The 230,686-nt window shown below is 56.1% G+C and carries 196 protein-coding genes, 1 tRNA gene, 1 other RNA gene and 2 riboswitches (1 of these 200 cut by a window edge); of the genes, 119 read left to right on the plus strand and 79 right to left on the minus strand.

The window, feature by feature from the left end; genetic code table 11:
* Window positions 1-163 precede the first annotated feature (163 nt).
* The 4 genes from KB554_RS04645 to KB554_RS04660 form a co-directional block, all read right to left on the minus strand.
* The gene (locus KB554_RS04645) at window positions 164-421 is read right to left on the minus strand and encodes a hypothetical protein (protein ID WP_004303959.1); all 258 of its coding nucleotides are present in this window, start codon (window positions 419-421) and stop codon (window positions 164-166) included.
* Window positions 422-437: 16 nt separating this feature from the next.
* Window positions 438-830: a hypothetical protein gene (locus KB554_RS04650; RefSeq protein WP_004303960.1), complete on the minus strand. Its 393-nt coding sequence runs from the start codon at window positions 828-830 to the stop codon at window positions 438-440.
* 270 nt (window positions 831-1,100) lie between these two features.
* The gene (locus KB554_RS04655) at window positions 1,101-1,370 is read right to left on the minus strand and encodes a hypothetical protein (RefSeq protein WP_008143004.1); all 270 of its coding nucleotides are present in this window, start codon (window positions 1,368-1,370) and stop codon (window positions 1,101-1,103) included.
* 167 nt (window positions 1,371-1,537) lie between these two features.
* Window positions 1,538-2,110 (minus strand): hypothetical protein, encoded by a 573-nt coding sequence (locus tag KB554_RS04660; RefSeq protein WP_004303961.1) that lies wholly within the window; start codon window positions 2,108-2,110, stop codon window positions 1,538-1,540.
* Between the two features lie 1,892 nt (window positions 2,111-4,002).
* On the opposite strand from KB554_RS04660, the gene KB554_RS04665 reads away from it, so the two are divergent.
* From KB554_RS04665 to KB554_RS04675, 3 genes are all read left to right on the plus strand, one after another.
* Window positions 4,003-4,794, plus strand: coding sequence for a hypothetical protein (locus tag KB554_RS04665; protein ID WP_004303962.1), 792 nt, complete (start codon window positions 4,003-4,005; stop codon window positions 4,792-4,794).
* A gap of 534 nt (window positions 4,795-5,328) precedes the next feature.
* Window positions 5,329-6,576 carry an ATP-binding protein gene (locus KB554_RS04670; protein WP_004293619.1) on the plus strand — a complete coding sequence of 416 codons (1,248 nt, stop codon included), beginning with the start codon at window positions 5,329-5,331 and terminating at the stop codon, window positions 6,574-6,576.
* Window positions 6,551-7,183, plus strand: a complete 633-nt coding sequence (locus KB554_RS04675; protein ID WP_004293618.1) for an RloB family protein — start codon at window positions 6,551-6,553, stop codon at window positions 7,181-7,183. Before KB554_RS04670 ends, KB554_RS04675 begins: the two co-directional genes overlap by 26 nt.
* Window positions 7,184-7,334: 151 nt before the next feature.
* Here KB554_RS04675 and KB554_RS04680 read toward each other — a convergent pair whose 3' ends face one another.
* The 5 genes from KB554_RS04680 to KB554_RS04705 all read right to left on the minus strand — a co-directional run bounded on the left by KB554_RS04680 (window position 7,335) and on the right by KB554_RS04705 (window position 10,522).
* Window positions 7,335-7,778: a hypothetical protein gene (locus tag KB554_RS04680; RefSeq protein WP_004293617.1), complete on the minus strand. Its 444-nt coding sequence runs from the start codon at window positions 7,776-7,778 to the stop codon at window positions 7,335-7,337.
* On the minus strand, window positions 7,765-8,004 hold the full coding sequence (locus KB554_RS04685) for a hypothetical protein (protein WP_004293616.1): 240 nt from the start codon (window positions 8,002-8,004) through the stop codon (window positions 7,765-7,767). The genes KB554_RS04680 and KB554_RS04685 overlap by 14 nt, the downstream gene beginning before the upstream one ends.
* Window positions 8,005-8,600: 596 nt before the next feature.
* A complete protein-coding gene (locus tag KB554_RS04695) occupies window positions 8,601-9,734 on the minus strand; it encodes a phage antirepressor KilAC domain-containing protein (protein ID WP_004303966.1) in 1,134 nt (377 codons plus the stop codon).
* Window positions 9,721-10,059, minus strand: coding sequence for a hypothetical protein (locus KB554_RS04700; protein ID WP_004303967.1), 339 nt, complete (start codon window positions 10,057-10,059; stop codon window positions 9,721-9,723). Before KB554_RS04700 ends, KB554_RS04695 begins: the two co-directional genes overlap by 14 nt.
* Before the next feature lie 10 nt (window positions 10,060-10,069).
* On the minus strand, window positions 10,070-10,522 hold the full coding sequence (locus KB554_RS04705) for a hypothetical protein (RefSeq protein WP_004293612.1): 453 nt from the start codon (window positions 10,520-10,522) through the stop codon (window positions 10,070-10,072).
* A 288-nt stretch (window positions 10,523-10,810) separates the two neighbouring features.
* Between KB554_RS04705 and KB554_RS04710 the strand changes: the two genes are divergently transcribed.
* The 10 genes from KB554_RS04710 (at window position 10,811) to KB554_RS04755 (ending at window position 19,683) form a co-directional block, all read left to right on the plus strand.
* Window positions 10,811-12,133: a DUF935 family protein gene (locus KB554_RS04710; protein WP_004303969.1), complete on the plus strand. Its 1,323-nt coding sequence runs from the start codon at window positions 10,811-10,813 to the stop codon at window positions 12,131-12,133.
* Between the two features lie 224 nt (window positions 12,134-12,357).
* Window positions 12,358-12,993, plus strand: coding sequence for a phage minor head protein (locus tag KB554_RS04715; RefSeq protein ID WP_004303970.1), 636 nt, complete (start codon window positions 12,358-12,360; stop codon window positions 12,991-12,993).
* Complete coding sequence (locus KB554_RS13410; RefSeq protein ID WP_004303971.1) at window positions 12,974-13,552, plus strand: hypothetical protein; 579 nt, start codon at window positions 12,974-12,976, stop codon at window positions 13,550-13,552. Before KB554_RS04715 ends, KB554_RS13410 begins: the two co-directional genes overlap by 20 nt.
* Entirely contained in the window at window positions 13,549-14,253 is a 705-nt protein-coding gene (locus KB554_RS04725; protein WP_004303972.1) for a hypothetical protein, read from the plus strand. The genes KB554_RS13410 and KB554_RS04725 overlap by 4 nt, the downstream gene beginning before the upstream one ends.
* 283 nt (window positions 14,254-14,536) lie before the next feature.
* Complete coding sequence (locus KB554_RS04730) at window positions 14,537-15,775, plus strand: Clp protease ClpP (RefSeq protein WP_004293607.1); 1,239 nt, start codon at window positions 14,537-14,539, stop codon at window positions 15,773-15,775.
* Between the two features lie 126 nt (window positions 15,776-15,901).
* A complete protein-coding gene (locus tag KB554_RS04735; RefSeq protein ID WP_004293606.1) occupies window positions 15,902-16,951 on the plus strand; it encodes a hypothetical protein in 1,050 nt (349 codons plus the stop codon).
* A gap of 75 nt (window positions 16,952-17,026) precedes the next feature.
* Window positions 17,027-17,374, plus strand: a complete 348-nt coding sequence (locus KB554_RS04740; RefSeq protein WP_004293605.1) for a hypothetical protein — start codon at window positions 17,027-17,029, stop codon at window positions 17,372-17,374.
* Window positions 17,374-18,726, plus strand: coding sequence for a DUF2586 family protein (locus tag KB554_RS04745; protein ID WP_004303973.1), 1,353 nt, complete (start codon window positions 17,374-17,376; stop codon window positions 18,724-18,726). The genes KB554_RS04740 and KB554_RS04745 overlap by 1 nt, the downstream gene beginning before the upstream one ends.
* Window positions 18,727-18,729: 3 nt before the next feature.
* Window positions 18,730-19,185, plus strand: coding sequence for a hypothetical protein (locus KB554_RS04750; RefSeq protein WP_004293603.1), 456 nt, complete (start codon window positions 18,730-18,732; stop codon window positions 19,183-19,185).
* Between the two features lie 6 nt (window positions 19,186-19,191).
* A complete protein-coding gene (locus KB554_RS04755; RefSeq protein WP_004293602.1) occupies window positions 19,192-19,683 on the plus strand; it encodes a DNA N-6-adenine-methyltransferase in 492 nt (163 codons plus the stop codon).
* An 84-nt stretch (window positions 19,684-19,767) separates the two neighbouring features.
* Here KB554_RS04755 and KB554_RS04760 read toward each other — a convergent pair whose 3' ends face one another.
* Genes KB554_RS04760 through KB554_RS04770 form a run of 3 tightly spaced genes read right to left on the minus strand, consistent with a single transcriptional unit; the run spans window position 19,768 to window position 22,282 of the window.
* On the minus strand, window positions 19,768-20,532 hold the full coding sequence (locus tag KB554_RS04760) for a metallophosphoesterase (RefSeq protein WP_004293601.1): 765 nt from the start codon (window positions 20,530-20,532) through the stop codon (window positions 19,768-19,770).
* On the minus strand, window positions 20,529-21,311 hold the full coding sequence (locus tag KB554_RS04765) for a hypothetical protein (protein WP_004303974.1): 783 nt from the start codon (window positions 21,309-21,311) through the stop codon (window positions 20,529-20,531). The genes KB554_RS04760 and KB554_RS04765 overlap by 4 nt, the downstream gene beginning before the upstream one ends.
* Window positions 21,305-22,282, minus strand: a complete 978-nt coding sequence (locus KB554_RS04770; protein ID WP_004303975.1) for a hypothetical protein — start codon at window positions 22,280-22,282, stop codon at window positions 21,305-21,307. The genes KB554_RS04765 and KB554_RS04770 overlap by 7 nt, the downstream gene beginning before the upstream one ends.
* Window positions 22,283-22,506: 224 nt before the next feature.
* Between KB554_RS04770 and KB554_RS04775 the strand changes: the two genes are divergently transcribed.
* The 5 genes from KB554_RS04775 to KB554_RS04795 all read left to right on the plus strand — a co-directional run bounded on the left by KB554_RS04775 (window position 22,507) and on the right by KB554_RS04795 (window position 29,302).
* A complete protein-coding gene (locus KB554_RS04775; RefSeq protein WP_008860783.1) occupies window positions 22,507-22,863 on the plus strand; it encodes a hypothetical protein in 357 nt (118 codons plus the stop codon).
* Between the two features lie 11 nt (window positions 22,864-22,874).
* Complete coding sequence (locus tag KB554_RS04780; RefSeq protein WP_004293597.1) at window positions 22,875-23,060, plus strand: hypothetical protein; 186 nt, start codon at window positions 22,875-22,877, stop codon at window positions 23,058-23,060.
* A 93-nt stretch (window positions 23,061-23,153) separates the two neighbouring features.
* Window positions 23,154-26,996 carry a phage tail tape measure protein gene (locus tag KB554_RS04785; RefSeq protein ID WP_004293596.1) on the plus strand — a complete coding sequence of 1,281 codons (3,843 nt, stop codon included), beginning with the start codon at window positions 23,154-23,156 and terminating at the stop codon, window positions 26,994-26,996.
* Between the two features lie 12 nt (window positions 26,997-27,008).
* Window positions 27,009-27,986 carry a DUF6046 domain-containing protein gene (locus KB554_RS04790; RefSeq protein WP_004293595.1) on the plus strand — a complete coding sequence of 326 codons (978 nt, stop codon included), beginning with the start codon at window positions 27,009-27,011 and terminating at the stop codon, window positions 27,984-27,986.
* Window positions 27,977-29,302 (plus strand): hypothetical protein, encoded by a 1,326-nt coding sequence (locus tag KB554_RS04795; protein ID WP_004293594.1) that lies wholly within the window; start codon window positions 27,977-27,979, stop codon window positions 29,300-29,302. The genes KB554_RS04790 and KB554_RS04795 overlap by 10 nt, the downstream gene beginning before the upstream one ends.
* 9 nt (window positions 29,303-29,311) lie before the next feature.
* On the opposite strand, the gene KB554_RS04800 is transcribed toward KB554_RS04795, so the two are convergent.
* Complete coding sequence (locus tag KB554_RS04800; RefSeq protein WP_224200102.1) at window positions 29,312-30,502, minus strand: toll/interleukin-1 receptor domain-containing protein; 1,191 nt, start codon at window positions 30,500-30,502, stop codon at window positions 29,312-29,314.
* An 81-nt stretch (window positions 30,503-30,583) separates the two neighbouring features.
* On the opposite strand from KB554_RS04800, the gene KB554_RS04805 reads away from it, so the two are divergent.
* From KB554_RS04805 to KB554_RS04820, 4 genes are read left to right on the plus strand one after another with little or no spacing between them, the layout of a single operon-like run.
* Complete coding sequence (locus KB554_RS04805) at window positions 30,584-31,474, plus strand: hypothetical protein (protein WP_004293592.1); 891 nt, start codon at window positions 30,584-30,586, stop codon at window positions 31,472-31,474.
* Window positions 31,471-33,159 (plus strand): hypothetical protein, encoded by a 1,689-nt coding sequence (locus tag KB554_RS04810; protein WP_004293591.1) that lies wholly within the window; start codon window positions 31,471-31,473, stop codon window positions 33,157-33,159. Before KB554_RS04805 ends, KB554_RS04810 begins: the two co-directional genes overlap by 4 nt.
* 3 nt (window positions 33,160-33,162) lie before the next feature.
* Complete coding sequence (locus tag KB554_RS04815) at window positions 33,163-35,430, plus strand: hypothetical protein (protein WP_004293590.1); 2,268 nt, start codon at window positions 33,163-33,165, stop codon at window positions 35,428-35,430.
* A gap of 6 nt (window positions 35,431-35,436) precedes the next feature.
* The gene (locus tag KB554_RS04820; RefSeq protein WP_004293589.1) at window positions 35,437-36,747 is read left to right on the plus strand and encodes a hypothetical protein; all 1,311 of its coding nucleotides are present in this window, start codon (window positions 35,437-35,439) and stop codon (window positions 36,745-36,747) included.
* 85 nt (window positions 36,748-36,832) lie between these two features.
* Here the strand turns inward: KB554_RS04820 and KB554_RS04825 are convergent, their stop codons facing one another.
* From KB554_RS04825 to KB554_RS04865, 9 genes are all read right to left on the minus strand, one after another.
* Window positions 36,833-37,597: an ABC transporter ATP-binding protein gene (locus KB554_RS04825; protein ID WP_004293588.1), complete on the minus strand. Its 765-nt coding sequence runs from the start codon at window positions 37,595-37,597 to the stop codon at window positions 36,833-36,835.
* The gene (locus tag KB554_RS04830) at window positions 37,594-38,574 is read right to left on the minus strand and encodes an iron ABC transporter permease (RefSeq protein WP_004293587.1); all 981 of its coding nucleotides are present in this window, start codon (window positions 38,572-38,574) and stop codon (window positions 37,594-37,596) included. The genes KB554_RS04825 and KB554_RS04830 overlap by 4 nt, the downstream gene beginning before the upstream one ends.
* Window positions 38,575-39,714: an ABC transporter substrate-binding protein gene (locus KB554_RS04835; protein ID WP_004293586.1), complete on the minus strand. Its 1,140-nt coding sequence runs from the start codon at window positions 39,712-39,714 to the stop codon at window positions 38,575-38,577. It abuts the gene before it with no gap.
* 24 nt (window positions 39,715-39,738) lie between these two features.
* Window positions 39,739-41,796, minus strand: a complete 2,058-nt coding sequence (locus tag KB554_RS04840) for a TonB-dependent receptor (protein WP_004293585.1) — start codon at window positions 41,794-41,796, stop codon at window positions 39,739-39,741.
* Complete coding sequence (locus tag KB554_RS04845) at window positions 41,793-42,290, minus strand: transposase (RefSeq protein WP_004303978.1); 498 nt, start codon at window positions 42,288-42,290, stop codon at window positions 41,793-41,795. The genes KB554_RS04840 and KB554_RS04845 overlap by 4 nt, the downstream gene beginning before the upstream one ends.
* Window positions 42,290-43,360 (minus strand): glutaminyl-peptide cyclotransferase, encoded by a 1,071-nt coding sequence (locus KB554_RS04850; protein ID WP_004293583.1) that lies wholly within the window; start codon window positions 43,358-43,360, stop codon window positions 42,290-42,292. The genes KB554_RS04845 and KB554_RS04850 overlap by 1 nt, the downstream gene beginning before the upstream one ends.
* A 71-nt stretch (window positions 43,361-43,431) precedes the next feature.
* Window positions 43,432-45,558, minus strand: a complete 2,127-nt coding sequence (locus tag KB554_RS04855) for a hypothetical protein (RefSeq protein WP_004303979.1) — start codon at window positions 45,556-45,558, stop codon at window positions 43,432-43,434.
* 1 nt (window position 45,559) lies between these two features.
* A complete protein-coding gene (locus KB554_RS04860; RefSeq protein WP_004293581.1) occupies window positions 45,560-47,368 on the minus strand; it encodes a PKD-like domain-containing protein in 1,809 nt (602 codons plus the stop codon).
* A 53-nt stretch (window positions 47,369-47,421) separates the two neighbouring features.
* Complete coding sequence (locus KB554_RS04865) at window positions 47,422-48,381, minus strand: DUF4465 domain-containing protein (RefSeq protein ID WP_004293580.1); 960 nt, start codon at window positions 48,379-48,381, stop codon at window positions 47,422-47,424.
* 156 nt (window positions 48,382-48,537) lie between these two features.
* A riboswitch (cobalamin riboswitch) is annotated at window positions 48,538-48,726 on the minus strand.
* Window positions 48,727-48,817: 91 nt separating this feature from the next.
* Here KB554_RS04865 and KB554_RS04870 point away from each other — a divergent pair.
* From KB554_RS04870 to KB554_RS05160, 61 genes are all read left to right on the plus strand, one after another.
* Window positions 48,818-53,587: a hypothetical protein gene (locus KB554_RS04870; protein WP_004293579.1), complete on the plus strand. Its 4,770-nt coding sequence runs from the start codon at window positions 48,818-48,820 to the stop codon at window positions 53,585-53,587.
* 51 nt (window positions 53,588-53,638) lie between these two features.
* Entirely contained in the window at window positions 53,639-53,926 is a 288-nt protein-coding gene (locus KB554_RS04875; RefSeq protein WP_004293578.1) for a hypothetical protein, read from the plus strand.
* Window positions 53,927-53,931: 5 nt separating this feature from the next.
* Complete coding sequence (locus KB554_RS04880) at window positions 53,932-54,255, plus strand: hypothetical protein (RefSeq protein ID WP_004293577.1); 324 nt, start codon at window positions 53,932-53,934, stop codon at window positions 54,253-54,255.
* 110 nt (window positions 54,256-54,365) lie between these two features.
* Complete coding sequence (locus KB554_RS04885) at window positions 54,366-55,043, plus strand: hypothetical protein (protein ID WP_004293576.1); 678 nt, start codon at window positions 54,366-54,368, stop codon at window positions 55,041-55,043.
* Window positions 55,036-55,968 carry a hypothetical protein gene (locus KB554_RS04890; RefSeq protein ID WP_004293575.1) on the plus strand — a complete coding sequence of 311 codons (933 nt, stop codon included), beginning with the start codon at window positions 55,036-55,038 and terminating at the stop codon, window positions 55,966-55,968. Before KB554_RS04885 ends, KB554_RS04890 begins: the two co-directional genes overlap by 8 nt.
* Complete coding sequence (locus KB554_RS04895) at window positions 55,965-56,858, plus strand: hypothetical protein (RefSeq protein WP_004293574.1); 894 nt, start codon at window positions 55,965-55,967, stop codon at window positions 56,856-56,858. The genes KB554_RS04890 and KB554_RS04895 overlap by 4 nt, the downstream gene beginning before the upstream one ends.
* A complete protein-coding gene (locus tag KB554_RS04900) occupies window positions 56,848-57,414 on the plus strand; it encodes a hypothetical protein (RefSeq protein WP_211035109.1) in 567 nt (188 codons plus the stop codon). Before KB554_RS04895 ends, KB554_RS04900 begins: the two co-directional genes overlap by 11 nt.
* Window positions 57,411-59,993: a hypothetical protein gene (locus KB554_RS04905; protein ID WP_004293569.1), complete on the plus strand. Its 2,583-nt coding sequence runs from the start codon at window positions 57,411-57,413 to the stop codon at window positions 59,991-59,993. Before KB554_RS04900 ends, KB554_RS04905 begins: the two co-directional genes overlap by 4 nt.
* A gap of 2 nt (window positions 59,994-59,995) precedes the next feature.
* Window positions 59,996-60,208 (plus strand): hypothetical protein, encoded by a 213-nt coding sequence (locus KB554_RS13250; protein ID WP_191835317.1) that lies wholly within the window; start codon window positions 59,996-59,998, stop codon window positions 60,206-60,208.
* A 34-nt stretch (window positions 60,209-60,242) separates the two neighbouring features.
* Window positions 60,243-60,602, plus strand: a complete 360-nt coding sequence (locus tag KB554_RS13255) for a hypothetical protein (RefSeq protein WP_224241394.1) — start codon at window positions 60,243-60,245, stop codon at window positions 60,600-60,602.
* 281 nt (window positions 60,603-60,883) lie between these two features.
* On the plus strand, window positions 60,884-62,143 hold the full coding sequence (locus KB554_RS04915) for a hypothetical protein (protein WP_004293566.1): 1,260 nt from the start codon (window positions 60,884-60,886) through the stop codon (window positions 62,141-62,143).
* A 74-nt stretch (window positions 62,144-62,217) separates the two neighbouring features.
* Window positions 62,218-63,285 (plus strand): phosphoesterase, encoded by a 1,068-nt coding sequence (locus KB554_RS04920; RefSeq protein WP_004293565.1) that lies wholly within the window; start codon window positions 62,218-62,220, stop codon window positions 63,283-63,285.
* Entirely contained in the window at window positions 63,273-65,597 is a 2,325-nt protein-coding gene (locus KB554_RS04925) for a hypothetical protein (RefSeq protein WP_004293564.1), read from the plus strand. Before KB554_RS04920 ends, KB554_RS04925 begins: the two co-directional genes overlap by 13 nt.
* Window positions 65,572-66,057 carry a hypothetical protein gene (locus KB554_RS04930; protein ID WP_004293563.1) on the plus strand — a complete coding sequence of 162 codons (486 nt, stop codon included), beginning with the start codon at window positions 65,572-65,574 and terminating at the stop codon, window positions 66,055-66,057. Before KB554_RS04925 ends, KB554_RS04930 begins: the two co-directional genes overlap by 26 nt.
* Before the next feature lie 144 nt (window positions 66,058-66,201).
* Window positions 66,202-66,804, plus strand: coding sequence for an RNA polymerase sigma factor (locus tag KB554_RS04935; protein ID WP_004322848.1), 603 nt, complete (start codon window positions 66,202-66,204; stop codon window positions 66,802-66,804).
* On the plus strand, window positions 66,782-67,399 hold the full coding sequence (locus KB554_RS04940; RefSeq protein ID WP_008672745.1) for a hypothetical protein: 618 nt from the start codon (window positions 66,782-66,784) through the stop codon (window positions 67,397-67,399). The genes KB554_RS04935 and KB554_RS04940 overlap by 23 nt, the downstream gene beginning before the upstream one ends.
* Window positions 67,396-68,751, plus strand: a complete 1,356-nt coding sequence (locus tag KB554_RS04945; RefSeq protein ID WP_004293560.1) for a DnaB-like helicase C-terminal domain-containing protein — start codon at window positions 67,396-67,398, stop codon at window positions 68,749-68,751. The genes KB554_RS04940 and KB554_RS04945 overlap by 4 nt, the downstream gene beginning before the upstream one ends.
* Window positions 68,752-69,385: 634 nt before the next feature.
* On the plus strand, window positions 69,386-70,426 hold the full coding sequence (locus KB554_RS04950) for a toprim domain-containing protein (RefSeq protein WP_004293559.1): 1,041 nt from the start codon (window positions 69,386-69,388) through the stop codon (window positions 70,424-70,426).
* Window positions 70,423-72,180, plus strand: coding sequence for a PHP domain-containing protein (locus KB554_RS04955; protein ID WP_004293558.1), 1,758 nt, complete (start codon window positions 70,423-70,425; stop codon window positions 72,178-72,180). The genes KB554_RS04950 and KB554_RS04955 overlap by 4 nt, the downstream gene beginning before the upstream one ends.
* Window positions 72,146-72,913 (plus strand): site-specific DNA-methyltransferase, encoded by a 768-nt coding sequence (locus KB554_RS04960; protein ID WP_004293557.1) that lies wholly within the window; start codon window positions 72,146-72,148, stop codon window positions 72,911-72,913. Before KB554_RS04955 ends, KB554_RS04960 begins: the two co-directional genes overlap by 35 nt.
* The gene (locus KB554_RS04965; protein ID WP_004293556.1) at window positions 72,906-73,448 is read left to right on the plus strand and encodes an HNH endonuclease; all 543 of its coding nucleotides are present in this window, start codon (window positions 72,906-72,908) and stop codon (window positions 73,446-73,448) included. Before KB554_RS04960 ends, KB554_RS04965 begins: the two co-directional genes overlap by 8 nt.
* The gene (locus tag KB554_RS04970) at window positions 73,448-73,984 is read left to right on the plus strand and encodes an NUMOD4 domain-containing protein (RefSeq protein ID WP_004293555.1); all 537 of its coding nucleotides are present in this window, start codon (window positions 73,448-73,450) and stop codon (window positions 73,982-73,984) included. The genes KB554_RS04965 and KB554_RS04970 overlap by 1 nt, the downstream gene beginning before the upstream one ends.
* Before the next feature lie 72 nt (window positions 73,985-74,056).
* Window positions 74,057-76,165: a DNA polymerase III subunit alpha gene (locus KB554_RS04975; protein WP_004293554.1), complete on the plus strand. Its 2,109-nt coding sequence runs from the start codon at window positions 74,057-74,059 to the stop codon at window positions 76,163-76,165.
* A gap of 6 nt (window positions 76,166-76,171) precedes the next feature.
* Window positions 76,172-76,939 (plus strand): 3'-5' exonuclease, encoded by a 768-nt coding sequence (locus KB554_RS04980; protein WP_004293553.1) that lies wholly within the window; start codon window positions 76,172-76,174, stop codon window positions 76,937-76,939.
* Entirely contained in the window at window positions 76,936-77,298 is a 363-nt protein-coding gene (locus tag KB554_RS04985; RefSeq protein WP_004293552.1) for a hypothetical protein, read from the plus strand. Before KB554_RS04980 ends, KB554_RS04985 begins: the two co-directional genes overlap by 4 nt.
* Window positions 77,267-77,788, plus strand: a complete 522-nt coding sequence (locus tag KB554_RS04990; protein ID WP_004293551.1) for a hypothetical protein — start codon at window positions 77,267-77,269, stop codon at window positions 77,786-77,788. Before KB554_RS04985 ends, KB554_RS04990 begins: the two co-directional genes overlap by 32 nt.
* Window positions 77,769-77,927, plus strand: a complete 159-nt coding sequence (locus tag KB554_RS04995; protein ID WP_008672755.1) for a hypothetical protein — start codon at window positions 77,769-77,771, stop codon at window positions 77,925-77,927. Before KB554_RS04990 ends, KB554_RS04995 begins: the two co-directional genes overlap by 20 nt.
* A gap of 4 nt (window positions 77,928-77,931) precedes the next feature.
* The gene (locus KB554_RS05000; protein WP_004293550.1) at window positions 77,932-78,231 is read left to right on the plus strand and encodes a hypothetical protein; all 300 of its coding nucleotides are present in this window, start codon (window positions 77,932-77,934) and stop codon (window positions 78,229-78,231) included.
* Between the two features lie 22 nt (window positions 78,232-78,253).
* Entirely contained in the window at window positions 78,254-78,460 is a 207-nt protein-coding gene (locus KB554_RS05005) for a hypothetical protein (protein ID WP_004293549.1), read from the plus strand.
* Complete coding sequence (locus tag KB554_RS05010; RefSeq protein WP_004293548.1) at window positions 78,453-79,052, plus strand: DUF6549 family protein; 600 nt, start codon at window positions 78,453-78,455, stop codon at window positions 79,050-79,052. Before KB554_RS05005 ends, KB554_RS05010 begins: the two co-directional genes overlap by 8 nt.
* 630 nt (window positions 79,053-79,682) lie before the next feature.
* Window positions 79,683-80,891, plus strand: coding sequence for a site-specific integrase (locus KB554_RS05015; RefSeq protein ID WP_004303986.1), 1,209 nt, complete (start codon window positions 79,683-79,685; stop codon window positions 80,889-80,891).
* Between the two features lie 743 nt (window positions 80,892-81,634).
* A complete protein-coding gene (locus KB554_RS05020) occupies window positions 81,635-82,210 on the plus strand; it encodes a DUF3575 domain-containing protein (RefSeq protein WP_004293545.1) in 576 nt (191 codons plus the stop codon).
* 13 nt (window positions 82,211-82,223) lie between these two features.
* The gene (locus KB554_RS05025) at window positions 82,224-83,705 is read left to right on the plus strand and encodes a DUF3868 domain-containing protein (RefSeq protein ID WP_004293544.1); all 1,482 of its coding nucleotides are present in this window, start codon (window positions 82,224-82,226) and stop codon (window positions 83,703-83,705) included.
* Between the two features lie 60 nt (window positions 83,706-83,765).
* Window positions 83,766-84,893 (plus strand): hypothetical protein, encoded by a 1,128-nt coding sequence (locus KB554_RS05030; protein ID WP_004293543.1) that lies wholly within the window; start codon window positions 83,766-83,768, stop codon window positions 84,891-84,893.
* 67 nt (window positions 84,894-84,960) lie between these two features.
* The gene (locus tag KB554_RS05035; RefSeq protein WP_004293542.1) at window positions 84,961-85,866 is read left to right on the plus strand and encodes a FimB/Mfa2 family fimbrial subunit; all 906 of its coding nucleotides are present in this window, start codon (window positions 84,961-84,963) and stop codon (window positions 85,864-85,866) included.
* Window positions 85,867-85,883: 17 nt separating this feature from the next.
* The gene (locus tag KB554_RS05040) at window positions 85,884-87,437 is read left to right on the plus strand and encodes a fimbrial protein (protein WP_004303989.1); all 1,554 of its coding nucleotides are present in this window, start codon (window positions 85,884-85,886) and stop codon (window positions 87,435-87,437) included.
* A gap of 6 nt (window positions 87,438-87,443) precedes the next feature.
* Entirely contained in the window at window positions 87,444-89,726 is a 2,283-nt protein-coding gene (locus tag KB554_RS05045; RefSeq protein ID WP_004303990.1) for a fimbrial protein, read from the plus strand.
* 30 nt (window positions 89,727-89,756) lie between these two features.
* Window positions 89,757-92,945, plus strand: coding sequence for a hypothetical protein (locus tag KB554_RS05050; RefSeq protein WP_004293539.1), 3,189 nt, complete (start codon window positions 89,757-89,759; stop codon window positions 92,943-92,945).
* A gap of 71 nt (window positions 92,946-93,016) precedes the next feature.
* On the plus strand, window positions 93,017-93,907 hold the full coding sequence (locus KB554_RS05055) for a DUF5106 domain-containing protein (RefSeq protein ID WP_004293538.1): 891 nt from the start codon (window positions 93,017-93,019) through the stop codon (window positions 93,905-93,907).
* Between the two features lie 370 nt (window positions 93,908-94,277).
* The gene (locus KB554_RS13380) at window positions 94,278-94,412 is read left to right on the plus strand and encodes a hypothetical protein (protein ID WP_257006555.1); all 135 of its coding nucleotides are present in this window, start codon (window positions 94,278-94,280) and stop codon (window positions 94,410-94,412) included.
* Window positions 94,413-94,457: 45 nt separating this feature from the next.
* Window positions 94,458-95,210 carry a hypothetical protein gene (locus tag KB554_RS05060; protein WP_004303991.1) on the plus strand — a complete coding sequence of 251 codons (753 nt, stop codon included), beginning with the start codon at window positions 94,458-94,460 and terminating at the stop codon, window positions 95,208-95,210.
* 1,234 nt (window positions 95,211-96,444) lie between these two features.
* A complete protein-coding gene (locus KB554_RS05065; protein WP_211035110.1) occupies window positions 96,445-96,993 on the plus strand; it encodes a UpxY family transcription antiterminator in 549 nt (182 codons plus the stop codon).
* Window positions 96,994-97,265: 272 nt separating this feature from the next.
* Window positions 97,266-97,661, plus strand: a complete 396-nt coding sequence (locus KB554_RS05070; RefSeq protein WP_004293534.1) for a hypothetical protein — start codon at window positions 97,266-97,268, stop codon at window positions 97,659-97,661.
* 34 nt (window positions 97,662-97,695) lie between these two features.
* Window positions 97,696-98,817, plus strand: coding sequence for an MraY family glycosyltransferase (locus KB554_RS05075; protein ID WP_004293533.1), 1,122 nt, complete (start codon window positions 97,696-97,698; stop codon window positions 98,815-98,817).
* 13 nt (window positions 98,818-98,830) lie between these two features.
* Window positions 98,831-99,622, plus strand: a complete 792-nt coding sequence (locus tag KB554_RS05080) for a polysaccharide biosynthesis/export family protein (RefSeq protein ID WP_004293532.1) — start codon at window positions 98,831-98,833, stop codon at window positions 99,620-99,622.
* A 14-nt stretch (window positions 99,623-99,636) separates the two neighbouring features.
* Entirely contained in the window at window positions 99,637-102,054 is a 2,418-nt protein-coding gene (locus tag KB554_RS05085; RefSeq protein ID WP_004293531.1) for a polysaccharide biosynthesis tyrosine autokinase, read from the plus strand.
* A gap of 79 nt (window positions 102,055-102,133) precedes the next feature.
* Window positions 102,134-102,367, plus strand: a complete 234-nt coding sequence (locus KB554_RS05090) for a hypothetical protein (protein ID WP_004293530.1) — start codon at window positions 102,134-102,136, stop codon at window positions 102,365-102,367.
* 89 nt (window positions 102,368-102,456) lie between these two features.
* Window positions 102,457-103,152, plus strand: coding sequence for a CpsB/CapC family capsule biosynthesis tyrosine phosphatase (locus KB554_RS05095; protein WP_004293529.1), 696 nt, complete (start codon window positions 102,457-102,459; stop codon window positions 103,150-103,152).
* A 63-nt stretch (window positions 103,153-103,215) separates the two neighbouring features.
* Window positions 103,216-103,377, plus strand: coding sequence for a hypothetical protein (locus KB554_RS05100; RefSeq protein ID WP_004293528.1), 162 nt, complete (start codon window positions 103,216-103,218; stop codon window positions 103,375-103,377).
* Window positions 103,374-104,579 carry a UDP-N-acetyl-D-mannosamine dehydrogenase gene (gene wecC / locus KB554_RS05105; protein WP_004293527.1) on the plus strand — a complete coding sequence of 402 codons (1,206 nt, stop codon included), beginning with the start codon at window positions 103,374-103,376 and terminating at the stop codon, window positions 104,577-104,579. Before KB554_RS05100 ends, wecC begins: the two co-directional genes overlap by 4 nt.
* Window positions 104,580-104,675: 96 nt before the next feature.
* Window positions 104,676-105,932 carry an oligosaccharide flippase family protein gene (locus KB554_RS05110; RefSeq protein WP_004303994.1) on the plus strand — a complete coding sequence of 419 codons (1,257 nt, stop codon included), beginning with the start codon at window positions 104,676-104,678 and terminating at the stop codon, window positions 105,930-105,932.
* A gap of 73 nt (window positions 105,933-106,005) precedes the next feature.
* The gene (locus KB554_RS05115; RefSeq protein ID WP_227043624.1) at window positions 106,006-107,157 is read left to right on the plus strand and encodes an EpsG family protein; all 1,152 of its coding nucleotides are present in this window, start codon (window positions 106,006-106,008) and stop codon (window positions 107,155-107,157) included.
* Between the two features lie 164 nt (window positions 107,158-107,321).
* Window positions 107,322-108,362: a glycosyltransferase gene (locus KB554_RS05120; protein ID WP_017140882.1), complete on the plus strand. Its 1,041-nt coding sequence runs from the start codon at window positions 107,322-107,324 to the stop codon at window positions 108,360-108,362.
* Window positions 108,359-108,787 (plus strand): acyltransferase, encoded by a 429-nt coding sequence (locus KB554_RS05125; protein ID WP_004303995.1) that lies wholly within the window; start codon window positions 108,359-108,361, stop codon window positions 108,785-108,787. The genes KB554_RS05120 and KB554_RS05125 overlap by 4 nt, the downstream gene beginning before the upstream one ends.
* 92 nt (window positions 108,788-108,879) lie before the next feature.
* Window positions 108,880-109,287, plus strand: coding sequence for a serine acetyltransferase (locus tag KB554_RS05130; RefSeq protein WP_242116295.1), 408 nt, complete (start codon window positions 108,880-108,882; stop codon window positions 109,285-109,287).
* 9 nt (window positions 109,288-109,296) lie between these two features.
* Window positions 109,297-110,490, plus strand: a complete 1,194-nt coding sequence (locus tag KB554_RS05135; protein WP_004293521.1) for a glycoside hydrolase family 88 protein — start codon at window positions 109,297-109,299, stop codon at window positions 110,488-110,490.
* 14 nt (window positions 110,491-110,504) lie between these two features.
* Complete coding sequence (locus KB554_RS05140) at window positions 110,505-111,203, plus strand: WecB/TagA/CpsF family glycosyltransferase (protein WP_004293520.1); 699 nt, start codon at window positions 110,505-110,507, stop codon at window positions 111,201-111,203.
* A 4-nt stretch (window positions 111,204-111,207) separates the two neighbouring features.
* Entirely contained in the window at window positions 111,208-112,368 is a 1,161-nt protein-coding gene (gene wecB, locus KB554_RS05145) for a UDP-N-acetylglucosamine 2-epimerase (non-hydrolyzing) (protein ID WP_004293519.1), read from the plus strand.
* Window positions 112,369-112,404: 36 nt separating this feature from the next.
* On the plus strand, window positions 112,405-112,770 hold the full coding sequence (locus tag KB554_RS05150) for a hypothetical protein (protein WP_004293518.1): 366 nt from the start codon (window positions 112,405-112,407) through the stop codon (window positions 112,768-112,770).
* A gap of 330 nt (window positions 112,771-113,100) precedes the next feature.
* Window positions 113,101-114,225, plus strand: coding sequence for an AAA family ATPase (locus KB554_RS05155; protein ID WP_004293517.1), 1,125 nt, complete (start codon window positions 113,101-113,103; stop codon window positions 114,223-114,225).
* On the plus strand, window positions 114,222-114,920 hold the full coding sequence (locus KB554_RS05160; RefSeq protein WP_004293516.1) for a DUF4276 family protein: 699 nt from the start codon (window positions 114,222-114,224) through the stop codon (window positions 114,918-114,920). Before KB554_RS05155 ends, KB554_RS05160 begins: the two co-directional genes overlap by 4 nt.
* A 453-nt stretch (window positions 114,921-115,373) precedes the next feature.
* On the opposite strand, the gene KB554_RS05165 is transcribed toward KB554_RS05160, so the two are convergent.
* From KB554_RS05165 to KB554_RS05175, 3 genes are read right to left on the minus strand one after another with little or no spacing between them, the layout of a single operon-like run.
* Window positions 115,374-116,393 (minus strand): hypothetical protein, encoded by a 1,020-nt coding sequence (locus tag KB554_RS05165; RefSeq protein WP_004293514.1) that lies wholly within the window; start codon window positions 116,391-116,393, stop codon window positions 115,374-115,376.
* A 15-nt stretch (window positions 116,394-116,408) separates the two neighbouring features.
* The gene (locus tag KB554_RS05170) at window positions 116,409-117,998 is read right to left on the minus strand and encodes a phage terminase large subunit (RefSeq protein WP_004303996.1); all 1,590 of its coding nucleotides are present in this window, start codon (window positions 117,996-117,998) and stop codon (window positions 116,409-116,411) included.
* 5 nt (window positions 117,999-118,003) lie between these two features.
* Window positions 118,004-118,438, minus strand: a complete 435-nt coding sequence (locus KB554_RS05175; protein ID WP_004293512.1) for a DUF5675 family protein — start codon at window positions 118,436-118,438, stop codon at window positions 118,004-118,006.
* A 136-nt stretch (window positions 118,439-118,574) separates the two neighbouring features.
* Here KB554_RS05175 and KB554_RS05180 point away from each other — a divergent pair, with 136 nt between their 5' ends.
* Entirely contained in the window at window positions 118,575-118,856 is a 282-nt protein-coding gene (locus KB554_RS05180; RefSeq protein ID WP_004293511.1) for an HU family DNA-binding protein, read from the plus strand.
* Window positions 118,857-118,879: 23 nt separating this feature from the next.
* On the opposite strand, the gene KB554_RS05185 is transcribed toward KB554_RS05180, so the two are convergent.
* From KB554_RS05185 to KB554_RS05195, 3 genes are all read right to left on the minus strand, one after another.
* Window positions 118,880-119,116, minus strand: a complete 237-nt coding sequence (locus tag KB554_RS05185; protein WP_004293510.1) for a hypothetical protein — start codon at window positions 119,114-119,116, stop codon at window positions 118,880-118,882.
* Window positions 119,117-119,411: 295 nt separating this feature from the next.
* Window positions 119,412-119,588, minus strand: coding sequence for a histone H1 (locus tag KB554_RS05190; RefSeq protein ID WP_004293509.1), 177 nt, complete (start codon window positions 119,586-119,588; stop codon window positions 119,412-119,414).
* 178 nt (window positions 119,589-119,766) lie between these two features.
* Complete coding sequence (locus KB554_RS05195; RefSeq protein ID WP_004293508.1) at window positions 119,767-121,044, minus strand: phage integrase SAM-like domain-containing protein; 1,278 nt, start codon at window positions 121,042-121,044, stop codon at window positions 119,767-119,769.
* Between the two features lie 276 nt (window positions 121,045-121,320).
* Here KB554_RS05195 and ffh point away from each other — a divergent pair, with 276 nt between their 5' ends.
* The 5 genes from ffh to KB554_RS05220 all read left to right on the plus strand — a co-directional run bounded on the left by ffh (window position 121,321) and on the right by KB554_RS05220 (window position 130,764).
* The gene (gene ffh / locus KB554_RS05200; RefSeq protein ID WP_211035111.1) at window positions 121,321-122,643 is read left to right on the plus strand and encodes a signal recognition particle protein; all 1,323 of its coding nucleotides are present in this window, start codon (window positions 121,321-121,323) and stop codon (window positions 122,641-122,643) included.
* 161 nt (window positions 122,644-122,804) lie between these two features.
* Complete coding sequence (locus KB554_RS05205) at window positions 122,805-126,218, plus strand: DUF5689 domain-containing protein (protein ID WP_211035112.1); 3,414 nt, start codon at window positions 122,805-122,807, stop codon at window positions 126,216-126,218.
* A 211-nt stretch (window positions 126,219-126,429) separates the two neighbouring features.
* The gene (era, locus tag KB554_RS05210) at window positions 126,430-127,311 is read left to right on the plus strand and encodes a GTPase Era (protein ID WP_211035113.1); all 882 of its coding nucleotides are present in this window, start codon (window positions 126,430-126,432) and stop codon (window positions 127,309-127,311) included.
* Between the two features lie 33 nt (window positions 127,312-127,344).
* Window positions 127,345-129,345: a tetratricopeptide repeat protein gene (locus KB554_RS05215; RefSeq protein ID WP_242116297.1), complete on the plus strand. Its 2,001-nt coding sequence runs from the start codon at window positions 127,345-127,347 to the stop codon at window positions 129,343-129,345.
* An 18-nt stretch (window positions 129,346-129,363) separates the two neighbouring features.
* The gene (locus KB554_RS05220) at window positions 129,364-130,764 is read left to right on the plus strand and encodes an MFS transporter (protein ID WP_211035114.1); all 1,401 of its coding nucleotides are present in this window, start codon (window positions 129,364-129,366) and stop codon (window positions 130,762-130,764) included.
* An 89-nt stretch (window positions 130,765-130,853) separates the two neighbouring features.
* On the opposite strand, the gene KB554_RS05225 is transcribed toward KB554_RS05220, so the two are convergent.
* The 3 genes from KB554_RS05225 to KB554_RS05235 form a co-directional block, all read right to left on the minus strand.
* Entirely contained in the window at window positions 130,854-132,005 is a 1,152-nt protein-coding gene (locus KB554_RS05225) for a glycosyltransferase (RefSeq protein WP_141427493.1), read from the minus strand.
* A 162-nt stretch (window positions 132,006-132,167) separates the two neighbouring features.
* A complete protein-coding gene (locus KB554_RS05230) occupies window positions 132,168-132,704 on the minus strand; it encodes a ferritin-like domain-containing protein (protein WP_211035115.1) in 537 nt (178 codons plus the stop codon).
* 134 nt (window positions 132,705-132,838) lie between these two features.
* Entirely contained in the window at window positions 132,839-133,567 is a 729-nt protein-coding gene (locus KB554_RS05235) for an acyl-ACP thioesterase domain-containing protein (RefSeq protein ID WP_211035116.1), read from the minus strand.
* A gap of 84 nt (window positions 133,568-133,651) precedes the next feature.
* On the opposite strand from KB554_RS05235, the gene KB554_RS05240 reads away from it, so the two are divergent.
* The 5 genes from KB554_RS05240 (at window position 133,652) to KB554_RS05260 (ending at window position 140,425) form a co-directional block, all read left to right on the plus strand.
* A complete protein-coding gene (locus tag KB554_RS05240) occupies window positions 133,652-134,263 on the plus strand; it encodes a hypothetical protein (protein ID WP_211035117.1) in 612 nt (203 codons plus the stop codon).
* A gap of 149 nt (window positions 134,264-134,412) precedes the next feature.
* A complete protein-coding gene (locus KB554_RS05245) occupies window positions 134,413-135,129 on the plus strand; it encodes a DUF2975 domain-containing protein (protein WP_141427500.1) in 717 nt (238 codons plus the stop codon).
* A 55-nt stretch (window positions 135,130-135,184) separates the two neighbouring features.
* Window positions 135,185-135,406 carry a helix-turn-helix transcriptional regulator gene (locus KB554_RS05250; RefSeq protein ID WP_141427502.1) on the plus strand — a complete coding sequence of 74 codons (222 nt, stop codon included), beginning with the start codon at window positions 135,185-135,187 and terminating at the stop codon, window positions 135,404-135,406.
* 40 nt (window positions 135,407-135,446) lie between these two features.
* Window positions 135,447-138,263: a M16 family metallopeptidase gene (locus tag KB554_RS05255; protein WP_211035191.1), complete on the plus strand. Its 2,817-nt coding sequence runs from the start codon at window positions 135,447-135,449 to the stop codon at window positions 138,261-138,263.
* Between the two features lie 98 nt (window positions 138,264-138,361).
* Window positions 138,362-140,425: an LTA synthase family protein gene (locus tag KB554_RS05260; protein WP_211035118.1), complete on the plus strand. Its 2,064-nt coding sequence runs from the start codon at window positions 138,362-138,364 to the stop codon at window positions 140,423-140,425.
* A gap of 126 nt (window positions 140,426-140,551) precedes the next feature.
* Here the strand turns inward: KB554_RS05260 and KB554_RS05265 are convergent, their stop codons facing one another.
* The 10 genes from KB554_RS05265 to mltG form a co-directional block, all read right to left on the minus strand.
* Window positions 140,552-141,793: a DUF5689 domain-containing protein gene (locus KB554_RS05265; RefSeq protein ID WP_211035119.1), complete on the minus strand. Its 1,242-nt coding sequence runs from the start codon at window positions 141,791-141,793 to the stop codon at window positions 140,552-140,554.
* 19 nt (window positions 141,794-141,812) lie between these two features.
* Complete coding sequence (locus KB554_RS05270; protein ID WP_211035120.1) at window positions 141,813-144,653, minus strand: carboxypeptidase regulatory-like domain-containing protein; 2,841 nt, start codon at window positions 144,651-144,653, stop codon at window positions 141,813-141,815.
* Between the two features lie 17 nt (window positions 144,654-144,670).
* A complete protein-coding gene (locus KB554_RS05275; RefSeq protein WP_141427508.1) occupies window positions 144,671-145,702 on the minus strand; it encodes an endonuclease/exonuclease/phosphatase family protein in 1,032 nt (343 codons plus the stop codon).
* 39 nt (window positions 145,703-145,741) lie between these two features.
* Window positions 145,742-146,962: a DNA/RNA non-specific endonuclease gene (locus tag KB554_RS05280; RefSeq protein WP_242116299.1), complete on the minus strand. Its 1,221-nt coding sequence runs from the start codon at window positions 146,960-146,962 to the stop codon at window positions 145,742-145,744.
* Between the two features lie 125 nt (window positions 146,963-147,087).
* Window positions 147,088-149,607, minus strand: a complete 2,520-nt coding sequence (locus KB554_RS05285) for a DUF5689 domain-containing protein (RefSeq protein WP_211035122.1) — start codon at window positions 149,605-149,607, stop codon at window positions 147,088-147,090.
* A 210-nt stretch (window positions 149,608-149,817) separates the two neighbouring features.
* Window positions 149,818-150,282, minus strand: coding sequence for a DUF4293 domain-containing protein (locus KB554_RS05290; RefSeq protein WP_141427514.1), 465 nt, complete (start codon window positions 150,280-150,282; stop codon window positions 149,818-149,820).
* Window positions 150,283-151,242, minus strand: a complete 960-nt coding sequence (locus KB554_RS05295; RefSeq protein ID WP_141427516.1) for a glycosyltransferase family 2 protein — start codon at window positions 151,240-151,242, stop codon at window positions 150,283-150,285.
* On the minus strand, window positions 151,235-151,789 hold the full coding sequence (locus KB554_RS05300) for a DUF4199 domain-containing protein (RefSeq protein WP_141427518.1): 555 nt from the start codon (window positions 151,787-151,789) through the stop codon (window positions 151,235-151,237). The genes KB554_RS05295 and KB554_RS05300 overlap by 8 nt, the downstream gene beginning before the upstream one ends.
* A 25-nt stretch (window positions 151,790-151,814) precedes the next feature.
* Window positions 151,815-152,414, minus strand: coding sequence for an L-threonylcarbamoyladenylate synthase (locus KB554_RS05305; protein WP_141427520.1), 600 nt, complete (start codon window positions 152,412-152,414; stop codon window positions 151,815-151,817).
* Window positions 152,415-152,678: 264 nt separating this feature from the next.
* Window positions 152,679-153,692 carry an endolytic transglycosylase MltG gene (gene mltG / locus KB554_RS05310; protein ID WP_141427522.1) on the minus strand — a complete coding sequence of 338 codons (1,014 nt, stop codon included), beginning with the start codon at window positions 153,690-153,692 and terminating at the stop codon, window positions 152,679-152,681.
* Between the two features lie 49 nt (window positions 153,693-153,741).
* On the opposite strand from mltG, the gene ffs reads away from it, so the two are divergent.
* Window positions 153,742-153,840, plus strand: an RNA gene (gene ffs, locus KB554_RS05315) — signal recognition particle sRNA small type.
* A gap of 26 nt (window positions 153,841-153,866) precedes the next feature.
* Window positions 153,867-154,142, plus strand: coding sequence for a putative quinol monooxygenase (locus KB554_RS05320; protein ID WP_141427524.1), 276 nt, complete (start codon window positions 153,867-153,869; stop codon window positions 154,140-154,142).
* A gap of 101 nt (window positions 154,143-154,243) precedes the next feature.
* Here the strand turns inward: KB554_RS05320 and KB554_RS05325 are convergent, their stop codons facing one another.
* The 10 genes from KB554_RS05325 to sufB form a co-directional block, all read right to left on the minus strand.
* Complete coding sequence (locus KB554_RS05325) at window positions 154,244-154,981, minus strand: Fe-Mn family superoxide dismutase (RefSeq protein ID WP_141427526.1); 738 nt, start codon at window positions 154,979-154,981, stop codon at window positions 154,244-154,246.
* 126 nt (window positions 154,982-155,107) lie between these two features.
* Window positions 155,108-156,862, minus strand: a complete 1,755-nt coding sequence (locus tag KB554_RS05330) for a hypothetical protein (protein WP_211035123.1) — start codon at window positions 156,860-156,862, stop codon at window positions 155,108-155,110.
* A 2-nt stretch (window positions 156,863-156,864) separates the two neighbouring features.
* Complete coding sequence (locus KB554_RS05335) at window positions 156,865-159,843, minus strand: tetratricopeptide repeat protein (protein WP_211035124.1); 2,979 nt, start codon at window positions 159,841-159,843, stop codon at window positions 156,865-156,867.
* 362 nt (window positions 159,844-160,205) lie between these two features.
* Complete coding sequence (locus tag KB554_RS05340; protein ID WP_141427532.1) at window positions 160,206-161,312, minus strand: BT_3928 family protein; 1,107 nt, start codon at window positions 161,310-161,312, stop codon at window positions 160,206-160,208.
* Window positions 161,309-161,995 (minus strand): thymidylate kinase, encoded by a 687-nt coding sequence (locus KB554_RS05345; protein ID WP_211035125.1) that lies wholly within the window; start codon window positions 161,993-161,995, stop codon window positions 161,309-161,311. Before KB554_RS05345 ends, KB554_RS05340 begins: the two co-directional genes overlap by 4 nt.
* Before the next feature lie 35 nt (window positions 161,996-162,030).
* Window positions 162,031-163,248, minus strand: coding sequence for a SufS family cysteine desulfurase (locus KB554_RS05350; RefSeq protein WP_211035126.1), 1,218 nt, complete (start codon window positions 163,246-163,248; stop codon window positions 162,031-162,033).
* A gap of 3 nt (window positions 163,249-163,251) precedes the next feature.
* A complete protein-coding gene (locus KB554_RS05355; protein ID WP_211035127.1) occupies window positions 163,252-164,073 on the minus strand; it encodes a SufD family Fe-S cluster assembly protein in 822 nt (273 codons plus the stop codon).
* Entirely contained in the window at window positions 164,073-164,825 is a 753-nt protein-coding gene (gene sufC / locus KB554_RS05360) for a Fe-S cluster assembly ATPase SufC (protein WP_141427541.1), read from the minus strand. Before sufC ends, KB554_RS05355 begins: the two co-directional genes overlap by 1 nt.
* Window positions 164,819-165,391, minus strand: coding sequence for a flavodoxin family protein (locus tag KB554_RS05365; RefSeq protein ID WP_141427543.1), 573 nt, complete (start codon window positions 165,389-165,391; stop codon window positions 164,819-164,821). The genes sufC and KB554_RS05365 overlap by 7 nt, the downstream gene beginning before the upstream one ends.
* Window positions 165,392-165,408: 17 nt before the next feature.
* Window positions 165,409-166,854, minus strand: a complete 1,446-nt coding sequence (sufB, locus tag KB554_RS05370; RefSeq protein WP_141427545.1) for a Fe-S cluster assembly protein SufB — start codon at window positions 166,852-166,854, stop codon at window positions 165,409-165,411.
* Window positions 166,855-167,101: 247 nt separating this feature from the next.
* Here sufB and KB554_RS05375 point away from each other — a divergent pair.
* The 3 genes from KB554_RS05375 to KB554_RS05385 all read left to right on the plus strand — a co-directional run bounded on the left by KB554_RS05375 (window position 167,102) and on the right by KB554_RS05385 (window position 169,712).
* Window positions 167,102-167,193: transfer RNA gene (locus KB554_RS05375), tRNA-Ser, on the plus strand.
* A 477-nt stretch (window positions 167,194-167,670) separates the two neighbouring features.
* Window positions 167,671-167,835 carry a hypothetical protein gene (locus KB554_RS05380; protein ID WP_211035128.1) on the plus strand — a complete coding sequence of 55 codons (165 nt, stop codon included), beginning with the start codon at window positions 167,671-167,673 and terminating at the stop codon, window positions 167,833-167,835.
* Window positions 167,836-167,939: 104 nt separating this feature from the next.
* Complete coding sequence (locus tag KB554_RS05385) at window positions 167,940-169,712, plus strand: erythromycin esterase family protein (RefSeq protein ID WP_211035129.1); 1,773 nt, start codon at window positions 167,940-167,942, stop codon at window positions 169,710-169,712.
* Window positions 169,713-171,364: 1,652 nt separating this feature from the next.
* Here the strand turns inward: KB554_RS05385 and KB554_RS05390 are convergent.
* On the minus strand, window positions 171,365-172,738 hold the full coding sequence (locus KB554_RS05390) for a C1 family peptidase (RefSeq protein ID WP_211035130.1): 1,374 nt from the start codon (window positions 172,736-172,738) through the stop codon (window positions 171,365-171,367).
* A 173-nt stretch (window positions 172,739-172,911) separates the two neighbouring features.
* Window positions 172,912-173,418: a thiol peroxidase gene (gene tpx / locus KB554_RS05395; RefSeq protein WP_211035131.1), complete on the minus strand. Its 507-nt coding sequence runs from the start codon at window positions 173,416-173,418 to the stop codon at window positions 172,912-172,914.
* A gap of 293 nt (window positions 173,419-173,711) precedes the next feature.
* Between tpx and KB554_RS05400 the strand changes: the two genes are divergently transcribed.
* Window positions 173,712-175,007, plus strand: coding sequence for a porin (locus tag KB554_RS05400; protein WP_211035132.1), 1,296 nt, complete (start codon window positions 173,712-173,714; stop codon window positions 175,005-175,007).
* Window positions 175,008-175,062: 55 nt separating this feature from the next.
* Here KB554_RS05400 and KB554_RS05405 read toward each other — a convergent pair whose 3' ends face one another.
* The 3 genes from KB554_RS05405 to guaB form a co-directional block, all read right to left on the minus strand.
* Entirely contained in the window at window positions 175,063-175,557 is a 495-nt protein-coding gene (locus tag KB554_RS05405) for a 3'-5' exonuclease (protein ID WP_211035133.1), read from the minus strand.
* A 271-nt stretch (window positions 175,558-175,828) separates the two neighbouring features.
* The gene (gene guaA / locus KB554_RS05410) at window positions 175,829-177,358 is read right to left on the minus strand and encodes a glutamine-hydrolyzing GMP synthase (RefSeq protein WP_141427559.1); all 1,530 of its coding nucleotides are present in this window, start codon (window positions 177,356-177,358) and stop codon (window positions 175,829-175,831) included.
* A 214-nt stretch (window positions 177,359-177,572) separates the two neighbouring features.
* Entirely contained in the window at window positions 177,573-179,051 is a 1,479-nt protein-coding gene (gene guaB, locus KB554_RS05415) for an IMP dehydrogenase (protein WP_141427561.1), read from the minus strand.
* A 164-nt stretch (window positions 179,052-179,215) separates the two neighbouring features.
* On the opposite strand from guaB, the gene KB554_RS05420 reads away from it, so the two are divergent.
* Window positions 179,216-180,385: a TlpA disulfide reductase family protein gene (locus tag KB554_RS05420; RefSeq protein ID WP_211035134.1), complete on the plus strand. Its 1,170-nt coding sequence runs from the start codon at window positions 179,216-179,218 to the stop codon at window positions 180,383-180,385.
* A gap of 114 nt (window positions 180,386-180,499) precedes the next feature.
* Here the strand turns inward: KB554_RS05420 and panB are convergent, their stop codons facing one another.
* Window positions 180,500-181,315: a 3-methyl-2-oxobutanoate hydroxymethyltransferase gene (gene panB / locus KB554_RS05425; RefSeq protein WP_141427565.1), complete on the minus strand. Its 816-nt coding sequence runs from the start codon at window positions 181,313-181,315 to the stop codon at window positions 180,500-180,502.
* A gap of 64 nt (window positions 181,316-181,379) precedes the next feature.
* Window positions 181,380-181,955 (minus strand): RNA methyltransferase, encoded by a 576-nt coding sequence (locus KB554_RS05430; RefSeq protein WP_141427567.1) that lies wholly within the window; start codon window positions 181,953-181,955, stop codon window positions 181,380-181,382.
* A gap of 87 nt (window positions 181,956-182,042) precedes the next feature.
* Between KB554_RS05430 and KB554_RS05435 the strand changes: the two genes are divergently transcribed.
* Together KB554_RS05435 and KB554_RS05440 are read left to right on the plus strand one after the other, a co-directional pair.
* Window positions 182,043-183,116, plus strand: coding sequence for a hypothetical protein (locus tag KB554_RS05435; protein ID WP_141427569.1), 1,074 nt, complete (start codon window positions 182,043-182,045; stop codon window positions 183,114-183,116).
* 103 nt (window positions 183,117-183,219) lie between these two features.
* Window positions 183,220-184,896, plus strand: coding sequence for a glutamine--tRNA ligase/YqeY domain fusion protein (locus tag KB554_RS05440; protein ID WP_211035135.1), 1,677 nt, complete (start codon window positions 183,220-183,222; stop codon window positions 184,894-184,896).
* Between the two features lie 133 nt (window positions 184,897-185,029).
* On the opposite strand, the gene KB554_RS05445 is transcribed toward KB554_RS05440, so the two are convergent.
* From KB554_RS05445 to KB554_RS05460, 4 genes are read right to left on the minus strand one after another with little or no spacing between them, the layout of a single operon-like run.
* The gene (locus tag KB554_RS05445; protein WP_211035136.1) at window positions 185,030-186,043 is read right to left on the minus strand and encodes a glycosyltransferase family 2 protein; all 1,014 of its coding nucleotides are present in this window, start codon (window positions 186,041-186,043) and stop codon (window positions 185,030-185,032) included.
* A complete protein-coding gene (locus tag KB554_RS05450; protein ID WP_141427574.1) occupies window positions 186,030-186,953 on the minus strand; it encodes a lysophospholipid acyltransferase family protein in 924 nt (307 codons plus the stop codon). The genes KB554_RS05445 and KB554_RS05450 overlap by 14 nt, the downstream gene beginning before the upstream one ends.
* On the minus strand, window positions 186,950-187,645 hold the full coding sequence (rsmI, locus tag KB554_RS05455) for a 16S rRNA (cytidine(1402)-2'-O)-methyltransferase (RefSeq protein ID WP_141427576.1): 696 nt from the start codon (window positions 187,643-187,645) through the stop codon (window positions 186,950-186,952). The genes KB554_RS05450 and rsmI overlap by 4 nt, the downstream gene beginning before the upstream one ends.
* Before the next feature lie 4 nt (window positions 187,646-187,649).
* The gene (locus tag KB554_RS05460; protein WP_211035137.1) at window positions 187,650-189,023 is read right to left on the minus strand and encodes a hypothetical protein; all 1,374 of its coding nucleotides are present in this window, start codon (window positions 189,021-189,023) and stop codon (window positions 187,650-187,652) included.
* A 346-nt stretch (window positions 189,024-189,369) separates the two neighbouring features.
* Between KB554_RS05460 and KB554_RS05465 the strand changes: the two genes are divergently transcribed.
* From KB554_RS05465 to KB554_RS05485, 5 genes are all read left to right on the plus strand, one after another.
* Complete coding sequence (locus KB554_RS05465) at window positions 189,370-191,370, plus strand: glycoside hydrolase family 97 protein (protein WP_211035138.1); 2,001 nt, start codon at window positions 189,370-189,372, stop codon at window positions 191,368-191,370.
* 147 nt (window positions 191,371-191,517) lie between these two features.
* Window positions 191,518-192,618 (plus strand): redox-regulated ATPase YchF, encoded by a 1,101-nt coding sequence (ychF, locus tag KB554_RS05470; protein WP_211035139.1) that lies wholly within the window; start codon window positions 191,518-191,520, stop codon window positions 192,616-192,618.
* Between the two features lie 79 nt (window positions 192,619-192,697).
* Window positions 192,698-193,426, plus strand: a complete 729-nt coding sequence (locus KB554_RS05475) for an SIMPL domain-containing protein (RefSeq protein ID WP_141427584.1) — start codon at window positions 192,698-192,700, stop codon at window positions 193,424-193,426.
* A gap of 9 nt (window positions 193,427-193,435) precedes the next feature.
* Window positions 193,436-194,971 (plus strand): glutamate--tRNA ligase, encoded by a 1,536-nt coding sequence (gene gltX / locus KB554_RS05480; protein WP_141427586.1) that lies wholly within the window; start codon window positions 193,436-193,438, stop codon window positions 194,969-194,971.
* Between the two features lie 2 nt (window positions 194,972-194,973).
* Window positions 194,974-196,029 carry an aldose epimerase family protein gene (locus KB554_RS05485; RefSeq protein WP_141429912.1) on the plus strand — a complete coding sequence of 352 codons (1,056 nt, stop codon included), beginning with the start codon at window positions 194,974-194,976 and terminating at the stop codon, window positions 196,027-196,029.
* A gap of 90 nt (window positions 196,030-196,119) precedes the next feature.
* Here KB554_RS05485 and KB554_RS05490 read toward each other — a convergent pair whose 3' ends face one another.
* Window positions 196,120-197,160: a hypothetical protein gene (locus KB554_RS05490; protein ID WP_211035140.1), complete on the minus strand. Its 1,041-nt coding sequence runs from the start codon at window positions 197,158-197,160 to the stop codon at window positions 196,120-196,122.
* Between the two features lie 483 nt (window positions 197,161-197,643).
* Window positions 197,644-197,739: riboswitch (TPP riboswitch) on the plus strand.
* Between the two features lie 39 nt (window positions 197,740-197,778).
* Between KB554_RS05490 and KB554_RS05495 the strand changes: the two genes are divergently transcribed.
* The 4 genes from KB554_RS05495 to KB554_RS05510 all read left to right on the plus strand — a co-directional run bounded on the left by KB554_RS05495 (window position 197,779) and on the right by KB554_RS05510 (window position 203,854).
* Complete coding sequence (locus KB554_RS05495; protein WP_211035141.1) at window positions 197,779-200,088, plus strand: TonB-dependent receptor; 2,310 nt, start codon at window positions 197,779-197,781, stop codon at window positions 200,086-200,088.
* 40 nt (window positions 200,089-200,128) lie between these two features.
* Window positions 200,129-200,728 carry a nicotinamide riboside transporter PnuC gene (gene pnuC, locus KB554_RS05500; RefSeq protein ID WP_211035142.1) on the plus strand — a complete coding sequence of 200 codons (600 nt, stop codon included), beginning with the start codon at window positions 200,129-200,131 and terminating at the stop codon, window positions 200,726-200,728.
* Between the two features lie 189 nt (window positions 200,729-200,917).
* Entirely contained in the window at window positions 200,918-202,504 is a 1,587-nt protein-coding gene (locus KB554_RS05505; protein ID WP_211035143.1) for a glycoside hydrolase family 31 protein, read from the plus strand.
* Between the two features lie 12 nt (window positions 202,505-202,516).
* Window positions 202,517-203,854 (plus strand): sulfatase-like hydrolase/transferase, encoded by a 1,338-nt coding sequence (locus tag KB554_RS05510; RefSeq protein WP_211035144.1) that lies wholly within the window; start codon window positions 202,517-202,519, stop codon window positions 203,852-203,854.
* A gap of 104 nt (window positions 203,855-203,958) precedes the next feature.
* On the opposite strand, the gene KB554_RS05515 is transcribed toward KB554_RS05510, so the two are convergent.
* Entirely contained in the window at window positions 203,959-204,579 is a 621-nt protein-coding gene (locus KB554_RS05515; protein ID WP_242116300.1) for a DUF1080 domain-containing protein, read from the minus strand.
* Window positions 204,580-204,620: 41 nt separating this feature from the next.
* Entirely contained in the window at window positions 204,621-205,007 is a 387-nt protein-coding gene (locus KB554_RS05520) for an MmcQ/YjbR family DNA-binding protein (protein ID WP_141427599.1), read from the minus strand.
* A 92-nt stretch (window positions 205,008-205,099) separates the two neighbouring features.
* On the opposite strand from KB554_RS05520, the gene KB554_RS05525 reads away from it, so the two are divergent.
* On the plus strand, window positions 205,100-205,681 hold the full coding sequence (locus KB554_RS05525) for a hypothetical protein (protein WP_211035146.1): 582 nt from the start codon (window positions 205,100-205,102) through the stop codon (window positions 205,679-205,681).
* Window positions 205,682-205,781: 100 nt separating this feature from the next.
* Here KB554_RS05525 and KB554_RS05530 read toward each other — a convergent pair whose 3' ends face one another.
* Genes KB554_RS05530 through KB554_RS05550 form a run of 5 tightly spaced genes read right to left on the minus strand, consistent with a single transcriptional unit; the run spans window position 205,782 to window position 210,995 of the window.
* Window positions 205,782-206,789, minus strand: coding sequence for a diacylglycerol kinase family protein (locus KB554_RS05530; RefSeq protein WP_141427603.1), 1,008 nt, complete (start codon window positions 206,787-206,789; stop codon window positions 205,782-205,784).
* Window positions 206,773-208,230 carry an aminoacyl-histidine dipeptidase gene (locus KB554_RS05535; protein WP_141427605.1) on the minus strand — a complete coding sequence of 486 codons (1,458 nt, stop codon included), beginning with the start codon at window positions 208,228-208,230 and terminating at the stop codon, window positions 206,773-206,775. Before KB554_RS05535 ends, KB554_RS05530 begins: the two co-directional genes overlap by 17 nt.
* A 3-nt stretch (window positions 208,231-208,233) precedes the next feature.
* Complete coding sequence (locus KB554_RS05540; RefSeq protein ID WP_211035147.1) at window positions 208,234-209,241, minus strand: PhoH family protein; 1,008 nt, start codon at window positions 209,239-209,241, stop codon at window positions 208,234-208,236.
* 3 nt (window positions 209,242-209,244) lie between these two features.
* Window positions 209,245-209,838, minus strand: coding sequence for a porin family protein (locus KB554_RS05545; protein WP_141427608.1), 594 nt, complete (start codon window positions 209,836-209,838; stop codon window positions 209,245-209,247).
* Window positions 209,835-210,995, minus strand: a complete 1,161-nt coding sequence (locus tag KB554_RS05550; protein ID WP_211035148.1) for an MFS transporter — start codon at window positions 210,993-210,995, stop codon at window positions 209,835-209,837. Before KB554_RS05550 ends, KB554_RS05545 begins: the two co-directional genes overlap by 4 nt.
* A gap of 260 nt (window positions 210,996-211,255) precedes the next feature.
* Here KB554_RS05550 and KB554_RS05555 point away from each other — a divergent pair, with 260 nt between their 5' ends.
* From KB554_RS05555 to der, 3 genes are all read left to right on the plus strand, one after another.
* On the plus strand, window positions 211,256-212,788 hold the full coding sequence (locus KB554_RS05555) for an alpha-L-arabinofuranosidase C-terminal domain-containing protein (RefSeq protein WP_211035149.1): 1,533 nt from the start codon (window positions 211,256-211,258) through the stop codon (window positions 212,786-212,788).
* A 173-nt stretch (window positions 212,789-212,961) separates the two neighbouring features.
* Window positions 212,962-215,070 carry a cation:proton antiporter gene (locus tag KB554_RS05560; protein WP_232522910.1) on the plus strand — a complete coding sequence of 703 codons (2,109 nt, stop codon included), beginning with the start codon at window positions 212,962-212,964 and terminating at the stop codon, window positions 215,068-215,070.
* A gap of 186 nt (window positions 215,071-215,256) precedes the next feature.
* Window positions 215,257-216,561 (plus strand): ribosome biogenesis GTPase Der, encoded by a 1,305-nt coding sequence (gene der, locus KB554_RS05565; RefSeq protein WP_211035150.1) that lies wholly within the window; start codon window positions 215,257-215,259, stop codon window positions 216,559-216,561.
* Window positions 216,562-216,709: 148 nt separating this feature from the next.
* Here der and KB554_RS05570 read toward each other — a convergent pair whose 3' ends face one another.
* Entirely contained in the window at window positions 216,710-219,250 is a 2,541-nt protein-coding gene (locus KB554_RS05570) for a beta-N-acetylglucosaminidase domain-containing protein (protein WP_211035151.1), read from the minus strand.
* Between the two features lie 42 nt (window positions 219,251-219,292).
* Window positions 219,293-220,831: a family 43 glycosylhydrolase gene (locus KB554_RS05575; protein ID WP_211035152.1), complete on the minus strand. Its 1,539-nt coding sequence runs from the start codon at window positions 220,829-220,831 to the stop codon at window positions 219,293-219,295.
* Between the two features lie 171 nt (window positions 220,832-221,002).
* On the opposite strand from KB554_RS05575, the gene KB554_RS05580 reads away from it, so the two are divergent.
* The gene (locus KB554_RS05580) at window positions 221,003-222,544 is read left to right on the plus strand and encodes an acyloxyacyl hydrolase (protein ID WP_242116301.1); all 1,542 of its coding nucleotides are present in this window, start codon (window positions 221,003-221,005) and stop codon (window positions 222,542-222,544) included.
* An 85-nt stretch (window positions 222,545-222,629) separates the two neighbouring features.
* On the opposite strand, the gene KB554_RS05585 is transcribed toward KB554_RS05580, so the two are convergent.
* The 5 genes from KB554_RS05585 to KB554_RS05605 form a co-directional block, all read right to left on the minus strand.
* Window positions 222,630-223,616: a BF3164 family lipoprotein gene (locus KB554_RS05585; protein WP_211035153.1), complete on the minus strand. Its 987-nt coding sequence runs from the start codon at window positions 223,614-223,616 to the stop codon at window positions 222,630-222,632.
* 449 nt (window positions 223,617-224,065) lie between these two features.
* Window positions 224,066-225,160 (minus strand): BF3164 family lipoprotein, encoded by a 1,095-nt coding sequence (locus KB554_RS05590; RefSeq protein ID WP_211035154.1) that lies wholly within the window; start codon window positions 225,158-225,160, stop codon window positions 224,066-224,068.
* A 113-nt stretch (window positions 225,161-225,273) separates the two neighbouring features.
* Window positions 225,274-225,870: a glycosyltransferase gene (locus KB554_RS13385; RefSeq protein WP_211035155.1), complete on the minus strand. Its 597-nt coding sequence runs from the start codon at window positions 225,868-225,870 to the stop codon at window positions 225,274-225,276.
* On the minus strand, window positions 225,786-226,151 hold the full coding sequence (locus tag KB554_RS13390; protein WP_141427659.1) for a glycosyltransferase: 366 nt from the start codon (window positions 226,149-226,151) through the stop codon (window positions 225,786-225,788). The genes KB554_RS13385 and KB554_RS13390 overlap by 85 nt, the downstream gene beginning before the upstream one ends.
* A gap of 90 nt (window positions 226,152-226,241) precedes the next feature.
* Window positions 226,242-227,288 (minus strand): linear amide C-N hydrolase, encoded by a 1,047-nt coding sequence (locus tag KB554_RS05605; RefSeq protein ID WP_211035156.1) that lies wholly within the window; start codon window positions 227,286-227,288, stop codon window positions 226,242-226,244.
* 218 nt (window positions 227,289-227,506) lie between these two features.
* Between KB554_RS05605 and yihA the strand changes: the two genes are divergently transcribed.
* Complete coding sequence (yihA, locus tag KB554_RS05610) at window positions 227,507-228,100, plus strand: ribosome biogenesis GTP-binding protein YihA/YsxC (RefSeq protein ID WP_211035157.1); 594 nt, start codon at window positions 227,507-227,509, stop codon at window positions 228,098-228,100.
* 86 nt (window positions 228,101-228,186) lie between these two features.
* A complete protein-coding gene (locus tag KB554_RS05615; RefSeq protein WP_141427662.1) occupies window positions 228,187-229,128 on the plus strand; it encodes a ribose-phosphate pyrophosphokinase in 942 nt (313 codons plus the stop codon).
* Window positions 229,129-229,233: 105 nt separating this feature from the next.
* Here KB554_RS05615 and KB554_RS05620 read toward each other — a convergent pair whose 3' ends face one another.
* Together KB554_RS05620 and KB554_RS05625 are read right to left on the minus strand one after the other, a co-directional pair.
* Window positions 229,234-230,049 carry an SDR family oxidoreductase gene (locus KB554_RS05620; protein WP_211035158.1) on the minus strand — a complete coding sequence of 272 codons (816 nt, stop codon included), beginning with the start codon at window positions 230,047-230,049 and terminating at the stop codon, window positions 229,234-229,236.
* 34 nt (window positions 230,050-230,083) lie between these two features.
* Window positions 230,084-230,686, minus strand: partial view of an MBL fold metallo-hydrolase gene (locus tag KB554_RS05625; RefSeq protein ID WP_141427664.1) — the 3' portion only. It continues 186 nt past the right edge of the window; 603 of the gene's 789 nt are visible here — the last part of the coding sequence; its start codon lies beyond the right edge, outside the window — the gene reads right to left on this strand; it ends in the stop codon at window positions 230,084-230,086.

The raw sequence follows: 230,686 nt of genomic DNA on the forward strand, positions 1-230,686 counted from the left end.
TCTCTCATGGCTATCGTCGTTTTAGTTAGTAAAGGTTTTGCAGCTTTAATCTAACCAAAATCTCGATAGCTTTTTCATTTATCCGCTATCATCGCGGCTTACCCTGATTGTAAACATAGGGATTATTAATTCATATTATTTTGCATGATTTTTTCCGGAACACCTATCCGGCATAGATGTACTTGAGCTTGGGCACTCCGTTCTGGAGCACGGTGAAGGCGTTTTCTTCCACCTGCACGTCCTTTGCCTTTGGCCACCATAGCCACGAGAGTTTCCCGTCGGGTTTGAGGAATGCCACGGCATTACCCTGCACTTTCCCGACCTCACGCACGCCGAGGTCTTTTCCGCCCTCGAACAGCCGGACACACCGCCACTTCGAGCCAAGCGTCATTTTCCGTTTCACGTCTGCTAATGTTTTCATACTCATTGCGTTTTTATTATTGCATATAAATTCTGCATTTCCGGTTGCACCGTCTCAGGCTGTCCGCCGAGAGCGGATAACTGCGGTTCAAATGGTCGGGAAACCCTTCTCGGAACATCAGCTCCGCCGTAGCGTACTCCTTGCACCATTTCCGCCGACGTCTCCCACGGGCAGGTCTCGTTTCCGGCATCCGCCTTTTCGGAGATTTCGGCACACGCCATTTCCCACCGACAAACACCGCTTCATATTCCCGTTGTAACACGCCGCTGCAATACGCCGCCACGCTGACAGCGGGCACACTTCCGAGCTGTCCCGTCGCGGCAAGGCTGTCAAGCGTATCGGTGGCAGCCTTGAAACTGGCAAAGCACCCGTAACTGCGGGTGCGCTTTGCGTCAAACACTTCTATCATATTTATTCGTTTTATTATTGGCACATCCGTTCTCCGCTTCCCCGCATAGGATAACAGCGGAAGCACGGCAGGCGGTTCCGCAGAACGCCAGACCGTGCTTAACCGTGTTATATACAAGGTAGGCACAACGCCTCACGGCGCAAGGAAGTCATATCGGAGGGAATTTTAGAAAAGTGCGGGCATTTCAGGGTGCAATCCTGACACAGTGTATATCAATGCCCGAAAAAGCGCGCACGCCCCGCAGTTTCCGCAGCACGTATGCGCGTCATGTTACTCGCCATCGTCCCCGCTGTCAATTCCGGCGGTGATGTTGCATATCTCCTGCAATGCCGATTCTATCTGCACAAGGTCGTCGATGTCGAACTTCACGGCATCGCAGTCCTTCTCCCACACTTGGCGGGCTATGAAGACGGCATCATGCAGCGACCGCTCGGACTCTTCCAGAGCGGTCTTCAGGTCGTCCACGGTGTACTCCCCGTCCTGCGGCGGAGGTACAGTCCCGGCACCGTTTTTTGCCGGGAAATTCTTTTCGCCTATCACGTTACAGTTGCTTTCGCCCGAAATGAAAAGCGCGTATTCTTGGCATACGCCACAAGAACACGCACTTACGACGGCAGATACGAAAAGGGCAGGCAGTCCCACACGTTCAGCGGGCTGCCTGCCGTCCTTTTGCCTTTTTCGGGCAGGTTTCAGTTACTCCGTTGCCCTTATGCCGCCTTTTTGCTTTCATCGGCAACCGTTCCGGCAGGCTGTTCCGCCACCTTTTCAGCCTTGCCGGTCTTGGTCGTTTTCTCGGCAGGCTTTTCGAGGTTGGCGAGGTTCGGGGCGAAATTCATGGCGTTGCGGATAGCCTTTGCAGCGGCATGGATTGTCTTTTGGAAATCACGGTTTGACTTCTCGAGGTCTACTTTGGTCGGCACAAGACCGATACGCGCCCAAACGCTGTCGGTAAGGTCGTACTTCTTGATACGATTTCCCGACTTCTCGCAGATGATGATTTCCGCAGGGGTTGTGGCACGGAATTTCGAGCGTATGCCGTCGGCATCGGCACGCAGTTTCTTTTCCTCCGCAATGGTGTGCCACATAGTTGCGACCATGTTTTTAATCACACGGAAAATCTCGTTGTCCGACTTGTCGGCAGGCTCAAAGTCCGCACCGAAAAAGTGCTGTGCCGTCTGCACGAGTTCACCGTCCTTGTTGGTAGAGTTGTAAACCAACATGATACCTGCAAACGAACCGATGTTTGCATACTGTTCCTTGTTCAATTTAGAAGTTGCCATAATGATAAAATTTTAGAAACACTGCGCAAAATCACGCATTGCGGGCACTCGGGGAGTCGAACCCCGAACTCTGCACCATAGCGCAAAGTGTGGCATTTCCTGCCACGCGCCCAAAAATTTGCCGTGCATTTCACCCTGCACGGCAAAATTTTTCGTAACTTTGTCGCACTTAAAACGTACCCCATAGCAGGCTATCCAAATGAGCGCATTTTCGGCATATCGTGTATCGGCTTACTCACGCATCACTCGTGTCGTGGCTCTGCGCTGCTTTACTCCAATTTCGGCAAGACGCTTCTCTGGCACGTCCCGGATCTTTCCCAATCCGGCAGCTAACTGTAAGGTGAGGCATTTAGGCGTTACCACCGAGCTGGGTATTGGGTATAGCATTGGCATATACATTTACCAGCGTCCTCTATGCGGATAGTTTTTACCGCTATCGTGCATTTTATTCCGAGCGCACAAGGGCGCAATTATGGCATTATTCTTACACGTCCTTTTTCCATACAACTCTCGCACTCCCAAATTTGCGTGCTTTGCGTATGCGGACTAAAAACACGTTTTTAGCCGTTCCAACTTGCTACATTGGTCTGTAGTCCTGCTCGGTGTGGTTATTTAACACCCTATTTAATCGCTCCAAAGCGAACAGGCGAATTTTTGATTTTCCAAGCCTCAAAAATAGGTTTCCCACAAAAAGGGCTTTTTGTTTCTCGCTCTCGGCGGTCTTTGCTTTTCTGTTTTTTAATTCTGTTTTTTACTATCTATTTTTTTATTCGTTTTTCTCCGTACTTGTTTGCCGTTTGTTTGGCTTTCGAGTACATGACTATTATAAAACCGTTTTTCAGAACTGCAAAACTTTTTGAGAAAAAAAATTTGGAACGTTCCAAAAACAGCCTTTTTGCGAATATGGAACGCACGCGCGCGAAGTGAATTTGTAAATAGTTGAATATCAATAAAATAGAAAAAATGATTTTCTTTGAAAAAAATTTTTCCTTTGCAAAAATCAAAAAAGCCCCGTTTCAACGTATGTATAAAATCAAAATCAGTTTTGTCTATTGATTATCAGATTATTAGCTGCTTAAAATGGATAAAATAGGACTGAAAAGATTTTTTTACTTTCAATTTGTAAGCAAAGATAATGTAAAAGACGTTTTTAGGCTTACTTTATACAAAAGTAAACCTAATAAATTATTGATATTCAATGGTGTAATAAAAATAAAAAGATTGGGGAGGGTGTACCCTCGGGTGCGGATTCGGTCTCTGTCCTCGGGCCGTTTTTTCAAGTCCGGTTTTCCAAAACGGCTCAAAATGCGGCTTTCGGATTGAAACTGTAAGCAGGTATCAAAAAATATACAGTAAAGTACTTGTATTTATCATGGTTGCTTAAGGTGCTGGTGTTCACCATGTCCCATATTTTTGAAATATTCTCATTTGTGGATGCCTGTCCTTTCAATTTTCACGGGTGTACAGACTTTCTGCACGATTTCCGGGTTCCGGCTTGAAGCTGTTTTTTAGATACGCTGAAAACGTATCAAAAAATATATAGAGACACGTCGGTATATTGACTGTTCTTAACCGGATTGGACGACGGAAAAGGAGGATGTGTATTCCTGTCATTCAGTATGTTCGGATATGCTTTTCACAATCGGACAATCTTGTAATGTTTTGTTCCTTAATCATATAGAATATACAGAACGAAGCTATCCACATGGATTCCGACTTATTTGTACGGTTTTTGTGACTTTATACAGGAAACCGTGGAAATGCAGAAGAAATGGGGTTCAGTTACCTGCCTTTTTGGTGAATTATACGTATATTTGCCGTATTGTATCCACTTATGTATGAAGTATGGCATTTTGCTGTTACAGGAAATATCTGGATAAAGAATCGAAAGAATGGAATCATATCATAAGAAGAAAATCGGGAGTATTCCGAAAGACAGCACGGGTGGGTCGTCCATTCGCAAGGGAATGGTCGTCTTCAACGGTGGGACATCGGAAACCGGACTTGTGGGAGATGTCACGGGTAATTGCGTGTCGGTTCCGGTAAGGATGACTGCGGGCAAAGAACTCGTTACCGATGACGCGGTCATGTTTCTGAATGATTGCCGGGAAGCGAGCGCAGAGCAAAAGATTGCCCTCCAACGCCTGCTGAACGAAGGCCATCTTGCATGGGACAAGCGCCGGGGTGTATGTTCGGAATCTCTCTATGCTCCCAAAGACGGACAGTTGGTAAAACTCAGTATCCTGGATGAGCATGTAATACTGGGGGCTTTCAAGGAAATCGACGCAAAAGGACGTGTTGTGCTGTATTGCCTGCTGGACGAAGACGGGAGCCTGCGCTATTCCCTGCATGAAACAGTCGGGTACGCGGTGAATCTCCAGATACTGCCTATCGGAACCAGTGGCCGTAGCAGGCTTTCCGATGCTCTACGCCAGAAAGGGCTTGCATGGAACGGACGGCTGAAGGAACTCGAACGGCTGGCAACACGTGTCAGACGCGGTGACAAGTACTATTACCTGAATGACATACTGGAAATCCGTGAATGCAGGGACAACAACAGGCCGGCGGACAGGAAACGGTTGGAATGCGGGAACTATTTCATGGAGCGGAGGGATGCCGAACTGGTACGTGACTGCGTGCGCTCTGTCGTAAGGCTGAACCGCGACAAGGATGCCAGACGGTAAGAGGGTGACGGTATAAGGTATTCGTTCTGTTTCTCTCTCTTGTATCTGGGGAGGAAGTGGTCCTTTAATCCTCATCTTATCCGTTTTCAACACTTTCCGATTCAAAAAAACAAAAAAACAGACGGCGTGCCGTCTGTCATGATTTGTTTCTTTTTTGGTATCTTTTTTCTTTGCGTCAAAGAAAAAAGTACATCTTTCTTCTTTCTTCTTGTATAATACTACTTATAGTATTGTTGCTACATTTGTAACACCCCTCCTGTCAGATACACGGTACATTTGTACCACATTGAGGGGAAAGATGTGGCGAATTTCGCGTCTTTCCACCCAAATTCCACTATCGGGAGCATGAATCGCAAGCCGATGTTGCCGCTTCGGAAAATTGCAGTCGCCTTTTGCAGGGCAGCATTGCAAGAACGAAAACGGTCTGATTTTCACGTGCAGGAAAATAACCGCAAAAAGAGATCCGATAAAACATCTATATATGAAAAATATCCCCTATATTTGCATAAAATTTACATATAACTGCGATATAATATGATTATTCAGTTCACAGTCGAAAATTTCCTTTCGTTCAAGGAGCCGGCGACCTTGTCTTTGGCTGCTTCCGCGCTGAAAGAAAAACAGACCCGGTCCGATGAGATTGTTTTTGAGCTTGAAGGTACGAACCTCTCTTTGCTGAAGAGTGCGGTCATCTACGGGGCCAATGCCAGCGGGAAATCGAATCTAGTCAAAGCGCTCGATTTCTTCAAATGGTTTGTCATCAATTCCTCCAAAGGCGTGCAGTCCGGCGAAAGCATACGGGTGGAAAGTTTCCGTCTCAACCGGAGGACGGAACAGGAGCCCAGTTATTTTGAGGCGGTCTTTGCCGACGAAACGGTCCAATACCGCTATGGGTTTGAAGTCGATGAAAAACGTGTACACCGGGAGTGGCTTTATCAAAAGGGCAACAAGCGCAAGGCAAAGGAGGTGGAACTGTTCCTGCGTGACGGCGATGAGTATGAACTGCATCCCAAATTTTCGGTCGGCAAAGAGGTTGTCGCCAAAAAAATGGTGCGCGACAATGCGCTGCTTCTTTCCGTGGCAGCACAGTTCAACGAAAGCGTCTCGGTGGAAATCATGGGATGGTTGGCCAACACCACGATTGTTCTTGGCAGCAGCGACGAGCGGATTTGGGAAATGGCGATAGCCCAGATCGATGATCCGTCCATGAAAAGGCGTATTGTGGAGTTTGCCCGGTTTGCAGACTTCGGAATCGACGACATACGCAAGGTTGACAATACAGTCATCAGTTCACACCAGCAATATGACGAGGAGGGCAACGCCACGAAGACGGTCACTTTCCCGTTCCGCGTAAACGAGTCGGAGGGTACGATCAAATACTTCTCGCTGGCTTATCCTATAATCGACGCGTTGGATCATGGCAAAAGGCTGGTTGTCGACGAGTTCGACTCGAAAATGCACCCTCTGTTGACCAGTCGCATCATCGGGCTGTTCAATTCCAGAGTGACAAATCCCAGGAATGCACAGTTGATTTTCACGACACATGACACCAACCTGCTTAATGCAAGCCTGTTCCGCAGGGATCAGATCTGGTTTACACAGAAAGATTCGTTTGGAGCCTCGGAACTCTATTCGTTGGCGGAATACAAGGTTCGCAACAGTGCACCTTTCGAAAAGGAGTACCTGATGGGGAAATATGGCGGTATCCCTGTCATCGGCCAGTTTGAACGGTTATTTGACCTGAGGGAGGAAGAATATGGCAGCACGGACGAACAAGCGTGATCCACGCGCGGCACGGACACTCAGGCGTATCAGTTTTGTCCGTGAGGTCAAACAATCCTTCCTGATCATCTGCGAGGGGGTAAATACGGAACCGGATTATTTCAATGCGTTTCGCCTGACCTCCGCCAATATTAAAGCGGTAGGCCAGGGACTCAATACGGTAGGTCTTGTCCAAAAGGCTTTACGGATGAAAGAAGAAGAGCGGAAGAAAGGACGCGAGTATGACCAGTGCTGGGTGGTATTTGACAAGGATGACTTTCCCGATCGGGATTTCAACCGGGCTATCGGTATGGCGGAAGCCGGTGGCATGAGGGTGGCATACAGCAACCAGGCTTTCGAGTATTGGTTCTTGCTGCACTATAACCTGGTACAAGGCCCGATGCACAGAAATCAATATGAAACAAAGCTATCCGGCTTGTTGGGCTTCTCCTACAACAAGGAAGCCGGTACAGGCGGTCGTGTTTTCAGGGAGCTGGGCGGTAAACAGGCTCAGGCCATCACGAACGCAAAAGCCGTATTGCGCCGAATGGAGGGAATACCGCCGGCACAAGCGGAATCTTCGACAACGGTGCATCTTCTTGTGGAAGAACTGAATAAGTATATTTAGCATATTCTGTCGTTTGCCCGGATAATATTGTACCCGGCTACCACCTCCTTCCGGTTTTATCGGATTTTATGTCGCAAAAACACAAAAACAGACGGCAAATCACAACGATGCCGTCTGTTTTTATTCATTTACGTTCCGTGGACAGATACGCTCAAACTTTTCGGTGTCTCTCTTTCCATTGGCTGACCTCTTCGTCAGAGACGGATGCCACGGTCCTTTTTTCCACATCGAACATCCGATGACAGAATGCCCTGGTAGAAAAAGGATTTCCAAGTTCCGCCAATATCCCTACAAGCCGGTTGTAGGAATCCATGTGCCACAGGTAATCGTACATCCCGCTGACCGGCACCCGTTCAAGCAATCCCATACGCGTTGTCTTTTCCACGCACTTGTCGAAAATCCGCGAACCCATCTCCATGTTCTCCATGTAGTACCGCTTGCTGCGCAAGGTGTCGTAACCTTTTTCACGCAGGCGTGTACGGTCTGCCATGTACAGCATGAAGATGACCTCTTCCGGGGTGAACGCGCCGACCAGCCCGGTGAAGCATTTCATAAACGGTATCACGTGTTGCCTTTTGTCGTCATTCCCTTTCATGTCCGTTTTCGCGTTCGTTCGTCCGTAATGTTTCCGCTTCCCCGTCATCCTTAATCGACGGATTGACATAGAACTGGCATATCCTGCCGTTTATCATCGGTTTATACACGGCGTATCCCAGTTTTTTGGCGTAACGCCCCACGGATACGCGGTTGGCGAACTTGCCGGTATGTTCCGTCAGGTGTTCCGACATCTCCCCGACGGTCATTCTGCTTTTCAGTTTCATATCATTCGCGTTTAAATGTTTTCCTGATAAAGGATAGCCGCGACTAATACGAACTGTTTGCAAATGGTATGAATTAATAAGAGGCGGTTCCATGAAATCGGCAAAGGAGGAATCAACCGGTTATACTGATACTTCATTCATGAAACCGTCCCTCATCTATTTTCCCATTATCCGGACAATCTCCCGTATCGTGTCGAAGTTCCGCTCGTCCAGCCATTCTTTGGCCACGTTCCACGAGAGCGACATTCCGAACTTCAGGTTCTCCATGGTGATGGTATGGTGCGACAACCTGCCTTCAGTGGGCTTGAGCCCTGCCGCGTGCAGTTCACACAGTCCGTCCTGAAAGAACGTGCACCCGCCTGCTTCCTGTTTCGCCTGTACCATCGGCACGATATACGGGATTTTTCCCAACAGCAGGCCTACCGCCCACCGAGTGGGTGCAAGACGCTCCCTGTATCCGGCTTTCAGCAACCGGAGGATGTCTTCCGGCGTACCGAGGCACGGTATCCGGCATTGCTGCCTGCACAGACGGCAACGGCACTCTACCGGCCGTCTTCCTGTCTTGCGGATGATCCGCTGTAATGCCGTTTCCATCGCTATGCACCCGGTGGGCAGTATTCAGGGTTCCTCTTGCGCCACAGTTCTATGATACACTCCCGTCCGGCCTGTGTCCATCGTTTGGTGGATCCGAAAGTATATACCTTGCCCCGGCTGTTCTCCCACGTGTAAGGCACATCGCATTGCCAGGCCCGGCAGGAAGGAAAGACCACCCATTGCCGCTTCTCGTACTTGCAGATGCCCTCTTCGGCAAGGAACTGGTGCAACTGTCGCGGCGATATGCCGAGTTCGTCAGCGATGCGCGTGCTCTTGAACCAGTCCCTGTTCTCGATAAACTCCTCGTAGAATACGATTTTCGGCAGGGATTCACTCACCACCTTCCGCAGTTCCAGAATCAGTCTCGTCGCCGATTCCATATCCTGCGGCATGGGACAATCCATACAGGGCAGACCGGGTGCCGCCACCCTGGGGCGTTCGCGTACGATTGTCTTCCCTCGTTTCACGGAGAGTTTGCCGATAGCCTCGCCCAACCATTCCGCCAAAGACAGGTCAGGGGCGATCCATCTGGCCAACGGTATGACAAGCGGTGATTCCAACCAGGTCGCACCGTGCCCCCGCCCCCGTGTGGTGAAGACTTGCGACTCGTATTTCCCGGTATGTCCGTTGCCGGCCATTTCCCTGCGGAGCATATCCGTGGAAGCGATGCGTAGCCATTCAGACGGGATTTTCCCGAAGTGCATCGTGATCTGCGTGGCGTTGACCATCAGCTTGTCGCCGACACGCCGGAACGTGACGGGGAACCCTTCCTCGAAGTGCATGACGATGTCGTCCTGCGGGACGGCGTGCAGCTCCCCGGCTTCCAGTTCCAGAAGCTTGTTGCCCCACACTTCCAATTCATCAAGCAGGTCACGGGGTATAATAGTCTCCTTGCGTACCAGTTGTAAAAGCCGACGCATATCGATGGGACGGAAACCCCACTGTTCCCTGCCGTTTTTCCGGAAACTGATTTTCAATGCCGTCGGGCAAACACGGGCGATGGCGCCGTTTTCAAGCAGTTCGTCCCGCTTGAGTATATCGCATATATCCACGGCGCAGATATGGAGCTGGCCGTTATGGTTCCGGGAAACCCTTATGTTCCAGTCCCGGAACGGAACATTCCTATTTTCCCTCATAGGTATTTCCTCCTTTCTTTTGGTTATCAGACTTACGTTTGTTTTCAAGCAAGGCTCTCTTATGTGCCATCTTGCGCACCGGATAGTACGTGCGTTTCTCGCCGCAAAGGGCGTCATAATCTTTCAGCATCAGTGTGCCGAGGTCGGCCAGCTCGATTTCCACATCCGGATGCAGATGCCTGAAATAGAGTCCGCCGCTGCATACATACTTGCCCGTGCAACAGAATGAGATAGCCTGCAAGTTGCCTTTTGTCAATTCCGCCGCGCTGTGCAGCGAGCGCGTGACCGCTACAAGAACCTGTGCCCCGTTGAAGATGAGCACCATCTTGGGTCGTTTAAATGTGCTGCGTCTCATGTTGTTCTAAAATTTGCGTTAATTCCTCCTTTGTAAATCTAAGACCGGCAGCCTGTACCAGCCAAGTGTCTGAAACCGTAAATCCACCGGACAGCAGTTCGTCCACGCGCTCCAGAAGGTAGACACCGAACGCGGGATCGATGTAAACGACAAATAATAGAGCCAGACATTCATCAATTAACAGGTGTCCCGACGCCTCGTCACGGATGATCATCTTTTCCCTGTCTATTCCGTAGGCGTCTGCCAACGCCGTTGCCCAGTGATGGAAAGCGACACGGAAATCACGGACATTATGCCGGCGTGCATCTCCTTTGGCCTGGATGAAGCGTGTCGCGTCGAAATAGACCGGTCCGTCTTCCCGTAACGTTCCGAAAAGCAGATCGGGGAACTCCCTGTACCGGATTATCCGGCAGGGAATCTTTTCTTCTTTCATGTTCTCTTTTTCATTGTTCTTGGATTTGTATCTAACGTGGTGCAAAGATATATCTTTTTAATATGAAATACACTATAAATATATACATAAATTACACTTTTAATAAATTGTTAATTACTGATAATAAGATATTTACAACGCAAATAAAACCGAAATATCTATATATTTAAGTTGCATATTTCGGTTTGTAAATCAAGCATTAAGAGTCCCGTTCTCCATATATTCTTTTAGCCGTAAAAACCTCTCTTGAGGATTGTCTCTACTCTTTGAACAAGAAACAAAAAAATTATGGCTACATCGGACAAATCATTTAACGGGGAACTCTTGGAGAGTATTTTTAAGACCTCCAAAAAGACAATTCAGGAGTATGTTCGCGAAATCGAGCGCAACAACCGCTACCGTTCATGTCGTCAGGATACCGGTTCGGGATATATTCTCGATGACCGCGCCCGGCTCATTGACCTGTATGAAGCCTGCCTGCAACAGGACGCTCATATACGTTCCGTTGTCGAGACACTGGAAAGCCAGATTCTCGGCGACCGCTATATGCTTGCCCGTGTAAACGAAAAGGGAAAATACATCAAGGACGTGGCGAACTCCCTGAAGATACAGGGTTCGCAGTTCGACAAGATAATCAAGGGCATAGTGGAATCCAAACTCTACGGGTACACCCTGCTTGAAATCATGCCGCATACTGACCCCAGAACGGGCAGGCTGGCGGAAGTCAACATCATCGAACGGCGTAATGTGTTACCGGACCAGAAAACGGTACTGAAGCGGCAGGGACTGTGGGAGCCGCATTGGGATTTACATGACCCGGCATATTACCGTTGTTATGTACTGGTAAACTCCGGCGACTTGGGACTTTTTTCCGCCACGACCCCTTTGATACTGGCCAAGAAATTCACGGTGGCCAACTATGTGAACTTTTCCCATACTTACGGACAGCCGATTATCCACGGAAAGACGGTCAGCGAGAGCAACGCCGACCGCAAGAGGCTGGCTAACGAGATAGCCAACGCGGCACAGAACAAGGTGGTGGTTACCGGCATTGAGGACGAGGTCGATATCAAGACATTCACCATGTCCAACTCGGAAAAGATATATACCGGGCTTATCGAGTTTGTGAACAAGGAAGTTGCCAACCTCGTGCTCGGCTCCGAGTCGATGGCCGGAGGGATGCAGTCGTACGTGGGTTCCACGAAAGCACACCAGGACATTTTCCGCGACCGTATCGAAGTCTACCGTCGGTATATCGAAAACATCATGAACGAGGAGATAATCCCCCGCCTGGTGGCTATCGGGTATATCCCCGGAGGATTGGAGTTCCGGTATTCGAACCGGATAGAGATGAGCAACGAGGACCGCATCAAGCTCTATTCGCTGATCACGGACAAATATGAAGTGGCGGCCGATGAGATCGAGAAAGAGTTCGGTATCAATGTGGGCCGGCAGCTCAATGTTATCCCGGGATTAGGTTTCGGAGCCGAAGGCGGCTCATCCGGTCTCAGCCACAACGACCGGGGCATCATGTCGGACGAGGAGTATTTCCGGCGTTACGGACGCCCCCGGGGGGCGAAGGTCGGAAATTTTCTGCGGGGAGCGGAATAGAAGCCCGTCTTCCGCTCCCGGACAACGCTCCGTTCAGAGCTGTCAGGGCATCTGCAACCACGGAATCCGATACGGAAAAGGAGTATCGTGTCATTTTCGATGCATTCCGCAGGCTGATCCTCTATTGGGAGAACAGCGCGGAACGTCTCGACATTATAGAGGACATCATCACCCTGCGTGCCTCTTTCCTCATAGACCGTGCGCTGACAGGTCTGCGAATCGACATGGACCGGGCATTGGAGATACTGAAAAATCACAACTCCTTTACAACAGAGAGGGAACGGCAGCAGCGTGACATCCTGATTGCAGCCATAGACAACCTGGTGGATTTTGCCGCGGCAGAGGAGTATTCCATGCTCGGGGAACTGCCCGAGACAGCGGATGAACAGGACATGGAAGCACACGAAAAGATATGCCGCAGGTATAACCTCGTCCATGCGGAGGAAGAGAACAACCAGGTATTCTTCGCGGCCTCGATGGCCGCATGGTGGATGGCGGTGGATATGGATACCGTGCTTACCTACATGACACAAGGCGATGAACGGGTACGTGCCTGGCATCTTTCATTGGAAGGGATTTCCTTCCGCAAATCCGAGTTTCCTCCGGAACTGATACCGCCGATCGAATGGGGATGCCGCTGCTTTCTGGTCGCGGAGGGGTTCGCCGCTGTCCGGGCGGCTTTGCCGGATAAGGGAGACTATCTGGAAAAGGTGGATCCGGTCTTCCGGGAGAGCCTGGCAACCGGCGGGCGTATCTTTTCCGATGCGCACCGCTATTTCTCCGTCCCGCTTCCGGGTTACATGAATGATATTGTGAAACGCATTAAAGGAAAGTTCGCCTATGCCCAAGATAACGCTTGATGAGTTTTGCAGCCACTGGGTAAGCAGGACCAGTACGCGCGTCATGGCCAGCCGGCTAGAGTTCAACGTATTCGACTTCGCAACTGCTGCCGGTGACTATACCAGGCAGCAGTTCCTGTCCTCATTCGCTTCGGGGGGATTCAACGGTAGCAAATGGGCGCCTCGTACCTCCAAATGGGGAAAGAGGTTCACCCATCCTCTCATGAACGATACGGGGACTCTGGCCCGGAGCATACAGTCGGAAGCCGGCCGGACAGACATAGTGGGACGGCGTTCGGACCGTACGCGCATCTTCCGGAAAGGCGCCAGGTATTGCATGTGGACTACGGAAAAGAGCTTTCCAGTCAAGGGCAAGCGGGGACGCAGCAAGGAGCGTTACGGGCATTATGCCGCCATACACAATACCGATCCGAAGTTCGGGCTGTACACGGTAAACCAGTATTCCACGCGCCGTCCCGTACACCGGCAGTTCATCGGATTCTCACCGAAAACGGACGACTATATCGCCGTCCATTTCATAGATATGATTTTTAAAGGATTTCCACACCAGCCGCTATGATAAAAGACAAACACCCCGCACCACAGCCCGCACAACCGTCGGCACCGGCGGAGAGCCTGCCTGAAGAAGTTTCCGCGAACCCTTTCGTGGAGATATACCGGGCCGTTAAGCGGGCTGTCCTGACCCTGCGGGAGAATCCGGACGACCCGTTGTCGCCGCCCCTGTTCAAAACCGTCGCTATCGACAACGGCCAGTTCGCCCGCATTGTTCGTGACGATAACACGGAGTATGAGACTGTGTTCCCTGCCGTGTTCATCCACTTTATCAACGTGAGGTACCTGGTACAGCAACAGCGTATCGGTGAGGGACGCGCCACCATGCGCGTGCGGTTTATCCTGAATACGCTCAACAATGCGGACGAAGACAAGGAATGCGAGGCGTTTCTGGTCTTCCAGCGGCTCAATGTAGCCATACAGGATGCCAAGAACCATGAGCCGGCGCTGAGCGAGCGGTGCAACCTGACCTATTTCGACATGCCGCTTTCAACCAATATGTTGCAGGCGTACTGGATAGACTACGAGGTATGGTTCAGGGAATCTTCCGCGTGGAAATACAGGGACTGGGTAAAAAGGTATGTGGTCATGCCCCCGTTCACCCAACACAGCGATGCGCCGCAACATGACAGCGGCGGACACGGCTTCCATCCGCGTCCGGAACATGACGAAGTATCTGGTTTTTCGGATACCGGATCGAAAAATTGAAATCCATGCAGGAGATTTATCCGCACTGCGTATAAACAGACATGAATCAGCAGATAATACAAGACTCATGATACATTTTCTGTACTTGCTGAATTTAGAATGTTCAGCATGCCGGTCTTGATACAAATAGTTGCAACCGGTCTGTAATTTGAACAATCTATTATACTGTAAAGATAATCGCATTTCCATAAATGGATGGATTCTCATATTTCCACTTCCATAAATAGCAGTGCAAAACCTTTTCTTTTCCCACCGCCTACTCTTGTTCAAATAACCCTTGCATATGGATATGAACACACTTCAATATGTCGTCGGAGAGGCGAAGGCAGGCCAGCCGGCTGTTATCCGTTTCTTCGGTCGCGTGACGGAAGAGACGACCTCACGTTTCAATGACGAGTTCGACTTTTTGGAAAATATCATCCGTCCCTCCTGTATCCGTGTGTTGATCAACTCGGAGGGCGGCAGTGTCCTTTACGGCATGTCCACCTATTCCACCATCGCCAATGCCACGGTGGATACGGAATGTATCATCGAAGGGGTCGCGGCATCGATGGCCTCCATCATCTGGGCGGCGGGCAAGCGTTCTCTCATGCGTGATTATGCCATACTGATGATTCATAACCCGATGTTGCCGGACGATGACGGAGGGGAACCGTCGGACATGGTAACGGCTTTTACCAAACAGATCGAGACGATTTACCGGAAACGGTTCGGCCTGAAAGCGGAGCATGTGCGGGCCATCATGGACGGACAGGCAGGAAAGGACGGGACCTATTTCGACGCACAGGCTGCCGTCAAGGCCGGCATCATACCTGCGGAGCATGTCATCCATACCTCGAAGCAGCTTTGCCGTAAAGTGCATGACGAGATAGAAGGATTGACCGATACGGCCGCCATCCAGGAACTGATGAGCCGTGTCAGCGCGGGAAATAAACCTTTCAAAGGCATTGAACCTACTCTTACAGAAACGGAAAACGATATGGCAAACGAAAACAAGACACAAGGCTTTGAGTACGGGGCGATTGCAGCCTCGCTGGGCATGAAGGACGGTGAGGTCAAGGACGTGATGGCACGTATCTCTGAACTGGCCGCGATGGAACCCAAATACAGAGAAATACAGAAATCACTGAGCGACGCGCAGACCGTCATCGCCGGAAAAGACGCCTCCATCCGGAACTTGCAGACAGACCTGGCCGCAGCGACGGCACGCCTTTCCGCCTACGAGCAGAAAGAGAAGGACGAGCAGGCTTCCCGTATCGAGACATTGGTGGAGAATGCCATTGCAGAAGGCAAGATTGACCGTGAGGCGAAAACGCAGTGGGTGGAGATGGCCGGTTCCAACTTCGAGTTGGCGGAAAGCACGCTGGCTTCCATTCCCGCGCGGGAGAAAATCTCGAAGGAAATCGCCGATGACCCTGCCAACATCCAGGCCACGGCGGAAGCGACAAAGACCGCCGAACAGCTGATGGCCGAGAAGGTGGCGGAAGTGGTCGGTGCGGATTTCAAGTTCCGAAAGCTCTGACAGACTATCCGCGGGCGTCCGCCCGATTTTAACTGACATGCCGGAGACCGCAGTGTCTCGCGCGGAAACAGCAGGTATCCGCCAGTCGGCCGAGTTTCATTCTTCAACGGAAAACTTAAAACGACAATGGCTGATACAGTAAACTTTCTTCAAAACGGGTATAGCGGCGAAGTACTTGAGGACTTGCTGACCTATACCGTGCAGGGCAATGATACAGTCCGCGAGGGACTGATTCATATCAAGACGGGCATCCAGCACCGCTATACGCTTCCTGCCATCAAGCTGGGCAACATTATCCAGGACAACGTGCCGACCCCACAACCCATCCACGGAGCCAAGGGCGATGACGGCACGAACGAGTACCAGTTCACCGAACGCCATCTTGAGCCGTCCGATTTTATGGTCTATCTCGAGTTTAACCCGAGGGACTACGAGAAGTACTGGCGTTTCGCGCAGCCGGAAGGCAATCTCGTGTTCCGCGAGCTCGACCCGAAAATCCAGGCGACGATGCTCCGTCTCCTTATGGACAAGAAAAACGAGTATATCGGAAACGCCATCTGGACTTCCGCCCGCGGAGGAGAGACGGTGGCCAAGATTACCGCACCGGAAGGCTGCACGAAAATCGGAGCCAACAAGGAGAAATATTTTGACGGGGTCATCAAACGGATCCTCGACAATGTGAACTCCTCCGATGCCGAGGTGGTTGCCGGAGGGCAGTGCATCATTTCGGGAACGACCGAGCTGACGGACGGGGCCGCGGTGGAGGCGGCGCTCTATGCGATGTGGAGGAAATGTCCGAAGCAGATCCGAAAGAAGACATCTCTGACCTTTGTGGTCGGATGGGACGCCTGGGACGCGTATGACCAATATATCTCGGACAAGCAGGTCAAGTATTCCGAGAATACCGAGGTCAACCGCTATCGCTTCAAGGGCAAGCGCATCGTCCCGGTCGTGGGAATCCCCGAACACACGATGGTGCTCGGCGAGTTCTCCACCGGCATGGACTCCAACCTGTGGATGGGGGTGGATTACGCGAACGACACGGACATCCTGAAAATCGACCGTCTGCAGGCCAACTCCGAGCTGTTCTTTTTCCAGATGCGCATGAAAATGGACGTGAACATCGTCCGCCCGGCGGAGATCGTGGTCCATACCGCCTACAAGAAGAGCGAATAACACACCTTTCTTCATTCTCAATATCCACCCGGGGAGCGGAGGCAAGGCCCCGTTCCCCATTTTCATTCTACTGTTATGGCAAAGAAAATCAACACGGAGGAAACTCCGCAGACAGACAACAATAATATTCCTGCACCGGAGGCTCAGGCGGTGCCCGTTCCGGAAACGGCATCGGAAAACCTCGGGACAGGCGGCGAGACTGAAGACAGGCTGCCGGCCAAGACCGCGGGGAAAGGGAATGCAGGGTCGGAGGAGACGACAGAGCCTCACATCCTGTCCCTGTTGAAAAAGTTCCCGGCATATCCGTCGCTGTACATCGACACGCACGGAGGAACCTATGCGCCGGACACGGCGGCCGCCATCAGGGGCAAGGCCGTACTCTACAGGAATCCTTTCTACAACGAACTTAAAAAGAAATCATAATGGCACTCGGTAATGTATTTATCAAGGATGTGGACGGCAATATTCCTTACGATACCGGCTCGTCGGGCGAGAAGGTGACGGGACTGCTGTTCGACGTGTCCCTCCAGCCGACGCTTTTCACGGAGGGGTATGGTAAAACCAATGAGACCAGGCTCAAGCCTGGCGATGTCTGCTACATCACCTCGTTCAAGTCCGCCGTGAACGACTTCGGTATCATCGAACGTGTGGAGGCAACCGACGAGGAGGAGATGAATGTCAATTTCCTGCACGGCATCCCGGCATACCATATCCGTGAATTTTTCCGCATGTCCGGCAATCCGGGCGGTTCAGGAAAACTCTACGTGATGTTCGCGGACTGTTCGGCGAACTGGGATGCGCTGGAAATCATGCAGCGTGCTGCCGGGGGTATGATCAACCAGATAGGCATATGGACGGAACAGCCGCTGTGGAAAGCGAACGGCGCATCGGAACAATACAACCTCAATCTGGTAAAGGGGCTCAACGACGTGGCCGTGGGGCTTGCGGAGCAGAACCAGCCGCTCTCGCTCATCCTTTCCGCCAATCCTTCCAATACGGGGGCGGATACGACTGAGGGGCGTCAGATTGACCTGAATAAAATACCTTCATGCATCTGTGAATCAAGCCGTATCAGCTGTATATTCGGCCAGGCGCATCACGAAAAGATCTCCACGATGCAGATGTGCAACAGGAACCATACGCCCGTGGGATTTTTGGGAGCGGTTATGGGAGCCATAGCAAAGGCCAACGTGCACGAATCCATCGCATGGGTCAAGCAGTTCAATCTCTTCGCGGACGATTTCCAGGAAATAGAGTTGGGGTTCGGGGACATCAACCTCGACGAGGCAGAGGAGAACTTCCTCAGCCTGAACCGGTACGAGTCACTCTCCCCGTCACTGCTGGACGAACTCGACGATAAGGGGTATATTTTTCCCATCAAGTATGCCGGCCGCGAGAACGGGATCTACATCTCGAAAGACCAGACATGCTCACATGGGGATTTCCGTACCATTGCCCGGAACCGCACCATCAACAAGAGCCGCCGTGCCGTGCGTGCAGCCCTGCTGCCGTATGTGAACTCACCGCTGATGGTCAATCCTTCAACCGGGTTCCTCGCCCCGTCGAAGATTACAGCTTTCAAGACACTCATCGGGGATATACTGGCCAAGATGCAGGCGGCGCAGGAAATTTCAGGATACGCCGTCACTATCGACCCGAACCAGAACGTGTTGGTGGACGACACGCTGCGCATCTCCTATGTCCTTGTCCCGGTGGGCGTGGCCGTGAAGATTTATGTAGAGGAAGGACTGTCATTAACCGCAAATAAGACATAGCATATGGCAATAATCAACAATGTAGCATACTCGTGGTCGATGATAACCCTGTCATCGACCGCCCTGGGAATCGATGAAGGTTCCACGACCCTTGAAGGCGTGTCGGCCATCAAATGGTCGAAGAAGCGCAAGGTCGAAAGTAACTACGGCATGGGAGGACGGCCGGTGTCGAGGGGGTTCGGGAACATTACCTATACGGCGAGCATCACGATGGACTATGCCACGCAACAGCTGTTGCGTTCGGTGTACGGCTCGCTGCTCGAAATCGGCGAGTTCGACCTGATTATCAGCTTTGCCAACCCGATGGCCGGCGAGGACTGGACAACGACGACCGTAACGCTCAAAGGTTGCATCTTCACGGAGGATTGTCTCGAGTCACAGCAGGATGATACCAATATCACCCATGAATTCGATCTCAACCCGTTCGATATCCAAATCGGCTCGGGTGATACAATCTAAGCTGTCATGGATGTAACTTTCGAGGGGAAATCTTCTACCGGAAAGAACGAATGGCTCACGCCTCCCTGCCTGCTTCGGAGGCTGGGGCCGTTCGATTTGGATCCGTGTTCGCCCGTAAACCGCCCATGGGATACGGCGCGACATCACTATACCATTGAGGATGACGGCCTGCAACAACCCTGGTTCGGACGTGTGTTCTGCAATCCTCCCTATGACACTGCACTGATTGTCCGGTTTATCCGCAGGTGTGTCGAACACAGGAATGCCGTCGCGCTCACTTTTGCCCGCACGGACACGCGCCTGTTCCACGAACTGATATTCCCAAACGCCGATTCAATACTCTTTATCAAGGGACGGCTCAGTTTTTACCATGTTACGGGGGAACAGGGTGGTACGGCCGGAGCGCCGTCATGCCTGATCGCCTTCAACAAAGAAAATACCGCGGTTCTGGAAACATGCGGTATCGACGGGAAGTTGGTGAAGCCACGACTTCAATAGTCAACCATAAATTTGTTACATAATAACCCGTCTGTTTGCCGGATATTGACCTTGGCTGACAGACGGGATTTATGTATGGCAGACTTAAATCGAAATATGCGCTTCCTTATCGAATGACGTATGCTCGTTACTGAACACATAGCCCAACTGGTTGCATATGCACCGGGTGTTTCCGATGACCTTATTGATATTGCGGTGCGAGTGGCCATATATCCAGTATTCAATCGGGCTGTCTGCAATGAAACCGCCAAGCTCCACGGTAAATGCCCCATTGAGCGGACTGCCCTTGAACTCCGGCGCCATCAGTTCGAATGACGGTACATGATGAGTGGCGACAATGAGATGTCTGGCAGTACTTTGTTTTACGCTCTGTTCCAGAAAACGGAAACAGCGCGAATGTTCGTCATTGAACCTTGTCCAGTCCAGCGGTTCGCTGCCGTAACGCATCCTGCGGAAATCTGTGATGGCTGCCTCAGTTTCATAGGCATCCTGCAACAGGATATGTGACCACAGTGTGGTAGCGATCAATTCTATATCGTTACCCAATGGGATAACGGCATTATAGTGGCAGGTGATGTTTTCCCTGATTTTGAGCGACCAGCCGTTATACAGCTTGTCTATGTCGAACATCTTGTAAAACTCGTGGTTTCCGGGAACCACGATGACCCGGCTGTAATTTCCGGAAGCCCAGTCCCAGAACGGATGTCTGGAGTAGTTCTCATCTCCGATATATCCTATATCTCCGGCAAGGACAAGCACTTCTCCGGCAACAGCCAGCGGGTTGTGCTTCAAAAAACTGCTGTTCTCCCGAAACTCGAGATGCAGGTCGGATGCGTATTGGATTCTCATTGTTGTGTTATGAAATTGGCTTCAAGTTGTTCCAATAACTGTTCTCCGGAAATGCTTTTAAGTCCTGCCGATTTGAAAAAATCAGAGTTTGGCACTTCTTCTTTGACAGCCAGGCAAAACCTGTCAACATCTTGTTTAAGCGAATCAGGAACTTCGTAGGTGTCGGCAGGAGCAAGCATGGCAACCAGCCGGAATACATCTTTCTTGTGCTTGACGATATGTTTGCTGTCCACTTGTTCTCCATTGTTTTTCCGCTCGGTCATTTCTAAATAGGCCCTGCATTTCAGACAGATAAGACTTTCAATGTTCGCAATATGTACGCCCTCCTCCAACGTGCTGTGTTCAATGGTATAATTATAATAGTCATCATCCATCAAAATGGCTGACAGACTTGACAGGTCATCATCAACCGGAATGGGGGTAATGTGGGCATCGTCCGGGAATTTGACAACCCCGATATTTCGTGAAAAGAGTTCTATCTGATACGGGAAATCCGGATTTCCCGGTTCCTTGAACCTGTAATATTCATGCCTGCATTCCCCGTTCCCGGTTCCCTTATTCCTTTGTCTGTACCCTGCGGTTTTTACAAACTCCCAGAATTTTGCAGCAAAATCCGAAGACAGCGCCTCCACAATCAGTATAATGTCTATGTCCTTGGTCGCCCTTGGAGTTTGTGCATATATTTCTTCATGCATTTCACAGGCAGTACCACCTATGATGACATAGTTTCCTTCATATCCGGTGAAAAACTCCCTGAATTTATCAATTCCTCTTACCATATCATATTATTTATCATAGTTTCCAATTCTATTTGAATGCGTTCATCATCCATATCCTTCATGGCCAGAAATAAAGACAATTTGTCTACAATGCCGTTTTTTGAGAAAAAACATGGATTGTAACGCCATATCTCTATGCGGGTCTCGCCATATTCCTTGTCTGTCCGGATTTGCAACCGTCGAGCTTCTTCTTTTGCAATGGCATAAGTGTCATTTTTTTCCTTGTTCAGCATTGAATATTCCGACAAGGCATTTACTCCACTAATACAAAATACTTCATCAGGCAGACTATCGGTATATACAATCCGCTCGATGGGGTTCGCCAGGAACGGCAACATCCTGTCCCATAATTCACGCTTTTTGAACTGAAATATCATACTCTTTGTCTTGCCGCCGGATAAAGCGATAACTTCTTTATCTTTCAGCCATCTGACCGCCCGGTTTACATTGGCATACGACACGTTGAAAAGATCTGCAATATCATAAGTTCCTTTCCCTTCGAGAGACTTTACTTCAAGATGATAAAGGATTATGCATTGGGCAATTGCAGGAATCTGCGTTTCTTCACCGCCCCCGATATTATTTTTATGCGGTTTCAAATCTATCAACAAATCCGGTATGAACATTTGCTTTTGCGGTATGATGAAATTTACACGATGTCTGACAAGACGCCGTACATTATAGGCCGCCACTGTACGCAATACAAATATTACCGGGCATTGGGCTTTTCGCTCAACCAGTTCTTTTTGTTTCCGCATCTGCCCCGGAGTATATGCAGAACTGTCTGCACTATACAGAAGAACTACGTCATGCCCCAACAAGTTAGCCGTACAAAATGTATAACCGGCAGTAATATTGGCTGGGAATGTATGCAAGACATCCTTTTCGACCGGCCTGATGTCCGCCCTCAAATCAAGCAATTCAGCGATGTACCGGCTTGTCACATCTATAAAATCATCTATTTTGCACATAATCATTTATGTTTGAGAATATGCAAAATTAACGATTATATACTATATATCAAAGAAATATATGAAATATATTCAGCGAAATTTCCTTTAAAGACTGATCTGGGAATATCAGGAGCAAAGAAGTTTTTTGTATAACATATGGATTACAAGTGAATAAGAACCGTGTCTTCAACCTTTCCACGATTCTTTGTCCTACTCTTTCGGTGAATCAAAACAAATTCGATATGGACGAAAAAATGCTTTCATTGGAACAGGAGATCAAGATCAAGGAAAAAGCCCTCAAACTGAAAGAGGAGAAGAAACTCCGCAAGATTTGTCCGATGGTCGTTTTCGGAGACACCGCAAACGGCGAGAAAGAGATTTATGTGGCCTACATGTCCGAACCGAGCTTTCCGCAGTTCAGCAAATTCATGGCCGCTTCCAAAAAGGACGAGGTAATCGCCATGCGCACGTTGGCCCGCGACTGCTTCGTGGACGGAGATAAGGAACTCGTGGACGACGAGTCGCTCTTCCTGTTCGGTCTGATGGGACAGCTTTCCGAGCTGATCACCACCCGCCAGAGTGTCCTGGTAAACTTATAAGCCGGTGGGTAGTGACCGACGAGCAGCGCATCCGCCAGCGGATGATCTATGTCCGCCACTACTTTCCCGGCGTCAACCTCGACACGATTTCCGACGAGGAGTTCGCGATGCTTTCCGAAGAGGCGTTGTGGCTGCACGAGCAGATGCTCATCAGCCGTATGCCCGTTCCGATGTCATTGCCGGAGAGGACTCCTTGACCTGCCGCCGTAAGCTTCCGGTTTGCGGCGGCCTTCGTTTCATAATCTCCGCCCTTGCGGAAAGACTATTCTTTTAACGCAGTACCCATTACCATGGCTCAGGAACAGAACTATCAGGTCAACTACTCCATCAACGTGGATGCCTCTCAGGGCACCAAGCAGGTTATCGCCTTCGGTGAGGCGGTAGGCAAGCTGGTACAGGCGAAAGCGTCCCTGACTCCGGCCGTCACGAACATCAAGAATATGATGGACGAGATAGACCGCGTGTTCCGCACCAAGAACGGCAAGAAACGTAATTTCGATTACCGCCTGACCATCGATACGAAAAAAAGCGAAGAGAAGCTGGAACGTATCAAGGGGTTACTCACGGATATTTCCACGCTTTCCAAAGGCATCAGCCTGACCATCAATGCCGGTCAGGCTTTGGACAGCAAGAAAATCAAGGCCAACGCCAAAAGCCTTTACGAGAAAAAGGCTGCCGAGATGCGCAAAGCGGAGATCGAAAAGAATGCCGCCTCGTCCGTTGGCACGATGGCAGACGCGCAGAAACGCATTACCAAAGCCATCGGGAAAATCAACTCCGCCCTGGTTTCCATGGAACGTGACCGGGAACTGCAAATCAAGACCGGGACGGCGGAAAACAGGTTGCAGCAGATACTTTCCCTATTGGGTCGTATCAAAAGTGCTTCTGTCATTTCTTTCAACATGCAGGGAGGCATACCATCCGAAGGACTCACACCTTCCGTTCCGGTGCCATATGCTCCGCAGGCCTTCGTAATGCCCGAAAAGGCCCGGCAAAAACTGATGGAACGGCTTTATGCAGGACAGCAGCTGCATCGCCAGAAACTGGTCCACGCGGAGGAGCTCTTTACCGCAGACCAGCGCCGTAAGGCGGCTCTGGCAGAAACCGCCGCGGCGGAAAAGCGGCGTGCCGATGAAGCGCGGGCTAAAGAACGGGAGTGCAAGAATGCCGCCCGTGCTGCGGAGAAAATACGCCGGCAGGCAGAACAGGCACGCCGTAAGGCAGAAACGGAACGTATAAAGGCCGAGCAGGCTGCAAGACGGCAGGAACAGCGCAATGCGATGCAGTCCGTCAGGCTCATGCAGCGGGAACATACTGCAGCCGGTACGCTCTACCGCAGTAAACGCCGTGCCGCCATCAACCGTATCCAGTATTCGAAAGCGCCGTCACTCAGGAACCTCCCGTTCGCTTCGATGCTCAATGCCTATATGGGTTACAGCCTGATCCGTTCGGAACTGACGAAGGCCATCGACTATTCCAACATCATGGAATCGGCACATTCCATCCTCCGTGTGGCGGACAGCGACCTCAAGACATTCGAGACCCGTTTTGACAGTATGGCCCGTCATGTCCGTAAAATCGGCATCGACACGAAATACACAGCCGTGGAGATTGCCGGTGCCGTCAAATACCTGTCGATGGCGGGCATGAATATCGAGACAATCAACAAGTCCATCCGCCCGATCACGAACCTGGCACTTATCGGTGACAACGACGTGTCGTATATCGCCGACCTGGCCACGAACATCATGGCCGGTTATGATATCCATAACGACAGCATGGACAGCGTGGCGGACATTATCTCCTCCACCATTTCCCGCTCGAATGTGAATATCGTGGAGATGGCGGAGTCATACAAGATGGCTGCCGGTTACCTGCGTATGGCGGGCGTGGACTTCACGGAAAGCAGTGCCGCCATCGGTCTTTTGGGCAATATGGGTCTGAAGGGAACGCTGGCGGGAACCTCGTTGCGTGCTCTTTCCACACGTTTTGCCAAACCTACCAAGGAGGCACAGGAAGTTCTGGACCGCCTGGGCATCCGGTTCACGGAAATGCGCGACATCGAGGGGGTGCAGGTCGAGAAACTCCGTCCTATAGCGGACATTTTCGAGGAATTGAACAAGAAGGGCGCGTCGATGGCGGATGTCCAGGCAATCTTCGGGAAAATTGGCGGTAACGCGGCGATGATGTTCCTGAAGAACTACGACAAACTACGAGAACTGACTTCATATAACCGGGGGTCCCAGGGCGTTTCCTCAGAACTGGCATTGGTAAAGCAGAATACGACCAAGGGATTGTGGGCGCAGGTGACCTCCCAGCTGACCGAAGGGTTCATGCAGGCATACGAGGTGTTGGAACCCTCTATCCGCACTGTGCTCCGCACTTTTCTGGCAAAGTTCAAGGCTCCGGAATTTACCCGTGGCCTGGTGTCCATCGGGAATGCCTTGTTGGACATCTTCACCGTGATCGGCAATATCGGCGCATGGGTGACCCGCAATTTCCATTGGATAGAACCGCTTGTCTTTACAGGCGTTGTCGCGACCCGGCTGTTCAAGGTGGCGGGAGCCCTGACGAATATCGGCATCGCCATGGGGTTTATCGGCAAACAGTCTGCGGCCACGACATCAATCAGTGCCGTGCAGGGGCTGCTGGGGGCGGGTGGTATCGGTAAGGTTTCGTTTGCCCAGAAGCGGGCCATCGTGTCGGCCATGCAGTCCGCAGGCGTGGCGGGACGGGGAGCGATGAACCGCGCCTTGATGGCCGGGGGCGGTGTCATCGGAGCCAAAGGAGTCCTGCAGTCGCTGTTTGCCACACAGGTGGCTACCGGCAGCGGACTGACCGGTGCTGCCGCCTCGTTGAGTGCCATCAGTACAGGCGCGGTTGCCGCCACGGCAGGTATAGCCGCATTGGTCGGGACTTTGGGATGGGTGGCTTACAAGACCTGGAAGATAAAGGAGGCGAAGGATGCCGTACTGGAAGAGATCGAATCGAACCGCAAGTACCGTTATCCGTCCATAGAGGCACTTTACTCCTCCCTGAGCGAGACCTATAACATGGCTGTCAAGACAAAGCGTGCCGTGGACGAGGTCGTTGCCGGCAAAAGTATCGAAGAGGCTTCGGGACATAAAATCGGAGCCTTCACATCCAACTGGTGGGCCGGGTTCTTGGGGGAATTTGCCATCGCTTCATCTGAGGGGATGGTATCGCGAGACCATGTGTATAACATGGACAAAGCCCGTCAGGATGACATAAGGGATGCGCTTGTCACCCTTGCCAAACGCGACAGCCAGACACGTATCGATGCCGCGTACGCCGAGTTCGGGAAGATGGGTACGGTATTGGAAGTGGACGCTTTCCTCAAGACGGTAAAGGAGCGTTTCGGGCAACAGGAGAAGGATCTCGACAAGTCTTTGTGGCGTATGCAGGATGGCAAGGCCGTCTATGTGAATGATATCGGGGACAGGTCGGAAGCGGTTGCCGCCCGCACATACGACTATGCCCGGTACATGAACACGCAGACCGTTCCGGAGATTGTGCGTGCCGCCACCGCTTATCGGAATGCCATATCGAGTGCCGCCAATGCGCATGAGCTGATGCGTAAGGGAGGGTTCGACTTTGACCAGTTCAGGGCCTGGGGATTCGAGCAGGACGAAAACGGGCTATGGAAACAGCGGGCACTGGGGCAGAACGCCACCGATGCGCAGCGTATAGACAACATCGCGCATCGCAAGCTGGCACATACGACACTCGTGAAGTTCTTTTCATCGCTCCGGCAGACTTTCGGAGGTTCGGCGGAGGCAGCCGAGAACATCCTCCGCGTGGCGGGCTTCACTCCCGACCAGTACGGCAACGAACCGGATTCCAACGATACACGTCCGTTTGCTGCCAACCCGATTACCAACACGCATCTGGATGACGGAGGGGCCGGCGGCAACTATTCCGGCACGGGGCGGTTGTCCTCGGCGGCACCTAAACAGGTCATCGTGAACATAGAGAGCCTGCTCAGTGTCAGGACCATCGACCTGATGAAGTCGAAGGAGGGGCAGACGGAAGAGATACAGAACCTGAAAGAACAACTGGCACAGGCGCTCATCGATGTCGTGCATGACTTCGATGCCTCCTGGAACGCATAAAATGAAAGGATTATGGGAAGACTGATACAAATCGCGGCCTCGACTTTGTTGAGCGGAGGCATACTCAACCACGGTTCGCTTGGCGGATACATCAGCAACGCCACGCGTCTGGCGTTGGGCATGGGGCTTGCCGAATTGCAGGACGGGCAGGTACATTACTTCTCCAGGCACCATGACCTGCTCAAACGGGCAGCCATACAGGTTGCCTCGCAGACGGCTTACGGGTTGCTACGTTCCTATCCCCGATACCTCAAATACTGGGAACAGCAGGTGCGGGACAAATATCTTCAGACACAGTCGCAGTCCAGCCTTGCGAACAAGACCGGACAGTACTACCAGCTCATCAGGGAACAGCAGGCGGTGGCGCAGAAGAAAAACCATATCGATTCCATCGTCGGCCGGACAGTGGCGGATTTTCTGGAACTGTCCATATCAGAGGAGGGGAAGTATTATGACAACAGCGAGTGCAAGGTTTTGCCGAACAGCCGGTATGGACTGGTGACATTCGTGGACCTGGGACCGCAGGTACAGGTCAGCAGCCGGAACAATATCCTGCTGACCCGGGTACAGGGGCGGGACTATACCCGCAAGGAATATATATCCGGGGGTGACCTCGAGATTACCATCAACGGCAAGATCACCTCCAAATACCCGGACGTGTATCCCGAGGCGGAAGTGTCCAAGTTTATCAGGCTGGTACAATACAAGGGTGTCATCGATTGCGACAACACGGTATTGCGCCAGTTCAACATTTCACGGTTGATTATACAGGGCTATACCTTACAGCCTACGGATTGCCGGAACGTGCAGCCGTATTCGCTGAACTGTGTCGCCGTGGAGCCATCGGAAGCCGTGGAACTGAAACTGGCGGAACAGGAAAAGGTGGACACGGCCATCAAGCACACGAACAAGTGGATCAAGTATGTTAAATTCGGTACGGAGGTCATCGACCCCGCCTCGTTGCTTAAACTGACACGTTTATGGGTATAGCTGCAATGGATATCCTCTGCTGTCGCATCACCATCGGGGATGCCGACCCATCCAATCCGATGAGGATACAGAACGGCGTGGAGATTACGGAAGTCCAGTCGCTCGAAATCAACGAGAGTTACAAGAAGCTGATCGGAACGGCCAAAGTGATATTCCCGAAAGGGTCGGTATGCCGCTCCACGATTATCGGGAACGTGACATTGGAGGGCAAGGACGTGTCGAGGATAACGACGGAGGTGATGCAGGACGGTGTCATCATCGAGAAACGCAGCGCGCAGCGTCTGGTTGACGAGACGACATTCAAGGTCGGACAGCGCATCAATATCAAGCTGGGCTACAACGGCGTGCTGAAAAATATGTTCGACGGATACATTACCGGATACAATTCGGACAGCACGCTGGAAATCCAGTGTGAGAATATGGCCTACAAACTCAAACTGAAACAGGCACCTCATTTCGAGACCCCGGCGAAAGGGACGACGGTGAACGAGGTGCTGGAAGGCAAGTATAATATCCTGAAAGATACCGGCTTCAGGATACACTCGGATACGAAGCGGTTTGAGATACATATCGGCAAGGTAAAGGTCACGGACAACTTCACGGTAGCGGATATCCTTTCCGAATGGTCGAAGTACAAGGTCTACTGTTTTTTAAAATACGATGCCGATGATGACGGGGCCATACCGTCCATTGCCGTCGGGCGTCCTTATTCGTCCAGCAAGGCTCAGCCGGTATTCCCGGAGGATGAATCGACAGGACCGTACAGGATATACTTCAACGAGCATGTGGCGCAGAGCAACCTGAAAGTGGTCAAGACCGATCCGAAGTTTTTGGCGGTGACGGGCAAGGCACTCGGGACGGATGAAAAATTCTTTGAGGTGACAGTACGCATGAATCCTGAATACGACCCGGCGACGCCGGGCAGCAAGGAGTTTCAGACGGTCAATGCCACGCAGATTTCAAAAAAGACGCACAAAGTAACGGGCAACACGACGGCATCAGGAGCGAAGACCAGGACCAAGGTGGATTTATCCACATATACCATCGTACCATATATGTCACCTCATGTCGGAATCAATTCCGACCGGCTTGTAGAAGAGACGACGGAATACTTTCGGAATTACAATCTGAACGGAATCACCGGCAATGTGACAGTATTCGGGGATTTCGGACTGTCTCCTGCCGTACAGGTGGAACTGATCGACTACCGTAATCCTTCCAAGAACGGCGTATACCTCGTGGAAGAGGTAACGACTACTTTCGGGGTGGGTGGATACAGGCAACAACTGAGTATTCCGTATAAAATTAGGAAATAAGATTTACCGTTATTCAACAGGAGGAATTTCTATCAATGGTTCTTCGTTTATTACCTTGATAATATTCGGAAGTTCGCTATTGTATTTATCGTCAGTAGAGCAATCAAAACCTTTTCTTCCACTAATGAAATCCGGTGTCGAAGTTTCAAAAGACCCTTTGCGTACAACCGGTATAAATTTAGTGGTTCCCTGATTGTTATATATTTCATGTGATATTATACCCCCTTCATAAGCGGCACCTCCTTTACCGGATTCAGCTTTCTCTTTATACTTTGGAGTCAGAATGCACAGAACTTTAGTTGCCTTACGGATGCTTTCAAGCATAAATTTAGGCAAGTCAGTTCCATGAGGTTGATACTGGTCTATTTGAGCATCAATCCCTCGTCTTCGCAAATCTTTGGCGAAAGTTTGAATCCAATTCATAAAGACATTGTCTTCTACCTCCCACGCATACGAAATCAACACAAACGGCTTGTTTTTATTCACAATTGGTTCTTCCGCCACTTTATTGAGAATTTCAGGCAGAGGCGTATTATCGATTGTAGGAATGTCTACATCTGCCCAAGGATTCAAAGCTTCTTGTATCGCATCTTTTGGAGTATTCATTAGCAGCAGCCTGTTTATTTTGATAGACAAATCTTTGAGGAATTTTTGTACATCATTCTCATCAAGAGCTAAAAATAAAGTCCTATACCATTTAATTCTTGATGTAAATTCTTCCTTTTCCCGCAATTCTGCCATATATTCCCCATATGTATGAGGTAACGACAATGTTGTTAAATATGGCCTGATTGTATTATAAAACAATGGTCCATCTACATACAGCGGCGCATAATCATTTTCTTTGTTCGATCCGATAATATTCCAAAGCTGTTCATATATATCTGATCTACTGGTCTCTTTTTCATAAATTGTCCGCTCAAGGGAAATTTTAGGAATAACACACTCTCCCCCATTTATAACATCGGCACCATTCTCCGTAAGAGCTATAAAATCTCTATCTTTTAAGTAGAGATAGCCATTATCAATGAGGGTATTTACCAGGAAATACAATATACCCAATTGATTACGAGTAAATTGCTTTTCAGCTGCAAATCTAAAATTTCTGAGCATGTTACCTTGCCCGGCTTTAAAGCATCTTGATTTTTGAAAGAAATCAAATATATATGTAATATAGGATTCTAAAATTTCTTGTTTCATAAGTAATATCATTGTCTTTGCAAAAGTACAAAATAATTGGCAACCAATAAACTATGCTCCTCCTATTCTTTCAAAAAACTCATGTCTTCAGACAAATCCAACCAGTTGCTTATCCGTGAGGCTATCCGCAAGATAGCCTTGGGACGGAGTATGGAGCGTATCAATCTGGCTCCCGGAGGCATGTCCGGTATCGGTACGGCCCGCATGATACACGGCTATGTCGCCAAGATACACGACAACCCCTCGGACGAGGAGTTTTCCGACTACGGCGGTACCATTGATGTCGGCGAGTACCCGGACGAGACGGCCTCCGCCGAACCTGTTATCCATAAAGGCGTGTTGCTCTCGGCCGCCACCAACAGCGAAGGCGGCTTCCTGATCGTCCCCGCACTTTTTTCCGACGTGACCATCTTCATGGATGCCGCCACCCGTTATGCCTATGTGGTTAACTTCTCCCATGTGGATATCCTGCGGCTCAATGCCCGCACGGAAACCGTCATCGGCGTGACCGAAATGGAGGAACTGGATCCGGAAAACGACTCTTCCCCGGACTACGACGAACTGGAAACCACCGGTAACGAGACCTCCACCCACTATACGCCGACGGCCGTCACAACAACCGTTAGGAATGACAAGGACAAGGAAGCGACAACCGTTATCGATGCGGAAAGCATCACGCATACGGTGGACAAGTCTGAAGTCAGACAGACAGCAGATAAAGTGGTACAAAAGGTCAATTCCACGACCGTTGCCGTTGCCGACAACAAGGTGACGCTCGGTGACGAGAATGCCACCGAGCCGCTGGTTCTGGGTAATGAGCTTGCCCGGCTGATGCTCGACTTCCTGACGGAATGTTCGAAAATCATGACTCCCACACTGATGGGCACGATGTCGCCGATCAATATGCCGAACTTCATCTCGCTGACATCACGTATCCAGAAATTTCTTTCCAAGACCAGCTATACCAAATGAGCGTACAACTGCATCCCGATATAGAAACCCTCGACAAGGAGAGCCTGTGCTATTCCATCTATGCACAGCTGTACCATAACTTTTTCAATGCCCAGCAGAAAAAGGACGACGAGCATCCTTACGGCATCGAGGAAGGCGACGAGACCAGCCTGAGACTGAAGAATACCGCTTACGGTTTTGCATCCGCCATTGCCGGAGCCGTTACGGGAGAAGGCGGTTCCGGAAGCGGTGGCTTGCTGTTGGATTACCTGAAGAAATCGGGCGGTGACATGACCGGCAAGCTCAGTGCCAATTACGGTTTCGAAGCCGGCATTGGAAACACCCGTATCCTGGAAACCTATTCGCAGGACATTACCGATCCGGAAGGTGTGGTAACTGCCATCGAGTACGGTATCAGGATTACCGGCAACCTGAAAGTCGGGGGCGACAGCCTGCATATCGGCGGCAGGCAGTTGCTCCGTTACGACGCGGACAAGGCCACCGCTACAATCAACGCTTCCCATATAGACTTTCTGGATGCGACGGTACATTCCAAAGGGGCATGGATTATCGGGGACGAGGATACAGGAATATCCATCTCCCCGACACGGCTGGCCGTGGGCGGGCAGGATGTCTATCATCGTGGCAACGCCAATACGGACACGGTGGATTGGACGATGCGGGACGGCATGGTGAGACGGAATCTGACGGTGCGAGGGAGTACGGTCATGGATGGCGGACTGAAAGCCTTGCAAGGCGTGGAACTGGGCGACAAAGGGAAATGTCTGCTTTCGTTTTCGGAAGAGGATGTCGCGCTCGGCGGGTTCCTCTCGTTCCTGGACGGATTCGGCATCCGGATCGGAGATGTTCCCGTACTGCTCTGTACCGACAAGGACAAGATACAGTTCGGGAGTATCGGCGGTGACCTTCTTTTAGGCGGCGACCATACCCCGAAGATACGCCTGTTCTCCGGCATATCGGACGTGGACGGCGAGTGTCTGATGCTTTCCCCTTACGGAAAGGCTTGTTTTCCGGGCTCGCTGACTGTCCGCCACAACTACGGCGCCGACCTGCTCTCCTCATACCGGGTAGACACTTCCGATGAAGGTATCGTTATCCACAAGCGCTTGCGGATGGGCACAGCAGAGGGATTTATGTTCACAGGCGACAGGGAGCGCGTATCGCTTTCTTCCGAGGTAATCTACGAGGAAGAGGACGTAAGGACGGCTATCCCTCACAGCACGGATTTTTCACACCGTCCGTCCGTGAGCTGTTATGCCCCGCAGAACCGTCACAGCGAATCGTTCCATATCCGCACCGATGCCGATTTCGTTACGGTCGCTGTTCCGTTGGAAGCAGCCGGGCATATCGGAATCCATGCGTCGCCCACCCGGATTACTGACAGAATCCTATACTTGACAGAGGCGTTACGCCTGCAAGCGGTGGAGGACGGTATCCGGCATTACGGAAACAGCGTCTTTACCGGGTCGCTCTCTTCGGAGTTCTTTTCCCCGGGCCTTTCCGGAAGCGGATGGGCTGTCCGCCGGAACCGGACGACAGGAGGCGTCTCCGCCACATTCGACGAGGTGGTGGCCCGCCGTAAGTTCCGCGCCTATGAGTTCGAGGTCGAAAAGACTTCGGTAACCAACGGTTCCTTCTGGATCAGCGACAGCTGTTCGGGAGACACCGTGGAAAAACTGTCATAATCCATGTCCGTATTCCGTTATCCGACATACAAGATCCGTATTGCCCCCGACTCGCAGAAGACACAGGGACTGCAAGCCGGGGATATCATCCGCAGGCAATATGCCGAACGGGAGCGTACCGTCTATTCGCTGATGTGCGTGACAGAAACCGGAACGGAGCTTGTCGGAGACAAGGACGCCCCTTATTTCATCGGGGCATTGCTGGACGGGGACGAACCGCAGGGCGGTGAACTGCTGGACTTCGTGCGGATTACCAACCTGTTCGATACGGCACGTAGCGGCGCCTTGTACCTGACGGCTTCTGACAGCGATTCACCCTATATGGATGTCATCGACGGCATGGCGACCGAACGCTCCCTGTGCTATCCCGTCATGGACGGAGGCATGGCGGGAGTGCCGGACAAGTCCAGGTACGCCGTTTATGGCAGCATGCTGCAAACGGAATATCTGGATGCCGATTCGGAAGCGACACGCATTGTCCGCATTATCCGCAACGCGGAACCGGCAGGAAACGCTTCCTTCGGGCTGATGCTGACATTGGAAGAACCGGTCGGATACCCGGAGCGCCTGCTGGTATCGTTCAAGGTCAGGTCTTCCAAAACATCAGGTTCCGTACCGATCCGATTCGGCTATACGAACCGTGAAAAGACGGATGCGGAAGATGAAATCTCCATCGGCCGGGAATGGAAGTACAAGTTATGGGTCATCACCGTGGATTACCCGGCACAGTACAGCCGGAGCCTGTTTCTTGACCTGACATCAAGCCTGGCCTCCGAGGGGGACTGGTGCGAGGTCGCCGACCTGAACATTGTTCGTCTTGCCTCCGTATCCGCTTTCAGCGAGGCGAGCAAGGCCCGTGTGGGAAAGGTCAGCGGCATCATCGATCCGGTCTTCGGCATGTTGGATGGTTACGGGGCCTATTTCCAGAATCTCTATGCCACACGCAATGTCAATATAGCCGGCACGCTTACCGCGGGAGACGAGAACGGTTTTTCAAGCACGTTTTATGTGGGCAAAATCCACAAGAATGTCATACCCGACAGCCTGTCCTGCCGGTTCAGCCATTCGGAAGAGCTGGATGAAACATCTCCCGCCGGACTCGGGCGGTGTGTACGGATAGCCGGAGACAGTCTTCTTGGTGCGCAAAGTGCCGCCTGGCGGGAGGCTCATACAGGAGTCTGTTATTGTTTCTCAGTCTGGATAAAAGCGGAAGATACGGCAGCCATCCGGTTCTATCAGGATGAACATCTTGTCGGTGATCGGACGGTGGCTGCCGGTAAAGGATGGGTCCGTTATAATGTCCCGTTCCTCATACGCGGGTCAGATTCCCCCGTCATGTGTCTCGGCATTGCCGCTTCCGTCCCCCTGTCGTTGTCCGCCCCTCAATTGGAGGCCGGAAGGAACGTGACCCCCTATCAGGCGACCGATGAAGCCTTGTCCTACACGGACGATTACGGTGCCTGGTTCAATAAGGGAGGTATCGGGGGTACCATACAGAATCCCCTGTTGCGGCTGAACGAAGACGGCTCGATCGTTTCACGGGACGGTTCTTTCGTCATCCATCCGGACGGGACGGGCCATTTCGCCTCGGGACGGTTCAAGTGGGGCAAGGATACCATCGAACTGCGCGATGTGACCATCCGCTGGGAAGACCTCGATGAGGAGGCGCAGGAACTGCTCAAGCCCCGTTCCGTCTCCCTGACAGGCGGCACGGCGTTCCATTTCAAGGACGAGCTTTCAGGCGCATGCGAGCCGGAGAATATCCCGCTTGTGGCGACCGAATACAATTTCGAGCCGGAAAGTCGGCAGTGGGAATACCTTGCCGTTGACGGCATATGGAAAGATGCCGGATGCAATGCCGCCGTATTTGAAATGACACCCCCGTTTCATGGCTGGGAAGGGCGCGACGTGCTGACCCTCCGCTACACGGCAACATACCGTAATGAAAAAATCAGTGCGACCCATACCTTTTTCAAACTTTACGACGGATCTCCCTCCTATACTGTTTATGTGGAGTCTGAAAACGGCACGACATTCCGCAACGGAATCGTCTCGACGGTACTCCGTGCCAGGGTGTACAGGGGCGGTGAAGAGATTACATCGCTCATTCCCGACGGCAATTTCCGCTGGATACGGACGAGCCGCGATACGGAGAGTGACAGGATATGGAACGCCGCACCGCGTTACGGCAGGGAGATAGAGATAACCGGCGGGGACGTGTGGCGCAAGGCCGTTTTCGATTGCGAAGTGGAAATAACAAATAACCGATAATCTATTATGGCAGTAAAAGTAGCCCGCGGGCAGGTCACCATCATCGACCAGAACGACGCGGTATCGTTGCAGGCATTCATCGGCTCCTCGCAGCCCCTGACACAGGTGTACAACAGAGACAACAATGCCTATGCCCCTTCGTGGGCGGCTTCTCCCTATCTGGTACTTACCCCTTCGCTCTTCGTCAGCGGTCAGGCGGCGACCGACCAGATCACCTCGGTAGGCAATGCCGCGACGCTTACGGCAGGCGTGAAGAGCGGCTCGGCCAAGTGGTACAAGAACGGTACGGCGATCGTCTCCGGACAGGACAGCTGCACCATCGGCGCGGCATCGGCCAAGTATGCCCTTACCGTCAAAGCCAACCACATGACCGTTTCCGCTCCGCAAGTGCGTTATACTTTCGAGGCGGTTTACATCGACGCCAACGGGCTGGAGATTCCGTTCCGGGCGGAGATTCAGTTCACGCAGCACCTGAACGCCGGAGCGATGATCGCCGCCGTGGCGTATGCACCCGACGGCATCGTATTCAAGAACGACGAGGTGGCGACGCTCAGGGCGCATTGCGACCTGTGGCGCGGAGCCTCTATCGACACGACGAACGTCACCTACGCGTGGGGCATCAAGGATTCGGCGGTATTCGCGGGCACGACACTGACAGCTGCCGCGGCAGCCGGAGCCACGACCATAACGGTCGCTTCGGTAATGAACATGGAGGCGGGAGGCAGGATAACCATAGGATCGGCACAGTACACCATTTCGGCAGTCAACGCCTCCACGAAGGTCGTGACGCTGACCTCCGCACTGAGTGCCGCAGCCGCATCGGGAGCCGCCGTTTCGTGTCCCTACTACAACTCCATGCTGGGTGCCGGCTGGGCATGCCTTACCTCGACCAATCCTCGGGGCGTGACGGCAGGCTGGACGACAAACGAAATCACGATTACGGCAGATGCCGTTCTCAACTTCGAGACCTTCAAGTGCGCCATCAAGGATACGGACACCTCGGCGGGCAACGCCTCGGCGAACAAGGTCGTCTGCGACATCATCTCCTTCACGGATATGTCCGACCCCATCACGGTTGATCTGGTCAGCCAGAAGGGGTTCACCATCAAGAACAACGGCAATGACGTGGATGCCAAAGCCGTGTTATACAGGGGCGGTGAGGAAATCGACACGGGCGGGACAGCTTATACCTATACATGGAAACTGTGGAACTCTGCCGGGACTTCCGTCGTGAAGACCTACACGGGAAAATCCATCACGGTCTCGAAAGCCGATGTGACGGGGAAAGGCGTGCTGATGTGCGAGGTATCGAAATAAACGACATGTCTTACAACGAATACGAGGGTGCCAAATACTTTTTGGGACACCCTCATTGCGTCTGACGTGTTTCCCGACAGGAAAGTCAGTCTCTTGGCATGGATTTCACGATCCCGCTCACGGGGTCGAATTGTACGGCGGCATTGTTGAACAGCCGCTCGATATGCCCGCTGCGGATCATTTCGGAGGTCGGCAGACAGTGAAGGACGGGCGTATCGATAAGGGCTATTCTGTCACTCAGCGAGAGGGCTATATCCAGTTCGTGAGTGGAGAACAGAATGCATTTGCCCTCAGCATGCGCTAACCGTGCGAGCAGGGAACACAATTCGTAACGGTTGGGCATGTCAAGAAACGAGGTCGGCTCGTCCAACAGGATGACGGGCGTTTCCTGAGCCAGAGCACGGGCTATCATAATGCGCTGGCATTCACCGTCCGACATCTTATCCATCGTGCGGCCGGCATACGCCTCCATTCCGACCGAAGAGAGCGACCGCATGACGATTTCCCTATCTTGAGGCTGCATGCGGCCGATCCAGTTGGTGTAAGGGGCGCGGCCGATAGCCACGACATCCTCGCACCGCAGGTTGGCGATGCGTGTGCGCTCGGTCGTGACAAATGCCAGTTGCCTTGCCTTCTCCGGAGTTCTCATGTTTGCGATACAATGTCCGTCGAGCAGGATTTTACCGCAATAATTATGATTCAGTCCGGCTATGGCACGGAGAAGTGTAGATTTCCCCGTGCCGTTCCTGCCAATAAGGGCAGTCAGCTGTCCTCTTTTGAAAGAGGCATCGACCTTATCGAGAAGCCTCTTCTCTGCGTAGCCTATGGAAAAATCGCACAGTTCTATCATACCGTCATCGATTTATTGCGTAAAACCACCCATACGACTATCGGGATTCCCAGCAGTGCGGTAATGGCATTTACGGGCAAAGTGAACATTTTGGAAACGATATCGCAAAGAAGCAATACCGCCGCCCCCGAGAGAAGGGTTCCCGGCAGGAGCACGCGGTGGTCGGCCTCGCGGAAGAGCATCCGCGCGACGTGAGGCATGGCAAGACCGATGAAGCCGATCGGGCCGCAGAAAGCCGTTACCGTGCCGGCCAGCAGCGTCGTCGAGAGAAACAGCAGACCGCGCGAACGGCGGATATTCAGTCCCATCGTTACGGCATATTCCTCGCCGAAGAGCAGGAGGTTGAGCGGTTTGATCGTCCATACGGCCAGCAGCAACCCGACGATGACCGACGGAAGGAGGATGGCGAGCTGCGGCACCGTCACGTCGCCGAGCGACCCCATCGTCCAGATGACGAACGCCTTTAACGCCTCCTCTTTGCTCAGATATTGCAATATCTGCACGACAGCGCTCACGCCTGACGAGAACATCATACCCAAAATCAATATCACCATAATGTCCTTTATGCGGTGTCCGACGGCAGCGATTACGAGCAGCACGACGGCCGCACCCAGCCAAGCCGCTCCGGCGATGCCTATCGACGAGCCGACGCCTGCCAGCACCACGAGCGCCACGCCGAGGCTTGCACCCGAGCTGATGCCCAGCACGTAGGGGCCGGCCAGCGGATTGCGGAACAATGTCTGCATCTGCAAGCCGCTGACCGATAGCGCCGCCCCGGCCAGCAGAGCCACAACCGCCTTTATCAGCCGTATGTTCAGTACGATTTTCGCCGTAGTCCGCGGGCAGTCGCCGCCCGTCAGGGCCGCCCATACGTCGCCGACGGGAATGCGAACCGCGCCCACAGCCAAATCCAACAGGAAGAGGCCGACCGTAAGCACGGACAACGCGGTGAACAGGATGACGGGGCGTGAACGCATCTATTTCAGTTGTTTGTAGTATACGAAATCTTCTTCGACCAACTCGGGGTGGAATATCTTCACGAGGTCGCGCAGAAGAAGGTCGGGATTCACGACGGCCGATTCGTAGTAGTCGTTGCCTCCGGCGGCATTGGTGCGGGCGTTGTTGTTATAGACATAGCCGTTTCGGACGCAGCGGGTATCGGCGAACTTCGGGCAGGCGGCTTTCAGTTCGTCGAGTGTGTTCGCCATGCCGACGTTCAGCCACATATCGGCCTCCGAAGCGAGCAGGTATGCCTCCTCCAAGTCGATAGGCGTCGAAGAGTTGCCCGTGTTCTTCTTGTAGATGTAGTCGCCTCCGGCGTCGGTAATCAGCCGCACGGCATAGTTTTCCGTCGAGGGCATGAACCACGAATCGCCGTAGGGCGTATTGAGCATGACCGACGGGGCATCGAGAACGGCACCGGACACTTTCTGTTTCAGCGCATTGTATCGGATCGGAATATCCGCGAATACCTTTTCGCCCTTCGCGCGTTTCCCGACGACCTCCGAAAGCGCCACCAGCCATTCGGCTTTGCCCAGCGGAGATTCTTCGAGATAATCGCCGACATACATGAACGGGATGCCGAGCTCCTTGAGTTTGCTCTCCATCGCACTGGCCCCGTTCACGCCGAAAAGCAGCACAAGGTCAGGGTCGAGCGACAACAGAAGTTCATAATTGATATTTCCCTCGTAACCCACGTCGCCGATGCTGTCGCGGCGTGCCTGAATGTCGGGATTGGAGATATAGTCGAGTCCCGAAACGCCGACCACACGTGCCGTCTCGCCGATGGCGTCGAGCATGGCGATATGGGTCGAGGACATCGCCACGATGCGCTGCGCATCCCCTTCGAGGACCTGCCCGTCGAAACCCTCGGGAACGGGTTCCCCGTTACGGGAGATGAACAACCGGGTGGTGACGCTATCCGCGCCCTGCCACGGATTCATGACGGAAACCAGCACGCTCTGTCTGCCGTCTGCTCTTTCAATCTTGAATCCCGAGGCATATTCGGGAGCGTAAAGCTGTTTGTTGAAATCGGCAAGTTGGGAACTCTTGCCACGACAGCCTGCAAATGCCAGCGCAAGCAGCACCATCAGGCTCAAATTCTTTAATACTTTCATATCATTACCTTATTTACGTTTACATTATTTTCTGCTTTTCCCGAATTTCGGGGTGATGCCGATGAAGAACTCGAAGTTGATGCCGGGCATAGGACGCGACAGCACCGAGAGATAGTCCTCGTTGAACAGGTTATTGACGGCAAGTTTCAACTGTACATCCAGCGGTTTGAACGACAGCATTTTCTCCAGTGAGATATTGCTCATGAAATACCGGGGCAGGTGGCCTGTCAGCGTGTAATCGTTGCTCGACATGGTGAAACGTTCCGAGTAGTAAGCCCACTTGTAGAGGAACGCCCACGTCCGCCATGACAGCCGTCCTGTCAGCGAGGCGGAGTGCTCCGGCACGTAAGGCAGTTGTTTTCCCACCGACTGGTCGGCGGGCGACATCTTTTCGCCCTCGTTGATGGAGGGGGTCCACGAATAGGAACCGTTCAGGTCTATCAGCCAGTCCTTTGCCGGCTGCACGGCAAGGTTGGCCTTCACTTCGACACCGTAGGCATGGACTTTCTTCACGTTGCGCGGCGAGAAGAACCCCTTGGTCGTCGGCAGCCAGATGATCCAGTCGTCGATGTAGGAGTCGAACCAGCTTGCGCTGCCGCCCAGTTTATATACCCCCTTTTTGCCGACATCGAAACTCACTCCGGCGTCATAGCTGAAGCCGTGTTCGTTTTTAAGGTCGGGGTTGCCGCCCGGCAGAAAGTAGAGGTCGTTCAAAGTCGGAAAACGATAGTTGCGCGATACGGAGGCTTTCACCATCACGTTCCCTTTGCGCGAAATCAGTCCGTCGATGAAGAATGCCGGGATGAGCGGAGCCCATTTGTCGCCCGACATCTCCTCGCGCAAGACCAGCGACAAGCCCAACGGCTCGACAGGCTGCCATTTGGCCGATACAGAACCGGAGAGCTCGACACGCCCCTTGTCATATCCGACGACGGCTTTGTTGCCATCCTGAAGGATGATGTTCTTGTCTTCGCTGCGCACGAGATGCTGGTACACGGATACGTTCGAGGTGAAGAACCATTTCCTGCCGGGCGAGTATTCCGCTTCCGCCTGTCCGTAGAACGTGTTTATCTTGCTCCGCGAACGGGTCATGGAGGCCCAGTTGTCCGGCGCCACCTCACGACGGTAGTCGTAGGCCATCCACGTATGGATATAACCGCCTTTCACGCCGACTTTCCATTTCTCTTTGATATGGTCCCATGACAGGACACCACGAAACGTCTGCTCCCGCTGGCGGTTCTCGAAGGCGGTCTCATCGCCGTAATCGGTCGTGAGCATCGGCAGTTCCCGGTTGGAGTTGATATACCATGCGTTCAACCCGAAACGGTCGCCTTTCAGGGTGTTGTAATATACCTCCTGCAACAGGTGCAGGTCCTTGAACGAACCCGATCGGTTGCGTTCCTTGGGATGATACTGTCCGATGATGTTCTTCTCCTCGTCGTAGATATTTATCTTCTTGTCGTGGTTGGTGTACTTGTAATCGTTGGGCGACGACGAATAGACCGCGCGGGTCGAGACCTGCCATCGGTCGCTGCCGTAGGTGAAGCGGGCGAACTCGTCGAACGTGCGGAACGACCCGATGCCCTGCACGTATTGGGCATGGAAGCCCTCGCCGACCTGCGGCGTAGTACCGAGTTTGACAAGTCCGCCGAGTCCGCCGCCCGTTTCATTCACCGACGACGTGCCATGAAGCAGCGAGGCCTGATCTATGAAGTAGGACGGTATGGTGGAAAAGTCGGTCATACCCAGCATGGGATTGTTGATGCGCATGCCGTTCCACGTCACCTGCGTGTGGCTGGGCGACGTGCCGCGGAAAGCAACGGTGGAGAGCGTGGCGCGTCCGTAACTCTTGACGAACACGGACGAATTGAACGTCAGAATGTCGGCCATCGATAAGGCAATGTTCTCTTTCAGTGCGAGCGAGTCGAACTTCGTCTTCTGCACGCCGATTTCTTTCATCGGGCGTTTGCCCCACACCGTGACCTCGTCTATCTGGTGGATGCGTCGTGTGATTCCCTGCGCGGACAATACGGACGGACAGACGAGCAGTAGCGAGAAAAGTATGTATTTCGTATAAATCATTTGATTCCGTTTTTAGGGTGGGTATTCGCGGAAAAATGTACCGTGGAGGATGCCGGCACGGACGTTTGATGCGGGTCGAACCCATTCTCTTCAAGCAGTTGTCCGTATTCTTCCTCGAACGAGATCTCCTGATGGATTGTATGCTGCTCCTCGATGTGCCGTCTGAGCCGGTGAAGGTCGCTGAACGACACGCTGAACGAGTCGAATCCGGCAGCCCAACCGGAGAAGTCGGCATATTCCGGGGTTTTCTGGTATACCGTTCCCGTGGCGCCTTTCACCTTGTTCACGATCTTGCTGAAATCCCCGGAATTCGGAATCTCGACAAGTACATGCACGTGGTTGAGAAAGGCATTGGCGGCATGTACGCGGCAACCTTTCCCTGTAAAAATCCGTGTCATCCGCTCGAGCATCAATCCTTTTCCCGTTGTCGGAATCGTCATCTTGCGTCCTTTGGTAACGAAGATGAGATGGTATAGGTGTCGTATCCTGCCCATCACTTCCAACAAAATGCGCCGGGGATTATCCCGACATAGAATTCATCGATCAGTTCACCTTCGGACGAGTAGCGGTAGACAATGCCCTGCTGCTGGTAGTCGATGGCATCGGCCACGTAGACATCGCCACGCACGGGGTCGACGGTCAGGCCGTAATAAATCGTACCGCTGTATTCGAGGAACGGGCGCACGGGAACACGTTCCGCATCCACGTCCATCGACCATATGTCCTTGTTGATCCAGTAGAGCTTGTCGCCCGTACCGTTGAGCTGCACCTCCGAAGGCCAGTCGCCCATCTTGAACTTGAACTGCTTCTCTACGGTGAACGTCTCGGCATCGATGCGGTAGAGAGACGGGGCTTCGTAGCCGTAGGGCGAACCCTCGTACCCACCGTCGGTGATCGTCCACATCTTGTGGTTCTTGTCCATTACCAGCGAGGTGGGCTGGATGCCGACTTTCAGTTCTTCTACCACCTGATCCGTTTCGGTATCGATCTTGATGATGCGGTTTTGGTACGACCAGCAGTTGCAATAGACATATTTGCCATACTGCACCATCTGCTCCGTGGAGCCGCTTTCCATCGTCATGTCCGGCACCTGGATGTAACCGGTGATTTCATATTTCTTGGGGTTGATGATGAAGATGCGGTTGTCCCACAATTGGGTGACATAGGCTTTCTCGTCGCTGAGGAAATGGATATAGCGCGGCGAAGTCAGGTTCGTGATACGGCCCACCTCTTTGAACGTATTGAGGTCGATGGCGAAAATCACGTGGGAATTGTTCACCACGACCCAGCCCTTATTGTCGTGGATGCACATCGATTGCGCCACGTCGCCCAGCTTCATGCCGTTGGCACGGAAGAACACTTCATTCTGCACCTGTTGGGTTTCGGGGTCGTAGTACGACAACGTGGCATTGCCGTACTGGAAGTTGCCCTCGTTGGTGATGAACAACCCGGCTCCGGTAGCGTTGAAATCTTCCACCGCATCTCCGTAGTCCCACTCCATGCAGCCCGCCAGCAACAGCGGCAACCCGCATAGAAGAATGATATGTCGTATCAGATGTTTCATTGGCTTGTTATAAACGGGAAAGAGTACCGGTCTTTCGGCCAGTACCCTGTTCCCTTGTAAAATAATGGGTGTTACTGCTGGGTATAGCGACCGGCTTGCATATCCTCGTAGGTGGGGTTATAACCGCAATTGGTTACAAGCCAGTCTTCTTTCTTGATTTGCTCTTCTTCTACAAAAGATTTGAAGAACGTATAATCAACAAACCGTGTCAACCGGATAAATCGAACTCCTGAGAGTTTTGTTAAAGTTGGCATATTGAAAGTCGTAAGCGATGCTGCATTTGCAGCACAAAGTGTTCCATCAATGGCCTGCAATTTGGGGCATGAAATAGTTTTTACGGCACGAACAGTCATACCAACACCCCCGACATGTTCCAATGACGGAAATGTAAAATCTTTATTTGATGCCATAAAATCTAAAGAACCATATAAAATATTATTAATCACCCCTTCTTTGATATATTGAGGATTGCTTGAACAACCGACTGACTTTAAATTCGTAAAATCATAATCATAGTTAGAAACAGCGTTCAGATTACCGATAATACATAACTGACCTCCGACAATTTCCAATTTCGGGAACGAGATATTGTTTGCCATTGTAGTTTCGATGCTTAAATATCCATCTACACTTACCAAGTTAGGGGCTGAAACGCCTTTTTTTGAACCTCTTATAATTTCCATATTCCCGTAAACTCGTTCAAATTGGAATACAGGATCTGTTGTCATATTGCTAGAATACTTAAAATTCTTAATACTCTTAAAATTCAATTCTGGATCTATTCCAACACTTGAACCGGTAATACCGCTCGGAGCTAGAAACATGCTAACTTGCGACATATCCTCTTTTGTGATAATTTTTGAGAATATAGTCCCGTCTGTAATAGAAATTAAAGGTTCGTTATCCTCAAAAGGTACAAAATTTACTTTGCTCAAATCTAAAATTCGATCAGAACACTCCAATAAACGCAGCAAGGTCAGTCCTCCGAGTTGTTCTAATTTACTCCAATCCGGTAATTTTTTCAAGACTTGGAATTTAGATATTGTCAATGTGCCTTTAACAATCGACAAGTTAGACAGTCCATCTATTTCTTGTAATTTATTATTTCCCGTAGATGTAAAAGCATCGGACGCAATATAACTGGAAACGAGATTAAGGTCGCCGTTTACTACCGATAATTCCGGCAATGAAAGGGTCTCCAACGGAATCGGTATAGAAGCAAAATCCACACTTCCAACTTCTTGTAATTTCGGAAATTCCAAAGAAATCATTTTGCCTAAATTATTAACCCCTAAGCGACCGTTTACTTTTGTCAATTCAGGAATTCTCAAAGATGTGATTTCTCCTCCTGGTTCTCCGTCACTTGTCAGACACTGGAGATCAAAATCCTTTACGACAGTGGTTAATTTAGGGAATTCAAAACTTTGTAGAGATGAAGTCCTGAATATTATATTTCCATCAATCGTTTCAAGGTTGTCGAATTGCACATATGCTACTTGATTGTTGCAGACAACGATGTCGCCAGTAATATGCTGCAAAGATCTCATACTGACCATCTGCAATTTACTGTTGGTCGCAAAGGCAGTTTCAGTTCCTATTTGCAAACCTCCAATTGAAGTGATATTATCAAGTCCCGTAAGATCTTGTCCAACATAACTTTTCCGAATGATGATGTTTCCTTCGACTTCCTTCAATATTTTTAATGCGGCGATATCCGACAATTCTTCTGCATCCTCAGCATCCGACCCGATAATCAAATCACCTTTGATAACCGTTACGTCCGTATCAATGAAAGCCGTAACATCCGCTGTTGTCTTCAATTCCACATCCCCTTCATAGCGAATCTCGTCTTTAATGACTTTATATGTATAATCATTCGCTTCTCCATTGTAAGAGGTTACACGAAACGTTCGTTCCGTATCCCAGTCAGTAATGCTTGCCGGATCGGGAATAATTGTTGCCGAGGATGTGTATTTGAATTCGACTTGAGCATTATTTAACGAAACAGTATATGGAACTGTTATGGTAATTATATTGTCAATTATTTCCGCTGTATAGGATTGACTTGCCACAGTCATCACGACTGATGTGATAAAATTGTCATCGGCATCAGCAGGACTTTCTGGAGTCTGATTATCTTCTGAACATGATAAAAAAAGAAATGGGGCAATGAATAGTAAAAGCCAAAACTGTCTCATATTATTGATTATTAGTTATTGATAAGTCTTCAAATGAAAATACTTCTGTGGATATCTCTCCAAGCCAACCACTTTTCGATAATACTCCACACTGAACTTTGATAAAGTCTATATATTGCAATTTTACTGGAGTCCCGTCATGATATATTGCATTGGCTATTTTGAATCCGTTGCGCTGACCGCTACCATCAATGACATTTCCTCCTACCAGATTATCTGAACCCATATTATCCACATACCCCCACTCATAAGCGTTATTCGCCCAATATCCTGTAACGGGATCTTGATTGTTGCGAGGAGTCAGACGCGTCCCATATAATGTATAGCTATCTTCTTTAATCCAATTGGGATAATAATATTCTTGGCCATGGTATGCATTCATATCGACAGAACCTGAATTACCTTCACTATCTACCCACGGAGTATGTGCTCTGGGTGCAGGTCTATAGTAAGTTACTTCGTAGTCTTGTATTGTACCATCGATGCCGGTTTCAGATCCTTTTAATTCATACCATTCATCGTCTGGCTGGCCATTGCCATTTATATCTTGCATTACCCAAACAATGCCCGGCTCATTTGAGCCACCGCTCGAACTGTTAAAAGCATTTCCTTGTATTGCAAAATCGTATTCTCGGCCACTCGGAGCAATACTATGGTCAAAACCGATGATGATATAACCACCGAAAGATCCCAGTGAAACATGCGCTTTTTTGTTCAATCGTTTCGTTGCATACTCTATGGCTTGTTGGGGCGTCGTTTCATTTCCTATAAATCCGGTATTTTGGGATAACTCATTAATAAACTGTCCGGGAGCAGGAATGAATTCATAAACCTTATCCCAAATACCTGAACTTGTCGCTGTCGCTTGCCGATAGCGTTCTTGTTCCGTTTTTTCTTCACAAATAACCTTAACTGTCGTTGTAATTGAAGTATTACTACGTGTTATGTTACGTGAAAGTGGCTGTGTGTTGGGCATTTTTTCTGTAACAGTAACAGCAACGAAATATTCTCCAGGAGTCGTCGGCGTGAATTTAAAAACCCTGTCGGTAGCGGCTTCCATAATTTTTCCATTGACCTGCCATTGATACTGTGGATAATCGAAATATTCCAGCAAAGGCCGCAAATATACAGGACGCCCTGCAAAAGTATAACGATCCGTAGAAGTTTGTGTATAGGATGGTGTCGGAAACCGTACGGAATAAGGCATTGTTTCCACAACTTCTACGTCGAAATCACGGATTGTTTCTCCGTCTATATTGGATGCCCGGATTGTTATCGAATATGTACCGAGTTCTTTTTCGTGAAACGTATATGCTTTTTCTGTTCCGACGATTTCTCCATCGCGTACCCATTCAATTCTAAAATTTTCAAGATCGTCATGTTGAATATCTGGAGATAAAATATAATCCGTGTTTTGAGGCACTTTTAATCCTTTAGAGGGGATTATGATTGAAATTGTAGGTGGAGTTAACTCCAATACTTCTACTTTTAACTCTTCTTCCGCATAACCCTCTGGTGTATCAACTCGCAATTTGATATATAGATGTTGTTCCTGATTCCATGTATACTTCAATATTGATTCAGATGAAAGAAGTTTTCCATCTACTGTCCATGCATAAAGTGCATTATTCGCATATTTATATGTCGGGGCAATTGTCAGTTCACGCCCAACTTTGATAGTGTAAATGCCAGTCTCACTATCGAGTTCAATTATAGGAGCTTGTTTTATTTCTTCAGTAATTACATCGTTCTTATTACAGCTTGTAATAAAAAACAAAAGTACAAGAATACTAAATATGAAAGCCTTCATAATAAAAAAGGCATAGAACTGATTTCAGTTCTATGCCAAACTATATTAAATTGTTATTCTATTGTAACGTCGTCTATACAAAGATACGCCGGAGTATTGAGTCCATATATAGGATCGACATCAGATCCTTCAAAATTGAATTTTACACTTTGCACATCCGCTACATTAATATCCCAATATGTCCATGTAGTTACGGGGGACACTGTTGGTTTATCATATCGGTAGTCGGCCAACAATTTCGATACAGTGGTGATCAAATTTCCATCTACGTCATAACATTCGATGTTGACTTGGAAATATCCTATATTGTTGCCGTCAGAATCTTTCAGATTACTCAACGGTGTTGCAACACCCGATGTTCCGAACTGATTACCATTTATAATCACACCATAGGTATATGCTGTGTTACAATACCATAAACCCTTGAATTTGCGAGGGGAGTCAAAATAGAATTCAGGTTTGGCCATCCACTCCGTATTTCCGAAATCAGAGTAGCCGTATACAACAGCAAAATTGGAACCGCTGTGACCTGCCCCTGTATTGGCCCCATCTGTGGATGCTGTATTATAGACACTACATTGATTCTCCCAAGTATACCACCAATTAGTTCCAGAAGTCTTGCCGGCAGCAGAATCAGAACGATAATTGTATTTCGACAACGCAATGGCACCACTGGAAAATTCAGTATACGCTCCATAAGAATTGGTTACAGTATTCATGTCGGAGACAAACACAAAATCGGGATCGTATATTTCCCTGATTTGGTTCTCTGCAGTATATCCATAAAGCGTGTAGTAGTTCTCTGCTTTAGGCGAAACCGCCATGAATGTTTCATCGAAGTCATCGAATGTAATGGTTGTAGTGCCATCATCATTAAAGTTGGCTCGGGTTTCGGGAGTTACTGAATCAGTTTGAGGATTCATCAAAAAGTCATCGTCTGAATTACAGCCGGTGAACAGGGCGGTTGCCGTCAACAGGAAAGCTCCCGCCAGAAAGCGTAAATTTCTTTTCATAGCTTACTTGTTTTTTAATAAAACATATTTTTAACAAACACAAAAAATCCCGTTCGCGCAGGTTTACACGAACGGGATTATGTTTGTCTTCAAATATGAGAATGACTCCTACGGCATTCCGTATCTGATCGCAACCCGATTTTCTCCCGCGGGTGTAAATCCTTTTCCGGTCATGGCAGGTCTTCTGACTCGTCCCAGTCGTCGCGCCTTCCCAGCATTACACCAGTGGCAGGTTGCGGCAACCTTGAGGGGACTTACAGCAGCGGGTACTGTCCCGGATTCTCACCGGATTCCCTTTTCATCCGTGGCGGCGAACCGCCCGGAACCATTTCCAATTACAAAAATACAAATATTTTTTATAATAATATCATTTACACGAAAAAAAATCCGCAACCTGCCGGAATCATTCCGCACTATACTTTCAGAAAAAGGTTTCATGGCAAAGATTCTCATCGCCCGGGGACAGGCGACCATCTATGTCCAGAAGGACGGGTATACCATAACCCAGTCTTTGGGTGAATACGTGTTCCCCGCGGATGACACGGGGAAGATTCTCTCGTCCGTCACTCTCACCTCGACCGTACGGGTGATGTGCGGGGACGAGGAACTCACGGCCTTTACCATCGGTGCGGTGGGTAAGCCGGCGGGATTCTCATCCGTTACCGTCAATAACGGCACGAAGACCTTAACCTACGTTATCACCGCCGGTACGACGACCCTCGCCGACCACGGAACAATAGATATTCCCGTGACAATTTCCGGTATTGTCTATCATCTGTCGTTCGTCTGGTCGAAAGCCAAGGCGGGTATCCCGGGCAAGGACGGGGTCGATGCCGACATGCTCGACTGGGTCAAGGAGTGGAATACGGGTAAGACGCTCATCAACGGCAACACGGTCATCACCCCCAAACTCTTTGCGGGCACGAAAAACAGCGACGGCACCGTCTCCGGGATAGCCATAGGCTCGTTTACACTCAATACGAAGACCTCCTCGGGAACGATCGCCGCAGAGGCGGTAAACGGCATCTATGGATTTAGGGATGGCTACAAAACCTTCTATGTAGATAACGGCGGTAACGCCCAGTTGGGTTATGGCGACCAGTATGTCAGGTATAACGCCACGACAGGCAAGGTCGAGTTCGGCAGCGGAGTGAGTCTGAACTGGGTCGGTGCGACCTACATCGACAAGGACGGCGTCTTTACCGGAACACTCTCGGCCGATACGATTAAGACGATTTCCATCAGTGCTTCCCAGATCACATCGGGGATTATCGCTGCGGCACGCATCGACACGGCGGCGTTGAAAGCCTCCTTGATTACCGCCGGAAACATCGAAGCTCTGACCTTGAACGTTACAAAAGGGAAAATCGGCGGCTGGACGGTGGATGCCGACTCCCTTTACCGGGGTACGAAGAACAACACTGTGGGGAGCTGCACCTCTGCCGCAGGTAGCATTACGCTCGGCTCGAACGGTATCCGGGGCTATAAATGGCGGCTGGATGCCTCGGGAGCCGGAGCGGTCGCGGGCGGCAACATCGCGTGGGACGCTTCGGGCAACGTCACGTTCGCCTCGACGGTCAGTGCCTTGTGGACGGCACCTATCGGCTCCCTCACCACGGCTTTGGGCGGCAGCGGCTATCCCAAGCTGACGAAGATCACGGCCGACGGAATCTATACCGGCAGTATCACCGCCTCGCAGATTACCGCAGGAACCATCTCCGCCGACCGCATAGCGGCAGGCAGTATAGCGGCCTCGAAGCTCGATGCCGCCAGCATCAGGTCCTCCATCATCAACACGGACTATATCAACGGCCTGAGCTGTACCTTCACCAAAGGAAAAATCGGCGGCTGGATGATCGGGGCTTCGGCCCTCACTGCCACGCATATCTCGATAGACAGCGGCAACAGACGCATCGCGGTGTACGGGGCCAATTCGGGTGTCGCTAGCGGGCAGCGGGTGCAGCTCTACTACAACAGCGACACGGACTTCGGGCTCTATACCACGGACAGTGCAGGGTACTGCGTGGCACAGCTGGGTTCGAGCAACAGCATAGCCGGCTGGACGATCGACACGACTTCCATTCGCAAGGGCAACGTGTCGCTGGGCAGCGACGGCTCGATCATCAACTCCACGAAATGGAAACTGAACAACGACGGTTCGGGGCAGATCGCCTCGGGCAACATTGCATGGGACACTGCCGGGAACGTTACGTTCGGGGCTTCCGTATCGCTGCAATGGAAGAACGACATCGAAGCGGCCAAGGTTACGAACTTCGGCTATCGATATTACAAGAAACTCATCATCAACGGCGACGAAGCGACCTATTATCCAGTCGTTTTCAAAGGTGGCGACCAGAACATCAAACGTACCATTCTCGTCCGTCGGGGATATGCCGAGCAGGCTCCGGTCTCGTGGAACACATCCACGCACAAAGGAGGTCTGATCGTACTTATCAAAACCAACTTCGGCGGTTGGGGTGGCATTGCCTATTCATGGGATATCTATGACCTTTCCGAGACCTACTGCCGGATGTTCGCCGGGGCGCAGCTGTGCGGCAACTACTGCATGTTCGCCGTCTTCCTGCGTGGCGGCGGCGATACGGGTGCCGTGTACCACCTCTACTCCGACCAGCCGATAGAGAGCAGCAGTTATAGTCCTTCGCCGATTCCGGCAGCTCCGCAAATCGCTTACGGCAACGACCTTATCTTCCAGAGCGGTTCCACACAAGCCTATGCCCCCGCGCCGCGCACCCTCACGGCTGCCGTCGAGGAGGAGATCCGCCGCCATCGGTTCATTGCTCTGGCGCAAAGCACGGACAGCACGCTTGCGGCGCACCCGCTGACCTATATCGGCTCGACAGGGATTTACACGGGCACCCTTACCGCGGCGCAGGTCAACGCCGTGGCGATCGATGCCGGCAGTATCAAGACGGGAACACTTTCGGCAGACCGTATCGCCGCGGGCAGCATCAGCGCCTCGAAACTCGATGCCGTGGGTATCAAGTCGTCCATTATCAATACCGATTACATCAACGGTCTCAGCTGCACGTTCACGAAGGGCAAGATCGGCGGTTTCTCCATCGGCAGTGACAACATGACCATAGGGAACGTCGGAGCTGTGGGTGCCATCCCGTTGCAAATCCGTTCCGCCTCCACGGGCAGCGGTTACTGGTACACGGGAGCCTACAAGCCGCTGGGTATATGCCTTACGTGGTATCAGAGCAGCAATGCAGGGCATATCGTCCTCGGGCAGGTGGCGGCATCCGGCAACAGTGTCAAGACCGGATTCATAGGTCTTCAGATGATGTCATGGGACAATCTGGAATACTTCTGCCTCTCGGTGAACTATACCAAAAGCGGCAGCAAGGAGGTATACAACCGTATCGCGGGGTGGGCCTTCGACCACAACCATATCTGGAAAAACAACATCTCGCTGGGCAGCGACGGATCTATCGCCAACTCCACGAAATGGAGTCTGAACAACGACGGGTCTGGGCACATAGCCTCGGGTAATATCTCATGGAATGCCGCCGGCACGGTTACCTTTGCCGCATCCGTATCCGCCCAGTGGACTACGGGCATCACGACGGCGCAGGAACTCGCTTCGGCCATGGCGTTCGGGAAGATGCTCTACCGCGACCCGACTTTCTGGAACGGAAACAACGGTGTCGTGGTTTACAACAACTCCCAGAACGGTATGGTGACCGTTACCCGGCAGCAGGATGCCACGGCACCCAATGACAGCAAGTATGTCCTGAAAATCCAGACCAGCGGCAGTGCCAGCCCTCGCAACGGAGGCTTCTATTTCGGGGCGAAATGCGGTTACCGCAAGGTGCTCGTCGCCCGCATTATCGCCAAGATCCCCGCCGGCAGAAATCTCTGTTGGGCGACGAACAGCGTCGGCACGGGAGGTTCGCACCGGTGGCTTACGTCGAACGCCGGCACGGGCGACTGGAAAGAATACGTCTACAAGGTCGTGTGCGGCACCGCCGATTTTTCCAGCACCCATTTCTTCTACGTGGACGGCACGCAGGGGACTTCCGATACGCCTGTCATCTGGTATGTGGCCTATGCCACGGTCTTCGACCTTACCTCCACGGAGAAATACACGACCACCATCGATGCCAACGGCATTTACACGGGAACCGTACGCGCCAACCAGATTATCGTGGATTCCGCCCTGACTGTCGGAGGGAGCAGCTATAACGGCAGCATCTCCGTCAAGGATGCGAACAATAGCGTAAAGGTCACGCTGGACAGGAACGGTATCACGGCCGTGAGCGGCAAGATCGGCGGCTGGATTCTCGGAACAAGCGCCCTGACCGCTTCGGCTCCGGCCTCGGGGCACCGCATCGTTATGGGGGCTTCAGGATATATTTACCACGACAACCCTTCCACCGGAGTAAACTATTGGGCGCTGAACACGGACGGTTCCGCCACGTTCGGGTGCGGGAAAATCTCCTTTGCCAATGACGGATCGGGTTATCTGGCCAACCAGAATATCAAATGGGACGCCTCGGGAAATGTCACGATGACGGGCACCATCAACGCCAATGCCGGCACCATCGGGGGATTCGTCATCGGTCAGGGGCGCATCGGCTCGACGGCGACAGGAACCGGCTCAGGCGGCGGCCTTGCCATCTACGACGACCTGTTCCGCGTGGGGGACACCATTTCGTATGTCCTGTTCGGCAGCAACACCATACCGGCATCCGCCGGCGGATCATGTGCCACCGGACGTATTGTGAACAACAAGGTGAACAGCATCTTTAATAACAACTACGGGCTTTATATCGATGTCAAAAACGGTAACCGTAACTACGGAATATGGTCCAATGCCTCTGTTATAGCCCCTGCCTGCATCGGCAACAAGATCAAGAATGTCTATTTCACAGGCAGCGGTTACACGATCGATTTCTCGCAGTTCAACATCTTTTTCGTTTATGCCAACCAGAAGTACAGCGTGACCCTGCCGTCGGCATCGTCCGTGGCCACCATGTTCGGTTACTCGACTCTGCCGTCGGACTTCGCCTGCATATTTACCCTAATTTACAACTACAACTGGGGGAATAGCCTTGTATTCACCAATATCCGTAACCACAACGGGGATCTTGCCAGTTACACGTTAGCCAAGGGAGACTCCATTACGGTATTGTGCGCCAATTACCCCTCGTTCCATTACCAGATATTAAATCACTCTTATTAAAAACTTTTCTGCTGGGAATATCCCTACACTTAATAAAAACAGAAGCGAATTATGAACATCACCAACGTAACGGTAACCAAGGTTGCCGAAGAGAGCACGGAGAATGCCGACTACCAGTTGGAATATTCCATCGTCAATGACGCGCTGACCCGCGTCCACGCCTCCATCCGCAAGAAGGATACGGATGGCTCGGGGAACGCTCCGCAGATAGGTATCATCTACATGGAACAAGGCGTTATTTCATGCAACATTCCTATGGGAGAGCCGCTTGCACCCCTGTTTCATGATTTCGATACCATGATCGACGAAATAAAAAAGAGTAACGTACAAAATGCATAAATAATATGGAACTGTCAGTCAAAGACCGCCTTTACCTGCCGTCCTTTTTGCCGGCACGGGGCAACTTCAAGGACTTCAACCTCAAAAAAGAGATTCTGCGCAAGATCGCCATTCCGGACGAGGAGCGCAAAGCCATCGGTCTTCACGAGAATGCCGAGGACAAGCGCATCGAATGGGATGTGGAGAAGGAGAAACCGCTTGCCGTGGAGTTCTCGGGGGACGAGATGGAGTATCTCCGGAAAGCCTGCGAACGCATCTCGGACGAGGAGCTTCCGGACGATATGTGGGCTACCGTGTCGCGCATCTACGATTTCATTCAGGAGAAGTAAACCATCCTTTCTTTCTGCCGCTACTCTTTTGAAAAGAGTGCCCGGTCGTACTCTGATGTATGGTCGGGCTTTTTGTTGAAGTATCGTTCATGGCAAGACAGGACATAACAATGGACGCCGAATACGGTGAGGTGGAGACTTCCGGCAATATCGCCGGCAAGAGTTTCTACGACTTCCGCCTGCTCGATGCCGTCGCGGGTGCGGACAACGACACCTTCCGCTACGGAGAGATTACCGTCCCCGTCGGCTTCGTGTACACGTATAACGACGGCAAAGGGTTCCATGTCAGGATTCCCTATACGCCCGACATGCGCCGCCTGACGGTCCGTCTGGTTATGGAAAGCGGTTCGGGCGGCACGGAGTACCTGAGAAATCCTGCGACGGGCAAACATTGGTTTCCCGTCGTGGCGGAGACGGAAGCCGGCACGGCCGATATCGCCCTGGCCGCATTTTTCTCCCTCAATGAGAAGGGAGTCTACAACCTGCTGTCACGGGACGGTTACCTTGCCGTGTACAGCGGCTCAGAGACCGACTTCGAAATAGGAGCCGCCAAAGCCCAGAACGAGACGTTTCTGCTGAAAGCTTCAGCCGGAAATCTCTACCAACATTCTACGACAGGTGTCGGCCTCGTCGACTACCTGCATTCGAGTCTGGAAAACAACGGTCTTGCCGCCAAACTGCAGTCGGAATTCCTGTCGGACAAGGTCGTCATCAAGAATGCCTATATGGATTCTGCCACGGGAGAGCTGCTTTTAGAAACCGAGGAAAAGGAGGAGAACGATGGGTAAGTACAGGGTCGTAGCCGGACAGAATATCTACGATGTGGCCCTGTACCTGTACGGCAGCATCGAGGGAGTCGTGGATTTGCTCATCAACAACCCCGATCTCTCCTTCGCCACGACATTGACTGCCGGCCGGGAACTTGTCTACACGGACGATTTCGTTATCCGCGCCGATGTAGTCGCCTATAACGGGTTGCACGGCATCGTCCCCGCTAACGGTGAACGGCATGTCTATCCCAAAACGTTCACCTTGCCGCTTGCTGTCGTCCTCACGCTCGCTGCCGGGATCATCACCGTGCAGTGTGCCGTTTCCGGTGCGGGACAGCTGGAAATCGACTGGGGCGACAACAGCGACACCGAGACCGTCCTCCTCGCGGACACGCCGCAGCTGCTCACCCATACCTTCGACAACAAAGTCAGGGACAGGCGTCGTATCCGTTGGTTTACCGATGCCTGCTTCCGGAGTATCGACTGGAGCGGGCTCAAACCGCGGTCGTTGGTACTGGTGCAGACACTGCCGGTGGAGGAGCTGACGCTCACGCACGCCACACTCTCCTTGGAGAGCCTGCGGCTGCTTTCCGGAACCTACAGCCTGAACCTGTCGAATTGCGCGTTGGCCGATCTTGCACCGCTTGCCGAATGCCGGGAACTGATGACACTCGACCTCTCCGCCGCCCGACTGAAACCGACAGTCATAGATCATTACCTGACAACCCTTGTGGAACATTACGGCGACCGACGGAATTGCACGGTCATTTTACCTACAGCCCCGACGGGAACCTATCGGGAGCCGGACCGGGATACCGAAACGGGGCGCTACCGTATCGCCTCGGGCATGGAAGCCGTATGGGTCATCCTGCACGAGGAGGCCTGGAATGAGGGTGGCGCGTGGAAATTCATTATCGACGATATAACCTATACAGTGGAATGAGCCGGACGATTAAGGAGATATACAATGAAGCCGTGCAGGAACGCAACCGGCGGCTGGAACTGACGGAGTTCGCCAGCGACTCGAAGCTGTCTGTCATGAACGGTATCCTATGGACCGTAGCCGCTGTCATCTACAGTTTCGAGACGCTGCTTGATGTCTTCGCGGTGGATATCTCGGAAGCCATCAACAACCGGATCAACGGCACGCCGGACTACTACGCCAATGCGCTGCTGCAATACCAGCAGGGCGACGAGCTGACCGTCCGCGAGGACGGACTGGCTTTCGGGTATGCCCAGGTCGATGAGACCAAACGCATCATTACGCAGGTCTCCTATGTGGAGAGCACGGACGACAGCAACCTCGACAGCAAGCTGGTACTGAAAATCGCTACCGGCACGAAAGGACATCTGGAAGCTATTCCCGCCGAGGAGCTGGTGCCCATCAATGCCTATATCGGCAAGCTGAAATTCGCCGGCACACGCATCGAGGTCATCTCGACCAAAGGCGACGTGCTGGTGCCGCGTCTTACGGTCTTCTACGATGGTGCCGTTCCCGAGGCGGAGATGTACGACAGCATCGAGACCCGTATCCGGGACTACATTATGGGCATCGACTTCGACGCTGCGGTCTATGTCTCCCGCCTGACGGATGCCATACGCCGTGCCGAACACGTTACAGACGTCTATATCGACGAGACGGCAATCCCCGAGCAGGGCGTGTTTATTGCTTGCCACGATACGGACGGGCAAATCCAGCCCCTGCAACGTGTCGGCCGCATGACATACACCGCCTCGGGCTACCTGAAAGAGTCCTCGCGCAAGGACGAGGAGTCGGAACTGCCGACCTTCCGGGAAGCCATCACGCTCAAAGTCGAAAACCATGAGATATAAGCTGCCCATAGACCGTTCGGTGAACCGGCTCGTGCCGCACTACCTGTCGGGACGGCGGTTCATCCTCTTCGTGCAGAGCTGCCTCTATCCCTTGCAAAGCCTGAACGAACGGTTCCGTACGTTTGCACGGGAACGGCATATCGAGGTGCGCATGACCTCACAGGTCATCTATTTCGAGTGGTTCCTGAACTACCGGTTCGGTAAATACATCAAGGACGGCAAGGACCGCATCTTCATCAAGGACAGCACGAGTGTCGGTGTGGACCTGTACCACGAAGGGGCGGAATACCAGCGTCCTTTCACCGTATGGTACAACGGGGAACAGGTTACAACGGACAATGAGGCGGAACGCCCCCGTCCGTTCTACCTGCTGGCGGAAGAGAAGCTGATCAACAAGGTCAGCTTCATGGTCTGCGTCCCGCCCGTCACCATACCTCCGCGGGAACTGGTCTATATGCTTTCCTATGTGGTGAACACCTATAAGACAGCAGGCAAGACCTACCTGATCAAGATCGACGAAGACGAATACACCCCCAATAAGAATACAGGACAATGAAAGAATATATTGCGGAAACCGGCGGACGGTATACCTACTCGGACGATATCCTGAACTTGCAGGAACTGGCTCTCAGCATGAGTGCCGTTTTTGACGGCTGCTCGGACTTCATCATCTCCGGATGCGAGATCGAGGGTCCCCGCGTCTCCCCGGGTTATGTCTGGCTCGGCGGAAAGGTACGCCGTTTCGACGGCTGCGCCGATGCTGTCTATCCCTATTATATATACGAAATCAACCGGCATGAATCGGTGGTCTACGCCAATGAGGTCAACAAGCGCGGGCGTACCTGTTATCTCTGTGCCGGAGCCAAGGCTGTCCCGGATACGGTCGATCCGGTTACTGACAAACTGCCGGCGGCCATCGAGGTGACGGAGAGCTATGCACCCCGGTTCATCGACAAGTTCTTCGGCCGCTATGCTGTCCTGCTCGATACACCTTTTGCCCGGCAGACCGTCAAGAAGGATCTGGTGCTGGCCGGAACGTTCACCGGGCAGAAAGAAATCAGCTCCAAGACCGCCGTCTCCGTCAGCGGCGGGAACGGCTACATGCTCAAAGGCATCGTCAAGGCGGACGGCCATGCCGCCATCGGTGCCTACCTGCACGGTCTGCTTGTCAACGAGATTGTCATCCGGACGGACGGCACGTTCAGTTTCATGAAACAAGGCAAGGAACTGGCCAGGGTTACGGAAGACGGCATATCCTGCGGTACTTCGCTGAATGAAAACGCCCGGATCGGGGCTGTCCGCATCAAGGGATACGACATCTATAACACCTCGGATGTGACGGATGAGGGTTGTATCCGTATCAATTACCACGGCACGGAGGGCGGCGGAACAAAATACCGTGACTTTGCCGTGCATGACGGAAAAGCCTGCACCACACCTGTTTTGAAAGTCATCGGGCGTACCGCCACCCTGCAGGTCGGCGGACTGCTCTCCCTGCAAAGCACCGGACGGGGTATCGATATTCAGAATACCGCCTATACGAAAGACAATGCCAGGCTGACAAACCTGATTACCTGGCGCGACAGTGCCGCCGCGCTGCTCGCCACCGTCGGCTTCGACACCGCTGACAGTTTCCGTTTTGCGCTGAGGAACGCTCTGGGCGACATCGTGCTTGCCCCTTTGGGAGCGGTGGATGTGCTCGGTACGCTTAAAATCAACGGAAAATCCGTGTCCGACACCTATGTGACCGTCAGGGCCTTTACGGAGGCGATGGGAAAGAAAGTGGATGTGGTAGAAGGCAAACAGCTCTCTACCGAAGACTTCACGACCGAATACAGGAAGAAACTGGCGGCTATCACTACCGGAGAACTGACGGAGGGCGGCGAAGGTTATGTCACATCGGGAACCGTCGCGGCGGCTTTGAAAATGAAACTCTCCGCCGACGGGAACCTTTCCGATGTCATGGACAAGGCTGCCGCCCGGAAGAATATCGATGTCTATTCCAAAGCGGAAGCCGGGGAGGTATTTCTGGAAATCTCCGAAGGATTGAAGGAGCTGGTGCGCCTGACGGCGGACGAGATCAGCGGGCTGACGGCAGAGGAAGCCGCCGAACTGAAAGCAAAGCGGCAGGCGGCCGTCAGGGATACCCTCGATGCCGAAAAGAAAGGTACCGGGGAGCTGAAACTGGCCAAGACCTCGAACCTGTCCGACCTTCCGGACAAGGGCAAGGCACGCAAGAACCTCGAAGTCTATTCCACGGCCGAGATAGACCGGATGATGGACGGCAAGCTCGGGACTGACTCCGCTTACGAGGGCATTGTCTTCACACCCGAACTCAGGGACAAACTGCTGGAAATCAAGACCGGTTCGTTCGCCTACATAGATGAAGGCGGCATTTCGCACGCGCAGGTCGAGGGATACGTGATGACCTCGCAGGTTGTCAGGGAACTCAAGAAAAAGGCGGAGCGGCTGATGGGCGGCTACAACGCTTCCGAAAAGGATACCATCGCCACCAACCTGAACCTGTATACCAAGGCCGGGGCGGACGCCCGCTTCGCCGCGCTTGAAAACCTGTTCCAGGATTACATCGACTTTTTGACCGGGCAAGGAAAATCCCCCATGGAAGCCCGGCAGCTCCTGCGGAACAAGTTGGACGTGCTGTCCAAAGACGAAATCGTCAAGGACTACCTGCGCAAGGACGGCAAACTTTCCGACCTGTCCTTGCCGACAGCGGAGGCGAAACGGCAGGCCTGCCGCGCTATCGGAGCCGCCTATGCGGAAGAATACCAGCCCCTGCTGGCGGATACGGGATGGATGCACATGGAGAACAGCGGCTCGGGAACAGATACCCAGGGGCTGTTTATCCGCCAGATCGGGAATATCGTGTCCATACAGGGGTATATCAATACCGCACGCAGGGACGGCAGCAACTGGGGCGGCATCGTTGCCGTCATCCCGAACAAGATACAGCCCCCGAGATACAGCGTGCGCTGCAGCGCCGCTGACTGGAACGATGACCACAAGTACAACCGGGGCTCCTCGTTCACCATCTACGGCGGTTCGCGCAGGATACAGCTTTACGAGCGCGGTATGTACAATGTCAATGTAGAACTCAACTTCACCTATTTTGTATAGTCATGAAACATAAACTCAATGTAAACGGCGATATTGAAAGCCGCCGGAGGATTGCGGAGCGCAGGAACGTTCCCGTCCGTGAAACCGTACAGCAAACCATTCAACCGCAACATCATGAAACAGAAGAAAATCAGGCGGCAGCCGCAGAAGAAACCGTCTCCCCGGCAGCAGAAGCCCCGAAAGCGAGAAGACGGAAGACCGCAGGGGACGCTTAAGCGCTTTCCTTTCGACGAGACACGGATAGGCTTCATGCTCCGGTATGAGATGCCGGTAGTCTATCATCTGCTCCGCAGGTTATGCGCCACGCAGCAGCCCTTCGAGCCGGACTGGCAGGTCATACGGTCGGTGGCGGAGGCATCGAAAGACCCTTCCTGCGGCAAGGCGAAGTTCCGCCGCTACCTGGACGAGTACCGCCGGGACGGGGTCTATTGCCGGCGCGGGAAACGGCTCACGCCGGAGCGCAAAGCCTACTATGAAGGCATATGCCGCCGCAAGAGAGAAGAGTATATCCGCCGGAACCGCAGGAGGCTGCTTGCCGAAGCGCGGAACGCGCCGGGCGGCGACAGACTGCTCGGAGAGATTAAAAGCATTCTTAAAATGAAACGGTAATGCGCTGAAGGACAATGCCGGTGAGAAACATTCATGTACATGTATGGCTGTTCCGGGTAATTTGCCTAATTTTGTATTCCACGGTCGCTGCAAGACCTTTCCATATTGTCAAATGAGTATCCTCTTTCGGGATACGGTCAGCGAGACATCCTCTCCCAATTTTATCAGTTGAACGCGGACGGTGCAACCGAACCCGTCCGTCCTGTTACCAGTTTCTTTGCGATGCGGGTATACCGTGTCGCATTCTTCGGGCATTTTTAAATCCATAAAACAAAGCGTTTATGCAAGAAGAAGAAAAGAACAACGGCATGGAAGGCATGTCTGTCGAGGAAATGTTCCTCGGCGTTCAGGAATCTTATCAGGAGGCACAGTTGCGTGCCCAGGAGGAGAACAGGGCGTTCGCCCGTACGGAGTTCTTCCGCATGGACAAGTTCGGGACTTACCGTCTCCGTATCCTGCCCATCGCTCCCAATCCGGACGGCTCGCCGACACGTCCGGGCTATGAGTATCCCGTCCACCAGCTGCTTCTGGAGCTGGAGAAACCCGCTACGGGGAACAAGCCCCAAAAGATGTATGTCACTGTCACCCGCGCTACCGATGCCGGATATAGCGTTGATCCCATCGAGACTTACCGCCGCATGGCCGTCGAAGCCGCAAAAGAGGACGGGGACGACAAACTGGCGGAAAAGATTGCCGGGGGCTCGTTCGGAGGCGGTCTGAAATACAGTTACGGCCACTGTCTCTATGTATTCGACCTGGGTGAACGAGCCAAAGGCGTGCAGATGATGACCCTTTCCCATGCCCAGTTCAAGGATCTGGATGAGAGGAAGTTCAAGCTGTGGAGCAAGAAACTGGCCAAGAATCCGTCTTACCCGTGCCCGATTTCCTCGGTGTATGACGCCTATCCGGTGGAGATTGAAAAGCGCAAGAACGGAGCCAAGACCGAGTATGTCATTTCCATTGACAACGAATCGGAACCGGTACCGTTGACCAAGGAGGAGCTGACCGCCCTGATGGGTGCGCCGCGTATCCCGGAAATCATCTACCGCTACACCCGTTATCATCTGGGAGCCACCGTCGAGTTCCTCAAACAGTGCGACGGTATCTACGGCATGTCGCTCATGGAGACGGATGAAATGAAGACGGTCATCGACACGCTGGACGGTGAACTGCCCAAGGAGGATATATCCGCGTTCTCGTTCGACCGCCGTACGAAAGATAACAGAGAAAACGGGCGTGAAGGCGGAGGCATCTCGCTGGACGACCTTTTCGAACGTTATGACGAGCTTCAGCGGCAGGAACTCGGTGAGAAGACCGAGGAAGGCCAGGAGCTGCGTGCGATGATCCGCGGCTACATCGAGCAGGAAGGGCTCTCCGTGCGTGTCACACGCTCCACGAGCAACCGGGAACTACTCGACCTGATCGAAAGCGAGATGGAGGGTCCGAAGCCCAGTGACGAACCGGAGGATGTCCCCGGGGAGGAAGAAGAGCAGCCGGAGGAAACGGAAGAGCGTGCCGGGCGTCCCCGCCACCGCAGATAAGCCTTTCACAAGTTCTTGAATTCTAATCCGACGGGAGGCATCCGGGCCTCCCGTCCTAATCACAATCACTTAGTATGAAAGAGAACAAACCCTGCCTTTTGTTATTGAATGACATCCACATCTCGAAAGACAACATCCCTGCATTCCAGGCCAACTGGCAGGAGGCCATGGGAATTTGCAGGGAACGGGATATCCGGGAAGTGGTTGTCGGAGGAGACCTGTTCTTTTCCCGTGCCGCCCAGACACTCGATGTCCTGCTGGCCGTCAGGGATATGCTTGTATCCGCCGCGGACCATGACATTCATGTCACGCTGGCGGAAGGGAACCACGACAAGGTGAACCAGGAATCCCTGCGCGGATATTGTCATGTCTTCGACCGGCATCCGAATGTGACTGTCGTGGATGAGTACCTGACCCTGTGCCGCCCGGAATGGAAGTTCGCGCTCCATGTAATGAGCTATTTTCCGGAAGACGGCTCTTTTGCCGAAAGGCTCGGACGATTGGCTGCGGAAGCGCTTTCCGGAGAACCGGAGCACTTCCTCTACATCCATGAGGGTATCAACGGGGCATTGGCACAGCCTTCGGAAAAGGAACTGCCTGCCAGGATATTCTCTCCTTTCGACAAGGTCTTTGTCGGCCATTACCACAACCGTACCGTCATTCCGGGGACGGGAATCGAATATATCGGTTCCTCGCGCCAGCATAACTTCGGGGAGGACGAGGAGAAAGGATACACGGTGCTGTATACGGACGGCACGTACGAGTTTGTCAAGAACCGCGTGAACATGCGGTACCGTGTCATGGATATGCCGGCGGAACGTGCCGGGTTGCACCTGATGGACGAGCTGCGTGAAATGGAGGCCGATGGTCGCTACAAGGTCAAGGTGCGTGTCCATGCACCTGCCGCCGCGATGAAATCGGTGGACAAAGCCGCCTTGCTGGAAGCCGGAGCGGCGAAGGTAGAACTGGTTGCCGATGACGAGCAGCTGCCGGAGGCGGTATCCTCTTCGCTCTTCGAGAAATTCGACAGCCGCCGCATCCGGGAAACCTACGAGGACTTCTGCCGGGAGAAACAGATCGAGGATGTGTCGATGGGATTGGAGTATTTATCTAGAATAGAAAACAGATCATGTGGAAATTAAAGACGATAGAAGCCGAAAATCTCTGCGCCTTCCGTTCGCTGTCCTACATGCTGCGGCAAGGCGTGACGACATTGATTTTCGGCGATAACCGGGACAATGAGTCCCAGCAGTCGAACGGGGCCGGCAAGTCTGCCCTGTTGGAATGCATTGCCGTGGGTATCACGGGCAGCCCGCTTAGAAAGATACGCTCGGAGGAGATTATCAACGATGCAGCGGAAGAATGCCGTATCGCTTTGCGTTTCATCAACGATTCCGCCGCCGAGGAACTGCTCGTCAACCGCCGTATCCCGCGCAAGGGGGCTTCCTCTGTCAGCTGTACGCTTTACCGTGGCGGCAAGCAGGTGGTAACCGATGAAGCGGTACAGCCTTCGGTGGATGCCTATAACCGGTATATTCTTGACAAACTGGGTATCACACGCGACGAGCTGCTCAACAATTTCATCCTTTCCAAATACCGGTATGAGGATTTCCTCTCGTCATCGGACAAGGAGAAGAAAGAGGTCATCAACCGCTTTTCCAACGGTATCCTGGTGGATGAAGCCATCGCCAAAGTGGAGGAAGACATCGTGCCGCTCTCTGAAAAGAAACGGCAGGTGGAACTGGAACTGGCCGGGTTGGACGGGCGTATCGGGATGTTACAGGAGCAGATACGCAAGGAGGAGGAAGCCGGAGCCGAGCGGGGGCGTACCCGTGTGGAACGTATCATGGGACTGGAAACGGCCATAGCGGCCAAGAGGGAGCAGATCCGTACCGGGCACGAGAACGTGGACAGGCTTGAGGAACAGCTTGCCGGAGTGCAGCGGGCGGACGAGGCTTTGCAGGAACTGGAAGCCGGAGATACCGCATTGGAAGCATGTCTGGAAAAGATAGCGGAAATGATGTCCCTCTTTCCCGATGCCCGGCAGACGGACTGGGACAAGGTCATTGCCGAAAAGAAAGGACGGTTACAGACCGCCACAGAGCGGCTGAAGGATTGCGATGCCGTCTTGAAGCAGGCGGAACAGGAACTGAAAAACAGGACTGACGGCTGGGAACAGTTCAAGAAGGAGTATGCCGCATTCTGTGAGGCATACAGGGATCAGTCCGATACGACTGCGGAGAGACTGCGGGAAATCGACATCCGTCTGCGCGACCTGTCCGGCAGCATCGAGGAACTGCGTCATAAACGGCGTATCGTTTCTGCCGGTATTGACGGCCTCTCGAACAAACTGGCCGGCTCCATCACCTGTCCTTTCTGCGGGCATGAGTTTCTGGTGGCAGAACCACAGTTCGACATCGAGGCCGGCATGAAGGAACTGAAGCTCCGTCAACGGCAGCTCACGGAAATCAACGGCCGTATCGATGAGAAGCAGGAGGAGACGGATGCCGTGGAGTTGCAGCAGAACCGGCTGAACCATGAGCGCCGGATATTGGAAGGCAGACGCACCGGATGGGAGGAGCAGCTGGCCGGGCACGAACGGGCCATCAGGAATGCCACCCGCCACGTGGAAGAGGTGGAAAGCGGGCATAAACGCATCGCTTCCGAAATTACCGCCCTGCAAAGTGAAATCGAAGGTGTCCGCCGCAAGGTATTCGACGAGGTGTTCGGATTCATAGACGAGCGCAATGCCGCACTGAACCGCGGCATACGGGTAGGCAAGGAAGATATACAGGCTGCGGCCTGCGCCATCGACACTTTGCAGGCCACGATCCGGGAGCTGGATGAGGCGGCTTCACCCGACCTCATACAATCGCTCAAGGACACTCTCCGTGAAACGCGCGGGAAGTCCAACGAGGCGGCAGGGCGCAAGACGGCCGTCGATGCCCGGGTCCGTGCCCTGGAGATACAGCGGGAACGGTTCGTGCAGTTCAAGACCTATCTGGCCAACACGAAAATCGAGGCGCTCAGCCGTATCACCAACGAGTTCCTGCAAGACATCGGCAGCGACATCCGTATCCGCTTCGACGGGTATACCGTCCTCAAGAGTGGTAAGGTAAGGGAGAAAATCTCCATCTCACTGCTGCGCGACGGCATGGACTGCGGCTCGTTCGGCAAGTTTTCGGCAGGCGAAGCCGCCCGTGTGAATTTGGCGACCATCCTTGCCATGCAGAAACTCGTGAACAGCAACTGCGACGGGGACAAGGGACTGGATCTGCTCGTGCTGGACGAGATACTCGAGGCGGTCGATGAAGCGGGGCTGGCCTCCATGTTCGAGGCGCTGAACTCGCTCGGCGGTACCGTGCTGGTAGTCTCGCACGGGAATGTGGCTGAAGGCTATCCGCATAAACTGGTAATCGTGAAAGAGAATGGCGAATCGAGACTCGGAGAATAGCGTACTGACCCGGGAGCAGGTACTGGCGCTGGACATCGCCACGCATACCGGATACTTCTCCCTGCATGAGGCCGGGACATGGAACTTCACCGAAAGCAAACGGCGCAACGGCAACAAGATGCACGGCGCTTTCAGGACTACGCTGCTCTCGCTGCTCCGTCGTTACGGCATCCGCCGCGTCGTGGCCGAGGATGTGAGCGTGAACCGCCATTTCTACGACATGCGGCGGCTCTCGGAACTCAGGGGTATCCTGCTCGAAGTGTGCGATGAACTGGATATCCCGGAACCGGAGTTCGTCAACCCGGCTGTCCTCAAGAAATGGGCGACGGGAGACGGACACGCCACCAAGACGCAGATGGTCGCGGCCTGCAAGGACAGATACGGTATTGTCCCGGTGGATGACAATGCGGCGGATGCCTGCCACCTCTTCTACTATTACATCCGCAGGCACAGGCTGTGACAAGCCGACAACGGTTTGGATTTTTTCCGGGCGGCGGTAATGCTGCCGCCCGTTTTTTCAATTGACGCTCACGGTAGCTGACAGATTAGGACATGAGATTCATTATCAACCTTTTCAGTCAGTGGAAACGTGGAAAAGAAAGATGTGTTTATTGCGGTTCTCCAGCCTGAAGACGAATCCGCGAGACAGAGGGCGGAACTTCTCAGAAAATATGTGATGCCGCACAAGAATCTGATATACAGCATTTGTATCAAATATACCTATAACCAGGAGGACATCGAGGACAACTACCTCGAGGCGTTGGCCAACTTCTTCAAGTATATGGACAGTTATGACCCGGCCCGTCCGGTAAAGACCTGGATCTATGCCGTGACCAAACGGCTTGTGGCGGACCTGAACAACCGCAACAGGAACCGCATGCCCCCGGACGACAATATCGACATTTCGGAAATATCCTCTTCGCTGTCGGATGAGGACGAACCGTCGGGAAACAGCATGGGGATGGACAACTACCGCGAGTTCTATAACGATGACATCCTCTGGGCACTGGACCGGCTCAAACCGATTTACCGGGAAGCCCTGCTCTTGCAGCAGGCTGGTTACAAACTCGGGGAAATCATGGAAATCACCTATAACAACGGTACTTTGCAGACCAGGAACGTAGAAACGGTAAAAAGCCGCATCTTCCTAGCCAAGACGCAGCTGCGCAAACTATTGACACGCGATGGAGAGAAAAGAATGGATTGACGGATGCCGGAGGCTCTTTACACGGCTGGTCCGCACCACGGTGTGGGCGGATTTTGTGTTCCCTACCGGCGGCAAGTCGGACAGGCAACTCGGGATGTGTTTCGACGGCTTGTGCCGGGAGGTCGTCTCCGTCAGTGCGGAACGCCTGTCCGACTTCTGTATCTGCCAGACATATGCCATTTCCGGATATGATACCGCGTATCGCAGGAAATGGAACGTCTCCCATTCATTCGGAAAGAAAGCCATCGGCCGCTATCTCCGCTCGGGAAAGGAACGCCGCTACCGGGAGGACCGGTGGCTGAAGAGTTTCGGGCTGTCACGGCATGATTTGGCGCGGGCAGTGGAAGACCGCCGCAGCCATCCGTTCGGGCGTTTTATTTATCCGGAATACGAGGAGACGACCAAGCGGCGACTGCTCTCCACCGAAGCGGGATATCTCGTCTGTGCGCTCTCCACGCTGATGTGGACGCCTTTCTCCCCGTCATGCTCAAAATGTGCGAAAGCGGAGCCATGCCGCAGAAGGACACAGGCGCGCTATCCGGAACTGTACCGTATCCGCTGTGAGGCGTGGCGGAAAAAGGAGGCGAAGCCATGAGTGCCGTCAATCCGCTCAGTGCCGAGTTCCTGTATGAACTCTATGCCACGGCGCTCAGACAGGAACCGTTGTGTGCTGTCCTAGCCCGGCATATGCGTAAGGAATACCTGCCGGACCGTTCGTTCCAGCAGGTACAGGAGGCGATAGCCGTACACTTCAAGACATACAAGACACCGCCGTCGTATGCCGTGCTGGCACAGACCTTCCATGAGGATTACGACGCCATCGAGCTGATAGACACTTTCCGGGAGTATGACGAGGGACAGAGTGCCGAGGTGATGACCGACATGCTGGAGTCCTACATCAAGGGGGTCCGGTTGCAGTCGGTCTATGCGGAGGTCGGAAAACTGTATAACGAGAACAAACAGGACAAGGCGGAGAAGACTCTTCGGGAATATGCCGAGTGGCTGGCAGGGTTCACGCTGAAGAGTTCCTCGTTCGTCGATGTGGCCGCGACTTTCAAGGAGCGTTTCGAGAGGAACCGCCGGCGCGAGGAGGAAGAGGAACGCTCGGCCGCCCCTCGTGTGTCCCGCTTCTACATCCCGTATCTGGATGCGCTCAATGCCGGACGTAACCTGCGAGGTCAGCTGACCTGTTTCCTGGCCAGCACAGGCGTGGGAAAGTCGCACATCGCCAAATGGATCGGTGTCAGGGCGGACATCGATGACGGGCTGCATGTGCTGCATTTCCAGCTGGAAGGTTCGGAAGAAGAGGCGTTGAACGCCTATTCCGGCGGACTGATTTCCAGGAACGCCTACTATTACGAGCGGGGAAAGATTTCGGATACGGAGATGAGACATCTGGAAAAACTGGTCGCCTCGTATGCCGGAAGCATCACGGTGCGCAGTTACCCGCGTTTCAATGCCCAGGTCTCGACACTCGACATCAAGAACGGCATTTCGGAATACAGGAAGCTCAAAGGATATAATCCGGACATCGTGATTGTGGATTCGATGGACTTGCTGACGGATGCCAACCGCCGTTCATGGGGAGCCGACCATGAACGGGCGAAGCGTATCGCGGTGGCTAATGACCTGAAGGACCTGGCGGCGGACGAAAAGGTATGGATGGTGGTGACTTACCAGTCTACCATCGAAGACCGGGAGTGGCTGAATGACGAGCGGAACGTGCTGACCGAGTACAACTGTTCGGAGGCCAAAGGTCTGGCCCGCCCGTGCACGCACCTTGTTTCGCTCAACCAGTCATCGGCTGAAAGAAAGGAGAACGTTATGCGCCTGCACGTGGCCAAAAGCCGGTTCTTCAAGAAAGGAGACACTATCAGGATTGCCACCGACTACGACAATGAGGTGTTCTATGACGGGCAGAGGACACTGAATCTGAACAGGGAATAAAAAGCCATCGATCCGGATGCGGCGTGTCGGTGGCTTTTTGACTTGTAACGACTGGAATGTTGAGAATATATGGCAGCTTACATGCGTAAAACCAATTCCGGACAGATACGATTTTTATTGTATGCCCTTTGTATTCCGCCATATCGTCCGTTCCCCATGTTATCAACAGCAGGTTTTCACATTTCAATTCCTCTGCCGCCTCCAAGGCTTTCAGTTTCCGCTCACGGGTCTTGGCGTTCGAGATATCATACGACCTTTGTTCGAGGAAAGTTCGAATGACCTCGCAAATACAAATCCGTTATTTGTAGTAATTGGAAAACGATACTTTTCATTCAGTATGTTTATTGTACTGCACAAAAAATACGCTTTTTTTATGTAGAGAGTGATCATTTTAGAAAAGTACATCTCTACACCTGATAATCAGCCAATGCTGATTATCAATCTCCTTATTTATATATTGTTTTATCGATTAGACAAAAGCAGTCATTTTTTGTCCAGCCGGGAAGACAATTTCTCTTTTCCTTTGGGTGGAAAGACCTTCCATGATTCTGCCGGTCTATTTTTATTGGGCTAATCCGGATTCTTTTTCCAAACATTTCAAACCAACCTGTAGCGGTCACGACTATACCTTAATATGGAACTGTCGGTACAGGAATATCAATATCTGGTTTCGGAGATAACCCGCGAGACGGGTGCCAAACGGGACGGGAGCGGTAAGAACCTTATCGTTCCGCGCTGCCCGTTCTGCGGAAAGTCGGGCGGTAAGTTCGGTATCTACATCGGCAAGGCGACTGCCCACCGCCGGCCTTTCATGGCCCACTGCTTCTCCTGCGGGGCATCCACCCGTACATTGGAGCAACTTCTGGCGGCTATCGGTCGCATGGACCTGATGGTTTTGCAGACAGCTGACATTGCCGCACCGTTGAACCTGCACCTGCTGGAGAAGGACGAGGCGGAAGAAATAGACGACGAACTGGTGCCGGTCGAATTGCCGGACTTTTACAAGCGCACTTTCCGGCATCCGTATTTGCAGCGGCGCGGCTTCTGTTTCGACGATTACGAGTATTTCCCGGTCGGGATAACCGGCAGGCTCAATCCGCGCTACGCGGACTATGTCGTCTTTCCGGTCATCGATGACTGTACGGTTGTCGGCTATGTCTCCCGCCATACCTGGCCGAAAGAGGATATAGACGCCCACAACCGCAAGACCAGACATAGCGGCGGGTACAAGATCCTGCGTTACCGGAACTCCACGGAAAACGACTTTTCCAGACTCCTTTATAACTACGATGCCGTCCGTATGGATGAAACCGATACGGTCATCCTCGCGGAAGGTATTTTCGATGTCATCGCCCTGACCCGCAGACTCGAACTCTATGACAATTCCCATGTCGCAGCCGTGGCCACTTTCGGAAAGAAAATATCCGATGTACAGATCTACAAGCTGCAATCGAAAGGCGTCAGAACCGTAGTCATCGGTTACGATGGTGATGCCGTCGAGTCGGTAAAGCGGACGGCTGAACGGCTGAAACCCTATTTCGAGGTTTTCATCGCGGACATTGCTGATGCCGCCAAAGACTGGGACGAACTCACGGAAGCGGAAATCTACGGGATTTTCGCCTGCCGCCTGCTGTCCGTCCTTGAATACAAACTCAAAAAAGTACAGGAAAGATGATACAGGAACTTTTCTCATGGCTCGATGCACAACGGATAACCTATATCCCGGTCGATACGGAAGTGGTGGATATTCCCGGCTTCGGGCGGCTTTTCACGGCCGACCTGTCGGGAGTGGAATCCATCTTCCGCGGCGACGGGGACAAGCTCGTGTTCAACCTGATGGAAAGTCCGGATGTGCTGATGGAAGAAGGAATCTTCCATGTGGCCTTCCCGTTCGGCAGGAACTGGTACTACTATGACCTGCGGGAAGAATTCCGTTTCAACCTGCTGAAATATATCGGCCGGCCCAAGCCTCCGGTACATGATGTACCTTTCGTGAACCTCGGCATCCATACCTCCTACGAGCTGCTGAACGCCTGCTGCTCGCCGGAAGATTTGTGCCGCAAGGCGAAATGGCTCGGGCATACGGCTGTCGGCATCTGCGACCGCAATACAATGGCCGCCACGCTGAACCTTCAGAAGGAGTGCGCCAATACCGGGCTGAAACATATATTCGGCTACTCGCTGACAATGATGCACGAAGAAGAACGTGTCGGGCTGAAGATTTATGCCTTGGATAACGAGGGGCTGCATAATCTGCTGCGCATCCAACGGGCCGTCATGGTCGATTCGGAAGACAACACCCTCCGCTATGAACAGCTGCTGATGTATGCCGCAGGTTGTGTGGTGGTTTTCGCCATCCGTTCCGTCTACTGGATGGCCGGACACCCCAAACAGGTGAAGCGTATCCGGAAAGGTGCCGAAGCGGTCTATTACCAGGTCGACGCCAACGAATACAAGGCGGACCGCATCGACAGGGAGCAACTAGAAGCCCTGAAATATTATTTCGGCAACTGTTATGATGCCGACACGGATTCATTTACAGTAGAACCAGTCCTGATTCCGGACTGCTACTACATGGACAAGGACGATGCAGGGTACAGAATCGTGGTGAACAAGATTGCCACGGGAGCCGCCCATGAACAGAGCGATGACCAGTATTTCAAGACAGCGGATGAATTGTATGACACGCTCCGTCCTCTGTTCTCCGGGCAATGGGACTTCGATTCCCTGTTTAGGCGCATGTGCCGTCCCACGGTGGAGATTGCCGGACGTGCGGACGCCTCATTCGAGACCGGGCGAATGTTCATGCCGGAATACCGTATGCGACCGGAAGAGCGGGAACGGTATGGTGACCGCCGTACGATGTTCCTCCGACTGCTTGACGACGGGCTGGACCGGAAAGTGCCGGAACCGGAGCGGGAACGCTATCGGGAACGGCTGGACGAGGAAGTCTATATCATTGAATCGACCGACAATGTGGACTATTTCCTGGTGCAGTGGGATATGGTGCGGGAGGCGCACCGGAGAGGCATCGCAACTGGTATAGGTCGCGGTTCCGCCGGGGGCTCGCTGGTTTCCTACTTGCTTGGCATAACCTCCATCGACCCGCTGAAATACGACCTTATCTTCTCGCGCTTCCTCGTGCCGGAACGCTGCGGGCTCAGCTGGAAAGACGAACTGACGGTGCTTGCCCCGGACATCACACTCGGCAAGGGCGAACGCTATGTGGAGATGGAATCTGAAGGCAAGACTTACCGTCTGTGCACGGATGCCCGGATGCGGGTAATCCGTAACGGAGAAGAGCGGACGATATACGCAGATGAATTGATGTGTGGCGACGAAATCCTTTTTGACCGCCGAGATTGCTTGTGGAACCTAAAGGAACTCGAAACCCATGAATCCGACCTACGAACACCACCGTCCCTATGACGGTTGCGACCTTTACCGGGGCGATGCACTCGATGTGCTGCCCCTGCTGGCTGAAGAAGGCATCACCGCCGACATGGTATTGTCAGACCCTCCATACGGTACGACACACTGCCGGTGGGATGCCGTGATAGACATCCCCGGGATGTGGAATGCCGTACAGGGCATATCCAGGCCCGACACTCCCGTACTGCTGTTCTGCCAGCATCCTTTTACGAGCCTGCTGGGCAGTTCCAATCTCCGCAGGCTGCGGTATGCCTGGGTATGGGAGAAGACGCAGGCGACAGGCTTCCTGAATGCCGGGCGTATGCCGATGAAGGCGCACGAGGACATTCTGGTCTTCTACGACAGGTTGCCGAAGTATCATCCGATCAAGACGGACGGGCACAGGCGCAAGGTCGTGATGGCCGAACACCAGCGGAAATGCGATGCCGGCGAGATATACCGGAAGCACGACAATTTCCGGGATTACATATCCACGGAACGCTATCCGCGCAGCGTGCTGAAGTTCAAGACCGACAAGCAACGCTCCTGCCTGCACGCGACACAGAAACCTGTCGCCCTGCTGGAATACCTGATACGCACCTACACCGATGAAGGGGACATCGTCCTCGACTTTGCGATGGGCAGCGGCAGCACGGCCGTGGCCTGCCGGAATACGGGACGCCGGTTCGTCGGCGTGGAGATAGACCGGGAAATTTTTCAGACAGCACTAAACCGTATAACCCATGGCTGACACCCGGGAAATCTGGGTGGATATCAAGAACTATGAAGGAAAGTACAGGATCAGCAACCTCGGGCGTGTCAAGAGTCTGGAACGGCAGGTTTCGCATGACGGCATTACCTGGATACAACCCGAACGCATTATGTGCCATTGGTGCGGGACGACTTCGCTCTATGACTGTGTCCGGCTCTACAAGGGCGGTGTCGGGAAGAAGTTCTCCGTGCACCGTCTGGTAGCACAGCATTTCCTGCCCGACTGGAATCCGGGACTGGAGGTGAACCATATCGACGGGAACCGCGACAACAACCGTGCGGATAACCTGGAGATGTGTACGCACCAGCGGAATATGGAACATGCCATAGCGGGTGGCCTCAAACGGGATTACGGCGAAAAAAGCGTGAATGCCAAACTGACCAACGGGCAGGCGGAAGAGATACGGGTGAGATATTCTTCCGGCCAGGCTTCCCAGAACAGCCTGGCAAAACAGTACGGCGTCAGCCGCCAGACGGTAAGCGCGATAATACGATACAAGAAATATATACGATAATGGACGAGGAAGAAATTTGGAAAGATATTCATCATTACGAGGGAATTTATCAAGTAAGCTCCTGCGGTAGAATTAGAAGTGTCGGAAGATATGTCCGTAATGCCACATCCCAATATTGGAGGAACGGACAAATCATCAAACCGTGGGTCGGGGGTACATCCCCGTATTACAATGTTTCTTTGGCCTCTGACGGAAAAATATGTAAAAAATTAATCCATAGACTTGTCGCAGAACATTTTCTTGATGATTGGAATGCGGCAAAGGAGGTTAATCATAAGGATGGCAATAAGCACAATAATCGAAGTGACAACCTGGAAATGTGTACCAGGCAAGAAAACGTCATGCATTCTATGGTGCATAAACTCAGGGATGATTATGGAGAGAACAGTGTGAACGCCAAACTGACAAATGAACAAGCGGATCATATCAGGCGGTTACACCGGTCGGGAGTCATGCAAAATGAACTGGCTGAACAATTCAAGGTTTGCAAACAGACGATATGCGATATCGTCCACTATAAAAAGTATAAAAAATGAAAGTGACAAACGTAACAATTAAAAAAGCGAATGAAGCATTCACCGTAATGGATTCGTTCGTGGGGAAAGGACTTGTGGAGGGCGGACATTCCGCCCTCCCGTAAGGCGGATATAGATGTCGACTATGCCTCCGACCGGCGGCAGGAGATCAAGGATTACCTGGAAGAACGGTACAACGCGGACGGCCGCCAGCGTGTCTTTTCCGCCGGCACCTTTACCACGATGAAACTGAAAGCCGCCTTGAAGGACGTGGCACGCGTACACCGCGTGCCTCACTCCATCGTGAACTATATTACCGCCATGATAGATGACGGCACGGACTGGACAGGACTGTTCAGACAGGCTGCCTCCAACAGAAAACTTCGGGACTTTATCCAGACCTATCCGCTGGTCATCGAGGACGTGCAAGGATTGCTCGGACAGCCCAAAGCGGCCTCCATACACGCCTCGGCCATCGTTGTCACACCGGACACGCGGGACGGCAGGCCCGCCGAATGCTTCGATTTCCTGCCGGTCCGCAAGATGGACGGGGCACTGGTATCGGAGTTCGACGGCTATTCGGTCGATGAGATCGGATTGTTGAAGGAGGATGTGCTGGCGACAAAGGAACTTGCCAAACTGAGTGCCGTCATCGCGTTGGTCAACCGGAATTTCGGGCAGGAACTCACCATCGGGCGTATCACGCAGGATATGCTGGAAGACGGGAAGACCTACCGGCTGCTCTCGGACGGTAACACGCAGAATGTGTTCCAGTTCTCTTCACCGGGCATTACCCGGTTTATCCAGGATGTACAGCCGGAGTGTATCGAGGACCTGATCGCCGTCAATGCCCTGTACCGCCCCGCCACGCTCGACATCGGCGCCACCGATGATTATGTCCGTTTCAGGCGTGGCGAGGTGGCCCCGGTCTATAACTACGGCTGTTATGAAGCGACGAAGAACACTTTCGGAATCATGGTCTACCAGGAGCAGTTCATGTCCGTCGCCCATACGCTCGGGGGATTCGACCTCGGGAAGACCGACCTCCTGCGCAAGGCCATAGGAAAGAAGAAAGCCGACCTGATGGCCACGCTGAAGGCGGATTTCATTGCCGGAGCCGTCGGGAACGGATGCCCGGACTATGAGGCGGAGGAAATCTGGCACAAGATAGAGGTGGCCGGGAAATATTCGTTCAACCGCTCCCATGCCGCGGCATACGCCCTTACAGCCTATTGCGGGGCATGGCTCAAGGCCAATTACCCGTCGGCGTTCTATACCGTGGCATTGCAATGGGCGGACGACAAGGAGATTCCTTCGCTGATGGCGGAGATGGAACGCTGCTCGCCGGCCAAGATCGTGCCGCCGGACATCAACCGCTCCGGGACGGAGTTCTTCACCGACTATGCCACCGATGAAATCTTCTGGTCGCTTACCCGAATCAAGCAGGTCGGCCTCAGGACAGTGGAATACATCGTCACGGAACGCGACCGGGGCGGGGCATATACGGGTATCGAGAACTTCATCCACCGCATATTCCGTTACAAGCTCAAGAAATACAGTTACTGGGACGATCCCGACAACGCGGAAGAGGCCGTGAAAGTCCCCGTGAACGCCCGGCATGTCAAGCACATGATCCTTGCCGGATGCTTCGACCGCATCGAAAAAGTCGGGGCGGTTACCGAACGCTGCGCGCTGCTCGAACGCGCCGCACGTGAACTGGGATTCTCCCTTTCCGAAAAGGACTTCCCGCAGGACATGCGCGGGCGGCATTTCTTCTGGTCGCAGCAGCAGATTGCCGTGTCGGGTATCGGCAGCATCGACTACCGCCGCATCTTCGACAATTCGGAAGCCAGCGGGCAGGTCAAGGGAAAAGCCTCCTACCTGACCCTGGACGAGGTGGCACGGGACGAGAATGACGGCAGGCGTGCGGCTGTCTGCGCCACGGTGGTGGATGTAGCCGAGCATACCTACAAGGACAGGGAGACGGGAAGCCGGAAGCGTTTCGCCAGGCTGACACTCTCCCAGAACAACCGCCTGGCGGAGTGCGTGTGCTGGAACGACTATTACATGGAGCACCGCACCGAGATCCAGTCGCTTAAGGACCGGGTGGTCATCCTCACGGCCGTCATCCGTTACAGCGACTACAACGGCTGCAATACATTGCAGACCTATAAGAACTCATTGTTATTCATCCAATCCTGAGAAGATATGGCACCACAGACTGAACAGAAAATATATGTAGGCATCGGGCTGGATTTCGAGACCGGAGGGCTGGACTGCCGTGAATGCGCCTGCACGCAGATCGCCCTGCAGGCCGTCCGTTTCGACACATGGCAGGTATTCGACCGCTACCAGGCGTATATCGCCCCCTACGGGAAACAGGACGCGGGACTTCCCCGGCGCAAGGTGTTGCGTACCCGCCATGAGCAGGCGAAAGGACAGGAATATGTCCCGATGAAGTACGAACAGGCGGCATTGGACTATTCCGCCATTACCATGGAGATGCTGCGCACGCAGGGTATGGACATGAAGAAGGTGGCCGGAGAAGTCATCGCCTTCGCCAAACGCGCCACCCTCTCGAAGGGCAACCAGTGCAAGCCCGTGCTGGTCGGACAGAACATCGCCTTCGACATCGGATTCCTGCAACAGCTGGTGAACTATGCCGGACTGGCCGCCGAGTTTGAAAAGACCTTTTCCGGGAGCAGGGACTATTACGGCAACTTCCAGCCGCACTACATCGACACGCTTGCCTTGGGGCGGCTGGCTTTTGCCGCCGATCCGGAGGTCACCTCGTACAAACTGGAACTGGTAGCCTCAAGGTTGGGCGTGGAACTGGACGATGCCCACGATGCGGCTGCCGACGTGACGGCCACGCTCGACATCCTGGGGGTCTATACCTCCCGTCTGCGCCAGACGGAAGGGACGGCAACCGCCATGCAGAAGAAAGAGAAAACCCGTAAATATTTCAAGATATGAGTATGGACACGAATAAGGAAGCCCCAGGCATTGACCGGGAACGGATTCCCGAGACCATCACATTCCGCACGGCGGACCGGATGACCTACGGGGCGCTGGGCTATGACGGGAACGAACTGATGGCGTTCATATCGGGCTACGACCTGGAAATCAAGTTCAACCTGCGGCTCATCAACTCGCTGGCGGACGCGGAGGCGTGTGCCGATGCGTTGGCCCAGGTATTCTATGACGCATTAATGGAACAATTGTTATGCAACGAAAAGGCGGGTTTTGTAAAACCTCCGGGACACAAACCCGCTACTCTTTCAGAAAAGGAAGGAAGAAACGATGTCAGACAAGATAGCGAACACGCAGGATAGGCCGGAAGAGAAACCGCTCACGGAGCAGGAGCTGCAATTCTGCAACCTCTATGTGAACGGCGGGCTGGAGTATGCCGGACGGCCGAAAAAATGCTTTGTGGAGGTATTCGGTGAGGATACGGTGAAGAATCCGTACGCTTCGGCCAATTACCTGATGAACAAACCGCATGTGCTGGCGCATATCAAGGCGCTGCTCTCCTCGGAACGGTTCGAGATGGAGACGATGGCCGTGAAGCTGCAGGTGGCCGAGACCCTCAAGGCCGTCATGGACGAGACGGCCACTTCGGACTATACCGACCGTTTCGGAGTGCCGCTTTCCCCTGCGCCGCTCAGGGCCGTGTCGGTCAATGCCGCCAAGGCGCTGATGGATATCTTCCCCATCAGGCACAAGGAGGAGAACCGCCTGCGCATCGAGGGCAGTGACGGCAATGTCATCTTCAATGTGATCGTACCCCAAAACCCTATGACAGATGGTGAAAAGGAAACATAAAGTCACCAGGGAAGAAATTGCCTGGTGGATATATCTGGTGATAATGGTCGCGCTGGTCATCTACGGATTCCGGGACAGCGCGGCGGCTGAGGTTCTGATAAGGGCCATCAGGGAGGCATTCTCACTTTTAATGGAATAATGATATGGAACAATTCAAGGAATTTGTAGTGAAGTACTTCAAGATTATCGTCGTGGTACTTTCGTTCTCGCTGACACTGTACATACAGCATGTGAACAACACGGCCCAGATTGCAGAACTGGAGACCAAATGTATCGGTTTGGAAGTGGAAATCAAGAACCAGTATGACCGCATCAACGCCATGAAGCTGGACAAGTCCGTGTTCGAGGCGACCATGATGCAGCTCAACACGGTGCAGAATGACCTGCACGAGATCCGGGCCGACATCCGGGAGCTGCTGAAATGCCAGAACCTGCATAAATAACCCGATTTTTAAACTGCCGGTTATGACAAAGAATACTTATGTGAAAATCATCGCTTCTCCGGAACTTTCCCGCATGAAGCTTGGCGGACTGGCCGGCCGGAGAGGGCTGGTCGTGGAGGACCTGTCCGGTGAAGACAGGAAAAACAAGGGCGGGCTGGTTCTGTTGGAAGAGGCCTACATGGATGAGTTTGTCTGGTTCATTCCCGAAAAATCCGTGACATATGAATAGGCTGGACAAAACACTTCTGATAACCGTGCTGCTGCTCGGCGGCATCCTCTGGTTGCAGCACCGGTGGACAATACGCCTCACGGAAGAACGCGACCGTTTCCGCATGAACAGCACAGCCCTGCTTTCCGATGTGAAGCGGATGCGGACCGATTCAGCGACGATGGCCCTCGATGCCAAGGCACTGCGGCTGACCATAGACGAGTATGAGGAGTTCCGTGCCGAGGATGCCGAAACCATCAGGCGGCTCGGCGTGAAAATCAGGAATCTCGAAGCGGCGGCCCGGCATGAGGTCGAGGTGAAAGCACCGATAGACGCCGCCGTCCGCGACACGCTCATTGTCCGTGATACCGTCCCGCTACTGCGGCAGAAAGTGGAGATGGTCACGCCGCATATACATTTTAGCGGACTGATTGAAGAGAACCGTCTCAAAGGTGACATAAAGATACCCGTGACGCTTAACCAGGCTGTATGGGTGGAATACAAGGGATGGTGGTTCTGGAAGAGGGTCAAAGCTATCCGTCAGACCATATCCAGCAACAACCCGTATGTGGAAATCAGGTATTCGGAATATATAAAGATAGACAAAAAATGATGGTGGACTGCAAGCGTTGGATAGGGTGTGTTGATTGAAGCGACATTTACTCCGGACCGGGATGTATCTCAAATGATGGTTTCAGATACATCCCGGTCCGGAATATTTTAGCCCGTTGCCTGATATGGCCATTTATAACGGGCACGAGTGGGCCTGGTCCAGAACAGTAGTTTGGAAAACCATCCAATCCACAGATTTGACATCCGCCAGACCCATTGTGCCGGTAAATCCTGCCATCTGTACAGCTATACGGTTGTTTCCGGCAGCCTGCGCCGAACAGGAAACATTGCAACAATTCTGCATTACCGATGACTTATCCGGCCATGTCCGGATATTAAATGAAGATTGGCGGGACCGGCTTTCCGTTTCATCAAGCGCACCATTTCTATATCTTTCCATTCCATAACAGGTAGAGGCATGCAGTGCGCGCACCTCTTCCGTTCCGTGCAATAATGACATTCTTTCATGTCTCCGCCATATCGAAGTAAAGAAATGTTAAGCAAGGTGGATTTTCTCTCATTTTACGATTGAGAAACATTATTATAGTAATATTTTTCCGGACTACATCCTTGCCAGACTGTTTGCCATATTCTTTAATGACAGAATATCAATCATTGAAAATTAAGTAATATGGCAACAGTAAAAGTTAAATTCCGGGCCTCTTCCGTCGAGATGAAGGAAGGCTCGCTCTACTATCAAGTGATTCACAACCGTCTGGTAAGACAATTGCATACCGGCTACAGGCTTTTTCCTTCGGAATGGGATGCCGGCATTTCCGAGGTCGTGGTGGCTTCCGGCACAGAAGAGGGACGCAGGAATTACCTGCTCTCCATGAAGACCGCCATAGCAGACGACCTGTCCCGGCTCCGGAGCGTCATCGCACGGCTCGAACGTTCCGACACGGGATATACCGCCGACAAGGTGGTGGAAGTGTTCTCCTCTCCGGCCGACTGTGGCGGTTTCCTTTCCTTTGCACGACAACTCATACAGGAACTGAAAAAGATAGGCAAAAGGCGCACGGCCGAAACATATACGACCGCCTTGAACAGTTTTTTGCGTTTCCGGGGCGAACGGGACCTGCTGTTCGAGGAAGTGGACTCCAACCTGATGGTGGAATACGAGACCTTTCTGAAAGGCATCAATGTCTGCCCGAACTCCTCCTCTTTTTACATGCGCAACCTGCGCGCCATCTATAACCGTGCGGTGGAAAGGGAACTGACCGTGCAGCGCTATCCCTTCAAACATGTCTATACGGGCGTGGACAAAACAGTGAAACGTGCCGTCCCGCTGAAAGTAATCCGCCGGATACGGGATCTGGACCTGACGCTCAGTCCTGTGCTGGATTATGCGAGAGATCTGTTCATGTTTTCATTCTACACCCGGGGAATGGCATTTGTGGATATGGCTTACCTGAAAAAGAAGGATTTGCAGAACGGAGTTCTGGTCTATCGCCGCCAGAAGACGGGACAGCAGCTTTTTATCAAGTGGGAGAAACCCATGCAGGAGATTGTCGGCAAGTACGATACGTCCGCGACTCCTTATCTGCTGCCGATCATCCGGGATATGGATACGGATGCCCGAAAGCAATACAAGAACGCCGCCCATCTTGTCAATGACAAACTGAAAAAAATAGGCCGGCAGTTAGGGCTTGCCATACCGCTGACAAGCTATGTCGCGCGCCACGCCTGGGCTTCCATCGCAAAGAGCAAGAACATTCCGATTTCCACCATCAGCGAAGCGATGGGACACGATTCGGAGAATACCACGCGTATCTACCTTGCCTCATTAGACACATCGGTCGTGGACAAGGCCAACAGCCTTATTCTAAAATCACTGTAATCGGGAGAAAGATTTGCATAATACCCGCACACCGTACGGACAGCAAAAAAGCCATTCGGAAAATGGCTATAGAAACTGAAAAGTTGTGCAATTTAAAACATCTCTTTTTAAGAGAAGTATTTTGCAAGTGCAAAGATACGCAAAAATCAAATAAGCGCTTCACGATTAACGAAATTTATTGTCCGTCAGAATGAAAAAACAGATGAGCCGTTAAGCGGGCATTTGCGATTTGTTTAGTAAAAATTACCGTTCAAAAAATAAACAGTAGAAAACCAGGTCTTTTCCTGAACGGTATTTTTCTTAAAAAGAGACAGACAGGAGACGGAATGATTTGACAGGAATCATGCAACCGAAAAAATGTTTTGCCAAACTTCAGAGAGCAACCATTGGAGTTTAAAAAACAAGTCGTTGAAATAGTGCGGGAAAATCCCGCCAAGGCGATAAACTGTTGAGTATTTGCCCGTTTCTCTCCGAAAGAGAAGTATTTGACGGTGCAAATATACGTATTTTATTGATTATAACGGCATAAACAGCTTGTTTTTTAAGTCTCAATCCGAGTTCTAAACCGGTTCTACTTCAATGAATGTTAAGCATTCCCAGTCGCTCGAACCGAACATAATCTGTTTTTCAGCCACTTATCATCAATGTTATACGCTACCACTTCTCTTTCGGAGAGAAGTATTGGTTTGGGAGTTGACGTGCCGGTTTTCCGGCCCGAATGAGATAACAAGAATAAGGAAAATATGAAAAAATTGATCTTCGGTGTTTTTCTTGCGGTTTGTTGGTGCACGGGCACTGTCAAAGCGCAGGATATCGCAGTAAAGACCAATCTATTGTATTGGTCAAGTACCACGCCCAACTTGAGTCTGGAATTTGGGCTGGGCAAACGCACGACCCTCGACCTCACGGGTGCCTACAACCCGTGGACGCTGAATAAGGACAAGAACAAGAAAATCAAACACTGGATGGTAATGCCGGAGTTCCGTTACTGGCTCTGCGAACGCTATAACGGCCATTTCTTCGGCCTGCACAGCGGTTACGCGTTCTACAACATCAGTGGCGTGAGAATCCCGTTCCAAAGCAAGTCCACGAAGGATCACCGTTATCAGGGCTGGGCTACGGGTCTCGGATTGTCGTATGGCTACTCATGGATTTTAGGCAAACGCTGGAACCTCGAAGCCACGATCGGTCTGGGTTACATCTACACGCAATACGATAAGTACGAGTGTGCCACTTGCGGCAAGTTCAAGGGCAACAAGGACAAGCATTATTTCGGCCCGACCAAGGCGGGCATCTCCCTGATATATATAATCAAATAACAAGAAAATGACTATGAGACGCATATACATCCTATTATTGCTGATATTGGCATGTTGTCCCATGATGTTGCATGCCGAGAACGAAACCAGTTACTTGCCTCTGATCGGGATTCGTCAGGGAGGGGTCGTCAAGCAGGGCCGCACGGTAGAGCTGACGATGTCCGTCGATTTGAGCAAGGCGAAAATCCGTACGCAGCACACCGTAGCACTGACACCCGTACTCATGTCGGCGGACAGTAGCCGCGAGGTGACCTTTCCCCCGATAGTCATCGATGGCAAGACCCGCCACAAGGTTTACTTGCGGGCGCAGCGGCTCGAAAGCGTGGAGCTTCCCCCTTTCCACAATGATTCCGCACAGGTAATCATACGCCACAGCAGCAAGGGGCAGCATTACGATTATGCGGCCACCGTGCCCTACGAGCGTTGGATGCTCGACGGGCGGATCAAAATCCGCGAAGAGGTACACGGCTGCGTGAACTGCGACAAGGGCAAGGCGGAGCAGTCCTTGTGGGCGGGCATACTTCCTGCCTATGTCCCCGATTACAAGCTCGACAGCATAGCCCCTGAACCTGAACCCGTGAAAGTGCGTGCCGAAACCCGCACCGCCCGGCTGCAGTTCCGGCAGGACAGTTATAATATATTGCCCGGATTCAAGAACAACCGTGCCGAACTGGACACCGTTTCCAACTCCATCGAGCTGGTAAAGAAAAATACCGACGTCAGGATTATCGGTATCTACATCACCGGTTACGCTTCTCCCGAAGGCAGCATGGCGCACAATATGGCCTTGTCCGAGAACCGCGCCAAGGCGCTGGCCGACTATATCCGCCGTTACGACGCTATCGCTCCCGAGATGCTCCACGTGGACTGGAAGGGTGAGGACTGGGAAGGTTTCGTCCGTGTGCTCGGCGACTTCCCGAACCTGCTGAAACGCGACGAGGTATATGAAATCATCGAACGTTACCCCGACGAACGGGATTTCTGCGAGCTGCAACTCCAGAAACTCGTGCCGCCGACCATTTACCACAGGCTGCTCACCGAGATATACCCCGCGTTGCGCCGCAACGAGTACCGCATCGAGTACAACGTGCGCAACTTTAACCTCGAAGAGGCTCGCCGCATGGTCGATGAGCGTCCCGACCTCCTGAGCCTGTCGGAAATGTACAAGGTGGCCGATTCCTACGGGAAAGGCACGCCCGGGTACGACAAGGTGATGGCCACCGCCTTACGCTATTTCCCCGCTTCGCCCTCCGCACTCAATGAGAATGCCGTGAACGCCATCTCCCGTGAGGAGTATGCCAAGGCGGTGGAGCTGCTCGAGAAATCGGAAGTCACCGCGCGGTCGGCAGAACTGCTCTCCACCCTCGGTGTGGCATACGCCGGGGCCGGACAATACGACAAGGCGGAGGATGTGTTCCGCCGTGCTTCGGAGGCAGGCTCCGCGACTGCCCGGCATAACCTCGAAGAGGTGCGGCAGGTCATCGACCAGTTGTAGACAAAATCCATAAGCGAGAAGTTATAAAAACCTTTTTACTAATTTTTAAATAACAAAAAGATGAAAGTCAAGAGTTTTTTATTGACAGCTTTAGCTGCTTCAATGACGTTTGTTGCATGTGACAACAAAGACGATGAAATGGGACAGTTGGACAACACCCCAAAGAGTGTAAGCATTGACCTGTCTAATGTGATTCCAGTAACCAGAGGCGCCGGTCAAGAGGTAGAAGACAACTCAAAGGTTTCTTTGACAGATTTACAGGTATTCTTTACAGACGGAACTACCCTGTATAAAGGAAAAACAATCGAAGGAACTGAGGCAACCCACTACTTCAGCAATAAAAGTAATTTTGACGACCGCGCAGATAAGGTATTCCATTTTTTACCTGCTGAGGTGAACAAGGTAATCGTTGTAGGTAACAACGGTAGTCAAATAAATGCATCTACTTATGTAGATTTGAAAAAAGACCTGATAATCGCCGAACAGCAAAATCCGACTGATCTAGACCTTTATAAAGAAGTCGAGTTGACTTCTGTGTCCGGTCAAGACGAGGCAGGACACCCGCTTTACAAAGCGAAGGTAGTGCTTGAACCGCGTGTATCCAGAATTGAAATCGGTAAATTTGAGTATACAGCTCCTACTCAAGGTCAGCGTAAGTACAAGAGTATTGAAGTTCAGCAGGTCATGTTGAACAACTATTTCGGGAAAGCAGACCGTCAGGGAGGAACAGCCAGTGACATACAGAACTCCGATATTAACCCCGGTTCTATATTCGGCCTTTTCGAGACAGCTGCTGATGCGTGGTATAACGATGAATTTACCTCAACAGAGAGTCCTGCAACCACCTTGCCTTTGGTTACATTGGATGAAAATACACAGTATAAGCATTCCTACGAGAAAGGCAATGTCCGTCCTGCATACCACTTCTTTCCTAAAGATAATAATATTGGAAATACTAACCATCCTCAAGTTCTTGTAAAATTGATTGGTACAACAAATGAAGGAACTAAGGTTCCTCTTTACTTGGCTACCAGTACATTCACTCCTGCTGTTACAGCAGATTTCGCCAAGATTTACGTCATGAACTTTGCATTTAGCGATGAGGATTTGGATAATCCTCAAAAATGTGTGGAGGTAACTGTTGACGTCATGAGCTGGGATGTAGTTCCTGTCACACCTGAATTTTAATTGATAACCCGATAGGCAGGGCGAAAGTTCCGCCCTGTCTATCCTTTAACACTTCAATCACATATATATGAAATTGACGAATATTGTTTTCTGCCTGACGTTGCTCGCCGGAGCCGCCACATCCTGCATCCGTGAGGATCTGGACGACTGTCTGAGCACGAACACGCTGTTGCTCAGCTACAAGGGCGACGGCACCACGGAAATATTCCCCGACAAGATCTGCCGGGTGGAGATGTTCGTATTCGATGCAGAAAATCGATGCGTCAATTCGAGTATCTTACCAGAGGAACAGGTCAAGGACCGCACGGCTACGCTTCCCCCGCTCGCTGCCGGAGACTACCGGATTGTCTGCCTGGGGAACACCCACCACACGAAGGTCGATGGCATCGCCACGGGCGATTTCGGCCGGATGCTCTTTGCCGCCGGGGATTATTTCGACGAGAAACAGGTTGCCGGCAACGATTCACTTTACTATGCTACGACCTCTTATACCGTACTGCCTTACAGCGGTGATGAAGAGGCAAACCAGACCAAAACCATAGAGTTCGCCAGCTCTCACTACGATCTGTCGGTGGAAGTGGCCGGAGTTCCCGCCCCGGGAACCCGCGCAGGCTCGCTGCCTGTGCTTGAGATATGCGGAGTCTCGCCCTGTACCGATTTTGAGAATCGGGCCTGTGGGGAGGCAACCGACTATTTGCTTGAAACCGAATACGAAGCCGGAAAAGCGTTGCTCACGGCCCGTACCAACATAATGCGTCACAAGAACCACGAGAACGTGAACATCCGCCTGAGCGCCGCCCCGAACGGGGAACCGCTGGCCGAAGTCAACCTCGCCAGGTTCCTTGCCGACAATCCTATTATAGACTGTTCCAAACATGAAGTGCTCATCCCGATACGCATCGAGTTCAAGTCGGGAGAAATCACGGTAAGCGTACCCGAATGGTACATCGAACAAGTGAAACCTGAGTTTTAGACCGAACCGAAAAGAATATGCTGAATACAAGAAAAATATTATACTGGGCAGTTACAGCAGTGTGCTGTGGCCTGTTGCCGTGCGGGTGCGTCAAGGAAGATGCCGCATCGCTCGGGGAACGGCACGATGTGGCAGTGCGGCTCAACGTAGGGACATGCGCTGTCGGCGAAACCGACGGCACACCGACCGGCGAAGAATCGGCCATTCACTCGCTTCGTGTCTATGCCTTTGTAAAAGGACAACTGGCGGGCCACGAGTTCCGGAGCGGAGACATGGAGACTCCGGCTACATTCTGGATGGATCTGACGATGACTTCCCTGACTACCGAAACGGTAGACTTCTACATCATCGCGAACGAGAAGGCCATGAGTACCCCAGGTGCCGAGAAAACCTTTACGGAAAATACTACGGAAGCGGAACTAAATGATTTCACGTTTACCACGCTGACACGAGATGTCCAAGCCTACGGACTTCCAATGTTCGGCAAGGAATCCAAAACAATCGACTTCTCGAAACTTTCTAACCGTCAGCCGATCGACCCCGGCCATTCGGGGCATACACCGCTGGAAGATGTCTTGACGTTCCAACTGAAGCGTCCCATAGGCAAGTTGGGCGTGTTCGCGGCCAAAGAAGCAGGTGAGGCAGGAGAGCTGTGTGTAACGGACCTGACCTTGCTGGAAGCCGGAACGCGTGCGTATAATTACCTGATGCCACAGACCGACGAAACGCTGAAACTGGCAGGCGCCACTGGTACCGGCGAGTTTTCACTCGTCCCCTCTTCAGCACCGGTAACGAAGACGCTGGCCACGAATATCACGCCCGAAGAGAGGCAGAACCCCGAAAACTACACGCCTGTACTGGGGGCTCCTTTTTATCCTTTCGAGAACCCTTGGGGCAGCGATTCGTGGAACACACCGGGTGATGAGCATGGAAACATCCTCAAAATCGGCTACACGTTCGACAGCGAGCCGCGCGAAGGTCTGGTCTATATGCCACGCATTGAAAGGAACAAGTATTATGCGGTATGCTGCCTGATGCACAACAGCGGCAAGATAACTGTCGCATACGATGTGGCCGACTGGGAGGACGGTGGAGATTATCAGTTGGAGTTCGATTACCCTTCCTATGAACTGCTGCAACCTTTCGGTGGAGGGACCGCCCCCTACGCGCAGCCGACGGTTTACTACAATGGCGGCGCATCATCGACAGCGGGAACCTACTCTTTTAGGTTCACCATCACAGGTCCTGTGAGACAGGAATGGCAGCCCACGCTGTTTGATGCCACAGCCGCAGACTATGAACTGACGGTATATCAAAACGTGGATGGTGTCAACACACTCGTGACACCGCCTTATGTGGCTTCCGATACAGCGTACGAAATCCGGGTAAGGGCACTGAAAGGCGAGAACGTGGACAAGCAGTTCTCGTTGGGCATCGCCTATACCCCGAAGTGGGATCCTTCGGGAAGCTCGCTCCTGCTGATCAACATGCAGAGCGGAGCCACGAACTGGACAGGAAGCGAGAGCACCGAGAAGATTGTAATCAAACAGGTTGACATACCTACAAACTAACAAGCGATGAGACGGATTATATACAATATGATGATTTGTTGTGCGGCGGCATGGCTTCTTGCCGCTTGCAGCAAAGATGACGATCTCCCCGGCGGGCAGACAGGAGGTAACGGCAACAGCATTATCCTCGACATCTCGTCGGGAGCGTTGCCGGTGAGTCGTGCTACCGTACCGGCCGAAGGGGCGGAGGTCGCAGTGAGCCATATCGACGTGCTGATTTTCAACGATACCGACGAGAAAACGAAGGTGTGGAGCGACCGGGTGAACGCGTCAGCCAATGAAACGGGACGGATTACACTGCCCGTAAAACGGTCGTCTTTTACGGAAAATGAGAGGTATTGGGTGTATCTGATCGCCAACAGCACCCACCCGGAAAAGGATTTTGAAAACCTCGCGAACCTGAACGCCTTGAAGGCGATGACGCAGGAGGACGAGAACATTCACCTGACAGGGAAAGACATTGAAGGTGTCCCGGGAACATTCCTCATGGACGGCATAGCCTATCCCGAAGGGAACGATGAACCGGCGGTTGCTGCTCCGGTCGTCCTCTACGACGGCTCGCAAGGGAATGACACGCGGCTGGCGGTCACGCTGCGCAGGGCAGCGGCAAAAGTCGTGGTGACCATCAACAAAGGCCAAGACGTGACTTTTGATTCCAAAGGCATAGGTTACTACCTGCGCAATATGCCCTATACCACATCGGTAGTGGCGGGTGCGGACGGTGCGGCAAAGCTGAGGAATACCGCCCAGACCTCCGGCGGCTATCTTGAGTGGACGGCGAACAAAATTACCGTAACGGCTTACATGTATGCCCATGCTTGGGACAATGGAAGTTCCATGGAGCAGGAAGTGCGCCTGGTGATGAACATTCCCCTGACTTACCAGAAGGATACCGACCCGCAACTGCGTCCCGATAACTACTACCAGATTCCTGTCTGTAACGGCAAGGCCCTGAACCGCAACACCTGCTACAGGGTAACGGCAACGGTCAATGCCCCCGGAGCGGAAAATCCCTCCACACCGGTGCAGTTGACGGATTTGAAATATACCGTGGAGAATTGGATAGACGAGACGGTAAATGTCGGAGGCGGGGACCGCCCGACTTTCCTTGTGCTCAACCGGTACGACCTGGAAATGCACAACAAGGAGGACGACCGCACCAGCCTGATCTTCACCTCCTCGTCGGAAGTGACGGCACAGATTACCCGGGTTTACTATATAGACAAGTTCGGAAGGGAACAGAACTTGGAGAAAAGATACCCCGATAATCCAAACGATAACGAATGGGGAGTGAGTACCGGATACAGATGGCGCAGCCATGGCAACATCCTCATTACTCCCGACAAGGGGCTCAACGGCAAGCTGGATGTACACAGCGACCTCCCCAGGAACAATACGATACGTTATATCGAAGTCCGGGTAACAAATGAGGACGGCAACGAACGTACCGTAACCATTGAGCAGTATCCGTTGGAATATATCACGAATATCCAGGGGTGGTACTCGTACCGCGATGATTTCAAGAATTCAGATCCTAACCCGACTACCTATGAATATGTAGGTGATAAAATTACCGGAATCGCCCTTGCCACCAGAAATATCTCCAGTTGGAACGGAGAATATAGATACCTAACGGGGACAGATGGTTTATTTGGAGGTCCTCCGGACGGATTCTTCGTTTCAAAAGTAGCAAAATTGAGGAATGATGGAAGCGGACAGTCTGATTTATATGAATACTATTACACATCAAACTCAAACAGACTTCGGGAATCCCGCTATAGCGAAATTAACGGCAGAATGTACACCATTGTATTGACAGGGACATCCAGTGAATATACTCTTGGCCGTCCACGTATGGTCCAGGATACATACCATCCGGAACTTATGGTTACGGATCCGGGACAGGACAATGCCCAATTGGTCTCGCCGTCATTCATGATAGGTTCCTGTGTAGGCGAATTCCAAGTTGGAGGAGGAAACCTGAAGCTGGACGGGAGTGACAACAGTGTCCGCGTTGCACGCGAGCACTGCGCGCATTATGTAGAAACGTATAAAGACCCGAAAACCGATAGGACGGTTACCTTGGATGACTGGCGCCTGCCCACAGAAGCCGAACTTAAAATCATTTTTAAATTCCAGGGCTCGAAAGACCAGGATGCAGACGCCATAGACTACCGCTTGAACGGACAGTACTATTACAGCGCAAGCGGAAGATTTTATAATGAGAAATACACCGTTAGCGGTACCGGAGTGGCCTGTGTACGCGATGCCTACGGTAAAAAGGAATAAACGTAGAAACCTGTCAAAAAGAAACGAAATATGATAAAGGAAATAATAGACAAGCTTGTCGCCCTGCTTGCGGTATCGGCCCTGCTCGCTTCGTGCAGCGAAAGCGAGTTGTGGCAGAATCCGCAGACCGAGGCACGCGACGGCTACATCATGCTGAATTTCAAGACGGAAATTCCTGCGATGCAGGAAGTCGTCACCCGTGCGGTAGACCCTGACGGTGGCGGAGTGCAAGATATGACACTTTTCTGCTTTGACAGTTACGGGCTTTTCATCTCTACCGTCAAGGCCGGTGTCACGGTGCAGAAGCCCGGCCCGGGGGAGATGGAGGGCACATTCAAGGCTGAGGTGCCCGAAAATACCCGGACCATCCATTTCCTGGCCAACCAGAATATGGATGAATTCAAGGAGGACAGTTTCCGCAACAAGTCGGAGTCCGAGGTCATGGCAGTGTTGGAGGGCTCGTCCGGACGCATGATCTATTGGGGCCGTTTCGCCTGCGATGCAGGAAACGACAGCAATATAGCCGAACAGATGGCCACCTCGGGCAATTCCGTCAAACTGATCCGCAACCACGCGAGAATCTCCGTCGACAACCCGGACAATAACGGGCATATCGTGATTACGGGCTTTGCGGTCTGCAACACCAACGCTTTCGGAACGGTGGCCCCGCACCACCCGAAGAAAGGCTTTGATTTCACGTGGCCTTCCAGCGACGACCCCTTCGTCACGCTTCCCGTGAACGATGCCAAGATGAGCGATATTACGGACGTGACATCCAGCATGAACCAGTATGTCTTCGAGTGCGAGAACAGTGCCGATGCCCCTGTCAGCGTAATTCTTCGGGGACATCTTCCGGATCAGGACGAAGAGAAATACTACCGTGTCCTGCTGGTTGACGACAAGGGCGAGCAGCTCCTCGTGCGCCGGAACCACCATTACAAGCTTCACATCGAGGGCGCGCTATCTTTCGGTCAGGCCTCCTTTGCCGAGGCGTTGGAAGCGGCAGCCACGAACAACGTATGGATTTCCATTTCCGATGAAGTGAACGAGGTGGAAGATACGGACTATATCCTGACAGTAGAGAAGACTTTTGTCGTACTGGACGAGAGCTTTACGGAAAACGGAGGCAGCTACACGCTCAATTATACCATTAAAGGAAAAAATGACAAAGCCATCACCGAAGCCGATGCCGCAACGGTCTCCTGGATAGACAACGGGGTGGCGACGCAGACATTCGAGACGAAATTCGAGGTCGTGAACGGTGTCGGACAGGGACATATCCAGATACACCTGCTTCGTTTGGAAAATAACGAGAAACTGGAAGGTACGCTGCTTGTCAAGAAGGGACGGCTGCAACGCAAAATCAAGGTCATCACGATCAGGAAGCAGTCTTTCGTGCCTGCATGGGTCGGGACGGAAATATACGGTAATTTAGGGAACGGTGCCAACAAGAACAACCGTGCCCATGTTACGGCCATGTTCACCATACCCGAAAGCTGTCCCAAGGAGCTGTTCCCGATGAATGTGTACCTTTCCGTTGGCGATCTGGATATCCGCAACGCTTCGGGCATGGAACTGCCCGTGGTGCGCGAGGCGGACAATGACTGGTACAGCAGCGGTGAAATCTCTTCCGTCTATCAAGGCAAAGAGCCGGATTACAAATTTGTCTACACGGCCGATGGTCCCGGCGTCCAGCGTGTCTATTTCGAGAACATATTGAATCAGGAAAACGGCTACGAGGGCACGCTCTATATCGAAGCCGAATATTTCGAAACGATGCGGCGCAAGTTCAAATACTCCACCAATCTCGTATCCATCACGGTGCAGGGACTGAACAAATACGATGCCGTAGGCTCGGGCGTACAAGATGAAGTGATATACTATCGTCTGGTTCCACAGAAAAAAGGAGCCAACGTGCAGTTTGACATGCTGCTGGCAGAGAGGTCCGACAATGATCAAGGGACAGGGAACGACAATCCTGCCAATGCGCAAGGCAAAGACGAATTCCTGCTCTACTCGCAATACCTGGATTATTACGAGGACGGTGAGGAACCCGATGCCGGAGTGACTGCATTCGATTGCAAATTCTATCCCGATGAATCGAACAATTGGTGGCAGACCAACAATCCCCAAGGTGGCCGTATGCTGATGTTCAAACCGAGAACTGAAGTTTTGAGCAGCCCGTCGCAAGGTACCGGAAGATATTCCATCTACATGAAGACCAACCGTGCCCGGAGCGCCGAGGTGATCCACATCGCCTCCAACGACAACCGGCTCGGACCGGTATTGCCGGAAGATGCAAACGAGGATAATCCCGGTATATATGGCGGCCGATCATACCGCAGTACGACTTTCGAGCTGGCCAACTACACCCCGTTCCGGTTCGGAGCCCGCGTGAAGTACGGCAACAACGACTGGCAGGGAGAGGCCGACGAGCCTGACCGCACGGTAGCATCCGGTGCCATACCGGCAGACATACCGGAAAAAGTCACCCCGTTGGAATGGACATATCAACCCGACCAGCGGGTGGATATCGGCATCGATGTGACGAGCTTTGCCGGTTTTGACAACAAGTCGGTGGATCCTTTCGGCCAAGCGTTCGAAATCTATATCGACGCGCCTATGCTGAAAATCGATGCCGGCCGTCTTGCGGAAAACAGACTGGACGGAACCAAACTGAAAGCGCATCCCACGATTCCCGGGCGTTTTGTCTATACCGTGGATGCCAAGCGGGAGACGGAACGGCGATATGGTACGGATGATATTGCTAACACGGACAATATTGCCTCCAGTCAGCGTGGGGAACGCAAGACCCTGCCGTTCCTTGTGAATAGCGTCGTAAGTGCCGGGGACATCGTGATTTCGTCCGATGAAAGCCGGGTAGTGTATTATTCCAAGACTTTCCGTGTGTCGAACCAATCGATTGCCGGGACGCTTCAATATAAAAATACCGCCGGCGTGGTGCAAAACATACCGAAGGATGCTTTCGTATCCTTCGAGCGTACCCGCAACGGAAGCCGTATCGGGTCGGTAAGCGTAACAGCCGACGGCCAGTACGAACTTCGGCTTCGCAAGGAATATGAGTTTAACTGGTACACGGACGAGGTGGAACTGCATTACACAGGTGACGGAGGCATGGTTTATCATGCGACATACCCGAGCCTGTCCAGCCTGTTTGCCAGTCCGCACATCGTACTTGAACCGTCTGCCGGCGAATGAGATTTTCCGAACCGGTATATGCAACGGCACCGGACGTTTCCACATCCGGCGCCTTTTTAACAACATAAGATATGAAGATGCTGAATCATACTTTTTTCGCCTGTCTTTTGGGCATGAGTCTCGTTTCCTGTTCACATGCCCAACAGCAGAAAACCAAGGAATTCCGTCTGCCCGACGTGCCTGTCACGCTGACGGCGCCTGAAGACAGGGCGGCGTACTTGTCCCTGCATTACTGGGACCACTTCGATTTTGCCGATACGTCGCTCATCTCCCGTCCTGAAATCACCGAGCAGGCCTTTGTCGATTTCCTCGGCATCCTGCCCTATACCGACCGGGCACAGGCTGCCATCGATACTCTTTTCCGCCGCGCCGCAACCGGACAGGAGATGCTGTATCACTTCATCGGGCTGAGTGACAAGTACCTCTACGAGCCCAATTCGCCCATGCATGACGAGGAACTGCATATCCTCGTATTGCGGGCACTGCTGGACAACCCCTGCCTGTCCGATACGGACAAGATACGTCCCCGCTACCTGTTGGAAATAGCCATGAAGAACCGTCCGGGAGACGTGGCGGCGGATTTCACCGTCACTTGCCGGGACGGCAGGCGCAGGCAGCTCTCCGGCATAAAGGCCGACTACGTGCTGGTTTACTTCAACGACCCCGATTGCGAGGACTGCCGCCGGGTGAAGGAATTGCTCACCCTGTCCCCGGTTGTGAACGACCTGTTGGAGTCCGGCCGTCTGAAACTCCTCTCCGTGTGTGTGGAGGGCAAGACCCCCGCGTGGGAAAAGGCGGAATTTCCCGCCGGTTGGATAGATGGTTATGATGCCGATCAGCGGCTTACCCGCGAACAGGTGTACGACCTCAAGGCGATGCCCACCCTTTACCTGCTCGATGCGGAAAAACGGGTGATACTCAAGGACGCTTCGTTCGAGCAGGTGGAAGAACGGTTGTCCTGAAAGATGCCTCATGAAAGCCTATGAAGACATCCGGAAAAGACAGTAAGGAGAGCAACCGTTTCAGGGGCATCAGGCCGGAGACGGAGGAGAAATACCGCCGAGCGATCGAGATGTACGCTTCCACGGAGCTTTCCGGCTGTGAGATATGCCGTATCTGCGAAGTGACAGAATCGGGTTTCCGGTGTTACCTGACCAAGTACCACCGTGAACTCGTGCTGGCCCGTTACGCTATACTGTGCAGCAAAGAAGAGGCCGGGCAGATTAAGTTGGGACAGCTCCGGGGACAGTTGCCCGCTACCCGTGTCAAATACAAGGATACCATCGAGGCGTGCGGGAGCATGGAGCATATCGGATTGCACGTAAATTCGGGTTGGAAGGCACGAATCTGGGCAGGCAGCCGTGTACGCACTACCCCGAGATAATCGAATGGCGCGAGAAGGTGCGCGATTGGCTGGGTATCGGTGACGGGCTGCCGCGCGGCACGCGCCGCTCCTGCAAGGAATAGTATGCTGAGGCCGTCAGGCTCTTGCAGGGTAACTCGTATGTCACGGTGCCGGAGGTTGCCGACTCCTGCGGGCTTTCCTATACCGGACTGGAACAGCACCTGTTGTTCTACCATAAGGATCTGGTGAAGCGGCGCATCAGGATACGCAAGAAGGCTCTCCGACGGCAGCGGAAAGGGGAAATCACCGGTCGGGGTACCGTGCACGCCCCCTCTCCGGAGTTGGTGGAGAAGTATGCCGAAGCGGTGCATCTGTATGCCACGACACCCATGTCGGCCGCACGGATAGCCGGGAAGACGGGAGTGTCGAAGAAGGGATTCTACGAGCACCTGCAAAGGTGGCATCTGGACCTGGTATGCAGGCGGAAGAATATCCCCTACGAGGAAGGGCGGCTAGTGGACTGGTCTAAAGTCCGGAAATACAACCCCGCGACAAAGGCCAAATATGCCGAAGCCATCCGCCGGCTGAAAGAAAGCGGGCTGCCGACGGCACAGGTCGCCGCCGAGTTCGGGCTGCAACCCGAAGCGTTCCGCAGCTACCTGAAGGAACACGAGCCGGAACTGTATGCCCGGAAGGGAATGGTCAGGACGGATACGGGCGGCGCGGTGTCCCGCCGCAGCATGGAGAAATACAGCGAGGCCATGCACCTGTACGGCACGACAACCGAAAGCGTGAAGTCGTTGGCCAGGCGGTTCGGGTTCAACGACTGCTCGTTCGGGCAGTTCATCAGAAGGAATTTCCCCGAACTGGTCGAAAAGCACAACGAAATCGTCCAGAAAAAAGGAAAACAAAATAAATAACCGGCTTTCGTATGCCGCTCCGTTGCGGAAGATAAGCTGTCATAGACAGTCTGACAAAATTCAATTAGGATACCTACTATCAAAATGATTTGCAGGATTATCCGATTCTGTCATTTTTCAATACACTCTCTCTAATAATCATCAAGGTTAGATGGACATTCATCGCATTTTTTTTCTGTCTTTTAATCCTAAGTGTTGCATAATATCGGATAACGATTTAGGTTCAACGCAGCTGACAATCTTATTCAATCGACTATCAACTTTTGGGGAACCCCCAAGCATCATGGACATTTTTTAATATCCGGTTGCGATAAATACAGATAAATACTACATCTTCTCTCAAAATACTGTTATTGGGGACCCAGCATTATACCTTGATTTATAAAAACAAGGAATCTATATACCAATTTACTGTCAACCAACTTTCTTCCAACTTCGCCATACTTTCTCTATAAACAGATAGAGTTAAGTTACTTACTATCTGTTGGGGAAAACAAAAATTTTTTCTCTGTTTATAGAGGAAATAAGCAATTAAATGCGGGTAAAAGAAAACTTGCTCCTTATCTACAGAACGTAGCCCATTTGAAACCCGTTTAGACTTACTTAGCATGAAGTGACAAAAATTTGGCATGAAAACAAGTATCCTCGTCATGCGCTGTAAAGTGGTACATAATATATAGTATGAAAACGTCTAATTATTGGGAAGTGTATGACCGATAAGTTCAGACTAACAATAATGAAGCAAAAAAGGTTTTGTTACAAATAAGTCTGAGTGTAAGTTATAGAGAGATTGTTCGACAAAAATTCCGTTCTCTCCATAAGAGAAGTATTTGGGATACAAAATTATACAATTCACTGAAAATAACAATATAAAAATGATATAATTTTCAACCGAGTGCCTCATTTCAAACAGATGTTATAGGTTTTACTCAACAGTTGTTAAGTGAATCGTCTTCCAAGCAAATAAAACAAATATTGTTTACTAGCTGATTACAACCAATTTTATATTCAAATACTTCTCTTATGGAGAGAAGTAGCAGAAGATGGAGCCGGAAACGGCTTCAGAGATTTTGTGCATGTGTGAGATAACGGAATCTTTTATGGTGTAAACATGAACAGATATACTGACATGGGAAGTTATTCTCCAGCTTTTGAAAAGAATGTTTGTAACTGCTTGATATGTAGTATAATTTACAATCTTGCAGGATTAGAAGAATTGTCCTAAATCCAAAATATGGCTACTTCGGAAGGTGAAAAACAGACATGCTGGTACGTGATGCGCGACCTTAAACGGGCCAATGCCAAGTTGCCCGCATACAAGCAACTGTTGAACGAGCATTTCGAGGTGTTCACTCCCATGAAAGAGCAGTTGAGTGTTCATGGCGGCAAACGGACTCGGGAAGAAGTTCCCTTTATCCAGGATTTGCTTTTTGTTCATGATACCCAGGAAGCTATTGATCCGTTTGTGGAAAAGTATCCCACGATACAGTATCGTTTCCAGAAGGGAGGTGGTTACAAAAATCCGATGACTGTCGCTGATGCGGACATGGAGCGGTTCATACATGCTGTAAGTGTGTCGAAAAATCCGAAATATGATCTTCCTGGCGAATTGACACCCTCTATGTGCGGACGGCACATCCGTATTGTAGGCGGTCCTTTGGACGGTTATGAAGGAAAATTGCTGACTGTACGCGGGTCGAAAACGAAACGTCTGTTAGTGGAGCTGCCCGAGTTCTTTTCCGTAGGGGTGGAAGTCAATCCCGAATATATCAGGCTATTATAAAATAATGATATGTAAGCCCGACTCTATTTTGGATGATATATGGTCCAAAGTTAAAGCGGTGTGCATTGATTATGACCTGCCGGACGAGCTGCGGATATTAAAGGTTATGCTCCGGAACAAGATGAGTACTGGTTTCTGTTATCTGTTTTGACAAATGCATCTGTACAGAACAGCCCGGCGCATGTTACAATGAGGATAAAACCTGCATTTCTGGCTTTGTAAAATTGAATATACGCTAATTCCCGACAACGGATGAAACATTTTTGAAAGTAATGAATGGTTACAATTCCGGAACTGAGCCTTGCTGGATGCCATTGATGGAACTCATCGAAACATGCCTGTTCGACATCATTCACACAGAAGATACAACCGGACGATTCATTCGTCTGTATGGAGCAGGTGACTATTGGCACGCATTCGAAGAATCCGCCTACCAATTGAGTCAGCTGTTCGTGACACACGATGTAACTGTACTCAGGCATAAAGTTTACCCATTTCCCGTTTTAATGGTCAGCATCTCGGATGACGAACTCCAGGCTTACGGCAAAAATCACATCTTCAGAAAGAAAGTATCAGGGTACAGGGAACTTGTTGGGATAGGAATCTCGATGAAGCGGTACAAGGAATGGCACAAAAAAGAGGTGATGAAATTCTCTTCTCTTCCATGACTTTGCACAAGTAAAGAACAAATTCTGACATAATATGATTTTTTGGATAGTTAATTGCAGTATTGCATTCCTGATCTGTGTGTTCTGTGCGGGTATCATCATTCCCCAGATTTTGTTGATCGCTTTCCGCAAGCGGTTATTCGACCTTCCCGACGAACGGAAGATTCATCATTGTGCCGTGCCCCGGTTGGGCGGCATCGCATTCAAGCCGGTAGTGTTTTTCACCGTAGCCTTGTTGCTGGGGATCAATATGGTTATGGGGCATTCGGAGATGTTGTCCGAAATCGAGAACGATGTTCGGCCCTTGGCTTTCGCCTTCTGCTCCATCATGGTTCTGTATCTGGTTGGCATGGCCGATGACTTGATCGGCATCCGTTATCGAGCCAAGTTCGTTATCCAGATTCTGTGCGGCATGATGCTTATCGCCGGTGGTATATATATCGATAACCTGTACGGCATTCTAGGCATTCATTCGGTTCCATTATGGCTGGGGTATCCTCTGACCATTCTGTTCGTGGTCTTCATCATCAATGCCATCAACCTGATCGATGGCATTGACGGACTGGCTTCCGGGCTATGCAGTATTGCCTGTTTGCTTTATGGGTTGACTTTTCTTATGTTTCACCAGTATATATATGCCATGCTGGCGTTCGCCACATTAGGGGTGTTAGTGCCGTTCTTTTATTACAATGTTTTCGGGAATGCCGAGCACGGAAAAAAGATTTTCATGGGTGACACAGGCAGCCTGACCGTTGGCATGATGCTCTGTCTTCTCAGTCTCAAGTTGACTATGTGTGGGACAGATGATAATACGGTACATATAAATCCGATGGTGCTGGCATTCTCCCCGCTGCTGATTCCTTGCTGTGATGTGGTCCGGGTTTATCTGCATCGGGTACGCAACGGAAAGAACCCGTTCTTGCCGGATAAGAACCATATCCACCATAAACTACTTGCTGTCGGAATGCAGCAGCGAAGTGTCATGATTATCGTCATATCCGTATCGACCGTATTCATACTGTTTAATATTCTTCTCTCCCTTTATCTGAATGTAAACTGGATCGTACTAGTCGATATCCTGATATGGACTTTCACCAATATCCGACTGACGAAACGTATCGGACAGCTTCAGTCGAGACAGGCAACCAACAAATAAAAATCAATGAAATATGAAAATCAGATACATTTTACTCTTATTGACCGTGGCTTCCCTGCTAGGATCATGTGCCGCGCCGAAAGTCGCTTATTTTACGGACCTGAAACCGGGTATGGCAGAGCAGGTTCTTAATCCATTGGAAATCAGGGTACGTCCCGAAGACAAGATTTCCATATTGGTCAACAGCAAAGACCCTTTGTTGATGGACCTTTTCAACCTTCCGATTATATCCCGACAAATCGGTATAAGATCAGAAGCATCCAACAATCAAGGAATGTCAGGATACACGATAAACAAGGATGGAAATATCGATTTTCCCGTGCTGGGGCATATCCATGTGGCGGGAATGACACGCGAGGAGATTGCCTTGTGCATAAAAGAAGAGTTGATCTCGAAAAACCTCGTAAAAGATCCGGTAGTAACAGTGGAATTCATGAACCTGACCGTTTCCGTGTTGGGTGAGGTCGCCAACCCCGGACGTTTCAATATCGACAAGGACAGGCTGACGCTCCTGGACGCTTTAAGCATGGCCGGGGACCTTACCGTCTACGGGAAACGGGAGAACGTGCTGGTACAGCGGGAGGAAAACGGCAAAAAGACCCTGTACCGGGTCAATCTGAATTCGGGATATGACCTTTATGCTTCTCCCGTGTACTACCTGCAACAGAACGATATTGTTTATGTCGAACCTAACTCGGTCAGGGCAAGACAATCGACAGTCAATGGGAACAACGTGCGGTCTACCTCTTTTTGGTTATCGTTGGCCTCGCTGCTGACCACCATTACCGTGTTGATCGTGAAATAAATATAGAATCTGATATGGCCGTAAATCAAAAGAATACAAAACCGGGACAGCCGGATGATTTCCTGCGGATACAGGATCTGTTGTACCTGTGCCTCGCGAGGTGGAAGTGGTTCGTCCTGTCTTTGGCGATAACGACAGGTGTTGCTGCTGTCTATCTGCTGTGTACCCCTGCCGTATATACACGCACTGCTTCGGTGTTGATCAAGGAGGATTCCAAAGGCAAGTCGGTTTCCCCGGATCTGGAATCCTTTTCGGAGTTTGGGTTGTTCCAGTCCAGCACCAATGTAAATAACGAACTCATCACCTTTCAGTCGCCGGCTTTAATGACCGAGGTAGTTAAACGATTTCGTTTGGATATGAATTACTTCGTTCCGGGGAAATTCCACCGTCAGGTGGCCTATGGACTGACATTACCAGTGGATGTAACGATAAGTGACTTTCCTGAAAACGAATCGGCTGGGTTTACATTGGAAGTACAGCCAGACAGCACATTACTCTTATCCGACTTTACACGTAACGGGACGGAGCTCGACGGAAAGGATATAAAGGGCCGCTTGCTCGACTCCATCACTACGCCATTAGGGAAAATCATTATCCATGCAACCCCCAATTATGTGAAAGGCGAGACATACACATTGTATGTAGGTAAATCCAGTTTGTATGATGCTGTAAACTCCTGCTCGTCCAATCTGTCCGTTTCATTGAATAATGAGAAAGCGTCAGTTATCGACCTGTCATTCAGGGATAATTCTGTACAACGGGCGGAGGATGTATTGAGCATGTTGATTTCCGTTTATAATGAGAACTGGGTGAAGGACAAGAACCAGATCGCTATCAGCACCTCGATGTTCATCAACGAGCGTTTGGGCGTAATCGAACAGGAACTGGGCAACGTGGACGAGGACATTTCATCCTACAAGTCCGAACATCTGTTACCCGACGTGCAGGCGGCTTCGAGCATGTATATGGCGCAGAGCAGCCAGACGAATGCGCAGATTCTGGCTTTGAACAACCAGCTCTACATGACCCGCTACATCCGGAACTATTTGTCCAATGACGCCAACCGTACCCAACTGCTTCCGGCCAATTCCGGCATTGAAAGCGCCAATATTGAATCGCAGATTGCCGAATACAACAAACAACTGTTGCAGCGCAACAGCCTGGTTGCGAACAGTAGTACGGAAAATCCGCTGGTCGTTGATATGGATCAGGCCCTGGCATCCATGCGTGGGGCGATAATCAGGTCTATCGACAATCAGATAGTAACCTTGAATTCGCAGATAAAAAGTTTGCGGCAGACGGAGCAACAGACAACATCACGTATAGCAGCTAACCCTACACAAGCCAAATACCTGCTCTCGGTGGAACGCCAGCAGAAGGTAAAGGAGGCTCTTTATTTGTTCTTACTGCAAAAGCGTGAGGAGAACGAACTCTCACAGGCATTTACGGCCTACAATACCCGTATTGTTGCCCCGCCCCACGGTAGCATGTTGCCGATGTCACCCGTGCGCAAAAACATCTTAATGGTCGCGTGTGCTTTGGGACTGCTTATTCCGGTAGTCATTATCTTTATATGTGAGAACATGAATACCCGTGTACGGGGAAGAAAAGATCTGGAAAGCGTAACCGTACCGTTCATCGGTGAAATTCCGCTGTTCACAAGAAAGAAGAAAGGAATATTCAGAAAGAAACCACAGGAAGTCAGGGCCATTGTTGTCAAGGAGGGCAGCCGTGACATCATCAACGAGGCATTCCGTGTATTGCGTACCAACTTGGAGTTCATGACTGGCAAGGATAAGGCATCGAATGTCATCATCGTGACCTCGTTCAATCCGGGCAGCGGCAAGTCGTTCCTGACCATGAATATCGCCGTGAGCTTTGCCATTAAAGGGAAGAAAGTGTTGGTAATCGACGGTGACCTGCGTCACGGCTCTGCGTCATCCTATATCGACTCTCCTACCAAGGGGTTGAGCGACTATCTTGGCGGCAGGATTGACAATCTCAATGAAATAATTGTCACCAATCCGAAACAGAAATATCTGGACATCCTTCCTGTCGGCACCATACCTCCCAACCCCACCGAACTGTTGTTCGACGACCGGCTGAAACAGGTAATAGATACCGTAAGGGAACAATACGAATATGTGCTGATTGACTGTCCGCCCATCGAACTGGTGGCCGACACGCAGATAATCGAGAAGCTGGCTGACCGTACTATTTTCGTGGTTCGTGCAGGATTGCTTGAACTGAGTATGCTTGCTGAACTGGAGAAAATCTACGGGGAGAAAAAATACAAGAACATGTCCCTGATCCTGAATGGAACCGAGGGAAGCGGTGGTCGCTACGGATACCGTTATGGCTATCGGTATGGTTATCACTATGGTTACGGTTCGGAATATCACTATGGTTCCGATGAAAAATATATAGAGTAAATCGTTGATTATCAAGCAATTAAATACGGAGTAAGAATGTAAATTTGATTTCCCTATTGTTTCACTAAAAATCACAACTATGGCACAGAACGATTTTACAGAAGACAAAGCGACCTTATTCGGTGCGGGTATGGTTACTGTAGGTGTATTTGGTAAAACAGCATTGATTACCAAAGGAGTCGGAGTGGTTGCCGCAACAAAAGCCGGAGTATTGGCTGGTGGATTTATCTGTCCTCCTGCGGCTATCTGTATCGGTTTAGCTTGTGTTGGGGCCGGGTTGATAAATCATTTCGGCAAGCGAAACTGGTGGTGAAGTTTATCACCGGGACAATCAATTCATTCCCGGATTCCGCATATATGTCATGTGGAATCGGGAATGATTAAAAAGTTTTATGTCATTATATGTGGTTTTTTAAAAAAAGGGAAAAACAAAATATAATAAAGCTAATCGGTTTTACAGACTATCATTCGCATATTCTTCCGGGCGTGGATGACGGTGTACAAACGATGGACGAATCTTTGGAAATTCTACGTTTGTATGAGGAGCAAGGGATCAAATCCGTATGGCTCACACCGCACATCATGGAAGACATTCCCAATACGACTGCCCATCTTCGCGACCGTTTTGCAGAATTGCAGGCTGCTTACACAGGTGGCGTACAACTGCACCTTGCAGCGGAAAACATGCTTGACAATCTCTTTGAGGAACGGCTGGGAAAGAATGACCTGCTACCTTTAGGCGAGAATGGCGACCACCTGCTGGTGGAAACCTCTTATTTCAGTCCTCCGATGGGCTTGAAAAATATCCTGCTTCGCATCAAATCTAAAGGATACCACCCTGTTCTCGCCCATCCGGAGCGTTATGCTTATATGGATGAATCGGATTACCGACAGCTAAAAGACATGGGTGTGAAATTCCAGATTAATCTTCCATCAATAGCGGGTATGTATGGCAACCGGATTAAGAAAAAGGCCATGTTTCTTATGAGAGAACAGGCTATTGCTTATATAGGGACAGATATTCACAGTTACAGTATATTTCAAAAGTTCATTTGTACAAGCGTTACAAGAAACGTACAAAAACTGCTTGATTTATAGTCAAGATTATTGCGGCTATGGATAGCCAAGCTATAACAAAAATTCCTATTAATAAACAACAAGATGACAAGCGGAGAAAAGGCTCTTTATCATTCCATTATAGAGCAGTTAAAAGATAAGGAACTTTCCGATAGCCAAAAAGACAATTTTGTGAAAAAGCTGGATGAACTGTTCAAAAGTATGAATGACCAATCAAAAGAATTTCAATTAAACTCAATTTTATGAAAGCATGTTTTATGGGCTTGGGCTATATCGGATTGCCTACAGCCATTATCGCAGCAAAGCACGGAGTACAGGTAACGGGTGTTGACATCAACCCCAAAGTTGTAGAGCTGACCAATCAAGGTAAGCTCCACATCATTGAACCGGGGATGGAAGAAATGCTGCAAGAAGTTGTGAAAAACGGGACATTGCACGCAAGCACGAAGCCGGAGACAAGTGACGCTTACTTTATGGTTGTTCCCACCCCGTTCAAAGGTAATCATGAGCCTGATATTTCGTATGTAGAGGCGGCAACTCGTGCTGTACTTCCTTTTCTCAAGGAAGGTGACTTATATGTAATTGAAAGCACATCACCCGTTGGTACGACTGATAAAATGCGTGACTTAATTTTCGCTGAGCGTCCTGAATTGGAAGGTAAAATTTATATCGCCTATTGCCCCGAGCGTGTACTTCCGGGCAATGTGATTTATGAGTTGGTACATAACGACCGTGTCATTGGCGGTATGAACGAAGAAAGTACAACAAAAGCAATCGAGTTCTACTCGCAGTTCGTACAGGGGACGCTGCATCGGACTAATTGCAAGACCGCTGAAATGTGCAAACTGACTGAGAACAGCAGTCGTGACGTGCAGATAGCTTTTGCCAATGAACTTTCATTGATTTGCGACAAGGCAGGGATTAATGTTTGGGAACTTATCAGGCTTGCCAACAAACATCCGCGCGTAAATATCCTGCAACCTGGCTGTGGAGTCGGAGGTCATTGTATTGCTATCGATCCATATTTCATTACAGCGGATTTTCCGGTTGAAAGTCGCATAATTTCTACAGCACGCGAAATCAACAATTATAAATCGTTCTATTGTGCTGAAAAAGTAAAGAACGCCATGTTTGAATTTGAACTGAAAAATCACTGTAAGCCTGTGGTAGCAATGATGGGGTTGGCATTCAAACCGGACATTGACGATTTGCGTGAATCTCCAGCAAAATATATCACAACTAAAGTAATGCAAGGATGTAATAATGCCAACATTTTAGTGGTAGAGCCAAATGTGAAAGAACATAACGTGTTCAAGTTGACAGACTATAAAGAGGCTTATGACAAAGCCGATATTGTTGTGTTCCTTACAGCCCATACACCTTTCAAAGAACTACCGTGGAAAGATGATAAAGTGATACTTGATTTCTGTGGAATATTTAAGCAATAGAGGTAGACAATCATTAAGTTTACCAAGACTTACCCTCCCAATAAACGTACACATATACTGATTGCAGATTTACAGAAAATCTATTGCTTTAAGAAGATGACATTAAGCCAAGTTTTCAAATCAAGATTGTTGTCAAATATTTGGAATCAGTTTCTCCTTTATGGTTTCAGTAGCATTATACCAATTCTACTAATTCCATATTTGTTGAACGTTATAGGAGTAGAAAAATACGGTCTTGTAAATTTTGCCATTATATTTAGCTTTTACTTTCAGATATTCAATGAGTTCGGTTTCGATTTATCTAATGTCAGGCATGTCGTCAATAATAGAGACAATCAAGAAAAATTGGGAAGGATAGTTTCTTCTATTCTGCAATGTAAGTTTTTTCTCATACTCTGTTCTCTATTTGTTTATATTTTAGTTGTAGGGTTGATTCCTTCACTAAGGAATGAACTCACGCTTTATATATTAGCCTTTATTCGTTTGATAGGGGTTGTCATTGCTCCCTATTGGCTTTTCCGTTCAATGGAGGACATTAAATATATAACACGTATCAGCGTGCCAATAAAGCTATTATGTATATTGCCTATTTTTTTAATCGTTAAGTCTACTGATGATTATGCATTGGTGATGTTGTGCTATGCTCTTGAAACATTTGTTTCAGGTATTGTCGCTTTATTCATTGCCCAAAAAAGATACGGGATCAAACTTCAAATAGTCTCGGCACAAGAAGTGAAATTTTATCTTAAGGATAGTATTCCGTTTTTCTCATCAACTTTTTTGATGAGAGCCTATAAAACAATGAATACCTTAGTGCTTGGCTTTATTCTTGGAGATTTTGCAGTCGGATTATATACAGCTGCGGAAAAACTTCATAATGCGTATTCATCATTTGTTTCTCCGCTTTTATCTCAGATATTTTACCCATATTTCACAAGGATAAAAAATATGGGTAGAGCGACTAAGATGGTATTGCTTTTATGTATTGCCAATACAATCGCTTTAGCTTGTATATATTTCTTATCACCGTATCTTATACCGATTTTTATTAAGACTGAAACAGCAAGTATAACCACGTATTTCAACCTATTCTTGCTTTTATTGGCGATTAGTGTGCCAGCTGACATGTTCGGTTTCCCTTATTTGGGCGTACTTGGAAAAATCAATGAGGTAAATATGACAACCATTTATTCTGCAATCATATACATCATTGTTGTCCTTGTCTTGATTCTTACTCACAGTATTAGCATAGGAAGTGTTATTTGGGCTTTGATTATAGCGAACGTGGGATGTTTGGTTTTGCGCCTATATTTAGCCAATAAAGTAAGAGTTGGTAATGTTGATAAACAATAGGATATACAATATAGATACTAATTCTCGACATTGGGCTATTTCTTTAGCCTTAATTGTAATCTTGTCTGTAATAATGACATTTATTCCTTTTGTAGGACTGTGTTTGTCATTAATGTTTTTCAGACAAAGGTTTGCCCCCATTCTATTTATTATCTTTTCTTTCTATTTTGGTTGGTTTTATGAGCCACAAATGGATTTGTTGGTTCATTATGAGCATTTTCATCGTATTGCCGACAAATCATTGGTTGAGCAATGGATGGACTCTGGAACATCAAAATATGGCAAAGAAATATATCCTGTATTATTTAAATATTTCATTGGTTTAATTGCTGATAACCGGAATTTTTTCTCTGCTTGTGCGTGTGTGGTATATACTTCTCTATTTATATTTGGAGTCGTAAAACCACTCCAGCCATTATATATGCAGAAAATGTCAATTCCTGCATGGCTACTCTTCCTGGGAGTGATTTTTACTGTAGAATACTATTGGTTTCTCGGTTTTCGCTTTTGGAGCGGAGCATTTGTTTTTACTGGCTTCTATTTGAGATACCTTAATTCAGGAGCCGTTAAGTACCTTTGGTTATCTGCGTTATGTATTTGTTTTCACTATTCACTACTCGCCTTATGTGTCGCGGCTGTATTAAACCTACTCTTGCGATATAGGTTTAAAGTGTACTATTTAATTCTTATCGTATCATTCATCGTTCGCTTTGCGAAAATCGCGTTTGTCACTAATATCGCACAATTTGGCATATTTGAAAACTACGTCAAAGAGAGCGTTAGGAATCAAAATATCATACAGTCTGTTGGAAAGTATGCAGAGGAAATACGCGAGTATGGTAATCAGTTCTATTTGCTTCGTGAAACAATTGCCGTTTTCGGTGTCTTGGCTGTGATCTATATACTATATAAAAAAATAGGGAAAGAATTTTGGGAGCAGAATGTCAAATTCTGGGGGTTCTGTATTCTCCTATTGTCTTTTGCCAATTTCGGATATGTCAGTTTGACTTTTTATGATAGATTCTTCAAACTTGCCGTGCTATTCTTATATGTTTTTACATATATGTGGGTTATGGATATTCAATCCAAATTGAGTTTTAAGTCCCAGCTACTAATAACTATGGTTACAATTATACCGGTATTGTATTTCATTGTTACACCATTAGTTGAACAGAGGCACATGTTGTTCCAACTAAACTTATGGTTTAGTAATCTATGTTCATGATGAAAAATTTTGTAATCTGAATTTCTCATCGTGCTGATGTATGGTCTATGGATAGCTACCAATACGAACAACCAAAAAGGCATAACATCAGAAAACGAAAATAGATTAACCGTTGATGTTCAATGTTCTTAATTATTTTAATCATATCAATTGAAACACTAACAATGAGGGTATTAATAACTGTTCCCACTAAATCCGGATATGGAGGAGTAACTAATTATTATTTAGGGATTAAAGAGTATTGGAAAGAAAATATTGAATATTTTTATTTCGGTCGTAAGCCTTGGCGTAATATATTTTATCCATTTTTAATTATCCGTTTTATAATCCGATTGATTTGCTTTAAACCTGATATAGTACTACTTAACCCATCGCTTGGAGATAAAGCCTTAAAACGAGATTTTATATATTTAAACATTTGCCGATTTTTCAGAAAGAAAACATCCGTATTTATTCATGGTTTCAATTTCGAGTATGCTAAAAATGCAGATTGGAAATGGATAAGTGCCAATTTGAATAAGGCCTTGTGTATTTTTGTGTTATCCCAAGATTTCAAGAATGAATTGATAAGGAGGGGGATAAAATCTGATATACATCTAACTTCGACAAAAGTACCCGATTATTTTATTTCAGGTTTTGACCTTTCGATGAGACAAGGAAAAGCCGAAAACATTATGTATAGCGGGCGAATAGAAAAGGCCAAGGGTGTATATGAAACAGTCGATACATTTTCAATACTTAAGTCACAATACAAGGATCTGACATTGACCTTTGTCGGTGATGGCTCAGAACTTCCTATGTTGAAACAATATGTTGAGAATAAGAAAATAAAGGATGTCCGTTTTACTGGAGAGTTACGTGGGGAAGATTTTAAAAAGGAATACATTAACGCCGATATGTATTTGTTTCTAAGTTATACGGAAGGTATGCCAACTGTGGTTTTGGAAGCAATGATTTTCGGACTCCCTATTTTTACCAGAAAAGTGGGTGGCCTAATAGATTTCTTTGAAAATGGAAAGATGGGATATATATCAAGTTCGTTAGATCCGGCAGTTTTTGCAGAAGCAATGAAACCATATATCGAGAATCCTGCTAAAATGAGGAGTGTATCAATATATAATTCCGAATATGCGAAAACCCATTTTGTTGCATCCGTTGTTGTCCGAAAATTTGAAAATACACTAAAGAAATATATTGAGCTATGAATATTCTGAGAATCAAGAAGCTAATATTTTTACACCTCCAACATCTACCCATGAAATCAAGGGCATGGAGACCATTAGTTTGCAAATGGGGTGGAGTGCAGATAATCAGCCCCAAAAGAACGTTTATCGGTGAGGGCGTCATATTTGACACAAATTATCCACAAGATATTTTTATCGAAGAAGGTGTTCGTTTGACATCGGGGGTGAAAATAGTAACACATTTCATGAATCCTAATACTGGAAGTTACGACAGGGGGAAGGTTCATATCTGCAAAGGCGCCTATCTCGGAATGAATACTTTGGTGGTAAAACCTGTAACAATTGGAGAGCGAGCTATAATTGGAGCAGGTTCTGTTGTGACCAAAGATATACCAGCCAATGAAGTTTGGGCAGGAAATCCCGCAAAATTTATAAGAAAACGGTAGGATTAATTCATATGGACATTATATCATTCTATAGGGTAGAACGTTGGCTATTTGAACGCCATATTCCGGTTTTGCCCAAAATCGTACAACTATTGATTTTTCTCATTTTCAATTCAAAAATAACCGCTGATTCAAAAATAGGAAAAGGGTCATACTGTGTGTGCAAAGGGATTAGCACTGTCTTAATACCGGGAACAGAAATCGGAGAAAATTGCGTATTAGGATTGCGATTTTCTACTGTACGGCAGTTTCCATATAAAGAAGTTCCTTGTCTAAAGAATAATGTTTGGGTGGGACCTAATGTTATTATTGCTGGCCCTGTTGTAATAGAAGATGATGTGGTAATCGCTGGAAATTCATTTGTCAACCGAAGTGTTCCCAAAGGTGCTATTGTAGCAGGATGTCCGGCAAAGATTATTGGCTGGAGAAAGAATCTTGATTATGCGATTGAGACAAACCCAAAGTATAAAGATGGCCGTATGCCATTCTTGACAAAATGAATAACACCAATGAATGATATTGCAGATGCTTTTTATAAGCTAAAAATTTATTGTGAGACTGAACATTTCAAGGGTTGGGATCCGTATGATGGTCTCAACTCTAAAATTTTTCAGGCAATTCCGCTGCTGAAAAAGTCTGTATTGTGCAGATTGATGGTCATACAAGGTTTCAAGCGTTGCCCTTTCAATATGAGACGGATGGCTTTCGTTCCGAAAGAGTATAACGCAAAAGGTATCGGGCTGTTCTTGTCCGGATATTGCAATCTGTATAAAGTTGTGGAAAATCATCCGCAATTATCCGAAAAAATGGGAACGTTGGAGATGATAAAGGCTCGGATTGAAGAATTGGCAGAGTTGCTTATATCCTTACAATCTAAAGGCTACAGCGGTGCTTGCTGGGGGTATAACTTCGATTGGCAGGCACGCCGTCTGTTTCTTTTTCCCAAATTCACGCCCACAGTAGTTGCTACAAATTTCTGTGCCACGGCACTGATGCAGGCATATGAAATAACTAGGAACAAACACTATTTGGAGATTGCATTAAGTGCAGCGGATTTTGTAATAAAAGATTTGCATCGCACGCCGTATAATGGTGGCTTTCTCTTTTCTTATAGTCCGTTAGAGGGTAATGACACTGTGTTCAATGCTTCGCTGCTCGGTTCTCGATTGTTGAGTTATTGTTTTTATTATACACAACAGGAGGAATACAAAAGACTAGCGGAGCTATCCATTAAAGCCTGTTGTTCCGGGCAACGGGAAGACGGGGCTTGGGTATATGGAATGCTCCCCGTACAGAATTGGGTAGACAGCTTTCATACAGGATATAATTTAGATGCGCTGATCGCTTATCAAGAGTTGACAGAGGATCATGCTTTCAATGGTTACATCGAAAAAGGTTTCGACTACTATGTCAATCATTTTTTCGAAGCGGACGGAACTCCTAAATATTATGATAACCGAATGTATCCTATTGACATCCATTGTCCAGGGCAGCTATTGATAACATTGACCCGCCTACATAAGATGAAAAAATATGAGGAACTTGCCAAAAAAGTATTGCAATGGACAATCCGAAATATGCAAGATAAAAAGGGGTATTTCTACTACCAATTAAAACCTGGCATCAGTTCTAAAATCTCGTATATGCGATGGAGTAATGCATTTATGTTTAATGCAATGTCGCATTATTTACTCGCAATATAAAATTTCCAACATAAATGAATAAAGTTTCTTTAAACGGAGTCGAAATATATCCGTTCGATTCCGAACAGTCTTTGTTGTCTTTTGTAAACGATAATAAGGGCATATTAGTAGCCATAAATGCTGAGAAAATTTTACATGCTACAGATCAGACACGAGGAATTATCAATCGGAACATAGGGTATTGCGATGGAGCCGGCGCACAAATGGCTCTCAAACAAAAAGGTTTTGAAAATGCGTGTAAAATTCCCGGTTGTGAGTTGTGGCTCAAAATTGTAGCTCAATTTTATAGAGAAAAGACTTTTTATTTGATAGGTGGTAAACCTCAAATCATAGAAGAAACTGTGTCTAAACTGCGTAAAGAATATGCAGGGATTCACATTATCGGTTATCGGGATGGATATATCAAGGCAAACGAGGAACGGGAAAGACTTATAAAAGACATAACCGAAAAAAGACCTGATGTGGTATTTGTGGCTATGGGGTCTCCTAAACAGGAATTACTGATGGAAGAAATACAGCATAGACACAAAGCCATCTTTCAAGGATTAGGCGGCAGCTTCGATGTATATACTGGCCATGTGGAAAGGGCTCCTAAATGGTGGGTGAACCACAATCTTGAATTTGCCTATCGGTTGCTCAAAGAACCGAAAAGAATAAAACGGCAAATTCACTTGATAAAGTATGCCTGGTGGCTGATAACTAAAAAATTATAGAACAATGAAGAAGGTAATGCTGGTCTTCGGGACTCGTCCGGAGGCCATTAAGATGGCTCCGTTGGTGAAGGAGTTCCAAAAAAAATCAGCAGACTTTGAAACAATCGTCTGCGTGACGGGGCAGCATCGTGAAATGCTCGATCAGGTGTTGCAGATATTCGATATCAAGCCGAATTATGACTTGAACATCATGAAGCAGGGGCAAGATCTGTATGATGTAACCGCCCGTGTGCTGACCGGGATGCGTGATGTGTTGAACAAGGCGAAACCTGATGTGGTATTGGTGCACGGTGACACAACCACTTCTACTGCCGCCGCACTCGCAGCTTTCTATCAGCAGATCCCTGTAGGTCATGTAGAAGCGGGCCTGCGTACCCACAACATATACAGCCCTTGGCCGGAGGAGATGAACAGACAAATAACAGGGCGCATTGCCACCTATCACTTTTCTCCGACCGCTTTAAGCAAGAAAAATCTGTTGACGGAAGGTGTGCAGGAGGACAAGATAACCGTAACAGGGAATACGGTCATCGATGCCCTTCATATCGTTGTTGATAAAATAAAGACTGACGGAGCTCTACAACAAGAACTTGCCGGGGTGCTGGAAAAAGCGGGTTACGATACCTCACGGCTTGCTGATGGCAAGAAACTCGTTTTGATAACCGGACACCGACGTGAAAATTTCGGAGACGGATTCATCAGCATGTGCACAGCCATTAAGGATCTGACGGCAAAATATCCATATGTGGACTTTGTCTATCCGATGCACTTGAACCCCAATGTCCGCAAACCTATCCATGAAGTATTCGGGGAGAATTTGAATAGTTTGGGAAATATGTTCTTTATCGAACCATTGGAATATCTGAGTTTCGTGTTCCTGATGGAAAAAGTGACCCTTGTCCTTACCGACAGCGGTGGTATTCAGGAAGAGGCTCCGGGGTTAGGCAAACCGGTACTGGTGATGCGTGACACCACCGAACGTCCGGAGGCGTTGGATGCAGGAACGGTAAAATTGGTAGGAACCGATTATAACAAAATTGTCTCCGAGGTATCGATTTTATTGGATGATGCATCTGCTTATGAGCAAATGAGTAAAGCCATTAATCCTTACGGTGACGGAAAAGCGTGTATGCGTATAACGCAAACACTTAATGTTCGGTTGTAACTTTTGTATTTTCTTGACACATTCACCAGAAGAAATATGTTAGTACCGAAGGTGAATGTCGTATTGCAGGCGGACAAAGACATCGGCAGCATAACAGAGGCAGACATTTGGCTCAATTGTATGGACGGCAACGGTAACTTCTTGTCTGTGGCTGCGGAAGACCATACCGGCGACGGACATTACATTGCCACCTTGCCGTTAGACTACAGCCCGGTAGAGCCTTTCATCCAAGTTCACTTGAATGAAATGGTCTATGATTACCTGTCCATTCCGAATTTCAAAGCGGGACAGGAATGTCAAATCTCGCTTATACTCGGTACGGACGGGCTTCGCACACCGGGAATAGGAGCTGAAATCGACGACTGGGAAGTTGTGGAAGGAGATGTCACATTCGTAAAATGACAAAATATAATAAATGACGCCTGCTGGTTTTGTTATCATTGGCAGGCGTTTCACTTTTTATCCCTCATTCAGGAATCCCGGCATTTACCGAGTGTTCCGCTTGTTCTGCACGTCTTTTTCCCATTTCGATGTGAAGGATTTACCACAAAGGGCTTGGAGAAGAAGAAACACATAGCAGAACTGAAAATCCGACCTAGCTAAAAAGAAAAACAGATTTCTTATTTATGCCTTCAGACTCCGGACAAATTAACTCTATAGTTTTTTGAGCATTCCTTCGTTCGTATTGGGATTTATGGTTATTTTTGTAATTCAATCAATAATATGACGATAATGGCAAAGACATACCAAAGGACTAAATTACAAGAAGTCACGATCAGAGGATATAAATCCATAGCCTATGACAGACCTGTGACCTTGAAGCTGGGTGATGTCAGCATCTTGTTGGGTGCCAACGGTGCAGGCAAGAGCAATATCATCAGTTTTTTCCGGATGCTGAGCTACATGATGAGCAAGTCATTCGGGAGATATGTGGAAATATCGGGCACGTCTCATGCCTTGCTGCATTACGGCATTAAACGGACACCGGTCATGTCCGGAGAACTGAAGTTTGCCGACAGCAATTCCATGGATGTTTATGGCTTTTCATTGGCCAATGCCACTCCCGACAGGCTGATTATCACGGAAGAGCGGATTACATGGCATCGCAAGGGGGAGAAAAAGCCCTATGAGATAGCACTGGAACCGAATTTCAAGGAGTCCGCTCTCGCAGAGTGTGAGGATCCGGTTGCCAAAACTATTTTCCAGATGCTTTCTTACTGCAAGGTATATCAGTTTCACGATTCATCGACAGAGGGGCCGCTACGTCAGGCTTGTCCCGTCGAGACGGCCAATTACCTCCAGTCGCACGGAAACAATCTGCCTTCTTTCCTGCTGTTCCTGCGGGAGAACTACAAGGATGCCTACAACCGGATTGTTGACTATGTCCGTGACGTAGTTCCCCAGTTCCAGGACTTCTATCTGGAGCCCGTGGGTGGTATCATTTCTCTCCGGTGGATAGATAATTCTGCCACGGACTATCGTTTCAATGCCTACCAGTTCTCCGACGGATCTATCCGTTTCATTGCCCTGGCCGCCTTGCTTCTGCAGCCTGCCCAGACAATGCCCAACGTCATCATTTTGGATGAACCGGAACTTGGCTTGCATCCCTATGCCATCAGCCAGCTGGCAGAAATGATTAAGGATGCGTCCATACACGCACAGGTCATTATTGCCACGCAGAGCAAGGATTTGGTCGATCATTTCGACATCGGCGATATCTCTGTGGTGGAAATGAACAAGGAAACGCAGGCAACCTCTGTCACTCACCTTGACGCCAAAGAATATCATCTTTGGCTTCAGAACTATACGGTGAGCGAACTTTGGGACAAAAACATCATAGGAGGACGTCCCGTATGAAAGCGAAGATTATTCATGTCCTTTGTGAGGGACAGACGGAACAGGGATTTGTGGAGGAAGTGTTGCGTCCCTACCTGCAAGCGCAAGGTGTGGCAGGTGTAAAAAGCATCCTGATTACCACTAACAAGAAAAAGAATGCCCGTGGTGGAATGCTGAGCTATGCTCAGGCGGTGACAGACCTAGAACTGTTGCGGAAAATGAAGATGGACGGCGAATACGAACGTCATGTTTTCACAACGATGTTCGACCTCTACGCATTGCCGGATGATTTTCCCGGTTATGAAGCAGCCAAAGCAATCGGTGAGCCTTACGCCCGTGTCGCAGCATTGGAAACGGCGTTTGCTGAAGCAATCAACGATAGTCGTTTCATTCCCTATATTCAGCTGCATGAATTTGAAGCTCTGCTCTTTTGCGGTATTGACTATCTGGCAAAGCGTTACCCCGGTTGTGAGAAACGCTGCGAACAGCTGAAAAAAGACCTGGAGAAAACCAGCAACCCCGAGCTGATAAACAATAGTCCGGAAACGGCTCCGAGCAAACGTATTATCAAGGCGATAGAAGGAGACAAAAAACAGCATTACAACTACAATAAGCCGGCTACCGGCAAAGATGTTACCAAAAGTGTCGGCATGGATGAACTTCGTGCCCGGTGCAGTCACTTCAATGAATGGATAGAAAAGTTGATAGACTGCTGATTCTGTAATCAGATAATATCAAGGTTCTGACAGACAGGTTCGAGTGTTTATCTCAAAAATGGAAGAGATGGGGATTATACAGAAAGAGGGTGTAGGAAGAAATACTCGCTATATAAAGACTGCGAGTTTCCCATCTTTTAATTGAGAAGACAATTTTTGCTCTGTCCAAAAAACAAGTTTTTGGTCAAAAAACAGCACAAATAACTGATTATCAATTATTCTTTCAATGCCCGAAAATCTGTTTTTTTGTACGAAAGAGTTCTTTCACTTTTCTATCCCTCATTCCGGAATTCCGGCATTTACCAGATATTACTAATTAAAAAATTTAGATAAGTAACGAGATGCTAGATTTGATTAGTTGCTCGTAAGGTATAAGGCATCGACATTCTTCTGTTATTTAGTCAGTTGAAAAAATGTAACAATTATTTCTCTGATACCTAATACTTTTTCTATTTACACCATCCACGGATTCTTATACGGATCATAATCCGTCTGGAAAGTAGCCAGTTGCCAGTCGGTGACAGGTTTCTTCGAGTCATCGACTTTGCGGGGAATCTGCGGATTAAGCCGTAGTTTGGCGGCATCATTGAGCCATTTCATGCTATCCTCGTAATCGCGCATGCGGACAACACTGACATTATTCGGAGCAATGAGTTTCGTGAGTTCGTAGATGGCCAGCCGGACCATGTGCTTCTTGAGATTGTAGTTGCGGGGGTCATGCAACGAGAGGTTCTGCCCGACTTGCGGTGTGTCCGCGTTCACATCCGTTTCCGGGTAAAATACCCGTCCGTCATAAACGACATATTCGTGTTCCGACAACTCATAGGCATTGTATGATGAATCGTAATCGGCTATGGCTCCCCAGCAGTCGGAAACCATCGGGTCAAGATTGTAATCGAAACCTTCAAGCGTCATCAAAGTATAGAATGCTCCTTCATACTCGACGACTGCCCACAGAGGATACTCGACAGGCTGCCATAACGAGGCTTCCGCCTCGATCCAACCGCCGACCAACGGGATACGGACATCATCGAACTTGTACCCGTTTTCATTAAGACAAGTATAAACAATGCCGTTATAATTCACTTTATCTCCCGGATAATAGGTGTTGAACTGGGAATAATTTACAACTTGTCCCGCATCGACACGGATATCAGAACTCTCTTCCCAATAGACAACCGTTGCCGGCTTGCGATAGCCGCTGACGGAGCGTATCACCTCATGGATTTGTCCCTCGAAATAGACATGCACACCCACGGGATAGGTAATCCGACGGTCGTATTCGGCGATATATTTTCCTTTTGCAAGTTCCTTTTCAATCTCGTAGTTCTCCGACAAATATTCCACGATACTCATCTCCGTCGATTCTTCCGCCTGGATGAATCGTGCATCATTGCCCCGCGTGAGTTGTGCCAGGGCTTCCGGAGTAATTATCCCAAGATAGTCGTCATTATTGAGAAACCGTCTGTACATATCCTTGTTCCGTTATTAGTATGAAAATCCTTCCTGAATTACCGATGTGGATACCACATACCCGTTCCCGTCGCCTCCGCTCTTGAACTTGTACCAGCTGTCACGCAGGTAGTAACAGAGCAGGTAGTCAAGGCAGTCGGACAAGTGCCCGTACCGTTCATATTTGACACCGGTTTTCGGGTCGGTGGTCTTCTGTTTGCTCTTGGTACCGTCCTCGTTACGAAGCTGGTAAATCAGATCCTGGGTAAGTTTGCGACATTTGATATCGATTTGTATCTCCCAGCCTTCATAGCCCCCGAATACCTCGTTGACGAACTCGCACCGTGTAGCCTGCGGAGGCTGCTTGCGTAATAGCTTTACCTTCGGTCGCAGGATTCCTCTGCCGAAAGTGTCCGTGATGATGGTATAGTTGTTGATGCCGTCCTCGTTGGTGGTGGAGCGTTGTAACCCGGAAGGGTCACCGGTCACATCCACTCCGCCGATATGCTTGTCCCGGTAAAGTTTTAAGCGTACTTTCCGTGCCAACGCAGGTGTGTTGTTCTCCTTTTCCTCCGGCTTGCCGAGTATCTCTTCCAGTATATAGACCTTCCTGTTTTCATAGTCTATTTGTGCGGAGAGCACCGACATTTGGGGGGCAACATTGAAGTCCCACACCGTGATGAGCGGCTTGGTCGGATCGTATGCTTTTTCTTTCAGTCCGGTAACGAGATGCCGGGAGCCGTCGAAACTGTTATAAATCGCCATATCGTTGGCTTCCACGAAATCCCAGTTGCCATAGAGCAGGCGTTCCTTTGTCGCCTGATCCCGGATCTTGTTCAGGGCCGCCTCGTACACCTGACGGAAAGCGATATTCGGGTTGTCAAACACGGAAAAAGGTATATACGCTTCACCCTCGCGGCAGATGACCTTGTCTCCGTTTTCGTCCTGCACGAAGCGGGAACGCACCCAGTTAATCGTCGGATTGGTGGTGAGCAGCATTCTCGGAGTCTTGAATGTCTCATGGGTTCTCCAGCGGAGACGGGAGAACAGCACTTCGACGGCCCGTTCCGAGATTTCCGACACCTCGTCCACCATGGCGATGGTGTATTCCGAAGAGCCGAAACGCTCGAAGTTGGGGTCGCTGGGGATATCCGCCATCTCCTTCATGATGATGACCGAGTCATTCCAGAATGTGAGCGTGCCTTCGAGGTTGTTTATCTTGTAGTTTGTATCCTCTTTCAGTCCCCAATCCTTCAGAATCGACTTGATGGTATTCCATGTCGATTCCTTCAACGACTTGAGTGTCTTACGGGCCACCACCGCACGGATATTCTCGAACCGGATACATGAAGACACCAGCCAAACGCTGCCGATATACGATTTTCCGCCGCCGGCCGCTCCGCCTCCCAGTATCAGCTGCGGCAGGTTCTGCGACTTGCAATGCCTGCATTGGGGCCTGTACTGAGGGTTGCCTTGCTGGTCATAGCCGATAAGGATTTGCTCGATCTCCCCGCCACAATGGGGACAATAGTTCGGTTGCAACAGTTTCCAGAGTTCATACTGCCGTGGGGACGGTTTGAACTCGATGCGCAGGTTTCTGGGTGGTTTGAGCCTGTTGACCGCCATTAGATTTATACAATCTGAATGGTTATGTCCCTTTCGGACTCGAGTATAGCATACAGTTTTTGGAATGTAGTACGGGATTCCAAAACTTTTCCCTTGACCGTATTCTTTCCCACGATGATACAGCCGGCGGAATCGACTTCGGTATTGCCGGAATGGATCAGGATGCCGAGGAAATGCGGCACATCATGCAGATATGGCATTTTCTTCTTGTACCTGGGACTGTACTGAAGAGTGACTTTATAAGTCCCGGCAGGAATGGCAGTCTTGGCATAGACCTTTTCCTTGCAGGTACAGGAACGGCCGCGAGGAGTATCCGGACAGGTTGCCGGAAGTTCCCTCACGGCATCTTCGATGGTATTACAGAAAAATTTGCCGTCGATGGACAGGTCACCTATGGTATAGGTCTGACCTTTGAATTTGCGGTTGAGTGTCAGCTTCATACTTCGATACTATTTGTATCGAAAGAGTAGAGACGGACGCCGGCTAATGTTTATTATATGTGTTTGTAAAAGGAGGATATTTCAGGAAATGATGTATCTTTGTGAACGGATTGACAGTATTTAATCAAGAGTTAATATGACAAAAGCGGATATCGTCAGGGAAATAGCAACGCAGACCGGTCTGGAGAAGCAGGTCGTGTTACAAGTTGTCGAAGGATTCATGGATAGCGTAAAGTCTTCCATGATAAACGGCGAGGAGGTTTATCTTCGCGGCTTCGGCAGTTTCATCATCAAGCACCGTGCGGAAAAGACAGCACGCAACATAAGCAGGAATACCACGGTGATAGTGCCTGCCCACAATATCCCGGCATTCAAGCCGTCAAAAGCCTTTGCAGGAAGGATGAAATCAGACAAATAAGGTGATTATATGCAACAGGAGCGTTATTCAGATGATCCTGTTACTTTATACAGGGCAACGAGGTTGGCATTGTCCGATTGGAACAGGAAACGGCCGTTGCTTAAAAGGCATTCGTGGATGGTGTTGTCATTAGGATCCGACTCCAATAAAGCCCCCGCCTTGTTTTCATCGATAAGAAGCATTTCTATGCCTTGTACGGTGGCGGCAGTTGCATCAGCAGGAATTTTCAAAAGTTCATCCATCAGATTCATGTCGTTCATAATATCTCCGTATTTGGCTTGAGTCCCGTCAAGCATTCAATGTACCAAGACCAAAAAGCGTGGGACATAACCCGTAGCACCGAGGTTCTGGTAAACCTATCCGCAAACAAGTTAAGCCCACGCAAAAGCATAGGCGAAAACTGTTTGTCCTGCGGATAAGTGAAATTTACCAGATTTCGGTGCATGACAAAAGCTAACGCTTTCCGTATTTTATTATGTCGTTCTGCCAATATGGTTTTTATGCCGCATCTGCAGAAGAACCGGCATTATGTGATAACGACCGGACGTGTAAAGGCTATTTCTTGGATTCTTCCAAGGAAACCTTACGAAACTCTTTCATCAGTTTTTCCAATTCCAACGAAGTCTTGCGGGCACGGGTACCTGCGGCCTTGTTGCCTTTTTCAATCTGAAGTGCCGCATCCGTGGAGAATGTAGCATATACTTCCTGTATCTTTGAAACCAACTCTTTCATATAAATATTATTTAAGTTATTGACTACAAAGGTAGTGAAAATAATCAAGAATAAGAGCGATTCTGTCAATATAATAAATATCACATTGGTAATCAATGACTTTTAACAGCCATTATACCGTATGATTTATCCATCAGAGAAATTGTCAAGGTGTTTACAACTTTATGGATATGTCTGGTCAGAACATTTCTTCCATCTGCCGCTTGATTTCTTCCCGCTTTGTATTCTTGTAGTAATGCTTATAGATGGTCAATGGGCTGTTACCAGCCATCTCTGCAACCACATACGGATTATTACCGGCATCTACCATCTTCGATATGAAAGAGCCACGGGCGGAATACCATGTGATGTTTTCTTTAATGCGCAACATCTTGCATGCTTTCGTCAAGGTTTGTGAAAGGCGTGTGGAAATTTGCTTGACACGTGTAGTCTTCTTGGAAGTGGTCGTGTGTTTATGAGTAAAAACAGGAAATACATAATTTCCATAACTTTGCCCACGGTATTTATTCATGATGGCTTTTGCTTTACTGAGTAATTCCGGTTTGGCTGTTTTGGGAAACTTGATACGTTCATAGACGATGCGGTCTTCCTGGACCAAATCCCATGTCAGGTTACATACATCGACATTCGCCATACCTCCGGTATAGTAGCTGAACAGGAACAAATCAAGATGCAACTGCTCTTTTTTCGTAAACAAGGTACGGTCAACATTTGCGATTTTAGCTATGACTGTTTCCGGAACTGCTCTTGAAGTGGTTTCCGGCCAATTAATATCATCACCGAGACAGAGGAAGTTATCCATATTCACCCCGTACATCTCTTTCTTTTCTGCCTGCCTGCATACGGCACGGAGCAACCTTAGTTTGTGTGTAAGTCCGGCCTTGTTGCCATTTCTGATACCTCTTTCTTTAAGCCAAAACGCAAAGTCAAGAAGAAACTCTTCTGTAATATCCGTAAAGAAATAAGAGGAAAAGGCTTTTTCATATTTTTCCTTTGTAAACGCCTGCAGTTCACGCTTGAGATAGACATACCGTTTAGCATTGGTCGTGCTGTCGACAATCTGACCGTTCTTGATGCGTTTCTTGTTTTTGAATGTCTCTTCAAGATAATCGATCATCTGCTGGACACTCTTTACTTTGACCTCGGGTTTGGCCGCCTTGATTTCATCGAAGCAATGTGATAGCTGGACGGGCGACCAGTTCCTGCCTTCCATCTCCCAGGTATCGGCGACATGCAGATATTTGGTTCGCAAATCGAAAAGCAGTTTGTTCTTGGTAGTGGCCTCCGCACTCCCTACACGGAAACTCTGAGACTTGACATCCCAGTCTTTTAATAGCCCTGTGATGTTTATAACCTTCGGCACACGGGCGTAACCGGTCTTGAAGAAAATTATCTCCAGCTTGACCATCTTGGTGTCTTTCGGGTTCTGCTTACCCCTGATGTTAATCGTGTACATAGACTGATAACGAGTTAGTTAATGACTTATTATTAATTCGCATTAGTAGGAATCAATTGGTATTAATTAACCTACATAGAAACCTACATGAAAAGAGTAGTTTCCTTAGCGAAATAATGTTTATACGGATAAATCCGTACTTGTGTCATTTACTAACTCGTTATCAATCAACTATTTTCCCTAATCACAAAAGTTGTGTCCGAAAAAAGGGTGTGCCAAAAGGTAATTCCGCCTTTTTTCGTATCTTTGCGCTCCGGAACAAGCAATCGACACCCTATGTTTGAAAACTTAACCGACAAACTCGAACGGTCGTTCAAAATACTCAAGGGCGAGGGCCGCATCACGGAGATCAACGTCGCGGAGACGCTCAAGGAGATCCGCCGCGCGCTCATCGACGCCGACGTCAATTACAAGGTCGCCAAGACCTTCACCGACGAGGTGAAGCAGAAGGCGCTGGGCCAGGACGTGCTCAAGGCCGTCAAGCCGGGCCAGATGATGACCAAGATCGTGCGCGACTCGCTGGCCGAACTCATGGGCGGCACGGCCTCGGACATCCGGCTCGACGGCACGCCGGCCGTGGTGCTCATCGCGGGTCTGCAAGGTTCCGGCAAGACGACCTTCTCGGGCAAACTGGCTTCGTTCATCAAAAGCAAGAAGGGCCGGCAGGTGCTGCTGGTGGCCGGCGACATCTACCGCCCGGCGGCCATCGACCAGCTCAAGGTGCTCGGCAGCCAGATCGGCGTGGAGGTCTATACCGAGGAGGGCAACCGCAATCCGGTGGAGATCGCCGAGAATGCGATCCATTACGCCCGGCAGAAGGCCTTCAACGTCGTAATCGTCGATACGGCGGGCCGTCTGGCCGTGGACGAGGCGATGATGCAGGAGATCACGGCCATCAAGGCCGCGGTGAAACCCTCGGAGACGCTCTTCGTCGTGGATGCCATGACGGGTCAGGACGCCGTGAACACGGCCCGGGAGTTCAACGACCGGCTCGATTTCGACGGCGTGGTGCTCACCAAGCTCGACGGCGACACGCGCGGCGGTGCGGCGATCTCGATCCGTTCGGTGGTGGACAAACCGCTCAAATTCATATCCAACGGCGAGAAGATGGACGCCCTGCAGGTGTTCCACCCGGAGCGCATGGCCGACCGTATCCTCGGCATGGGCGACGTCGTGTCGCTCGTGGAACGCGCCCAGGAGCAGTTCGACGAGGAGGAGGCCCGCCGCCTGAAGAAGAAACTCGTCAAGAACCAGTTCAACTTCAACGATTTCATCGCCCAGATACAGCAGATCAAGAAGATGGGCAACCTGAAGGACCTCGCCTCGATGATCCCCGGCATGGGCAAGATGCTCAAGAACGTGGACATTCCGGACGACGTCTTCAAGCAGACCGAGGCGATCATCTCGTCGATGACCCCCGCCGAACGCGAACACCCCGAGATCATCAACGCACGACGGCGGGAGCGCATCGCCAAAGGCTCCGGGACGACGATGGCCGACGTGAACCGACTGATGAAGCAGTTCGAGGACACGCGCAAGATGATGAAGGCCGTGGCGGGCGGCAACATGAAGATGCCCAGAATACCGGGCCGGCGATAGCACCCGGCCCGACGCACGAATCCCACATTCCGGAAATGTGGGATTTATTGTGTGCGCTCCGCGGCGAATCTTCACGGATTCTTCACACCGCCTCGCGGAGGAAATGCGTACATTTGCGGCGACGGAAACAGAGACACTCCTTATTAACCAATTTTATAACCATGCAAAAATTCTGTTTTTGGAAACGGACGCTCCTCGCGGCTGTCATGCTGACGCTGGGAGCGGGTCTGGGTTCGTGTTCGGACGACGACACGAACGACGACACCACGATCCCGGAGATCGAGGTGACGCAATCGCTGCTCTTCGACTGCGCCGAGACGCAGACCAAAGAGCTCGAAATCAAACTCAACGGCAAGATCGACTGGAAGATCGAAACCAACGCCGACTGGATCGAAACCGCCCCCGCGAGCGGCAAGGGTTCGGCGACGGTGAAAGTGACCGTTCCCGCCAACGAAACGTCGCGCACGGGTGTCATCACGGTAACGGCCACGGGGTACATGGGCATCACCGACGAGGGCAAATGCACCGTGAAGCAGACCCCGGGCGGCGTGGACGAAGGCCCTGAGACGAACGTGGCCGAAATCCGCAGCCTCGTGCTGGAGAACGAGCCGGGCGGCGACGAAACCGACCTGTCCGACGAAATCCGGGCCAAGAGCCTGCAAGGTATCGTCGTATCGGACAAGGGGGGGGGAAACCAGCAGCCCTTCATCGTCAATATCGCCGATGACACGCAGGAGGGCGGAGCAGGCGTAGCACTGGAAATCAGCCAGAGCAACAACACCTTCGAGCCGGGCGACGTGATCGCGGTTTCGCTCTCGGACGCCACGGCGCAGCTCTTCAACGGTCTGCTCCAGATTTCGACCCACAACAAACCGGAGCTCGTCGAGCGCATCGAACCGCTCGATCCGGTAGTCATCACGGCCGACAAGATCGGAGCGTACGAATCGCAGTACGTGAAGATCGAGCACACGCAGCCCGAGGCAAGCGAATCGGGCACGTGGAACAGTTCGAGCAACAAGGGCAACGTCTCGATGGAGACCCTCGACGGCCAGTCGTATAAAATCCGCACCATACAGAACGCTTCGTTCGCCTCGGAACCCATTCCGACCGACAAAAGCGGCTCGATCGCCGGTATCGCCGGCATCTACAACACCACGTTGCAGCTCTCGCCCCGCAACATCGACGACATCCAGCTCACCGAAGAGCGTTTCACCGTGACGGGCTCCGACGCCACGCTCGAAGAGGTGCTCGCCGCCGAACCCGGATCGACCTTCTCGGTGAAAGAGGCCACGGTCATCGGCCACAACGAGCAGGGCGTGCTGCTCCAGCAGGGCGACGCCCGCATGTACGCGTTCAAGGGCGCGGCTCACGGGCTGGAGGACGGCGACATCGTGACCGTGACGGGCAAAACCGAAAGCCGCAACGGCCTGTTGCAGTTCGGCAAGGGCTGCTCGTTCGACAAGACGGGCCACGACGACAACCCGGCCCGACCCGAACCCGCCGCCTTCTCGGCAGCCGAAATCGAAGCCTACATGGATGCTCCCGAGGTGAAATACGTGACCTATACGGGCGTGGTGCTCGTGTCGGGCAACTACACCAACGTCGAAATCGAGGGGACCTCGGTCCAGGGAAGCCTCGACTACATGAGCGAAGACTTCAAAAAGAAATACAACAACCACGAGGTCGAGATCACCGGCTGGCTCTTCGGCTCCTACAAGAGCTACATGTACACCATCCCGGCAGAGGTCGAAGACCTGGGCGAATACGAGGAGGTGGTTCCCGAAGGGGCCATCTATTACAGCACGTTCGACAAGGAACTGGCCTCGCAGACCTACGGAACCGGTTCGTCGTGGCCCTACCTCGACCAGTTCGACGGATGGATCAACCACAAGGGTTCGGGCGCAAACGACGTGACCTACGACTTTAAGAGCATGTCGGTACGCGCCAACCAGTCCTCGAAGGGCGACCTTTCGCTCTACGACGGTTCGGGCAAGAACAACATCTTCTTCAGCACCGCACCCAACCATTTCACGATCGAAAAGATCGCCGTGACGGACCGCAACCTGCAGCTCTCGTTCGGCGCGCAGCGGTATGCGCAGGGCGCGTCCAACGCCTTCCTCAAATCCAACTTCGAGGTGCGCGTCTCGCAGGACGGCCAGACTTGGTCGCAGGCGCTCGAATACGACTTCGACGTGGCCGACGATCCGGGCCAGTGGCGTCTGGCCAAGGCCGACTTCACGCTGCCCGAAGGCGTATCGACGCTCTATATCAAATTCGTGGCCGTCACCAGCAGCGTGAACCGCATCGACGACGTGCTGCTCAAAGCCGGCAACGGCGGCCAGCAGATCGTTTTCGGCGGCAGCGAGGAGATCGAAAAATCCACGATCGCCGACGTGCTCGCCGCACCGACCGACAAGAAATACGCCATCGAGGGACAGGTGATCGCCACGCACACCAAAGGGTTCCTCGTAAAGGACGCCACGGGCACGATCCTCGTCTTCAAGAAGAACCACGGCACCGAAATCGGCGACAAGGTGGCCGTTACGGGCCCGACGACCGAATACGGCGGCATGAAGCAGTTCGACGAGACGAGCGAAATCGAGACGCTCGGCAAGGGCTCGTTCACGCAGCCCGCGCCCGATAAGTTCTCGGCATCCGATTTCGACGCCTATGTGAAGAATCCCGCAATCCGGTACGTGGAGTACGTGGGTACGCTGACCTCCTACCGCGACGAAATCTACCAGATGCACTACAACGTGCTGGTAGATGGAACCGCCGTGCAGGGTTCGGTGCTCTACCCCAACGGCGACCTCAACGTGGAGGCGCTCGTGGACCGCGAAGTGAAGGTGACGGGATACGCCATCGGCGTCTCGGGATCGACGACCAAATACCTCAACACGATGACCGTATCGCTCGAAGCCACCGAACAGGAGACCATGCCCGACGAGAGTACGGCGCTGACGGTCAGGGAACTCAACGAGAAGCTCGCCTCGGCGACCGCAGGCGACAAGCTGAAAGACCTGGTGGCCGTAAAGGGTTACGTGGCGGCCAACAACGAGGGCGGCAACCTCTATCAGGTGATCTCGCTGGTGGACAACACGGGCGAAGCCAAGAGCGGCATCATCATCAAGGGAGAGGACCACACGGAAAAGACGCTGCCCGTCGGCACGAAGGTCGTGGTCAGCCTCCGGTATGCCGAATACGACAATTACCAGGGACTTCCGCAGTTGCTGAAGGCCACGGTATTCGCAACGGAGGAGAAGGCCGAAATGAAGGTCCCGGAGATCACCGACGCGGAAGCCGCCGATTACCTCGGCCAATACGTGACGGTGAAGAACCTGACGCCCGCCAAAGACGCTAAGACGTGGGTGGTGGACGGCCAGACCACGACGACCGACTTCACGGGCGAAACCGGCAAGACGATTCCCGCCCGCGTAACCCGCTACGCGGAGTTTGCAGACGAGAAAATCGCCCAGAAGACGGCGAACCTGACCGGCGTGATGGAGGTATATAAAGGAACCTACCAGCTCTATCCGACCAGCCGTGAGGACGTAGCCGGGTTCAGCGAGAAATAGCCCCGCACCGGGCGTATCGGGGAATGCCCCGCACGTCCGCCGAGTTCCGGCGGCCGTATGCAGCTACGAAGCTCATACGGCCGCTTTTTCATGCCCGGACGGTCGCCGGCGCCGCAATTTGTGCGGGCGAACGGGCAAATTATCCCCCGAAGCGTTTGCAGGGCTTTTATTTTATCGCTACCTTTGTCCGAATCATATCCCGAACAGCCCCATGCACAAATCCGGCTTCGTAAATATCATCGGCAACCCCAACGTCGGGAAATCGACGCTGATGAACGCCCTCGTCGGCGAACGGCTCTCGATCATCACCTCCAAGGCGCAGACCACGCGCCACCGCATCATGGGCATCGTCTCGGGCGACGACTTCCAGATCGTCTATTCCGACACGCCGGGCATCCTCAAACCCACGTACAAATTGCAGGAGTCGATGATGAAGTTCGTCACGGGCGCGCTGACCGACGCCGACGTGATACTCTACGTCACCGACACCGTCGAGCAGAGCGAACGCGCGGCCGGGATCATCGACCGCATCAACCGCAGCGGCATCCCGACGATCGTGGTCATCAACAAGATCGACCTCTCGACGCCTGCGGCGCTCGATGCGCTGGTCGGGAAATGGCGGGCGGAGATTCCCGCGGCGCGGATCGTGCCGGTATCGGCCAGGGAGGGCTTCAACGTCGAGGGCGTGTTCCGGACGATTCTCGACCTGCTGCCCGAAGGCCCGGCCTTCTACCCCAAAGACACGCTCACGGACAAGACGCTGCGGTTCTTCGCCTCGGAAATCATCCGCGAAAAGATCCTGCGCTTCTACGACAAGGAGATACCCTACTGCTGCCAGATCGAAATCGAGAGCTACCGCGAGGAGCCGGCGATCGACCGCATCGCGGCGACGATCTACGTCTCGCGCGAGTCGCAGAAAGGCATCCTGATCGGCCACAAGGGCGAAAAGCTCAAGCGTGTCGGGCAGGCCGCGCGCGAGGACATGGAGCAGTTCCTCCAGAAGAAAGTGTTCCTGCAACTCTTCGTCAAGGTCAGCGAGGACTGGCGCAACGACGACCGCCAGTTGCGGCGCTTCGGTTACGAGCTGGAATAATAAACGAACAGAAAAGCACGTTTGGGAAGCAGCATGAGCGAAAAATTGCGGAAACTCGTCGTCGGAATCCTCCTTGCGTGGGCGCTGCTGTGCGGTGTCCGGGCGCAGGCACAGTACAACCGGGAGTATTTCTTCTGGGTCGGGCGGTCGTGCATGATGAACAACGACTACCAGGAGGCCATACGCACGCTCAACACGCTGCTGCGCTTCGACGAAAAGGCCTACGAAGGCTATTTCCTGCGCGGCATCGCCAAATACAACCTCGACGACCTGCTGGGCGCCGAGGCCGACTTCTCCACGGCGATCCGCCTCAACCCGGTCTATACGCAGGCCTACACCTACCGCGCCATCACGCGCTCGCGGCTGGGGAACTACGACGACGCCCTGCAGGATTTCCGCGAGGCGATCGAACTGCGGCCCGACCTGCCGGGCCCCTACTACAGCCGCGGCGTCACGCGGCTGCTCAACCAGCAGTTCCGCGAGGCGATCGACGACTTCGACATGTTCATCCGGCAGGAGACCAAGGTGGCCGACGCCTACATCTGCCGGGGCCTGAGCTACCTCCACCTCAAAGACACCACGCGCGCCTACGACAACTTCAACCTGGCGATCCGCACCAACCGCGAAGACCCCAACGGCTACAACCGCCGGGGCGGGCTCCATCTGGAACAGGAACAGTACGAAGAGGCCGAGGCGGACTTCAACAAGGCCATCCGGTGCGATTCGAACTACCTGCTCTCCTACTTCAACCGCGCGCTGGTCTATAACGCGACCAACCGTCCGATGCAGGCCCTCGCCGACTTCGACAAGGTGATCCGGCTCGATTCGACCAACTCGCTGACCTACTTCAACCGCGCCATGCTGCGCACGCAGATCGGCGACTACAACCGCGCGCTGGAGGATTACGACCGCGTGGCGCTCTACTCGCCCAACAACGTGCTGGTTTACTACAACCGGGCGGGGGTTTACGCCCAACTGGGCGAGCTGGAGAAGGCCGTCGCGGACTACACCTCGGCCATCGACCTCTACCCCGACTTCGCCAACGCCTACATCTACCGCGGACGGCTGCGCGAGGTGCTGCGCGACCCGAAAGGGGCCAAGCGGGACCTGGAAACGGCGCAGCGCAAGATCGCCGAATACCGCTCGCGGCTGAGCGACAGCACCTACTCGATCTACGCCGACACGACGCAGCGCTTCGACCGCCTGCTGTCGTTCGACAGCAAGTTCGCGGGAGGCAGCTTCGACCGCATCACGGGCCACAACGGCGGACGCGAGGAGATGCGCCTGCTGCCGCTGTTCAAGTTCACGCTCATGCGGCCCGACACGGCGGCCGCGCCGAACCCCTACCGCTTGCAGCGCGTCGAGGATTTCCTCGCCCGCGTCGGCGACGGCCTGCTCACGCTCTCGTGCCGCGAAAGCAACATCGCCCCCGACTCGCTGCTGGCCATCGACCGCCGGCGCGCCGAGGAGCTCAAAGCGGGCGACGCATCGTGGATCACCCAGTTCGAACGGGGCGTGTCGCAGGCGCTCATCAAGCAGTACACCAACTCGGTGAACACCTACACGGCGGCCATCGACCGCAACCCGTCGAATCCGTTCCTCTACTTCAACCGTTCGACCACACGGGCCGAAATGATCGACTTCATCTCCTCGATCGACAACTCCTACCAGCGGATCACGATCGACTCCGACCCGGCGAACCGGCTCAACAACAACTCCAAACGCACGTACAGCTACGACGAGGCGGTGGCCGACCTGAACAAGGCGCTCAAGCTCTTCCCCGACTTCGCCCACGCCTACTACAACCGGGCCAACCTGCAAGCGCTCTCGGGACGGCTTCCCGAAGCGTTCGAGGACTACACGAAGGCCATCGGACTGAACCCCTCGTTCGCCGAGGCATACTACAACCGCGGCATCGTCCAGATCTTCATGAAGGACACGCGCAAGGGCTGCCTCGACCTCTCGAAGGCCGGCGAGCTGGGCATCACGGAGGCCTACGAGGTGCTGAAACGCTATGCGCAAACCCAGGACTAATCCAACAACGATAACTTTATGACAGAAACGATCCAACGAAAAATCAACGACTCGGCATTCGCGCGGTGGACGGCGCTGGTGCTGATCGCCTCGACGATGTTCTTCGGATACATGTTCGTCGATGTGCTCTCTCCGCTGAAAAACCTGCTCGAAACCTCGCGGGGCTGGAATTCGACGGTATTCGGACTCTACGGAGGCTCGGAATTCATTCTCAACGTGTGCGGATTCCTCATCGTGGCGGGCATCATCCTCGACAAGATGGGCGTGCGCTTCACGGGGCTGCTCTCGGCCTCGCTGATGGTGGCCGGAGCCGCCGTCAAGACCTACGGCATCAGCGAATACTTCTGTCAGGGAGGATTCGGATTCGAGTTCTTCAGCTCGTTTCTCACGGACATTCCGGCCAGCGCGAAACTCGCCTGCCTGGGCTTCATGATCTTCGGCTGCGGAACCGAAATGGCGGGTATCACCGTCTCGAAAGCCATCGTCAAGTGGTTCACCGGAAAGGAGATGGCGCTGGCGATGGGTCTCGAAATGGCCATCGCCCGGCTGGGTGTCTTCGCCGTGTTCAGCCTCTCGCCGTGGGTGGCCGAGCTGGGGTCGCCGAGCGTCGTGCGCCCGGTGGCCGTGGTCGGCGTCCTGCTCTGCATCGGCCTCCTCACGTTCCTCGTCTTCACGGTCATGGACCGCAAGCTCGACCGGCAGACGGGTGCAGCGGCCGCAGCGGGCGAACCGGAGGAGCAGTTCAAGGTCAGCGATCTGCGCAAGCTCTTCACCAGCGGGACGTTCCTGACCGTGGCGGCGCTCTGCGTGCTCTACTACTCGGCGATCTTCCCCTTCCAGCGCTTCGCCACGGACATGCTCCAGAGCAACCTCGGCATCACGGCCAAGCAGGCCTCGGACATCTTCCGCTGGTTCCCGATCGGCGCCATGGTGCTGACGCCGCTGCTCGGCTCGTACCTCGACCACAGGGGAAAAGGCGCGACGATGCTCCTGCTCGGCGCGATCCTGATGACGGCCTGCCATCTGATCTTCGCGCTCGTGCCGCTGACCCCGCTGATCGCATACAGCGCGATCATCCTGCTGGGCATCTCCTTCTCGCTGGTTCCGGCGGCCCTCTGGCCCTCGGTTCCGAAGCTGATCGAGAACCGCCTGCTCGGTTCGGCCTACGCCGTGATCTTCTGGATTCAGAACATCGGCCTGATGGCCTTCCCCATCATCATCGGCTGGTCGCTCAACGTCTCGAACCCCGGCGTCGCGGAGCAGATCAAGGAGGGCGTCGAAGGCGCAGCCTACAACTACACCGTCCCGATGCTCATCTTCTCGTGTCTGGGAATCGCCGCCTTCCTGCTCGGCCTCTGGCTCAAGGCGCAGGATCGCAGCAAGGGATACGGACTGGAACTGCCCAACATCAAGAAGTAGCCCGAGCTACCCCGAATAAATGAAGAAGAAGGGCCCGGCGCATGCGACATGCGCCGGGCCCGCTGTTTTCTCGGCGGCAGGCGTCCCGCTCAGCGCTCCGGAGTGCCGGAAACCGACCCGTAAAGCTCCGTCACGCGGTCGCACATCCGCTCCCACGAGAAGCGGCGGCGCTCCCCGACGCAGTTGCGGCGGAAAAGCGCCAGCGTTCCGTCATCGGAAATCCGTTCGACGGCCGCGGCGATCGCCTCCGCGGTCGGGGCGCAGACATACCCCACCTTCCCATCGGGCACGATCTCGGCCAGGCCTCCCACGTCCGTCACGACCATCGGCGTACAGAACTGGTAGGCGATCTGCGTCACGCCGCTCTGCGTGGCCGTCTTGTAGGGCTGCACGACGAAATCGGCCGCCGAGAAGTAGTCCTTCACGCCGGCGTCGGGAATGAAGCGGTCGTGCAGCAGCACCTCCTCTCGCAGGCCGCTCGCGGCGATCTGTTTCAGATAAGGCTCCTTCGCGGTGTAGAACTCCCCCGCCACGATGAGCCGCCGCCCTTCGGTCCGCCCCCTGCGCTTCAGAAGCGCCCATGCTCCGAGCAGCAGGTCCAGTCCCTTGTAGTCGCGGACGAGACCGAAGAAAAGCACGTAGCGCAGCGCCGGGTCCAGCCCCAACCGTCCGCACGCCTCGGCACGGGGAACCCGTTCTCCGAAGTTCTCGAACAGCGGATGCGGCGAGAAGAGCGCCGGCGCGGCGGTATAGGCCCGCAATTCGCGGTGCACCTGTTCCGACATGTAAATGAAACCGTCCACGGACGAAAGAAAATAGCGGTTGAACGGCCGGTCGGAAAGGTGGCGTTCGTGCGGTTCGACATTGTCGATCTGGCACAGCACTTTCGTATGTCCGTTGCCGCGGGCGAGGCGGGCGATCGTCCCGAAGCAGGGCGCCATGAAGGGCGTCCAGTATTTCAGCAACACGAAATCGGGCCGTTCGCGGCGGATCGTGCGCCCCACGGACAGCCAGTTCAGCGGATTCACCGTATTGACGCACCGCCGGATGCGCAGGTCGGCGGGCGGAGGCGTCGCCACGGTCTGGCTCTCGCCGGGAAACAGCAGCGAGGGATATTGCAGCGTGAAGGTCTTGATGTCCACGTCGTCGCCCCTCCGCAGGAAAGTGCGGGCCATGATCTCCAGAATCGAGGCCAGACCGCCCCGGTAGGGGTGTGCGGGACCCAGTACGGTAATTTTCATAGGCTCCGGATACGGCCGCGGCGGCGGTTCCCGTCCGGAACCCGAAACCCGCCGCAGACGGTTTTCCGTTCACAAATATAACCGAAAAAACGGAATCCGCCGCACGGGATTCCGTTTTTCGCTTCGCGCCCGGCCGGGCAGGTCCTTCCGGGACCCGGAAGGTCAATCCTCTCCGCCGCTGCGGCCGAAACTCCGGGAAGCCTGCTCGCTGCCCGCCGCGGATTGCAGCGCCAGATACTCCCCGCCGTAGTCGATCAGGTTCTGCAGCTCGGTGCGGAACGTGTCGAGGTGCCGCTCCTCCTCGGCGATGATGTCCTGAAACATCCTGTGCGTCACCGCATCCTTGCACTCGGAGGCGATGCGCGAAGCCTCGTTGTAGGAGTCGATCGTGCTCTGTTCGAGCTGCATGGCCAGGCGCAGCATCTCCTTCGGCTCGGTGATCCGACGGGTGCGGAACGAGGGATTCATGTCCACGTCGCCCTGCAAAAAAAGGATACGGTCCGAGAACTCCTCGATGTGCCGCATCTCGGCGATCGAAATCTCGCGCAGGATCCGCGAAAGATAGCGGTAGCGGTCGTCCTCGAAATGGGTGTGGAAATACATGTATTGCAGGGAGGTGGCGATCTCCTTGCCCACGGCATCGTTCAGCAGGTCGATGCTCACCCGGTACTTGTTCTCCGTCTTGACTTGAGTTTCCATAATAAAACAGGTTTTACGGCACGAGCTGCAAAACCCGTTCCACGCGACCTCCGCACGGGAACTGCCGCGCCCTGTCCGACGGGAAAGCGCGCATTTCGGCCGGAAAGGGCCATCCGCCGCACGGGTGCGGCCGGTTATTTCCACTCGACCGAGGCGCGTACGGCGGCCGGTCCGCCGTCGCCCGCGATCTCGAACAGCGCCGAACGTTCGCGCAGTTCGCAGCCGACGGCGAGCGTCTGACCGTAGCGGCACTCCTTCAGGAAATGGATGTCCAGCCGGACGGGATCGCCCGAGGTCAGCAGCTCGAGCGGCAGCATGTCGAGCATCATCTCGATATAGCGCATCGTATTGACATGGCGGTTGAAGTCGATGTCGCTGTAAACGACCCGGTGCTCGGACCGCTGCGTGGGGTTCACCTCGCGGATCTTGCGGGGGCGCTCCGTCGGCGAAGGGGCATCGACGATGGCGTCGGCATGGGCGTCGCCTACCCACGAAAGATCGACGGCCGAACGCGTCCGCAGGTCGATCATCGCCCATTGCGACACGGCGCGGCCGAACTCGCGGCCCGAGGCGTCGGTGAGCGTGAAGTTACGGGTCGAGAGCACCCGGCCGTAATCGCTGATCCACGTGGCGACGGTATAGTCGGTGTACTGCACGGGCTGGAAATCGAACTCGATCGCCATGCGCGAAAGCACCCACGAGTGGTTGTCGGCATTGAGCGCATCCACGCCGAATCCCTTGCCGTGGGCGTCGATGCCCGCCGTATTGAGAATCGCCGCACCGAGCGACGGAATCGTCGCCCGCAGGGTGAAATCCACCTCCTGCGGCTCGACGCGATAATTATAGAGCGATTTTTCTGCCATCGGTCCCGTTTTTTCGTTTTCGACAGGAACAAAGATAGGAATTTTTCCTATATTTGTTTTCGCAACCCTTAAAAACGAACGACTATGGAAACGAAAACGCTCGACTTCTCCGAAACGCTGCGGGACTCGCTCTGCATCGGCATCAAGAACGCCCCCTCGATCATGGCGGCCGTCGTGCTGTACCTCGTAACGATCTGGATTCCCTATATCAACATCGGTACGACGATCGCCATCACGCTCCTGCCCACACAACTGGCCAAGGGCGAGGTGATAAACCCGGCGAGCATCTTCGACAGCAAGTACCGCCGCTACATGGGCGAATACCTCATCACGACGGGTCTGATGATCCTGCCGATCCTGATCGCCTTCGCATTCCTCTACATCCCGGGCATCGTGCTCTCGCTGGCCTGGTCGCTCTCCTACTACTTCCTCATCGAGAAGGGCAAGAACCCGATGGAGGCCATCAAGGCTTCGAACGACGCCACCTACGGCAGCAAATGGACCATGTTTTTCGTGATGCTGGTCTTCTGCATCGTATTCGGCGTCACCTTCGGCATCCTCGGCGCGGTATGCAGCCTGATCGACGTGGGGTTCATCACCTTCCTGGTCATGTTCGCGCTCGTCGTGCTGGCCGTCTCCATCGACATGGCCATCGAAGCCTCGATCTGGAAACAGTTGAAGGACAACGTGGAGTAGAGATTCCCTCCCATGCAACCGCAAGACGGCCTTGAGGGTCGTCTTTTTTACTCCATGAAATAAAAAATTATCGAAAAACGATAAATATTATTTGTTTTTCGGAATCAAATAGCTATATTTGCCCAAGAAACAGACGAACAACACCGAACATGCAGAACAAAAAAACACTCCTGCAACGCCTGCTGGTCATCTACATCACGTTTTTCATCGTGCTGGTGGCGAGCATCGCGCACAGCGTCCTGACCGACTTCACGCGGGGAGCCGCCGAGGGGGTCGAACTCGGCGAGGACATCGCCGAGAAATGGAGCTCGGGGACGCCGCGCATGATCTACATGCTGGACAACATCCGGATCACGGAGACGCCCGACGACGCCATACGGATCGCTCCGGCGACACCCGGAGCGGAGGTCCGCGCCGAAGTCAAACGCCTCGGACTGGTCGTCGAGGAACCCGCGCCCGGCGCATCGCCGCTCTCGCTGGCGTTCCGCTCGATCGGCGGCAGCGGATGGCTTTACGCGCTGGTGCTGCTCGGACCGCTCTTCTACGCCGTAATCATCGTGCTCATGTTCATGATAATCCATTCGCTGCGCCGCTCCATACGCGAAGAGCGCACGCTCGACAGGCGCAACGTCTGGTATCTGCGCTCGATCGGCCTGCTGACGATCGCCGCAGAGCTGATCGGCTCGGCCGTGGACTGGGTGATGAGCCGCCGCGCCGCGGAGCTGCTCGCCGGAAACGGCTATGCCGTGGACACGGGATTCCACGTCTCCTATTCCATGGTCATCATGGGGATTCTGATTCTCTTCGCCGCCGAAGTCTTCGCCATAGGCCAGAACCTGAGCGAGGAACAGAAGCTCACGATCTAATACCGCAACGACTTATGCAATCCGTACGAACGACAAACGAAGGGGGGGGGAAGAGATGGCTATAATAATCAACATAGACGTAATGATGGCCAAACGCAAAATGTCGCTGGGCGAACTGGCCGAACGCGTGGACATCACACCCGCCAACCTCTCGATCCTCAAGAACGGAAAGGCCAAGGCCATCCGTTTCTCGACGCTCGAGGCGATCTGCCGCGAGCTGGACTGCCAGCCGGGGGACATCATCGAATACCGTCCCGAACCGGCCCCGGAAGAGTAAGAAACCCATTTTAATACCAATGCCTATGAAAAGATTACTGATGCTGGCCGCAGCGGTGTTCGCCGCAGGCAGCGCAATGGCACAATTCGATCCGATGCAGCCGATACCGGCGGACAAGGAGGTCCGCACGGGCAGGCTCGACAACGGATTGACCTACTACATCCGGCACAACGAAAAGCCCAAGGGGCAGGCCGACTTCTACATCCTGCACAACGTGGGCGCCATCCAGGAGGAGGACGACCAGCAGGGTCTGGCCCACTTCCTCGAGCACATGGCCTTCAACGGCACGAAGAACCTCCCCGGAAAACAGCTCATCGAGTACCTGGAGACCGTCGGCGTGAAATTCGGCTACAACCTCAACGCCGGCACGAGCTGGGACCAGACGGTTTACAACATTTCGGACGTCCCGACCTCGCGCCAGGGAATCATCGACTCGGCCATGCTGATCCTGCACGACTGGTCGCACTTCATCGCGCTCCGGCCCGAGGAGATCGACTCCGAGCGCGGCGTCATCATGGAGGAGCTGCGCACGCGCGACGGCGCTTCGTGGCGTTCGACGATGAAGCTGCTGCAAGCTTTGGGCAAGGGCACGCGCTACGAGCACCGCAACCTGATCGGTTACCTCGACGGGCTGAAGAGCTTCGAGCACGACGCGCTGGAGCGCTTCTACAAGAAATGGTACCGCCCCGACTACCAGGCGATCGTCATCGTCGGCGATCTGGACGCCGAGGCCACGGAAGCCAGGCTCAAGTCGCTGATGGCCGACATCCCCGCCCCGGCGGCCGACGCCGCCCAGAAGGAGGTGATCGTCGTGCCCGACAACGAGGAGCCGATCGTCAGCATCTACACCGACCCCGAAATGCAGGGTTCGCGCGTGCAGCTCTTCATCAAGCGCCCGGCCATGCCGACGCAGATGAACGACAAGGTGGCCTGGGAAGTGGTCAATGTGATCGAATCCTTCCTGACGACCATGGAGAACGCCCGCCTGCAGGAGATCGCCATGCAGCCCGACGCACCGTTCCTCGGCGCCGGCATGGGCTCGGGCGACGTCATCGGCATCATCCCGACGCTCAACGCCACGGCCTTCACCGCCATGACGCAGGACGGCAAGCTGGCCGAAGGCTTCGAGGCCCTCTATACCGAGATGGAGAAGATCCGCCGCCACGGATTCACGCAGAGCGAGTTCGAGCGGGCGCAGGAGAACCTGATGCGCCAGGTGGAACGCACCTACGCCAACCGCAACGACCGCACCAACGAGCAGTTCGTGAACATCTATCTGGAGAACTACCGCAAGAACGAACCGATGCCGGACGCCGAGACCGAATGGAAGCTCGACAGCATGCTCATCAAGATGCTGAACGTCGAGACGGTGAACGCCTTCGCCAAGGAGACCATCCAGCCGACGAACCAGGTGATCGTCATCACGGCTCCCGAGAAGGAGGGCATCGAGAACCCGACCGAGGAGGAGATTCTCGCCATCCGCGAGAAGGTGACCGCCTCGGAGATCGAAGCCTACGAGGACGACGTGGTGAAGGAGCCGCTGATCCCCGAAGGGACCCAGCTGAAGGGTTCGCCCGTGAAGAAGACCGTGGAGAACAAGGAGTACGGCGCGACGGTGTGGACGCTCGCCAACGGCACGCAGATCGTCGTGAAGCCCACGAAGTTCAAGGCCGACGAGGTACGTATGAACGCGCAGTCGAAAGGCGGTCTGTCGATCCTGCCGGACGCCGAGTACTACATGGGCGAGATGATGCCCGCCGTAAGTTCGATGTCGGGCGTGGGCAAGTTCTCCGCCACGGAACTCCGCAAGCAGCTCTCGGGCAAATCGGCCACCGTACAACCTTCGGTGGGCGAATACGCCAGCGCGGTGAACGCCTCGTGCTCGCCCAAGGACATCGAGACGATGCTCCAGTTGGTTTACCTGAACTTCACGCAGCCGCGCTTCGACCGCAACGACTACGACAACCTGATGAAGATGCTCCGCACGCAGCTCGAGAACGCGAAGTCGAACCCCGACTTCCAGATGCAGGAGAAGGTCATCGACGTCCTCTACGGCCATAACCCGCGCCGCCAGGTGATCTCGACCGAACTGCTCGACGAATTCAGCTTCGAGGCGCTGCCCGCGATCTACAAGAAGCTCTATCCCGACGGCAACAGCTTCCGCTTCACGTTCGTCGGCAATATCGACCCCGAGACGCTCAAGCCGCTCGTGGAGAAATACATCGGCTCGATCCCCGCCTCGAAGAAGCCCATGACGTTCGCGGACGACAAGGCCTATCCGGTAAAGGGCGAAGTGACCGAGGATTTCAGCACCCCGATGCAGCAGCCGAAGGTTTCGGTCAATTACACCTTCACGGGCGACATGGACTACTCGCTCGAAAACAAGGCGGCCCTCTCGTTCCTCACGCAGGCGCTCAACTCGCGTTACCTGGTTTCGATCCGCGAGGAGAAGGGCGGCACGTACGGCGTGCAGGTTTACGGATCGACGGATTGGATTCCGCGCGAGACCTACACCATGACGATCGCCTTCGACACCAACGCCGAAATGGCCGACGAGCTGTGCGAAATCATCCTCAAGGAGCTGCGCACGATCGCCGAGGAGGGTCCGCTGACCGAGGACATCGAGAAACACCGCGAGTTCATGCTCAAGAACTGGAAGAACAGCCTCGACGAGAACGGCCCGTGGATGCAGTACCTGCAGGCCAAATACGGCTCGGGACTCGACTACCTCGCCGGACAGGAGCAGGCGATCCGCTCGCTCACCAATGCCGACGTGCAGGCGCTGGCCAAAAAGATCCTCGACGACGGCAACATGGTGAAAGTCGTCATGCGCCCGGAAGCGAACGAAGATAAATAGAACAATTTTCCGAACCGAACGAAGAAGGCGGCCTCTGGGGAGGCCGCCTTCTTTGCGCGATCATCGCTACCTTTGTACGGCCAACAATTCGATACGATATGCAAAAAAGCATCCGGCTGGTTACCGGCCTCTATCTCAAATTCGCCCTGCTGACCGTCGTCGTCGGGCTGCTCCTGCGCATCGTCCTGCCGTTCAACGCACAGACGACCGACACGGGATTCGCATTCGGCGAATGGTGCGAAATCTTCCTCCTGGGCGCCGTGAACGACCTCTGCGCCGCGACCGTGGGATTCGCCTTCCTGTGGCTCTTCACGATGAGCATCTCGCGGACGAAATACACCCGTCCGTGGGGATATATCACGCTGGGCGTACTCACCGCAGCATTCTGCTACGTGGCGTTCTTCAATACGATCTTCGACGAATACGGCAGCGTCGCGCCCCAGATCGCAATGGGCGTACTGGGCTATTGGGCCGCCTCGTTCGCCCTGCGGCTCTTCCTGCCCGGAATCCGGAGCCACTGGACAACGGTATGGTTCGCGCTGATCGTCGTCCTCTGCGTGGGACTCACGATATTCAACGGCGTGAGCGAGTACTTCTTCTGGAACGAGTTCGGCGTACGCTACAACTTCATCGCCGTGGATTACCTGGTCTATACGAACGAGGTGGTGGGCAACATCATGGAGTCCTACCCCATCGTGCCGATGGCGCTGGGAATCGTGCTCGTGACGCTCGTGGTCACGTGGTATCTCTTCCGGCGCGACATCGTGCGCGCCGACAGCCTCACGGGCTGGAGGTGGAAGGCCGCGGCAGGTCCCGCCTATCTCGCCGCGCTGGCGGCCGCCGTCGGGCTGCTCCACTTCAACACCCGTTTCCAGGACAGCCCGAACGTTTACGTGAACGAACTGCAGGCGAACGGGCTTTACAAGTTCTACGACGCCTTCGTCAAGAACAGCCTCGACTACGAACGGTTCTACCTCACGCGCCCCGAAGCCGAGGCCGAACGCTTCGTGCACAAGGTGTACGGCAGTACGGGCGAGAACCTGCGCCCCGTACGGGCCGAACGGGGGGGGGAGGAAATCCGGCGCAATATCGTGCTCATCACGATCGAGAGCATGAGCGCCGCGTACATGGAGCGTTTCGGCAACGAACAGGGGCTGACCCCGACGCTCGATTCGCTCTATCGCACGGGCCTCGCCTTCAACCGTGTCTATGCCACGGGCAACCGCACCGTCCGCGGGCTGGAGGCCGTCACCCTCTCGCTCCCGCCCTGCCCCGGGCAGAGCATCATCAAGCGGCCGAACAACGGCGGCATGTACTCCACGGGAGCCGTGCTGCGCGACAAGGGCTACACGGTGAAGTATTTCTACGGAGGCAACAGCTATTTCGACAACATGGAGACCTTCTTCTCGGGCAACGGCTACGAGATCGTGGACCAGAAGGACTATGCCCCCGAGGAGATCACCTTCGCCAACATCTGGGGCGTATGTGACGAGGATGCCTACCGGAAGGTCATCCGCACGCTCAACGAGGACGCCGCCTCCGGGAAACCCTTCTTCGCCCACGTCATGACCGTCAGCAACCACCGTCCCTTCACCTACCCGGCCGGAAAGATACGCATACCGCACGATGCCAAATCGCGCGCCGGAGGCGTCATGTACACCGACTATGCGCTGGGGCGGTTCTTCGCCGAGGCATCGAAGCAGCCGTGGTTCGGCAACACGATCTTCCTCATCACGGCCGACCACTGCGCGTCGAGCGCAGGCCGCACGGAGATTCCGCTGGAGAAATACCACATTCCGGCCGTGATCCTCGCCCCGGGGCTCGTAGAGCCGTGCGAAGTGGACGGAATCGTCTCGCAGATCGACCTCATGCCCACGCTGTTCTCGCTGCTCAACATGAGCTACGACTCCCGGTTCTACGGTCGCAGCGTCTTCGACCCCGACTACACGAACCGCGCCTTCATCGCCACCTATCAGGACCTCGGATACCTCGAAGGCGACACCTTCACGATCCTGTCGCCCGTGCGCCGCGTCGAGCAGTACCGCGTGGTTCCCACGGAAAAAAATCCGCACAACCTCGAACCGGCCGCAACGACCGACGAGGAGCAGGTGAACCGCGCCATCGCCTATTACCAGACCTCGTGCAAGTGGCACAAGCGGTAGAACGGGCGGCGGCGCATAAGCCGCGCAGGCCAGGACGGGAACCGCGCGGAACCCGCACACTCCAAACAAGAATCGCGGAGCCTTTCGAAGGCTCCGCGATTCTTGTTTGGGCCTGCGACCGGCCCGCTATTCGTTCTCGTAGTCGTCGCCGCCGACCTTCACGGGCGGCTTCAGCGATTCGGCCGGGGTATTGGCCTCGATCCACTCTTCGGTAAGCAGCGAACTCTCGGGAAAGTCGAGGTCTTCGAGGCGGCTGACCGAAATCTGGTACTGCGCATAATCGTTGGCCCCACCCGTAAAATTGCTCCGCTGCGAGTAGATGCCGTAGATGCCCAGCACCGTGCCCGTCGTACCGTCCTTCGGGATGGGCCTCATGGCGAACTGCGAATAACCGCTCGTGCGCACCGTATAGATACCCGGATCGGAGGTGTACTCGGCCTCGTCGTTATAGGAGATCATCACCGAACCGTAGAGACGGACGTTGTTCCGGTTGTAGGCCCAATAGTACCACGTACCGAACTGCGCGTCGCCCCAGTCGGTCACGATCCAGCTCGGATAGGGATTCTCGTAGGAGCCGTTCTTGATCGCGGAGGGCGATTGCTCCACCCCGTTGTCGTCCTTATACGTAACACCGGCATAGCGGACCTTCACATCCTTGAAACGCACCAGACGGCCGAGGTCGTCCTTGCCCAACTGCGTGTAGGTTTCGGGAGTGACTTCGAGGATATCCGACTCCTCGAGGGTCGTCTTTTCGCCGGCGAAGACGTTGAGCGACGCCACCTTCGGGTCGTCGAGGTTCGAATTGGCGTAGAACTTGTGCCGGCCGGCCGTGTTGTAACCGTCCGACGGCGCGCCGCCGATCGAAAGCATCATGCGGTAGTTGCCCAGATAGAGCCCGTCGAGGCGCACGTACACCCACTGGCTGATCATGTCCTCCAGATCGAGGTAGAAATCCATGAACAGGCCGCTGTAAAGCTTCAGCTCGATGGCGGCCGTGCCGTCGTAGATGTGGAGCGACTTGTAGATATTGCCCTGCCGGTCGCTGCTGATCACCTTGCCCTTGATGTAGAAGTTCGAGGCTTCGGGCCATTCGTACAGCCCCTCGAAGTCCTTCTCGTCGGTCGTCTTCGTGCCGAACTTCAGCGTCCGGGTCGATGCGAAGTCGCTGTTCGTACCCGTACCCGACAAGCCCCCGCACTTGGACTCGAACATCTCCTTGACCTCTTTGATCGTCACATGCTCCAGTCCCAGCACCGTCATATCCTCGTCGGTAAAGAGTTTCTTGGGAGCCGGAGTGTCGAAGTCGTTGTAGCACCCCGCGGCAAGCACGCCGACCGCAAGAGCCAATAATATACGCAATCTTTTCATAAATCGTGATCTTTCTCGGTTAGAATCGGAAATAGACATTCAGATAGTAGTTCGTACCCAGCATGTAGAAATACTTCGAATCGAAACGGCTGTAACGCGTCTCGCCGTTGCTGGCGCGCACGCGGTTCATACGCATCTGCTCGTAACCGCCGGTATGGATATCCTGGTTGTTGAGAATGTTCTTCACCTCGAGGCTGAAGCCCAGCATGTAGTCGCGGCGGATATACCAGTTCTTGCCCACGCTGGCGCTCAGCGTATAAACACCGTCGAAACGCTCCTGCGCGCGGATCGTCTTGATCGACCGCAGGGCCGACACCTGCTGTTCGGTAGTGGAGGTCGAGCTGGAAAGGATGTTCGTGTAGTATTCGATGGCCTTGGCCGTGCGGTACATGGGGTTCATCGAGAGGTAAAGGTCATCGTAGTAGTTGAAGTTCACCGAGGCGAACCAGTTCTGCGGACCGCGGTAGTCCAGTCCGACGTTCAGCGCCAGTTGCGGGGTGCTCTCCACGTGGTAGCCGTCCCACGACACCTTGTCGCGCAGCACGATCTTGTCCACGTTGTCCACCGTCTGCACGAAGTCGGGATTCGACGTATAGGTGTAGTCGCCCCAGCTCATGGCGCCGACCACCGAAAGGCCGTTCCAGACGGGAACCGAGAGTCCCAGCTCGAGACCGTAGTGGCGCTTGTCGATGCCGCTCATGGCGAAGTTGGTGAACGAGCTGCGCGTGTCGTCGTAGAAGGAGATGACCTTGGACTGGTCCTCGAAGGTCGTATAGTATCCCGAAACGCGGGCCTTGACATACGGCAGATTGAGGTTGTAGGTCAGATCGACGCCGAAAATCTTTTCGGCCTTCAGGCCCGGCGTGGTGGTGTTGCGCGTACGGGGCGAAACGAACGCCGTGGCGAACTTGGGAGCCTGCTGCATGACGGCGACGTTGGCCTCGAGCGAGTGGGCGCGCGAGAACTTGTAGCCGAAGTTGCCCTTGGCCGTATAGGTCAGGTAGTCGAGCGTCTTCGAATCGCCCTTCGAGTTGTTCGGGAAGAGCCCCTTGCGCCAAAGACCCTCGCGGTACATCGAAGAGTAGCCCAGCTCGCCGGCCACGCTCATCGAGAAACCGCCGGTGCGCCACGAATAGAGCGCCCAGGCATTGCCCTCGAACAGGTGTGCACGGTAGTTGTAGCTGAACTTGTCGCCTTCGCGGGCGATGCGGGCGTGGCCCGTGGCCTCGTAGTAGTCCAGATCGTTCTGGGCCGCCAGGGTGCTCGACATGTCGCGCTCGGCGAATTTGTCGATGTCGTACCAATAGTCGCCGCCCATCAGGTCCTTGATCTCGTCGTAATACCACGTCCGGTTGGCGCGCAGGTTCACGCCGCCCAGAATCCGCATGTCGTTACGCATCTCGTGCTGCACGCTGGCGGCGAAATTGTAGTCGATCTGGTCGGTATGACGCTCCTCGAGGATGTAGTTCGAGCGGTACTGCTTGCCGGCCAGCTCCTCCAGCCCGGGGATGTTCTTCAGCTCGGTGTCGATGTACTTGTTCTTCGAATAGAAGTCGTCGAAGTCGAGCATACCCGTCCACGCCATCGCGCGCTCGAGCGCCTTCTGCGTATCGAAATAGATCGTCTGGTCCGACGTCTCGCCCGGAATGACCTGTCCGAAGGCGTACGACGGCAGGTAGCGGTAGTAGTCGCCGCGCGGGTCGGGTCCTCCGTTCCATGTCAGTGCCGAATAACCGTTCTTGCCGAAGCGGAGCGACGTGGCGGCGTTCAGCCGCGTGCGCTCGGACATGTCCCACGTATAGGTCAGCATCACGATCGGCTCGTGCATGTCGCGCACGCGCGAGTTGCGGAGCTTGCCCGCCTGATAACCCACGTTGGGATTGTAGTAGTTGTTGCCGAACAGGGCGTAAGCCTCGTCGGTCGAGGCCTGCTGCGCACCGCGCTCCGTGGGCGAAGCCATGATCGTAAGGCCCAGCCGGTGATTGTCGCCGAAGAGCTTCTCGGCCGACGCGAAATAGGAATAGGCGTTATAGTAGATTCCGTCCACATAGCCGTTGCCGCCCTGACGCGTTCCGAACGAGAAGGCGTACGACCAGCCGTTGTCGAGCTGTCCGGAAGCGTAGGAGACCATCGCCCGGAAGCGGTAGAGCTGGTTGGCGTTCGACACGCTCACGCGGAATCCCTTGCGCATCTGCGAAGCGCGGGCGTTGATGTTGGTCATGCCGCCGATGCCGCCGATGCCGTAATCCATCATCTCCAGCCCCGTGACATTCTCCTGGTTGCGCGTCGCGTCATTCAGGCCGCTCCACAACGACCAGGGGCCGTAGCCCGTCATGGCGTCGTTGAAACGGATGCCGTTGAGCATGATGTCCGAATACTGCGCATCGAGACCGCGGACGTTGAAACGCATCTCGCTGAAACGGTACGAGGCGATATTGCTGAACAGGTCCTTCGACGAGGAGAGCTTTCCGGGCAGCGCCTGCATGTCGGACACGGCGTCATCGTCCGACTCGGCGAAAACCGCTCCGTCCACGGTGGAGAACATGCCCGTCGGCACGATCACCACCGACTTGAGGTCGCGGACGAACTCGTCGCTCACGCGGACCATCACTTCGAGGTCCTCGAACTCGGGCGTCGAGAACTGCACCGTATAGTCGCCGGCAGGCAGGTTCTCGAAGAGAAATTCACCATCCCGGTTCGTCCGGGCGGTGAGGCCCAGCGATTCGATGGTCACCTCCACGTCGCTCAGCGCCGCGCGTCCGTTGCGCGAAACCACCTTGCCGCGGATGCCTCCCTCCTGCGCATAGGAGGAGGCGGTCACGGCCGCGAGCATCAGAAAAAGGAAAACTTTCAGTTTCATACACATATTTTAGGGTGTTATTTTGCAATGTAGATATAGGCCGGAAGGTGGTCGCTGAAACCGCCCTGGAAATTGTTGCCCACGAACGTCCGGAGCGGATAGCCCTTGTACTGCCCCTCCTTCTGGATCATGTAGGGACGGCGGAAGATGCCTCCGTAGAACTTCGTATCGCCGACGGGCCGGATCTTCAGCTCGCCGGTCGAACCCGTGGCCAGGTTGTCCGAAACGATGATGTTGTCGAACAGGTTCCAGTCGTCGCGGTAGGCCAGCGAACCGTATCCCGCCTTGAGCAGCGCAATGAAGGGGTTGAACATGTCGCCCGGACCGACCTCGCCGATCCGGCCCTTGGCACGGAGTCCCTCGACGATGCTCCGATCGGTGGCATCGTCGTTCAGGTCGCCCATCACGACCACCTTCGTGGCGGGATCGGCACGCTGCACCGAATCGACGATCGCGCGAACCTGCTCGGCGGCGGCCATGCGCTTGGATGCCGAAGCGGCCTGGCCGCCCAGACGCGAGGGCCAGTGGCTCACGAGGAAGAAGAACGGCTCATCCTCGATCGTGCCCCACATCGTCACGAAATCGCGCGTACGGAAATCGGGCATGTCGGGCATCCGGAACGGAATGGCTGCGCTGCCTTCGAGTTTGAAGACGTCGGGACGGTAGTAGAAACCCACGTCGATACCGCGGAGATCGGGCGAATCGTAGTGCACGATCCGGTAGTTGCCCTTCGAAAGCTTCGGGGTGGCGATCACGTCCTCCATCACCGAGCGGTTCTCGACCTCCGAAACGCCGATCACGATCGGGAAATCTCCGTCCGCGGAGGCGATGTCGAACAGCACGCGCTCCAGGTTGCCGATCTTCTTCGCGTACTTGTACGCGTTCCACTTCTTCGGCCCCTCGGGCGTGAACTCCGTGTCGTTCACACCCGGATCGTCGATCGTGTCGAACAGGTTCTCGAAGTTGTAGAAGACCACTTTGTAGGGCTTCTGCGCAAAGCCTGCCGCGATGAGCACGGCAAACAGACCTGTCAAAAGGATTTTCTTCATAAAGCTTGTCATTAAGATTTGTCGGAATTATAATCGGATCTAAAGGCCGGGCCAGTCGCCGGGATCGTAGCTGCCTTTCACCTCCCGGGCCACGTCGGGGTCGAGGTTGCGGAAGAACGTGAATCCCGTCAGCTTCTCGATCTCTTCGACCGTGCAGGCCGCTTCGCGGAGCGAGGTGGCGGCGCCGTCGCTGTCGTTCGTGAAGAGGAATCCGACGGCCTTCAGCTCGTCGGCCGAGAAGTCCGAAATCGGCCGGTTCTCGTTGCCACGCTGGCGCAGCATCACCTTCCAGCAATGCGACGGCACGGCGATCGGGCCGTTCCGGTTGTCGATCGTCTTGTCCGTGAGGAACTCCGTACCCGTCACCACGTAGAGCGTATCGTAATTGAGGTATTTACCGCCGGTCTTCTCCCGTTCCGGCCCCCAGTCGCGCTCCTTGCCTTCGAGCGTCGCCCAGATACCCTGGTTGAAACGGCTGCTCTGCGGCATCATATTGGTCGCGTAGAAGGTCATCGCATTGGTCGCCCGCGTATTGTAACGCGTCGCCGAGGCCAGCATGTGCCCCCGGTCGTACCCGTAGGAACCGTAGCCCTTGAGAATATACTGCTGATCCTCACGGGGAATCTCGGGCAACTGGTCGTTGGGGTCGAAAGCCCAGTCGTTCGTCCGTTCGAAGAAGGGCGTCGTGTAACAGTAATGCACCGGATAGGCGACCCAGCGCGACACGTGTTTCGCACGGTCGTAGCAGATCGAATAGTTGCGTCTGTACCCGCCCGTGGCGTATTCGGTCGTGGCAAGCGTCGTGTAATAGGTTTTGTAGATGAAATCGGCATCCTCCCGGAGAACGGGCTGTTCGGCCCAGGAGCGCTCGTAGTCGTAAACGATCGTCGAACCGGCCGACCGCTGGGTCATTTCGAGCCGGACGGCGTATCCGTCGGAGAAGGTCATGTCGATCCGGGCCGTACGGTCCTCGTCCGTCCCGTTTTTCTGCAAGTAGATGAAGACGGGAGATCCCGCCTCGCCGCCCGTTTCCGTCAGCGGCTCGGTCAAAGCGAACGAACACCAGGCGGCATCCTCCTCCGCGGAAATCACGGCACGGAAAGTCACCCCGCGGGCGCCTTCGGTCGTAATGCTGTTCGTCGTAGTCGAATAGTTCACGGTCTCTGCCACGAGCATCGCACGGGACTCCCTGTCGGTCCCTTCGTCCTTGCCGTCGCATCCCGCGAACAGGATAAGCATACAGGCGGCAAACAGCCACATGCCTATCATTTTACTATTCAATGTCATCCGGAAAATTTCGCTATTTCAGCCTTCGCATCCAAAGAAACCAAACTCTTGGCGGGACCCTGCCCGCCAAGAGTGGTTTTCTACAAAAAATCAATCAATTAATAGATTTGCAACCCAATAATAGCCGCACGACTCTTATTCGCCGAATCCGATTCACCCTTAAAATTTTCCGAAGTCGAAATGGTAATCGTTGATTCCGCAGTTAATCCAGTCAATTCCAGCGTATGATAATCATCATCGGTCAAAGTCATCGTAAACGAATTGCCTCTACCAGAATAACCATCATTACTGATTGCCGTAACAGGAGAACCGGAGACGCTCCCCCCCCCGTTTACACGGATATATACCGTAGCATCTGCACCTTTCCAACCAACAGCATAGAATGACAATTTCTTGTCTCCCGTAACACCAAGAGCAGGAGTCGTGTATGCCCCGGCATATTTACTCTTACCTAAACGCAACATGGGAACTGCTTCCGAGCCATTAGCGGCAACTTTCGAACTGGAATAGTAATAGTTCTCTTTCGAATCGTCCTTAGTAGGAAGCAAACCGTTCATCCAAGTATATACTTTCTCCTCGCCCGAAGAAACGCTTGATTGCTTTAACTCGACAGATGCCAGCGTTTTGCCCGCAACTTTCGCTTCCAAAGTAGCCGTGTAGGCGGCATCTGTTTCGTTATTTCCGGCTGCATTTACGACAACATCCTTATCGGTATGGCTTACGACCGTAAACTTGTCGGCATTCGTGCCCACAATCTCAAAGGTAACCTCCGAAGCTGCAACATTAGCCACAACATAGGGAAGCGTCTGCTGCTGCGGATCCGTTGCGGCAAAAGGTTCCGGCTCCTTCGTGAACGTCACGGCCGGAGTCGTCGTATTCGCATCAATCTCACGAAGCAGGATGTTCAGTTTGGAGCTCGAAGTATCGTAACCGAGAGCAAAACCGGTGGCATCCACCACATCCCCGCTCTCGAGTCCCTCGAAATAGGAATCCAGACCGTAAGCGAACGCCACGGTCTTCACCGTCGTCAGCCCCGGAATTTCCAGCGTATAGGTATTGTAAGAAGCACCCTTCTCGATACCGAGGATACCCGAAACCTTCACGTACTTGTAAGCGGCCTTCGATTCGTCGGCCTTGATCTCCGAAGCGTATTTCTCGATGGCCTCGGCATCGAACGTCTCGGGCTCGGGCAGAGCGAGCGAAGAATCGCCGCCCGTCGTCACCTCGAAATTCGAGAACTGGTAGAGACCGTAGCGCAGGGCGCTCTCACCCTTCACGGTAGCGGTCTTACCGACAGCGCCGATATAGGGATTGGCGGTCTGATCCTGCCAGTTGTTTTCGAAAGCGAGCACATAATTGACCGTCCCGGAGTTCTCCTGCGCGAACATGACGGCCTTCTGGTGAACACCGACGATGGTCGCATCTTCGATCTCGTAGTTGCCCTCTCCGAGCTGGTCGATCGTCGTCTTGGTATATTCCGTGGAGACGGTGAACAAGTCCTCGGTCATACCCTCCAAATCCGAAGCATTGCGGGGCGAAATATTGCCTGCCCCCTGATTGATCGACACACAGCCCTTGATGTAACCGGCCTTCGCGGGAATCTCGATGGAATTGGCCCACGATGAGGAATAACTGTTGAACGACAACTGGAAAGTCGAACCGTTCTTAGTTTCAAAAACCCGGTTCACATATCCAGAAGAAGCGACTTGAGGATCGTAATATTTTTCGCCGCGGATCGACTCGATCGGCTGCGAATAGACCTTCACATACTGCGACTGGTAGTCGATCAGTTTCGCAGGATCGGAAACCTCGATCGCCTCGGGCGTATTGTCGGAAGCGTCGAGAATCTCGATATCAGGATCGGCTTCGAACTGCACCTGATAGGTGTCATAATATGACTTCGAGAAACCGCCCTTCAGATCGAACGAAACGATCGAACCGCGGGTCAGGTGATAGTCCGTATCCTTATCGCCCACATACCCCTTGAAACGAATCATCAGACCGGCCCCCGGCTCGGCGGTGTCGTCCGTCAGCATGATCTGGTGATTGTTGATATTGTTGCCCACATAATCGGATACGACAATACCGGTAATCACCATCGACTCGGTGATCTCCTTTGCATTGGCCGTTCCACTCGCGTTGTCCACCGGGAAATCCAGTCGATCGCGGATCTCCTTGACGTTGGTTTCAACCGTCGTCGTACCGCCCTCGTTCTGCTTGACGGTGATCGAAGCCTTCTTCGTTACGGGAATGCCCTCGACATAACCCGTGGCGGTCAGCGTGATCGAAGCCTGGCGCTCGGTCTCGGCCGCGGCGAGCGTGAACGAAAGCTGCGTCGTGCCCGTCTTGCCCGACAAGGCGCTCGGCGTGCACCATGTCTGGTCGTCCGCCTTGTCGAAGGACAGGGTCCAGTCACCCTTCGAAACGACCTCGACGGACTGCTCGATCTTACCTCCGGCGAGCGACCCTGCAATAGTGGCCGCCCCCCCCCCATCGACGGTGATCTCGGGAATACCCTCGTAACCGCCGTCATTCGTGTCGTCGTCCGAGCATGCGGAGAAGGCGGCAACCGCCATCGCCGAGCAGAACAACGTTTTCCAGAAACTCATCTTTCTCATAGGGCTTAAAATTAAGTTAAAAAAGCATGTCGTATTACGCATATAGCTATCAAATCGTTACATAACAGCGATATTCAGTCGTAAAGTTAAAGTTAATTTCCGAATCCGCAATATCCGTAACACAAAATTCACACCGAACCGGCAAAATAACGGAGACAAAAGCCCGGAGCACGCCCCAAAGGCATGATCCGGGCTCGGAAACGGTGCGGGTCAGCGAATCCGGTCGGCGGAACGCACGAGCAGTTCGTCGTGGAAAATCGCACGTGCGGCCAGAAAGGCGAAGAGCAGCGCCACCAGCGGCAGGGCGATCGCGGGCTTGAAGCCCTGCGTGTGGAACGCCATGCCGGCGAAAAGACGGCCGCTCAGAAAATAATAGACGCCCTCCATCACGACCGCCCCCGCGAGCAGCACCATCTCCGCCACGCAGAGGCGGATTTGCAGCAGGCGGCGGCGGTAGAGAAAGATCGTCACGAGCGGCAGCGCGGCGGCGAGCGCCAGCAGGATGCCCAGATAGAGGGTCGGCTGCGCGAGCGTACCGTCGGCGCTCCGCAACGAAAAGGCGTACAGCCCGTATTCGCCGGCCTGGCCGGCGAACCACGCCAGCGGCGCGAAAAGCATGACGGCGACCAGGGCCGTCACGATCAGCAGATAGAGTGTTTGAATGCGTTGTATCATTTAATCCAGCGTTTTGTCGATCAGGTATTTGTTGCGGTCCGAAGAACCGCGGTTGATCAGCTCCCCGAGGAATCCGGCCAGGAAAAGCTGCACGCCGAGAATCACGGCGAGGATGGCCAGATAGAAGAGCGGCTGCTCGGTCACGGGGCGCAGCGGCAGCGCGTGGGCCTGCTTCCAGAGCTTCCCGACGATGATCCACACCGTCGTTCCCCCGCCCAGCAGGAACATCAGCGTCCCCAGCCCGCCGAAGAAATACATGGGCGAGCGGCCGAAATGGGACATGAAAAGAACCGTGATCAAGTCGAGGTAGCCCTTCACCATGCGCTCCATGCCGAATTTCGAACGGCCGTACTTGCGCGCATGGTGATCGACGACCTTCTCGCCGATATGCCGGAACCCCGCCTGCCGGGCGAGCACCGGAATGAAGCGGTGCATCTCGCCGTAAACCTCGATCGACTTGACGACCTTCGACCGGTAGGCCTTCAGGCCGCAGTTGAAGTCGTGGAGGCGGATACCCGTGGCGGCGCGGGCCGTCCAGTTGAAGAACTTGCTGGGCCATCGCTTGCCCACGGGGTCGTGGCGTTTCCTTTTCCAGCCCGACACCAGGTCGTAACCCTCCTCGAGGATCATGCGGCGCAGTTCGGGAATCTCGTCGGGCGAATCCTGGAGGTCGGCGTCCATCGTCACGACCACCTCCCCCGCCGCCGCCGCGAATCCGCAGTAGAGCGCCGCGGACTTGCCGTAGTTGCGGGCGAAGCGAATGCCCCGAAGCGCCGGATAGCGCGTCTTGAGCCGCTCGACCTCCTCCCACGAAGCGTCCGACGAACCGTCGTCCACGAGAATCGCCTCGTAGGACAGTCCGTGCCCTTCCGCCACGCGGTCGATCCACGCGACCAGTTCGGGCAGCGACTCCGCCTCGTTGTAAAGCGGCACGACGACCGATATGTCGGGCCTACTCATCCGACGAATCCTTACGTTCCGCGGAATCCTCCGCATGCTTCACCCAGACGACGTCCCGCTTGGTGAAGGCCGAGACGAACAGTCCGAAGAAGCAGCCCTGCACGACGGCGCCCAGCACCGAGAGCACGACCACCCAGATCGGCGAGAAGAACATCGTCCGTGCCATCGAGACGGCCATTTCGAGCTGCGCCTCGCTGTAAAGCGACGCCATCGCCTTCAGGCTCTCGCCGAGCAGCGTCTCATAGCGCGATGCGAAAAGAACGTTGCGCGCGACGATCTCCCACGCGCCGATCAGCACGCCCGAGAAGCACATCATCCAGAAGATGTATTTCATACACTGTCCGTACCCGTAACCGTTCTCCCCGCGGCCGTAGAGCAGCACGCGGCGTTTGGTGAAGAAAAAGAGCAGCACGACGAACACCGCCACCGACACGAGCGACAGCAGCGACGAACGCCAGAAAAGCCCCGCCGTCGTGAAGACGATCTGTACCAGCGCCATGACCGCGCCCCACTTGGCGGCATCGTTCCAGAAATTTGTCTTTTCCATGTTATACCGTTTGATTTCGATTGTCCTACCGTAATTCGCCCCGCCCCTCGCGCAGCACCTCGGGTTCCCCGCCCGTGAGGTCCACCACCGTCGTAGGCACGCAGTCGCCCGTCCCGCCGTCGATCACCAGCGACACCTCGCGGCCGTAACGCTCGTGGATGAGTTCGGGATCGGTCGTGTACTCCGCCTCGCCGTCCTCGCGGACCGAGGCGGTGACGAGCGGACAACCCAGCGCCGAGACGACCGCCCGCGCCACGGCATTGGCCGGAATGCGGACGCCGATGGTCTGCCGCCGCTCGAGGGCCTTGTCCGGCACGCGCGACGAAGCCGCAAGAACGAAGGTGAAAGGGCCCGGCAGGTTGCGTTTGAGCGTCCGGAAGGCGGCGTTGTCCACGCGGCAGTACTCCGCGATCTGCGCGATGCTCCCGAAGACCACGGCCAGCTCGCCGCTGCTCTTTCCGCGGATGCGGCGCAGACGGTCGATGGCCCGGGGCGAACGGAGCGAACAGCCGAAGGCATAGACGCTGTCGGTGGGATAGATGACGATTCCGTCTCGCTCGAGCACGTCCACGACCCGCTGCAACTCCTTCTCCGAAGGGTTCCGTTCGTATATCTTCGTAAGCATAGGGGAACAAAGATAGGCAAAATATCGGAAATACGCACGATTCGGCGGCGTTTTCTCTCCGCAGCGCCGGCCCGGATGCGGGATTCAGGCCCGCTCCGGATGCGGAGGCCGGGAAACGGGAGGAACGGGCCGGGCCGCAGGACGGACGGAACAGAACGGCCCCCAACGATATGGGACGGCCCCCGGGAGAGACGGCGAATGCCGCCGCGGCCGGAGGGAGCGCCGGGAAAAATCCGGCAAAGGACCGGAGGGGTTTCCGCGGAGCTACCGGATCTTCCGGCGGTTCAGCTCGGCGCTGTAGGCCCGGGCGTTGGCATTGTGCTCGCGGAGCGTCCGGGCGAAGTTGTGGTAGCCGTCGAACGCGGGCCGTGCGCAGAAGAACAGGTAGTCGTGCTCCTCGAAATTCAGCACGGCGTCGATCGCGTTCTTGCCGGGCATGCAGATCGGGGAAGGCGGCAGCCCCTTATTGACATACGTATTGTAGGGCGACGGATACTTCAGATGGCGGTAGAGAATCCGGCGCAGGCCGAAATCCCGCATGGCATACTTCACCGTCGGGTCGGCCTGCAAGGGAATGCCCCGGCGCAGGCGGTTGATATAGACCCCGGCGATGCGGGGCATCTCGTCCGTCTTGCGCGTCTCCTCATAGACGATCGAGGCGAGGGTCATCACCTCGAGCCGCGACAGGCCGCTGCGCGCCCGCAGGGCATCGCGCTCCGGAGTCCAGAAACGGTCGTACTCGCGTTTCATGCGGCGCACGAACTCCTCGGGCGAGACGGTCCACCAGACCTCGTACGTGTCGGGAATGAACATGGAAAAGAGCGTCAGGGTGTCGAAGCCGACCTCGGCGGCCAGCTCCTTCGACGCGAGCGCCCGCATGATCGCCGCGGAATCGGCGTCGATCTGCCGCGCGAGTTTCCGGGCCAACTGTTCCGGAGTGCGCACGTTATTGACCGCGATGCGCACGGGCGTCTGCAACCCCAATTTGAGCATCCGCGCCACCTCGACGACACTCATGCCGGGACGCAGCACATAGTGCCCGGGACGGAAGGCATTCTCGAGATCGAGCCGCCGGGCGTAACGGCGGAAGGCCGCCCGGTGTCTGAGACGGGGCATCAGCGAATCGGTCAGCTCCCCGTACGTGGCACACGACCCGACGAAGAGTTCGCACTCCTCCGTCACGGCATTGCCCCGGAACTGCGACCATCCCACGCCGAAGGCCGCCGCTCCCAGAACGAACAGCGCCGCAGCGAGCCAAAACAAAGTTTTTTTGCGCATCTCGGAAAAAATTTTTGCAAAGATACAAAAAATTCCTACTTTTGCAGCCGGGTGAGTCTTATACGACCAGCTCCTACAGAATCCCCCAGGCGAGGAATCGAGCAAGGGTATGTGGTCGTAGCGGTGCGATATAAGGAGCTCACCCTTTTTGTTTTACCAATAAATCGAAAAGCCATGATAAGACTGAACGTATTTATCCGCACGACGGACAGCAACCGCGAAGAGCTGATCTCGACGGTCAAGGAGCTCGCAGCCGCTTCGCTCAAGGACGAGGGCTGCGTGGCCTACGACCTGTTCGAAAGCGCGACGCGCCGCGACGTGCTGATGATCTGCGAGACGTGGAGCGACGCCAAGGCGCTCGCCGCCCACGAGCAGGCTTCGCACTTCACGACCCTCGTGCCGCGCATCCACCAGCTCGGCGAAATGAAGGCCGAGAAGTTCGTCTTCTGACGACGCCGGACGACGAACACGAACAGAAAATCCCCGATGCGCATTGCACCGGGGATTTTTCGTATCCGGAGTCCCGCCCAACCCGGCGTCCGGCGTCGGGATCACTCTTCGATCGCGCGGAAGGCATCCTTGTAGAGGCCGCACAGCGGGCAGGTCCAGTCGGCGGGAATCTCCTCGAAGGGCGTGCCCGGTGCGATGCCCGTTTCGGGATCACCCTTTTCGGGATCATAGACATAGTCGCACGCCGTGCACTTGTAACGCTTCGGGATGCAGCGGTCGGCCACCTTGCGCCAGTCGATCAGCTCCCAGAAGGCCGCCACGAAGTCGGCGCGGCGGTTGCGGTAGTCGATATAGTAGGCATGTTCCCAGACGTCGATCGTCATGACGGGCCGCAGACCGTCCGTCAGCGGATTGCCCGCATTGGACTTGGGCACGATCGAGAGTTTGCCCGACTTGTCGGCCGCGAGCCATACCCATCCCGAACCGAAAAGTCCCACGGCGGCCTGGGTGAACTGTTTCTTGAACTCCTCGACCGATCCGAAATCCCGCGCGAGGCGCTCGGCGAGCTTCCCGGGCACGGGATGCCGGTCGGGCGTCAGCATCCGGAAAAAGAAGGTGTGGTTCCACGTCTGCGCGGCGTTGTTGAAGATGCCGCCGTCCGCCTTGCGGATGATCTCCTCGAGGGACATCTCCTCGTAGGGCGTGCCGGCGATCAGCCGGTTCAGGTTGTCCACGTATGTTTGCAGGTGTTTCCCGTAGTGGTATTCGAACGTCTCCGCGCTCATCTTCGGAGCAAGTGCTTCCAACGCATAGGGAAGCTCGGGCATTGCATGTTTCATAATATCTGTGTGTATAATGGTTTTCCGCAAGACAAGATAGTAAAAAATCCGGCTCGTTGTACCGACGAGCCGGAAATACCGATCTTTCGGACGTATCGGGCCATGCCGCGCGACGAAGCGGCGGCATCAGAAATTGGCCTTCACGCCCACCGTGAAACGGGCCCCCGACTCAGGGAACCACGGATATTCGTAAAGTTCGCGGTCGAGCAGGTTCCGGCCCTCGGCGAAAATCGCCACGCGGCCCGACACCTTCCAGTCGAAATCCACGCGCAGATCGACCCCGAACGGCGCCTCGAACGAAGAGACGGAGACCGGACCCGCATCCGTTCCGGAGGCCGGACCCGAGGTCAGAAGCATCCATCTGCGTTCGCTCTGCATCCGGGCCTCGACGCCGAAGCCCACCTTGCGGCCCTCGTACCGCACGCCGACGTTCCCCGCGAAGGAGGGCGCGCCGTTATTCCAGTCCTCCTCGTCGTTGTAAAGATAGCCGTGCACGCCCAGATCGAACGTCAGCACGCTCAGCGGGCGGTATTCCACCTCGCCGTTAAACGAAGTGACGGTCTGACGGCCCGTGAGCGGCAAGAACACCGCCGGAAACGCCTCCCCCGTGCTGCCGCCCGCGCCGTCGTCCGACAGTTCGCGGTATGCCGCCCAGTAGAGACGGTTGTCGTGGATCGTGACTCCGGCATAGAGCCGATACCCGAAGCGGTTGCGCCACAGGCTGCCCCCGAGGCCGAACCGGCCGCAATAATCCACCGAACTCTTGTCGAGCCACTGCGGAGCGGCATACGGATTCTTCCGCATGAGCGACCGGAGGCTGTTGTCCGAAACCCCGCCGTCCACCTCGAGAAAGGGTTTCAGCCCCGGCGTACCGAGATTGAAATCGAAGTGCGCGAAGGGAATGAGGTAATTCCCCGTCGTGACGACCGGCTCGGGATCGGCCGCCGCCTCCACCCTGTCGCGGTAGAAGTCCGCCCCGACCTCCAGCCGCACGACGCCGCCCGCGAAACCGTAGCGCAGCGCGACATGCAGCAATCCCTGGTCGTAACCGGAGGCGGAGCGCTGTCCCCGGAGGTATTCGTAGCCGAGAGTCGCCGAGAGGCTGCTCCGCCCGAATGCACGGGCGATGCGGCCGTGTCCCTCCAGCGTCAACTGCCGGGCATTCTCCCCGTACGCCTCGGGCCATTCGGAATGGTCGAAGAACATACCTCCGCGGAAGGCCACCTCGAAATTCGTGCGGCTCAGATCCTGAAAGTCGTCGCCGATGCGCAGGTCGATGTTCGCGTCGCCGAAATCGACCGCCGCGCCGGGCACGAAGAGCGATTCGGCATCCGGCGAGACGAACGCCCCGTAGCGGTGGTACATGCGGTTGTCGTAGGAAAGCTCCCCTTCGAGAACATGCCTGCCGAGGTATTTGCCCGCGGCGACACCGGCGCGGTTCGTCATGCGCACGGAGTTGTTTTCGACACCGAACACGTTGCGGATGTCGGCATAGCGCCCCTCGTGATTGACATACCCCATAAGATAGCCCGTCGAAGGGTTCTGCGTCGTGGCGTAGAAGTCCAGCACCGAGTTGAGCGGATAGCCCGCGCCGGCTTTCAGGTAGAACGGCAGCGGACGGTTGAACTCCCAGTAGGTCACCGTGGCGGGCCGGATCGGCCGCGTGGTGAGCGACGTGCGCAGCGACAGCGGGGTGATCGAGTAGTCGATCTCGGGACGCAGACGCGTCGTATCGGTCATGTCGGGTTCGACGGGCAGCTTCGACGCGCCCTCGACGCGCGGCACGTAGGCCTTGGTCACTTCGACCTGTTTCTCCACCTGAGCCGCGGCCAGACGCGGCAGCGCCGCCAGCACGAAGGCGGCAAATATCACTCTTTTCATCGTCAGTTCAGTTTTGCGATTCGCGCCTTCGCCTCGTCCACGATGCCGTCGTCCGCAGGCGTATAGCCGTCGGCGACACTCTGGTAGGTGGCACGCGCCTGGAAATTGTCTCCCTTGCGAACATAGACGTCGCCCAGCAGGATGAAGGCCTTGGCCAGCCAGTAGGAGTCCGGCTCCCGCTCGGAGAAGGCGAAGACGGCCTTTTCGGTCGCATCCAGATCGCCGCCCTCGAAGAGCGATTCGATGACATAATAGGCCGCTTCGGCCCCCTGCCGGGTCTTCACCTCGGAGGCGAGCTCCTTGTAGAGCTTCACGGCCTCCGCCTTGCGGCCCCCGGCCCGCAGCTGCCCGGCCCAGGCGTATTTGGATTCGCGCAGCGCCGTGGCTCCCGCATCCGGATGCTCCGCCACGTCGGCCGCCATCGCGGCGATCCGCTCGCCGTCGCCCCCGGCCACCGTGGCGCGCACATACCCCGTCATGGCGGCCTCCCGGCCCGAACGGGTCGTCGCGGCGTCGTAGAGCCGGCGGTAGGCCGAAGCTGCCTCGTCGTAGCGTTTGTCGGCGAAGGTCAGCTCGGAGAGCTTTTCGAGCACCTGCTCCGTATAGCGGTTCTGCCCCCGGTCGGCGAGCGTCGTCAGCGTCCCGATGGCCTCGTCACGGGCTCCCGTGCGGAGGTAGCAGTCGCTCAGGTAGTAGAGCGCATCGGTCAGGTAGTATCCTTTCGGGTAGTTCTCGACATAATCGCGGAGCGACCGGGCCGCCGCCTCGGGCTTGTCGGCCAGATAGAGGTTCTGCGCCGCGACGAACGACAGCGAGTCGCGCGACTGCGCCGAAAGGTCGCTCTCCACGCCTGCCCGGGAGGCGTAGTCGAAGTAATCGTCCACACGCCCCTCGGAGACGTAGATCTCGCGGATGCCCTGCATCGCCTCCTTCGCTTCGGAGGATTGCGGCGAGGATCCGACGACCATGTCGTAATAGCGGAGCGACTTCTCGCGGTCGCCCAGATTGAGGTAGGCCAGCCCCAGATCGGACAATGCCTGCGCACGGCGGGGCGACGAGGGATAGTCGGCCACGAAGCGTTCGAGCTGCGCGGCGCCGTCGGCATAGCGTTCCTGCGCGATGAAGCTGCGCCCCAGTTCGTAGGAGGCTTCGCTCACGTAATCGCCCTCGCCGTCGGCGATGATCTGCCGCAGGGCCTGCTGCTTCTCGGAGGCACGGCCCAGAATGCCGAGCGTGACGGCCCGTTTGTACCGGGCGTAGTGCATCTCGGGCGTGCCGAGCGCGATGGCCCGGTCGTACGACGCGACTGCCTCGTCGAACTTCCGCTCGGCATAGGCCGCATCGCCCACGCGGTTGAAGGCATCGGCCCGGTAACGGTCGCGCGGGGCGTAGGCGTCGAGGAAACGGCCGAACGCGCTCCGCGCCTGCGCCATGTCGTCGCGGTCGAAAGCGCAGTAGCCGAGATTGTACCACGCCAGGGCGTATTCACGCGCCGACCGCGGCGCCCGCCGCAGATAGGCGTTGTATTTGGCTGCGGCGACCGGATAATCCCCCTGCGCAAAGGCGATCTCGCCCTGCCAGAAATCGTTGAGCGCGGCGTATTTGGGACTGACGTTCGCCGCCGCGGACTCCGCCAGGTAGCGCTGTGCGGCCTGCAAGTCGCCTTCGCCGTAAGCCTCCAGCGCCCGGAAATAGGTGATCTTCTGCAACGCGGCACGAATGTCGGCGTCGGTCGAAGGCATCGACCGGATGGCTCGGTAGGCCGCATCGTAATCGCGCGAATTGTAATAGGCGGCGATGAGCAGCGTCCGGGCCTCCCCGGCGCGGGGCGACGAAGGATAGCGGTCGATGTAGCGTGTCAGCATGTTGATCGCGCCGTTGAAAGCGCCGCCGCCCAGTTCGTACTGCAACTTGGCGTAGTTGAACAGGGCGTCTTCGGCGATCGCGGCGTCGAGCGCCTCGTCCGACGCCATTGCGAAGGCCTGCATAGCAGCCTCCTTGTCCCCGGCACGCAGGTAACAGTCGGCCAGGTGGTACGAAGCGTTCTGCGTCAGCGCGTCCTCCGCGCCGCAAGCCCGGCGGAGCCACTCGGCGGCCTCGTCGTAACGGGCCGTGCGATAGAGCGCGAAACCGCGCAGGTAGCTGGCGTCGCGGTCCATCTCGCCGCCCGCCTCGGCATAGGCATCGAGGTGTTCGAGGGTCTTGTTGTAGTCCTCCAGCCGGAACCACGATTCGGCCGTCACGCGCTCGAGTTCGGCGCGGCGCTCGGGAACGGCTTTCCGGGCCAGTTCCGGCCCCTGCTCCACGACATAGCGGTAGTTGCCCTCGCGGAATTCGATCTGCATCAGATAGAACGGAACGACGTCCCGGTAGGCGTCGCTGCGTGCAAGCTGCGTGAAGCCCTGCTTCGCCCGGCCGGACCGTCCTTCGGCATAGTCGATATAGGATTTGTAGTAGAGCGCGTGGTCGGCGTACTCGCTGCGGCTGCCGATCCGGTCGAAATGCCCGTAGGCCGCCTCGTAATCGCCGTCGGTGAACTCCACATACCCCATCCGGATGTCGTACTGTTCGCGGCGCGGCGCGCTCAGGGCCCTGTACTCGGTCCGTTCGAACGCCTCCCGGGCCTCGCGCATGTTACCCGCGGAGCAGTAGAACGACCCTAGCGCGAAACGCACGTCGTTGGCGTAAACGGAGCCGGGATAACGCTCCTCGAAGTCCCGGAGCGCCCCTTCGGCATCGGCGCTGCCCAGCTCCACGGCGCAGGCGGCCAGGTAGAAGTCGATCTCCTCGACCGTCGTGCGGTCCGCCGGGTCCGATGCCGCCCGGGCACGCAGGAATTCGTGCCGGGCATCGCTCCAGCGTCCGAAATCGAACAGGTCGCGGCCGCGTTCGAGGGCCGCCGCCGCATCCTCCTCCGCGGCCTGCGCCGTCAGCGCACACGCCGCGAAGAGCGGGAGCAGGATATTCCGAAATTTTCGCATACGTTCCATAATTAAAAGAGGGGACCGGAAACAGCGCGGCCGGCACACGTCCCATCGCAAGCGGCCGCACCGGATCCTCCCTCCGAACTTCGCAAAGATAATACATCCGGCGCGCAAAGCCAAATTTATCCGCACACTTCGCACCCTGCCCCGCACGGCCGCAGAAACGGCCGGCGAACGCCCCCGCGCATCATGCGGCGGCGTGATACGAACGGGCCGCCGTACCGTGCCCGCCATGCACGGAACCGCCGCGTCCGGCGCCGGACGGACGCAGGCAAATACCGAACCGGCGGGGACGCCGGACGATCCGCCCCCGGCAGAGATCCGGCCGGAGAGGCGTCACGGCGCCGGCGCCATGCGGACTACGGACGGATGTCGCGGCAGTTGCGTTTGTCGGAGATAGTGCCGTCGTCGAGCACAACCAGCCCGTTCCGGGCGCGGAGCATCGTCTTCATGGTCGAAGCGTCGATGTTGTAGCAGCGCACCCTGCCCGTGCCGAAGTCGTGCCACGGCTCGTCGTAGAGCGGCTGGGGCGTGAGGCAGACGACGTGCGCACCTTCGGCGGCAGCGCGCTCCACGAGCCGTGCCATGCGGCGTGCGCAACCGCGCGGCAACGCGTCGAACGACGTGACGCAGAGCATGTAGAGACGTCCCGGCGTGGACAGCACCTCCTCCGTGGCGTCGCCCCCGGCGTCGCGCAGGGCGAATTCGCCGATGAGCGGAGCGACCGCAGGGGCCTCGCCCGTCGTGCGGGTATCGACCCACTCCCATGTCTCGGCGTCCTGCCATTCGGTCTCGTCGAGCGAAAATTCGCGCTCCTCGCCCGTAAGGCGGTTCCGGTAAACGAGCACCGTCTCCGTCTCGCCCGCATCGGGCACGGGGGCGCGCATCGCCCCGGCGATGTTCACCCCCACCTTGTAGGGCAGAAAGTCGATCAGCGGCAGGTGGACATAGCAATAGTACCCCAGGTACATGGAGAGGCAGAAAAAGGTGCACGTGAGCACGATCTCCACGGGTTTGAAAGCGAAGATCCGGTCAGGACGGTAACGCCACCACACCACGAAAGCCATCGGCAGCAGCACGACGTTTTTCACGAAAGTCTCCCACGGCGAGAGTTTCAGCGCTTCGCCGAAACAGCCGCAGTCCTCTACGGGAATCACCGTGGCGCTCAGCAGCGTGAGAAGCGTGAAGAAGAGCATCGACGCCAATGCGAAAATCGAAATCAGGCGGATGCGGACCTTGAAGAGCAACATGCAGCCCATCATCAGCTCGGCGCCGCACAGCCAGATCGAAAAGGTCATCGAGGCCGGTTCGAGCGCCTCCATGCCGTAGATCGACAGGTACTCGTTCACCTTGAGCGCCGTGCCCCACGGGTCGATCACCTTCGTAAAACCCGAAAGGATGAACGTACAGGCCAGGATCAACCGGCAGACGTTGGCCAGCAGCTTGAATGTTCGGCTCGTTCTCATCGCGTCGTAAGAATCGGGGCGAGCGCGTCGCGGATTTTCGAAAAGATGCCTTCGGGCGTCTCCATGCCCCCTGCGGCGTCGCTGCAATCGACCACCCGCAGCCGCGGGTCGGACGCAGCGGCCTCGAGATAGACCTCGCGCACGTGCCGCTGGAGGTCGAGGGCGTCCTCGTGGATGTCGCGCCCGCCCTGCAGGTAGTCGCGGTCGTCGCCCTCGCGGATTCCGGAGAGCTTCCGCTCGGTGAACGAGAAGGGCACGTCGAGGAACAGCGACAGGTCGGGGCGCGGCAGGCCGTTATGGACGAACTCCAGGTCGAGAATCCAGCGCATCAGCCGGTCGCGCTCCTCCCCGGCAGGCAGTTTGGCGCACTGGAACCCCACGTTCGAATAGACGAAACGGTCCAGCACGACGGCCTTGCCCGCGGCGATCCACCGCCGGATCTGCGGTCCGGCATCGGCCCGGTCGCCGGCGAAGAGCAGCGCCACCAGATAGGGATCGACCTCGTTCACGCCGCCGAACCCGCCGCGCAGGAAGCGGGCGATCAGCTCGCCGTAAACCGGAGCGTCGAAACGCGGAAAATGGATGTATTCGCTCTCCACGCCCCGCTCCGAGAGCAGCCGGCGCAGCAGGCGGATCTGGGTCGATTTACCCGCACCGTCCAGACCTTCGAGCACGATAAACATAACGTCACTTTATGTCGGTTTCAAACAATCGTTTCTCAGCGCAGCATACGCACGGCGCGCGCCACGCCGTCGGCGAGCGCATCGGCCTCGCCGAGCGTGTTGTAGAGGGCGAACGAAGCGCGGCACATGCCCGTCGTCGCGTAATGGTCCATCACCGGCTCGGCACAGTGCTGCCCCGTGCGGACGGCGATCCCCAGCTTGTCGAGGATCATGCCCATATCGTAGGGATGCACTCCCTCGACGTTGAACGAGACGATCGCGCACTTGTCTTCCGTCGTCCCGTAAATCCGGAGCCCGTCGATGGCCGAGAGGCGTTCCGTGGCGCGGCGCAGCAGCGCCGTCTCGTGCGCCTCGATCTCCGCCGGATCGGATTCCTGCAGGAACTCCACGGCGCGCCCCAGCGCGATGGCCCCCACGAAGTTGGCCGTGCCGGCCTCGAACTTGAGCGGCACGGGGGCGAAGGTCGTCCCCGCGAAGGTCACGCGATCGACCATGTCGCCGCCGCCCAGAAAGGGCGGCATCGCCTCGAGCAGCTCCCGGCGGCCGTACAGCACGCCGATTCCCGTCGGACCGTAGAGCTTGTGGCCCGAGAAGGCGTAGAAGTCGCACCCCATCTCCCGGACATTCGCCCCGCCGTGCACGATACCCTGACAGCCATCGACCGCGACCACCGCACCGACGGCGTGCGCCGCCTCGACCACGGGCCGCAGGTCGGGCCGCGTACCGAGCGTATTGGACGCCTGCGTGACGGCGACCGCCCGCGTGCGGGCGTCCACGAGCGACGGCAGACACTCCGTCCGCAGACGGCCGTCGTCGTCGAAGGGCAGCATGCGTATCTCGGCTCCCTTGCGCTGGGCCAGCAACTGCCACGGCACGATGTTCGAGTGGTGCTCCATCTCGCTGACCACGATGTTGTCGCCCGCCTGCACGAAGCGTTCGCCCCAGGCATAGGCGACCGTATTGAGCGACGCCGTGGCCCCGGCCGTGAAGACGACCTCCTCGCGTTCGGCAGCACCGATGAAAGCGGCGATCCGGCTCCGGGCGGCCTCGTAGCGTTCGGTGGCCTCCTCCGAGAGAAGGTGCACGCCGCGATGGATATTGGCGTTCATCCCCCGGTAGAGGGCATCGACCTGCTCGATCACGCAGCGGGGCTTCTGCGCCGTCGCCCCGCTGTCGAGGTAAACGAGCGGCTTCCCATAGACCCTGCGGGAGAGAATCGGAAACTCCCCGCGTATTTTTTCGACGTCGAACATAATCTACAACCGTTCCATTTTGGCGGAAACCATCTCCATCACGGCCTCGCAGAGCGGCTCGACACCGCACCGGCGCACGACGTCGCCCACGAAGCCCTCGATCTGCAACCGGCGGGCGTCCGCCTCGCTCAGCCCGCGCTGGCGCATGTAGAGAATCGCCTCGGCGTCCATCTGCCCCACCGTCGCGCCGTGCGAACACTTCACGTCGTCGGCATAGATCTCCAGCTGGGGCTGCGTCGTGATGCGGGCCTCGCGGCTCAGCAGAATGTTGCGGCTCTGCTGCCGCGCATCGGTGCGCTGGGCGCCGGGAGCCACATAGACCAGCCCGCGGAACTCGCCCACGGCCCGGCCGCCGGCGACGCCCTTCACCGCCGAATCGCTGCGGCAGTCGGGAACGTTGTGCGCCGTGTGCAGCGTCACGACGCAATGCTCCCCGTCCGCAGCCAGGAAGGCCCCGCCGAGCGAGTTTTCGGCCTCCGCACCGTCGAGGTCGATGCGGTAGGAGGCGTTGGCGCCGGTGAGCTGCACCGTCGTCACGCGGCAGCGGCTGCGCGCGGACTGTCTGACGGACACTTCGGCGAAAGCCTCGGCCGCGAAGAGGTGCGTCAGCTCCAACTGCGCCCCCTCGCCGAGTGCGACGGTCAGCGAGGCGGCGTCGGCCTTCGTATGAAGCACGACGAGGTGTGCCGACGAGCCGGCCTCCGCCTCGACGCGCAGCGCGCGGGGATCGACCGCCGCGAAAGGTTCCGCCCCGCTCCCGGCGACGCGGAGCGTTTCGCCGCCGACCGGACGGAACGTGCGGAGTATGTCGCGAAGAGCCTCCATCACCGGTCGTATTCGTTGATGAGCCAGTCGTACCCCTCCTTTTCGAGCCGGAGCGCCAGCGACTTGTCGCCCGAATGGATGATGCGGCCCCGGTAGAGGACATGCACCACGTCGGGGACGATGTAATCGAGCAGCCGCTGGTAGTGCGTGATGACCACCGTGGCGTTCTCCGCCGTATGGAGTTTCGTGACGCCCGTGGCGACGATGCGCAGGGCGTCGATGTCGAGGCCCGAATCGGTTTCGTCCAGAATCGCCAGCTTCGGCGCGAGCATCGCCATCTGGAATATCTCGTTCTTCTTCTTCTCGCCGCCCGAGAAGCCCTCGTTCACGGCGCGCGACGTCAGTTTCGAGGGCAGCTCCACGACGGCGCTCTTCTCGCGCATCAGGCGCAGGAACTCGGCGGCCGAAAGCGGCTCCTCGCCGCGGAAACGGCGCTGCTCATTGACGGCCAGCTTCATGAAGCCGGCCATCGTGACGCCCGGAATCTCCACCGGATACTGGAAACCCAGGAAAAGCCCCAGACGCGCCCGGTCCTCTATGGACATATCCAGCAGGTCGCGCCCCATGAAGGTCGCCGAACCTTCGGTGACGGTGAACTTCTCGTTACCCGCGAGCACCGACGCGAGCGTCGATTTGCCCGAGCCGTTCGGCCCCATGATGGCGTGCACCTCGCCGGCCTTCACCTCCAGGTCGATACCCCGGAGAATCTCCTTGCCATCGACCGAGGCGTGCAGATTTTTTACGCTTAACATATTCTCTTTGCCAGTTTTTCACATTTTCCAATCTCCCGGGGAGTCAGCTCCCCGTGTTTGCGGCATCCGCCCTTGCCGAAGGTCCCCACGACGCGGAACCCGCTCCAGCGCAGAATCTCGCGCAGCGAACGGAACACGCCGCCCGTCTGGCGGAACCAGACGCTGAACGGCCAGACCGTGTTGCACGCGGATACCAGCACGGCCCGCTTGCCCTTGTGCAGCGCTACCGGCAGACCGTTCTCCCGCTCGCCCATCAGCGCATAGACCATCCGGTCGAACAGCACCTTCAGCTCGCCGCTCATGTTGCCCCAATAGCAGGGCGAACCCACGACGAGCGCATCGCACGCACGGATCATCCCGGCGACACGGTGGGCGTCGTCCTCCGGAAGCACGCAGCGGCCCAGCGACCGGCACCGCATGCAGCCCGTGCAGGGCCGGACCCGCAGATCGCAGACCGTCAGACTCTCGACCGTGCAATCCTGCGGCAGAGCGGCGACCACATGGCCGAGCATCTGCGAAACCACTCCCCCGCGCCGGGGACTGCCGTTTATCACCACGACCTTCATACTCCGTTCCCCCGCCATTATCCGACCGACCCTTCGAGACTGATCGCCAGGAGCTTCTGCGCCTCCACGGCGAACTCCATAGGCAGTTTGGCCAGCACCTCGCGGGCGTAGCCGTTCACGATCAGTCCCACGGCATCTTCGGTCGAAATCCCCCGCTGCCGGCAGTAGAAGAGCTGGTCGTCGGAAATCTTCGAGGTCGTGGCCTCGTGCTCCACGACGGCCGACGCATTGCGGCTGTCGATCACGGGAAAGGTGTGCGCCCCGCAGCGGTCGCCGATCAGCAGCGAATCGCACTGCGAGTAGTTGCGGGCGTTCTCCGCGTCCTTGGCCATGCGGACCAGCCCCCGGTAGGAGTTTTCGCTGCGGCCCGCCGAGATGCCTTTCGAGACGATGCGGCTGCGCGTGTTGCGGCCGACGTGGATCATCTTCGTACCCGTGTCGGCCTGCTGGAAGTTATTGGTCATGGCGACCGAGTAGAACTCGCCCACGGAGTTGTCGCCCGCGAGGATGCAGCTCGGGTACTTCCACGTGATGGCCGAGCCGGTCTCGACCTGCGTCCACGACAGGCGCGCGTTCTCGCGGCAGATGCCGCGCTTGGTGACGAAGTTGTAGATGCCGCCGCGCCCCTCGCGGTCGCCCGGATACCAGTTCTGCACGGTCGAATACTTCACCTCGGCGTCGCGTTCGACGACGATCTCGACCACGGCCGCGTGCAACTGGTTCTCGTCGCGCTGCGGCGCGGTGCATCCCTCCAGATAGCTCACGTAGGAACCTTCGTCGGCCACGATGAGCGTCCGCTCGAACTGCCCCGTACCGGCGGCGTTGATGCGGAAATAGGTCGAAAGCTCCATCGGGCAGCGCACGCCCTTCGGGATGTAGCAGAACGACCCGTCGGAGAAGACCGCCGCATTGAGCGCCGCATAAAAATTGTCGGTCGCGGGAACCACGCTCCCCAGGTACTTCCGCACCAGCTCGGGGCAGTCGCGCAGCGCCTCGGAAATCGAGCAGAAGACGATGCCTTTCTCGGCCAATGTCTCCTTGAAGGTGGTCTTCACCGAAACGGAGTCCATCACGGCATCGACCGCCACGCCCGAAAGGGCCATCTGCTCCTCGAGCGGAATGCCCAGCTTGTCGAACGTGCGCCGCAGTTCGGGATCGACCTCGTCCATCGACCCGAGCTTCTTCCGGGGCTTGGGGGCCGCATAATAGATGATGTCCTGGAAGTCGATCTCCGGAATCGTCAGGTGCGCCCACGTCGGAGGCTCCAGCGTCAGCCAGTGGCGGTAGGCCGCCACACGGCGCTCGGTCATCCACTCCGGTTCGCCCTTCTTGGCCGAAATCAGGCGCACGACCTCTTCGGACAATCCCTTGCCGATGGTCTCGGTCTCGATGTCCGACGTAAATCCGTATTTATATTCCTGCTCCCGAATGCCTTCGAGAAGCTCCTTTTCGTTCGTTGCCATTACATGCCAAATATCGGACAAAGGTACGAAATCAAATTGCAAAATCATAATGCCGCGAAGCAAATCTGCGGCCGGAACCCCGATTCCGCCGGAAAAAAATCCGGGTCCGGCCGGCTCGTTCCGCCCCTTCCGGAGCCGGAGAAAGTCGGGAAACCGGAAATTTTGTCCGCAATTCTTTGTAGTTCCCCAAAAAGATTCTATATTTGCACACCCTTTCGGGAGAAAACCTCTTCCCGGAAGCGTGCCCGGAGAGATGGGTGAGTGGCTGAAACCACCGGTTTGCTAAACCGACGTACGGGGCAACCCGTACCACGAGTTCGAATCTCGTTCTCTCCGCCAAGTCACACCGAATAACAATATAAAGCCCTGCAAATATGCAATTTGCAGGGCTTTATACATAAGAGCCACGAGCATAAATTCGAACCTCTATCCCGATGCCATTTCTGCCAACGTCTTACGGATTCGGCGCGATAGGGAATCGGACGGAATGGAGAGAAACGCAAGGCCTCATCCGGAGCAAATTCCGCTCCCGGAACCGTCGTCCGTTACGAGACCTGTCTGCGACCGGCCAGAGAATTCATGCGGAATACCTATAATAGATATCCGCTCAATCCATAGCAGTCCATATAAGGCATATTTCGCGAAGAAACAATCAGTACATCCTGTTTTTATTTCATATATTTACAAATAATTTCAAACGACCCGTCACACAGGCATTACCCCGAAATACGATTTATAATTAACACGATTATTCCATATAACATTTCTCTATTTTGAAATCGGATTATCGTCTATGGAATGAAAACTGCCAATCCTATGAAAAAACTTCAGGTAAAAAAAGAGAGCATTCTCAATCTCAGGAATGACGCATCTGCTATGGTTAAAGGTGGAAAAGGCGGAAAAGTCGAGGAAAGTACGGATACTCTGAGTCCCGTTTCCGGCCGGGGATCACGCGAAGCAGCCTGTCAAACCACCGCATAGCAACCCGAACCGTCCGATCTCGTTCCCCAAGAGTCGTATTGAGGAACATAATTAGAGCCGAAAAGGCTTGTTATAATTTCAAGTATTAAGTACATTTTCTTGTCATGAACAAATCATATTTGAAGATAAGTTTCGTGTCGGTATTGCTTTTCTGTGCCGGTTGCACCCGGCCGCCGATTTATTCGACGGAGTACAACCTCGATTTCGAGTATGCCAAGAACGACTCCGTGCCGACGCAATGGATATTCCGAAATTCTTCGGCTACAGGGTACGTTCTCTCGCTTGACAAGCAAGTGAAACAGCATGGAGAGGCAAGCCTCCGTGCCCGATGGCAAGAAGGGCCGACCATGACCGTCTGGGGCGGGTTCCAGAATATTCTGCCGGGCGAATTAGTCGCAGGTAAAGAACTCGAAATCAGCGGATGGGTCAAGACGAAGGACAGCGTGAACGTGTGTGCCGGATATGGCATATTCCCCTATAATCCAGAGAAGTACGACCCCGATCTTTTCGGGCGGATAGATACGGTCGGAGGGGTTCGCGGCATGTCCGAGTGGACACGCCATACCGTTCGGCAGACGATCGACAAGGATGTCCCTTATGTCCTGATTGCCGGCTTCGTTACCGGCAAGGGTACTGCGTGGTTCGACAATATCGAACTCAGAATCGACGGCGTAAGATACGAAGACAAAGCAATTCCGGCTCCGAAAACGGAATTATCCGACAGGGAGAAAAAAGAGCTGCGCCGATACGTCTATCCGCTGCGGACCTGCGAACCGGACGGCGGGGACACGCAGGACCTCGACATTCTCCGACAACTGGTCGGAGAATGCAGGGCGGTCGGGCTCGGAGAGAATACGCACGGAACGAGCGAAGTGTTCAAAATGAAGGACCGGATCATCCGCTATCTGGCAGAAAACTGCGGATTCGATATTTTCGCGCTGGAAGCCAACATGCCCGAATGCTATCAGTTGAACAACTATACCGTCGGAGGCATTGACAACCCGATACGATTGTTAATCGGAATATACATGTGGCCGTGGAGAACCTATGAAATGCTGAACATGATCGAATGGATGAAAGCATTCAACGCATCCGAACCCCGAATTACGTTTACGGGAGTGGACATGCAAAACTACAATGGCCCGATACTCCAGTTGCAGACCATTTTCGAGAAAAATCCGTCCGATAAAAACCTTGTGAAGCAAATCAAGGATAAGCTGCATCGCATTTACCCCCGTCCGTTCCGGATCGATGGAGAACTGGCTGAAGACATAGACTCCGACCTCGAAGAACTGAAGACACGGATAGAGGCGAAAAACCGGCCACCGATGCAGAGAGTCTGGGCCTTACAGAATATCGATTTATTGCATCAGTTCCTGAGCCAGAAAGAAGATCCCGACTGGCGTGACCGCGGCATGGCCGACAATCTGTTGTGGATATTGCAGAACAATCCGGGGTCTAAAGCCGTAGTTTGGGCGCACAATGCGCATATCAATTGTTTGAAGCAAGTAGATATATTGCATCGTTCGATGGGAGGCTTTCTCAAAAAAAGTATCGGCGACGATTACCGAACCTTCGGATTCGTCGGATACGAAGGTTCATACACGGCCTGGAAAAACGGACTGCAATCCTTTGAACTTCCCAAAGCGCATCCCGGCACACTCGAATACGTGCTCGGACAACTGGACGAACCGCTGTTTATTCTGGACTTGAAAAAAATGCGCGAAGAGGACTCCTCCTGCCTGCAATGGCTCGGCAATCTGGAATTCAGAGAAGTCGGAGCAACTCCTGAGATATTCTATAATACGCAGATTTCCGACATGTTCGACTACCTGATTTTCATCCGCAATACCTCGGCATCGCACATGATACAATAATTCAAAAAGAGGAACCCGAAAATCTTCAAAAGAGTAGGGATAACGCTAACTCAAAAACAACCGCAATGAAAAAACTTCAATTGAAAAAGAAGCGATCGCCCATCTTGCCAATCAAACGTCAAAGATGGTGAAGGGTGATACGGATTTTACCACGATAACGCACATGACGACCGTCGGTTCTCGTTATCGCAATACGCCCCCGGCCTAAATTGTGCAGGTTGCGCGCCGATACAATCGGTTCGGTTTGTTACGGTCCGTCCCCGACCACACTTGAAGCAGGTTGTCCGGCCGAAGCCCGTGCCGGAAAAGCATGTCAAGCGACGGGTAAGGAGCGTGTGGAAACAGACAAGCGTGCAAATACACGAAGATCGCTTTACGTAATGTGCAGTCGGGTATCCGCGACGCGGCCGAAAGCATCGGCCTGCGGACGGCCTCTGCGAAGCTCGCGAGGCTGCGACTGCGCAAGGTCGTGCCGCTGCCGCGCATCGCGCATTGGTACCGGCGGCATTTCATCGTCCGTATGGCGGGTCCATGTTTCCGACCCGGCACAGGACCTGCTGAAACACTCCGAACGGGATTTCCTGAAAGGCCGGTTCTTCGTCATGGGAGCATCGACCAGACCAAAAATGTCGCCGTCTTGAAAAGCTCTTTCGAAATTTTCTCCTACCCGAAAAGGATCTCCCCCGGACAAACGGCGGTGTACACATCATGAGGCGTATCACCATCAGCGGAAATTCCGTTCGGTTCCCAGTCAGCATGGTCGGATTCCCTCCGCAGTCGTGGGACCAGCGAACCCAACGCCTTATCGGACAAAGGGCAATCCGACCTTATTTCAGACAGTCACTCTTCATATAAATATTTTCTTGCAAATTATTTGTACCGATGCCTAAAAATTCCTATTTTTGAGAGACGAAAGATACGCAGTCCAAGCTGTTTATCTTAGCAGAGACCGCTGAATATCGTAATAGCCATTGATAAACAGTCGAGGTGCGTGCACATAGTGCGCGGCCCTTGACCAAAGTGGTTATTGCATTTAGTTGATCGGTCTCTGCTAATTGTGAAAGTGCCGCGCACCTATTTTGAAAACGTACGACTCAAAATAAATGCCGGAGTTATGAATAGATATCGGATTTCTCTCTCTACGCACGCCGTCGGCTGCGGTAGTGTTTTTCTGCGATCATTTCTCTTTTCCGACGTACCTGCGGTCCCGAAATATTCATACCTGCCGTGTACCGTCGGACTCGACGCTTTTCCGCGAATTGAATTTCCCGTGCTTTCCGCCGGATGCAGACGTTTTCCGTCCGACAGCTCTCCGCACCCTGCAAACGATAAAGAGCCCTCCTTGACAAAGGAGGGGCAGTGACGCGACTCATTGCAGGAGGAAGGGACCGAAAACGGTCCCTTCCGTTTTGAGAATGAATCTCGAATATCCGGACAATCCGCCGCCACGGTCAGACCGAGCGTTTTCGCCTCGTTTCCGGTCGCTCCGGTTCGTAACGGCGGAACGGCGACGCACGCGGCATCCTCCCCGCGAAGCGTTCCCGGACCGGCCGTCGCGTCCGAGAAGCGCAGGGGCCGGAACGCTCCGGGAACGGAGGACCCGCCTTCCGGAAGACGGGAAGGCGGGTCCGTAACGGCTCTCCGGCCGCGGATCAGAACATGTAGTCCCACGCGGGAAGCTGCTCGGGCTTCGTACCGGCCGCTTCGAGCGATTTCGCATCGAGGTATTTCCGGTTGATGACGATGCGGAACATGTATTCGTCGAACCACTCGTCCGTGAAGGTCATATACCCTTCGTGCCCGGCCGAGGGGCCCCAACTGTTCTCGAACTGCCACTTCAGGGGCACGTCGTTGTCGTCGGTATCCACGGCGATCAGCGCCATGGCGTGCGCCGAACCGCTCTGCCGCGTGAGGATGCGCGCCTTCTTGTCCATCGCAAGGTCGATGCCGAACATCGACCCGTAGTCGTACATCGCGGGATCGCAGACGCCCGAAACCGGATCGTAGTCCGCCACGTCGCAGGAGGCGTACATCGCCTCGCCGGCCTTGATCGAGGCGATCGCGGCACGCTTGATCGCCTCGTTGGGCAGGTTCAGATAGACCCAGTTCACGCCTTCGTAGGTGTTGCGGTAGTTCCGGATCTCGTACACCTTGTAATATTCGCGCGTCGGGTCGTTCATAATCATAATGTAGGAATCGGGGGCATAGTCCGCGGGAACGATGCTGCGGTAGAACTCCAGCGGCGTGGTGCGCAGCGTCTTCACTTCGCCGTCACGCGTCTCGTAACGCCATTCGAACCCGGCGGGCGGCTCGCCCAGGCAGAGCGCCAGCACGCGGTAAACCTCCTTCAGCACGGCGATCTTCGCCGCGGCGATCTTCGCCCGGTCCGCTCCGGAGGCTGCCAGACCGCGCAGTTCATACCCGCCGGCCCGCAGCCGCTCGTTGAGCACCGACCTTAGGTAGGTCGTATTGTTCGAATGGGCCGTTTCGGGCATCACCTCGCGCGGCACGACGCCGTACTTTTCGGCCACGTTGTAGAAGAGGTTCCACACGCCGCCGTCGCCCACCGGCGTCTTGAAGAAAAACTCCACGTCGCGGTCGGTCATCGGCCGGTCGGCCGTCGCAACGGCGTTCTCGAGGAAGAGATTGCTCTTCTCGAACATGTCCCAGAAGTAGTTGTAGTTGTGCGAGAAATCGAACTCCGAAAGGCCGAACCGCTCCATGACCGACGGACGCAGCACGTTCATCGAGGTGAACATCCAGCACCGCCCGGACTGTTTCTGGTCGGTGATGCCCTTCACCTCGACCCGGTATTTGAAATAATGGTCGATCTTCCCCTGCAGGTTGCGGTTCAGGGCCAGCTTCCGCAGGTTCGCCTCCGCCGTCAGCGCATTCTGCAACGCCGTGGTGGGGCCGTCCTTCACGAAGGAGGAGGCGATCTCTTTCAGGTCCGCTCCGGTCAGTTCCTGGGCCGAAGCGTCGAGGAACAACGTTCCCAATGCCAATGCAAGTAAGGTCTTCTTCATAGTAGGTTCGATAATGAGAATCCAAAGATACGAATTTGCCGCCGTTTCCAAAAATATTTCCCGTTTTCGGCGCCGAAGACCGCCGGACGCAAAAAAGGAGAAGCGACGGTTCGGACCGTCGCTTCTCCTCGCGGAACATCCGCAGTCCCGGAGACCTCGGCTCCGACCGCGAATCAGTGCGTCCGGACGGCCTCCGCCGCTCCGTCGTAGTCGGGCTCCTCGGTAATCTCCGGAACCAGTTGCGCATAGACCACCTTTCCCTCGCGGTCGATCACCACCACGGCGCGCGCCAGCAGCCCCTTCAGCGGACCGTCGGCCATCGCGACGCCGTAGGCCGCGTCGAATCCCGAGGCGCGGAAGTCCGACGCCGGAACGACGTTCTCGATTCCCTCGGTCGTGCAGAAACGGGCATGGGCGAACGGCAGGTCCTTCGACACGGCCACGACGACCGTATCGGGCAGCGAGGCGGCCAGTTTGTTGAACCGCCGCACCAAAGCGGCGCAGACGCCCGTATCGAGGCTCGGGAAAATATTGAGCACCACGCGGCGTCCCTTCAGATCGGAGAGGCGGAGCGGTGTGAGGTCGGTCTTGACCAGTTCGAAATCGGGGGCGGCGACACCCTCGCGGATGAATTCGCCGGCAAGGTTCACCGGCGAACCCTTGAATTTTACTGTACTCATAACGATATGTGTTTTATTCGGCCTATCCGGTTCCACACCGCCGCGGAACACGTCCGACTGCCGGCGCAAACCGTATAAACTGTCTTTATTATAACAGAACGGTCCGAAACGGAATTTATTGTCCGGCCCAGCCCGCGCAAAGCGCGCGAATCCGATGCCCGGAAGGCACATTTCAGAATCCTTTCAGATTCGGTTCGGAACTTGCGGCGCCGATCCGGGCTTTTTCGTATCTTTGTTCCCGGCCCGGATCCGGACACGGCCCGAACGACACACGAACCGACAGACAGAACAAGATGAAAAGACTCGCCACGCTCCTTCTCCTCGCGGCCTCCCCATTCGCCGCGGCGCAGGAAACCACCCTGCCGAAAAGCCCGGCTCAGGAAGCCTCCCTGCTGCGGCGTACCGCATTCGGCACGGCCGATTCGCTCCGCACGGACGCCGCGACGGACGCCGGGCTGCTCGAACGGCTCCGCAACATGCCCAACCTCGAAGTGGGCAGGGGCATCACGTTCCGGCCGAAAAACGACTGGTTCGAACTGACGATGCGTTTCAGAATGCAGAATCTTCTGGCGCTCTCGTTCGACGAAGACTTCACGCTGACGAAAACCGACGCCCGCGTCAAGCGGCTGCGCCTGCGGTTCGACGGCTACATCTACTCCCCGAAACTGGTTTACTCCGTGCAGTTGGGATTCACCGGCTACGACGCCGAGACGCTCCCGAACGGTTCGACGAACATCGTGCGCGACGCCATCGTCTACTACGTGCCCAACGCCGCATGGAACATCGGATTCGGACAGACGAAGATCAAGGCCAACCGCGCGCGCATCAATTCGTCGAGCGCCCTTCAGTTCGTCGATCGCAGCATCGTGAACAGCGAATTCAACCTCGACCGCGACTTCGGTCTCTTCGGCGAATACAACCCGCTCCGGGGCGAAGGATTCAACCTCTCGGCCAAAGCCTCCGTCACGCTGGGCGAAGGACGCAACTGGGGTTCCTCGTCGGGCGGCGGCCTGGCCTACACGGGGCGCGTGGAGCTGTACCCGCTGGGACGCTTCGGAGCGAAGGGCGACCTGCTGGAGGGCGATTTCGACCACGAGGAGCGGGTGCGCATCCTGCTGGCCGGAGCCTACTCCTACAACCACAAGGCCGCACGCCTCTCTGGCCAGCGCGGCACCCTGATGCCCGACGGCGCCACGCGGAACATCGGCTCCTACTTCGTGGATTTCATCCTCAAATACCGCGGATTCGCCTTCTACACCGATTTCATGGGCCGCACGAGCGGCGACCCGCTCTTCGATACGGACCGCAACGCCTTCATCTACGACGGCTGCGGCCTCAACGTGCAAACCAGCTACCTGTTCGGCAGCAAATGGGAGGTCGCGCTGCGCAACTCGACGCTCTTTCCCGACGCGGAGGTCCGCCCCTACGCCGGATACGAACGCTGGAACCAGACCTCGGTGGCCGTGACCCGCTATATCATCGGACACAGTCTCAAGGTGCAGGCAGACGCCTCCTACAACCACCGCAGCCGTTCCGCAGCGGACTACAACCGCTGGGAAATCCGCTTCCAGCTCGAACTCGGCCTGTAACGCAGGACAAATCCGGCGGGGTCGTTTTCCCGTCGTTCCGCAATGATCGCTCCGGTCAGAGGATCTTCAGCGCGATCCGGGCGCAGGCCTCGGCATCGGCCAGCGCGTGATGATGGTGCGTAAGGTCGAAGCCGCAGGCGGCCGAGACGGTGTGCAACCGGTGGTCGGGCAGGCTGCGGCCGAAGACGCGGCGCGCCGCCCGGCACGTGCAGACGAAACGGTAACCGGGATAGGGCATGCCGTACAGCTCGAAGACGGCACGCAGACAGCCCTCGTCGAAAGGCGAGTTGTGCGCCACGAGCGGAAGCCCCTCGATGCGGGGCGCGACCTGCCGCCACACCTCCGCGAAATCGGGCGCATCGGCCGTATCCTCGTACCTCAGGCCGTGGATGGCCGTCGTGAAACGGCTGTAAAAATTGGGCCGCGGACGAATCAGGCTGTAAAACGTATCCACGACCTCGCCGCCCCGCACGACCACCACGCCCACCGAGCAGACGCTCGTGCGGCGGCCGTTGGCCGTCTCGAAATCTATGGCTGCGAAATCGGTCATTTTCTGAAAAAACTCTTTGCGCGGCAAAGATAACGCCCTCCGGGCAGAAAAGCAAATCGGCCTCGGCCGCGGAAATCCGCCGAAACCTCGGAGAGCGAAGGACATATCGCCGAGGAAAGGAGACGCCGGAAGACGAACGCACCGGGAGACGGAGCCAACGAGAGACGAGTACGGCAAGGGCCGGATGCCGGACGGAAACCGCCCCAGCCGCAGAATGTTGCGGCTGGGGCGGCCGGACTCGGGGGAACTCCCCGGCATGAGGGAAAATCCGCTACTCCCACTCGATCGTGGCGGGCGGCTTGGAGGAGATGTCGTAAACCACGCGGTTCACGCCGCGGACCTTGTTGATGATTTCGTTCGACACGTCGGCGAGGAATTCGTAGGGCAGATGCACCCAGTCGGCCGTCATGCCGTCCGTGGAGGTCACGGCCCGCAGGGCGACGCAACTCTCGTAGGTCCGCTCGTCGCCCATCACGCCGACGCTCTTGACCGGCAGGAGGATGGCTCCCGCCTGCCACACCTTGTCGTAAAGTCCGGCGGCACGCAGGGCGTCGATATAGATTCGGTCCACGTTCTGCAGAATCTCGACCTTCCCGGCCGTGACGTCGCCCAGAATGCGGATCGCCAGTCCCGGTCCGGGGAAGGGATGCCGCCCGATGAGCCGCTCGGAAATGCCGAGCGAACGCCCCACGCGGCGCACTTCGTCCTTGAAGAGCAACCGCAGCGGCTCGACGATCTTCAGATTCATCTTTTCCGGAAGACCGCCCACGTTGTGATGCGACTTGATCGTGGCCGAAGGACCGTTCACCGAACACGACTCGATCACGTCGGGATAGATCGTCCCCTGCGCCAACCACCGCACGTCCTCGATCCGCTGCGCCTCCTCGTTGAACACCTCCACGAAGTCGCGGCCGATGATCTTGCGCTTCCGCTCGGGCTCCGAAACGCCCGCCAGATCGGCGAGGAACTTCTCCCCGGCCTTCACGCCCTTGACGTTCAGGCCCATGTCCCTGTAGGATTCGAGCACCTCGTCGAACTCGTTCTTGCGCAGCAGGCCCGAATCGACGAAGATGCAGTAGAGGTTGCGGCCGATGGCCCGGTGCAGCAGCACGGCGGCCACCGTCGAATCGACGCCGCCCGAAAGGCCCAGCACCACGCGGTCGTCGCCCAGCTTCTCGCGCAGCTCGCGTACGGTGGACTCCACGAAGCTCTCCGAAGTCCACGACTGCGCGCATCCGCAGATGCCGACGACGAAATTCTTCAGCAGCTGTTTGCCGTCGGTCGAGTGATAGACCTCGGGGTGGAACTGAATGCCCCATGTCCGCTCGCCGCCGATCCGGTAGGCCGCCACGCGGACGTCCTCCGTCGAAGCGACGATCCCGTACCCTTCGGGAACGCGCGTGATCGTGTCGCCGTGCGACATCCACACCTGCGTCGTCGCCGGAAGATCGCGCATCAGCGGGTCCTGCGCGTCGCCCACGGTGAGCATCGCACGGCCGTACTCGCGGCTGGGAGCGGGCTGCACCTCGCCGCCGAAGGCGTGCGCAAGGTACTGCGCGCCGTAGCAGACGCCCAGCAGCGGCAGCCTGCCCCTGATCGCCGAAAGATCGGGCGTCGGGGCCTGGGCATCGCGCACCGAGAAGGGGCTGCCCGAGAGAATCACGCCCCGCACCGACGAGTCGATCGCCGGAATCCGGTTGAAGGGGTGGATCTCGCAATAGACGTTCAGCTCGCGCACACGCCGCGCGATGAGCTGCGTGTACTGCGACCCGAAGTCGAGAATGATGATTTTTTCCTGCATTCTATGTTCGAAGTTTATCGTTTGCGTTTCGTTGCTCTTCCGCGCCGGAGGCCGGAAAGCGGAACTCCGCCGCAGCGGCGGCTCCCGTTCCCCGGGCGACGATTCCCGCCCTGCGGACGTCGGTCACGCACCATACGGCCGGCGACGCCGCGGGACAGCAAGGGCCGCGTCCCATCCCCACCCGGGAAATACCGGTCTGCGGCCCGCCACGCCCCTACCGTTCGCTCGAATAGTTCGGGGCCTCGCTCGTGATCGTCACGTCGTGCGGGTGGTTCTCGACGACGCCGTTCGACGTGATGCGGATGAATTTCGCGGTTTGCAGCGCCGCGATGGTCGGCGAGCCGCAGTATCCCATGCCCGAACGGATGCCGCCGATGAGCTGGAAGACCGTCTCGCTCAGCGTACCCTTGAACGGCACGCGCGCCACGATACCCTCCGGCACGAGCTTGTTGATGTTGCCCTCGCACCCTTTCTGGAAATAGCGGTCGGCCGAACCGGCCTTCATGGCGTCGATCGACCCCATGCCGCGGTAGGTCTTGAACTTGCGGCCGTTGTAGATGATCGTCTCGCCCGGAGCCTCCTCCGTGCCGGCGAACATGGAACCGATCATCACGCAGTCGCCGCCCGCGGCCAGCGCCTTGACGATGTCGCCCGAATAGCGCAGACCGCCGTCGGCGATCACCGGGACGCCCGAGCCCTTCGCCTCGGAGGCCGCGGCGTAGATGGCCGACAGTTGCGGAACGCCCACGCCGGCGATGATGCGCGTCGTGCAGATCGAACCCGGCCCGATGCCGACCTTGATGCCGTCGGCGCCGTTGTCGATCAGGAACCGCGCCGCCTCGGCCGTGGCGATGTTGCCCACCACGACGTCGAGCGACGGATAGGCGGCCTTGATCTCCTGGAGCTTCCGCACGATATTGAACGAGTGGCCGTGCGCCGAGTCGAGCACCACGGCGTCCACGTCCTCGGCCACGAGCGCCGCGACGCGTTCCATCGCATCGGGCGTGATGCCGACGCCTGCGGCCACGCGCAGACGGCCCTTCGCATCCTTGCAGGCGTTGGGATGATCCTGCACCTTGGTGATGTCCTTATAGGTGATGAGCCCCACCAGACGGCCTTCGTCGTCCACGACGGGGAGTTTTTCGATCTTGTTGTTCAGCAGCACCTCCGAAGCATGCTCCAGCGCGGAGTTGTGCGTGGTGATAAGGCGGTCGCCGGGGGTCATCACCTCGGCGATCTTGCGCGACATGTCGCGCTGGAAACGCAGGTCGCGGTTGGTGACGATGCCGATCAGCTTCCGCGCGCCGTCCACGACGGGAATGCCGCCGATGCGGTTCTCCTTCATCAGATTCAGGGCGTCGCCCACGGTGTTCTCCTTCGAGATGGTCACCGGGTCGTAGATCATGCCGTTCTCGGCGCGTTTCACGCGGCGGACCTGCGCGGCCTGCTCGGCGATGGACATGTTCTTGTGGATCACTCCGATACCGCCTTCGCGAGCCAATGCGATGGCCAGCGGTGCTTCGGTCACGGTATCCATCGCGGCAGACACGATGGGAATGTTGAGCCTGATATTTCGCGAGAAACGGGTGCGGATATCGACCTCTCGCGGCAACACTTCCGAATAGGCGGGTACGAGCAGCACATCGTCGAACGTAAGTCCTTCGGGCTGAACCCTTTCATTGATAAAAGACATAATGAACGTGGATTTTTGTTGCTCGCAAAATTAAGCATTTTTTTCGAAACGACCCAAAAACCCGCCGCCGATCGCCGTTTTTTTATCAACAATTTATCAATACGGAAACGGCGAACCGGACTTTTTTCACTATCTTTACGATCGACGAAAACACCCGCCGCACGATGAAAAAACTGCTGCCCCTGCTCCTCCTCGCCGCCGCAACGGCCTCCTGCACCCGCCGCCCCGTCATATCGGGCCGAATCGAAGGGCTGACGAACGACACGCTGATCGTCGTATCGTGCAAAATAGCCGATATGCCCGATCTATCGGACGATCTCGACAGTCGGATCCGTTATGACACGATTCTCGCCCGTCAGGGCCGGCTTACCTTCGATATACCGGTCGAAGTCCCCACCCAATTCATCATATCTCCTGCACAATTGCTGGAAACGTTCCACGGAAGGCGATATTTCACCCGAACTTCGGACATTCAGCTGTTTCTCGACAAGGGGGAACACGTCGTACTGAAGGGACGGATCGACTCATCGGTATTCAATTGCACAATCGAAGGGACACGCCTTAACCGGGAACTCAGCCGAAACAAACAGCAAGACCTTCCATTAAGCGTGGAAATGGACCGCCTGCAAAACTCCATGGAAGGCAAACCGCGCGCCGAACAGGAACGCATTTTCCGTGAGTTCGAACAGATAGCGGAGCGACAGAGACTCCGCAGGACAGAGTATGCCATGGCGAATCCGAACAGTCCCGTTGCAGCCTACTATCTGACATACGCTCCGTTCGACAGCCTCGAGCACTATTACGCCAAACTGGGAGAAAAAGCCCGCAATTCGATTTTCAAACCGCTGATAGACCACCAGCGGCTCCGGGCCGATAAATACTGCAAGGTGCAAGCTGCGAAAGCCGGAACCGCCCCCGGCATGCCGGCCCCGGAATTCGTGCTCCGGGATGCCGACGGAAAGGAGTTCGCCCTCTCGTCGCTGCGCGGACGATACGTCGTGCTCGACTTCTGGGGAAGCTGGTGCGGATGGTGCATCAAGGGATTCCCCCGGATGAAGGCGTGCTACGAACGCTACAAGGACAAACTGGAGATCGTGGGCATCGCCTGCAACGACACCCCGGAGAAGTGGCGCGAGGCGATCGGACGGCACGGACTGCCGTGGGTACACGTCATAAACCCGCGGAACGCTGCCCCCGGGGACGACGTGACGGTCCGGTATGCCGTCGAGGGCTACCCCACAAAAATCGTCATCGACCCCGAAGGGCGCATCGCCGCCCGGTTCGTCGGCGAGAGCGAGGAGTTCTACGACAAGCTGGCGGAGATGCTGGAATAACGCCTCCGCAGCCCCCCTCTTCACGGACCGCCCCGGCTGCAACGAATTGCAGCCGGGGCGGTCCGTATTGCGGAACACGGCGGACGGCGGTCCCCGGACGCGGAGAAGCCGGTGCTAATACTGCTCCTTCTCGTTGGGAAAGTCCCCCGACTTCACGTCGCCGACATACTGCGACACGGCATCGGTCATCACCGTATGCAGGTCGGCGTAACGGCGCAGGAACCGCGGCGAGAAGCCCTTGTTGATTCCCAGCATGTCGTGAATCACCAGCACCTGCCCGTCGCACGCGCCGCCGGCCCCGATGCCGATCGTCGGCGCGGAAATTTCGCGCGTGACACGCCCGGCCAGCGCCGCGGGAATCTTCTCGAGCACGACGGCGAAACACCCCGCGTCGCTCAGCAGATGCGCGTCGCGCACGAGTTTCGCGGCCTCGGCCTCCTCCTTCGCGCGGACCGTATAGGTTCCGAACTTGTGGATCGACTGCGGCGTGAGCCCGAGATGCCCCATGACGGGAATGCCGGCCGAGAGGATGCGCTGCACCGATTCGAGAATCTCCTCGCCGCCCTCCATCTTCACGGCGTCGGCCTCGGTCTCCTTCATGATGCGCACGGCCGAGTCGAGCGCCACTTTCGAATTGCCCTGATAGGCGCCGAAGGGAAGATCGACCACCACCAGCGCGCGGCTGACGGCCCGCACCACCGAACGGGCATGGTAGATCATCATGTCGAGCGTGATGGGAAGCGTCGTCTCGTAACCGGCCATGACATTGGCCGCCGAATCGCCCACGAGGATCACGTCCACGCCGGCGGCATCGACGATCCGGGCCATCGAATAATCGTACGAGGTGAGCATGGCGATCTTCTCGCCACGCTGTTTCATCTCCGTCAGACGGTAGGTCGTCACCGCCCGGAGGCTGCTTTCTACGGACATTTCTTCTTCAGAATTTAAATTTCAGGTGCGGCAAAGATAACGCAAGGCGGGCACAACGCAAAATTTATTTCGCCCCGCCCGGGATGCGCTCCGCCCGATGCCCTCCTCTCCGCGGGCCGATCCGGCGGAAAAAACTCCACAGCACGACTCCGCCCGACACCGAGACGTTGAGCGAATGCTTCGTCCCGGCCTGCGGAATCTCGATGGCCCCGTCGCAGCGATCGACCGCCTCCTGCCCCACGCCCTCGACCTCGTTGCCGAAGACGAGCGCATACCGCACGCCCGGCTCGGGACGGAAGTCGTCGAGCATCGCGGCCCCCTCGACCTGCTCGACGGCAAGGATCGTGCAGCCCGCGGCCCGCAGACGGTCGAGACACTCCGCCGTGGAGGGGTGATAGCTCCACGCGACGGTCAGTTCGGCGCCCAGCGCCGTCTTGTGGATGTCGCGGTTGGGCGGCGTGGCCGTGATGCCGCACAGGCAGATGCGCTCCGCGGCGAAGGCATCGCACGTGCGGAAAAAGGCCCCCACGTTTTGCAGCGAACGGACGTTGTCGAGCACCACCGCGACGGGCATCTTCTCCATCGCGGCGAATTCGGCGGCCGACGGGCGGCCCAGCTCCTCGTTGGTTATTTTACGCATTCCCGGTTTTCATGAATGATTTCGGGGTCAAAAGTAGTCAAATAAAAAATATTTTGTCTAATTTTGGGGCCTTAACGCAAAGAAATTATGCACATCCGAAAACTCTTGCCGCTCGTCGTGGCCCTGTGCCTTTCCGGGGGGGGGCTCCGCGCGCAGAAAATCCTCGTCGGCGCCGACTTCGCCACGCGCTTCGACAACCGCGAATACGCCAACAACGACTTCAACCAGTCGCAGACGCTCTTCAGCGCCCGCCTCACGCCCCGTGTGGGCGTCGAATGGCAGGAGAAGAACCGCCTCGTATTCGGCGTGGACATGCTACAGAACTTCGGCCAGCACAACGGCGCGCGCGAACCGTTTCTGAGCGACGTCAAACCGCTGATGTACTACCGCTTCTCGACCGAGAACGTGCGGGCCGCGGCGGGTATCTTCGACCGCAAGGAGCTGATGGGCGACTACTCCCCTGCCCTCGTCAGCGACTCGGTGGCGTTCTACCACAACCGCCTATCGGGCTTTCTGGGCCGCTACGTCTCGACGCAGCGCGAAAAGACCTACGTGGAGATGGCTATCGACTGGGAGGGCATGTACTCCGAGGAGTCGCGCGAAATGTTCCGCATCCTCTCGGCCGGACGCTACACGCTCGACGGCGGATTCTATTTCGGATACGCCTTCTCGATGTTCCACTTCGCCGGCTCGAAACTCGACGAGAACGTGACGGACAACCTGATCGTGAATCCCTATGCCGGCTGGGAGTTCGACGCCTTCTTCGACTTCGACGTCCGGGCCGGACTGCTCTTCGCCCCGCAGCGCGCCCGCAGCGTGGACCACGACTGGAAAAAACCGTGCGGCGGACAGATCGACCTGCGGATCACCCGCTGGGGCGTGAAGATCGAGAACAACCTCTATCTGGGCGAAAACCTGCAGCCCCTGTGGCAGTATTACGGCCCCGAAGGGCTGTACGCCGGGGAGCGGTTCTATTCCACGACCGAACATATCTACAACCGCACGTGGATCGGCTACGACCGCAAGTTCTTCGACGACACGATGCATGTCGAAGCGGGCATGGTCTTCCACTACGACGGCACGGGCACGGGCACACAGCAGATGGTCAAACTCTCGGTGGACATCCAGAAGCTGTTCGACATCGGCAGAAAGAGAAACTGACCCGCACGCCGCATCCGGCCCTCCCTCCCGGGAGAGACCGCACGCCGGACCGGCCGAGAGACCCGGGTCCCGGAACGACAACACAAAACCGCAATATCGATATATGGCAAGCGAAACCAACGAAACCCGCGAGAAGTCGCTGAACTTCCTCGAAGAGATCATCGAAGAGTCGATCGCCCGGGGCGAGAAACGCGTACAGACCCGTTTCCCGCCCGAACCGAACGGCTACCTGCATATCGGGCACGCCAAGAGCATCTGCATCAACTTCGGCCTGGCGAAGAAATACGGCGGACGATGCAACCTGCGCTTCGACGACACGAACCCCGTCAAGGAGGACGTGGAGTACGTCGATTCGATCAAGCGCGACATCCAGTGGCTCGGATTCCAGTGGGCCGAGGAGCACTACGCCTCGGATTACTTCGACCAGCTCTACGCATGGGCCGTCGAACTGATCCGCAAGGGACTGGCCTACGTGGACGACCAGACGCAGGAGGAGATCCGCGAAAACCGCGGCACGGTCTCCGTGCCGGGTACGCCCTCGCCGTGGCGCGACCGGTCGGTCGAGGAGAACCTCGACCTGTTCGAGCGTATGAAGAACGGCGAATTCCCCGACGGCGCGAAGGTGCTGCGCGCGAAGATCGACATGGCCCATCCGAACATGCTCTTCCGCGACCCGATCATGTACCGCATCATCCACGCCGAACACCACCGCACGGGCAGCAAGTGGTGCATCTACCCGATGTATGACTACGCCCACGGACAGAGCGACTCGATCGAGCGGATCACCCACTCGATCTGCACGCTCGAATTCGACGTCCACCGCCCGCTCTACGACTGGTTCATCCGGGCGCTGGACATCTACCCGTCGCACCAGTACGAATTCGCGCGGCTGAACCTCACCTATACGATGATGTCGAAGCGCAAACTGCTCAAACTGGTGCAGGAAGGCGCCGTGATGGGCTGGGACGACCCCCGCATGCCGACGATCTGCGCCCTGCGCCGCAAGGGCTACACGCCGGCCTCGGTGCGCAACTTCGCCGAAATGGTGGGCGTGGCCAAGCGCGACAACGTGATCGACCTGGGAAAACTGGAGTACTGCGTGCGCGAGGACCTCAACAAGGTCGCACAGCGCCGCATGGCCGTGCTCAATCCGCTGAAGGTGACGATCACCAACTACCCCGACGGCCAGACCGAGCTGTTCACCGCCGTAAACAACCCCGAGGACGAGACGGCCGGCACGCGGCAGGTCCCCTTCTCGAAGGTCATCTGGATCGAACGCGACGACTTCATGGAGAATCCGCCCAAGAAGTTCTTCCGCCTCTCGCCGGGCGGCGAGGTGCGCCTGCGCTATTCGTACCTCATCAAGTGCGAGGAGGTCGTCAAGGACGACGCGGGCAACATCACCGAACTGCGCTGCACCTACGACCCGATGTCGGGCGGAGGTTCGTCGAGCGACGGCCGCCGCGTGAAAGGCGTCATCCACTGGGTGTCGGCCAAAGATGCCGTGGAGGCCGAAATCCGGCTCTTCAATCCGCTCTTCACGAAGGAGAACCCCGACGACGTGGACGAAGGGCAGACCTGGGAGGACAACCTCAACCCCGAGTCGATGGTCCGGATCACGGGCTATCTGGAACCTTCGCTGCGCGAGGTTCCCGTGGGAGAGGCCGTGCAGTTCGAACGCGTGGGCTACTTCTGCCCCGACACCGATTCGACGCCCGAGCACCTCGTCTTCAACCGCACGGTGACGCTCAAGGATTCGTGGGCCAAGATCAACAGGTAGCCCCACCGCGACCCGAAGAACCGGAATGGCGGCGACCCGAAAGGATCGCCGCCATTCCGTATTCCTTGTGCAGGCCCGTCTCCGGAAACGATCCCGGCCCGCCGCAGGGCGGCAGCATCCCGCACCCGGGCAATCACATCAGCCGGCCGAAGGTCCGGCGTCCCAGCAGATAGCGCAGAAGAACCGACCCGCGGTAGATATTCGCGGCGGCCGATCCCCTGCGGGACGCCCGGATCGCGCGCCGCTTGCGGGCCAGCTCCCCGTGCCAGCCGAGGAAGTCGCGCCAGGCGCGGAACACCGCCCGGAAACTGTCCGCACGCCCCTGCACCAGATACGACAGGGCCGCCAGCAGATCGAGCCCCGGGCGCACGACGGCCACGACGGCGCGCTGCCACGGCGAGGCGCACTTGTAGAGCATCGCCAGGTCATTGCGGTGGTTGTAGAAGACCTTGGCCGGAGAGTCGGTAGCGAGCGTGCCGCCGCCGAGGTGATAGACCCGGCTCTCCGGAACCACCCGCACGCGCCAGCCCGCCAGTTGCATCCGCCAGCAAAGGTCGATCTCCTCCATGTGGGCGAAGAAGTCGGCATCGAAGCCGCCCAGCGCGCGGAACACGTCGGCACGGCAGCAGAAAGCCGCCCCGCTCACCCAGAAGACGTCGCGCGCATCGTCGTACTGCCCCGCGTCGCACTCCACGCTCCGCAGGATGCGCCCCCGGCAGAAAGGATACCCCAGAAAGTCGATGAACCCGCCCGAAGCGCCCGCATACTCGAAGCGGCCGCGGTCGCGGAACGAGAGCAGCTTGGGCGACACGACCGCCACGTCGGGATGACGGCGCAGGCAGTCGAGCAGCGGCTCCAGCCACCCCGGAGGCGTCTCGACGTCGGAGTTGAGCAGCACGAAATATTCCGCTTCGATCCGCTCCAGCGCCCGGTTGTACCCGCCGGCAAAGCCGTAGTTCCGCTCCAGGCGCACCACCCCGACCGACGGGAATTCCCGCTCGAGCAGGGCGACGGAACCGTCCGTCGAACCGTTGTCGGCGACCACGACGCCCACCCCTTCGGGCGCCGCGGCCACGACGCTCGGCAGGAAGCGGCGCAGGTGCTCCTCCCCGTTCCAGTTCAGAATGACGATCTCAACGTTCGGCATCCGGCATGCGTTTGTGTTTCCAGCGGCGGTGCGACCACATCCAAAGTTCGGGCCGTTCGCGGATCACCCGCTCCAGCTCGCGGACATAGCGTTCGGTGATCTCGTTGGGCGCGACCTGCTCCTCGCCGTCGTAAAGCGGCACGAACGACATGCGGTAACGTCCCCGCTGCAAGCGGTCCATCCGCACGAAATAGACGGGCAGGCGGCAGCGCAGCGCGAGCTTCTCGCCGCCGTCGAAAAAGATCGTGTCCTGATTGAGAAAGCGGAACCAATGGCTGTCGGGACGGCGCGGAGGATTCTGGTCGGCGATGAGCCCCATCACGAGGTTCTTGCCGCGGAACCCCTTGTCGCGGTGGCGCAGATAGAAGCGCAGGCTCTCCTTCATCGAGACGGTCGTGGCGTAGTCGCCGTTGCGCAGGCGCTGGTACAACGCCTCGGCGACCTTGCTCCGCAGCGGATGATAGACGGCCACGACGATCTGCGTCGGGGCGTAGAAGCCCCAGAACGAGCAGTATTCCCAACAGCCGAAATGGGCCGTCATGGCGATCCAGTCGCGGCCCCCGACCTTCCGCAGGTGCTCCTCCAGTCCCTCGACCTGCAGGATGGAGCGCCCCTTGTCCGGAGTCAGACGGGCCAGGTCGATCGTATCGACGATCAGTTCGGCCAGCGTGCGGTAGAACCGGCGACGGATCGCCGCCAGCTCCTCGTCGCTCTTCTCGGGGAAGGAGTTGCGCAGGTTCCGCCGCACCACCTGCATCCGGTAGCGCAGGCAGTAGCAGAGCACGAAGAAGAGCAGGTTTTCGACGACATGGAATTTGAACCAGTAGGGCATCGCGGCGAACAGGCGCGCCATCCGCCAGAGTATCTCCAGCCAGATCCGCTGAGCGATGTTCAGGTCCGTCCGCTTCATAACTTATCGGTATTGCGGGATTTGGGTTTGCCGGCCACGACGATGACGAACTCGCCCCGCGGCTCCGTCGCGCGGAAATGGCCGAGCACCTCGGCCACCGACCCGCGCACGGTCTGTTCGAATTTCTTGGTCAGCTCGCGCGACACGGAAACGGCGCGGTCGGGGCCGAACACCTCGGCGAACTGTTCGAGACACCGCACCACGCGGTAGGGCGACTCGTAGAAGACCATCGTCCGCTCCTCCTCCGCCAGTGCGAGCAGGTGTTTCGTCCGCCCCTTCTTCTGGGGCAGGAACCCCTCGAAGCAGAACCGGTCGCACGGAAATCCGCTCTGCACCAGCGCCGGAACGAAGGCCGTGGCGCCGGGCAGCGTCTCCACCTCGATCCCCGCCCCGACGCAGGTGCGCACCAGAAGGAACCCCGGGTCGGAGATGCCCGGCGTCCCGGCGTCCGACACGAGCGCGGCATCGCGCCCCGCGGCGATCTCCCCGGCGACCAGCTCGACCGTGGCGTGTTCGTTGAACTTGTGGTGCGACCGGAGCTTCTTCTCGATGCCGAGGTGTTTCAGGAGAAACGACGTCGTGCGCGTATCTTCGGCCAGAATGAAATCGACCGTGCGCAGCACGTTCACCGCGCGCAGCGTGATGTCGTCCAGATTGCCGATCGGCGTCGGCACGATATAGAGTTTTGCCATGCCGTCAAGCGAATTTGCGTTCCAGCAGCTCCATCAGCAGTTTCGCACCGTCGGAATTGGCGTTCCAGGCGTAGTTCTCGGCAATGTAGATCATGCAGTCGTCCAGATCGCCGAAGCCGTTGAGCGCATCGAGCGCCGCATCGAACGCCTCCCCGTCGCCGCCGAACAGATCGCGGATCATGAGGAACTTGTCGTTGATTCCGATGGCGCGGTGCAGGTCGGTGACCGGCTCGCTGCGCCGCAGTTCCGAGGCGATGTCGCGGGGCGGGGCGATGGTGTCGGCCAGCGTCTGCACGTCGTGGTTTATCACGTCGCCCAGCACCGCTCCGGGAGCCGCCGACGCAAAGTCCGCGACGGACTCCCCGCCGGACGGACCGGCCGGCTCTTCGACCGCCGGATGCTCCGCAGCCTCTCTCGCGGCCTCCGACGCGGAGACACGTGCGAAAAACGCCGCACCCGCCGAGTTCTCCCGTACCGAATCCGGACGGGGAGCCGCTGCGGCCGCAGCCCCTGCGACGGAATGCGGGGCGGGTTTCGGCGCAGGCTCCGCCGTATCGTAGAGCGACATGATGACACGCTGCTTATGCCGGTGACGCAGGGTGGCCTCCTCCAATCCGAACAGCGTCGGGGCCACGGGATGCGACGTGCCTTCCGCGGCATCCCCCGAGGCGTCCGCCTCCCCGGAATCCGCCGGAACACGAACGGCCGCCGGGGCATCGCCGGAACTTGCCGGCACGGGGTCCGCGGAAACGGGACCTTCGGAAACGGAATCGGCGGACGGCTGCGCGATCTCGGGTTCCGCCACCGGATCCGGAACAGCCTGCGGCTCCGGCACGACAACCGCCTCCGGCGCAGCTTCCGGCTCCGCAGAAACGGCGGGGGCCGGATCGCCGTCCGGATCAAGTGCTGCGACGGATTCAGGAACAGGAACGAACGCCGCATCCGGAACGATTCCGGGCGCAAACGGTGCAGACTGCGCCGTCTCCGGCACAAAGTCGGACGCGAACGGTTCGGATTCCGGAGCGGGAGCGACAGGCTCCGGTGCGGATTCCGGACGAATCTCCGGAAGCCCGGCAACGGAAGTCTCTTCCGCCGCCACGCCGCCGAAGTCAGGTCCGTCGTCCGGCACGGCGGCCGCACCGGCAGCCGGGTCGAGCGAGAGCACCTCGCCCAGGTCGATGGGAAAGGCGGCTTCCGGCGCCGGCTCCTCCGCAAGCTGCGCATCCGCAACCCCGCCGAAACGCACCGCGTCGTACAGGCCGCGCAATTTTTCGAGCACCAGATCGCGCTCCAGCGCGCTTATCTCTTCCGGAGCGTTCCAGCCGCCGACGATCTCCGAAAGGCGCTGCAACTCGCTCCGCAAACGAATCAAATCCATAATATACGGGTAATTTGCCTTCAAAGATAGGAAAAAATTACGAACGCACCGCTTTCCGGCCCGGATGAATTTGCCGGCAACGGTTCGGAACGCCCCTTTTCCCGGCCGCAAAGGACCGCCGTCCGCCGGGGGCCGGTCCCGTCGATCCGCTATGACGCCCCCGCCGCCCGGCTTCCCCATACGAAAAATTTTCAGACAAAACGCCATACAATTCCCGAAATAAAACATTTTTCGACTACCTTTGTAAAGTTACATACACAAAACCCATATCAAAAGCGAACAATTCCGACAAAATCCCGAACGAACAAAAATCATTTCACACAATCTTCAATCCACCCGCACACCTATGACTTTCAAACCGCTGCTCCTTCTGCTCGGTCTCGCGTGCGCCCCGGCGGCGTCCGCGGCCCCGAAAAGCTACACGCTCTCCTCGCCCGACGGCGAACTGCAAGGCTCCGTCACGGTCGGATCCGACCTCCGCATCTCGCTGGAGGCCGACGGACGAACCGTGCTGGCCCCGTCGCCCGTGTCCATGACGCTCGCCGGAGGCGAAACGCTGGGACACGATCCCCGGGTCGTCCGCATCCGGAAGCACTCGGCGGACGAGACGATCGAATCCCCGTTCTACACCAAGGCGCGCGTCAGCGACCACTACAACGAACTGACGATCTCGTTCCGCGGCGATTACAGCCTCGTGCTCCGCCTCTACGACGACGGCATGGCCTACCGGTTCGTCACCCAAAAGAAGGGAACGATCGTCGTCGAACGCGAGCAGGCGGACTTCACCTTCCCCGAAGATTACACGACCCGCGCACCCTACGTCCACCGCCTCGAGCTCAAGGATTTCGAATGGCAGTTCTCCAACTCGTTCGAGAACACCTACGTCCGGGAGCCGATGACGCGGCTCGATCCGCGGCGGCTGATGTTCCTGCCCGTGCTGGTCGAGCTGCCCGAAGGGCGCCGAATGCTCCTCACGGAATCCGACCTCGACGACTACCCCGGCCTCTTCCTGAACGCCTCGCCCCGCGAGCCGCAACTGCAGAGCGTGCTGGCGACCTATCCCAGGACGGTCGAGAATCCGAGCGGCTACAACAACCAGCAGCAAATCGTCATCGACCGCGAGAAGTTCATCGCCCGGACCGACGGCACGCGCTCCTTCCCGTGGCGCATAGCCATCGTCACGAAGGACGACGCCGGACTGCTCCTCAGCGACATGGTCTACCGTCTGGGGGCCCCGTCGAAGATCGCCGACACGTCGTGGATCCGTCCGGGGCAGGTGGCCTGGGACTGGTGGCACGCGCTGAACCTCTACGGCGTGGACTTCGAGGCGGGCATCAACACCCGGACCTACAAATACTATATCGACTTCGCCGCCCGCAGCGGACTGGAGTACATCCTCATCGACGACGGCTGGTCGGTGAACGGCCCGGCCGACCTGATGCAGGTCGTGCCCGAGCTCGACCTCGAGGAGCTGGTGGCCTACGGACGCGAACGCAACGTGGGCATCCTCCTCTGGGCCGGACACGCACCTTTCGAGAACGACATGGAGCGCGTCGTGCGCCACTATGCCGAGATGGGCATCAAAGGCTTCAAGGTGGACTACATGAACCGCGACGACCAGCAGGTGGTCCGCTTCCTGCACCGCGCCGCCGAGGTCTGCGCCCGCCACCGCATGGTGCTCGACTTCCACGGGGTGTTCAAACCCGCGGGGCTGAACCGCACGTGGCCCAACGTGCTGAATTTCGAGGGCGTCTTCGGTCTCGAGAACCTGAAATGGTCGCCCGCGACCACCGACATGGTGACCTACGACGTCACGATGCCCTTCATCCGCATGGCGGCCGGACCGGTGGACTACACGCAGGGGGCCATGCGCAACGCCTCGAAGGAGAACTACCGCCCGGTGCACGGCGAGCCGATGAGCCAGGGCACGCGCTGCCGCCAGCTGGCCGAATACGTCGTCTTCTTCTCGCCGCTCAACATGCTGAGCGACTCGCCCTCGAACTACCTGCGCGAACGGGAGTCGCTGGAGTTCATCGCCGGCGTGCCGACCGTCTGGGACGAAACCGTGCCGCTGGCCGGCGCCGTCGGCGAGCAGGTCGCCGTGGCGCGGCGCTCGGGCGACGTGTGGTATGTGGGCGCCCTGACGAACTGGGAGAGCCGCGACATGGAATTCGACCTCTCGTTCCTCGGAGAGGGCCCGTGGACGGTCGAGAGTTTCAGCGACGGTCCGAACGCAGCCCGCGCAGCCCGCGACTACCGCCGCGAAAAGGCGGCGCTCGACCCGTCGGGCCGGCTGAAGGTGCACCTGGCTCCCGGCGGCGGATTCGCCGCACGCATCTCCCGGTGACGGCGCGGCGATGCCCGCCCGCGGAAAGGCAGCGGCTCCGGCCGCTGCTTTTTTATGCGCAAATTGAAAAGAAATTCCTATCTTTGCGGAACTGCCCGGCCCCGCGCGCCGGGCGCGGTTCCGAAACGAATACAACAAGAGAGATACATGGCTTTACAATGCGGCATCGTGGGTCTTCCGAACGTCGGAAAATCGACCCTTTTCAACTGCCTGTCGAACGCGAAGGCGCAGGCGGCGAACTTTCCCTTCTGCACGATAGAACCCAACGTGGGGGTAATCACCGTCCCCGACGAACGGCTGGTCCGGCTGGCCGAAATCGACAACCCCAAACGCGTAGTACCCACGACCATCGAAATCGTGGACATCGCCGGACTGGTCAAGGGCGCCTCGAAGGGCGAGGGGCTGGGCAACAAATTCCTCGGCAACATCCGGAACACGAACGCCATCATCCACGTCCTGCGCTGCTTCGACAACGGCAACATCACCCACGTGGACGGGTCGATCGACCCCGTGCGCGACAAGGGGATCATCGACACAGAGCTGCAACTCAAGGACCTCGAGACCGTCGAGAACCGGCTCGCCAAGACGCAGAAGGCCGCCACGTCGGGCGGCGACAAGCAGGCCAAGCGGGCCGTGGAGCTGCTCCTGCAATACAAGGCCGCCCTCGAACAGGGCCGGAGCGCCCGCACGGTCGAACTGGACAGGGAGGACCGCCGCCTGGTGGCCGACCTGAACCTGCTGACCGACAAACCGGTGCTCTACGTCTGCAACGTGGACGAGAAGAGCGCCGTGACGGGCAACGCCCACACCGAGGCCGTGCGCGCCGCCATCGCCGACGAAAAGGCCGAAATGCTCGTGATCGCAGCGGCGACCGAGGCCGACATCGCCGAACTGGAGAGCTACGAGGAGCGGCAAATGTTCCTCGAAGACATGGGCCTCGGGGAGTCGGGCGTGGCGCGGCTCATCAAAGCGGCCTACAAATTGCTCAATCTCGAAACGTTCTTCACCACCGGAGCCGACGAGACCCGGGCCTGGACCTATTCGCGCGGCATGAAGGCCCCGCAGACGGCCGGCATCATCCACACCGACTTCGAGCGGGGATTCATCCGCGCCGAAGTCATCAAGTACGACGACTACGTGGCGCTCGGATCGGAGAAGGCGTGCCGCGACGCGGGCAAGATCGGCATCGAAGGCAAGGAATACGTCGTGCAGGACGGCGACATCATGCACTTCTTGTTCAACGTCTGACCCGCCCCGCCGGACCCGCCCCGGAAGGACGCGGACCGGAGCGGCGACACGTTATGTTCAACCTCAAAACGACAGAGCCATGAAAAACACGAAGTATTTGCTGCTCGGCATCGCAGCCGTCGTATGCGCCGCCATCGTGGGCCGCGCCTACACCTATAAATACCGCGCGCAGGACACGATCCTCGTGACCGGACTGGGCGAGGCGGAATTCACCTCGGACCTGATCGTCTGGTCGGGCGAGGTGACAGCCGAGGCGCAGCAGGTCGCCGCGGGATACGCCCAGATAGAAAAGAGCAAGCAGAAGGTGCAGGAGTACCTCGCCGCGAAGGGCGTCTCCGCCGGGGAGACGGTCTTCGCCTTCGTGAACGTCGAGAAGCAGTACGACCCGATCTACAACGCCAACGGCAACTGGGCCGGGCAACGCTTCGCGGGCTACCGCCTGCGGCAGCGCTTCACGGTGGAGTCGGCCGACGTGGAGAAGGTCGAGACCGTCTCGCGCGAAATCTCGTCGCTCATCGCCCAGGGCGTCTCGATCGAGGCCTACGCCCCGGACTATTACTACACGAAACTCGACGACGTGAAGATGGGCCTGATCGAGAAGGCCTCGGCCGACGCGCGGACGCGGGCCGAGAAGATCGCCCTGAACGCCGGCACGAAGATCGGCCGCGTGGCTTCGGCACGCATGGGCGTCTTCCAGATCACCGGAGCCAACACCAACGAGGAGTTTTCGGCCGGCGGGTCGTTCAACACCTCCTCGCGCCAGAAGAAGGCGCGCATCACCATGCGAATCGAATACAGAATAAAATAACGAGACAAGATGGAAAGACCCGTTCGGGTGCGTTTCGCACCCAGCCCCACCGGACCGCTGCACATCGGCGGCGTCCGCACGGCATTGTATAACTACCTGTTCGCACGGCGGCACGGCGGCACGATGATCCTGCGCATCGAGGACACCGACTCGCAGCGCTTCGTGCCCGGCGCCGAGGAGTACATCCTCGAATCGCTCCGCTGGTGCGGCATCGGGATCGACGAAGGCGTCGGCGTCGGAGGCCCCCACGCCCCCTACCGCCAGAGCGAACGGCGCGAGATCTACCTCAGATACGCCCTGCAACTCGTCGAGGCCGGATGGGCCTACTATGCCTTCGACACGGCCGAAGAGCTGGACGCCCTGCGCCGCGAGGCCGAGGCGCGCGGCGAAGCGTTCGCCTACAACCACGCCGTGCGCGGGCGGCTCGCCACTTCGCTGGCCCTTCCGGCCGAAGAGGTGAAGGCGCGTATCGACCGCGGCGACCAGTGGGTGATCCGGTTCAAAATGCCGGTGGACGAGGTGGTGAAGATGGACGACCTGATCCGCGGCCACGTCGAGGTGAACACTTCGACGCTGGACGACAAGGTGCTCTACAAGTCGGCCGACGCGCTGCCCACCTACCACCTCGCCAACATCGTGGACGATCACCTGATGGAGATATCGCACGTCATCCGCGGCGAAGAGTGGCTACCCTCGCTGCCGCTGCACTACCTGCTTTACAGGGCTTTCGGCTGGGAATCCTCGCAGCCGGCTTTCGCCCACCTGCCGCTGCTGCTCAAACCCACGGGCGGCGGCAAGCTCTCGAAACGCGACGGCGACAAGATGGGCTTCCCCGTATTCCCGCTCTTCTGGACATCCCCCGCGACGGGCGAGACCGCCCGCGGCTACCGCGAGGACGGCTACTTCCCCGAAGCGTTCATCAACATGCTGGCGCTGCTGGGCTGGAACCCCGGCACGGAACAGGAGCTGTTCTCGATGCAGGAACTGATCGACAACTTCTCGCTGGAGCGCGTCTCGAAATCGGGCGCCCGGTTCCAGCCCGACAAGGCCAAGTGGTTCAACGCCCAATACATGCACCGCAAGACGGACGCCGAACTGGCGGCCGTCTGCCAGCCGATCCTGCGCGAGCACGGCATCGAAGTCCCGGACGAAGCGGCGGGCCGCGCCGCAGGCATCATGAAGGAGCGCGCGCAGCTCATCACCGACCTGTGGGACCTCATCTCCTACTTTTTCGTGGCTCCCGCCGAGTACGAGGAGAAGCAGACGCGCAAATACTGGAAGGGACAGAACCCGGCGATCCTCGCCGAACTGCGCGGCGTGCTGGCGGGCATCGACGACTTCTCGAAGGAGAACACCGAGCGGATCGTCCACGGCTGGATCGACGAGAAGGGATACGGCATGGGGCAGGTGATGAACACGCTGCGGCTGGCGCTCGTCGGCGCCGGCAAAGGCCCCGGCATGTACGACGTCACGGAATTCATCGGCCGGGAGGAGTGCCTGCGCCGCATCGACCGCCTGCTGAAAAACCTCAAACCCGCCGAATGACCATGGTACGGATCGAACAACACGTATGGGGCATGACTCCCGAGGGCGAAGCGATCATCCTCTACACGCTCCGCAACGACCGCGGCGCCGAAGTGCGCCTGTCGAACTACGGCGCGGCGATCGTAGCCGCCGTCATGCCCGACCGCGAAGGCCGCATGGCCGACGTGGTGCTGGGCTACAAACACCCCGAAGGATACTTCCACGACGGCGCGGCCGCCGGCAAGAGCGTGGGCCGCTGCGCCAACCGCATCGCCTTCGGGCGGATGACGGTCGAGGGCGAGGAGTATGCGCTGGAGGTGAACAACGGACAGAACCACCTGCACGGCGGCACGAACAACTTCGCCAACCGCGTCTGGGAGAGCCGCGTGGAAACCAACCGCGTGGTCATGTCGCTCCTCTCCGAGGACGGCGACCAGGGGTATCCGGGCGAGCTGTGCGTCGAGGCCGTTTTCGATTTCGACGACGACTGCTCGCTGGAGATCACCTACCGGGCCCGGACCGACCGGACGACGGTCGTGAATCTCACGAACCACGTCTATTTCAACCTCGCGGGCGACGGCTCGGGATCGGTGCTCGACCACGAACTGCGGCTCAACGCCTCGCAGGCGCTCGAAATGAACGAACGGCAGATTCCGACGGGCCGGCTGCTCGACGTGGCCGGCACGCCGCAGGACTTCCGCGACTACCGGCCGTTCCGGCCCGGCATAGACGCGGAGTTCAACCACATCCGCGACTTCAAGGGATACGACCACCCGTTCGTGATCGACGGCTGGAGGCCCAATATCCTGGGCGAGGTGGGCTGCCTGCGCGACCCGCGGTCGGGCCGCTGCGTCGAGGTGCTCTCCTCGCAGCCCAGCGTGATGATCTACACGGGAAACTGGCTCGCGGGCGGCTGCCCCGAGACCAAGACCGGCGGCCGCTATGCGGACTACGACGGCGTAGCCGTCGAGTGCCAGAACTATCCCGACGCGGTGAACCATCCCGAATTCCCCTCGCCGCTGCTCCGGCCCGGCGAAACCTACTGCCAGAAGATCGTCTTCCGGTTCGGGAACTGCTGATTCACGGAAGCACGATATGTTCCGCCCCTGCCGCAATTTTTTGCAGGGGCGGAATCGTTATCGGTCCCCTTGCCGAAAGGAATCGGACTGTCATCTGTAAAGCGCTTCCGGCAAATCAAGTCTGCAACATCGGATTTCCCCGTCCTCGGAAAAAAGGCCAATGATATAACGATCGTCGGAACTGACACAAAGATTCAAAAGCGGAATATCGGCCAGCAGATCGCACTGATGAACTCCATTCCAGTCATAAACCCGGATCAACCGGGTCTCCCGGGCCCGGCGGTCTGGATCCACCGTTCCCATATCCAGTTTCCGTCCGGAGTACAGCGCATAAATACGACGATCCGATGAAGCGGCATCTGCATAGTGAATCGCCGGATCCCGGAAACGCACACCCGCCGCAACATGCGGCTGCGGTTCGTAAACGGGTAACTCCTTGCGGATCGAAGCGATACGGACCGGACACCTATTCGCCCCAATTCCGTATATATCAAAGACATTCCCCATACTCGAAAAAAAAGCGAACCTGGAACAGGTACGGTTCGCAAGCAATTTTCCCTGATAGGCCATCACTTTATCCCGGAACGCATCCGACATGCCGTCATCGGGGAATTTTCCGAAACGACCAACGGCCTGTCCGAGCGTATCGAAAAAAGAAAACATGTGATTGTCGGTCGCCGCATAATCGCCGTACGACACGAAGAAATCACCCGCCCTCACGGCATCAAACAAAGCCGTTCCGAATGTTACTGTATCCAACGGGACCATTTCACGCGAAAAGGAGACGACGCTTCTACCGACAGAAGAGACGGCTTGGAAATCACCGGTCACAGGATTCACTCCGACCACACGCAAATCAAGGTATTCACCCGGTCCCCGCCCCCTGCGAATCCGATTTTTCAAAACGCCTTTACGGCAATCGAACCGAACGACGACATTTTCACCCTGTCCTTCCGATTTAACGAGACAACTGTCAGCCTCGTCGAAGAAAAAAGGTCCGTAAAAATCAAAGATATCGTTCAGCCCCTCCATTTTCCGGGCGGAAACCTCATAGACAACTGCATCCGAAGCCTCCCGACCGCAGGAACAACATCCAATCAGCAACGCGAAAAATACCGATAATCTGCTCATAAATCATAAAAAATCTCCGAAAACATTCCGGAGATTATAGTATTAATACAAATAGCCCTTAACCTCCGTATATCCCAAATCATCGTCCAATATATAACATATACGAGACGGATAATAAACGCAAGGCCGCTGTATGATAACCTCGTCGCTTGTTAGAACTTCACCATTCGCATCGAATAAATCCGGTACGTTTTTCTCGTTCTCATAACCGTAATAACAACTGAAGCCACAGCAGCAATCAATGCCGCGCCTCCTAAAAATAAATCTTTTCTCATAACCGTTCGATTTAAAAACAAATCAAACGAAATTTCTTGATTTTACCAACATTTCAAATGTAACCAATAAGAAGCAATAGCACAAACAAAACCGTCATAAAAAATAGCAAACAAAATTTTTTCACACAATAATCAGATCATCTTTTTAAACACTTAAATAAAAGACAAAAATTCATTTTTCTCACGTTTTTTTCATACCTTTGCCGCCGATATTTCGAAGGGGTGCCTTACTTTCAGGCTGAGATTATACCCATTGTACCGGATACGGGTAATGCCGAGACCGGGAGACGCATAATCGACACAACATACCCCTTTTCAGTGTATTAACTTAAAAAGTTTGACGATGAAAAGGATTATTCTTCCGATGCTCGCGGCCGCCGCGCTCTGCCCGGCCGCGCAACTCCGGGCCGCGGAAACGGCCGGCGGACGCACGGCGCATGCCGCAACCGCCGCCGCGGAGAGACCGGACGACGACTCGCTGCGGATCTACCGGATGCAGGAGATCGAGGTGACGGCCACGCGCGCCACCGAGAAGACCCCCGTGGCCTTCTCGAACCTCTCGCACGACGAAATCGCCCGTAACAGCTACGGATTCGACATTCCGTCGCTGCTGGCGCTCACACCCTCGATGATCGCCACGAACGAGACGGGCATCGGAATCGGAGGCACTTCGATCCGCCTCCGCGGCACGGACGCCACGCGCCTGAACGTCACGGTGAACGGCGTTTCGATGAACAACCCCGACTCGCATTCGGTCTATTGGTACGACACACCCGACCTGATCTCCTCGGTGGGAAGCGTCCAGGTGCAGCGCGGCGCGGGCATCTCGACCAACGGCACGGGCGCCTTCGGCGGTGCGGTGAACATGACCACGGCGCCCATCGGGACCGACTTCAGCGGCGAAGCCTCGCTCTCCTACGGTTCGTACAACACCAACAAGCAGGCCGTGCGCATCTCCTCGGGACTGCTGGGCGATCATTGGGTGGTGGACGCCCGCCTGACGCACATCGGATCGGACGGCTACATCGACCGCGGCGCGACGGACCTCAAGTCCTATATGTTCCAGACCGGATACTACAACGGACGGACGATCGTCAAACTGCTCTCGTTCGGCGGCAAGGCCAAAACCTACCTCACCTACAACGGCGTGACGAAAGACGAAATGAAATACAACGGCCGCCGTTACAACTCGGGCGGCATGTACCGCACCGAGGACGGACGCTACCACACGATCTACAACAGCAACGACGGATACCCCGAATGGCAGAAGGTCGATTACTACGACGACGAGACGGACAACTACCTGCAAATCAACAACCAGATCGTCGTGAGCCACCGGTTCAACGACCGCTGGGCGCTCAACGCCACGGGATTCTACACCTACGGCTACGGCTTCTACAAACAGTACAAGGACGACGCCGACCTCTGCGAATACCTCAACCTTCCCGCCGGGCTGACGGCCGACGTCAGCGCCGACCTGATCCGCGAGAAGATCATGCGCAACCACCTCGGAGGCGTGAACGCCGCGGCCAGCTACACAACGCGGAAGCTCGACCTCGCCTTCGGCGGTTCGTGGAGCTACTACACCTGCCCCCATTGGGGTACGCTGGACTGGGTGAGCGGCATGGAGAAGGAGCAGATCGGAGGCCGCTGGTACGACAACGACGTGAGGAAGCAGGATGCCAACCTTTTCGCCCGGGCGTCGTGGCTGGCGGCCGAGGGGCTGCGGCTCTTCGCCGACCTGCAATACCGCTACGTCAGCTACGAGGCGTGGGGCGTGAACGACAACTACATCTCCGCGGAGGACGGCATGCAGCCCATCGACGTGGACAAGCAGTACCACTTCTTCAATCCCCGTGCGGGCCTGAGCTACACGCTCGCCGACCGCAACGAGTTCTACTTCTCGTTCGCCGTGGCGCAGAAGGAGCCCACGCGCAGCGACTTCACGGACCGCCACATGTTCGCCGAGGACGACAGCTACCCCTCTTCCGAGAAACTCTGCGACTACGAGCTGGGCTACACCTACACGGCTCCGCGGCTCCGGCTGGGCGTGAACCTCTACTACATGAAATACAAGGACCAGCTCGTACCGACGGGCATGGTGAACGACGGCTACGACGCCCTGAACGTCAATGTGCCCGACAGCTACCGCCGCGGCGTGGAGCTGACGGCCTCGTGGCGGACGACCCGCTGGTTCACGCTGGGCGCGAACGCCACCTTCTCGCAGAACCGCATCGAGAACTACATCGACGCCCTGTCGGGAAGCCCCACCTACGGCGAGAATCTGGGCGACAGGACCATCGCCTACTCGCCCTCGGCCATGGGGGCGCTCTTCCTCGATTTCCACCACAAGGGTTTCCAGGCCCTCTTCCACACGCAATGCGTCGGCAAACAATACTTCACCAACAACGAGGTCGAGGCCCTCTCGCTCGACGCCTACTGCGTGACGAACCTCAACCTGAACTACACGTTCCGCACGCGCGCGGCGCGCAGCGTCTCGCTGGGCCTCCAGATCAACAACCTCTTCAATTCGGAATACGAAAGCAACGGATACGGATACTCCTCGATCTGGGAAGGACAGCGGACGGACATGGCCTTCTATTTCCCGCAGGCTCCGCTCAACGTGCTGGGTAACGTGACCGTACGCTTCTGACCGCTCACAGCGGCCCCGGGCCGCACAAGACACGAAAACGATGGACTGGAAACTCGCCCTGCAACTCACGGGGGTCGCGCTCGGCCTCCTCTACCTCTGGCTCGAATACCGCGCCGACATCCGGCTGTGGATCGTGGGTCTCGTCATGCCCGTCGTGCACGGAGCGCTCTACTACAAGGCGGGGCTTTACGCCGACTGCTCGATGCAGGTCTATTACGTGCTCGCAGGACTCTACGGATGGATCGTATGGCACAACGCCCGGCAGCGGAACGCGCAGACCGCCGGCACGCCGGAGAAGGCCGCGGCGATCGGCCACACGCCGCTGCGGAGGATTCCGGCGCTCGCCGGGGTGTTCCTCGCCGCGCACGGGGCGCTCTACCTGCTGCTCGCGCGCTTCACGGACAGCACCGTGCCCTTCTGGGACAGCCTCACCACGGCGCTCTCGATCGTGGCGATGTGGATGCTCTCGCGCAAATACGTCGAGCAGTGGCTCGTGTGGCTGGCCGCGGACCTGGTGACCGTCGGACTGTACCTCTACAAGGAGATTCCGTGGACGGCGGCCCTGTACGCCCTCTATTCGGCCCTGGCCGTGGCGGGCTACCTCCGCTGGCGGCGGCAGGCGGCCGGGATGCGGCCGTAACACGACGGGAATGCGGCCGACACGACCGATGCGGCCAGCGGTGCGCCCGGAATGAGGCCGCAGCGGCCGCCTCCGAAACGGTGCGAAACGAAAAATGCGGTCGCAATGCGAAACAGGCGATGCCGACAGCCGGCATCGCTTGTTTCATCTGCGGACTTTTCGTACTTTTGATTCCAAATCACGACCCGAATGAAAAAACGCCTGCTTTCTTTCCTCCTGCTCGCCGCCTGCCTGTCGCCGGCCGCAGCGCAACCCCCGTTCGAAAAGACCGTAGAGCCGCTTCCCGGCGAGCGGTGGTGGGGCGGCTTCGTCGCCCTGGGAAACCGGATGCCCTATCCGGCGGAGCTCGCCGAACAGGATCTCGCGCGAATCAACTACAACAACCAGTCCGTGCCGCTGCTGCTCTCGTCCGAAGGCCGCTACGTCTGGTCCGAACACCCCTTCCGGTTCCGGATCGAGCAGGGACGGCTCCATCTCTCCTCCGACCACGAGGCACTCGAGGCCGTGCACGCCGGAGAGAATCTCCGCGACGCCTATGCGGCCGCCTCGGCAGCCCACTTCCCGCCCTCGGGAACGATTCCCGCCGAGCTGTTCTTCTCCATGCCGCAATACAACACCTGGATCGAGCTCATGTACGACCAAAACCAGCGCGACATCATGCGCTATGCCCGCAAGGCTGTCGAAAACGGCTTCCCGCAGGGAATCTTCATGATCGACGACAACTGGCAGAACGACTACGGGAACTTCGACTTCAAGGCCTCGCGCTTCCCCGATCCGCGGGGCATGATCGACTCGCTGCACGCCATGGGATTCCGCGTGATGCTCTGGATCTCCCCCTACGTCTCGCCCGACTCGCCCGAATTCCGCGAACTGGAGCGGAAGGGCTACCTGCTCAAAACCCGCCGGGGCGACCCGGCGATCGTCCGGTGGTGGAACGGATACAGCGCCTGCTACGACCTGACGAACCCCGAAGCGGTGGCGTACCTGCGCGGGAAACTCGAGGAGAACCGGAGCAAATACGGAACCGACGGTTTCAAGTTCGACGGCGGGGACGTGGCCTACATGCAGGCCGAACCGTATCTCTACCACGACCCCGAAGGCGACCCGAACCGCTACATGCAGCGGTGGGCCGAACTGGGCGGCACGTTCGCCTGCAACGAGCTGCGTGCCTGCTGGAAACTGGGCGGACAGCCCGTCGTGCAGCGTCTGGGCGACAAGGACTACTCGTGGCGGGCCCTGCAACTGCTCATCCCCGACATGACGGCCGCAGGACTGCTGGGACACCCCTACACGTGCCCCGACATGATCGGCGGCGGACAGTTCACCTCGTTTCTCGGGGTCGAACGGTTCGACGAGGAGCTGATCGTCCGCTCGGCGCAGGTGCACGCGCTGATGCCGATGATGCAGTTCTCCGTAGCGCCGTGGCGCATCCTCTCGCCCGAGAATGCGGCCGTCTGCGCCCGCTATGCGCAGTTGCACCGCCAATTCGGGCCCTACATCCTCTCGCTGGCGCGTCACGCGTCGAAGACGGGCGAGCCGATCGTCCGGGCGATGGAGTACGCCTTCCCGCACGAAGGGTTCCTCGAATGCCGCGACCAGTTCATGCTGGGCGACCGCTATCTCGTGGCCCCGATGGTCACACCGGGGACGCAGCGCGAAGTGCGGCTGCCGCGGGGCGTCTGGCGCGACGACCGGGGCGAGACATTCCGGGGGCCGAAACGCATCGAAACCGACGTGCCGCTCGACCGCCTGCCCTACTACGAACGGATCCGATAAACGACTGCATACATGGACAACAGACACCTCTTCCTGAGCGCCGGCGGCCTGCTGCTGGCAGGCACGGCCCCGGCGGCCCGCCCCGCGAAACCCAACGTCATCATCATCTACACGGACGACCACGGCACGCTGGACATGAGCTGCTTCGGCGCGGCGGACCTCCGCACGCCCCACATGGACTCGCTGGCGGCCAGCGGCGTGCGGTTCACCCAGTTCTACGCCGCACCCGTCAGCTCGGCCTCCCGCGCGAGTCTGCTGACCGGGCAGTTCACCCGACGCGCCGGACTTACGGGCAACGCCGGCTACACGGGGCTGCCGCTCGGCAAGGAGACGCTCGCCGAGCGGATGCGCGACAACGGCTACCGCACGGCCTGCATCGGCAAATGGCATCTGGGGTCATGGAAGGAGTACGCCCCCAACAGCCGGGGATTCGACTATTTCTGGGGCTTCCTGGGAGGCTGCATCGACAGCTACTCGCACTTCTATTACTGGGGCGGCCCGAACCGGCACGACCTCTGGCGCAACGGAGAGGAGATTCACGAAGAAGGGAAGTTCTTCGCCGCCGAGACGCTGCGCGAAGCCGAAGAGTTCATCCTGCGGGACGGAGACGACCGGCCCTTCTTCCTCTACTGGGCCGTCAATATACCCCACTATCCGTTGCAGCCGGCGAAGAAATGGCTGGACCACTACGCCGACCTGCCCGCCCCGCGGCGCATGTACGCGGCCTTCGTCTCCACGTTCGACGACTACCTGGGCCGGCTGCGCGCATTCCTGCGCGAACGGGGGCTGGAAGAGAACACCCTCGTCATCCTCCAGTCGGACAACGGCCACAGCACCGAAGTCCGCACCTTCGGCGGAGGCGGTTACTGCGGCGACTACCGGGGCGGCAAGTTCTCGCTCTTCGAGGGCGGCATCCGCGTGCCGGCCATCGTCTCCTGGCCCGGACATCTGCCGCAGGGCGAGACGCGCGACCAGACGGCCATGAACATCGACTGGTTCCCGACGATTCTGGAGCTGTGCGGGCTGGACGCCTCGGGAATCGACGTGGACGGCCGGAGCCTCGTACCGCTGCTTCGGGACGCCTCGGAAAAGTCTCCGCACGACGTGCTGCACTTCGATTTCGAACGGCAGTGGGCCGTGCGGCAGGGCGACTGGAAACTGCTCTGCAATGCGATCGACGTACGGCCGGACGACCGGAACGAAACGCTCGAAGGGCTGTATCTCACCAACCTCGGAATCGACCCCACGGAGTCGGAGAACCTGCTCGGCGAATACCCCGAAAAGGCGCAGGAGCTGCTGAAGCTCCGCGAAGCCTACGTCGCCTCGCTGGAGGAAAACGACCGGCGGTAGCAGGCCGTTCCGGCTGAAAAGCATCGCCCCTGCCGCGTTGCGGCAGGGGCGATGACATAAGGAAAAGGACGGAACGGCCTCCCCGCAGGAGCGCCGCCCCGGAATCACTCGACCTCCGTCAGATAGATGTTGCGGAACTCCAGCGGACCGCCCTCGCTTTGCAGGGCGATGTAGCCCCGGGCGTTCACCCCGCTGCACTCGTTCTGCAACACGCCGTTGACATAGACCGTGATGCGGTCGCCCTTGCAGATCACTTCGGCCTCGTTCCATTCGCCGGCGGGTTTCTCCGAAGCGCCGCCCACGCGTTTTTTGACCGGAACGCCGCCCTCCGGCGATTCGACCCCGGCCATCGTGGCGCCGCCCAATCCCAGCAGATCTCCGGCATTCCCGGACTCCAACTGACACTCGATCAGCGAAGGCCAAAGTTCGTCGCCCTCCTGGATGCGCTGGAACAGCCCGCTGTTCGAGGGCTTCCCGATCCAGCGCCACTCGGCGTGCAGGCGGTAGTCGCCGTACTGCTCGGCCGTGCGCAGGAACCCGAAAGGCTGTCCCGCCACGCGGATGCAGCCGTCCTGCACGGTGAAGACCTCCGCCGCAGCGGGGCCGCCGGCCGTGACGCAGACCCATCCCGTGAGGTCGCGGCCGTTGAAAAGTTCGGTTTTCGCGTCTCCGCCGCAGGACACCGCCCCGACGGCCAACGCCAGCAAAAGGATTTTGCACTTCATACGCATCTGTTATTTTTTGGTTCGGAAAACAATCGCGGGAATCATTCGGGCAGTCCGAGCTCGCCGATACGGGCGAGAATCTCCTCGCGGCGGGCCCGCGGCGTCACATTCCGCCGCACGACCAGCAGGTAGGAGTTGCGTATCTGCGCGCGGATGAAGGCATCGGGCAGGTCGCCCGTCGTGCGCACGTCGTTCCACAGACGCTTGTTCGTATGCCAGGCGGGCGTCACCTCGTCCGGATAGCGCTCGCGCAGCAGCAGCGCCTCTTCGGGATCGCACTTGAGGGCGATCCGCTCGAATCCGACCATGTCGGCGAAGGCGTACATCCGGCCGCCGACCTTATAGACGAGCGTCGTCTCGTCGAAGGGCGTGCACTCCTCGGTGAAGGGCAGCGAAAGACAGTAGTCGCGAAAAGCCAGAACATCCATAACCGGTCGTGTTGTGCGGCAACAAATATACGCAATATTTTTGGCACACGGATTGCGATCCGGGGAATAATGAACCAACATCAATTCGGAATATGAAAAAGATTCTCCTTTGTGTATCCCTGCTGGCGGTATTCGCCGCAGGTTTCGCCGGCTGCTCGCAGCGCCGGGAATGGAACCGCGAAGAGCGCAAGGCCATGCGCGACGCCCTGCGCAGCTACCGGCAGATGATCTACCTCGACGACCTGACCGATTCGGAGTTCGTCCTCTTCTCGGACGGGGTGGCCGGAGAGCTGGAAAACGCCTATCCGGTGTACACCACCTTCATCCAGATGCCGGGCGTGAACGACACCGTGGACATGTTCGTCGTCACGACGATCGTCGAAGAGCTCGATGCCGACGCGCACAACATGCGCCATATTTTCCCCTACGACTACCTCGTGGGGCAGGGCGTGCTCCCGGCCGGACTGGACCGCAGCCAGCAGAAAGCCTTCTACACCTGCCTGGCAGGCAAGGTGAACGCGACCTACTCCACGATGGAGCAGTTCTTCAACGCCGTGCTGGCCGACACGACCGACCTTTCGCAACTGCGCCGGCTGGAGGGACAGTGCGCCGACGAGCTGTTCGACTGGACGGTGACGGAGATCGACGTCATCGAAAGCGTCCCGGCCCGATAGCCGCCGGAAGGAATACGGAAAACCGGGGCGTGCCGAACATTCGGCACGCCCCGGTCGTTCGCTGTCTCTCCCCGCGCATCGTCCCGGAATGCCCGGACCCTCACCCGGCCTTGCGGGCGGAGTCCTCCGCCGGGACGTGCTGTTCGTAGAACTCCTTCGCCACGACGATCCGGATCGCCTTGTGGAGAATCGAAAATTCGAGCGGCGTATGGCCCAGCGGCTCGCCGTCCACCTCGACGCCCACTTCGGGCGACGACTCGATGCGGATGCGGCTGCCGCGCTCCTGCAAGATATGCCGGATGCGGTAGATGCCGCCGTTGAACAGGTAGTGGAACCGGAAAAGCAGATGCCAGAAATGCACGGGGCGGATCAGCGACAGGTCGAGCATCCCGTCGTCGGCCACCGCCTCGGGAAGCTGCTGCAGGCCGCCGCCGTTGAACTTGCAGATGCCGACGGCCGCCGAAAGCAGCAGGTTGTTGTAAACCAGCCGCCCGTCCACCCACACCTTGACGCCCGTGGACTTGTAGCGGAAGAAGTTGCGCACCAGACACCACGTATAGCGCCAGCGGCTCTTGCGGCCCTTCTTCTTCAGGTGCGAGAGCTTCCGCACCACATGGGCGTCGAAGCCCGCGCCGGCCACGTTGGCCATGTAGCGGTTCTGCCGGTAGTGCGCCTCCTCGTAGGAGACCACCCCGACATCCTGCAGGAAGGAGCAGCCTTCGCTGATGGCCTGCACGGCGTGCCGGTAGCGGTTCGAAATACCGAACGTGCGGACCCAGTCGTTGCCCGTGCCCACGGCCACCACGGCCAGCAACACCTCGTCGGGACGCACCTCCTGCTGGATGAACAGCCCGTTCACCACCTCGTGCAGCGTGCCGTCGCCTCCGACGACGATGATGTGGCGGTATCCCTCGCGGACGGCCGTCACGGTCAGCTCCGTGGCGTGGAACTTGTGTTCCGTGAAGACCGGTTCGCAACGGATGTGCGCATCGCGCAGGTGCTTCGAAATCTGCGGAAAGTGGTCCAGCCCGCGGCCGCCTCCGGCCACGGGATTGACGATGACGAACCACTTGGCGCCGGAGTGCGGCCCGCTACTTTTCGGGAACATTGCGCAGCGTGTGAACCAGGAAGTCGTAGAATTTCCCGACCGAGGCGATCTCCACCTTCTCGTCGGGCGAGTGGGGATAGCGGATCGTCGGGCCGAACGAAATCATGTCCAGACCGGGGTACTTGCCGCCGATGATGCCGCATTCGAGTCCGGCGTGGATCGCCGTCACGGCGGGCTTGCGGCCGTAGAGCGCCTCGTAGGAGGCGGTCATAGCCTTCAGGATCGGCGACTTCATGTCGGGATTCCAGCCGTCGTAGGCCCCCGTCAGCTCCGTCTCGCCTCCGGCCAGCGCGAAGACCGCGGCGATGGCCTCGCCCAGCGCCTCCTTCTCCGAACGCACCGAACTGCGCAGCAGGCACTGCATCTTCACCGTCGAGCCGTCCGAGACCACGCGCGCCAGGTTGCCCGACGTCTGCACCAGCCCGGGCATCGAGAGCGACATGCGCTGCACGCCGTCGGGACACCCCGCGACCGCGCGGATCACCTTCACGGCCACGTCGCGCGGCAGCATTCCGGCGGGCCTGGCACACTTCCCGACCGTGACCGAAATGTTCTCCTCGATCCCTTCGAACTCCTCCCGCACGGTCTTTTCGTACGCGGCGACCGCCCCGGCGAAAGCGTCGTAATCCGCCTCGGGGAGCAGCACAACGGCTTCGGCCTCGCGCGGAATGGCGTTGCGCAGTCCGCCGCCGTCCACCGAGCAGAGCAGCAGGGGGCAGGGCGCGGCATTGAGCAGCCGGAACAGCAGTTTGTTGGCATTGGCGCGCTGGCAGACGATCTGAATGCCCGAATGGCCGCCCTTGAGGCCCCTGACGGAGATCTTCGCGGCGACGTAGCCCGCGGCGGGCGTCGGCTCCTCCGCATAGCGGAACGTCGTGTTCGCGTCGAGCCCTCCGGCACAGCCCACGTACAGCTCGCCCTCCTCCTCGGAATCGAGGTTGAGCAGGATTTCGCCCTGCAACACCCCGGGCCGCAGCCCGAAGGCGCCGTCCATGCCGGTCTCCTCGGTGGCCGTGAAGAGCGCCTCCAGCGGCCCGTGCGCGAGCGTGTCGTCCTCCAGCACGGCCAGGATCGAAGCCACGCCGATGCCGTTGTCGGCCCCGAGCGTCGTGCCGTCGGCCGTGACCCATCCGCCGTCCGCATAGGCGTCGATCGGGTCCTTCTCGAAATCGAACGTCTTGTCGTTGTTTTTCTGCGGAACCATGTCGAGGTGCGCCTGCAGGATGACGCCCTTGCGGTTCTCCATTCCCTTCGAGGCGGGTTTGCGGACATAGACGTTGTGCGCCTCGTCCTCACGGGCCTCGAGGCCGAGCCCCCGGGCGAACTCCAGCACGTAGCGGCGGATGGCCTCCTCGTGATGCGACGGGCGCGGGATGCGGACGATCTCCGCGAAATGTTTCCAGACGAGCGCCGGTTCGAGCGCTGCAAGATTTCTGTCCATGACTTATTCGTTTTTGGTTTCCGTATTTTCCGTATCCGATTCTCCGGATTCCGCCGGCCCCGCGCCGGCGTGCCGGTCGAAGGCTTCGACGATGTGCTTGACGAGCGGATGGCGCACGATGTCGCGCTTGTCGAACTCGACGATGCCGATGCCCTCCACGCGGCGCAGGATCTCCATCGCGCGCACCAGTCCGCTGTCGCTCCTGCGCGGCAGGTCGATCTGCGTCACGTCGCCCGTGACGATGAAACGCGCGTTGCGCCCCATGCGCGTCAGGAACATCTTGATCTGCGCGAGCGTGGTGTTCTGCGCCTCGTCCAGAATGACGAAGGCGTTGTCGAGCGTCCGCCCGCGCATGTAGGCCAGCGGTGCGATCTGCACGGTCCCCTCTTCGAGGAACTTCTGGAGCTTCGCGGGCGGGATCATGTCGTTGAGCGCGTCGTAGAGCGGCTGCAGGTAGGGATCCAGCTTCTCCTTCATGTCGCCGGGCAGGAAGCCCAGCTTCTCGCCCGCCTCGACGGCCGGGCGCGTCAGGATGATGCGCCGCACCTGTTTCTCCTTCAGGGCCCGGACGGCCAGCGCGATGGCCGTATAGGTCTTGCCCGACCCGGCCGGGCCGACGGCGAAGAGCAGGTCGCACTTGTCGTAGAGCCCCACCAGCCGCTGCTGGTTCACCGTGCGGGCGCGGACGATGTTGCCGTTGTTGCCGTACACGATCACGTCCTTGTCCGCGGGGGCGTCCGCCGCCCCGAAGCCCCCCGCGAAACACTGGTCGATGACCTGCGGGGAGATGTGCCCGTACTTGAGGTAATAGGCCGCCAGCCCCTCCATGCGGGCGGCGAACCGGCGCGTCTCCGCCTCGGGGCCGAGCACCTTGAGCGACTGTCCGCGCGCCACGATCTTCAATGCGGGGTGCAGCGCCTTGATCTGTTCCAGATAGACGTTCTGCGCCCCGTACAGTTCGCGGGGATCGACCCCTTCGACGGCGATTTCCCGTCCGAGCGTCTCCGTCATAGGCTAAAACAGATAACCGAAACTCAGTGCGACGTTGTACGAGCGGAGCTTGTCGAGCTGCTGGCCGTCGGGCAGCACGACGTCGTGCTTGGCCCGGAACTGGCCGTTGTAGCGCAGATCGACGAGCAGGTGGCGCATCAGCACCACGCCGGCCCCGACCGTGAACGAGACCGTGGGACGCACGCGCCCGAAATCGAGCAGGTCGCGCCCCGACTTCTGCTTGCTGTCGTTCATCACCGTAAAGACCGGTCCGGTGTAGATGCGCACGGGATGGAGCAGCCGCAGCGACAGCAGCACAGGCACGTCGATCGAATTGGACTTGAGGTTCACCTCCTCGCCCCCCTCGGGCCGGATACGCATGCCCTGGCGGACATAGAGAATCTGCGGCTCGACGGCGAAGGCGCCCAGATTCACGGCTGTCACGATGCCGGCCTGCCAGCCGCATTTGTTCCTGATGTCCGTCCGGTCCATGTCGGTCGTATAATCGGGAATGCTGATACCTCCGATCACGCCCCATTCCACCCGCGTGCGGGGCCGCTGCGCCGCCGCGCTCCATGCGGCGGCTGCAAGCAGCAGGGTCAGTACGATTTTTTTCATATCCGTTGTTCGTTGTTTGTCAGTTTCACGCTCGCCCAGAGCATGTAGCACACCAGCACGGCGACGAAGAGCATCCCCCAATGCGGACTGCCCGCCGCACGCGCGACGGCGCCGCACGCCGGACCCGACACGGCTCCCGCCGAAATGGCCAGAATCATCAGCCCGGCCACCTCGTTGGCCCGCTCCGGCACGGCACGGGTCGCCACGGAGTAGAAGGTGGCGAAGACGCACGCCATGCCGAAGCCCATGAGGCCCACGGCGGCATAGATCACCGCCCCGCTGTCCGTGAAGAGCAGCACGAGGCAGAGCGCCAGCACCCCGGCCATGTTCCAGCCCAGATACTTCGTGTCCCGGACCCGCACGAGGGCCCACGCCCCGACGATCGTCCCGACGATGCGGCAGGCGTAGAAACCCGTGGTCGTGAGGATCGACGAGGGGTTGTCGATCAGCCGCACCGAGAGGTAGCCGATCCCCACGTCGGCGGCGATGAAGCATGCCACGCCCAGCGCCGAGAGCAGCACCGCACGGTTCTTCAGCAGACCGAAGCAGGCTGCCAGTCCGACGGAGGTTCCGCTGCGCGGCGGCTCGGGCACGGAGGTCAGTTGCAGCCACACCCCGCCCGCGACCGTGAGAGCCGCGTAGATCGGCAGCAGCAGACGCCACGACCCGGTCGCGGCGACCAGTCCCGTCACGATCGGCGCCAGCAGGAGCAGCGACGTGTTGCGGAAAATCTGCCCCACGGTCAGGTAGCTCGTCATGCGCTCCGCGGGAACGATGGTGGCCAGCAGCGGATTGACGGCCACCTGGATCGCCGTATTGCCTATACCCAGCAGGCCGAACCCGGCGAAGTACCACCCCAGCGCGCATCCCTCGCCGGCGGCATAGGGCACGAGCAGGCCGGCGACCGTGAGGAGATAGCCCGCGAGCGCCGTCGTCTTGCGGCCCCGGCGGTTCATCCATGCGGCAAACGGCGCCGAAAGCACCAGAAACCAGAGGAACACCATCGTCGGAAGGAAGCTCACGGCCGCCTGCCGCTCCGCGGGGAACTCCGCGGCGATACGCCCCGTGATCGGAGCCACCATGTCGCAGAAACCCATGATGAAAAATCCCGCGAGCACGGGACCGAGCAACCGTCTGTCCACTCTCTCGACACCCATAACCAAAGCCGTTCCGGTTTTCAATGATTTTTCAAAGTTACGCTTTTTTGCCGAAAAGCGAAGCATCCGCCCCCGTTTTTTTGCGCCGCGCCGCCATGCGAGCGTCTGGACCGGACACCCCTTCCGCCTCTGCATCACGGACATGCCGGCCGGATTCCCCGGCGATGCGGACAACTTCCGGGAGTTGCATGCCTCGCATCTTTTGCCTATCTTTGTCCGACGGCCGGAGGTCCGCCCGTCACCGAAAACACCTGCCACACATGAAAAAACTGCTTCTGCCGCCCGTTTTCGCACTGCTCTGCCTGTCATCGCACGCCCAGGAAAACAGAATAACGATCGACGCAGGCGCCAGCCTCGGCGAGATCTCCCCGTACGTGTACGGACAATTCGTGGAATACATGGGACGCTGCATCGACGGAGGCATTTTCGACGAGGACTCGCCGCTGTCCGACAGCCGGGGATTCCGCCGCGACGTGCTGGAAAAGGTGAAGGAGCTCTCCCCGACGATGCTGCGGTTCCCGGGCGGAACGGCGGTCAAGACCTTCCACTGGGAAGACGGGGTGGGTCCCAAAGAGGAGCGCAAGGCGAGGAAGAACCTGATCTGGGGCGGCATCAACGATTTCCATTTCGGCACGTGCGAGTTCATCGAGTATTGCAGGGAAATAGGCGCAGAGCCCTGCCTCGTGGTGAACCTCTCCACCGGATCGCCCGACGAAGCGGCCAACTGGGTCGAATACTGCAACGGAACGGAAAACACATACTATGCCAACCTCAGGCGTTCGCACGGATACCCGGAGCCTTTCGGCGTGAAGTACTGGGCGCTGGGGAACGAGGAGGGAGCCGAACCCGACGCGGGACGCCATCAGGACCCCCGGAAATACGTGGAGGACGTGTGGCATTTCATCAAACTGATGAAACTGACGGACCCGTCCATCAAACTCATCGCCAACGGCGAAGGGGGCGACATGCGCTGGAACGAAACGGTTCTGGACGGCCTGGGCGGAGCCGTGGACTACATCTCCTTCCACAACTACGTGAACACGGAGGAGGGAAAGCCCTACTCCCTGTTCCGGAAGATCAAGGCGGCGGACAGGGGGCTCGCCGCCCTGGGCGCCTTCATCCGGGAGAACTGCCCGGACTCCGTTGACAACTGGCAGGTATGGTACCGCTTTCCCCCTCGCCAGGACCGTATCAGAATCGCTTTCGACGAATGGGGAATCTGGGAGGCCGGAGGACCTCCCTACGGGACGACCAACACCTACGAATGGCGTCACGGGCTGGCGACGGCGTATTTTCTCAACGCCATCCACCGCAACGCCCGCCACGTAGGAATAGCCAACTGGGCGCAGATGGTGAACATCCTCGCCCCGATCATGACCGACGAAACCGCCTCGGTAAGGCAGACGACGTTCTTCCCGCTCCGGGAATACCGCGCGAAAGGACTGAAAGAGAGCGTAAAGGCCGAGGCCGTATCCCCCGCAATGGACACGGACGTCGGTTCGCTGGACGTCTCCGCGACCATCGACCGGGAGCGCGGAAGGCTCAACCTGTTCGTCGTCAATCTCAACCCGAAGGCCCTGAAGACGCGCATCGTCTTCGAAAACTGCAAGGCGGACAAGCTCATACGGACCACCGTGCTGTCGGCCGCCTCGCTCGATGCCAGGAACACGCTGGACGACCCGGCCGGGAACGTCGTCGCAACGGCCACGGACACCGATCCGGGAAAGGCGGACGAAATCACGTTCAAGGGGGAATCCGTCACGATTTGCGAATTCGCACTCTCCGGCCGATGACCTACGGGATTCGCGACGCAGGCCCGGCATATTTCCGCATGCCGGGCTTCTTTCGCATGCCGGGCTTTTTCCGGATGCGGGACGCGGACGCCCTGGCCGGATTTTTTATCGCCGGGAGCTTGCGCATAACCCGATTTTTCCTATCTTTGTGGAAAGACTAAACACCGCACCGGATGATCCCGTTACTCGCACATATAGACCTGACGCTGCCGCTCGAAGACCCGATCCTGAAATTCCTGCTCATTCTGGTCATCATCCTCGCAGCGCCGCTGATTCTGAACAAGCTCAAAATCCCCTACCTGCTGGGGCTCATCATCGCCGGAGCGGTGATCGGCCCCCACGGACTGAACCTCGTGCTGCGCGACAGCAGCATCATCCTCTCGGGCACGGCCGGCCTGCTCTACATCATGTTCCTCTCGGGACTCGACATGGACATGTCCGACTTCCGGCGCAACAGTTGGCGCAGCCTCGTGTTCGGCCTCTACACCTTCTGCGTCCCGCTCGGGCTGGGCATCCTGGCCGGGTACTACGTGATGGGGTTCCCGCTCTACTCCTCGATCCTGCTGGCCGGGCTGTTCGCCTCGCAGACGCTCGTGGCCTACCCCATCGTCAGCAAGCTCGGCATCGCCCGCGACAAGGCGGTGACGATCGCCGTGGGCGGCACGGTCATCACCGACACGCTGGCCCTGCTGCTGCTCACCGTGATCGTCGGCATGGCCACGGGCAACGTGGACGACATGTTCTGGTGGCGGCTCGGCGCCTCGGTGCTCCTCTGCATCGTCATCATCGTCTTCCTCTTCCCGCTGCTGGCCCACTGGTTCTTCAAGCAGGTCAGCGACAGCGTCTCGCAGTACATCTTCGTTCTGGCGATGGTCTTCCTCGGGGCCTTCTTCGCCCAGTTAGCCGGTCTCGAACCGATCATCGGCGCGTTCCTCTCGGGCATGGCCCTCAACCGGCTCATCCCGCGCACGTCGCCGCTGATGAACCGCGTGGAGTTCGTCGGCAACGCCATCTTCATCCCCTTCTTCCTGATCGGCGTGGGGATGCTCATCGACTACCGGGCCTTCTTCCGCGACTGGGAGAGCATCGAGGTGGCGGCGATCATGATCGCGCTCATCACGGCGGCGAAATTCATCGCCGCATGGCTCACGCAGAAGAGCTTCCGCCTCTCGAAAGACCAGCGGACCGTCATCTTCGGACTGAGCAGCGCCCACGTGGCGGCCACGCTCGCCGCCGTCATGGTGGGCTACAACGTCATCCTGGGCCACACGCCCGACGGGGAGCCGATCCGGCTGCTGAGCGAAAGCGTGCTCAACGGCACGATCCTCATGATTCTGGCCACGTGCATCGTCTCGACTTTCGCCACGCAGCGGGGCGCCCACAACATCGCCATGAACCATGCGCAGGACGATGCGGAGAAAGCGCCGCGCCGCGAGGACCACATCCTGATTCCGGTGGCCAACGAACGGTCGGTGGACGAGCTGGTGGGGCTGAGCGCCATGCTCAAACGCCCCAAGGAGCCCAACGGCCTCTACGCCCTGCACGCCATCGACAACAAGGCAGAGGACCCCAACATCGAGAAACAGGCCCGGAAGGTGCTCGACATCGCGGCGACGACCGCCGCCGCGGGCGACCTCTACCTCCAGCAACTGCTGCGTTACGACGTGAACATCTCGAACGCCATCGTGAGCGTCGTCCGCGAGCGCAACATCACCGACATCGTGCTGGGCATGCACCAGCGCACGCCCGGCATGCCGGCCATTCCGGCGATCCCGGGCATCCCGGGGGCTTCGGGTCCGGGCATCGGCCGCATGGTGACCGACGTACTGATGCAGAGCAACGTCACCACCTTCATATACAGCCCCGCGCAGCCGCTGGCCACCGTCAAGCGCCACCTGATCGTCGTGCCCGAAAAGGCCGAAAAGGAGGCCGGATTCCAGGCCTGGGTGCACCGCATCCGGCAACTGGCCGAGAACTCCGGCGCGAAGATCGTCTTCTTCGCCTCGGAAGGCACGCTCGAACACCTCCGCCCCCGCCGGGGCCGCAAACTCCCGGCCAACATCGGGTTCGTCGCGTTCGACCGCTGGGACGACCTCCCCTCGCTCGAACACGACCTGCGGAACGACGACTGCCTCTGGTTCGTGATGAGCCGCCGCGAGCGGGTCTCCTACCACCCCGCGATGAACCGCATCCCGGGCTATCTCGAACAGTACTTCGCGGGATACAGCTACGTGCTGCTCTACCCCGTGCAGGCGGGCGCCACGGAGAGCCGCTATCTGTAGGGAAGCATCGGACGCTGCCGCCGGGACCACGGTCCGGGGACGGCCGCGGGCGGCGCCTTTCATAATTCGCCCGATTGTTGTATCTTTGCACGCACAAACTCCGGTCCGGACGGCCGGCGGCCCGCAGGGCAGACGAAGCCTGCGGTCCGGCAGGAGAGGTCCGGTCCCGCAAAACGCAGAAAGAACATGAGCCTCGTAGCAATCGTCGGACGGCCCAACGTCGGCAAATCGACCCTCTTCAACCGCCTCGTCGGCGAACGCAAAGCGATCGTCGATGCGACGGCCGGAACCACGCGCGACCGCCACTACGGCAAAACGGACTGGAACGGCCGCGAATTCTCCGTGATCGACACGGGCGGCTACACCGTCAATTCCGACGACATCTTCGAAGACGAAATCCGCCGTCAGGTGATGCTGGCCATCGACGAAGCGGACGTCATACTCCTCCTGGTGGAGGTCTCCACCGGAATCACGGACCTCGACGAGCTGATGGCCGACATCCTGCGCCGCTCGCCGAAAAAGGTGATCCTCGTCTGCAACAAGGTTGACAACAACGACCAGATCTACTCCTCGCACGAATTTTACGCCCTCGGTCTGGGCGATCCCTACTGCATCTCGTCCATGTCGGGAAGCGGCACGGGCGACCTGATGGACGCCATCCTCGCGGCGCTTCCCGCCGACGAAGCGGACGAAGCGGAGGACGACCTGCCGCGCATCACGATCGTCGGACGGCCCAACGTCGGCAAATCGTCGCTCACGAACGCCCTGCTGGGCACCGAGCGCAACATCGTCACGTCGATCGCCGGAACCACGCGCGACTCGATCCACACGCGCTACAACAAGTTCGGCATGGACTTCTACCTCGTCGATACGGCCGGCATGCGCAAGAAGGGCAAGACGATGGAGGACCTCGAATTCTACTCGGTGATGCGGTCGATCCGGGCCATCGAGCAGTCCGACGTCTGCGTCCTGATGCTCGACGCGCAGCAGGGACTCGAATCGCAGGACCTGAACATCCACAACCTCATCGTCCGCAACCGCAAGGGGTGCGTGATCGTGGTGAACAAGTGGGACCTCGTGGAGAAGGACAGCAACACGATGAAGGAGTGGACCGAGTTCCTGAAAAAACGGCTCGCCCCGTTCAACGACATTCCGATCGTCTTCACCTCGGTGCTGAACAGACAGCGCATCCTCGACGTGCTCCAGACCGCGATCCGGGTGCACCAGTCGCGCAAACGCCGCATCTCCACGTCGGAGCTGAACGAAGAGCTGCTGCCGCTGATCGAGAACTACCCTCCCCCCGCGACCAAGGGCAAGTACATCAAGATCAAGTACGTCACGCAGTTGCCGACGCCGACGCCGCAGTTCGCCTTTTTCGTGAACCTGCCGCAGTACATCAAGGAGCCCTACCGCCGCTTCCTGGAAAACAACATCCGCGAACGGTGGGATTTCGCCGGAGTGCCCATCCAGATCTATTTCCGGCAGAAATAGGCCACGGAACCATCGCCCGAGGCGGCGCATTCCGGCAGTCGGGCTCCGACGCAAGCGAAGTCCCAGCGCCCCGCAGGCCCCGGCGCGAAAAAGACCCGCCCCGAAGCGACGACGCTTTGGGGCGGTTTCCGTTCCGGGAGGCAGAGGCTCACCGGGCGATGATCTCGAAAACCTCGGCCGGACCTTCGAGGGCCACCGAGGCCGCGCCGTCCGCCAGGGCGAGGCGGAAGAAAGGTTCGCCGACCGCCGTCTCGGAGAGCACGCTGCCGTCGGCGGCCAACTGCCGCACGCGGAGTCCGTCCTCCCCGGGCAGGTCCAGCAACAGCACATACTCCCGCACGCCGTCGGGAACCTCGAACGCAAGGCGTCCGTCGCTGCGGAACGACGTGCCGGGATCGCGGTCGAAGGCATAGAGCGCCCGCTCCGCATCCGCGGCCTCGATGCGGAACCCGAGCCGTTCGGCGCGCACGGGATTGACCTCGAACGAGCGCACGGCCGCCCAGTTGGTCCTGGGCGAGTCGAGGCGCAGCAGCCGCACGTAGCGCGCTCCGACGGGTTCGCCGCGCCATTCGACGACGTACTGCCTCCGCAGGTCGTCGAGCAGCGGATGCCACGTCCGTCCGTCGGCCGAGTATTCGAGCCGCGCATGGTCGAAGTAATCCACATCGTCGGTCGAGTTCCGGCCCTGAAGGATCGTCACCTCGGAAACCTCGCGCAGGGTTCCCAGATCGACGCCGATCCAGTCGCCGGCCTGCTGCGCACGGCCCGAAGTGTAGAAAGTCCCGGGGTCGTGGTCGAGCATCAGGCGGCTCTGCGTCGTGGCGAGGGTCGGGAAAGACCCGATGCCGCGGGCCGAAGCGGGCCGGTCGCCCGTCAGGCGCGTGAAGAAGCCCGCGGCCATGTCGTCCATCGCCTGCTCATAGAAGGGCTGGAGCTTCATCGTGCCGGACTTGTGGGCCTCGTAGGCACTGCGGTCGGCGGCGCTCATCCGGTTGCGGACGTAGCCGCTCCAGAACGCCGCGTCGTCGCCCGTCTCGTAACATGCGATGAGATCGAGCGTCCGGAGCCCCCGTTCGCCCAGCTTGCGGAACTCCGCGAGCCACGGCCGCAGCTCGGCCAGCAGCTCCCGGTTGGCGCAGCGCTCCTCCAGCACGCCGGGCGCCGCAACCACCCGCCCGAACTCCTCCCGCAGGGCCGCGGCCTGCCCGGGAGTGTAGTCGGCGATGCGGAACGTCTCGGTCTCCCACGACTCGTCGCGGCGGTAGCCCGTCTCCGTGTCGCACGAATGGATGGCGAAGGTGCGGTACGCCTCGCGCGCCTCGGGAACCAGCTCCGCGAGCCCCCGCTCCCAGTTGTCGATCGGATTGTAGGCCGCCGTGTTCCACGTGTAGTCGGCCACGCCGTAGAGCGCCAGCTTCGACGCCTCGCCGTGTTCCATCGGGTTGCTGACGAAGCCGCACAGGTCGTCGGTCGTAAGCGTCGTGTCCAACCCATAGACCGGACCCTGCATCAGGATATGGCGCGCATAGTCCGTCACCGGATAGTTCCACCAGTAGAACGCCGGACGGCCGATGCGCGAATCGACCCACGCGAGCGTCTCGGGCGTGAGGTCGCTGCACACGACGTCGCCCGTCCAGAAGACCCGCACCGAGGGGTCGAGCGTCCGCCCGTAGATGGCCAGACTGCCCTGCGGCGTGGGATTCGCCCAGAGCCGCGAATAGTCCGTCGGGCAGACCACGAGCGGTGCGACATCGCCCTTGGCGCGGACGAAATCGGCGTCGAGGCGGTTCAGCAGCTCGGTCTGCCGCCCGGGGTCCGTGCCGTCGCCCGAAATGTCGTCGAAGAAGATGGCAAAGGCGCGCACGCCGAGGTCGTACATCCATTCGAACTTCTGCACCAGGTTGCGGTAGTCCTCCTCGTTCCAGCGAATGTCCTGCCCGGGGTGGATCGCCCAGACGAAATCGACGTAGTTGCGCCGGCACGCCTCGACCAGCTCGCGGATCTGCCGCGCCTCCGATTCGGGATACGGCAGCCGCCAGTCGGGGCAGCTATGGTAGGGATCGTCTTTCGGGCCGTAGAGGTAGCTGTTCATCTTGAAACGTCCGTAGAAGTCGATGAGCGACAGCCGCACGGCATGCGGCCACGGCGTGCCGTAGAAGCCCTCGACGACACCCCGCGTGGGCAGGTCGGGATAGTCCGCAATCTCCACGAAGGGCAGCCCGCCGGCCGCGGCCGGACTTTCGGCGATCTGCCGGAGGGTCTGTACGGCATAGAAGGCGCCCCGCTCGTCGTAACCCGTCAGGGCGATGCCCGAGCCGTCGATCCGGAGCGCATAGGCTCCCGACAGGGGTTTCACGCCGCGCCGGGCAGCCGCTTTCGCGCCGAACTCGACGGAAAGCGCCGCCCCTTTCCGCGCGAGGGGCAGGAAGCCCAGGTCGGCGGCGAAACGCGTCCCCTCGCCCCGCAGGCGGACGCCGCCCGACACGTCGAGACGCCCCTCGCCGCGGACGAGGCTATGGGGCACAGGATTGAGGGGCAGGCCGCCGTGATCGACGGCGTGTCCCGGCACGGGTCGCACGTCCTGCGACTCGGAACGCTGCGCGGCGAGGTCGAAATCGGTCTCCTGCCCCGACAGCGGGCCGCAGAGGAGCAACCCGGCGGCCAACAAGGCAAATCTGGTTCTGGTCATCGTTGAAAAGCAATTTGAGTTCTCGTTCCGTTACCCGGTCGTTTACCGGACCCGGTTCATCCGGACGTATTCGAATTCGGCGAACGACGTCTCGGGACCTTCGTAATAGAGTCCCGGACGGGCGACGCGGTCCCATTGCAGCAATTCGCCCGGCTCCACGGGCCGCGTTCCGGCCTGCTGCCACGAGCTGCCGTCGAGGCTGTACGCGAAGGCCGCGGGGCCGCCGCCCCGCACCTCCATACGCAGGTAAACGGGGACATCGGCCGGAACGGCGAGAGGCTCGCCGAGCAGCTCCTCCCGTCCGTCGCGGACGAGGCGTACGGCCAGCCGTCCGTCTTGCAGTCCCCAGACCAGCAGGTTCCTGTCGTCGCCGTAGAGCGTCAGGCCGCTCCATCCCGCAGGACGCGCGAGGCACGCCGTCTCCAGCGTGTAGTCCGTCGTCAGGGCGCGCAGGCAGAAGGCCACGCCCGTATGCACGCCCTCCTTCGCGCGGCCGCTCAGGCAGAGCCGCCCGTCGGCCTGCTCGACGTCCGGCACGGCATAGGGATAGTTCCACGACCACTCGGGACGGATGCGCGGCGAGGAGAAGTCGTCCGCGAAGTCCTTCACCGGCTCCTGCGCCGTGCCGGGAAGCGGCAGCGGACGCCGCAGGAGGGCCGTTTCGCCGCCCTCGAAATGCAGCCATCCGTCCTCGCCCAGCTCGATGCGGGAGAGGATCGGCTGACGCCCGAGGAAGAAGTTCTCGCCCGAAAGATAGGCATGGCAGAGGAAGAACATGCGGCCGTCGGGCGTGGTGACCACCGTGCCGTGGCCGCAGGACTGCACCCCTTCGCCGCCGTGCAGGACCGGATTCCCGGCGTATTTCTCGTACGGTCCGCGGAGGTTTTTCGACCGCGCCACCGAAACAGCATAGTCGCTTCCGGGGCCGCAGCAGCCGTTCACGGCATAGATCAGGTAGTAGTAATCGCCGAGTTTCATCCAGTGCTGGCCCTCCAGCCCCCGCCGCGCATCGTCGCGCAGCAGGCTGAACGGCTCGCCCTCGAGCCGCAGGCCGTCGTCCGAAAGGCGGCAGGCCAGCAGTTCGATCGGCCGCCGGTCGAGACCGTAGGCCTTCCACGAGATGTAGAGCTTCCCGTCGTCCTCCAGCACGAAGGCGTCGATGGCCTCGGTGCCCAGCGCGACGACCGGACCGTGGTCCGTGTAGGGGCCTTCGGGACGGTCGGCCGTGGCCACGCCGATATACGACGTGCCGTCGCTCTTGCGGCGGGCCGTATAATAGGCGTAGGTCCGCCCGTCGCGGTGGAACAGCTCCGGGGCCCAGAACGACGAGCGGGTCCACTCGGGCTGCTCTTCGAACAGGTGGCCCGCCTGCGTCCAGTTCACCAGGTCGCGCGAAGTGAAGAGCGGATAGAAAGGCGCCCACTCCGAAGAGGTTCCGCAGGCATAGTAGGTCTCGCCGACGCGGATGACGCTGGGATCGGGCAGGTCGCCCGGAATCACCGGATTGGAAAAGGTTCCCGGCTGGGCGGCGGCGCCCAGACAGCCGCACGCGGCAGCGAATGCGAACAGTAGTTTTTGCATAAAAGTCGGTCTTAGCGTTTTTTCTCCGGACAAATATACGAAAAAAGACGATCGGGACACACCCCGGACGCCGGACACGCCGAAAGAAGCACGGGAAGTTTCGGTGCGGAAAGGGAGGAGTTTGCGGAAAAATTCGTAACTTCGACATTCGAAAACCGAAAATCCGCCGAAATGAAGAGAAGAGGGAACCTGTACGCCGCAATCCTCGCAGGGGCGTTGTCGCTGTTCCCCGTCGCTGCCGTTCCGGCGGAAGGGACGGGCCGCACGGCCGGAACGACGGCCGGCGCAAGCAGCGCGGCGGACAATGCGGCCGGGACGACAGCCGCCGGTCCCGCGGCGGAGCAGGACGGAAAGCCCCGGAACGGAAGCGCGACGGACCGCACCGGAATGACGGAAGACCGCACCGGAATCGCAGCGGATTCTGAAGCCGGGGCAGCGGAACAGTCCGGAACGATCCGGAGCGGAACGGAATCCGCCGCCCAAAAGCGTCCGAAGACGAAACCTGCCGTCCGGGATTCCGTGCGGCGGAGCGGCCGGAGCGGAGGCATCGCCCCGCCGTCCTTCGCACCGGAGCGCGACGGAAAGCGGCCCCGGCGGCTGACGCACCGTATCGGCGCGGAGTTCCGGCCCGAGCATATCTTCACGATCAACCCCTTTCTCCGGGGCGAGAACCTCGCGCAGCTGCCCGTCGATCTCTCGCTCGCGGCACACTTGAAATACTCCTTCCGCTTCCGGCCGGGATCGCCCGCGGACCGGACTTACGGCGGTGTCTATCAGGGGTTCGGCATCGCCTACTACGACTTCGCCAATCCGCAGGAGCTGGGCAATCCCGTCGCGGCCTACCTGTTCCAGGGAGCGCGCATCGCCCGCCTGTCGCGCCGCCTGTCTCTCGACTACGAATGGAATTTCGGTCTTTCGTTCGGATGGAAACCCTACGACCGGGACGACAACCGCCTCAACACCATGATGGGGTCGAAGATCAACGCCTTCCTCAACGTGAACTTCTTTCTCCGGTGGATGCTCACGCGCGAACTGGACCTCACCTTCGGCCCCACGCTCACCCACTTCTCCAACGGCAACACCAAGATTCCGAACGCGGGCCTGAACTCGGCGGGCATCGGGGCCGGACTGACCTACAACTTCGGCCGGGAGCGGGCCGAAATCCCGCAACGCACCCCGGCGCCGGAATTCCGCAGGCACTTCAGCTACGATCTGGTGCTGTTCGGATCGTGGTGCAGCAAGGGCGTGGAGGTCGGCGACGTGCTCTACGCCTCGCCCGACACCTATCCGGTCGTGGGATTCAACTTCTCGGCCCTGTACAATTTCGGCTACAAGTTCCGCGCGGGACTGTCGCTCGACGGCGTATACGACGGCAGCGCGAATGTCTATGTCCCGGACCGCATCGCGGAGCTCGGCGGCGGAGCTCCGCTGGAATTCGCACGTCCGACGATCGACAGGCAGCTCGCGCTGGGTCTCTCGGGCCGTGCCGAGTTCGTCATGCCCTACTTCACGATCGGGCTGGGACTGGGCATGAACGTCCTGCACAAGGGCGGCGACCTGAAGGCCTTCTACCAGACGCTCACGCTCAAGGTGGGCATCACGCGCAACGCATTCGCGCATATCGGCTATTCGCTCCGGGATTTCCACATGCCCAACTTCCTCATGCTGGGCGTCGGCTACCGCTTCAACAACAAATATCCGCGGCACTACTGATCCGGGAGCCGCGGCGCTCCCGCCCCGAAACGACGACGGCCCTCCGTCAGAAGGGCCGTCGTCTCGAAAACCGGCTTGCAGGCGATTACAGCGTGTAGCTCACCAACATCTCCTCGGCGGTCTCGGGATCGACCGACCAAGCGATCAGCCGGCCGTCGTGCACGACCATCGGGCCGACGGACCGGTCCAGAACGAGCCGCCGGACGAAGTTCCCGTCCCAGTCGTAAACGTTCATCCGGACAGGTCGGACGGGCTGCGCGGAGCCGGTTCTCACCGCATGGCGCAGTTCGCCGTGGGTGGATTGCGTGTAAACGACGTAAATGCCCGCTTCGTCCACGGCTACCGCCTCGAAACCCTCTTCGCATGCCTCGTCGAACGTATAATGCCACTCTCGAGGATCATCTATCCATTTCAAATCCGGAAGGCGATCGTACACACCCCGGACCAACTGAATCCTCCCCTCCGACGTCAGGTCGAAAACGAAAAGATATTTGAAATCCTGCGCGCAGTAGACAAAACGATGCCGCTGCGGATGCCGATACAATTTCCCCGTCCACAAGACGTGCTGCTCCAGCGGAGAGAGGTCCAGCGACGTCCGGGGAAATTCGAATCCGAGCGGCGTAACCTGTCCGCTATCGACATCGAAACGGGAAAACATGGCGAGCGAATCGGCCTGACAGCCCAACATGAGATACGAGGAACGATCGAGCAGACAGGAAGCGATCCACGTACGGTTGCCGATCCCCGCCAGCGACTTATACTCCCAGTGCGACAGATCGTAGAGATATTCCGGAGCATCCGAACGCACGCGGCAAAACCGATTCTCCTGATTATGAATCGCCAGCAGATTGAGGCTCCCCGACGCCGGGTCGAACCCGATCTCCGAATAAAGCATCTCATACGGGCCGCGCCCCCGGGAGAGGAACTCCCCCTCCTTCACCAGCGAATCGCCCGAAAAACAGTAGATCGAATAGCATTTGTCCGAGCGGAACGGATTCCGCATCACGATACGCTCCCCGAAGGTCAGCACCGGGTATTCGCCCAGGAAGTCCCCGCCGATGGGAATGCGCACGGCGTGCAGCGAATCGCCGGGAGCATTTTCAAGGAAATCGGCATGAGTGACTCGAGACGCAGGACCATTGCAACTTATTATAAATAAACATATTACAAATATGGAAACCGACTTCATTCTCGAACTTTTTTGGCATCATATATTTGTCCCATTCCCGTCGTACCATCACCCGTTTCATCAGCGGACAATGCCTCGATATCCGCTCTCATCAGATCCGTCATTTCCGAATCCCGATTCGCCATATACGTAGAAACTCCTGCGAACAAAGCGACTGCTACCAAACCAAAATAGCACTTCTTTTTTATAATGCAAACAATAGACTTACACTTTTAAACACACACAACAATTATTAAAAATCAAAATTACATTTTATATCACACACAAACCAATCAATTAGCGACATAAAAAACGATTCAATCTACTACACTCCAAATAACCGAGGCATACACCTAAAGATCATACCGTACCAACATCTCCTCGGCCGTCTCGGGATCGACCGACCAAGCGATCAGCCGGCCGTCGTGCACGACCATCGGGCCGACGGGCCGGTCCAGAACGAGCCGCCGGACGAAGTTCCCGTCCCAGTCGTAAACGTTGATGCGCGAGGGAAACAACTGGCGAAAATCCCCGGCACGCACCCGTTCCCGCTGCTCGCCGTAGGTATCCTGCATATAACCCACATAGATGAAGCGATCGTCCACGGCCAGCGGGAAAAAACCGTGCGGACAGGAATCGTCCATGTCGAACTGATGCCCCGGATCGCCGGAGGGATGCGCCTCCGGCATCTTGTCGTAAAGCCTCCGCACGACCTCCGCCCGGCCGTCCTCCGTCACGTCGAAGACGAGCAGATAGCGGAAATTCTGGTTGCTGTACAGAAAGCGGCTACGCTGCGGATGCCTGTGCAACCAGCCGGTCCAAAATATCGCCTGCTGCGAAGCCGGCAGATCGAGCGGCGGCTCCGGGAACCGGAAATCGAGCGGCGTGACCCGCTCGCCTCCGGGGTCGAGGATCGAAAACGGGCTGAACGACTCGACGGTGTGTCCGATCGTCAGAAAGGTCGTATCGGTCAGCCGGCAAGGCGACTCCAACTGGTAGCCTTCCAGAAAGTCCAGCGTCCCGTATTCCCACTGCGACGGATCGTACAAATCGCCGAGACCGATCCGGAGCATCCGGTTTTCCCCGTTATAGAGTCCGAACACGGTCAAACGCTCCGCTTCCGGATCGAAGACACCCTGCGGAATCATCATTTCCAGCGGTCCCCGGCCGCGCATGAGGAACTCCCCCTCCTTCACCAGCGAATCGCCCGAAAAACGGCAGACCGAATAGCACTTGTTCAACCGGAACGGATTCTGCATCACGATACGCTCCCCGAGGGTCAGCACCGGGTATTCGCCCAGGAAGTCCCCGCCGACGGGAATGCGCACGGCGTGCAGCGAATCGCCGGGGGCCGTCGCGGAGAATTCGGGGTCGGTTACGGCGGTGTGCCGACGGCCGCAGGCGACCGACAGCAGCAGGCAGAGCAGGAGAAGCGGAAAGCGGATCATGGCGGAATCGGTTTCGGGTCGGACCGGCGCAATATGCCGCCGGCCGCAGGCGTCAGCGGAGCCTGCGGTCCGAATTTACCGAAAATCCGCCGGAACGGCAAATAAAATCCCGGTTATTTTCTCCGCAGCCGCGCCCGCTTGCCCCGCAGCCGCTTCGCGCCCGTCACGAGGAAACGCACCGGAAGCAGAAACAGCGTCCGAAACCACTGCCTCCGGGCCGTGACGCGCAGCTCCGGAAGGCCGAAATCGGAAAACGTCCGGCCCCGCAGCACGGGAATATTGCGGACCTTGGCATTGATGCGCAGGTCGTTGCTCACGTTGTCTTCGTGAACGATTTCGAGCCACTTGCCGTGCGGAGAGGAGATATAGACGGTGGGTTGCTGACGGATGGCGCGCGTGTGCCGGTAGGCGATGATCGTTTCGGCACGGTCGTCGAAGGGTTCGACGAGCGTCAGGAAATGGTTGTTCGTGTAGCGCATCTTGAGCAGGAAGCGCTCGGAGGTGAAGTACTGGTAGCCGTAGAGCAGGCTGTATATCCGCTTGCCGGGACAGGGGCGGATTTCGCGCCGGAGCAGTTCGAGGGCGTCGCTCGCCAGAGCGTCGTCATTGTCCAGATTGGTCGTAATCAGCAGACCGTGAGGGGGGGGGTGGAGCCGTGTTCCGCCGCGAGAACCGAGCGGATCGTACCGCGCAGGCTTTCGGTCAGACACGCCGTCTGGGCGGCCGTATAGTACACCGCCTCGAAGCGGGGACACACGGCGCGGTAGGACGCGATGCGGCGGCGGTAGGGTTCGGGCGTGGCGGCGTCGAACAGGCACAGCCACCTGAAATCCGTCGCCGTCTGGGCCGCCACCGAAGGCAGGCAGTAGCGTTCGAAGACCTCGAAACGGTGTTCGAGCCACCGCGCCGTGCGGGTCGGGGCCGCGTGTTTGTCCCGCTCGTAGAGGTTCAGGTTGAAGCGGGTGATGAGGAAATGGCTGAAATTCTCCATGATGAAATCCGGTTTTGTCCGGAGACAAAGGTAGGGAATTTCAGCCATTCGGCAAGCGCGGCGCGCACGAATCCGGCGGACAGGGACGCCTTACACGCCGAAAAGGAATCCGAAGGGCTTCTCCGAGGAGCGGAACTCCGTCGTGACGTCGCCCGAATAGCTCTGCCCCTCGGTCAGGCGCAGGACCCGTTCGCCGCTCCCGGGAGCGAAATCCACCTTCCGCAGATCGACCCGGAAAACCTCCATGCCGAGCGTCGGCTCGAAATAGCAGACGCGGTTTTTCTGATCGCAGACCGTGCGCCAGCGCGTCGAGGCGATGTGCGGCATGTCGGGTGTCGAGATGCCGTAAGGAACCGACACGTTGCGCATGACCGACATGACAGCAGGCACGGCGATCGCCGGATCGGCGCTCTGCACGACGGCTTCGATATAGAACGAGGCGCGCACGAAACGGTCCGAGGAGCGATTGGTCCCAGGCAGCATCGTCAGGCCGCCGATCTGGCGCCAATAGCCGAGAATCGCCAACTGGCGGTCGTAGGAGGGCGAATTGGTCAGCACACGGCATTGCGGGCCGTGATGGATGACGAGCCGGCCGCCGAGGTACTCGAAGACCGCGCTGTCGCCCGTGGCGTCCGAAACGGCGAGGTGCAGGCGTGCAGGCACGCCGTTCGGCAGGTCCGGCGCGTCGATGCGGAACGCCTCCTTCCCCAGTTCGGCGACGGCCTCGGCGACCGTGGCGAAATTGTCCAGCACGTACTGCGTCCAGATGCTCAGCCCCATGACGGGCCGGGTATCGCCGGACCGTTCATAGACCGATTCGGGCAGGAAGAGCAGGCTGGCAGTCAGCCCCGCCTCGTTCATGCCGTCGGCGATGCCGATGTCGTAGCCGGCCGCGGAGAGCGAGCCGTACTTCGAGATCCAGCGAACGGTGTCGTCGGTCAGCGCACCGCGGCGGACCGCGCCGCGCGGGAAAAGATAGAGGTTGGTGAGCGGGTCTTCGCGCCAGTCCATCGTGCGCCCCGTGGCGACCATGCCGCCGGGACCGACATAGACGGCGCGCGTGCAGGCATCGGCGCCGGACCGGAGCGAAAGGGCGAATGCGGCGGCGCAGAGCGCCGCAAGGAGACGTGTTTTCATGGCCAAAAGTGTTTTTCGGTCCGAACGCTGCAAATCCGATGCAAAAGTGAACGGAACGGCCCTGCGGCAACGAACGGAAGTCCCCCGGCGGACCGGAAATGCGGGGAAAGGACGGCCGTAAATTTGGCGGTGCGCGCGGATTGCACTACCTTTGCGCAGACACCGCCGCGCCGCCCGGGGGCGAAGCGTCCGGCGCGCACCGAAAAAACACCCGCACGATGAAAATCTCGAAAGCCGAATTCCGATGCAGTTCCGAACGCATCTCGCAGGTCCCGAAGGACGGGCTGCGCGACATCGCCTTCATCGGGCGCAGCAACGTCGGCAAATCGTCGCTCATCAACATGCTCACCGGCCGCCCGGGGCTGGCCAAAGTCTCGGGAACACCCGGCAAGACGCGGCTCATCAACCACTTCCGCATCGACAACGCATGGTATCTGGTGGACCTGCCCGGCTACGGCTACGCCCGCACGTCGAAGACCGTGCGCGACGGGTTCTCGACGCTCATCACCGACTACGTGCTCCGCTGCGGGAAGATGCACTTCCTGTTCGTGCTGGCGGACATCCGCCTCGAGCCCCAGCGCATCGACCTCCGGTTCATCGACATGCTGGGCGAACACGGCGTACCGTTCGGCATCGTCTTCACCAAAGCCGACAAGCTCTCGAAAACCCAGTGCGAAAAGAGCGTGGAACGCTACCGGAAACGGCTTTCGGAGACATGGGAGGAGCTGCCGCCGATGTTCGTCTCGTCGTCCGAACGCGGCACGGGACGCGAGGAAATCCTCGATTTCATCGGCGAATGCCTGAAAGTTTAACCGAATGTTGAAAAAACGCGGCCCCGAGGGGCCGTTTTCTCGGCGCATTGCCTTATATTTGCAACGTCAAACAACCCATCGCACAAATGGCTATCCACAAAATCAAGATCTTTTCGGGCCGCGGTTCGGAATACCTGGCCCAGAAAATCGCCGCGAGCTTCGGCACGACCCTCGGACAATCGGAGGTGCTGCGTTTCAGCGACGGCGAGTTCCAGCCCTCCTACAACGAGTCGATCCGCGGCTGCACGGTCTTCATCATCCAATCGACCTTCCCGCCCTCGGACAACCTCATGGAGCTGCTGATGATGATCGACGCCGCACGCCGCGCCTCGGCCTACAAGGTCGTGGCCGTGATGCCCTACTTCGGCTGGGCGCGCCAGGACCGCAAGGACCGGCCCCGCGTGCCGATCGGCGCCAAGCTGGTGGCCAACCTGCTCATGGCCGCGGGCGTGGACCGCATCATGACGATGGACCTGCACGCCGACCAGATACAGGGTTTCTTCGACATTCCGGTGGACGCCCTCTACGCCAGCGGCATCTTCGTCCCCTATATCGAGAGCCTGCGGATCGAGGACCTCTCGATCGCCGCGCCCGACATGGGCGGCGCCAAGCGTGCGAACACCTATGCCAAACACCTCGGCGCACCGATCATCATTTCGCACAAGGAGCGCGCCAAGGCCAATGTCGTGGGCAAGATGACCGCCATCGGCGACGTCGAAGGCCGCAACGTGCTGATCGTGGACGACATGATCGACACGGCCGGTACGATCTGCATGGCCGCCGACATGCTCATGGCCCGCGGGGCGAAGAGCGTCCGCGCCGCCATCACCCACCCCGTGCTGTCGGGCCCGGCCTACGAACGCATCAACGACAGCGCGCTGGAGGAGGTGATCGTGACGGACACCATCCCGCTCAACCCCGACAAGGACCTGCACAAGTTCACGGTGCTGTCGGTGGCCGACATCTTCGCCGACGTCATCGAACGGGTGCACAACTACAAGGAAATCTCGTCGATTTTTTTCAAATAGGCTCTCCGACGGAGAGAGGCAGAGAAAGGGCGCTTCGGTTGTGCGAAGCGCCCTTTCTGTCATTCCACGGACGGCAATGCCGGAAGACCCGGCGCCGGGATGCGGTCACCTGAGCGGCGAATCCGGTTCGCGGGCCATCACCATGTAGAACATGCGGTCGAGGAACGCCGGAGCGAACTTCTTGACGAAATGCGTGGCGCGCCCCTCAGCCTCCATCAGGCAGAGCCGCTTGCGGCGCAGAATGCCCCGCTCCACGATACGGGCCACCTCGACCGGACTCATCATCTTCGACTCGTCGCGCGGCGTCTCGCCCTGCTGCGACCCGTCGGCCGTGAGGGCCGAGAAGCGGACGTTCGAAGCCGTGAAGCCCGGGCAGGCGATCATCACGTGCAGCCCCTTGCGGAGATTCTCGATGCGGAGCGTCTCCAGGAAGCCCGTCATGGCGTACTTCGAGGCCGAATAGCCCGTGCGGCCGGGCAGGCCGTGCAGGCCGGCCACCGAGGAGACCCCGACGATCGACCCCTTCGCACGCTGCAGATACGGCAGCGCGTACTTGCAGCAGTTCACCGTGCCCCAGAAATTGACGTCCATCAGACGGTGCAGCACCTCCAGCTCCACGTCGTCGAAGAGCGCGCGCATCGAAATGCCCGCATTGCAGACGAGTACGTCCACCCCGCCGAACTCCCGCACGGCGGTGTCGATCAGCCCGCGGCACTCCTCCGGCTGCGTGACGTCCACGCCGCAGTAGGCGGCCTGCCCGCCGTGGCGGCGGATTTCGCCCGCGAGGAGCTGCAACTTCTGCACGCTGCGCGCGCCGAGCACGACCTTCGCGCCCCGGGCGGCGTATTCGCGGGCCATCGCCTCGCCGATCCCCGACGAAGCGCCCGTAATGACGATAACCTTATCCTTGAGTGTTTTCATAGTGTCTTATGTTTTTCCCTCCGCGGCCGGAACGTCACTCGGTTCCGATCTCCACCCGGAGCGTGTCGTAGGCCATGTGCACGTGCGGCGGAAGCGTCGCTTCGGTGGCGGCCTGCCGTCCGATGTCGTGCGACATGTGCGTCAGGTACGCCTCGCGCGGAGCGACACGGCGGATCAGCTCCAGCGCCTCCTCCACGTTGAAATGCGAGTAGTGCGGCTCGAAGCGCAGCGCATTGACCACCAGCACCTCCACGCCGAGCAGCTTCTCCTCCTCGGCCCGCCCGATCGTCTTGAAATCGGTCAGGTAGGCCAGCGGACCGATACGGTAGCCCGTCACGGCGAAGCGGTCGGAGTGATGCCCCGAGACGGGCGTGACACCGACACCCCGGACCTCGAACGGCCGCGAAACGTCGATCTCGTGCAGCTCGATCTCCGGCACGCCGCGGTACTTGTCCTGCGCGAAGGCGTAATCGAAATCCTTGCGCACGCAGGCCGCGGTGCGCGGTGCGGCGTAAAGATCGACCTTGCGGACCGTCGGGGGATAATCGACGAAATTGAAGGCGCGCACGTCGTCCAGTCCGCCGATATGGTCCTTGTGCTCGTGCGTGAGCAGGATGGCATCGAGACGCCGCACTCC

This window comes from Alistipes sp. Marseille-P2263, from assembly GCF_018101075.1.
GTDB lineage: Bacteria > Bacteroidota > Bacteroidia > Bacteroidales > Rikenellaceae > Alistipes > Alistipes dispar.

Bases quoted from the DNA above. Each gene is read 5' to 3' on its own strand.
- KB554_RS04960 (WP_004293557.1), top strand. From the start codon at position 72,146: ATGAATCCGACCTACGAACACCACCGTCCCTATGACGGTTGCGACCTT.
- KB554_RS05220 (WP_211035114.1), top strand. From the start codon at position 129,364: ATGACAGAAACGATCCAACGAAAAATCAACGACTCGGCATTCGCGCGG.
- KB554_RS05125 (WP_004303995.1), top strand. From the start codon at position 108,359: ATGAATATTCTGAGAATCAAGAAGCTAATATTTTTACACCTCCAACAT.
- mltG (WP_141427522.1), bottom strand. From the start codon at position 153,692: ATGCGCAAAAAAACTTTGTTTTGGCTCGCTGCGGCGCTGTTCGTTCTG.
- KB554_RS04695 (WP_004303966.1), bottom strand. From the start codon at position 9,734: ATGAGGGAAAATAGGAATGTTCCGTTCCGGGACTGGAACATAAGGGTT.
- KB554_RS05065 (WP_211035110.1), top strand. From the start codon at position 96,445: ATGGCTACTTCGGAAGGTGAAAAACAGACATGCTGGTACGTGATGCGC.
- KB554_RS05590 (WP_211035154.1), bottom strand. From the start codon at position 225,160: ATGATCCGCTTTCCGCTTCTCCTGCTCTGCCTGCTGCTGTCGGTCGCC.
- KB554_RS05405 (WP_211035133.1), bottom strand. From the start codon at position 175,557: ATGACCGATTTCGCAGCCATAGATTTCGAGACGGCCAACGGCCGCCGC.
- KB554_RS05460 (WP_211035137.1), bottom strand. From the start codon at position 189,023: ATGGATTTGATTCGTTTGCGGAGCGAGTTGCAGCGCCTTTCGGAGATC.
- KB554_RS04680 (WP_004293617.1), bottom strand. From the start codon at position 7,778: ATGAAAGGGAATGACGACAAAAGGCAACACGTGATACCGTTTATGAAA.
- KB554_RS05345 (WP_211035125.1), bottom strand. From the start codon at position 161,995: ATGTTTATCGTGCTCGAAGGTCTGGACGGTGCGGGTAAATCGACCCAG.
- KB554_RS04715 (WP_004303970.1), top strand. From the start codon at position 12,358: ATGGACCGGGCATTGGAGATACTGAAAAATCACAACTCCTTTACAACA.
- KB554_RS05570 (WP_211035151.1), bottom strand. From the start codon at position 219,250: ATGACCAGAACCAGATTTGCCTTGTTGGCCGCCGGGTTGCTCCTCTGC.
- KB554_RS05290 (WP_141427514.1), bottom strand. From the start codon at position 150,282: ATGATACAACGCATTCAAACACTCTATCTGCTGATCGTGACGGCCCTG.
- KB554_RS05380 (WP_211035128.1), top strand. From the start codon at position 167,671: ATGAAAAAACTTCAGGTAAAAAAAGAGAGCATTCTCAATCTCAGGAAT.
- KB554_RS05620 (WP_211035158.1), bottom strand. From the start codon at position 230,049: ATGAAAACACTCAAGGATAAGGTTATCGTCATTACGGGCGCTTCGTCG.
- KB554_RS05075 (WP_004293533.1), top strand. From the start codon at position 97,696: ATGATTTTTTGGATAGTTAATTGCAGTATTGCATTCCTGATCTGTGTG.
- KB554_RS05175 (WP_004293512.1), bottom strand. From the start codon at position 118,438: ATGAAGCTGACACTCAACCGCAAATTCAAAGGTCAGACCTATACCATA.
- KB554_RS05505 (WP_211035143.1), top strand. From the start codon at position 200,918: ATGAAAAAACGCCTGCTTTCTTTCCTCCTGCTCGCCGCCTGCCTGTCG.
- KB554_RS04730 (WP_004293607.1), top strand. From the start codon at position 14,537: ATGGATATGAACACACTTCAATATGTCGTCGGAGAGGCGAAGGCAGGC.
- KB554_RS04995 (WP_008672755.1), top strand. From the start codon at position 77,769: ATGGTGAAAAGGAAACATAAAGTCACCAGGGAAGAAATTGCCTGGTGG.
- KB554_RS05230 (WP_211035115.1), bottom strand. From the start codon at position 132,704: ATGGAAACTCAAGTCAAGACGGAGAACAAGTACCGGGTGAGCATCGAC.
- KB554_RS05325 (WP_141427526.1), bottom strand. From the start codon at position 154,981: ATGAAACATGCAATGCCCGAGCTTCCCTATGCGTTGGAAGCACTTGCT.
- KB554_RS05335 (WP_211035124.1), bottom strand. From the start codon at position 159,843: ATGCGAAAATTTCGGAATATCCTGCTCCCGCTCTTCGCGGCGTGTGCG.
- KB554_RS04775 (WP_008860783.1), top strand. From the start codon at position 22,507: ATGGACGAAAAAATGCTTTCATTGGAACAGGAGATCAAGATCAAGGAA.
- KB554_RS04860 (WP_004293581.1), bottom strand. From the start codon at position 47,368: ATGAAGGCTTTCATATTTAGTATTCTTGTACTTTTGTTTTTTATTACA.
- KB554_RS13255 (WP_224241394.1), top strand. From the start codon at position 60,243: ATGCTCCGGTATGAGATGCCGGTAGTCTATCATCTGCTCCGCAGGTTA.
- KB554_RS05545 (WP_141427608.1), bottom strand. From the start codon at position 209,838: ATGAAAAAAATCGTACTGACCCTGCTGCTTGCAGCCGCCGCATGGAGC.
- sufC (WP_141427541.1), bottom strand. From the start codon at position 164,825: ATGTTAAGCGTAAAAAATCTGCACGCCTCGGTCGATGGCAAGGAGATT.
- KB554_RS04785 (WP_004293596.1), top strand. From the start codon at position 23,154: ATGGCTCAGGAACAGAACTATCAGGTCAACTACTCCATCAACGTGGAT.
- KB554_RS05295 (WP_141427516.1), bottom strand. From the start codon at position 151,242: ATGAGTAGGCCCGACATATCGGTCGTCGTGCCGCTTTACAACGAGGCG.
- KB554_RS04835 (WP_004293586.1), bottom strand. From the start codon at position 39,714: ATGAAAGTATTAAAGAATTTGAGCCTGATGGTGCTGCTTGCGCTGGCA.
- KB554_RS05225 (WP_141427493.1), bottom strand. From the start codon at position 132,005: ATGAAAATTACCGTACTGGGTCCCGCACACCCCTACCGGGGCGGTCTG.
- rsmI (WP_141427576.1), bottom strand. From the start codon at position 187,645: ATGGCAAAACTCTATATCGTGCCGACGCCGATCGGCAATCTGGACGAC.
- KB554_RS05300 (WP_141427518.1), bottom strand. From the start codon at position 151,789: ATGGAAAAGACAAATTTCTGGAACGATGCCGCCAAGTGGGGCGCGGTC.
- KB554_RS05450 (WP_141427574.1), bottom strand. From the start codon at position 186,953: ATGAAGCGGACGGACCTGAACATCGCTCAGCGGATCTGGCTGGAGATA.
- KB554_RS04820 (WP_004293589.1), top strand. From the start codon at position 35,437: ATGGCAGTAAAAGTAGCCCGCGGGCAGGTCACCATCATCGACCAGAAC.
- wecC (WP_004293527.1), top strand. From the start codon at position 103,374: ATGAAAGCATGTTTTATGGGCTTGGGCTATATCGGATTGCCTACAGCC.
- KB554_RS05165 (WP_004293514.1), bottom strand. From the start codon at position 116,393: ATGTACAGACGGTTTCTCAATAATGACGACTATCTTGGGATAATTACT.
- ffh (WP_211035111.1), top strand. From the start codon at position 121,321: ATGTTTGAAAACTTAACCGACAAACTCGAACGGTCGTTCAAAATACTC.
- KB554_RS04650 (WP_004303960.1), bottom strand. From the start codon at position 830: ATGATAGAAGTGTTTGACGCAAAGCGCACCCGCAGTTACGGGTGCTTT.
- KB554_RS04760 (WP_004293601.1), bottom strand. From the start codon at position 20,532: ATGAGAATCCAATACGCATCCGACCTGCATCTCGAGTTTCGGGAGAAC.
- KB554_RS05575 (WP_211035152.1), bottom strand. From the start codon at position 220,831: ATGCAAAAACTACTGTTCGCATTCGCTGCCGCGTGCGGCTGTCTGGGC.
- KB554_RS04920 (WP_004293565.1), top strand. From the start codon at position 62,218: ATGAAAGAGAACAAACCCTGCCTTTTGTTATTGAATGACATCCACATC.
- KB554_RS04765 (WP_004303974.1), bottom strand. From the start codon at position 21,311: ATGGTAAGAGGAATTGATAAATTCAGGGAGTTTTTCACCGGATATGAA.
- KB554_RS13390 (WP_141427659.1), bottom strand. From the start codon at position 226,151: ATGGAGAATTTCAGCCATTTCCTCATCACCCGCTTCAACCTGAACCTC.
- KB554_RS04825 (WP_004293588.1), bottom strand. From the start codon at position 37,597: ATGATAGAACTGTGCGATTTTTCCATAGGCTACGCAGAGAAGAGGCTT.
- KB554_RS04800 (WP_224200102.1), bottom strand. From the start codon at position 30,502: ATGAAACAAGAAATTTTAGAATCCTATATTACATATATATTTGATTTC.
- der (WP_211035150.1), top strand. From the start codon at position 215,257: ATGAGCCTCGTAGCAATCGTCGGACGGCCCAACGTCGGCAAATCGACC.
- KB554_RS04830 (WP_004293587.1), bottom strand. From the start codon at position 38,574: ATGCGTTCACGCCCCGTCATCCTGTTCACCGCGTTGTCCGTGCTTACG.
- KB554_RS04795 (WP_004293594.1), top strand. From the start codon at position 27,977: ATGGGTATAGCTGCAATGGATATCCTCTGCTGTCGCATCACCATCGGG.
- KB554_RS05535 (WP_141427605.1), bottom strand. From the start codon at position 208,230: ATGGACAGAAATCTTGCAGCGCTCGAACCGGCGCTCGTCTGGAAACAT.
- KB554_RS05085 (WP_004293531.1), top strand. From the start codon at position 99,637: ATGGCCGTAAATCAAAAGAATACAAAACCGGGACAGCCGGATGATTTC.
- KB554_RS05140 (WP_004293520.1), top strand. From the start codon at position 110,505: ATGAATAAAGTTTCTTTAAACGGAGTCGAAATATATCCGTTCGATTCC.
- KB554_RS04700 (WP_004303967.1), bottom strand. From the start codon at position 10,059: ATGGTGCTCATCTTCAACGGGGCACAGGTTCTTGTAGCGGTCACGCGC.
- KB554_RS05280 (WP_242116299.1), bottom strand. From the start codon at position 146,962: ATGTGGCTGTTTGCCGCCTGTATGCTTATCCTGTTCGCGGGATGCGAC.
- KB554_RS05260 (WP_211035118.1), top strand. From the start codon at position 138,362: ATGCAAAAAAGCATCCGGCTGGTTACCGGCCTCTATCTCAAATTCGCC.
- KB554_RS04675 (WP_004293618.1), top strand. From the start codon at position 6,551: ATGGCAGCACGGACGAACAAGCGTGATCCACGCGCGGCACGGACACTC.
- KB554_RS04725 (WP_004303972.1), top strand. From the start codon at position 13,549: ATGATAAAAGACAAACACCCCGCACCACAGCCCGCACAACCGTCGGCA.
- KB554_RS04930 (WP_004293563.1), top strand. From the start codon at position 65,572: ATGGCGAATCGAGACTCGGAGAATAGCGTACTGACCCGGGAGCAGGTA.
- KB554_RS05605 (WP_211035156.1), bottom strand. From the start codon at position 227,288: ATGAAAACACGTCTCCTTGCGGCGCTCTGCGCCGCCGCATTCGCCCTT.
- yihA (WP_211035157.1), top strand. From the start codon at position 227,507: ATGAAAATCTCGAAAGCCGAATTCCGATGCAGTTCCGAACGCATCTCG.
- KB554_RS04885 (WP_004293576.1), top strand. From the start codon at position 54,366: ATGGACGCCGAATACGGTGAGGTGGAGACTTCCGGCAATATCGCCGGC.
- KB554_RS04790 (WP_004293595.1), top strand. From the start codon at position 27,009: ATGGGAAGACTGATACAAATCGCGGCCTCGACTTTGTTGAGCGGAGGC.
- KB554_RS05330 (WP_211035123.1), bottom strand. From the start codon at position 156,862: ATGAAAAGAGTGATATTTGCCGCCTTCGTGCTGGCGGCGCTGCCGCGT.
- KB554_RS05020 (WP_004293545.1), top strand. From the start codon at position 81,635: ATGAAAAAATTGATCTTCGGTGTTTTTCTTGCGGTTTGTTGGTGCACG.
- KB554_RS05235 (WP_211035116.1), bottom strand. From the start codon at position 133,567: ATGGCAGAAAAATCGCTCTATAATTATCGCGTCGAGCCGCAGGAGGTG.
- KB554_RS05195 (WP_004293508.1), bottom strand. From the start codon at position 121,044: ATGTACACGATTAACATCAGGGGTAAGCAGAACCCGAAAGACACCAAG.
- KB554_RS04905 (WP_004293569.1), top strand. From the start codon at position 57,411: ATGAAAGAATATATTGCGGAAACCGGCGGACGGTATACCTACTCGGAC.
- KB554_RS05155 (WP_004293517.1), top strand. From the start codon at position 113,101: ATGGCAAAGACATACCAAAGGACTAAATTACAAGAAGTCACGATCAGA.
- gltX (WP_141427586.1), top strand. From the start codon at position 193,436: ATGGAAAGACCCGTTCGGGTGCGTTTCGCACCCAGCCCCACCGGACCG.
- KB554_RS04900 (WP_211035109.1), top strand. From the start codon at position 56,848: ATGAGATATAAGCTGCCCATAGACCGTTCGGTGAACCGGCTCGTGCCG.
- KB554_RS05580 (WP_242116301.1), top strand. From the start codon at position 221,003: ATGAAGAGAAGAGGGAACCTGTACGCCGCAATCCTCGCAGGGGCGTTG.
- KB554_RS04685 (WP_004293616.1), bottom strand. From the start codon at position 8,004: ATGAAACTGAAAAGCAGAATGACCGTCGGGGAGATGTCGGAACACCTG.
- KB554_RS05080 (WP_004293532.1), top strand. From the start codon at position 98,831: ATGAAAATCAGATACATTTTACTCTTATTGACCGTGGCTTCCCTGCTA.
- KB554_RS04705 (WP_004293612.1), bottom strand. From the start codon at position 10,522: ATGAAAGAAGAAAAGATTCCCTGCCGGATAATCCGGTACAGGGAGTTC.
- panB (WP_141427565.1), bottom strand. From the start codon at position 181,315: ATGTCCGTAGAAAGCAGCCTCCGGGCGGTGACGACCTACCGTCTGACG.
- KB554_RS05530 (WP_141427603.1), bottom strand. From the start codon at position 206,789: ATGTTCCCGAAAAGTAGCGGGCCGCACTCCGGCGCCAAGTGGTTCGTC.
- KB554_RS04670 (WP_004293619.1), top strand. From the start codon at position 5,329: ATGATTATTCAGTTCACAGTCGAAAATTTCCTTTCGTTCAAGGAGCCG.
- KB554_RS05390 (WP_211035130.1), bottom strand. From the start codon at position 172,738: ATGAAGAAGACCTTACTTGCATTGGCATTGGGAACGTTGTTCCTCGAC.
- KB554_RS05515 (WP_242116300.1), bottom strand. From the start codon at position 204,579: ATGAAGTGCAAAATCCTTTTGCTGGCGTTGGCCGTCGGGGCGGTGTCC.
- KB554_RS05615 (WP_141427662.1), top strand. From the start codon at position 228,187: ATGGCTATCCACAAAATCAAGATCTTTTCGGGCCGCGGTTCGGAATAC.
- KB554_RS05270 (WP_211035120.1), bottom strand. From the start codon at position 144,653: ATGAAACTGAAAGTTTTCCTTTTTCTGATGCTCGCGGCCGTGACCGCC.
- KB554_RS05340 (WP_141427532.1), bottom strand. From the start codon at position 161,312: ATGAGAACGAGCCGAACATTCAAGCTGCTGGCCAACGTCTGCCGGTTG.
- KB554_RS05540 (WP_211035147.1), bottom strand. From the start codon at position 209,241: ATGACGGAGACGCTCGGACGGGAAATCGCCGTCGAAGGGGTCGATCCC.
- KB554_RS04745 (WP_004303973.1), top strand. From the start codon at position 17,374: ATGGCACTCGGTAATGTATTTATCAAGGATGTGGACGGCAATATTCCT.
- KB554_RS04880 (WP_004293577.1), top strand. From the start codon at position 53,932: ATGGAACTGTCAGTCAAAGACCGCCTTTACCTGCCGTCCTTTTTGCCG.
- KB554_RS04895 (WP_004293574.1), top strand. From the start codon at position 55,965: ATGAGCCGGACGATTAAGGAGATATACAATGAAGCCGTGCAGGAACGC.
- KB554_RS05350 (WP_211035126.1), bottom strand. From the start codon at position 163,248: ATGTTCGACGTCGAAAAAATACGCGGGGAGTTTCCGATTCTCTCCCGC.
- KB554_RS05150 (WP_004293518.1), top strand. From the start codon at position 112,405: ATGTTAGTACCGAAGGTGAATGTCGTATTGCAGGCGGACAAAGACATC.
- KB554_RS04980 (WP_004293553.1), top strand. From the start codon at position 76,172: ATGGCACCACAGACTGAACAGAAAATATATGTAGGCATCGGGCTGGAT.
- KB554_RS05160 (WP_004293516.1), top strand. From the start codon at position 114,222: ATGAAAGCGAAGATTATTCATGTCCTTTGTGAGGGACAGACGGAACAG.
- KB554_RS04925 (WP_004293564.1), top strand. From the start codon at position 63,273: ATGTGGAAATTAAAGACGATAGAAGCCGAAAATCTCTGCGCCTTCCGT.
- KB554_RS05435 (WP_141427569.1), top strand. From the start codon at position 182,043: ATGCACATCCGAAAACTCTTGCCGCTCGTCGTGGCCCTGTGCCTTTCC.
- KB554_RS05250 (WP_141427502.1), top strand. From the start codon at position 135,185: ATGGCTATAATAATCAACATAGACGTAATGATGGCCAAACGCAAAATG.
- guaA (WP_141427559.1), bottom strand. From the start codon at position 177,358: ATGCAGGAAAAAATCATCATTCTCGACTTCGGGTCGCAGTACACGCAG.
- KB554_RS05215 (WP_242116297.1), top strand. From the start codon at position 127,345: ATGAGCGAAAAATTGCGGAAACTCGTCGTCGGAATCCTCCTTGCGTGG.
- KB554_RS04660 (WP_004303961.1), bottom strand. From the start codon at position 2,110: ATGGCAACTTCTAAATTGAACAAGGAACAGTATGCAAACATCGGTTCG.
- KB554_RS05555 (WP_211035149.1), top strand. From the start codon at position 211,256: ATGAAAAAACTGCTTCTGCCGCCCGTTTTCGCACTGCTCTGCCTGTCA.
- KB554_RS05490 (WP_211035140.1), bottom strand. From the start codon at position 197,160: ATGAGCAGATTATCGGTATTTTTCGCGTTGCTGATTGGATGTTGTTCC.
- KB554_RS04815 (WP_004293590.1), top strand. From the start codon at position 33,163: ATGTCCGTATTCCGTTATCCGACATACAAGATCCGTATTGCCCCCGAC.
- KB554_RS05285 (WP_211035122.1), bottom strand. From the start codon at position 149,607: ATGAGAAAGATGAGTTTCTGGAAAACGTTGTTCTGCTCGGCGATGGCG.
- KB554_RS04840 (WP_004293585.1), bottom strand. From the start codon at position 41,796: ATGATTTATACGAAATACATACTTTTCTCGCTACTGCTCGTCTGTCCG.
- KB554_RS05445 (WP_211035136.1), bottom strand. From the start codon at position 186,043: ATGCCGAACGTTGAGATCGTCATTCTGAACTGGAACGGGGAGGAGCAC.
- KB554_RS04945 (WP_004293560.1), top strand. From the start codon at position 67,396: ATGAGTGCCGTCAATCCGCTCAGTGCCGAGTTCCTGTATGAACTCTAT.
- KB554_RS05205 (WP_211035112.1), top strand. From the start codon at position 122,805: ATGCAAAAATTCTGTTTTTGGAAACGGACGCTCCTCGCGGCTGTCATG.
- KB554_RS05320 (WP_141427524.1), top strand. From the start codon at position 153,867: ATGATAAGACTGAACGTATTTATCCGCACGACGGACAGCAACCGCGAA.
- KB554_RS05510 (WP_211035144.1), top strand. From the start codon at position 202,517: ATGGACAACAGACACCTCTTCCTGAGCGCCGGCGGCCTGCTGCTGGCA.
- KB554_RS05240 (WP_211035117.1), top strand. From the start codon at position 133,652: ATGGAAACGAAAACGCTCGACTTCTCCGAAACGCTGCGGGACTCGCTC.
- KB554_RS05465 (WP_211035138.1), top strand. From the start codon at position 189,370: ATGACTTTCAAACCGCTGCTCCTTCTGCTCGGTCTCGCGTGCGCCCCG.
- KB554_RS05050 (WP_004293539.1), top strand. From the start codon at position 89,757: ATGATAAAGGAAATAATAGACAAGCTTGTCGCCCTGCTTGCGGTATCG.
- KB554_RS05520 (WP_141427599.1), bottom strand. From the start codon at position 205,007: ATGGATGTTCTGGCTTTTCGCGACTACTGTCTTTCGCTGCCCTTCACC.
- KB554_RS05095 (WP_004293529.1), top strand. From the start codon at position 102,457: ATGTGGTTTTTTAAAAAAAGGGAAAAACAAAATATAATAAAGCTAATC.
- KB554_RS05190 (WP_004293509.1), bottom strand. From the start codon at position 119,588: ATGAAAGAGTTGGTTTCAAAGATACAGGAAGTATATGCTACATTCTCC.
- KB554_RS04845 (WP_004303978.1), bottom strand. From the start codon at position 42,290: ATGGGCAGGATACGACACCTATACCATCTCATCTTCGTTACCAAAGGA.
- KB554_RS05110 (WP_004303994.1), top strand. From the start codon at position 104,676: ATGACATTAAGCCAAGTTTTCAAATCAAGATTGTTGTCAAATATTTGG.
- KB554_RS05265 (WP_211035119.1), bottom strand. From the start codon at position 141,793: ATGAAAAGATTGCGTATATTATTGGCTCTTGCGGTCGGCGTGCTTGCC.
- KB554_RS05275 (WP_141427508.1), bottom strand. From the start codon at position 145,702: ATGAAGAAAATCCTTTTGACAGGTCTGTTTGCCGTGCTCATCGCGGCA.
- KB554_RS05430 (WP_141427567.1), bottom strand. From the start codon at position 181,955: ATGCGTAAAATAACCAACGAGGAGCTGGGCCGCCCGTCGGCCGCCGAA.
- KB554_RS13410 (WP_004303971.1), top strand. From the start codon at position 12,974: ATGCCCAAGATAACGCTTGATGAGTTTTGCAGCCACTGGGTAAGCAGG.
- KB554_RS05070 (WP_004293534.1), top strand. From the start codon at position 97,266: ATGAATGGTTACAATTCCGGAACTGAGCCTTGCTGGATGCCATTGATG.
- pnuC (WP_211035142.1), top strand. From the start codon at position 200,129: ATGGACTGGAAACTCGCCCTGCAACTCACGGGGGTCGCGCTCGGCCTC.
- KB554_RS13250 (WP_191835317.1), top strand. From the start codon at position 59,996: ATGAAACATAAACTCAATGTAAACGGCGATATTGAAAGCCGCCGGAGG.
- KB554_RS05525 (WP_211035146.1), top strand. From the start codon at position 205,100: ATGAAAAAGATTCTCCTTTGTGTATCCCTGCTGGCGGTATTCGCCGCA.
- KB554_RS04970 (WP_004293555.1), top strand. From the start codon at position 73,448: ATGGACGAGGAAGAAATTTGGAAAGATATTCATCATTACGAGGGAATT.
- KB554_RS04940 (WP_008672745.1), top strand. From the start codon at position 66,782: ATGGAGAGAAAAGAATGGATTGACGGATGCCGGAGGCTCTTTACACGG.
- KB554_RS05100 (WP_004293528.1), top strand. From the start codon at position 103,216: ATGACAAGCGGAGAAAAGGCTCTTTATCATTCCATTATAGAGCAGTTA.
- KB554_RS04735 (WP_004293606.1), top strand. From the start codon at position 15,902: ATGGCTGATACAGTAAACTTTCTTCAAAACGGGTATAGCGGCGAAGTA.
- KB554_RS04955 (WP_004293558.1), top strand. From the start codon at position 70,423: ATGATACAGGAACTTTTCTCATGGCTCGATGCACAACGGATAACCTAT.
- KB554_RS04990 (WP_004293551.1), top strand. From the start codon at position 77,267: ATGTCAGACAAGATAGCGAACACGCAGGATAGGCCGGAAGAGAAACCG.
- KB554_RS05365 (WP_141427543.1), bottom strand. From the start codon at position 165,391: ATGAAGGTCGTGGTGATAAACGGCAGTCCCCGGCGCGGGGGAGTGGTT.
- KB554_RS05185 (WP_004293510.1), bottom strand. From the start codon at position 119,116: ATGAACGACATGAATCTGATGGATGAACTTTTGAAAATTCCTGCTGAT.
- KB554_RS04810 (WP_004293591.1), top strand. From the start codon at position 31,471: ATGAGCGTACAACTGCATCCCGATATAGAAACCCTCGACAAGGAGAGC.
- KB554_RS05030 (WP_004293543.1), top strand. From the start codon at position 83,766: ATGAAAGTCAAGAGTTTTTTATTGACAGCTTTAGCTGCTTCAATGACG.
- KB554_RS04750 (WP_004293603.1), top strand. From the start codon at position 18,730: ATGGCAATAATCAACAATGTAGCATACTCGTGGTCGATGATAACCCTG.
- KB554_RS04865 (WP_004293580.1), bottom strand. From the start codon at position 48,381: ATGAAAAGAAATTTACGCTTTCTGGCGGGAGCTTTCCTGTTGACGGCA.
- KB554_RS05385 (WP_211035129.1), top strand. From the start codon at position 167,940: ATGAACAAATCATATTTGAAGATAAGTTTCGTGTCGGTATTGCTTTTC.
- KB554_RS05005 (WP_004293549.1), top strand. From the start codon at position 78,254: ATGACAAAGAATACTTATGTGAAAATCATCGCTTCTCCGGAACTTTCC.
- KB554_RS05550 (WP_211035148.1), bottom strand. From the start codon at position 210,995: ATGGGTGTCGAGAGAGTGGACAGACGGTTGCTCGGTCCCGTGCTCGCG.
- KB554_RS05055 (WP_004293538.1), top strand. From the start codon at position 93,017: ATGAAGATGCTGAATCATACTTTTTTCGCCTGTCTTTTGGGCATGAGT.
- KB554_RS04710 (WP_004303969.1), top strand. From the start codon at position 10,811: ATGGCTACATCGGACAAATCATTTAACGGGGAACTCTTGGAGAGTATT.
- KB554_RS05355 (WP_211035127.1), bottom strand. From the start codon at position 164,073: ATGGAGGCTCTTCGCGACATACTCCGCACGTTCCGTCCGGTCGGCGGC.
- KB554_RS05255 (WP_211035191.1), top strand. From the start codon at position 135,447: ATGCTGGCCGCAGCGGTGTTCGCCGCAGGCAGCGCAATGGCACAATTC.
- KB554_RS05475 (WP_141427584.1), top strand. From the start codon at position 192,698: ATGAAAAACACGAAGTATTTGCTGCTCGGCATCGCAGCCGTCGTATGC.
- KB554_RS05025 (WP_004293544.1), top strand. From the start codon at position 82,224: ATGAGACGCATATACATCCTATTATTGCTGATATTGGCATGTTGTCCC.
- KB554_RS05245 (WP_141427500.1), top strand. From the start codon at position 134,413: ATGCAGAACAAAAAAACACTCCTGCAACGCCTGCTGGTCATCTACATC.
- KB554_RS05180 (WP_004293511.1), top strand. From the start codon at position 118,575: ATGACAAAAGCGGATATCGTCAGGGAAATAGCAACGCAGACCGGTCTG.
- KB554_RS05035 (WP_004293542.1), top strand. From the start codon at position 84,961: ATGAAATTGACGAATATTGTTTTCTGCCTGACGTTGCTCGCCGGAGCC.
- era (WP_211035113.1), top strand. From the start codon at position 126,430: ATGCACAAATCCGGCTTCGTAAATATCATCGGCAACCCCAACGTCGGG.
- KB554_RS05015 (WP_004303986.1), top strand. From the start codon at position 79,683: ATGGCAACAGTAAAAGTTAAATTCCGGGCCTCTTCCGTCGAGATGAAG.
- KB554_RS05135 (WP_004293521.1), top strand. From the start codon at position 109,297: ATGAATGATATTGCAGATGCTTTTTATAAGCTAAAAATTTATTGTGAG.
- KB554_RS05090 (WP_004293530.1), top strand. From the start codon at position 102,134: ATGGCACAGAACGATTTTACAGAAGACAAAGCGACCTTATTCGGTGCG.
- KB554_RS04870 (WP_004293579.1), top strand. From the start codon at position 48,818: ATGGCAAAGATTCTCATCGCCCGGGGACAGGCGACCATCTATGTCCAG.
- KB554_RS05400 (WP_211035132.1), top strand. From the start codon at position 173,712: ATGAAAAGACTCGCCACGCTCCTTCTCCTCGCGGCCTCCCCATTCGCC.
- KB554_RS04755 (WP_004293602.1), top strand. From the start codon at position 19,192: ATGGATGTAACTTTCGAGGGGAAATCTTCTACCGGAAAGAACGAATGG.
- wecB (WP_004293519.1), top strand. From the start codon at position 111,208: ATGAAGAAGGTAATGCTGGTCTTCGGGACTCGTCCGGAGGCCATTAAG.
- KB554_RS05305 (WP_141427520.1), bottom strand. From the start codon at position 152,414: ATGCTTACGAAGATATACGAACGGAACCCTTCGGAGAAGGAGTTGCAG.
- KB554_RS04985 (WP_004293552.1), top strand. From the start codon at position 76,936: ATGAGTATGGACACGAATAAGGAAGCCCCAGGCATTGACCGGGAACGG.
- ychF (WP_211035139.1), top strand. From the start codon at position 191,518: ATGGCTTTACAATGCGGCATCGTGGGTCTTCCGAACGTCGGAAAATCG.
- KB554_RS05000 (WP_004293550.1), top strand. From the start codon at position 77,932: ATGGAACAATTCAAGGAATTTGTAGTGAAGTACTTCAAGATTATCGTC.
- guaB (WP_141427561.1), bottom strand. From the start codon at position 179,051: ATGTCTTTTATCAATGAAAGGGTTCAGCCCGAAGGACTTACGTTCGAC.
- KB554_RS04965 (WP_004293556.1), top strand. From the start codon at position 72,906: ATGGCTGACACCCGGGAAATCTGGGTGGATATCAAGAACTATGAAGGA.
- tpx (WP_211035131.1), bottom strand. From the start codon at position 173,418: ATGAGTACAGTAAAATTCAAGGGTTCGCCGGTGAACCTTGCCGGCGAA.
- KB554_RS05495 (WP_211035141.1), top strand. From the start codon at position 197,779: ATGAAAAGGATTATTCTTCCGATGCTCGCGGCCGCCGCGCTCTGCCCG.
- KB554_RS05420 (WP_211035134.1), top strand. From the start codon at position 179,216: ATGAAAAAACTGCTGCCCCTGCTCCTCCTCGCCGCCGCAACGGCCTCC.
- KB554_RS04915 (WP_004293566.1), top strand. From the start codon at position 60,884: ATGCAAGAAGAAGAAAAGAACAACGGCATGGAAGGCATGTCTGTCGAG.
- KB554_RS04890 (WP_004293575.1), top strand. From the start codon at position 55,036: ATGGGTAAGTACAGGGTCGTAGCCGGACAGAATATCTACGATGTGGCC.
- KB554_RS04875 (WP_004293578.1), top strand. From the start codon at position 53,639: ATGAACATCACCAACGTAACGGTAACCAAGGTTGCCGAAGAGAGCACG.
- KB554_RS05010 (WP_004293548.1), top strand. From the start codon at position 78,453: ATGAATAGGCTGGACAAAACACTTCTGATAACCGTGCTGCTGCTCGGC.
- KB554_RS04850 (WP_004293583.1), bottom strand. From the start codon at position 43,360: ATGAAACATCTGATACGACATATCATTCTTCTATGCGGGTTGCCGCTG.
- KB554_RS05440 (WP_211035135.1), top strand. From the start codon at position 183,220: ATGGCAAGCGAAACCAACGAAACCCGCGAGAAGTCGCTGAACTTCCTC.
- KB554_RS05120 (WP_017140882.1), top strand. From the start codon at position 107,322: ATGAGGGTATTAATAACTGTTCCCACTAAATCCGGATATGGAGGAGTA.
- KB554_RS05170 (WP_004303996.1), bottom strand. From the start codon at position 117,998: ATGGCGGTCAACAGGCTCAAACCACCCAGAAACCTGCGCATCGAGTTC.
- KB554_RS05485 (WP_141429912.1), top strand. From the start codon at position 194,974: ATGGTACGGATCGAACAACACGTATGGGGCATGACTCCCGAGGGCGAA.
- KB554_RS05045 (WP_004303990.1), top strand. From the start codon at position 87,444: ATGAGACGGATTATATACAATATGATGATTTGTTGTGCGGCGGCATGG.
- KB554_RS04740 (WP_004293605.1), top strand. From the start codon at position 17,027: ATGGCAAAGAAAATCAACACGGAGGAAACTCCGCAGACAGACAACAAT.
- KB554_RS05560 (WP_232522910.1), top strand. From the start codon at position 212,962: ATGATCCCGTTACTCGCACATATAGACCTGACGCTGCCGCTCGAAGAC.
- KB554_RS04950 (WP_004293559.1), top strand. From the start codon at position 69,386: ATGGAACTGTCGGTACAGGAATATCAATATCTGGTTTCGGAGATAACC.
- KB554_RS04855 (WP_004303979.1), bottom strand. From the start codon at position 45,558: ATGAGACAGTTTTGGCTTTTACTATTCATTGCCCCATTTCTTTTTTTA.
- KB554_RS04645 (WP_004303959.1), bottom strand. From the start codon at position 421: ATGAAAACATTAGCAGACGTGAAACGGAAAATGACGCTTGGCTCGAAG.
- KB554_RS04665 (WP_004303962.1), top strand. From the start codon at position 4,003: ATGGAATCATATCATAAGAAGAAAATCGGGAGTATTCCGAAAGACAGC.
- sufB (WP_141427545.1), bottom strand. From the start codon at position 166,854: ATGGCAACGAACGAAAAGGAGCTTCTCGAAGGCATTCGGGAGCAGGAA.
- KB554_RS04770 (WP_004303975.1), bottom strand. From the start codon at position 22,282: ATGTGCAAAATAGATGATTTTATAGATGTGACAAGCCGGTACATCGCT.
- KB554_RS04805 (WP_004293592.1), top strand. From the start codon at position 30,584: ATGTCTTCAGACAAATCCAACCAGTTGCTTATCCGTGAGGCTATCCGC.
- KB554_RS05115 (WP_227043624.1), top strand. From the start codon at position 106,006: ATGACATTTATTCCTTTTGTAGGACTGTGTTTGTCATTAATGTTTTTC.
- KB554_RS05040 (WP_004303989.1), top strand. From the start codon at position 85,884: ATGCTGAATACAAGAAAAATATTATACTGGGCAGTTACAGCAGTGTGC.